Genomic DNA, 230,686 nt, shown 5'->3' with positions numbered 1-230,686 from the left:
AAGAGCTTTAAAATATGGACAAACTAAGTTAGAGGGAAGAAAAGATTTTCCTAATACGTTACGAAATCCAGAATATTTAAATGCAAGATTAGAAGATATATATTTTTCACAAGAACAAGGCATTGATTTTGCATTGGAAAAATATAATCTTGATGCGATACTGTTTCCTTCCTATATAGCTTCTACTATATGTGCGAAAGCGGGTTATCCGTCTATAGCAATACCTGCAGGATATATGGAAAGCGGGAGACCTTTTGGAATTACGATTGCAAGTACTGCCTTTAGTGAAGGGATGTTAATTAAGCTAGCTTACGCTTTTGAACAGGCGACAAAACATAGAAAAATCCCAAACTTGTCATGAATAGAATAAATAAAAAGGACAGGGAATGCCTGTCCTTTTTGTTTTAGTGATTAAAGTGAAATATCGTTCTGCTCTGTTTTATGATATTTTAATAAACTAAAAGATAAACAAGCGGAACATAAAATAAGAATAGATGCGATGATATAAATTGTACGAACACCGAACATATCAGTAATAATGCCAACGCTAAGCATAGAAAGACCAGAAGCTGTTGAAAGAAGGGCGCCATGTGCTGTATACATTTTTGATAATAAAGAAGGGGTGACACTTGATTGTAAAACAGTCGTTTGAGAAATATCTCTAATTTGATAGCATGGTCCCATTAGAACACATAGAAAAAGCGCAATAAATCCGCTGCTTGTCATACCATATAAAAATGTAAGAATGCTAAACATAAGAGAGCCTATCGACATGGAGCGTATTAAATTGTTTTGAATATAGGAACTGATTTTCCATGCTAATAGACCACCGATTAACGTGCCAACATAATAACTTGTATTAATATATCCCCACCATTCCTCGCCTTTATGAAGGATAGTCGTAACATATGCCATCGTAATAGCACCAATCCATATTGTCCCGGCGAAAGTTTCAATTAAGTCCATATATGTAACGGTACGGAGAGAAGGATTTTGAAATAAGAGTTTCCAACCTTCCGATAAAGCAGTACTTTTTGAAGAGGGAGGATCTGCTATTCGTTCAGTATGTATGGTACGTAATGAAAAGTGTAATGCAATACATCCAAAAATCATTAACATGTTATTAATCATGAGTGTAGATGTAGCGCCAATGAGAAGAACGAAAACACTCGTAAATGAATAAGCGGCGGCTTGCGCAATTTGTGTTGAAAAGGAAAAGATACTATTTACTTTTACTAATTTTTCTTTCGGTGTAAGGCGCGGAAGAATGCTGTATAGTAATGGAGCGCTCCATCCACTACATAATGAAATGAAAAAAATAAAAGTTAATAGAGCTATAATGTTTGTGGATAAGACCGGAAACAAAATCATTAATAATAGTAAAAAGACTGTTTTTAGCCATTGTAGCGTATATAACAACGTATAAGACGGAAAACGATTTATTATTAGTGGTGCAGAGATGTTAGCAATTAGATTTGTGATAACTTGTAATAATGGAAAAAGAGCAGTAATAGTAGCTGATTTAGTTGCTATATAAATATGAGTTGTAATAATCATTACATATACGATGTCAGCGAGAGTAATGCATGTTTTGGAACCTAAGTAGTAGGTTAGTGACAGGTTTCTCAATAAGAATAACACCTCTATAAAAATAGTATTTAGTAATTAGAATAATTGTAATTTAAAAAATGAAATTTTTAAAGAATTTAATTTTTTGTCACTTTTTGAAAGGAATTTTCATGTATAATGAAGAATATATTGATATAGTATTATATTAATAATCATTGTAACAGTGAGTATGTACAATAGCTTGTAGCAAACGCCCAAGTGTAAGAAAGGGCGGATAAACCATTCTTTTCTTCATATACATATAGAAAATGAGAAAGAAAGTGAGGGTTGCATATGGCTGCTTGGGTAATTTGGTTTATAATAGCTGGTATTTTATTTATTGCAGAAATGTTGTCGATTACATTTTACATGCTTTGGCTTGGAATTGGAGCTGTTGTCGGAGGTCTTATTGCTTTGTTTGCTCCTGATGCACTACTGTTACAAGTTACTGTTGGCGCAATTGTAAGTTTAACTTTGACATTCTTTACGAAAAGAATTTCAAAAAACTTTCGAGAAGCAAAAGGTTTTACGGATACAGTAGATATGCTTGTTGGTAAAAAAGGGATTGTTATGCAAGCGATTACAAATGAAGCGAATGGTATTGTAAAGGTGGATGGAGATACTTGGACAGCTATTGCAGATTCTTCAATTGATGCTGGAGAAAAAGTCGTTGTTATAAAGAGGCATAGTACTATATTACAAGTAAAAAAGGAGAGTGAATAAATATGGTAGCATTAACGTTAACGATTATATTCGCACTAATTGTAGTTACATTTATCGCATTAACAATTAAAATTATTCCTCAGCAAAAAGTTGGGGTTGTTGAAAGATTTGGTAAGTTTCAACGCATCATGCACCCAGGATTAAATATTTTAATCCCAATTGTAGATCGTGTTCGTGTATATCACGACTTACGTATTCAACAAACGAATGTACCACCGCAAAAAGTAATTACGAAAGATAATGTTCAAGTAGAAATAGATACAATTATTTTCTATCAAATTGTTGAACCAGAACTTGCGACATATGGTATTTCAAACTATGAATATGGTGTTCGTAATATTACTTCAGCAACGATGCGTCAAATTATCGGTAAAATGGAACTGGATGAAACGTTATCTGGTCGTGAAAAAATTTCAACAGAAATCCGCTTAGCGCTTGATGAAGCAACAGAAAAATGGGGCGTACGTATTGAACGTGTCGAAGTTGTTGATATTAACCCGCCAAAAGATGTGCAAGCATCAATGGAAAAACAAATGAAGGCTGAGCGTAATAAACGTGCAATTATTTTAGAAGCTGAAGCAGCAAAACAAGATAAAGTTCTTCGTGCTGAAGGGGAAAAGCAAAGTAAAATCTTGATGGCTGAAGGGGATAAAGAAGCGCGTATTCGCGAAGCTGAAGGTATAAGAGAAGCAAAAGAATTAGAGGCACAAGGGGAAGCGCGAGCAATTGAAGAAATCGCAAAAGCAGAACAAAACCGTATTGAATTGCTTCGTGAAGCGAATTTGGATGAGCGCATACTTGCTTACAAATCATTCGAATCATTAGCTGAAGTTGCAAAAGGACCAGCAAATAAAGTCTTTATTCCGTCTAATGCAATTGAAACACTTGGTACTCTTGGGGCAATTGGAGAAATATTTAAAGAAAAACAAGCGAAGAAACTACCTTCAAATGATACAGGAAAAGAACAATAAAAGTGAGGAAGAGAAATGGGATACCATTTCTCTTTTTTTGTGCGTATATTCCGAAAAGCTTGTACATATCCATGTATAAAGAAGGTGATGCAGTGAAAAAGTATGCAACTCGAATACATGGGAAGAAATTAATTTCGTTACTCCTTTTATATGCGCTAATAGTAATTATAATAGCGTCGATTTTGACGTCACTTTTACATACAATGAAATCGAATTATGCAAATCAATGGTTTGGAAAAGTATCGATGCAAGGTTTTGTTCAAATGATAGAAAGTGAGAATCACTATTACGGATTTGATTATTTTAAGCAGAATAAAAGAGAGTCAGTTGGGAATTTAATGTTCTCTATTGCGACAGATTTGAAAATTAAAGATTTAAGAACATTCGTCGGTAAAGAAGTACCTGGTATGTCAAAGTATTATTCTAATATTATCGTAGCTGGGGAAGGGACAAACTTGACGAATATCCCAAATGAATCTAGTGTACCGATTGAAGAAGTAACGAAAGAACGGGAAGTAGCAAAAGATAAAGTTACAGAAGCGGAAAAGAATAATCCGGTTCAGAAAAAGAACGGAGCGAAAAAAGGTGAAAGTGCAGTATATATTTATCATACACATAGCTGGGAATCCTTCTTTCCATTATTACCAGGGGCAACTGATCCATCTAGCCCAGATGTAAATGTGTCCTTACTAGGAAAACGTATGAAGGAACAACTTGAGGGGCAAGGAATTCCAGTAATTCACGATAAAACGAATATGGGTGATTTATTAGCGAGTAAAAAGTGGGTATGGTATCAGTCATATAAAGCATCTCATGAATATGTAAAAGGAGCATTAGCACAAAATAATAAAATTGCGTTTCCGATTGATATACATCGTGATGATCAGCGTAAGAAAGTAACAACAAAAGTAATTAATGGAAAATCGTATGCAAGATTATATTTTATTATTGGGATGGAAAATGAAGGCCGTGCTGAAAATGAAAAAATTGCAAGAGCGATCAATAGTTATTTAGATGAAAACTATTATGGATTAAGTAGAGGGATTTTTCCGAAGTATAAAAAAGATGGAAATGGCGTTTATAACCAAGATCTATCGAAAAATGCGATGTTAATTGAAGTTGGTGGTGTTGATAATACGTTAGATGAATTATATAACACAATTGATGTGTTAACAGAAGCGTTTAGTAAATATTATTGGAATGATGCGGAAAAAGTGAATGGATGAGGGACGGGAGACCGTTCCTTTTTATTTTGAAATCTTAAAATGTGATATAATAGAATTTTGTGAATGTTAAATAAAGGGGGAGAGAAACATGCAAATAATACTAATACGCCACGGAGAATCAGAAGCTGATATCTTACATGTGCATGAAGGACGAGCTGATTTTGAGTTGACTGACAAAGGGAGACGACAAGTACAAAGACTTGTACAGAAAGTGAAAAAAGATTTTGCACCAGATTTCATTTGGGCAAGCACATTAAAACGCGCTCGCGAAACGGGTGAAACATTAGCAGAAGCAATTGGTTGTCCAATTCAATTAGAAGAGGAATTAATGGAGTTTAATAATGGAATACAAGCTGGCTTATCATTTGAAGAAGCAAAGAAATATCCAGAGCCAAAATTTCTTCATGACCGTTTTGAAAACGGAGAGTCATTTATTGAGTTTCGAATGAGAATAGAAGGGATTTTTTCTAAAATTGTGACAGAGAATACATATGATCGAATTGCGATTGTTGCCCATGGAGGCGTAATTAATAGTCTATTACGTGCATTTTTCAATATGCCAATTTCAATGGACTACTATTTCAAAATGGGAGATACGGGAATAAGTTTAATTGAAATTGAGGGTGAACAAAAAACGGTGCATTTCATTAATGATACGAATCATTTGGACGGGATGTAAAGACTTATGTACAAAGTTGCATTTTTTGATGTTGACGGTACGCTTTTAAGCGAGATTGATAGAAGTATGCACGAAAGTACAAAAGAAGCGGTACAAAGATTAATAGATAAGGGGATTCACGTAGTTGTTACAACAGGGAGACCATATAGTTTATGCTCACAATTTAAGGGGCTAGGCATAAAAACGTATATTTCTGCAAATGGTGCACATATAAAATGTGGGGAAAAAGTTATACATAAATCAGTACTTTCAAGCGAAATCGTTCATGATATTTCAAATTTTGCTGAATTACATGGTCACAGTGTTTCTTACTTTACAGAAGAATTTGCAATGAATGATATTGCCTCCAAAGATGAACGTGTCATACGAGCGTTAAATGAAACTTTAAATTTAGAGCGGTATCCTGACAAAGTTAAAAACTTGTCAGATGAGATGTATTGCATATGTCTGTATGCTGATGAAGCAGAAGCTCAAAAATTCATTGAAAGATATCCAGCACTTACGTTTGACCGTTTTCATGGTTACGTTATGAATGTATTGGAAGATAGTAAAGTATCGAAGCTAACTGCAATTCAAAAAGTATTGGAACATTTAAATATTAGTAAATCAGAAGCCATTGCTTTTGGTGATGGTGGAAATGATATTGAGATGTTGCAGTATGTAGGATTAGGAGTTGCGATGGGAAATGGTGGAGAGGAGTTGAAGAGAAGGGCTGATTTCGTTACAACGAAGGCGAGTGAAGGCGGAATTTATTATGCCTTAAAGAAGTTGCACATTATTTAAAACTGATAGCTAGTCAGTGTGAAAAATCCTGTTTTAATAATAGGATTTTTTTGTTCAACAATGTGCTTGCAATAAAAGGAAAAATATGAGTATAATGAGAAAGTAATTAGGTAAGCTAATTATTTAATGAGAAAGGAGAGTGAAGATGAATGGATTCAAGAAAAGATTCTCTTCCTTTAGGGATTGAGCCGTACGCAGAGTTAATCAAAAAGACAGCGTCAGCGGAAACGGATCCAATCGCAGCAAAACTTGGTTTGTTAATGTTATGGACGTCTGATAATGTTCTTGATGCGGTTGACGTAGATTTAGCTCCGCTTGGTATTTCAGAGAGTAAATTAGATTTTTTACTATTGTTTATTTTGCGTGAAATGGAAGCGAATGGGGAAGAGGTGAACATGAGTCCTTCGGATATTGCGAGTCGATTAGGGATTACACGTGCTTCTGTCACTGGCTTATTAGATTGGATGGAGAAACGAGAGTTAATCGTAAGATTCCACCATTCTGAAGATCGAAGAAGATTAAAGGTGAAAATTACTCCGAAAGGAAAAGAACTAGTTACACATTCTTTACCAACTTTTTGGTTATCTTGCGCTTCGTTAGTTGATGGCTTTAATCAAGAAGAGCGTCAAGTTTTAGAAAAGCTATTAAATAAAATGCAAACAACTATGCAGGTGAAATTAGGAGAAGGTAGGTAAATAAGTTGATTATGAAGATCAACTTATTTATTTGGACATATAATTAGCTTACCTTATTATATGCTTAACTAACTTTATGAACGGTGATAATTTTTGCTATGTAATTAAAATAAATAAGAGTTAAAGGAATGCTATTTTAGTAATTTAGAGAGTTTAAACTAATAAAAACAAATCGTAATAAGGGAGAGAGTTTATGATGGAAATAGGAAAGGAAGTAAATAGTGAAAAGAATTATACAATAATGACAGCAGTATTATGTTGGTCGGGTATGGTAGTTATGTCTAGCCTATATGTAACAATACCTTTAATCTCTCTATTTTCAAACATTTTTAATACGTCATTAGCACAATCGGCAGCTACAGGAAGTATATTTTCTGTTGGCTTTGCTATAGGGTGTTTGTTATTTGGGGCAATTTCTGATAAATATGGACGAAAAAAAGTGATTTTTATTGGATTGCTTGCACTGTCGATTGTTTCTTTTTGCTTAGGGTTTGTAGATAGTTTATTTTGGCTTGTTATTTTTAGAGGTATACAAGGGATAGCAGCAGCTACATTTTCTCCAGTAGCGCTAGCCTACGTTGTAGAAATGTTCCCAGTAGAAAGAAGGGTTACAACAATAGGATTTGTTAGTACTGGTTTTTTAGTAGCTGGAATTGTAGGGCAGGTAATAAGTACTGCTGTTAGTCAGCATTTTGGATGGCATATGGTTTTCTTTCTTCTTAGCATTGTCTATATAAGTACTGCTATATGGGTTTATTATTTTCTTCCGAAAGGAGAGACGTCTCAATCCTATACTGATATTTTGGGGCCAATTAAACAGATGGGTAAAGTTTTTACAAATAAAAGCTTAGTATTAAGCTATATAATTGCATTTGTTTTATTAATGGCTTTTGTTAATATGTATACTGTTTTAGGGAATTATTTGAGCTCTCCTACTTACAATTTAACTGCAGAACAAATTCTTTATTTTCGCTTAGCGGGGCTATTTGGTATGTTGCTATCACCGCTTGCAGGTCGTTTAACGAAGAGGTTTAAAGTAAGAAAAGTTCTTCAGGGAGGATTGTTGATCGCTATTTTTAGTCTAAGTTCAATGGGCTTTGTTTCGTATCTATCTCTACTTGTAATGATGAGTGTCTGTTTTGTAATAGGTATTGCTATATCCGTTCCGTCTTTAGTTTCTCTTGTAGGTCAATTAGGAGGGAAAGCGAGGGGAATAGCAGTATCTATTTATACTTTTATTTTATTTTTAGGTACTAGTATAGGACCTATCATTTCTATTTATCTAATGAAAATAGGAGGGTATGCTCAAACATTTATTTTATTAGGAATGCTACTTTTTATTGGTTTTGTAGCTTCTCTATTTATAATTAATGAATAAGTGGAAAATCACTCAAATAAAGGAATGCGAGGATCTTTCATATGCTCACATAATAAAAGATGAATTTGTCCACGATGATGATAAAAGTGTGCAACGATTTCAAGTAACCATTCAAAGCGCGAATAAGAAATACCCCAATAGGCAGTCATAACTTCTGCTAATTCTATTTGGGAGTAGGAAAGAAATGTTTTGGAGAGAAGGTTGTATCCTTCAATCATCGTTTGTTGCATTTGAGCAACTGTTACGGGCGTATGTTCTATATAAAAGGTATGTAATTCTTTTTCTGGAATACCATTTAAAATGAGCAAATCAGCATGACAAATAAGAGAAAGATGTGTACACATTTCAAATAATGATCGTTTTGAGTGAATCGGTTGTATTTTTAAATCGTTTTCACTATATTGGTTAAGCATATAAATAGAAGTATCAATAGCAACTTTTAGTTGATGTAATGCAGATTGAACAAACATTGTAATTCTCCTCGTCTCCGTATATAATAGTTTCTTGAGGATATTATATCATACTCAAAATTCCGAAAATTCTAGTAGTTTGACTAGCATAATGAAAAGTATTATATTGTAAAAGGTCATATGAAACGTGAAATAGAATGGAATGCAATTATTGAGTTAGGAGTTAGACCAATGAGTTTGAAATATGGAAGAGATACAATTGTAGAAATTGACTTAAATGCTGTAAAACATAATGTAAAAGAATTTAAAAAACATGTAAATGATGAAGAAATTAAGATGATGGCTGCTGTAAAAGCGAATGGGTATGGCCATGGGGCAGTTGAAGTTGCCAAAGCTGCAATTGAAGCTGGAATAAATCAACTTGCAGTTGCATTTGTAGATGAAGCAATAGAATTAAGAGAAGCAGGAATTACTGTGCCGATTTTAATTTTAGGATACACACCAGTAGCGGCTGTAGAAGATGTAATTCAATATGACGTTATGATGACTGTTTATAGAGTAGAAGATTTACATGGTATAAATGAAATTGCAAACCGTCTTCAAAAGAAAGTACAAATTCAAGTGAAAATTGATACGGGAATGAGTCGTATCGGTTTACAAGAAGAAGAAGTTAAACCATTTTTAGAAGAATTAAACCGTATGGAGTATATAGAAGTAGTAGGGATATTTACGCATTACTCTACGGCAGATGAAATCGATAAATCATATACGAATATGCAAACAAGTTTATTTGAAAAAGCTGTTAATACAGCGAAAGAATTAGGAATTCAAATACCATATATTCATAGTTCAAATAGTGCAGGATCAATGGAATTAAGTAACACATTTCAAAATATGGTGCGCGTTGGAATAGGAGTGTACGGTATGTATCCATCAAAAGAGGTGGATCATTCAGTCGTTTCTTTACAGCCTGCGTTGTCGTTAAAATCAAAAGTGGCTCATATTAAACATGCGAAGAAAAATCGTGGTGTAAGTTATGGGAATACGTATGTAACAACTGGTGAAGAATGGATTGCGACTGTACCAATTGGTTATGCTGATGGTTATAATCGTCAATTATCTAATAAAGGCTATGCGTTAATTAACGGGGTTCGAGTACCTGTAATTGGCCGTGTTTGTATGGATCAGTTAATGTTGGATGTTTCAAAAGCGATGCCAGTACAAGTAGGAGACGAAGTAGTATTCTACGGTAAACAAGGTGAAGAAAATATCACAGTAGAAGAAATAGCGGATATGTTAAGTACAATAAACTATGAAGTTACATGTATGCTAGATAGAAGAATTCCGCGTGTTTATAAAGAAAATGACGAAACAACTGCAGTTGTAAATATATTAAGAAAAAACTGAATCATTTAGATTCAGTTTTTTTATTTTTGGCAAGTGAAAAATGCTCTATTTGTACCGTACGATTGAATATTTTTAAAACCTACAGATTGTAATGCATGAGTAATTTCGTCTTTAGTGTAACATGTTTCTTTAAAAGAAAAGTCACTTCTTTTCCAAATATCATTTGTATCACGTGTAAATAATATGAAATTCATTTCTGCTTTTTTGTTTTTATTATCAAATGTAGAGTCAATCGTACAAACATATTCTTTCTCTGAAATATGAAACGAAGCAATCCAGTTTTCAAGAAATCCTTTTTCCATATTCATATCAAATGCGAATATACCCTCGTTATGTAATACGGAGTAAACGTTGTGAAACACACTTTTTAGTTCATCTAAATTCATAATATGGTTTAAACTATCACCGGCAGAGATGACGTAGTGGAATTGCTCATTTATATTGAAATAGCGAGCGTCATCGACGAAAAAGGTTGCATCTGGCGCATTTTCACGTGCATATTCAATCATTTGAGTAGAACCATCTATACCAGTTACTACAAAATTGTTATCAAGTAGTTTCCTAGTAAGATGACCAGTCCCGCAACAAAGATCTAAAATATGAGAATGTGGTTGTGCATATTGTAAAACGAGTTTTTCAAAAGCAAGATAGGAGTGTTCGGCAAAATGTCCCCAATGTTTATTATAAATAGATGCGAAAATATCGTAATCAGAATAAATAAGTTTTTTAGACATAAATATTCTCCGTGCTATTCATTAAATTATAATAGTCATGCTTCGTTTTAATTTTAAAACCACATTGTGTATATAGTTTTAAAGCATGGTTATTTTTCGTTTCGACGTCTAATTCAATTGTTGAAGTTCCTTCTGTAATAAGGGTATGTACCATATAACTAAGAATATCTTTTCCATATCCTTTACCTTGATAAGAAGGATGAACGGCGAATCCTGATAGTGTAGTAGATTGTTCTTGCTCAGTAACTGTAATTGTTCCAATAGCTTTTTCGTTAATAAGAGCACTGTAAACTTTATGAGAAGGTGAAGTCATCATTTTTTGTAACCATGTAGCCGTATTGTCTACTGAATCACCAAAAGCTTTACTAGAAATTTCAATAAGGTCAAGAAGTGATTCTGAAGCTGCAAGAGTAAGCTGTATATTACTTTCTGTTGTTTTTTGAATTTCGTTTGTTTTGAACTCCATACTATATTCACTATATAAATACGGTAACTTCATATGTTTTACAAATTCATTCCCAGAAATAGAATCCCCATTGATAATAAGAAGAGCTTCATCTGCCTCTCTATTTTGTATTTCTTTCATTGCAGTTTGTAAAAGGGTAGTTCCGAAACGTTGTTTTCTAAAATGAGGATGTACAAAGCCTATTAGTTCAAGCTTTGTTGGTCTTTCGAAATCATACATATTTAAAGTGCCAATTAATTGAGTACCGTTATAAAGAAGAAAATCGTTTATATGATCTTCATTTCGATTTTTTAAAAAGTTGATATGTAAATCTGAAGAGTAATCAAGATTGTCTTGTTGCCCGCAAATATAAGCCAAATCCTTCATTTGCTGTATTTCACTTTCTGTTACAGAACGCTTTTTCTGAATATCCATTGTATACTCCCTCTCAATTGTATTTAAAAATAGGATGGGTGACTTAACCATTCCTTTAATTCCACACTACCTTGCACAGATAACAGTCGGTATAAATAACGATATGGTCGTCTACATTCTTCAAGATGAGGAATAGGCATAATTGTTTCGTAACCACTTTTAAAGGCATGTGCTTCTTTTTCGGTAAGTACATATTCTAGTCCGATAAAATCAAACTCTCGCGGGGCAACCGCGTAAGCTTCAGTATCTACTAAACCCGTAATAGTTGTACCGTCATATAAAAATTGGGTAGGGTCCATATCAAGTAAGACGAGTGTAGCTTCTTTTGGTACGGACAGGGAAGAAAGCTGTGATTCAAAGGTAGGAAAAGCATTTTGTATGCTTTCATCATCGGAATAAAACATATTCACAAGCTCTTTACTCACGTTTAAAATATGTGATTGGAATTCATCTAGTGGAACTTGGAACGTGCCTGACGGATTTCCTATAAAATCAGCTTTAAACTTATGTATTTCTGCAAGTCCTTTTCCTAGGCTAAATAAAATAGAATCTGGTTGCTCGATAAAAGATTGAACTGTGTTACCTACTAACTTTTCGACCACCACAAATTCACGGCCATTTAAAACATGTTTTTCTAATATTGTTGGGATAGGAAGATTCGTATGTTCTTGTAGCAATGTATGTACAGTTTCTAAATGATGGACGTTCCTTGGATCAATTCCAAATAGATTTTTACATCCCCACCAAAAATCATTATTTGGTTCTTCATTCATTTTAGAAGTACGAACGATAACTTCTGTATCTTCTGTTTGAACGAGAAAAACATCACTTGCATGATCTTCATAACCTGGGTGCAAGGCCTGAACGGATAGAATAGTTGAATTGAATAGTTGTTGTAGCATGAAAAGACTCCCTTTTCTGTAAATTCTATAAATTTATTATATAACAGATGATGTGTTATGAGGATAAAGATAAAAAGATTGAAAGCATAGTTACATTTATAGCGAAAATTCATTAAAAACATTATATTTCTACATTTTTGTGTGAATTGTCTAAAAAAATATAGTAGTAAGACTTGAATGTAAGACTCATATCTTTAAATCTATGAAGAGTAAAAGTAAAATTAAGCATTCATTTATAAGATTGTGAATCACAATAATGTAGACTATAGAAAATATTTCTCAATAATAAAATGAAGAGAAAAGCATGAAGAAGTAGAATGCATTCATTTATAATAGACTTAAATTAATTAATATAATTAATTGTTAACTTTATAAGATTGACTGGATAGGAGAGAATATTATGGCAAATGTACTCGTAATAAATTTCCCTGGGGAAGGTCATATTAATCCGACTTTAGCTATTGTAAGTGAGTTAATCCAACGAGGAGAAACAGTTGTTTCGTATTGTATTGAAGATTATAGAAAGAAGATTGAAGCAACAGGTGCAGAATTCCGAGTGTTTGAGAATTTTCTCTCTCAAATTAATATTATGGAACGAGTAAATGAAGGTGGGAGCCCTTTGACGATGCTATCTCATATGATTGAAGCATCAGAGCGTATTGTTACTCAAATTGTAGAAGAAACAAAAGAGGAAAAATATGATTATTTAATATATGATAATCATTTTCCAGTAGGACGTATTATAGCGAATATTTTACAATTACCAAGCGTTTCATCTTGTACAACGTTTGCTGTTAATCAGTACATTAATTTTCATGATGGGCAAGAATCGAGACAAGTAGACGAAATGAATCCATTATATCAATCTTGTTTAGCGGGAATGGAAAGATGGAATAAGCAGTATGGAATGAAATGTAATAGTATGTATGATATTATGAACCATCCTGGTGATATTACGATTGTATATACTTCAAAAGAATATCAGCCGCGTTCAGATTTATTTGATGAATCGTATAAATTTGTAGGTCCATCAGTTGCTACTCGAAAAGAAGTGGGGAGTTTTCCTACCGAAGATTTAAAAAATGAAAAAGTGATTTTCATTTCTATGGGAACAGTTTTTAATGAACAACCTGCTTTGTATGAAAAATGTTTTGAAGCGTTTAAAGATGTAGATGCGACAGTCGTATTAGTCGTTGGTAAGAAGATAAATATAAGTCAATTTGAAAATATCCCGAAAAACTTTAAGTTGTATAATTATGTCCCGCAATTAGAAGTTTTACAGCATGCTGATGTATTCGTGACACATGGTGGTATGAATAGTTCGAGTGAAGCGTTATATTACGGTGTTCCATTAGTTGTAATTCCGGTAACAGGAGATCAGCCATTCGTTGCAAAACGATTGATTGAAGTAGGGGCAGGCATAACACTTAATCGTAACGAGTTAACTTCTGAATTGTTACGTGAGACTGTAAAGAAAGTAATGGATGATGTGACGTTTAAGGAAAATAGTCGTAAAGTGGGAGAGTCGCTTAGAAATGCTGGTGGATATCAAAGGGCAGTTGAGGAAATATTTGAATTAAAAATGAAGCCGTACGTAAAGATTAAATAGATGTTAGAAACACACTTACTTTTAATTTGTAAGTGTGTTTCTAGTATTACGTGTTACATAAAAATAGCGATAAAGGTGAAACTTTTTTGTATATAAATCGATACCTTTGAATTAGTAGTAAAATTACGTTAAAATAATACTAAGAAAATATATAAGTTTTGGGGGTAATGAATGAAGAAAGTATTTGAATACGTATTATTAACAATTGGCTCAATTATAGTAGCAGGTTCATTAGAGCTTATTTTAGCACCTAATGGATTAGTAGATGGCGGGGTAACGGCTATTGCTATTATGGCAAATAAAGTCGCAGGATTGCCGCTTTATGGTGTGTTCTTAGGAATTAATATCCCAATTTTATTATTTACTGCAAAAGTAATGGGAAAGAAATTTTTTATCCGTACATCTTATGCGAATGTAGTTACAACACTCGGATTAATTTATTTAAAACCATTTCCAGCAATTACGACTTCTGAGTTATTAATTGTACTTTATGGTGGAGTGCTGTTCGGAATTGGTGTTGGGATTGTTGTTAAAATGGGTGGAGCAATTGACGGTTCGGAAATGTTAGCAGTTTGGATGAATAAACACTTTAATGTACCGATTAGTACATTTTTACTTGCAGTAAATGCAGTTATTTTCATCTTTGTTGCCATTTTATTTTCAATCGAACAAGCGATGTTCTCATTAGCCATTTTCTATATTGTTACGAAAATGATTGATTTTATATTAGATGGTATAAATCAAGGTAAGAGCGTTATGATTATTTCTGGTAAGAATAAAGAAATAGGCGATTTACTTATGAAAGAATTGCAACTATCTGTTACGTATCTACATGGAGAAGGTGGTTTTTTAGGGGAGCATAAGAGAATCATTTATTGTATTACAAACCGATTCATTTATCCGAAAATGAAAGATCTCGTTCTCTCTGTAGATCCAACCGCTATAATTGAAGCTTCTTATTCAACAGAAACGACTGGTGTGAAACGTCCGGGAAGGAAAGCTAGGTCAGGTGAATAACTAGCAGAAGGCTGTCCAAAAAGTTATTTTGGAACAGCCTTCTTTTTTATTTTGTTGAATTGTTAGTATGTTACAAGTTAAACCCACTGTTAACAAGTTTCCTTGCAACTAGGGAACCAAGCGTTTTTCAATAATATAGCCAACGTTTCAATTTTATTTTCTGGAATGCTACCAAAACCGAGTAATACGTATGATTCCTTACGTAAATCATTCACGAAATCATATGGAGAAAGCGGGTATAATTTAACGCTTTGTTTTTTAGCGGATTCAATCAGTTCGTTTTCATTCATACTGTTATGGACACATAAAACAATATGAAGTCCGGACTGTTCGCCAAGAATTTGAACATTAGCCCCCATTTCTTTCATAATGGATTTTACTAACGCATGATGTTTTCTTTTATATAGTGTACGACTCCGGTTAAGATGACGTTCCCAATTCCCGCTTTGTATAAAGTTAGCAAAAGCAAGTTGTTGTATTGTAGCGACTGTTTGTTTGAAAATTCCATGCAGTTCTTGATATGTTTTAAAAAGATGTGGTGGTAAAACAACATATCCCATTCGTAAAGAAGGTAAAAAAGATTTTGAGAAAGTTCCCATATAAATAACGCGTTCATTTGAATCAAGACTTTGTAAAGAAGGAATTGGCTTACCAGCGTAGCGAAACTCTCCGTCATAGTCATCTTCAATAATGTATCCATTGCAATCATTAGCCCACTTTAACAATTCTGTTCTTCTAGATAAAGGCATAATAATCCCGAGTGGAAATTGGTGTGATGGTGTAACGTATGCGACATTGGCATTTGTATTGTATAAACTAGAAATATCAATCCCTTTTTCATCCAATGGTATGGGATGAATTTGTCTATCACAGCTTTTAATAATTGCGTGTATACGGTGAAATCCAGGGTTTTCAATGCCGTATTCTTTTGTAGGGCCAAGCAGTTGAAGTAGTAGCCAGAGAAGTGGCTGTGTTCCGGCGCCGATCACAATTTGATCAGGTGAAGAATGTACACCGCGAGAATGATATAAATATGTTGATATATGCTCTCGAAGAGCGAATTCACCTTGAGGATCTTCTTTGGCAAATAGTGCATTTTCGTATGTAAGTATGGATTCTTGTAATGCTCGTTTCCAATTTGTAATCGGAAATGCATTTTGATCAATAAGCCCTTGGCTACAATCATATTCAAATTGTTCGTCTATCAAATTGTTCGTCTTCTTTGCTGCATTTCGTTTTTTATTTGGGATAACGTCAATATCGAAATTTGCTACAAAAATACCACGTTTCGGTTTACTTTCTACATAACCTTCAGCTAATAATTGTTGATAAGCTGATTCAACAGTGATGCGGCTAATATTAAGTTGTGATGCTAAATTTCTGTGTGAGGGTAGACGTGTGCCAACAGAAATACTCCCTTGTATAATTTCAGCTTTTATATAGTCGTAAATTTGCAAGTAAATAGGTGTGTTACTTTGTAATTGCAATGGGATAGTAAAATCCATATAAAACTCTCCTTTAAAACTGGCCTTATAATAAATACTTAAACTGTCACTTAAGTAAAGGGCAGTTACTTTCTATAATAATGATATAACATTTAGAAAATTAAATAAATAGTTAGAGGAGAGTTAAAAATGAATGTTAAAGAAGTAGTAACAGAAGAGCAATTACATGAAGTATTACCTGTTTTACAGCAATTAAGAACGAAACTTTCAAAAGAGGAAACAAGCTCTTTATTTCGAAATATGAAAGAAGAAAATTATAAACTATTTTCGCTGCGTAATGAGGAGGATGAAGTTGTTAGCCTTGCAGGTGTAGCGATTTGTACGAACTTTTATAATAAGAAGCACGTTTTCGTATATGACCTTGTAACGGCAGACGCACATCGTTCAAAAGGACATGGAAATGTATTACTTTCGTATATAGAGAACTGGGGAAAGGAAAACGGATGTGAATCTATCGTCCTCACATCAGCATTTGCAAGAATTGATGCGCATCGTTTTTATGAAAGAGAAGGGTATGATAAAGTGAGTTATTCTTTTCATAAAGAATTATAAAAAATAAGAAGAAGTTGTCCCGCAAAAGTTGGGAACAGCTTCTTCTTATTTTTTAAGTTATTATTAAACCGTAAATAGGTTGTAAGTTATGGTATATGTATTTGAAAAGGTTATATAGTGTATTTTGTCGAATTATTTTAATTTAATAAAGAGAATGATTGGAGCGCTTATACTTGAAGAAAATAAAGAAACTATCAATCCCTAATGATGCTAGAGTTATCGTCATATCTGATATTCATGGAGAATTAAATCTTTTAAAAGAAGCACTACATAAAGTTAACTTTAAAGATGAAGATTATTTAATTATTAATGGAGATCTTTGCGAGAAAGGACGAGATAGCGTAGGCGTAGTAAACTATGTTATGAACCTTGTAAAGAACAATTCAAAGGTTCACGTTGTTGAAGGAAATTGTGAAGTTTTAGTTGATGCTCTTCTAAATGAAAATCCTCGTCTTATTAATTATTTATGTACGAGAAAGCATTCGATTTTTAATGAATGGCTAGAGCAATTGGATTTTTCAGTTCATGAAGGCACTTCAATTCGTGAAGTGAGAGAAGCATTGCAAAGTGAATTTTCACAAGAAATACATTGGCTAACGGAGTTACCGACAGCGATTGAAACAGAAGATTATATTTTTGTGCATGCCGGGCTAGAAGATAGAGTAGATTGGAAAGAAACAGAGCGCAAAAATGCGATAGCAATGCCAGAGTTTTTTAATAAATCACATAAAGCAAATAAGTATGTAATAGTTGGTCATTGGCCTGTCGTGAACTATTCTGAAGAAGCACCGTCTAACAATCCAGTTATTGATGAGGAGAAAAAAATTATTGCAATAGATGGAGGAAATGCAATTAAAGAAGCAGGACAATTAAATGCATTTATCATTCAGAGGAAACAAACGGGCGATACGTTTTCTTATACATATGTAGACTATTTTCCAGGGTACGAAGTAATAGCGGATTTTAATGCGAATTCAGAAATGCAGGGCGGAGTGACATATCCGTATTATTACATAGAGCCTATCGAGAAGATGCAAGATTACACAATATGTAAACAAAAGGAAACAAATAAATTACTCACTGTAAAAAATGAATACATGAAACAACTTGAGTCAGGTGAATATACAGTGAAAACTGATATTTCTTGTGCGCAAATAAGCGTTAGAAAAGGAGAGATCGTTTCTCTCATTGATGGTAGTTGTTCAGGATATGATTTAATTAAAAAAGATGGTGTAGAGGGGTGGATAGAGAAAGGCATTTTGCTTGAGCTGAAATAGGAGGGATGTAACCTCCTATTTTTTATTGCCTATTTTGCGCCTTCGTACTTCAATTAACCTTTTAAATTAGTGGACTGCTTGCTGTCTTTAATAAGTAAATAAATCGTACTCGGTAGAATGATAAGCGTCATTCCTAAAAGAATTGCTAGTATGCCATAACCTCTATAGGAAGCAGAAACGCTAAAAGGAAGTATCGCTAAAAAAATACCTGCTATCATCATTGAAATACTACTAATATTTGAAGCTCTTTTTTCGAGGTGCTTATCATTCCATTCTAATGAAACGGTTGATTTAGTCGTATCAATTTTGGAACTGAAATAACCTATTAATATAAATAAAAGCCCTAATGCTAAAAATATGAAATGATCAAGAGGAAGTGAAAAGCCAAGAGCGATGAGGGCAATGACAATATCGACAAAAAATAAGAATAGTAACATTGTGTTGCCGATCCAATGGAGAAATTTCTGGTTACTCGCTGCTTTAGATAAAGCTAAAAATACAAAGAATAAGAAGGAACATATAATTATATTTACGATTACAAAAGTGCTTTTATCCATTGTTGATGTAGGCGTTCCATTGAAGTCCCATTTCGTAACAATATTTGATGGTAAGAAGAAATATAGAATAATATTTGTCGTAATAATAGTGAGAAATAAAGCAATACTAAATTGATTATTCATTGAATCACCAGTTTTCTAAATCAATAATTGGTATCTTATAACAAAATTATACAATATAATATATGATATTAGTTTTGATTTTTCTGAAAAAACATTATAATTATATATGAAATAAAGGTGAATGCAGGAGGGAATTATGCAAAACGTTGTATTAAAGGGGAAGAAAGTTACAATTCGTACAATAGAAGAATCGGATATAGAAACATTATGGAATATCATATTTAAAGAAGAAAGCCCAGAGTGGAAGAAATGGGATGCGCCATATTTCCCGTTCTCAATGCAAGAATACTCTTCCTATAAAGAGAAGATGCAAACTCGTTTGAAAGAAGAACCACTGTCAAATTTAATTATAGAAAATAACGGTCAAATCATTGGGACAGTCGGGTTTTATTGGGAATATAAACCGACGCGTTGGTTAGAGATGGGGCTTGTGATTTATGACCCAACATACTGGAATGGTGGATACGGTACAGAAACATTGACATTATATAGAGATTTGCTATTTGAAAAAATGGAGATTGGTAGAGTAGGAATCACGACTTGGTCTGGCAATGAACGAATGATGAAAGTAGCGGAGAAAATAGGAATGAGCTTAGAAGGTAGAATGCGAAAGTGTCGTTATTATAAAGGAACATACTATGATTCTATTCGAATGGGAATGATTCGTGAAGAATGGGAAGCACTATGTGTAACGAAGGGGTGAGAAAGATTGTACGCTATTATTGCTACATTTGATCGTGTATTTACTAATAAAATTACAGAACTGCAAAATGAATTAACGAATATGATGGGAACAAATCAATTAGCTGGAGTAGAACCTCATATTACGATTGCGGATTATAATGAGTTAGATGTTCATTTGTATACGGAGAAACTAGGGGAGTTTGTAGCTATTCAAGAAAATATGGACGCAGTAACTTTTCCTTCTGTTGGAATTTTTCCTACTAATGGAACGGTCTTTCTAGCACCGATTGTTACCGATGAATTGTTAAAACTTCATCATTCTTATCATGATTATTTTAAAAATTTTCATGACAATCCAAATTCATATTACGTACCGGGAAAATGGGTTCCGCATTGTACGGTTGCAAATAGATTACATACAAAGCAGTTTTTAAGTGTAATGGAATATATTTATGAAAAATTTGATTTTGCAACAGCTTCAATTGAGAAATTAAAATTAATTAAGGTGAATTATAAAAATGGTTCTGCCATTTCTTCTAGTATATTAGCAGAATATAATTTAAAGAGAATGGAGACATCGAGATGACATATATAATTAGAGAAATGAAGCAAGAAGATATTCAGGCTGTACAATCAGTAGCGAAAATAGCTTGGCATGATACATATGAAGGCATTATTCCAAGAGAAATTCAAGACAGTTTTTTAGACGAGGCATATTCTGATGAAAAAATGAAATATCGTCTTAAAAATACACATTTATTCGTTGCGGAAGAAGAGGGAGAAGTAATAGGATTTGCTAACTTTTCACCTGTTAGACTACAAAATGAAGCGGAATTAGGTGCGATTTATTTGTTACCAGATCAGCAAGGAAAAGGGATCGGAAGTGCTTTATTACAAAGAGGGATTAAGGAATTAAATGGGATACGTAAATTGTACATACATGTAGAAGCAGCAAATGAAAAAGGAAAACGCTTTTATGAAGCGAAAGGTTTTGCTGAATTAGAGCAATTTGAAGAAGACTTTGAAGGACATATGATGCAGACAGTAAGGATGGTTTTATACGTATAAGGAGGACTAGCAATGAAAATTTTTGATTTTAGTGAAAAAGTAGGAAAGCACATATCAGTATTTCAATCTAATTTCATAATGTCGAAAATAGTAAACCATCAAGGAAATGTACATATCGGTGCTATGCATTTACACGAGAATGGAATCATCGGTAATCATGAAGCAGTTGTATCTCAACTGCTTCTTATTGTGGACGGAGCAGGATATGTATGTGGGGCAAATAAAAAAAAGATAAAGGTAGAGGCGGGACAAGCTGTGTTTTGGGAGAAGGGAGAGCTCCATGAAACAAGTACAGAACAAGGATTAACGGCAATTGTTATGGAAGCGGAGAATCTTGAACAAGGGATAGTAATGCCTATTATTCAAGGGGAGTTGTGAAAAATGATAATTAAGGCGAATCAAGAAGATACCAATGAAATATTAAAATATGCGGCGCAATCGCTTTTTGAAGGGACGAGAGGGAATTGTCAATTAAGTACCGAGAAAGCGATTGAAATTACAAAGCCGATTGTAGAAAAAGGAGCATATTATTTAATCGTTAAAGAAGCAAATAAAGTAATGGGATGGATATTAATAGGGGAAAATACAGACTATTTTTCTCGTGAAAAACTTGGATTTATATATGAATTGTACGTTTTCCCAGAATATCGCGGGAGAGGATTATCGCGAGAACTGATGGAAGCTGGTATTAAGGAATTAAAGGAGAAATATTCAGAAATTAGGCCGAATGTATTTACTGGGAATTTTGCAAAAGAGATGTACGAAGAGTTTGGGTTTGTTGAAAGGCAGGTAATTATGACTTTGAAGTGAGTATAATAGTCTGAATGAGGGAAGCGAGAAAGCATGAGAAAAGAAAATGAGTATGTAGCGTATTTACAAAGTGTGTATCCTGAACTACAAATAAAATTGGCACATGTAAATGAAATTGGCCAAAATAATGATGTTTTAATTATAAATGATAATATAGTATTTCGTTTTCCGAAATATGAAAAAGGTATTCAAAAACTTCGAGTAGAAACAAAGTTACTGGAGAAAATACGACCATTTATTACGATCCAAATTCCTGATCCAAGTTATCAAAGATTGCAAGATGAAGTGCTAGGAAAAGTATTTGCAGGATATGAAATGATTGAAGGGGAACCGTTTTGGAAAAATACTTTTACGGGAATAAATGATGAAAAGCAATTACAGAAACTTGCGTGCACATTGGCGGGATTTTTAAAAGAATTGCATGAAATTCCGTTATCCACATTTGAAGGTATTATGCAAAATGATAGTGCGGATATATATGCAGAAACAAATAGTTTATATAGTCAATTAAAAGATTATGTTTATCCATACATGAGAGAAGAGGCAAAAAGAGAAGTTTCATTATCTTTTGAAACGTATTTAAATGAAGAGAGCCATTTTAATTTTACACCGAGTCTTGTTCATGGGGATTTTGGCATGACAAACATCTTATATAGTGCAACAAAAAAGGATATTTCAGGGGTCATAGATTTTGGTGGTGCGAGCATTGGAGATCCTGCTTATGATTTTGCAGGTATATTAGCTAGTTATGGAGGAGAGTTTTTACAACTATTTGCAGCACATTATCCTAATTTAGAAGCAGTAAGGGAACGAATGTATTTTTACAAAAGTACATTTGCTCTTCAAGAAGCATTATTTGGTGTACTAAATAATGATAAGAAAGCCTTTGAAGCTGGAATAGCACAGTATGTATAAAAGCCGATTTTAAATCGGCTTTTAATTATCGATACATCGTCCACATTCCAATGTCTTTAAATCCTAGTCGTTTATAAATTCGTCCAGCAGCTGGATTGTTATAAAATAAACAAAGTGTTCGGCCTTCTTTCGTAAAGTCTTGGATCATTTTTTGTAATATGAGCGAAGCGTATCCGCTTCCGCGATAATTCGGGTGTGTACATACACCAACTACCATAGCGGATAATGAATTTTCAGCGGAAGTAGAGGCGGAGGTTAAGCCTGATGAGGTTTTATCTATGAGTGACCACTCTTTTAGTTATTCGTTTAGGAAAATTATAGAGGTTACAGACTTGTGAGTCAATAACTATCAGAGGTAAATTATTCAGGGGACACTTGTGAGGTAGACATTACAAGAAGAATGATAGGAAAACCTTGAGAGCGAATAGAATAACTATTTATGAGAACTAAGGGGGGAACGAAATGTTTGGACTATTTAAAAAGAAAGAAAAGAAACGTAAGTTTAAGCTAGGTGTCCACTTTGAGTTACAAGGCAAAGAGTTTATCTGTGTAGGTGCTAATGGTGGAGCCGTAGAGATGGCTATTATTCAGAGAGCTAAATTAATTTACGCTAAGAATAAACTAGATGGTCTAACTCACGGGATTAATCCTAGATGGGTTGCAAGCTATACTCGTATTAAGTACTATGAGGACGATAAAACTTGGGAGGTAATCTAATGGAAGAATTCTTGATGAACAAGTGGGTTGTTGGCTCGGTGGCATTCTTGGTAGTAGCTATAGGGAGTTGGTTCTTCCTGTGGAGTGATGTACCTAAAAAGAAGTAAGCAAGGTGCAATCTCTAACCAATTAAAGTAACTGTTAGGTGATACTAAATAGCAAAACCTCCCCCTCGATGCGGCGCCTGTTGGGATATCCAATCTAGGAACTATAAGGTCATATGACTCTGAAAGTAATCACCCTTGAGTCAGCCTACTAGTACCCCTCCAGAGTATGCCTCCTCACCACTAACCACAGAGTACGACTACAGAGGTGAACCTACAGAGAAGTGCATAACCAACAGAGACGGAGACCCTATAGCTATGCTATCTAGCACCACCTCGCAGTGAATACGACTGAGTATATATACACTAGGTGAATACCTGTAGAGACCGCTACCTCATACAGTAATTTATTCAAAGGACTAGTAGAGCTGGTACCAACATAGACATACCAAGGGGGCAGATACCCTAGAGCATACCTGCTGAGCTATCCTGCTAGTTTACATAAGAAATCTTATGGGTAGTAACTTTTGTAGTTACAACGAGCTAGCCAACTCTTAATCCTGCCTCACCAGTCTTACCTACAGTGGTACGCATACAGATGTACCCGTGAGGCTCCTCAGATTCCTCTGTATGAGATGGTATCTATATGAGTAGGACTGTTAGACTGTCTTGTTAGTATACGCCTACACAGAGGCTCCTGTGAGATGGGTACATATAGTGCTACCTGTTAGTCCTGCCTCACCAGTGTATACATACAGTGCTGCTACCTCACCAGTATACACCTATGTGTATGGCTACAGTGCTATGCCTGCTAGGCTACACACGAGACAGTATACGTTGCTATGTAGTGTATCTAAGAGGGAGGTTTATATGTTTGTTGTGCTACTAGTGCCTTGCCTCCTCAGTGTGATCATGCTAGGCGTGTCTAAGGGTGTGTGCCTACAGTGTGGACTAAGGAGCAGTGCTATGAGTCAGCCAGCTCAGTAGCCACCGTTCTCACCAGCCACCACCACCTAGGGGTACCCCTACAAATATAACCATAGGGGTGTGTGTACGTATCGGTAGTGACTTTACAGAGGAGAAATCATACAGGAAAATCGACCCCCTAGTATTTACCTCCCTAGACAATCCCCTCTAGACAACACCTCAGCGTACCTACCGACGCAGTGCGTCACAGACGCGACAAGTCTATAGAGATTGCCAGCTCACCGGATTACCACATTAGATTTTTTTTTAGAATTGTAGAGTCGGACAATCGAGGTTAGCTCACCAGTCATACCCCAGTATTACCTATATGCAATATATAGAATTACTATTGAGGTGGCTCCCAGTCCTCACCTATAATGATAACCAAAGAGGAGGGGATAATATGTTCACGACCATAGAGACACCACTAGGCAGTATCCGTACTCACCAAGGTAACTACATAGCTAAAGATATAATCATGAGTAGGATAGGGTACAGGAGCATGACTGATCTGCTATCCAAGGTAGACGACACTGAGCAGGGATACATACAAATGCCTGCTGGTTACAAGCTTAGAGTCCTGACAGATAGAGGGCTACAGCAGTTCTTTGAGAGGACGAACTCTACTAAGTCACAGTTTAGTATCATGAGAGAGTGGTGGTTTACTAGAGAGAAGGATAGGGGAGAGGATGCTATGCAGTTGTACCTCAATGGATGCGTTCTCTATGGGATGACTGTTAGTTTATCGTTGATGAGACCGCTAACTCATTTACTCACTTCCTTTGAGGAAGGGAGGTAGAAACATAGTCACCTCATACGCATAAACTGTGTAGCAGGTATACCTGAGTTATGTAATGCATAAGCCAGCTCCAAAGGGTGTCGGTTAAAGCGCCCCCCTGAAGGCGATACTATCGCTGTCAGCTCACTAGACCTGATGCATAAATTGTATGCACGAGGTAGACAAAAGAAAAGGAGCTAACCCCATTAGGCTAACTCCTTAGCATACTCCAAGCAAATACTTATTGTGTTCTCTTTCCTGTTTAGCCAAACTCTTCACCTTCACCTTAGGAGTCTGTACTTGCGAGATGGCTGTCTCTACAGAACCCCAGTGGGCTACGATAGCAATGTACAATTGAGGGCGCATACTCTTGAGTGCTGGCTCTGTAGTCGGCTTACCATAGTAGATCATTTCAGCTAGGACATCGAGGCAAGTCTCAGGGGACAGCATCTCCATTTGACTTGTACCTGTGTAGGCTTTCTCAATCGTCTGTCTCACTTGGCTGCTGATTGGCAACATGCTTAGGTTTAGTTTCATTGGTATTCCTCCTTGGGGTTTTAGATAGTTGTTTTTGGCAACCATCTTAGTTTTAGAGAGTTAGTTTAACTACCTCTGAAGTTTAAGCCACCCTCTTAGAGAGGACGGCTTATCAGTGGTGGCTCAAGGGGTGAGCCTATGAAGCTATTATTTTAGAGGATCTTGCTTGCATCCAGTGTAGGGTGTTCTCCTTGTGAGTTACCCACTCTAGATTCCTTACATCATTATTCCATTTGTCTAAGTCTCTGTGGTTCACACAAGGTTTACCATGAGGGTTATCTATAAAGGCTTGTGCGACTATCCTGTGTACACTTATCCAGTCTTGTTTGCCGTCTCTGTAGAGGGAGACGGTTTTGTATTCTCCGTTGTACTGATTGAGGATGCGCTCCTCTAGGATCTCTTCGTTACCGTACTCATTGATTACATATCGTTCTAATCGTTTGATTCTACCGAGGTCGCTTACTTCGTATAATCCTTTGTATCCTTTAACTGGCATCCATAACTCGAATAATTCATTTGTCATTGTAGTCTCCTTCGACCTGAGAGGCAGGTCTTGTTTAGTGTGGGTTAACACGAGGTTTATTTGGTAGGGGTTATTTCTTAAAGTTGTTACGAGAGAGAGAAGCCTTTTCGATATTGTCCAGTAGCTCTTCAAAAGTAATCTTCTTAGCTTGCCTGCTCACAGCTTTTGGATCTAAACAGATAGCCTCTGTGATTGATTTAACTTCAACGATTAGCCTAGCTCTGTTGAGCTCGTCCATTAATTTCTTAACGGTGTTCTTTGAGATTCCTAGAGTGTCAATCAAGTGAGATCGCTTAAGTAGAATAAGCTTACTAGCGTCTGCCTCGTTGGGATTCTCGACTACTAGGTTTGTCTTCCAGTTCATCTGAGTTAGCAACAAGGCGAACAATCCTAGAGTATTAAGTGGTAAGTCCTTTGCCTTCTCGTGGAGGTGAGTCTTGAATAATTTCACTGTTTTGTATTCGCCTTCTAGCTTGCCGCAAATGTAAACTGCATCGTTCATATCTACATAAGTTGTTTTCCCTTCGGTCACTCGTGTGATTACTCCGTTAGCTTCCAACTCTGATAGTACTTTATTAATCTGAGATCGAGTCTTTCCTAGCTTATTCACCAGGGATTTAACACTGATGCGATCTCCTCTGTCGTCACACAAGAAACCTTCATGGCCGATACTCATGCAAGTTGCTAAGTAGAGTAGGAGTCCGTGTTGCTGTAGTGTTAGGTTTTCCTTAATGGCATCGTACCTATCGAGAATCATTCTGCTGTAGTGGTGCTTGTCCTTCTCGATTTTAGCGAACTCCTTTCTAGCCTCCTGTTGAGCTGGCGATAAAGTGTCGTATCCTGCCTCGTTTAATACCTGCTTAGCTTCCTTAATTGTAATCATTTGTCTGTTCCTCCTAGTATCGTGATTTATAGATGGGTCAAAAAATGCGTCGATTATCCAAATAAGGGTCAAAAAATGCGTCGATAAAAACAGGCTCAATCCCTTGTGGCTCTAAGGCTCAACCCTGTTTTGCTATGTGAAACCCTTCTTTATTCTTATATGTCTACCTCTCCTTAGAATCTAAATACTCAGTGATCCGACTCAAGGTTTCTTTCCCGTACTGCATCTTATCAGCTCTCCACTTATAGACGTTGTTCGTGTTGAGTCCGAGCTTCTTAGACACAAACGCCATAGACACTCCATTAAATTCCACATAAGTGTTAAACCTCTCTAGCACTCTCTTGTTTTCAATGTTCATATTAGCTTCCTCCTTTTAGGTATACACATTAATGTCAATGCCTATTTGGGTAAATAAAATAGCCAGTTCTTAGCTGGTTCTATAACTAAAGTAGCACCGTGGTAGTTGTCTACCTCGTTTAACCCTTACATATATATAGTACTTCCCCTGTGCCGTTTCCTAACTCGTCTACTAATATAGTAGCCCTGAGTTGCTATTCTCCTCAGCACCAACATGACAGAATCCTATCTCGAAGTACCATATAGCCAGCCTAAGTTACATATTCCTAGTAGTTATAGAGACAGACTATTGGTTATTCTCTAGAGACGTCTTTAAGTAATTCTAATTAGTTATCCTTCTCTAGGTTTTAGGTATTTAAATATTTAAAAACAAAAGAACTATAGGAGACGGGAACTAATTAGTTATTCTCTAGAGACAAGCCTTTAAAGATATTCCATCTCTGTAATGAGATAGACAAGTCTTTAAAGATTATTCTCTAGAGACTTACTCCTCTAGTAGACTTTTAAATATCTAAATAATTAACTAACAGGTATTCTAATTAGTTTTGTCTATATAGTAATTCTCTCTAGGTATTCTCTATAGTCTGTCTCCAGAGTAGCACACGTATAGACTTACTTTGAGATAGCCGGATATAGGGGTAAACCCTAGTGGCACCAAGGGATACAGCCGTTTAGAGGTAGCCGAATTAGGTACGGAGTGCAAGAAAGTGTACATCTTTTTAGGCTGTCTCTAGGGGTAGGGATGAGGGAGGAAATGCTATTGGAGGATAGCTTAGAGGTGCTGGCTAAGGAGGATGTCCCGAAAGTTCTACTATATGAGTAGAAGGATAAACGAGGTAGTTGCAGTTTCCTTACTATATATGTAAGGGAACAAATGAGATAGCAACTCAGGGCTACTATATAAGTGTAAGGCTAATGAGGGGTGAACCTCTACTATATAAGTAACACCCCATAGAGAAGCTACTATATTAGTAAGACAGCACAGCAACCGTACTATATAGTATAGGAACAAAAGAGGACTACTACTTAGCTACTTTATAAATAGAAGGATAAACGAGGTAGCAAAAATGTATTTGTCTAATGGTTATGACTTCCCCTTTTAGTCGTAACTATTCGGGAACTACATTGCACCTCCTATGCAAGTTCCTCCGTGTAGAATGAGGCTGGGGAGCCTCAACTAATTAAGTCATTGGTCATTCTCTGAATGGCTCAATCATATCCAGCTTGGTTTAACTACTGAGCTGGCTCCTTTTATTTCTACATGGGACTTATAGGATATGACTCTGGTAATAACACCAATTAGCTGCAACACATAGAAAAGAAACTGTAGAGGAGGACACGAAATGGAATGCTACATTGATATCCAAGGGTTACTTGATAAGCATCGAATCAACTTAGCTGAACTATCGAGACGGACTGGTATTGAACGATCTAACCTGACTCGTATGAGAACGAATAAAGTAGCCACACTTGGTAGCATCGGCAAAATAGCTCGAGCTTTTGGGATTCAAGATATTAACGAGATAGTAAAGTTAAAGCAGTAAGGTAACAAGGAGCCAGCACTAACAGTATAAGTCAAGGAGAGGATGACTAATGAGAAAAGTATTCAAGATGTTTATCCCTAAGAAGAACAGCGATGTAGATTTCAAACTAATGGAGATTAAAGCTAAGCAGCTAGACGCTAACAGAGAAGAGCGAATGAGGGACCATTTCAGAAAACTAGGGGTGAAGTAAATGAAGAAAGCTTATTTGCATTACACTGTGAGATGGTGCTTTGAAGGGTTACCTACAGTGCTCCTGACTCATCATATTGCATCTTGCGGAGATGGCAAACAAATAGAGCACAAAGCTAACCTGACAGCAGCCTACATGAGATTATATGACTCAGGTATTACTAGCCTAGTTAGTATTGACTGTAGAGAGGTAGACGAGTGTGAGTACACACTATTAAAACAACAACATATGGAGGTGATCTAATTGGACAAGACTTGGACAAGCTATTTAGAATGGCGTAAGGAGAATGGCTACACAGGGATTTCAACTCAGGAGGAGTACGAAGAATTCTTACAAGAAGTAATCCCAACAGATAATGAAGAAATGTCTAAACAGGAGTTAACCGAGACAGAAGAGTTCTTCAAGGACGTAACTGTTAAGGATAAAGTACTAGTAACCTTCGAAGCTGTGAAGCTAGTAGCAACACTAGGAGGGCAAATCACATATGATGACCTAGCTCAACAGACAGGATACTCACTTAGAACTGTTAAGTATCACATCAAGGAGTTAGCAGAGAAAGGATACATCAGTGTCCAGCGAGGCGAATACACTAACAGCTACTTCATTGGAGTAAATATGGCTAACAAGAATAAGCCTAAGAAGTCAATCAAGTTCGAAGAGGTAATGACTTTTGATAATGGCTGTAAGGATATCTCAGGAGAGGTTACACACAGAGACGGAATCAACGAGAAATATATGAGCTTCTACAATGTAGGTGTACTATTGGATCGCACAGCAGAGTATCTAAGAGAGGTAGACCCAGTAGGTATTCTCAGAGAATGAGCCTAGACTATCCCAACTCTATAGTAACACTTGCTACACATCTTGTCCAGTGAGGACGCCAAATACAAAGCCTAACGAGGCAAAGGAGAAATGACAAATGATGAACTCAATTAAAAACTTATTAGGTGTAAACACAAAGGTTAAGTCTCAGGAGAACGCTGATAAGGAATTGGCTAAGGTGCAAGCTCAAGAGTCAGACCTACAAGGCCAACTAGCTCAGGCACAATCTAATCAGGCTAAAATCCAACAAGCTCTATCTGTAGTGGAGGCTAACTTAGTAATTGATGAGAATGACAAACAAGCTCTAGCTCAACAAAAGAAAGCTCAAAGCAAGCTAGATGATTTAGCTAAGGAGATCGAGTCTACACAAGAGAAGTTAGTGGAGGTAGCTGAGAAGAAACAGTTAGCTATCAGAGAAACGTTCCGATCTCGTGGAGACTTAGCTCGTAAGCATAACGTAAAGGCTCGCCTATCAGTGGTCGCTCCAGCTCGTATCAATAAAGCATTAGGAATAGAGGAAGATGTCTTTAAGTTTAAATCAGTACCAGTAGAGTCTAAAGATTTAGCTACAGAGTACGGCTTTGGAAACACACAGAGCCTAGCTCCTATAGCTAGTCTACGAGATGAAAATCAAAATGAAGACTTCAATGAGATAGTGCGTATGAACGATGAAGATTTCAAACAAGCAGAAGAGCAAGCTGAGACTATTGCTCGAGAGATTGAGGGAGCTATTAAGAGTATATTCGAAAAGAATGGCATTGAGTTATATCATCAAACATTGATTAACCTATCTCGTATCTAAGCGAGGCAGGATATTATATAGCATTACCTAGAGATGGATGCTGAGTTGGTAACCGCTGAAACCAGACTACACAGGTGGAGGAAGCCAGCTCGGTGAATTGTCTCCACCGGAGATCTACACAACAGACAAACGGCCACAACACAACAGGTGGCTTTCTGATAAGTATACAAGCGAGGAGGAAACTAATATGAATGCAAAGCAACAAATGAAAGATATGCAATTGAGAATGGAAAGACGATTCGAGGAGTTCGCTCAGAAGTTAAACAAGGCTGAGAAGAAATTAGCTGAAGAGAAGGCGACTCATGAGAAGAACAAGAAGGATAAACTTAACAAGGAACACCAAGAGGAGTACGATAACTATCTCATTAGCATTGGCAAGAAGAAAGCTCCTAGTAAGATGACTCCACAGGAACAAGCAGAGTACGACAAATACGTGGCCTCACTGGGTTTAGGTCAAAAGAGGAAGTAAGATGGCTAACCCAAGGAAACTAAAAGCAGGACTCAGAGAGTACATAAACGATATCAGAGATAGGATACGTAGCGGTGAACTCCTGAGAGATTCTGACGAGATGAAAGAAATTAAGAAGGTGTTGAAGGCTGAAATGACTATCTGTGGAGCTGTGACTGGGAGTGGTCGTGTTTGTTCTACGACGCCATCTCACAAGAACGGTCGTTGTATTGTCCATGGAGGCAGAAGCACAGGAGCAACTACAGAGGAGGGAAAACGAATGAGGGATATTAATTTAGAGAAGGGTAGAGAGCCTATTCATGGGTTGTACTCAAAAGACTTCTTAGCAACTCTCACTCAAGAGGAGAAGGACTGGTATAGCGATATGATGGAATGGTACAAGAATAACTATGAGGACTTAGACCCACTAGACATTTCTAAGATTGACCTAGCTCTCATGAATACAATTAAGAGCTGGCGCAAGAATGGCAAGTCTATGGATTATGCGGTCAATGAGAAGGTCTCAATGGTTGACTTCGAGGGACGCCTGATTAGATTGATGGATGACCTTGGAATGTCTCGTAAGTTCCGTAAGTCTAGGGAGAACGCTAGCAATGCTAACAATGTGAACATCTATAACCAACTGTTTGATAACTAAGAACTAGTGAGGACGGATCTCTCTAACCTACTTTGCAGGTAGGCTTATTTGTCGTTCTCATAAACATAAGGATGTGATTACTAAGTGGCCTCAGTAATTGATATTATAATTCAAGCTCAAGATAGAGCTAGCAGTCAGTTTAGACAAACCTCTTCGGAGGCTAAGAAGATGGCAGCCATCATAGGCGGTATCACGATAGCAACAAGCGCAATGACTCCAGCTCTGTTAGGTGGTCTAGGAGCAATCGCCTCTCTATTCGGTACTGCCGGTATAGCTGCAGCTGGGTTTGGTGCTCTAGCGTTTACTACGATAAGTAAAACCGTAGAGACAGCAAACCAATTAGAGGAAGCCCAACTCAAGGCTAACGCAGCCCTGATAGCAGGTGACACCAAAGGTTATGCCAAACAGATGGCTCTGGTGCAGGCTATCATGGAAGATCTCACCGAGGAAGAAAAGAAAGCTGTAGTAGCTATTAACAACCTCAGTGATGCTTGGCGAGAGATGGAAAATCAAATGGCTCCTACTACGTTAAACCTCATAGCTAACTCCACAGATTTTCTTCGATTGACAATGACTAAATTGTTCCCTTCTTTCCAAGGAGTCGGACAGTCCTTCTCAAATATGATAGGAAAAATGAACGAAGGTATCACTCAAGGTAAAGCTGATAAGTTCTTCGAGCATATGAACACCTTCGCGGTACCAATGTTCGAAATGGTAATGAAATCTGCTGGTAATATCCTCAAAGGATTCAGCGACATCATGATAGCATTCACTCCTCTAGGTATGGACTTAGGGAATGGCATGGTAGATCTGACTCAGAAGTTCGCTAACTGGGCAGCGGGGTTACAATCGAGCACAGCCTTCCAAGACTTCGTTAACTTTGTTAAGACGAGTACGCCAGTCATTATGCAATTCATAGGCAACTTAGTATTAACTCTGTGGGATATCATCCAAGCGTTAGCGCCGGTATCTATACAAGTATTCGAGTTAGCTAATAGATTCATGGAGTGGGCTAGGGAGTCAGGCGCTCTTGATACTGCTTTAGGTCTAGTGAGTGATGCTATCCAGTTCGTAGTGGATAATGCTAATTGGCTAATCCCTCTAGTAGCTGCTCTCTGGGCAGGGTTCAAAACATTCAGCATTCTTATTAGTGTAGCTACATGGATTGATGATACAGGAAAGGCTATCAATAAGGTAATCGAGATAGGTAAATTGTTTGGCTCATGGATACTTGACGCTATCAAGTTGCTAGGTCGGTTGAGTATGACACTGTTGGCTTCTCCTTGGTTCTGGGTAGTAGCAGCTATTGCAGCAGTGATTGCTATTGGCGTTCTCTTGTATCAAAACTGGGATGAGATTAAGAAGTACGCTCAAGAGTTATGGGACAAGGTTAAGGATGCTTGGAACGGAATGACTAAGGCTATTGGAGATGCTCACGACAAGATGATTCAAGCTGTTAAGAAATGGTTTGATGATACAAAACAGAAATGGAATGACACGGTAGAGAACGCAAAAAATAAAGCTCAAGAGATGAAAGACAAAGTAGTCGCTAAGTACGAGGAGCTTAAGCAGGCGGCTATCCAGAAGATACAGAACCTCCTTCAAGACAACGCTAACAAATGGAGTAGTTTAGTTAACGATGCTAAGGAGAAAGTGTCCAATATGAAGCAAGCTGTAGTAGATAAATTCAATCAGCTTAAGACTGATGCAGTTAACAAGCTACAAAGTCTACTGAGCGACACTAAACAGAAGTTTAACGATATGGTTCAAGCTGCTAAGGATAAGATAAGTAGTTTCAAACAAGCTGGTACAGACATGCTAGCTCGCTTTAAGGATGCTGTAGTAGATGGATTTAACAAGTCTATGGACTCAGTCTACAAAGGTGTTAACAACATGGTTAAACAAGTGAAGGAGTTCTTAGGAACATTCAAGGATGCTGGTAAGGGACTATTGAGTGCGTTCACTGATGGCGTTAAGAGTGGTATCCAGAAAGCTAAGAACGCTGTCTCTGATGGTATGGCTGCTATCCGAGCTTACTTACCGTTCTCCCCTGCAAAGAAAGGGCCACTTAGTGACTTAGATAAATCAGGTGAAGCGTTCTTCCCTACGTGGTATGAAGCGGCATTAACTCAAGTGAGTTCGATGCAACGAGCAGTAGGATCTGCCTTCTCAGGAGTAGCCAAAGAAGCTAATGTTGCACTAGCAGGCACAGGCTTAGAGCAATTCACAGGAGGCAAAACTACACTGACGATCAGCCATAAACATGAGCACACTATCTCTGGTGAGGTAGACGTTAATGGAGAACAACTCAAGGCAACTGTAGAGCAGAAGGTAACACAGACAGCTAACGAGCAAGGCTATGTAGGAATGAACTATGGTAGCTTAAACCAAGCTATCAGACAATACTAGAGGAGCTTCGGCTCCCTAGTTTTTCTAAGGAGGATGATTAATGACAATGAAATACTTTTCTATAGAGGTAGCCTACAGTCAGAACCAAGAGTTATACACTGTGAGTCATATGTGTTCTACGAAGGATAACATAACAGAGGTAATGAAGGCTACAGGTGAGGCTATTAGGGGTGCTTACGAGGGAGCAAGCAAGCTAACTCAATTGGTGCTTCAGAGTGTAGAGCCTAGAGAGATCAGCGAGATAGAGTATAAAAGGCATTCGCTCTCTAGAGAAGGCAAGATGAAACTAAACTTACAGAAAAGGGGTATCATCTAATGAACTATTACCAAGTGAATGTCAACTTTATTGAGAACGGTGAGCATATGGAAACTCAACAGTGTGTAGCTATGTCAGGTAACCCTGTATTAGCCGCAGTACAACTGAGAGGGAATACAGAGAGGTTAGTAAGAGAAGCTATCGAACCGCTAGGGGGTACACTCAACAGTGTTCGTACTTGTAAGGTGTCAAGAAAGCAATTTGAATTAAACAAAGAACTAGTAATCCTAGAGGGAGGGAACTAATATGGCTTCTGATTTAAGGTTTAAAGATGGCATAAGGGAGACGGACTTTAGGTACGAACTCCTAGATACAAACTTCAATGTAATCAGAGAGTTAAACAATATAGAGTCAGCTACAGTTAACTACTCAGCCTTCGCTAACATACACCGCACGGCAGACTTCCGTTTCCGAGAAGAGACGCTACCGGATACATACAGTGCGATCACCACAGGAGATACATTCACTACACTAGATTTCCCTATGAGGAGCTGGACAAAAGAGTATAACACAGTTCTCCAAGGTGACCAGCTCATTCCAAGGAAAGAAGTAATGGAAGACTGGAATGGTGACTTCGAGGGGGAAATTATAGGTGGACAATATAGGTGGGGTTGGAGAGCGTTTAGACCAACAGGCTTAAATAACATCACTTATGATCCATATGCTCAAGGGGTTATTAACAACGCTATGGGTATGTACAAGAACGATACATCTTTTAAATACTTTGGTATCCACTCTGAGAAGAAGCTATCGAGAGTAGTAGGTAGGACTTACTATTATGCGTTTGTCTCTAAGATGAGACGAGGAGGCGCAGAAGATACAGTCAACTCACCTAACGTTTGGTTTGTGCCTAGTAGCTCCAGCTCGACGAATGACTGGGGAGGTAAACACTTATCGACTAATCACACTAGCACCGTGCTAGGTAACGGATGGAAGTTGTGGATTGGGAGTTGGACAATGCCTAGTGGATTCTCCAGTGATAGTCCTTTCATTCACATGGCTATTGGCTATGAGGACGGAGGAGCAATCTATGAGATGTGGATTGATAGCGCTTGGGTTCGCGAAGGAGGAGGGCAACCTTTCACGTTCTTGCAGAATGCCTACTCTCCACAGTTCAAGATAGACAACACTAAGGTAACTAATGGAGTAGCTCCCAAGTTTAAATCAGCTAAGTTAATCTATGACCAAGTAGTAGGCCAAAGGAATCCTGCCTCTGGAGTCAATGTCCCTACAAGCCGACTCTTTGCGAGAACGAAGGTAGGCACTGGAGCATGGTCTAGCTGGCAGGTATACAATAGTGGACAAACCCTAGCAGGTATCCCTAACGGTACGACTGCAAAGGATATCCTCGTAGAACTAAACTGGGAGTTTAACCGTCTCAGTATGTCTGATGATTATCCACGAGCTAGTATGATTAAGATTGAGGTACTCTATGAAGAACAGAGTAAACCACCTCTCAAAGATACAATCGACTACAGGAAGAATTTCATTAAGCCTTATATAAGATGGAACCAAGGAGGAACTTGGCAGGAGGCACCTCTAGGAATCTTCATGATGAATAGTCCTAAACGTGTTGACAATGGAGTCAGTGTCTTTAGAGATGTACAAGGATACGATTTACTATCTCTGTTAGATCAAGCTAAGGTAGTTCATCCATTCACTCTTAAGCCTGATACAACTTACGGTTGGTCAAAAGTGATTAAGGATATCCTCACAGGAGTAGATACACAAGTAGCTGTTAAGTTTGGATACAACTTCCCAGCGGCTAAGGTGGATGTCCCTCTAAGCAATAAGTCCTCAACAGGTAAACCTCGTATATACCAAGCTGGTGAGAGTTGGCTCAAGGTATTGAATGACCTAGCTAGTTGTATTGGCTACCAAGCATTACATGTAGATGAGGAAGGAGTCATTCACTGTCTCCCCTATGTGAAGCCTGCTGAGAGACCAGTTACTAAGACTTATGAGGACGACAACTTGTCAGTAACCTATATAGAAGCTGAGGAAGAGTACGACATCTACAATACACCTAACGTATTTGTGTGTACCCAACAGGCTGACACTGAGGGAGTTCGCTATTACTCTAGATTCTATAACACTAACGAGGGAAGCCTAACGAGCATACCTAACGTAGGGCGCTATATTGTAGACTACAGAGAAGTAGACAACATAGACGATCAGGGTAACCTTGACCAGTATTGTACTCGTGTAGCTGTAGAAGCTAGTCAGGCTTATGGCAAGATGGAATTTAAGACGGCTCTAATGCCTGGTCATACTCACTTTAATGCTATGAAGATTAAGTATACTCCATTAGCTGTAGACGATGTATACACTGAGACAGGATGGTCTATGGATCTGACTAACGGAGGAGTAATGACACATATTGCTAGGAAGGTGATTAAGATATGACGAATATGAGACAGCAAGAATTAGAGTTTATTAACAACCTGTCTACTAAGCTAAGAAACAGCAACAGAGATCACAACATTATCGTAGCCCACACAGCAGAGACTCTAACGTCCGACTCTACTAAGACAAGTATCCTAGTGGACTTAGATACCTTTGGGGGAATGCCTACGGTGGTTGAAGTCAAGTTGACTGAGTGGGGAAGGCAAGCTCTGAGAGGAAAGATATCTGGCCAACGAGTGGTACTAGGAGCCTTCGGTAACTTCTACGCTGTGTTAGATGTAGTCCTGTAAGAGATGAACTAATGAGCCTAATTCAATCAGAGGAAGTGATCTAATGTGGTAAGACTAGAAGACCGATTCAATAGCCTGCTCCAAGAGGAAGATAAGAAGCACGAGAGGCGAGCTAAGGAGCTATCCGAGTTAGAAAGCAAGATAGATAAATATCATAATGACCTCAAAGAGATAAAAGAGATAGATGAAATAAGGTGCAAGATGAACAATGGCTACCTCAAGAAGCTAGGCTTTCCTCCGGATAACAAGTGGGATGTAGTTAAGTCCTACTTGTATATCTATGGTGGGATGTTCCTGCTAGCTGGTGCTGTTTGGTTTGGAGGAGCTATATTGTTTGCTGCTGTAGTCGTTCTCTATGAGCTAGCTATAGGAGTGTGATGAGATGGACAAGTTAGCTATAGCGGTATTCCTGTTAGGCTTTTTGTACGCTTTAGTGATGAGTCTATAAGAGGAGGTAATGTCGATGAGTGATCTCCACAGAGGAGTCTTGGTAGGCGCGCTCTTTAATACTGTCTTTTGGGTAGCTTTCATATGGCTGTTTGGTTAACTGAGGTAGCTTCTATCCCGAGGAGCTACCTATTTTTATGGCCGTAGGGGTAGGTGTCTCTGGGGAAGGTAGGTTTACAGAGAGAATGCACATTGGTAACATCGGGTGTAACCCCAGTAGGCCAATCTCATAAAGGGTATTTACATGAGCACAAGTTATAATTTCAATTACCGTAATGATAACCCTGAGGAAGAAAACAAAAGAGCCGACTCAATGAGAGCCAGCTCGGAGGGGAGTGTTCTAGAGATTTTAGTTTATCCCCCTTAGTTATTATCTTCTCGATCCCATACTCTTAGTTTACCCTTTTCGAATACCATTACTGCAAAGTCAATCTCACCAGTTTCCTCACCGTCACCATCATAAGTTACGTTGGTGTAGCCATTAGAGTTGGTACGCTCTCCGTTACCGCCCACGAGATCTGCAACCTCTGAGAGCGTCATCCCTTCCTCTAGAGAGTTATACTCATCTTCGGAGATTGTTGAACTGTTGCAGGCGCTCAGCAGGATAATACTGGATAGGAAAACAACCATTCGTTTTTTCATTGGTATTCCTCCTCAGTTAATTCGTTTAAATTAAAACTAAGAGTTTTAGAGATTCTGCCAGCTCGTAAGATAACTACATACGTAAGGCCTAGTTGGAATGTATCTACTTTGCAAACTTTATTAGTGATACGAGATAGTGAGTTTAGTGTTAATACTCAACGGCTTGTTACCTCATTAGTCACTCGGTTGTACGTAACTTTTCTAATCTTACTTATGTGGTTCATGTTCAACTTAGCTTTCTCACCTGTCAATTGATTGGTCATTGTATGAGCACGTCTGTCTGCTTCTCTGTAGCTCCAAACCACCTTGAGATCGGACATACCAGTTACTATCCAGCGTTCACCATCTAAATAGAACTCAGCACCACTAACAAGTCTGTCTTTATGGGTTTGTATGTCACCCTTGAGCTGGCTGAATAGGTTCTCTCTTTCACATTTCTCCCATGCTAGTACTCGTTTGAATAAGTTCATTTGAGTTCCTCCTTAGTTTGGTCTTCTTCTAAATCCATAACCACCATAGCCACAGTCATTCCGATTATTCCTAAGACAGTCAATACAGTATATGCCATTAGTTTGCCTCCTCATTCAACTCTTGTAGATTGAAGTTAAGAGTCTTGAAGATTCGTCCTGCTCTCAGGACTACTACATATATGATGCCTAGTTGGAATGTATCTACGACACACTCATTATCAGTGATACGAGATAGTGCATCCTGATAATGAGATACTAATGTGTCGATCTCGTGCATAACAATATCCTCTTTAGTTACCTGTACAGTTGTATTCATTGATATTCCTCCTAGTGTTTTATGAGATAGGTGAAGCTTAGAAGTTAACGATTAAGTAACAGACTAAGTATCCAGCTCCAAACAAGAAAGCTGTAGAGCCACTAACAACAACGATGGCTTCTCTTAGTTCTTCGTTCATGAGATCGCCTCCTATTGAGGTCGAACCTTTACAGCTATTCCTACTCATGCTACTATGGAGGGAGAGCCTGTATTGGTTCGACTGAATTGCATAGCCTTATCTAGCCACTTTCTCAGGGTGTTCGCTAGGTAGGGCTATTTGTGTTTACTTATCCACAATGGATTTGCCTGCATTGATACGCTCAAAAGATAGGTCTACTAGTTCCTTGCGTTTACTCGGTGGTAATAACTTGAGGGCGCTGAACAGTTTGTAGAACCTCTGTGCCTCTTCGATTGAATCTAGGGAGTAGGCGTCCATAATCTTAGTGAAGTATCTCAGTTGTTTCTCTTGCAAGTTTGTCACCTCCCTTGCTTGAAATCATCTTAACACGCCTTCGAGAAGTTGCGCAACCCTTTTGTTAAACTTTTTTTTCGCACTCGATATACAGTAGCTGTCTGGGTACCATTAGAGCTCGGAAGACGTATTTTCCTCACAGAGTTCACACGAAGACTGTACAGGCAAGTTAACCTGTTTAGGTACAAACACTAGTGTATACTTCGCAGAATCTCATACAAGGGAATCTGAGAGGTCATTCTTTGCCGTTACAAATCTTAACGGGTAATCAATCGAGCATATGCCTGATGAGATGCCAGCTCACTTAGTTTTACTAAGTCACCTATAGATTGTACCCATAGAGGTAGGACAGGAACCAGATTGAATGCCTACCCAGTATCCAATCGAGCATATACCAGATAGCTCCACCTCTAGTGTAAACTGAGATAGGACAGCAACCACATAGAAAGAACTATTACTCATAGTAATCCTACTGAAGGAAATTAAACAGACGACACTTAAGAGAACGCTGTGCTTGTGTTAGCTTCTGAGTCACAACTCCGTAGAAGTACCCAGTGAAGTCACGCACATGCTTAACCTTAGATGCCAGCACACTAGCTCGTATTGATGAGACGGCGATCTCTGTTAGTTCCGCCAAGTCAGGTGCATGTTTACGTGCTGCTAATTGAACACGGCTCCATAACTTGTACACTTTAGTTGCATCAAAGAAGGAGATAGCCAAGCTAGCGAACTCAGTAGGAACATCAGCAGCAATTAAGTCATCTATGCCTAGATCGTCTACGTATGTATTATCTTTAGAGCTTTTAGTTTTGTAAGTAATTGTATCTGTACGAGAAGGATGCTCCTCAATGTACTCAGGAGTAGGCTCTGCAGATTCCTCACAAGGTGACTTAGCAAGGTGACTCTCATAGGGATTGATCACTGTTATTGAAGCGCTATAGCCACCCTTAACAGGCTTGAATTGGTTGATGCGAGTAATGATTCCTAGCTCAGATAAAACCTTTAGAGCACGCTGTATAGTGCGTTTAGAGTATCCTGTGAGGTCAGCTATAGAGTCTACTTTGAGGTAGCTAACTCCTATGAATTTGCATGAGTAACAAGCAAGCTTCCATAACACTGTGTACTCTGATTCTTTAAGTTTGTACGCTGACAGGTATTCACTAATAGAATTGTCCATCTCAGTAATTGAATTAAAAGATTGGTATTTTCGTAGCTCCTTCATAGTAAACAATCTCCTTAATAGGAGTTACTTGCAGAGTGTACCTTAGGATAGTACAATATAAGCAAATAGCTCCATAGTTATTTTGTGAAAGAGTCCTGTCTGGCCGCCAAACTAGAGCAGGGCTCTTTTGTATTTACTTATAGGTCAAACCTATTGAGAGGGTTATACTTATCATTGGATTCAGCTAACGAGTTACCGAAAGCATGTAGGTAAACTTCAGTAGTTCTTATCTGGGAGTGATGCATAAGTTTACTCAATGTGTATATATCCATGCCAGCTCTTAAACAGTTGCTCGCATAGGTATGTCTAAACATGTGAGCTGTAGTTTTGAAACCCATGCGTAAAGATAGCCTAGTGAACATTAACTTGACAGCATTCACCGTGAGTGGGCTACCTCTGTGGTCATTAAACACATGAGCAGGCAACTTAATGTAGTACTTCTCACAGAATAATCTCCACTCGTACAGCTCACGAGCCACCTTATCCGTTAACGGAGTAGACAGGCTCTTACGATTCTTCCCGAAGATAGTGATAGTCTTATTGAGTAGATCTACGGAATCCCACCTCATGGATACCAGCTCGCCTAGTCTTATGCCTGTACCAGCGAGGACGACTATCACGGTATGACCTCTGTAGCTATACAACGTGTTTTCTCGAGAGCGCATCCTCCTGTAGTATCTAAGCATTTGCTTTATTTGTTCATCGGAGTACACCTTGATGGCCTTGTCCGTCTTAGCAGGCTTAATCTTGTTAGTGGGATTGCTACGAATCTCTATAATGTCCTCATCCTCTAGGTATCTAAAAAATGTTTTCAAGTGCTGGAGCTTACCATTACGAGTAACTACTGTGTTTCCTCTCTCCTTGGAACAGTAGAGGAGGTAGCCCTTTATAACTTGCGGAGTAATATCCTCGATGTTAATGATCTCCTTCTCAGCAACGAGCCAGCGAGAAAACTCATTGAGTGTATCTCCGTAGCTCTGTATTGTCCTAGGAGCTAGCCCACTGAGTTCTTTATCCTCTAGGTAATCCTTAATCATAAATCTAAGTAGTGCCATTTAGCTTCCCCCTTGAGTACGCACAAAAAAAACCACCTCCATAGGCTACCTGTGAGTAACCTAGAAAGTGGTCTCTTGTGAGAATATTGTTTCTGTCATAGACAACCATTCAGCTTGACCTTGTGAGGCTTGTCCTGCCTCGGGTGAATTAACTCGCCTGTCCTACCATAGCGGATAATGAATTTTCAGCGGAAGTAGAGGCGGATGCGATGATCACGTCATCTTTTTCAATATAGTATGTGCGTCCTGTATTTGTTTCGATAGCCTGCCTTAATATTTTCTCTGATTCATTGGTAGTCGGAAATTCAGCGATGTCACTTCGTAATTTCATAATTCGTTCTATATCATCGAGTGAGGCAAGTTTAATTGTTTCATGAATTGGTGTGCTAGGTAAGTTGTTGTCATTTAGACATTCGCAAAAATACATTTCATTTTTATTACCTAGTTGTATATTTGAAGCAGTTTCAAATCGTTCTACGATAGTTGACTTACCAGAGAGTTTAAGTGGCTTATATGCGGAAAGAAGTGCCTCATAATCAGTGGTAATAAATTCTTCTTTACTATAGGGTATAAATGAATCGTGGAATCGGAGTAGAATTGATTTTAATGTTCCATTCTCTTTAAATACTCCCCATAATTCTTGAAAATCTGTGTCATAACCGAAAGCTTCAATATCTCCAATAATAAACAAGTTAAGGGCTGCTTCTTCTTTTAGGTAAGCGAATACTTGTTCATGATCTTTCTTTGTTAATTTTCGCATCATAACGAATCGACCTCTTTTTTTATTTTTCTAAATATTACAACTTAAGTTTTTTGAAATCAATATAAAATTTTATGTTTAGTTCACAAACTTTCGGAAAAACTAGGAAAGATATGACAAAGGAGGTTATGAACGGTGGATCATCCAATTCAAGGGTTAATGAAAGCAGCAATGGAAAATTTAAAAGAAATGGTTGATGTAAATACGATTGTTGGAGAGCCTGTTCAAACGGCTGACGGTGGTGTGGTGTTAACGGTTTCTAAAGTAGCGTTCGGTTTTGGAGCAGGAGGTTCTGATTTCCAAACGAATGATGGACAAAGAGCGAACGGTAACCCTGCATTTGGTGGCGGTAGCGCGGGTGGCGTTTCGATTACACCAGTAGCATTTCTTGTGGTAAACAAAGATGGCGTAAACATTCTTCATCTACAAAATGCGACACATTTAGCAGAAAAAATGATTGAATTAGCTCCACAAACAATTGATAAAATTCAATCGATGTTCCAAAAAGATGATAAGAAAGAGGGAAATCATCATCCTCAAAACCCTGATGAAATCCTTTAAAAACGCCTGCTTATGAGCAGGCGTTTTTTCTTGTAATCACTATGTAATAAAACACATGAAATTGTAAATAGTTTTTGAAGTTTTTTCTATGTTTCTAAAATTTTTCATGTTAAAATATGCTATAGAATTGAAACATATAAAACGAAGGTGGCTAGGTGCTTTGTCTGGAGGATCTGACCAAGTAAAGAATATGATATATATTAATGGTAATCGTCGAGGTCATTGTTTTATTACATCAGGAATTACGTTTAAAGAGTTTGCGAGTAACATCCCTTCACCGCTTCATCAAGTGTTGCTTTTGAAGCACAACTTTGAATGGACGGATTTTCATTATCATACTTTATTTGAATATGTTGAGGAAGAAAATATACATAAGTTAATTCAAGCAGAGATTGATGAATTTGATGAATTTTGTTGGGTAGATTTTGATGATGCAAGCGATTTAGATGAATTAGAGCCGAAGGAAATTGCAGAATTATTATATTTGGCTCACAAAAAAGAACCACTTGCAAGAACATTCTTTCCGTTACTGAAAAATAGATTTGTTTATTTTTCACATGATGACGGCTGGTACAACAAAGTGTATTATCGTAGAATTGCTGACTTTGTAGGAATGTTAAGTAAAGTCATTCCGTATAAACTCGGTGCTTTCGGTAAGAAACGTTTTTCTTTCTTCCAAAAATCAAAAATTTTCCCAGCAATTTCAAAAGAATTGATCATGGGACTTATTCCACTAATGGAAGATGGTCTTTACATTGATCTAGCAGGAAAAATTGAGTCAAGAAGAGGTCTTGAAATTCCGGTATATGTAGTTGGTTCGTATGAAAGTACGGATGAGGTGCTAGATAATATCGATGAATTGAAAGAGGAAGCAACAGAAACAGGTTGGCTCATTTTTGATAAGAAAGAACAAGAGTGGCAATGGGTTGTTGACTAAGAAAACTTGGCGCATGAAGTCAAGTTTTCTTGTCATTTGAAAGGAGTACAAATGAAGAAATATTATACAATTGTGGGTATTGTAAGTATTATTCTCGTGGCAATATTACTTATAACTTGTCCGAAAGAATCAGATTTTAAAGTGTATGTAGAGGATAAGTATGCGTTGAATTGTAATGAGAGTAGTTTTGAATGCACGCAAAATGTAGATGGTAAAAAAGAAAAACTACAATTTGAAAGTACAGATGCACGAAATGGTGTATTCTTTATGACTGTAAAGCAAACATTTAAAACAGAAGCTGGTGTTTCAAAAGAATATAGCGGAGTAGGAATGTTTGGTACATTTCTTTTTGTTTCAGAGAAGACTTTCTAGTAATAGAAGGTCTTTTTTTTATGCTTATGTTCATATAGATGAAGTAAGACAAGCATAGGAGGGATAGCGATGAAGAACACATGTATCGTTTGCGGTGGTGAGGAGTTTTTTTCCTCAACATTATATGCACGTACGAAACAAGATTGGGCATATGCACCAAACATGTATCGGTTTGAAAAAGTATTTATTGAGCATCGAGATGAAGAAAATTATCCAGTGTTTCAAGAAATTACAGCGAAACATTGTTGTGGATGCGGTCATATTATGTTGTATCATGAATGAACACACCAAGTATAACTTGGTGTGTTTTTTTAAAACGCTGACAAAGCAAGCGGATAAAGTAAAGTAAATAAAACAGAAAAACTACCAAAACCAATTGCTGTATATCCAAGTGTTCTTGCTCCGAAATTGACAGCTAATAGGCCAACTAAAATTGCTAGGGAGCCGAGCGTAACTGGATAAAAAGCAATGGAGAATAACGAAAGAAATAAAGCGACATAGCCTACCATTGCGCCGGTATTTGTACCTTCTATCTCATTTGCAATTTCTTTACGCTTATGTCTAATTGGAATGCCAGCTGGTGATATTTCAGCAGCATACTCTTCGTTTTTTTCACCACTTTTAAAATGATGATTTCTCTTTCTTCGCATGTACATCCCTCTCTTTCAATTGGGTGTATCTATAGTATCTTTCAAAATGAGAAGAGCATGAGTATGAGTTAAACCCAAGTAAAGCAAAAAATGGAGAATACGTATTCCATCGTTAACATATCCATTTCCTATTGAAGATAAAGTGCGGGATTTTTTCCATCACGACTGATTATCAGCCAGCAACAATTGGATTTTTATGAGCAGTTCTCTCCCATTAACTGGTCCGCATCCATTGAATTTTGAGGTAGGTGTCTTACTGCAAGCAGGATAAAACAGGAATTTTGGAAAATGATGTAGAATGAAATGAACGATAATACGTGAAGGTAGGGGAATGTATGACAACATTTAATTGGCATGAATCAGCAGAGAAGAAATGGGATAGTAGTGCGGAGTTTTGGAATAAAAATAGTCAGGAAATGTGGGATAGCGGGAGTAGGAGCACAATTATTCCGTTTTTTGAACAATACGTAAAGAAAGAAGCACAAGTGCTCGATGTTGGTTGTGGTGATGGGTACGGTACATATAAATTAAGTAGCGCAGGCTATAAAGCAGTGGGAGTAGATTTATCGGAAGTGATGATTCAAAAAGGTAAGGAGCGCGGAGAAGGACCAAATTTATCTTTTATAAAAGGAGATCTTTCTGCATTACCATTTGAAAATGAGCAATTTGAATCAATTATGGCAATTAATTCTTTAGAATGGACGGAAGAGCCATTACGAGCGTTAAATGAAATAAAGCGTGTGTTAAAGAAAGATGGATATGCATGTATTGCAATTTTAGGACCGACAGCAAAGCCACGAGAGAACAGTTATCCTCGCTTGTATGGAAAAGACGTTGTTTGTAATACGATGATGCCTTGGGAATTTGAACAGTTAGCGAAAGAACAAGGTTTTAAAGTTATAGATGGCATCGGCGTATATAAGCGCGGAGTAAATGAGAAGATGTTAGGTCAACTACCTACAGAGTTACAACAATCGTTAACATTCTTATGGGTATTTATGTTAAAAAACGTATAAAGAAATGAAAGAATTTTTAGGAGGTAAATAAGTGCAGAAAATACAAAAAACTGATACAATATCATCAGAACCAATTAAAGGGGGACTAGGGTATATGACAACTACTACAACAGTGAAATCCGATATTGAAATCGCACAAGAAGCGAGTATGAAGAAGATTCAAGAAATTGCAGCTGATTTAAATATTTTAGAAGATGAATTAGAGCCATACGGGCATTATAAAGGTAAGTTATCTCTTGATATTTTTAAGCGCTTACAAGATGAGAAAGACGGTAAAGTTGTTTTAGTAACAGCAATTAACCCAACTCCAGCTGGAGAAGGTAAATCAACAGTAACAGTTGGTTTAGGTCAAGCTTTTAACAAAATTGGTAAGAAAACAGTAATTGCACTTCGTGAACCATCTCTTGGACCGACGATGGGATTAAAAGGTGGAGCAGCAGGTGGCGGTTTTTCACAAGTCGTACCAATGGAAGACATTAACCTTCACTTTACTGGAGATATCCATGCGATCACAACTGCCAATAACGCATTAGCAGCGTTTATTGATAATCATATCCAACAAGGAAACACACTTGGAATTGATACGCGTAAAATTGTTTGGAAACGCTGTGTTGACTTAAATGATCGTGCCCTTCGTAACGTAGTAATTGGTCTTGGTGGACCTGTACAAGGTGTACCACGTGAAGACGGTTTTGACATTACAGTCGCATCTGAAATTATGGCCGTATTCTGCCTTGCAACAGATATTCAAGACTTAAAAGCGCGTCTATCTCGCATCGTAGTTGCTTATAACTTTGCAAATCAACCTGTAACGGTTAAAGATTTAGGTGTAGAAGGTGCGTTAACGCTATTATTAAAAGACGCATTAAAACCAAACTTAGTACAAACATTAGAAAATACACCAGCTATTATTCATGGCGGACCATTTGCGAATATTGCTCACGGTTGTAACAGTGTTATCGCTACGACAATGGCAGCAAAATTAGGTGATTATGTTATTACAGAAGCTGGATTTGGTGCTGATTTAGGCGCTGAGAAGTTTTTAGATATTAAAGCTCGTGCAGCTGGCATTAAACCAGAAGCAGTTGTTATTGTTGCGACGATTCGTGCGCTTAAAATGCATGGTGGCGTAGCAAAAGATCAATTAAAAGAAGAAAATGTAGATGCATTAGCAAAAGGTATGGAAAACTTACAGAAGCATGTTGAAACAATTCAAAGCTTTGGTGTGCCTTTCGTAATTGCAATTAATAAATTCATTACAGATACAGATGCAGAAGTTACATACTTACAAGAGTGGTGTAATGAGCGTGGCTATGCAGTATCCTTAACAGAAGTTTGGGAGAAGGGTGGCCAAGGCGGAGTTGACCTTGCTGAAAAAGTACTAAAAGAAATCGAAAAAGGTGAAAACAACTACGCACCACTTTATGAATTAGAATTACCATTAGAAGAAAAAATTCGTACAATTGCTCAAAAAGTGTATGGCGCAAAAGATATTGAATTTGCTCCGAAAGCACGTAAGCAATTAGCTCAATATGAAGGAGAAGGTTGGAGTAACCTACCAGTTTGTATGGCGAAAACACAATACTCTCTTTCTGACGATGCAACAAAATTAGGTCGTCCATCTGACTTTATCGTTACAATTCGTGAGTTAAAACCATCTATCGGTGCAGGCTTTATCGTTGCGTTAACAGGTACAATGTTAACAATGCCAGGTCTTCCAAAACAACCAGCAGCACTTCAAATGGATGTAAATGAAGATGGAAAAGCAGTAGGTTTATTCTAAAAGGTTGTAATTCATCTCGTTTATCTGTAAACTATATATACATCAAGTGGCGCCTTTCCATCGAAAGGCGCCTGTTTTTTGGAGGAAATTATGTTTGATCCAACTGCTTTTGACAATTTAAAAGTAATCGTAGAAGGTGCTGTGTATGATTTTGATCTACATGGAGATATTCTTGTAACAGATCGAAAAGATATGATGGACCTTGCCTCATTAAGTCGTATATATCATATCTCATTTCAATTAACAGAACCGTTCGAACCATTAGTAGAAGCAACATTTTCATTATCTGTGGATGCAAAGAACTTGTCTGGTGAAATACTAGAAGTGCCTCAGTTTACACCAGGTTGTGAAATGAAGCTAGCATTTTCATTCCCGTTAGAACAACCAGAAGTAGGATGCGAAGAAATTGAAACTTTAATGCGTTCTATATGGGGAAAAGAAAGAATGATTATGCAGAAAGTTTCATACGAATATAATAAGCAAGCGATTTCATATCATAATAAGGTAGAGGTTCTATTTCAAAAAGCGATTACAGAAGACCATGTTGATGATTTAATAGCTGTTATTTCACACATGATAGAAACGGTGCGAACAATACAGCATTTTCTTCAAAAATAGAGATAAAGGAGAAAAACAAATGATAAAAGATATGCAACCATTTTTACAAGAAGCTTGGGAGAAGGCTGGTTTTAAAGAATTAACTGAAATTCAAAAACAAGCGATTCCAACTATTTTAGAAGGACAAGACGTTATAGCTGAATCTCCAACTGGAACAGGAAAAACATTAGCGTACTTATTACCCCTTTTACATAAAATTAATCCTGAAGTAAAACAGCCACAAGTTGTTATTTTAGCTCCAACGCGTGAACTTGTAATGCAAATTCATGAAGAGGTTCAAAAATTTACAGCAGGAACTGAAATTTCAGGTGCATCTTTAATTGGTGGTGCAGATATTAAGCGCCAAGTTGAAAAATTAAAGAAACACCCAAGAGTAATTGTCGGTTCACCAGGCCGTATCTTAGAATTAATTCGTATGAAAAAGCTAAAAATGCATGAAGTAAAAACAATTGTATTTGATGAGTTTGATCAAATTGTAAAGCAAAAAATGATGGGTGCAGTGCAAGATGTAATTAAATCAACGATGCGCGATCGTCAATTAGTATTCTTCTCGGCGACAATGACAAAAGCGGCAGAAGATGCGGCACGTGATTTAGCAGTTGAACCACAATTAGTACGTGTAACACGTGCAGAATCAAAAAGCTTAGTTGAGCATACGTATATCATTTGTGAGCGACGCGAAAAAAATGATTACGTAAGAAGAATTATGCATATGGGCGATGTAAAAGCAGTTGCTTTCTTAAACGATCCATTCCGTTTAGATGAAATTACTCAGAAATTGAAATTCCGTAAAATGAAAGCAGCGGCTCTTCATGCAGAAGCAAGTAAACAAGAGCGTGAAGCAACGATGCGTGCTTTCCGCGGTGGAAAATTAGAAATCCTACTTGCTACTGATATTGCAGCACGCGGTATTGATATTGATGATTTAACACATGTAATTCACTTAGAATTACCAGACACAGTAGACCAATACATTCACCGCTCAGGACGTACTGGACGTATGGGTAAAGAAGGAACTGTCGTATCTCTTGTAACTCCACAAGAAGAGCGCAAATTACTACAATTTGCGAAAAAACTAGGCATCGTATTTACGAAGCAAGAAATGTTCAAAGGAACATTTGTAGAATCGAAGCCACCAGCACCTAAGAAAAAGAAACCAGCATTTACTGGGAAGAAAAAGCCTAGATAAATAATGGGGAAGGCGTAACTATTTGTAGTTACGTCTTTTTTATTTGCAATTGAATAATACAAGGAGTTTTATTAATGATTATTGAAATGTATCTATTATCACTTTTTTAATCAACATATGTACAAGGAAGTAATATAAAAAAAGTCGAATATTAAACTGATGCGAAATGATAAAAAGAAGGTTCATATATGGATAGGAAATTAGGAATGTTTTTGAATACGAAACATATTGAAGTAAACGAAGGAATACAAAAAGCAAGGGAATGGGATTTAGAATATATTCAATTATATGCTATGAATAAAAACTTCAACTTAGCTAATATTCCAGTGGTAGAATGGACTGCTTTAAAGAAAAGCTTATCTTTTAATGGAATAAAGATTCCATCATTAGCAATTAGTTTTGGAGAAAATGGAATTACAGGAACAGAAGTTGACAGTACAATAAATCAGATTAAATATATTACTGACAGAGGTTTGGAGCTGGGAGCAAAGATCATAACAGCTCATATTGGGAAAGTTCCAGATGATGAAAAAAGTGAGTGCTATGATAAAATGATACGGGTTTGTTATGAGATAGGAGAATTAGCATTCAAATTTGGGGGAGTCTTTGCTATTGAGACAGGATCTGAAAAAGCAATAGTATTAAAACGATTTTTAGAAAATGCAAACTCGAAAGGACTAGCTGTTAACTTTGACCCAGCAAATTTAATAAGTGATGTAAATGAAAATCCGTTAGAAGGTTTATTACTATTAAAAGATTATATAGTACAAACTCATATTAAAGATTGTAAAGAAGTGAAAAGTAATAGTTCAAGTAAGTATATAGAAGTAGCAGTAGGAAATGGTGAAGTGGATTTCGATATATTCTTCAAAGTATTAGATGAAATTGGATTCGACGGATATAACATGATTGAAAGAAACAATTATTTTGACGAACTGGATGGGATGAGTCAGTCGATAAATTTTGCAAAGAAGTACATACCAACTCAAAAGGAATAACGATACCAGCTGTAGAAAGCTACATAGAATGTAAAAAAACAATAGGAGGAATAGAAATGATTCATAAAGTAGGACAAATTATGTTATATGTAAATAATCAAGATGAGGCAGTAAATTTTTGGACGGAAAAGGTAGGGTTTCATGTAGTTGCGGAGGAAGATAACAAGCAAGGAATGAGATGGATTGAAATTGCTCCAACTAACGGTGCTGAAACGAGCATTATATTACATAATAAAGAAGTTATTTCGAAAATGAGCCCAGAATTAAATCTTGGTACACCGTCCTTAATGTTCTTCTCAGAAAATCTGGATCAATTATATGCAGGTTTAAAAAATAAAAAAGTTACTGTTGGAGAAATGGTAACTATGCCTTCTGGTAAAGTGTTTAACTTTGCTGATAGTGAAGGGAATTATTTTGCGGTTATGGAGAAGAATCAATAATAATATTGCTATGTGAAAATCCCCCTCAAATATATTGAGGGGGATTAAATCTTTGAAGTGGATTTTTCATGAGAGAGTTGTGTAATAAAAAATACACCTTTTTCAATAGCGGTTTCAATGTAACCGACAATTTGATTAAACGTAAACACCTGTAAGTCTTCATGCAAATGTTGCTCAGGATACAACATATCTTCAAAAAGATACTTTCGAAAAGCTAAAACGTTTTCTTTAGAAACCTCTTCAATATCCACAATGTGAGCCTCTTGATTGAGAAGAGAGAAGAGCTGTTGTTCTTGATCGTAATGATGAAGCAACTTTGCATTTAACAGTTTAAAATCGTTATAGTACAGGGGTGCGATGGTTTCGTCATTCTCTATTCTATTTTTTAGCCATGGTAGAAAAAAGCCACTTAGCCAATTATCATCGGCAATGAGGTGGGTATAATAGCCTAAAATAAAGGGGGAATCTATATGTGCTTCGTATTTATGAAAGAATGAATCATAATCTATTCTTCTCGTATAGTTCTTCGTTGTACCAGCGTAAAAGTGTGAAGTTCCTTTTTCTTCTGCTGAATGAACCGCATCAGGGGCTACCCCTCCAAGTAAGAAAGAAGTTTTATCTTGAATACATAGTTTCTCAGCAATACCGTTAGCGATAATAACATGCATAATTCGTGATCCCATGAATGCCACCTCTGTTTCAAGTATTCATTTCAGGAAGAAGACTGAACAGTTAGTATTACTTTCCCTGTACTTTTTCTACTTTCGACCCATTCATGTGCTTTCCCTGCATCTTGAAGGGGAAAAGATTTTGTAGCTTTCATTTGCAAACTTCCGTCACGCAAATAACGGAAAACTTCATTTGCCGTTTCTTGGAGTAGTTCAGGACGTTTTTTCCGTGTAGTGCCAAAGCTAAAGCCTAGTATAGAGCGGCAACTTGCGTGTAAATCTTTCGTTTTGAAATTGCCAATTTTACCGCTTGCATTACCGAAATGAACGAGGCGACCGTAATAAGCTAGGCAGTTTAAACTTCTTTCAGAGACAGTTCCAGAAATAGAGTCCAAAATTATATTCACTCCTTCTCCGTTTGTCAGCTCATTGACTTTCTCTACAAAATCTTCATCTTGATGACAAATAACATAATCAGCTCCAGCATCTAAAGCGATTTCTTTTTTCGTTTCACTTCCGACAGTACCGATAACTGTTCCAGCCCCTAATCGTTTTGCAAGTTGAATCGCGGTAGTACCAATTCCGCCAGCAGCTGCATGAATCAGCACGGATTCATTTTGTTGAAGCCTTGCAACATTCACGAGTAAATTATAGCTTGTGAAAGATACGATCGGACAAGCAGCTGCGGTTTGAAAGTCGACTTCATGGGGTAAAACGAAAGTGAGATTTTCATTTGAAACAACGTACTCTGCGTAAGATCCATTTTGAGGAAAAGCAATGACACGCTGTCCAGGTTGAATATTTTTCACATGAGAACCGACGCGTTCTACAATACCAGTGGCATCTATACCTGGAATAAAAGGTAGTGCTTTATTTCCTTTTTTGCCATAACGTGATTTAATATCAGCGAAATTTACACTAGTAGCAACAACGCGAATTAAAACTTGATCTTCTGAAATAGCTGGTATATCCAAATCTGTATATTTCATCACTTCAGGACCACCGAACGACGTTACAACGATAGCTTTCATCATATATCCTCCTAAATTTGACTATATAAATCATTTTAAATCTTTATCAGAAATTGGAAAATTATATAATAGTTATGTGTGGTTATAAGTGAAGCTTATGAACTCATTGGATCATAATATTAATTTATATAAAAAATTTTTTCGGAAAAATCGAACGAAATATGAATTACTTGCCAATATATAGTGTAAGACAAAGGAGGGCTGGAATATGAAGGCTGAAATAGATTACGCACATTTAATTCGATTAACTTTATCAGGAAATAAAGAAGCGTATAGCGAATTGTATGATGTAACGATTCAAGAAGTATATAAAACAGCACATTTTTTAATTGAAGATAAAACGGATGTAGATGATGTCGTTCAAGAAGTATACATACAGCTATATGAATCGCTTCGTAAATATGATAGCGAGAAGCCATTTCGCCCTTGGCTAATTGGGCTTGCGATTAAACAAATTCATTCTTATAGAAGAAAGAGGTGGATGCGACTACGAATTATGAAAAAAGCAGAAGAGCAAAGAAAGCCAGTGCAAATTGATTTTTCTAACGATGTTGTAAGTAAAATATCAAACCAAAAACTAATCGAACTCATTCATAAATTACCGTATAAATTGAAACAAGTTATTATCTTAAGATACTTATACGAATATTCACAAGAAGAAGTAGCACAAATATTACATATTCCAATTGGTACAGTGAAGTCTAGAATTCATGCGGCATTAAAGAAACTACGTCAAAAAGAGCAAGTAGAAGAAATCTTTTTAGGAGAGGTAGGGAATGTGAAATGAGTTTAGATTGTAGAGTTAGAGAATCTATACGAGAAGAAGCGAAGGGGATTGTTGCCCCGCCGGAGTTAAAAGAAAAAGTAATTGTTCAAATCAAAATGAATCGCGGGGGAAATAAGGTGAAGAAACGTCTTATCGCCGGAGTGCTTGCAGCAGCATTTTTAATCCCTACGACCGGTTTTACATATCAATCTATTATGGCGGATGGTATATACGGATCATTTGAGAATTTAAAAAAACACGCCGGAGCGATGACGTTAGAAGCGTATATGCGTTTTAATGCAAAGTTATCAGAAGCGAAAGATGAAATGGGCACGAAGGAATATGAGGAGTTTACAAAAGAACTAAAAAAATTAACAAATGCAAAGCTTGCGTACGGAGATTCGAATGGTAATATAGATTATGATCAATTATCACCAGCTAAAAAAGAGGAATTGAAAAAGGTAGTAATGGAGCTTCATCCGTATTTTGATAAATTAAATGGCCATAAATCTAGTAAAGAAGTATTAACGCAAGAAGAGTTTGATCGCTATATGGAAGCTTTAATGACACATGAAATAGTACGAGTGAAGACAAAATCAACTGGTGCAATAAAAATAGAAGAAGTACCTGAGGCGTACAAAGAAAGATTTATTAAAGCGGAGCAGTTTATGGAGTATGTAGATGAAAAGGTGAGATAAGTAAAAAAGCTCAAAGCTTTAGCTTTGAGCTTTCTTTATTAAAAGAAAATAGAGCATTCAATTATATTTTTTCATCGTTGCATTGTCCTTTTGTATAAAACAATCTAAAAGGGAATAACCAGCTATTAAACTAATTATCGTAACAAAAGTTGTATTTATAAGAATAACATTAGCTAAATAAGGTAGGTATTCGCCAAGTGGTGAAAAGAGTAGTGCAGGGGAAAAGGAAATTAATATTGTAGGCACTGTAATAGCGATAAACTTATCCGGTTGAAAGCTCCAGTTTTGTTTACTCGTTTCGCGATTAACAGATTGAAGGAATCGTAATAAAATACCAACTATAAGAGGGAAGAGTGTAAAGTAGAATAATCTTGGATAAACGTTAAAGTTCACTTGAGCGTCTGTATCTAAATAAAATTGAATTTTCACTCCGACAAATAATAATAAGACGATAAATAATGTGAAGCAGAGGTATAGCATCAATTTTTGCATTATATTCCACCATCCTTTACTCAAAATATATTCAAAAAAAGAAGAGATATACAATAACTACTGTTGTATATCTCTTCTTTTACTGTTAGTTAATAGTGGAGTTTGCTTTTTCTTGCTTCGTGAAATAATCAATAATGCCCATTGCGCTAATTTCTATATCTAGATGTAAAATATTATAAACGGAATGATCTGATGGAACGTTTAACTTTGTAAGATGAGAAGAGATTTTATCCATTAACAAAGTTTGTAAAGCTTTAGTTACTTCATCGAAATCATTATACTTTTCAAAGACTTCCTTACCAGTATGAACGAAAATAGGTAGCCAATATTCCAGTTGCTTATATACTTCTGTAACATGAGAGGATGCGCCGTAATGACCGAAATAAATAGTATCTACATTCATACTTTGAATGTGATTTTTAGAAGTAATCATCGCATCTGGTTGGAATTGTGAAGGGGACGTTGATGGTAGATATAACTCTACATCAACGTCTGCGAGTTCTCTATAATAAATTCCAATTGTATCGCCAGTAAAAATCCCGTTTGTTAATGAATCATGAATGCTAATATGGTGCTTCGCATGTCCTGGTGTATCATAAAATGTAAGGGTGCGGTCTTTTGCAATTTTTAACGTATCACCATGTTGTACAATATGAACACGTTCTTCTTCAATTGGAAGAATTGGATCAAAGAGTTTATCGAAATCTTCTTTGTAGACAGCTTTTGCACCTAAAATAAGTTTTGTTGGATCAATCATATGACGAGCACCACGAGAATGCACATATAACGTAGCATTTGGGCACTTTTCCATCATTAAACCAGCTGCGCCAGCGTGATCTAAATGCACATGTGTAACGATAATGTTTTTAACATCGTTTAAATCAATATGTAATTGTTGTAAGCCTTCTAAAATATACGGAAGAGAAGGGGCTGCACAAGTTTCAATTAAAGTAATATCGTCACCTAATAAAACGTACGTACCTGTTCGTTCATTATGCTGTAAATCGAAATCATCAATAAGATATAGGTGAGAAGATAATTGCTCTACTTTTTTCATAGTTACCACTCCTTATATACTGCATGTTTTTATTATACGCTAAAATAGAAAAAAGGCAGAAAACGAAGCTCGTCTTCTGCCTTTTTGTAATACTATTATTTCGTTTGTTGTTTATTAATAGACATAATGAACAGTCCAACAATCCCGCCAACTAATGGAAGCATAATCTCTCCTGCTAAATTAAAGTAGGAGCTTAAGAATAAACCATTTACATCGATTACCCAGCCAGTAACATACAATAACATCATATATAGTACGAAATAAAACTCGCGATTTGAAATCGTTTCATGTTGTGCAGTTTTCATAATGAACACCATCCTTTTCTTTTATAATGGAATATAAACTGTCACATTTTGTTCACATTTCAATTGTAAAACTTTCCATCATAAAAGTCTAGTAGTTTGTGTCGAATTTTCGAACAGAAATAAAGCGTTATCATTACAACTTATAAGTACGTAATAAGAGCTGTATATTCACGAATGTAGTATAGTATAAACATAGAATGATAGTGAAGAGAGGGGCAAAGACAATGACAGTTTATGATTTTTCAGCTAAAACAATTACAGGTGAAGAAAAATCGTTAAAAGATTACGAAGGAAAAGCACTTCTTATTGTCAATGTAGCTAGCAAATGTGGTTTCACACCACAATATAAAGGATTACAAGAGGTATATGATAAATATAAAGACCAAGGACTCGAAATACTCGGATTTCCTTGTAACCAATTCGGGGGACAAGAACCAGGTACAGAAGCGGACATTACTAGTTTTTGTGAATTAAACTACGGTGTAAACTTCCCGATGTTTGCAAAGGTTGATGTGAAAGGTGATAAGGCTCACCCTCTATATACATACATGACAGAACAAGCACCAGGTTTACTTGGTATGAAAGCAGTGAAATGGAATTTTACGAAGTTTTTAATCGGAAAAGACGGGAAAGTAGTAGGGCGTTTTGCTCCGCAGACGAAGCCGGTAGATTTAGAGGTTGAGATTGAGAAGGTGCTTGGGGAATAAGTAGGAGTTTCACTTTATTAAAAAACGTCTCAAAGAACAATGTAGTTCTTTGAGACGTTTTCTTTAAACTCAAATTTTCAAGATTAAATAACTGTATCAAAGCCATCTGATTTAGGTGGAGAAGCTGTTTTTTTCATAAGTACTTCCCATAAGTGTACGGATTTCTTCCATTCTACCGTAGCCTGCCCCTGTTGATACATAGCGTTCTCATAACTGGCAGTAAGTTGTTGCATATCGGTCGAGTTGTAAAGTGTATCGATATGGAGAGCGTATTCTCGGAATGTTTGACTTTCACCCCGTGGTATGCCAATTCTCGCAAATTGTTTTAAAAGTGCACCGTAAGCTTTTTGATAAACAGCATCATCTTTTCGGTATTTATAGAAATGAATAATAAGAAATGTCATCCATTTCATTCTAGTGGTGAAGAGAATGTATCCTATAATACTAATTAGTATCGTAGAGAGGAATACGTACCACCAAGAAAAACTAGTTTTAGAATTTGTGACCTTTTTAGTAGAAGCTTCTTCTGTATTTTCAATTAAACTTTTAAGTTTTGCTTCATTATTTCGTTGTTGTATTTGCTCGTTATTAGAATTATTTGCTTCGCTATTTTGTGAAATAGGAGCAGGCGTATTATTTATAAAATTATAGGGATTAGTAAATCCTTTTGTCGGTTCGAATGGAATCCATCCGTATTCTGGGAAATATACTTCGACCCAAGAGTGTGCGTTATCGTTCGTGATTGTATAAACATCCTCACCTTCTGCAGAGGCAAGTGTATTGTCAAGAGTTCCTTCTGTATAGCCTTTCACCCAGCGAGCTGGAATCCCGGCAGAACGAAGTAGTACAATCATAGACGTCGAAAAATTATTACAGTAGCCGCTTTTTGTATCGAAAAGGAATTGATCTACATAATCTTGGCTTTTGGCAGGGAATGAGACATTCGTTGATTCGTATGTAAAAGAGTTGTCTGTGAAGTAATTTTCAATAGCTAATACTTTATCATATCGGTTGTCTTTATCATTTGTAAGATTGATAGCCAAGTCTTTTACGCGCTGTGGTAATGACTCGGGAAGTTGTGTGTACTTTGTCATAAAATAAGGATTTGTTTCTTGACCTTCATTTGTTTTTACAGCTTTCAAGTTTTTTATGGAAAACTCAGGGATCTCATATGTTAATTTATACGAATGTAAAGTAGTAGAAGAGTCTCCATTCATTGTATAAATTTTTTCTGAAAACGGGTCAACACTGTATGATACATCAGAAGAAGCTTCAACTGTTACTAATCCTGCTGGATAGGTAAGGTGAGGGTAACTTTTTTGCATGGTAATTGTTGCCTCAGTAGTTTCCGTTTTTGTATTTTGTTCATACCAGCTTACGACGTCGTTTTTATTTTTAAAAGAAACCTTTTTCGGATTTTCAGAAATTTCCCAGCCTTTTCCTGTATAAAAATCTTTTGTTTCTACTCTCCAATATTGTTTGTTTTGCGCTTGTGCTGTGAAAACAATTGTAGGATCCGCCTTAAAAGGACCACCTAATCGCGAGTCATCTAAACCATACCCAATTGTAGAAACTTTTTGTTCTTTACTTGCTTCAGATGTGTTGAATTTTAAAAAATCCATTGAGTTTGGCCATTGAGGGCCAAATTTTGGAGCAAAGTATGCGATGGTTGCTAATAATGCAATAAATATTGTAAGTGGTCTAAGTAATTTTGAGATTTCCCTAGCATAATTTTGTAAGTGTTCACGTTCTTTTATTCGTTCTACTTGAAGAAGACTAAGCATAAAAAAGCCGATGACAACAGTACGAATAATAGCGTAGTTTGCATTGTATAAATGTAAGTTATGAAAAGTTGCGATATAAATAATAGTCAATACAAGAAATAGAAACCCACGTTTTTTATGAATAATCCAAAATGAAGTAAAAGAACTCAAAAACCAAAATGAGAGAAAAAATAAAACCGTCGGAAAAACTGGAGAAATATCTAGTAAATTCCCTTGGAAAAACAGGGAGGAATTTCGAAACATATCAGAAAAGAATGCTGTTAGCCAAGATGGATTTATAAAAGCATTTTTATAATATAGGGAATGAATGATAAATAGGACTGTGACAATTTTTATTGGAATCTGCCACCTCGTTTGAAAAAAAGAGAGAGCGAAGCAAATTCCTATAAATGTTACGAAAATATCTAATCTACCTACATTTGTAATACCTATAAGAGGTCTTAGCCATTCTAGTAAAAGAAGAAATACACATGCATGCATAAAGAATCTGTTCGTATCCCACTTGTATTTTGTTTGTAATGTTATCATTTGCTCACCTCAAAAAACACGTTTGTATACCGGTTTTCATAAACCGTGTTTACAAATATTTGTCGTTTTTTTAGAGTTTCTATTATACTGATTTCTCGGTGTGAAAGTTGATTCGCTTTTTCTTTCACGACAAAAACCATACATTTTCTATTTCTTATAGCAGCACAATCAGCCGCCTTTTGAATATCGGGAGAAAGATTACTGGTCACGAGTATAACCGTGACGGGCTCATAAATTTTTCTTAGTTCCATGTCTACACTCTGGGAGAGCGGGAATACACTGTCTGCTTGCACTTTTGCTAAATGACAAAGGATTTGTTGTAACTGCGTATCTCCATTGTCTAAAGGGAAAATAGTTTGTTCTTTTCCGATAGACACGAATGATGCTGGTAAATTTTGTTTCAAGACAGTCCTTACGATAGAGGCAGTAAATGTGACGACTGATTCGAATAGAGGAGACTCGGTTCTGTCTATGAATATCATGACATTATGGCTGCGCTGTTGTTCAAACTCTTTTGTCATAATAGTGTTTGTTCGTGCAGTTGCTTTCCAATCAATCCATGAAAAGCGATCACCAGGTTTATAGTCTCTGACACCGACAGAGATTGTAGAGTCTTTTGCTGAATTTATATTTGCTGAAAGCGCTCCTTGTTCGAAATGATTTTCCAATTGTCGATATGCTATATCTACATACTGGGGATAGACTAAAAATGTATCTGGAACTGAAAAAGTTACTTCTTTCTCTATCATGCCGAATAAATCGCCAGTTTTTACACGAACGCTTGAAAAAGTGTGCTCGCCTCTAGAGATTGTGTCAATAACATATTGAAACGAAATATTTCGTTTCAATCCTGGGAAGAGTACTACCTTATTCATCTTTGTTTGTTTACAACTTATAAATTGTGGTGGCAGTTCATCTTCTATAACTAAATAAAGTAAGGGAAAAGGAAATTTTCTTTTTATTGTAATCGTGCTTATAAATTGTTCTCCTACTACATATCCATTTTGGTTTGTTATTCGTCTTACTTCAGCGTCCCGTAAAGCGTAAAAGGGGAGTAGTAGTGAATAAAGAGCAATGGGAATTGTGCTGTAAAACAAAAACCAACTTACAAACCCTCCTTGAAACATAGCGTACACAAATGTTAAGACTAGACATAAAGGGAGTAGCAATAACTTCGTAACGTGATATAGCGCTCGCAGTATTCGTTTCATCAAGGGTTCATCGTCCTTTGAGTCGGCACAGTAGTTCGTGCAACGATTTTTGCGATAACTTGTTCTCCAGTTATTCCTTCAAATTTTGCTTCCATTTTTAAAATGAGTCTATGTGCTAAAACGTAAGGAGCTAAAAATTTAACATCGTCTGGAATAACATAATTTCTGCCATGGATAAATGCATAAGCTTGTGAAGCTTTCATTAAAGCAATTGAGCCACGTGGACTTGCACCTAGCTGTATAGAACTGTACGTACGAGTCTGATTAACAAGTTTTACAATGTAATGCTTAATTGCTTTGTCCATACTTACTACCCGTACGCTTTGTTGTAAATAAATTAATTCTTCTATTGTAGTAATGGTCTGTAATTGAGAGAGTGGATTTGTTTTTTCCATCCGGTTTAAAATTTCAAATTCTTCTTCTGGTGTAGGATATCCCATTTTTAGTTTCAATAAGAAACGATCGAGCTGAGCTTCTGGTAGAGAATATGTTCCTTCATATTCGACCGGATTTTGTGTAGCCATGACAAAGAACGGCTTTGGTAAAGGCCTTGTAATGCCATCGATTGTAATATTGCCTTCTTCCATACATTCAAGTAAAGCAGATTGTGTCTTTGGAGATGTACGATTAATTTCATCAGCAAGTACAAAATTCCCCATAATTGGTCCAGGCTTGAACTCAAATTGGAGCTCTTTCGGATTATAAATAGAAACTCCTGTTACATCTGACGGCAATAAATCAGGTGTAAATTGAATTCGCTTATAATCAGCATCAATGGATTTAGAAAGAGCACGTACTAGCATTGTTTTCCCGACACCAGGAACATCTTCTAATAGCACATGACCGTCAGCTAAGAGAGCTGTCAAAGCTAAGATCGTTTCTTTTCGTTTTCCGACCATTATTTTTTCAATATTATTGATTATTTTTTCTACAGTGGGATGTAATGAATCAAGCTGGGGCATCGTAATCCTCCTAATGTTATTATCGTTTTCTAATCTATTTAGTGGACATATTTCTAATTCTATTTGTAGATAGTAAAACTTTTACCTTAAATTCTGAGAATATTCAGATTATTTATTTCGATTACATCTAGTATAATTGTTTCCGTAACTAAGGGCAATACAGTAAATAATGATTTGTAGTTTTATGTAAAATCAGACTCGATATAAAATAATAACATTGGGAAAAAATTTTTTACATACAATTTATACTCTTTTCCTTATGGCAGTTTTGAAATAATATCAAAACTCTTTTTCTTTTGCAAAATAGTCGATACCTCAAAATACCATTCTCCTAATAATTAAGATTAACCATAATCTTCACAACGGAACACAAGATTTTCTCACAAACTTATTTTCTACTGAATTTTTGACAATCTCTTGAACTGTGCGAAATGTCACATCTGTATTTTACAACCTCTCTTATAGTAAGGGTATGTAAGAGAGACGTATTAAAGGAGTGAACAGTATGAAGAAAAAAACTTCAGCACTAATGAGACGTTTAAAATATTTTTCACCAATAGATCGTTATAACGATAATCATACACAAGAAACATATGAAGATCGCGAATGGGAAAATGTGTACAGAAAGCGTTGGCAGCATGATAAAGTAATTCGTTCTACACACGGCGTGAACTGTACTGGTTCATGTAGCTGGAATATATATGTGAAAGATGGAATTGTGACGTGGGAAGGGCAGGAGCTTAACTATCCAACGACAGGTCCTGATATGCCAGATTTTGAACCGCGAGGATGCCCACGTGGAGCAAGTTTTTCTTGGTACATTTATAGTCCACTTCGTGTGAAATATCCGTATGTACGTGGTGTTCTTTGGAGTATGTGGCAAGATGAACTACAAAATAACGAGTCACCACTAGATGCTTGGAAAAGTATTGTGGAAAACCCTGAAAAAGCACGTAAGTATAAGCAGGCGCGTGGTAAAGGTGGATTTATTCGTGCGAATTGGGATGAAGTATTACAACTCGTTTCAGCTTCTCTACTTTATACAGTAATTAAATACGGGCCAGATCGAAATGTTGGCTTTTCACCAATTCCAGCTATGTCGATGTTAAGTCATGCTGCTGGTAGTCGTTTTATGCAACTTATGGGTGGGCCGATGCTTAGTTTCTATGATTGGTACGCAGATTTACCACCAGCTTCTCCGCAAATTTGGGGCGATCAAACAGATGTACCAGAAAGTAGTGACTGGTATAACTCTGGTTACATTATGACATGGGGTTCAAATGTACCGATGACGAGAACACCAGATGCTCACTTTTTAGCAGAGGTTCGATATAAAGGAACGAAAGTCGTTTCTGTCAGTCCTGACTTCGCTGAATCTACAAAGTTTGCGGATGATTGGATTAGTGTGAAACAAGGTACAGATGGTGCACTTGCGATGGCAATGGGGCATGTGATCTTACAAGAATTTTACGTAGATAATCAAGTGGAATATTTCACAAAGTATGCGAAGCAATATACTGATTTTCCTTTCTTTGTCACATTGAAACAAAAAGGAGATCAATTCGTTGCTGATCGTTTCTTAAACGCTGCTGATATTGGACGCGAAACGAAGTTAGGAGAATGGAAACCTGTTCTTTGGAACGAGAACACGAATGATTTTGCAACACCTCAAGGCACAATGGGCTCACGTTGGGATAACGAAAAGAAATGGAACTTGCGTTTAGAAGATGAAGAAACAGGTGAAAAGATTGATCCACGTCTTTCTTTACTTGGAATGGAAGAAACGATTGGAACGGTACAAATTCCGTACTTCTCTGATGATGGAAACAAAGTATTAGAACGTACAATTCCAGTGAAAAAGGTTATGACAGAAGAAGGCGAAGTGTTCGTTACAACTGTATACGACTTAACGTTAGCAAATTACGGGGTGAACCGAGGGTTTGGCGGACAAGAGCCGAAAGACTTCAATGATGATGTACCGTTTACACCTGCATGGCAAGAGAAAATGACAGGGGTGAAACGAGAACTAATTATTCAAATCGCTCGTGAGTTCGCACAAAATGCCGCTGATACAAATGGTCGCTCGATGATTATTGTTGGAGCTGGTATTAACCATTGGTTTAATTCTGATACGATTTATCGCGCAGTTTTAAATCTTGTTCTTCTAGTTGGGGCACAAGGAGTAAACGGCGGGGGATGGGCGCATTATGTTGGTCAAGAAAAGTTACGACCTGCAGAAGGATGGCAAACAATCGCGATGGCAAAAGATTGGCAAGGGCCACCAAAATTACAAAATGGTACGTCTTTCTTCTATTTCGTAACAGATCAATGGCGCTATGAAGATACACCTGTTGGACATTTAGCATCACCAATTGAAGGTAACTCACGTTATCAACATCACGGTGATTACAATGTATTAGCAGCACGACTCGGCTGGTTACCTTCTTATCCAACATTCGAGAAAAATGGAATTAAATTATATAAAGAAGCTGTTGCTGCTGGTGCAACAACGCAAGAAGAAATCGGAAAATATGTTGCACAAAAATTAAAAGAAAAAGAACTGAAATTTGCGATTGAAGATCCTGATAATAAAAACAACTTCCCGCGCAACTTATTCGTGTGGCGTGCGAATTTAATTTCAAGTTCTGGTAAAGGGCATGAATATTTCTTAAAACATTTATTAGATACAACAAACGGATTAATGAATGACGATAGTGATTCATTACGACCAGAAGAAATTAAGTGGCATGAAGAAGCACCAGAAGGGAAGCTTGATTTACTCATTAATTTAGATTTCCGTATGGCTGGAACAGCGCTGTATTCTGATATCGTCTTACCTGCTTCAACTTGGTACGAAAAACATGATTTAAGTAGTACAGATATGCATCCATTTGTGCATCCATTTAATCCAGCAATCGGTTCACCGTGGGAAGCACGCTCTGACTGGGATATTTTCACTTCACTCTCTAAAGCTGTGTCAGATTTAGCGAAGAAAATAGATCTTGAACCAATGAAAGAAGTTGTTGCAACACCACTTCTTCATGATACACCGCAAGAATTAGCGCAACCACTTGGCAAGATTAAAGATTGGAGTAAAGGTGAATGTGAACCAATCCCGGGTAAAACGATGCCACAAATTCATGTTGTTGAAAGGGATTATAAAACGATTTATGACAAAATGACAGCACTTGGACCAAATGCCGGAAAACAACCGATTGGTACGAAAGGGATCTCTTGGTCAGCAGAAAAAGAGTATGAGCAATTAAAGAGCAAATTAGGAGTTGTTCGAACGGATACTATTGCGAAAGGTTGCCCAGACATAAAAGAAGCAATCAATGCTGCTGAAGCGGTATTAACGCTTTCTTCTACAACAAACGGTCATATGGCAGTAAAAGCATGGGAAGCACTTGAAAAACAAACAGATCTAAAATTACGTGATTTAGCAGAAGAACGTGAAGAAGAATGCTTTACATTCGAACAAATTACAGCACAACCGAAAACAGTAATTACTTCTCCGGCCTTTACAGGTTCAGAAAAAGGTGGACGACGTTACTCACCGTTTACAACAAATGTGGAACGTCTTATTCCTTGGAGAACGATAACTGGTCGACAATCTTTCTACTTAGACCATGACATGATGAAAGAATTTGGTGAAACGATGGCAACATTTAAACCAATTCTGCAACATAAACCGTTCCGTAAGTCACGCCCTGAAGTAGAAGGGAAAGAGATTACACTAAACTATTTAACACCGCATAATAAGTGGTCGATTCATAGTATGTATTTCGATTCATTACCGATGTTAACGCTGTTTAGAGGTGGTCCAACTGTTTGGATGAATAAAGAGGACGCTGCAGAAGCTGGCGTTGCTGATAATGATTGGATCGAGTGCTTTAACCGTAACGGTGTTGTCGTAGCGCGTGCTGTTGTAACGCACCGTATACCGAGGGGAATGGCATTTATGCACCATGCGCAAGATCGCCACATTAACGTGCCTGGTACGAAATTAACAAGCACCCGTGGGGGAACGCATAATAGTCCAACCCGTATCCATGTTAAACCAACACATATGATTGGTGGATATGGCCAATTAAGCTATGGATTTAACTATTATGGTCCGACTGGGAACCAGCGTGATTTAAATGTTGTAATCCGTAAACTGAAGGAGGTAGATTGGCTTGAAGATTAAAGCGCAAGTCGGAATGGTAATGAACCTAGATAAATGCATCGGCTGTCATACTTGTAGCGTAACGTGCAAAAACACCTGGACAAATCGTCCAGGTGCGGAATATATGTACTTCAATAACGTAGAAACGAAGCCTGGAATTGGTTATCCGAAACAATGGGAAGATCAGGAGAAATATAAAGGCGGCTGGGAATTGAAAAATGGTGAAATTCAGCTGAAATCTGGTTCGAAAATGAAACGTCTTATGAACATTTTCCACAATCCAGATCAACCAACAATTGATGATTACTTTGAACCTTGGAATTATGATTATGAAACATTAACAAATAGCCCGCAGCGTAAGCATCAACCAGTTGCTCGTCCGAAATCAGCAATTACAGGCGAATTTATCGACAAAATTGAATGGGGTCCGAACTGGGAAGATGATTTAGCTGGTGGACATATAACAGGATTACAAGATCCGAACGTAAAGAAAATGGAAGAAGAAATTAAAACAGATTTTGAAAACGTCTTTATGATGTATTTACCACGCATATGTGAACATTGTATGAATCCGTCTTGCGTATCATCTTGTCCATCTGGTGCGATGTATAAACGTGAAGAAGACGGCATTGTTCTTGTAGATCAAAATGCATGTCGTGCTTGGAGGTTCTGCGTATCATCTTGTCCATATAAAAAAGTGTATTTTAACTGGCAAACGAATAAAGCTGAAAAATGTACAATGTGTTTCCCACGTATTGAGGCTGGTATGCCAACAATTTGTTCAGAAACATGTGTGGGACGTATCAGGTATATTGGGGTAATGCTATATGACGCTGACAAAGTAAAAGAAGCAGCTTCTGTTGAAGACGAAAAAGATTTATATGAATCTCAGCTTACTGTTTTCCTAGATCCAAATGATCCAGAAGTAGCAGCTGAAGCGAAAAAACAAGGCATTCCTGAAGAATGGATTAAAGCAGCACAAGAGTCACCAATCTATAAAATGATTATCGATTGGAAAATTGCTCTGCCTCTTCATCCAGAGTACCGTACAATGCCGATGGTTTGGTATATTCCGCCGCTTAGCCCAATTATGAATATGGTGGAAGGGAAAGGCAGTAACTGGCAAGCAGAAGAGATTTTCCCTGCTATCGATAATATGCGTATTCCAATTCAATATTTAGCGAATTTACTCACTGCAGGAGATGAATCACACATTCGTCTTACATTGAAGAAAATGGCTGTTATGCGAACGCATATGAGAGCGCTGCAAATTAATAAAGAGCCAAATGAAGCTGTATTAAAAGAACTTGGTTTAACGAAACAGGATGTAGAAGATATGTATCGTCTTCTTGCTATTGCGAAATATAAAGATCGCTTCGTCATTCCGGGCACTCACCGTGAACAAGTGGCAGATTTATATAGCGAACAAGGAAGCTGTGGTTTAGCATTCGCAGGTGGTCCAGGCTCTTGTATGACAATTTCTTAAATAAAGGGGGCGGAAAATGATGAAACAAAGTTTACAAACTGCTTTTTCTTGTTCTTCTTTTCTTCTCTCCTATCCTGAACTAGGGTGGAGAGAAGCTGTAACTGAATTGCAAGAAGAGATTGAAACGATAGAAAAGGAAGAAGTTAAAGCATCACTTACAGCCTTTATAAAGCAAGCGCTACATAAAACGAATGATCAACTCATTGATAGTTACGTATATACATTCGATTTTGGTAAGAAAACAAATATGTATCTTACTTATATGAACACTGGTGAACAAAGAGAAAGAGGTATTGAATTATTAGAGTTAAAGCAGCATTATAAAAAATCTGGTTTTGAAGTAACGGATAAAGAACTACCTGATTATTTACCACTTTTTCTTGAGTTTTTTGCAAATGCAAATGAGCAAGACAGTGAACCAATTATGAATAAATACAAGGAGAATATACAAGCATTACACGTTCAGTTAAAAGAAGCAGGTAGTATGTATGAACCAATTCTTGCGGCTGTTCTACTCGCTATCGAAGCATGGGATGTACAGACAAATTAGAAAGGAGAGTTGTTAAAATGATGAATCAATTTCTATGGGTATTGTTTCCCTATATCATTTTTGCAATCTTTATCGGTGGACATATTTTTAGATACAACTATGATCAATTTGGATGGACATCAAAATCTAGTGAACTATTAGAAAAGAAAATGCTCCGAATCGGAAGTCTATTATTCCACTTTGGGATTATGTTCGTAATTGGCGGTCATGTTATGGGGATATTAATTCCAGAAGCTGTATACCGTTCGATAGGTATTTCTGAGCATACGTATCACATAATGGCAATTAGTTTCGGGCTTCCGGCAGGTGTTGCTTCTATCATCGGTTTAATTATATTAACGTACCGCCGCGTAACTGTAAAACGTATCATTGCAACGAGTACAAAGGGAGATTATATTGCGCTTATTTTATTACTTATCGTAATGTTAGCAGGACTTTCTTCAACATTTTTAAATATCGATTCAAAAGGATTTGATTATCGTACAACAATTGGCCCTTGGTTCCGAAGTCTCTTTATTTTCCAACCGAAAGTTGAATATATGACGGAAGTACCAGTATGGTTTAAAATTCATATTCTTGCAGGGATGGGTTTATTCGCAGTGTGGCCATTTACAAGACTAGTACATGTATTTAGTGCCCCAATTAAATATGTAAGCCGTAGTTATGTAATTTACAGAAGACGTATTCCTAATGAGTTGAAAAAATAATACTGCTGTAAACAGATAGGAGTTAGCAGCTAAAACGAAACGAGGTCTAATATGGAAGGCCTCGTTTTTGTTTATATAGGTAATAGCCGTTAATAAGTAGTTTAAATTGAAAAAAGATTAGCATCTAAATAAGATGCTAATCAATGCTACAAACAGAAGCAGAGCAATCTTCACAAGCAATTTCACATTTTAAAAATTGTAAATCGTGGATTGTAATCTTTCCTTTATGAATCGAAATTGTACCTTGCTTTTTTAATTCATTTAACATTCGATTTACACTTTCACGTGAAGTTGCACAGAAATTAGCAAGTTCTTGATTTGTTAATGGTAAATCGATGAGAATCCCATTTTCTTTTAATACACCGTAACTATTTGTCATTCGTATAAGAGTAGAGTACAGGGCACCTTTTTTGCCGTGTAATACTAAATCTCGGAACTTCGTTTGCATTCTTCTTAAATGTTCACTAATCCATTTCATAAATTCAAATACAAGTGCTGGTTTTTGGAGTAATGCTTTTTCTAACGCTTCACGCTTTATAACTCCTACTTCAACATCTTCAAGGCATTTTGAATTTAATAAGTATTTCGCATTGTCCGTGAATAATGTTAGTTCTCCAATAATGTCATATTCCGAACAAATTCGGAGTGTCAATTCTTGTCCGTCAGCACTTAATTTACTAATTTGTACTTTTCCTGAGTGGATGATATAGAGCTCTGTTGCCTCCATACCTTCTTGAAAAATAAAACTACCTTTTTTAATTTGCATTTTATATTCAACAGATGCAAGTAATTCTTTTAAATCTTGAGATAATGTCATACTGTTTGCCACAGTGATCACCTTTCTTCTTATAAGCAATACATTTCCTATTTTGAGTGTAAGTATGATGAAAATGCAAGAGCTATTTTAAAAATAAATTGAAATTTCAATGACCGTAAGGGGAAGAAATCTTCAGTTTTTAGTTTGAAAAATTCAATAGACAAAGTGGATGAGATTAAAGATGTGAACAAAATTCGAACGGATTTGTGAAGAATTTTTGAATGGGGAAAGTAATGTGAGAAAAGTCACATTGAATATGTAGCTTCTTTTTTATAATGAAGGCAAATAAAAAAATTGAAAGCTTACTAAGGATTGCAGCAGAAAAGAAGGGATATAGATGCATGAGAACATGAAAGATTCTTTAGAACGGCCACTTCAAGATTTACGTATTTCAGTTATTGATCGTTGTAATTTTAGGTGTACATACTGTATGCCTGCTGAAGTGTTCGGACCTGATTACGCTTTTTTAAAGGAAGAGCTTTTATTAACGTTCGATGAAATAGAAAGATTAGCGAGATTATTTATAAGTATGGGAGTCAATAAAATTAGGCTTACTGGCGGTGAACCTTTATTGCGTAAAGACTTACCGACGTTAATTGCAAGACTTGCAAAGCTAGAAGGCTTAAAAGATATTGGACTCACAACAAACGGTATTCATTTAGCAAAACAAGCAAAGGCGTTAAAAGAAGCGGGATTAAAACGTGTAAATATTAGTTTGGATGCGATAGAGGATTATGTCTTCAAAAAAATTAATGGACGAAATGTAAGCACAAAACCTGTATTAAAAGGAATTGAAGAAGCGAAGAACGCAGGGTTAGAAGTAAAGGTAAATATGGTCGTAAAAAAAGGAATGAATGATAGTCAAATTCTTCATATGGCTCGTTACTTTAAAGAACAAGAAATTCAGCTCCGTTTTATAGAGTTTATGGATGTGGGCAGTACAAACGGCTGGAACTTTGAACAAGTTATTACGAAGGAACAATTAATAGAGAAGATTAATCGTGTATATCCGATTGAGCCTGTTAAACCTCGTTACTTTGGAGAGGTTGCGAAAATGTATCGATATGTAGGGAGCGATGCAGAAGTTGGATTTATTAATTCTGTTTCTGAATCATTTTGTTCTTCTTGTACGAGAGCCCGTATTTCGGCAGACGGTAAGTTTTTTACATGTTTATTTGGAACAAAAGGAACGGATTTGCGAACGCTTCTTCGAGAAAATATTTCTGACGCCTCATTATTAAAAATTTTACAACATACATGGCGATATAGAACAGATCGATATTCAGATGAAAGAACGGTTGAAAGTACAAGTAAACGTCCAAAAGTTGAAATGTCTTACATTGGTGGATAGTGAAAGGCGGAGTTCTTATGCAAGAGCGTTATGCAAGACAAGTATTGTTTTCTAGAATTGGTGAAATGGGACAAAGAAAAATAAGAGAAAAGCATGTGCTCCTAATCGGTGCGGGTGCACTAGGAGCTGCAAATGCAGAAGCTCTTGTTAGAATGGGAATTGGGAAATTGACAATTGCTGACCGTGACTACGTCGAATGGAGTAATTTACAACGGCAACAGTTATATACAGAAGAAGATGCACAGCAGTGCAAACCGAAAGCAATTGCAGCGGCAGAGCATTTAAGAAAGATTAATTCTGAAGTGGAAATTGTATCAGTTGTATCGGATGTCACACTGCAAGAAATGAAAGAGTTAACAAAAGAAGTGCATCTCATATTAGATGCGACTGACAATTTTGATACGCGCCTACTTATAAATGACATTTCACAAAAAGAAAATATACCTTGGATATACGGTGGATGTATTGGAAGTTACGGTGTAACGTATACAATTCTTCCAGGGAAAACACCATGTTTTCGCTGCTTAATGGATCATCCTATGGGCAGTGCAACATGCGATACAGCAGGAATCATTCAACCGGCTGTACAAATGGTCGTTGCTCATCAAGTAACAGAGGCGATGAAAATATTGGTGGATGATTTCGAGGCGCTAAGAGGAACAATGTTATCATTTGATATTTGGAACAATCAATATCTCTCATTAAAAGTAAATAGACAGAAGAAAAATACATGTCCATCTTGTGGAAATACACGCACGTACCCAAGTTTAACATTTGAAGCACAGATGAAAATGGAAGTGCTATGCGGACGGAATACGGTTCAAATCCGTTCAGGGGTAAAACGTGTTCTTCATTTAGAGGAAGTTCAAAAACGATTACAAAAAAGTGTACTTGTCCAAAAAACGCCTTACTTACTATCATTTCTAATTGATGAATATCGTTTCGTTTTATTTACAGACGGTAGGGCATTTATTCATGGAACAAATGATGTGAAAATAGCAAAACGATTATACGCAAAATATATAGGATGAACAGAAAGAGAGTTGTCCCTTATTAAAACGAGGTGAAAAAGAATGTTAGAAAAACGTATACCAATTCCAGTGGCAGAAGCAGTTGCACGTGTAATGGAATATGCTTACCAAGGTGAAATAGAAAAGGTTTCTCTTATAGAAAGCTACGGTAGAACACTTGGAGAAGATGTTATTGCAGATCATGATGTCCCGCATTTCAATCGTTCTCCATACGACGGATTTGCGATTCGAGCAGAAGACACAAAAGAAGCAAGTAGCAGTAATCCCATTCTGTTTGAAGTGATTGGTGAAATTGGAGCAGGTTTTGTTTTTACAGAAGATGTGAAAGCATTTCAAGCTGTCCGTATTATGACAGGTGCGGCAATTCCTGCGGGGTGTAATGCAGTAGTTATGTTAGAGCTAACGGAAGGATTTGAAGAAAACGAAAAGACTTATATGAAATTGAAACGCTCCTTTGTTGCTGGGGATAACATTTCTTTTAAAGGAGAAGATGTAAAACAAAATAGCATTCTGGTGAAAAAAGGGACTGTTATTAATCCTGGAGTTGCAGCACTTCTTGCTACGTTTGGTTATAGTACGGTATATGTTGTAAAACAGCCAGTCATTGGAATTGTAACGACAGGAAGTGAACTGCTCGAAGTACATGAACAATTAAAGCCAGGGAAGATTCGAAATAGTAACTCTTATATGGTAGCTGCTCAAATTGAACGAGCAGGTGGAATTGTACAGTATTATGGGCAATTCGCTGACAATTTTGAGACGTGTTATAACACTGTAAAAAAAGCGATAAAAGAAGTTGATATATTAATTACAACTGGTGGCGTTTCAGTAGGAGACTATGATTATTTACCGGCTATTTATGAGAGATTACAAGCTAATGTACTTTTTAACAAAATAGCGATGCGACCAGGAAGTGTGACAACTGTAGCTGAGTTAGAGGGAAAACTATTATTTGGTCTATCTGGTAATCCTTCTGCTTGTTATGTCGGATGTGAATTGTATGTTCGACCTGTCATTGGAACATACTTGCATAGGAAAGATCCGCACATATATCGTGCAGAGGCAATTTTACAGAAAGACATTTCGAAAGCAAATCCGTTTACTCGTTTTGTAAGAGGGAGAGTAGAAATTGTAGATGGGCAATTGCAAGTTACACCAGTCGGTTTAGATAAATCTAGCGCAATTTCTTCAATTGCAGAAGCGAATGCATTTATCGTTCTGCCGAGAGGAACGAGAGGATTTGAAACAGGAATAACCGTTTCGGTACTGTTATTAGAATCGAACGTCGGAAGTGAGTGGCCGTGGGAAGAGCCGCTTCGATCATACAAGTAATAGAAAAAGAGATTGCTAACTTATATAAGGATCAGAGGTGCAAGATGACACATACGTATTATGAAGTAATTGATACACCTATTTCAATTGAAGAAGTTACAAACAAAGTAATTCGTCGTGAGTGTGGTGCGGTTACTACTTTTATTGGTACTGTTAGAGAATTTACGAAAGGTCGACGTACACTTTGTTTAGAGTATGTAGCTTATAAGACAATGGCGGAGAACCAGCTTGAGAGAATTGGCACTGAAGTAGGAGAGACGTGGCCGGGGACATATGTCGCTATTACACATCGTATTGGTACATTACAAATTTCTGATCTTGCTGTTGTTGTCGCTGTTTCTACACCACACCGGAAAGCTGCATATGAGGCGAACGAATATATTATGGAGCGTATTAAACAAATTGTTCCAATTTGGAAGAAAGAGTTTTGGGAAGATGGTGAGTCATGGATAGGTGATCAGTTAGAGAAGGTAACATATGCAAATGGTGAGCCTGGAAAGGAGAGGAGTATATGATTGAAGTACTATTATTTGCACATTTACAAGAAGAAGTAAGTAAGCCAGCATTACACATAGATTGTGAAAATATTACAGTTGTGAAGCTGAAGGAAGTTCTGATTAAGGAATATAATGTAGCAATTTCAAACGAGATTATGGTCGCGATAAATGAAGAGTATGCAAATGAGGATGACATCATTCAAGTTGGCGATGTCGTAGCAATGATTCCGCCAGTAAGTGGTGGTTGATTCTTTTCAGCCTAATCATGTTAGGACGTGATTAGGCTGGAGAGAATGAATATAACTATGCATACATAGGAGGGAACAGGATGAAAAGTCCTAATTTTCAATTAAGTTTACAAACTTCTAATCTAGTTATCGGTTTTATGGTATGGGTCATTTTATCATCATTAATGCCTTATATTAAAGCGGATATTTCATTAACTGCGGGACAAATTTCTATGGTAACAGCAGTACCGGTTATTTTAGGTTCTGTTCTTCGCATTCCAATTGGTTATTGGACAAATCGTTTCGGAGCAAGAAAATTATTCTTTATTAGTTTTATTTTATTATTATTTCCTGTCTTTTATATTAGTGTTGCCAATTCTATGATGGATTTAATTATTGGTGGATTATTTGTCGGAATCGGTGGTGCTGTATTCTCTGTAGGGGTAACTTCTTTACCAAAATACTTTCCGAAAGAGAGTCACGGTTTTGTAAATGGTATTTACGGTGTAGGTAATGCCGGAACAGCCATTACTTCATTTTTAGCCCCTGTTATCGCAACTTCAGTTGGCTGGAGAGCGACAGTACAATGTTATTTGGTTTTACTTGCAGCATTTGCACTTATGAATTTTTTATTAGGCGATCGTAAAGAGAAAAAGGTGAATACACCATTAATGGAACAAATAAAAGGTGTATATAAAAATGAAAAACTTTGGTTTTTATGTATCTTTTACTTTTTAACATTCGGATCATTTGTCGCATTTACCGTATACTTACCAAACTTTTTAGTATCTCACTTCGGATTAGAGAAAGTAGATGCAGGTATGCGGACAGCTGGATTCATCGTACTCGCAACAATTATGCGCCCAATTGGTGGTTGGCTCGGTGATAAGTTTAATCCATTTAAAATATTAATCTTTGTATTTATCGGTTTAACACTTTCAGGTATTATTTTATCATTTATGCCTAGCATGAACGTGTATACATTTGGTTGCCTACTAGTCGCATTTTGTGCAGGTATAGGTAATGGTACAATCTTTAAACTCGTTCCAATGTATTTCTCAGAACAAGCTGGTATTGTAAATGGTCTCGTATCAGCTTTAGGTGGACTAGGAGGATTCTTCCCACCGCTAATTTTAACATTACTATTCCAATTAACAGGTCATTATGCAATTGGATTTATGGCGTTATCAGAAGTCGCACTTGCTTGTTTAATTATTACAGTGTGGATGTATAGCCAAGAGAAATTGTTAGTGATGTTAAAGAATCATTAATAAGGAAAAAGAACCGTCCCAAAGTATATTGGGATGGTTTTTTTAGTAATAGGCTTCAACATGTTTTTATTGCTATCTCAACAAACGCTCGTTTTCTAAAAGAATGTGTTTTTAAAATGAAAAACAGAAGGTTTATGGAATTTTATTTTAAAATATAGAAGTCAAAAGTTATTCAATTAAAGGGTAGATTAGTGAAGGAAATCTTAAATCTATTCTAAAGATCGAACTCATTTTTAGAATGCAAATATTTAATTGAATCGGGATGTTTAGATGAAAAAAATATAAGTCCACTCAAGATAAACAAGTATCAGGTATGTTAGGTGTTTTAAGCGACAAGTATGGAATTGATGTAAGTATTCTTCGCATAGTAACTGCAGTATCAGATTTCTCTAGGGCCAGATTTTTTGGTAAGGCTAATGGATATTGTGAAAAAGAATACTTAAAATAAAAAATACCGTTTAGGTTGATAAGATAAAATTATGAATTTGTATAAACAATCCATAATTTTCTTTATGAGTTATATTTGATATTTTAAAGAAAAGAGAGGGGAGGGAAATGAAATAAGAATTTTTGATGAGCATTTTCATATTATTGATTTCAGTTTTCTGATTATTAAGAACTGAGGGTGTTTTCCGATGAATTAAATGTGGTCCATATTTAGTAAAGAGTTTCATCCAACTATAATATATTTGGAATGAGGTTTTACATGTTTGTTTTTATTATATTAGACGTGATATTACCAATATTAATATTGATGCTAATTGGTGCAATCTTACAAAGAAAGTTTCAATTTAACTTAAAGCAGCTATCTACACTTATTACTTATTGCTTGATGCCAGCGGCTGTATTTGTGAATATATATGATATTCGTATAGAAACAGGTTTGTTGCTCCAGATAATATACTATTTAATGCTTTATAGTCTGAGTCTGATCATAGTAAGTCATTTCATTTCAAAAATATTAAAGTTAGAAAAAGGAGAAAGTGCAGCTCTAAAAAATAGCATTTCGTTAATGAATTCTGGTAATTATGGGTTACCAGTAAGTCAATTGATTTTCAGTAACAATCCAGTGGGGGTTTCCATTCAAATTTTTATTATTATTTTCCAGAATCTTTTAACTTATTCATATGGGATATATAACTTACTATCAGCAACAAAAACAATCGGAGGTATTATTCAATCATTTCTAAGACTGCCTGTATTTCATGCACTCGTATTAGGGGTTTTCTTTCAATCTTTTACAATTCAAATACCTAATTCTATCTTTATTCCTCTTAATCAGCTTGCGAATGGTTTTGTTGCAATAGCACTCATATTGCTAGGGGCACAATTATCCAACATTAAGCTTAATTTTTTCCATCGAGTCATAACATGGGCTTTAATTGGAAGGTTACTGATGGGACCATTATTAGCACTTGCTATGATATATCTACTAAACATGGATGGTATTGTTGCACAATCATTATTTATTGCAAGTTCTTTTCCTACTTCAAGAAATACATCAACCATTGCTATGGAGTATCAAATAGAACCTGAATTACATGCACAAATCGTTTTATTTTCAACACTTTTCAGCATTATTACAGTAACTGTCGTTATTTATTTGTCATATATTTTGTTTTGAATGTACGTGCAAAAACGAATAGATTTGAGGCGGTAAATGATGGACGGAAATCCCATCGATATGAGAAGAAAACAGTCTTAAATATATTGAGTGTCGTTTACAATTGTACTATGTCTGATAATCAAGTGGCTTAATTCAAAAAAAGGAAACTCGTTACGGGTTATTTCGTATGTAAATCTTTAAAGCATCTACATATAGATTTGCGAAAAAAGACACAATCTCGCTTATAATTGACGTTACATGAGCTTAGGTTGATAGTGATGGGGAGCGTCAAGTAAGAATTTTATCTTTATTGATTCCATGTAGTTTTTCCGTATTATTGTAAATAAGGGGGATGATTCTAAGTTGAGTAAACAAAATATCAGCACAACAGTTTCAGGAGATGTAATTGTTACCCATCTAGTTGGTAATATAAAAACAGATGATGTGTATGAATGGTTTAATGGTTTCGAGCAGGTTTGTCAGCAATTCATTTCCGAAGGGCGGAAATATAAATTGTTGGTGGATAGAAAAGGATACACGCCAAATCATTTTTCTGTTCAAAAAGTATGGAAAGAGAAGTTTTTCAATGAAACCATTTTGAATCACAGTAAGGCAATTGCATTTCTCCTTGAAGAGGGGGAGATAATGGATTATTTACAACAATCTAATACGAAAGAATCTGTGAGATTTTTTGATGAGTATGAATATGCGCTAATTTGGTTGAATGAATATCCAATATAAAACCTGTATTGAAGCAGTTGCTCTCAAGCAACTGTTTTTTATGTCCGTAATTGTTGCCGTTATTTTTCTTCACAGATTCTTGTCCAATTGCTTGTCTGAGCCTAAAAAACGAAACTAAAGCAAAAAGAACAAACGCCTCTAAAAACGTTTGTTCAAAGTTAATTACTATTTTAGCTGAGTGATAGATTACAATTTGCGAGTATGAGAAAGTTTTTTTATAAGTTTAGGAAGTATAGATGTTAATTCTTGCTTCATGCGCTTCGTAAACGATGGGTCCTTACCTGAAGTTGAAATAGTGACAACATATTCATCATTTCGAATGACACCAGGTGTGTGAAAAGATGATGCTGTACTACCACTTACAACGTTAACCCACTGGAAATCATGAGCGGCCTGTTTGACCATCATATTTACAGCATGTTGATTTGTAGCTGCATAAATAAGATGAGCATCTTTAATATCATCATTACTAAAAGTTTTTTGCTTCCAAGTAATATAAGAAAGTTCCTTCATTTCCTCGCAAATTTCTGGGCTGACAACAGTGACGAAAGCACCTGTATTTTTTAATCCAGACGCTTTTCGATATGCAATTTTACCTCCACCAATGATAACGACCACTTTATTTTGTAGATTAAACATAAGAGGGTACATGTTATACATATATGCATTCCTCCATTCGTTCTAATAATGTTAACTTCATGTATGTATCAAACTGAAGACAGTTACAAGTCGTAACGTGATCATATTTTTTTGTATGCAATTTAATTTTTTGAAGTAATAATCCGGTAAAGAGAAGGTACGGCATGACATATACATGGGACGCAGTCGATGTTATAGCCTTGAGCTCAGCAGCAAAAGAGGGAGTTCCTTTCGTTAAAAAGGAACAGGATACTGGCATACCAAGTTTTCGTTCGACAGCTGCTCTGATTTGTTGTAATTCATGTATCGGTTGTGTATCACTACTGCCTCGTCCTACGAGTAAAATACTACTATTTTGCATTGACATAGCTTCACGTATTCTTTTCACTACAAGTTCCACCATATGTGGATGTGTACTAAAAGGAGGTACAACTGAAAATGTTATTTGTGGATATTTCTTTTGTAGTTGCTCTATTTCAAAAGGAATATCACGTTTATAGTGAGCTGCTGCAAATAATAAAACAGGTACAATCATTATTTCAGTTACTCCCTCTATTATCGTTTCTGTAACTGCATCCGAAATAGTAGGTGTCGTTAGTTCTAGAAAAGCTATTTTTTGAATTCTTTCGTTTCGCTCTTTCATAACAGATTGAATAAATTGAATGAATTGTTCATTACCTTCTTGTAGCCGGCTCCCATGTCCAACATATACAATTCCTTTCATTGTCTCACCATGTCTTTCTTCATAAGAGTTTCTTGTAATTGATGATCTACGTTATGAAACCCAACTTTATTTGCATAGTGTAAAGTTGGAACGTCGGTATACGAGAATGGGAGAGTAAGAATATTGATAAAGCCAAGGCGTTTTATTTCTGCTAGAAACGTATCAATAGAAGCACGACCTTCAAATACAATGCTATCCCATGAGAATTCAGAAAGAATACGTGAATGAATTTCATCGAAGCGATGATCAATTGTGTACTCATGAGTCATCATATAGGAACCAGCACCAATTTTTTCTTGAATAACAGCAATTCGGTTAATGTTTCGTCCTAAATAAATCGTTGAATTCGAAGAAAATTGCGCAGGTTTACTGAACAATCCATATTGCATGAGCTTTTCTTGAATAGAAAGGTTCATATACTGAAGTTCTGCCTGTAAGGAACGAATATCTTTATGATATTTACTGCATGATTGCATTAAGATGTCTACACTGTCAGCGGAACAAAATACAAGACGATCAACGTTAAAAATCTTATTGATTTGTTCAGAGGTTAATGTGTATTCTTTCTTTTTGAAAGTTGGAATTTGATATATTTCTGCACCGGACTCTTGTAACATTTGCTTTATTGCGCTTTTTTTATTTGTTGCAGATGTAAATAAAACTTTCTTGCTGTGCAATGGCTTGCGTTCTTTCCAAGAGATTTGATTACGTAAGGAAACGACATCACCAACAATTGTCATAGAAGGATTAGAAATATTTTCGTTTTTGACAATAGAAACAATGGTAGACAGTGTCCCTGTGACAACGCGCTGTTTACCAGTTGTACCCCATTCAATGACTGCTACTGGCGTATCTTCTTTTTTTCCTGCTTGTAGTAAGTTTTCACAAATTGTAGGTAAGTTTTTTATACCCATGTAGTAGGCAATCGTGTCGCTATTGTAAGATGAATTATATTTTCCATGATCGCTTAAAGGACCTTTTGCATGTCCGGTTAATAAAGTGACACTATTACTGTAGTCACGGTGGGTGAGGGGAATACCTGCATAGATACTAGCGGCGATGCTAGATGTAATACCTGGTACAATTTCATATGGAATATTTGCTGATGCTAAAGTTTCTGCTTCTTCACCAACACGGCCAAAAATAGATGGATCTCCGCCTTTTAAGCGGACTACGATTTTTCCTTCTTTCGCAAATTGAAGGAGGTGTGAGTTAATCATTTCTTGACGCATAGTATGATTCTTTGGCATTTTTCCGCAATAAATAAGTTCACATGTTTCTTTTGTATAATTAAGAAAGGAAGGGTTTAATAAGCGGTCATATAAGACGATATCTGCACGATTTAAGCACTCTATCGCTTTTTTTGTAATAAGCCCTTCATCACCTGGTCCTGCACCAACTAAATATACATATCCGTTCATATTCGCACCTCGTCTATTTTTATTTAAAAGGAAGCCAGGGGAGGCTTCCTTTTGTAAATTACATGTATATATAAATATCTCCGTCAATAACTTCTACTTCATACGTTTGAATACAACCGTCATCAGGTTTTTGAACTTCACCTGTTAGTAGTGAAATTTTCCAATCATGTAGTGGACAAAAAACGAATTCTCCAGATACAATACCTTCCGCTAATGGCCCGTTTTTATGAGGACAACGATTTTCTACAGCTCGAATATCGCCATTTGAAAGGCGGAATAGGGCGAAAGACATACCTTTCATTTGCACCTCTTTACCGATTTGAATAGGAAGGTCTTCTGCACGCATAACTTTTATTTTTTCTTTCGTTTGTATCATATAGGTCACAGCTCCTTATTTCACAGTTTCTACTTCATACATCGCTTTTAATGATTTCGTTTCTAGTGCTTGTCCCCATGCTTCTTTATATGTGCCACAAGCTTTTTGGAAACGTTCATTTAACGTAGTAACCATATTTGCATCTTGCAGTATTTCTTTTATGTGATCGAAGCCTAAACGTTCTGTCCAGTAGGCAGTACGCTCTCCGTAAATACCAGTTTCACGATAATATTGCATGTAAGCTGTAGCGATGCGAAGGACATCATCTTCAGTAGGGACAATCATTACAAAATCAGCTTCACGTACTTCTGTACCACCATTTCCGCCAATATAAAGTTGATATCCATTTTCGACACAAACAACGCCAAAATCTTTCGTCAGTACTTCCGCACAGTTACGCGGACAACCAGTTACACCCATTTTCATTTTATGAGGTGTATCTACCATTTCTAATGATTGTTCAAGCAACATACCAAGTCCTAATGAATCTTTCGTACCGAAACGGCAAAAACGAGAGCCAACACATGATTTTACATTACGAAGAGATTTTGAATACGCATATCCAGAAGTCATATTTAAGTCAGCCCATACGTTAGGTAAATCTTGTTTCTTGACACCGTATAAGCCAATTCGGCTTGCACCGGTAATTTTCACAAGTGGAACATCATACTTCTTCGCAACTTCAGCAATTTTCATTAAATCATCTGCTGTTGTAACGCCTCCGTACATACGTGGAATAACAGAGAATGTACCATCGTGTTGGATGTTACCATTCATTCTTTCATTAACGAAACGGGACGATTTATCATCTTCATATTCTTCTGGAATCGCCATACGTAAATAGTAGTTTAAAGCAGGGCGGCATTTCGAACAGCCGTCTTCATGTGCAAAACCAAGAACATTTCGTACTTCTTTTGGAGATTTTAAGCCTTTCTCGTGAATGGCCGCTACGACTTCATCACGGGATAAAGGTGTACATCCACACATACCGGCAGATTGCGCTGAGGCATCAAAAGCATCTCCAAGTGTATGAGATAAAACTTGTTCCACAAGCGGACGACATTTACCACAAGACCCTGCGGCTTTCGTACAGCCTTTAACTTCTTCAAAAGTCGTTAACTCTTGTTCTAAAATGGCGTGAACGATTGTACCTTTCGTAACACCATTACATCCGCAAATCGTGTCATCAGCACTCATAGTAGCAACGTCAAGTTCACTCTCTTCACCAGCTTTGTGAAGAATGGAAGCTGGTGTATATTCTTGTATATCTTCTTCTTTCTTTAACATGCTAAAGAGGCGTGTACCGTCAGCTGTGTCACCATATAAAACGATACCGACGACTTTATTATCACGAATTAATACTTTTTTATAGGAACGTTTACATTCATCAAAGATGGATATTGCTTTCGTTTGATCATCTTCATAAATTTGACCAGCAGAGAATAAATCACAACCAGCAACTTTTAATTGCGTACCGACGATACTGCCCGAATATCCATCAGTTTGTAGATTTGTTATATGTTTTGCTAATATCGCACCTTGTTCATAAAGAGGAGCAACAAGTCCATATGCGATACCGTCATGCTCTGCACATTCTCCAACTGCATAAATGGACTCATCATTTGTTAGCATATAGTCATTGACTACAATACCGCGATTTACAATTAAACCAGCATCTTTTGCTATTTGCGTATTTGGGCGTATTCCGACAGCCATTACGACTAAATCACAATCTACAACTTCACCATCTTCAAATTGAATGCCCTCAACATGGTCTGTACCAAGAATTTTTACAGTTTTCTTTTCCATTAGAAATTTCATGCCTTGCGCTTCCAAATCTTTGCGTAATAGAGAAGCTGCTTTCGTATCTAGTTGCTGCTCCATTAAGTTTGGCATTAAATGAACAACATGTACGTCCATCCCTAAGTCAATAAGACCTCTTGCGGCTTCTAAACCAAGTAACCCACCACCAATAACAACGGCCTTTTTCTTTTCTTTAGCGGTGTCTATCATAAATTGTGTATCTTCAATTGTTCGAAATCCTGTTACACCAGGAAGAGTAGAACCTTCAACAGGTAAAATAAAAGCACTAGAACCTGTTGCGATAATGAGTTTGTCATATGTAAGAGTACGATTTTTTTCTGTGATAATGATTTTTGCTTCTCGGTTAATACTTTGAACTCTTTCGTTTGTATATAAAGTTATCTCATTCTCTTCGTACCAACTATATTCATTCATAATGATATCTTGCATATTTGTTTTGCCTTGTAAAACGTGAGAGAGCATAATACGGTTGTAGTTTGGATGCGGTTCATCTCCCAAAATAGTAATCTCATATGAATCACTATTATGTTTTAATATTTCTTCTATACAGCGTATGCCAGCCATACCATTTCCGATCATAACTAAACGTTTTTTCATTTTCGTTTCCCCTTTTTCTGTGAAATGTTGAACAAAGGATTATATTTCTATTATAGAAAATCCAAAAAAGGGGAGATGTGATATTTGTCACATTTTTATAATGATTCACAAATTGTTAAAATTCGGATTTATTCGAGAGGGATGTGTATATTTTTTACCAAATGAAAAAACAGGACATAAGTATGTATACTCATGTCCTGCAATTTATTTATGCTCTCGTAATGGCACGTGGAAATAAAATATTATTTTCTAAATGAATGTGTTCAACTAAGTCAGATTCTAATGCTTCAAGACGTTGGTAAACAAGTCGATAAGTACCGCAAGCTCCTTCTGGAGGAGTAAAGTCATTTGTAACTTTACGAAGCTCTTTAATAATGTTGCCTGCGTGGTTATGTTCATTTTCCAACTCATCTACTACTTTAAGTAATTTCACATAGTTTTCTTCAATTGGATTTTGTTCAAATTCTAAAATTAATGGGAAATCTTCTGTTTCTTCTTTAATTAAATGTTGTTCTAATTCCATCTTTAATTCGTGAAATAGCTTATGAATTTGAGCTAAGTGAGGCTGACTTGCTCCGTGGACGCGTAATACTTTCGTCACATACGGACTTAATTGTGGTAATTCTTCATTTAAATAGCGATGATGCTTATTTATAACATAATCAATCAATTCACGATAAGAAGCATTTTTCCAATCAATTTCAGATTCATTTAATCGTTTCGTATTATTATAAAGTGTATTTAATTCTGTAAGTACTTCTGTTGCTGATAAATTTCTTTCATGAATTGCATCAATAAGTGGTTTATTACCACCACAACAAAAGTCTATTCTATATGATTTAAAAAGATCGCTAGCTTTCGGGAATTGTGTAACGATCTCACCGACAATAGAAGTTTCAGTAAATGCATGTTTCATATGAACGCCTCCATAAAGTTTGAATGTAATAACTAAATTAAGAATAGCGATAAATGAAAATCAATGTGGTGATTGAAATCACTTATTATGTGTCAGTTTTAAGGATAATAAAATGAATTTTATAAAAGGAAGTGGGAGGGGAATTCGTCGTAATAGTTTCTGATAATAAAAAAGAAGCTTATTAGAAGCTTCTTTTTTATTACTATTTTTCACATGCAACTCCATCGCCATCACGATCAAGATGTGAGTCATAACCTGGTTGTCCTTTATATAGAGGAGCTTTCCCGGCAGCTCTAACTGCGGCACAATTTTTGTAATATGCACTACTAGTATTTCCAGAAGCAGGTTGTGTTTGAGTTTGCTGTGCTTTTTGCTCTTCTTGTTGTTTGCGAGCCTGTTCGTCAGCCTGACGTTTTTGTTCTTCTTGTTGTTTACGAGCTTGTTCCTCGGCTTGACGCTTCTCATCTTCTTGCTTTTGAGTTTTTTCATCCGCCTCTTTCTTTTCTAGTTCTTTTTTCTGTTCGCTATTTTTTTGTTCTTCATTGTTAGAGGCAACTTTTGTACTAGTTGCTGTCGTTTTTCAAAAGAAGGAGCTGAAATACCTAATAGCGCAACAAAAATGACAAATAATACGGCTGTAATAATAAATTGTTTTTTCGCTACACCTGTTTTCTTAATTACAGATAAGATTGCTATAACAAGGAAGAATATAGATAGAATGAAACTTAAAGTAGAAAAAAACTCGACGACGGGGTGTTCCGATTTTGTTGTACCGGTCGTTATTAATATAATAGAAATCATAAAAAGAATAACGGTAGGACGTCCATATTGTTTTGCTTTTCCATTTTTCTTAAAGAATGAAATGATACATAAGATTAAAAGAATAAAAGCAATAGAAAATAAAGCTGCACCAATATTACTCAAAATCGCCATTTTCATACCTGCATTTGTAAGATTTTTCTTATTGATTATAAACTTATTGGATATTACACGTTTTATATAAATTTAGAAAATTAATATTTTTACTAGACTTATAAACGATTATTTTATATATAGAGAAAAATAGATATATTTCCTATTACTTTTTGAAAGAGATTTCATAAATTATAGTATATCGATTGAAAGGAGGAGATTTGAATGGAATTTCAATTGTTGGTAACTTGTATATTACAAGAAGGTAATGCTTACTTTTTAGTAACGAAGGTAGACGATGTTATTACGTTAAAAGTACCGATTACTGCGGGAGTAGCAGGTTTATTTTTAGCTTTAGGTGTACCAAGATGTTCTTAATTTAAATCTCTATAGTAGAAGAGGAAGGGACATGCCTTTCTTTTCTACTGTTACATAATGTAATTATGTAAACTTAAATATCATATTTGTGATAGCACGTCTGAAATGGACATGCATATACTATAATGTTTCATTGGATGTTAGCGGTGAAAGGTAGTTTTAATAAGTGCATCCAGTGATGTTTTTAAGTTATGAAAATAAAAGAGGTGCTATTATATATGAAAAGAAAAACATTGGATATTCCAGTTACATTGCGAAGAGAGTGGTTTTTAATAGAGTTAGCTCATTTAACGAAAAAATATGGAATTGAAATTGCAACTAGCAAAATGGATGCTGCACCGTTTTTAAGAGATCAAGTTACGGAGTCAAAGATAGGGGAAGGGTTACAATACGATAAATATGATGATGAGTATATAATTGAAAATTAAAGGGTAACAACAAAATTAAATTAATTTATAACAAAATATAAAATAAAGCAGATTCTAAATATAGAATCTGCTTTATTATGAAATACTTCTAGTCAACTAGCCTCTTTCTAGTGTTTTTCCTACATATTTCTCTTGCGTTATTCCAAAAGAGTCACGAAGAATGCGAGCATAATCTTTAGATTCTATTGGTCGTTTATTTTTGGTGCCTTTAAAGGTTTCTGTATAATTTTTATTTGTTAATGATATGTGACCATAAGTAGTTAATTTACAAGTGATAGCTCCTTTATTAAAAGGAGATTCTTTATGCTCTACAATCACTTTTTGAATGTTATTCACTTTTTTCTCATCTATTGGATCTAAAGTGAAAGCATAGCCTATTTTCCATGCATTTGAAGGTTCAGATTGTAAGAAACTTGTAGATTCTCCGTTAGCTCCTTTTCTCATTTCTAAAATATGCGTACCTTTTCGAGTATTTCGCTTACGAATTCGATATTCTCCTGTTTGAGAGGAGATGACTTCTCCGTTAAAAGGGACTGGATGTAAAGGGAGATGAGATGCAAAACCTGCATCCACAACATAATCTTTATCCTCATGACTTAATATGATAATGACATGACCATCATCGGGTTTCCATATATTATCGTACAGATCATAAACAGTACCGGCTACTTTGTATACTTGAAACCCACAATCAATTAAAAAATAATACAATAAGGAGTTTAATTCATAACACAGTCCACCTCGTTTTTGAATAAGTAACTTTTCTATTAAGTTATCTTTTGAAATATTTTTAATAGTACCAGCCATAATATCAAGATTTTCATAGGGGAGAATCATTCCCATTTTTAATAAGATTTCATCTAAATCATCAAATGTTATTACTTTTGCAGGAATTTTTAATCGTTTAAAAAACTCCTTTTGTAAATTGGTCATCATAAAGCATTCTCCTTTCTTTTTACAGAATTTTCTTCTGCTCACCGATAGGTTAGTACTTCTAAAAAGTTAATTCAAGTGCACGAAAATTATCATAATATATGTTTCTGGAAATATAACTATCTATTCGGAAATTTCAGTTTAAATTTTAATCGTAGGAAAGTCTTATAATATAAGCTCCTTTAAAATTAGTTTGTATTTAATGAAAAGAAAGTACATATCTTTATTATATTTTTAAATAACTAACTAGTAATAAAATGTTTTTTTACTAAAATTTTTTCAAGATTTGTATGCTTTATATAAACAATAATGATTAAAAAATATCTGGGTGTAGCGAAGTTAACAATTATTGAGAAACTTTTTTGTCGTATTCTATCAAAAGGAAGAGGTAGAAACAAAGAGAATAACGAGAGTTAAGGAAGAGGGTATACAACTAGTAACCTTCTAAAAATAGGGCTAACATCTTTTTAAAATAAAAGATTAGCTATTATTAAGGAAGGGAAAATATAAAATATTATAAAGAACACCTTCTTTCAAAAAAATAGGGGGAGTAATATGCGACTGATGAGAAGATGTGTGGCCTTACTAATTGTATTTTTTATCATGGCTCCAACGATTAGCACAAATGTACAGGCAGAAGTTGTAAAAGAGCTTGGAAAGGGGTTTCCTGATACAGAAGTATTCACACCTGGAGAATGGTTTTTAGGCCAAAAACCTGCTAATTATGATGAGAATAAACCACCAATTCTCTTTGTACAAGGAAGAAATGGTAATGCAGATAGTTGGTATGGAAAGACAGTATATCATGATATAAATGATATGTATGATTATGCTTTGAAAGCAGGCTATCAAACAGTGTTTATACAATTATATGATGCTGCTGGGAAAGGTTCGGCTAGTCAGTGGGATAACGGAAAATTGTTAGCACAAAAACTTGAAGAAATATATAATCATTTCGGTAAAAAAGTTAATATTGTAGCACATAGTAAAGGTGGTATTGATACACAAGCTGCATTAGTTGAATATGGTGCGAATCGATTTGTTGGAAATGTTATTACACTTGCTACACCGCATCACGGCTCAAATTTAGCAGATTTATCATATAGTTGGTGGGCAGGGTGGCTTGCTTCTATATTAGGTCAAAAAGATGATGGTACGTATTCGTTACAAATAGGTGAAATGGCAAAGTTTCGTTCAACAATAGATAACAACCCAGCAGCTAAATTAAACCGTTACTATACGGCTACTGGGACTAGCTGGGGGCCAACATTTTCTGCATTATCTATGGGCGGGTTATATTTATCGTCGTACGGTTCAAATGATGGACTAGTAAATGAATGGAGTGCGAAGCTATCGTACGGTACACATTTATTTACAGATTCAAGATTTGATCATGACAATATAAGAAAAGGATCAGCTGTTTTTGCACGAATTGAACCATATTTACGTACGACAAATGTGGGGTTACCAGCTTTAGTAGCATCCAGCACTAGTTCAAATGAAAATCTAGAACAATTAAATACAACTTCAAATCAAAATATTTTAGGAGGCGAATTACCACAAAATCAGTGGATAGAGCAAAGTATTTCTGTTGATAAAAAGGCTGAAGGAATAGTTTCTGTACTAACTGCTTCTTCTGATGTAGAAGTACAAATGGTATCTCCAAAAGGAAAAATCTATGCAAACAAAGATAGCGCTATAACTACTGGTGAAGGCGAATCTTTCTTTAATGGGGCGACAATTAGAACATTCAAGTTTGATAAATTGGAAGTAGGCGAATGGAAAATCAAAATGATGGCGAAGCAGTCGAAAGATGCATATTTAGTTGTAAGCGATTACAAGAATGACGCGCCATTTGTTCTTCAAATGCCTACAAAGGTTAAAGTAAATAAACCTGAGTATAAACTGAAAAAATCACCAGTGGCACCTGAAATGAAAGGGGATCTTTCCATAACAGTAAGAGTCGTTAATAAAGAAGGTAAGTTAGTCTCTGAATTTAATGAATTACAAAATGTTAATACGAATACATTTACAGGTGCTTTGAAAGATATAAAACAACCGGGAGTATATAACGTTACGATGGATATAAAAGGGATGAATAAAGAAGGAAAACCATATAATCGTACGATTGTTAAGTCGGTTTATGTAGAGAAATAAGGAAGAATAAATAAGCATAATATAAAAGTGCAGAAATCTTGTGTTAGAAAGAATTCTGCACTTTTTTGCGTGATGAGAGATAATAAAAGTCGAAGAAAACTGTTATTCAATAAAAAAAGATGCTGAAATAGCATCTGAATGTGAAGAAATAATATTAACTTAGTTTTGTAACTGTTAATTCGACTGAATTTATACCATTGTCACAAGTTACAATACTTTGACGATTAAAGCCACTATTATTTCTAAGTTGAAGAGTTGAATTAGCTGGCACTGTAACAATCGTTTCGCCAACGAGTTGAAGACATTCGTTATTTGATGAAGTATTCATTTGAATAGCGAAGTCACCTTGACTATTAGCAAGTGGATTGTTATTTAAAAATATAGTTATGACTGGGATATGTGGAAATACAGGATTTAAAGTAGTATTAATACTGGAAATGAACGAAACTCTATAATCACCAGCTTGTCTAAATTGTATAGTAGTAGAGTTTAGTAAGGAAACGCCTCCTGCTAAAGGTCCAACGTGATTAAATGGAAAAGGGTTGCCAAAAGGAACAGTTATAAATTCAGTTTGCCAAAAAGTTCCGTATGCAGGACAGCTTCGTTTATGTGAATGGTCACATGAACATTTTTTATTTGAACTGGAAGAAGATTTACATGAGCATTTTTTATACGAGTTTGAAGAATGATAGTATGAACCCAATATATTACCTCCTATTCTTAATAAATGTAAAACACATAATAGTTTATGAAAATGAATCACAATTGGCGTGTATGCTTGTACTATAAAAGGAGATAGATTTGGAATATAAAGTGCTCAAATGATGAAATATAGTATTGGGGTATTACCTGTAACACTTTTTGAAGATGATAAGGTTCATAATTTGATAGAAAAATGAATGGGATTTCTAAATGGATTAAAGTAACGAGGAAACGTTTATCCCGCTATTTTCCGAGCGGTAAGACCCCACCTCAAAATTCAGTGAAAGCAAAGAAGTTAGTTTTGGGATGAACAAAACCCCCACTGAGTAAAGTTTCATTTTACTATAATAATTTCGTCTGACAAACAGCAATATTATCTTTTGCTGTATGGATGTTATCGTTTGGTGAAGTTATGATATTTAATCGTATGTATATTAGATTATTTAGTTTATTTTTTATTTTATTTGTGTAGCTGGGCAGGAAGAAGTCAGAAAATATAGAATAAATGTACATATGAAGCATCGTTTGTTTTTGGTGTGAATAGTAATTAAAGATACGCTAAAATATTTAAAATTGTAACGAAAGAGAGATTAAATAATAGAGGGAGCAACTTACATGGAAAATATATTAAAGGTATCTTCAAAATCAAGCCCAAATTCAGTCGCGGGTGCAATAGCGGGTGTACTAAGAACAAGTGGTAATGTGGAAATTCAAGCGATTGGGGCTGGAGCTATAAATCAAGCGATTAAAGCAATTGCGATTGCAAGAGGGTTCGTCGCTCCAAGTGGTATTGACTTAGCTTTTGTTCCAGCGTTTCAAGAGATCTCTATCAATAATGAAGAAAGAACAGCGATTAAATTAATTGTAGGCCCTAGAAAGAAAAGGTCTTAAAAGTAATTGTGAATGGTTCGTATCAATACAAAGTTCACAACACTAAAAGCAAAGCATACTATGTAACTGCTAATCCTGCTTATGTGTATGCAAAATGAAAATTATAAAAGCAGAACTCTCATAAGGTTCTGCTTTTATTTGTTGTAATTAATTATCGCTATCTAGTGTAAATCCCTATATAGTTTTTTTTCTTCAATTAACTTAACATTTTTTAAGTTTACAGACATTTCATATTCTGATTTGTTAACATTTTCATACATTGTATTTTTTATCCTTTTTTTAATAAATCAACGGTGTGTTCTAACCATTCTAAAGGTGTTACTTTTAATCCCTCAAAATATATTCCATCTGCAGCTTCTTTTATATATCTATTTTTTTCTTCCTTACTGTAATCACTTTGAATAAATTTAGTTAAGAAAATAATAGCATCTTGTATATATTCTTTATTTTCCTCTTCTATTAGTTCTTGAATTACCTCTTCATAGAAAGAATCTTGATGAAAGTTTCCTGCTAGGAATTGATAAATTTCATCTTCTGGATTATGTTTTAATAACATATTTATCCTCCTATTTATTAATTTGGATAGCCAGTTAAAATAAATTTTCCGTTTGCATCTTTCTTTAAAATAATTTTAGCATTGGTCATTTCCTCAATTGTCGTAGAACCTCTTTGAATTCCTCTACCAATTATTTCATTACCACCTGAGAAAGCCAAATTATCGCCTTTGCTCAATATTTGTCCAGCTTTTGAGATACCTTGAGAGAATTTAGCACCTTGCGCTAGCTTTGCAGCTTTACTGAATCCTTTATCCCCCCAATAAGACCTAATCCAATTTGTGTTAAAGCATACGATCCCCATCTTCCGCGGGTTTCTGCATCTCCATTTATCACATCTTTCTTAAAAGAATCTGATAACGCATCCCACATAGCAGGTAAAGCTTTATCTAAATGGGTAACAGTGTAGCCCATACCTTTCCAAGTTTCCCAGTCACCTAATGCCTTTGATATAGGAAAGAACAGATGGAAAAATAAAACAGGCCTAATTCATTTAGTTTTATATTTTGTGGGGGCACCCACAACCCCACCCGCAATTTACCCACAAAATATAAAAAGTGATGAATCACTATGAAATATCATTTTTATAAAAGCTTGATAAATCAACGTTTTTAGCGCACTTTAAAACTTGATGAATTAAGAGGATATATTTAGAACAAAAGTTCAACAAATGGAAGGGGAATGTTTATTTATCAAGGGGATCTAATACAGTTTAATTAAAAGGTTATTATTTGCTCACAAATAATATAAAAACATGTGAAAAAATATGAAATACCCTTTTGAAGTAGAATATAATATAACAAATAAAAAGCGTCGCAAATGCTTGTATAACAGGCATTTGCGACGCTTTTATAGTTTTTCTGAACATAAAATAAACAACCCTAAGACTGTTCATTCTTCTCCCAAGATTCTACGAGATAGTATGGAAAACCTTATCATATCAGGGTTTCTAAGTGATGATTTTCCTCGATGCTCACATTTTGCTCACATTAAATCTTTTCATTTTTTATCAGACGTTTTCATTAGATTTTATTATGCTCTCGAAGTTTTCCGCTGCTTGTTGCTGCATGTTCTGCGTGATGTGACTATACTTGTCTAAAGTCATTTGAATAGATGAATGTCCTAAGCGATCTTGTACGATTTTAGGGTGTTCCCCAGCCTGAAGCATGAGTGTAGCGTGAGTATGTCGTAGGTCGTGTATACGAATCCGAGGAACCCCAGCTTTTTTATAGTGATCATTCAAAAAGCGATGAGGAGCATCTATATGTAAGGGCGAATGTATCGTATTGCCGGTGAAAATAAAAGCTTCTTCATTTAAGTGTATACCCCAGCGGAAAAATTCTTTCTTTTTATAGGAGTAGTAGGATTGTAACTTTTCTATAACAAAAGAAGAGATACTAATACTTCTATTTGAAGACTTAGTTTTTGTAGCAGCTTTAAATAGTCCTTTTTCTGTTTTTACAAGCGATTTATTAACCAGGATACGTTTATTATCAAAGTCAATATCTTTCCATGTTAGTGCAAGTAATTCTCCGCGTCTCATACCTGTATAGATTGCAAGTAAGAAGAACATATGGTACTTAATATTTTTTTCTTTTAGATACTGGAGGAATCGATTACATTCCTCGCTAGACCATGTTTTCATTTCACCTTGCTCTTCACGTGGTTTTTTAACCTTATTCATTATATTATCATGTATGATTTCCCATTCTACAGCGTGTTTGAAAATGCATCTTAGGCAGCGGTGGATATTGCTGATTGTACCATTTGATAGTCCTTTTTCTTTAAGTTCAGCATAGTAGCTTTGAATCATTACGGGCTTAATACTCTTAATTTTTTTATAACCAAATGGGGGCAGGATATAGAGCTTTACTAAGCTTATGTCTTTCTCATAAGATGTAATTTTTAATTCAGCTTTACGAAGAGGCTTTAACTTTTCCCATACATTTAAAACAGTTAATTGTTTGTCATCAAAATATATTCCTTTCTCTATCTCTGTGATCATAGTTGCAGCAGCATTTTGGGCTTCTTTTTTTGTTCTAAATCCACTTTTACTTTTTTGCTGTCGTTTTCCTGTGGTTGGATCTATACCGATATCTATCGTAAAAGACCACGTATTTCCACGCTTACGGAAACTTCCTTTCATATTCAATACCTCCTGTATGGTTATTTTTGTAAATTGCGGTATTGTGATATCCTATTCTGTAATTTACTTGCTAATAATTGATTTTTATAATGTAAAAGCCTTTTTTCAGCAAATTTTGTTGTTACATTGAATTTTTCTGAGATTATATATGCGTTTAACTGTAGGGGAGGAAGCTTTCGTAACATAAAAGTAGGTACACAAAATTGTTGTGCGAAGTTTTTAGCCTTTGCTTCTTGATAATCCAGAAACATTTGGTGCATTAATAATTGATTACCAGAATGAAATAGGATGTGACAGGTCTCATGACCAAAATCCTCCCATTGTTCTTTCTGAGAGATACGATTATCAATAACTAGGTTAGTTATTTGATTTCTTTCCATTGCATGACTTCCAAATGGAGCAAAGTACAGCCAAATGTTTAGCTTTTTCGCAATCTCCATCATATCAATTTGTTCAGGAACAATTATAGATAAGGATTGGTACAAGTGTTGGATATAGTCTTCGAGTTGTGTAGTGTGATAGGGTTGCGATTGAAACAATATAATTCACTCCATTCATAATTATACAGAACAGATGTTCTGTATAATTATAATATAATAAAAAAGAGATGGATGAAAGGGGAAATTGGCATTAATGATTTTTAATAAGAAAGATTTATAAAAATTAAAATAAACATTTTATGATTAACCTCTTGTCAGGATAAAATGTAAAGATACGGTAATATATGAATGAAATATATGGTAAAGTAGATTGAGAGAGTTTGGAAATGAAAATAAGTATAAAAGAAAAACAAATGATGGGACATTTCAATATATATAGAATCAATGATTAATATAGGGGAATATAGTAAGAAACAATTATAAATTTTAATTTAGTTTGTAACTAATTAGTCTTATCCATATAAAAAACAAATGAATTTTGGGGTGTATTTATGAATCGAGTTATTTTAAAAGAGTTAAGTATTAATAATCAAACAATACATTTTAATGAAGGATTAAATTACATAGTTGGAGATCACGGAACAGGAAAAAACAACCTCTTTCGAATAATTAAGTATATTTTAGGGATAAAAAGGGATTTAGAATTAAAAGGTAAATGCTCCTTATCCTTAGTATGTAACTTTGGAGATAAGGAGGTAAATATAATAAGAGAATATGGTTCTAAAAGAATTGTTTTTGAAACAGATTCTACCATAGAGTTAAGAGCAAATTCAACAGAGCTAAAGGAGTATTATAATATTTTGTTGGAACCTTTTTTTAAAGGGAATAAAATGAAAAACGCAGGATTAAACATATTGAGTTTTGGATTTCTTTCTCCTATGAAAGCTACTTCATCAATAGGAATCCATATAAGAAGAAAAGAATTGATAAATACTATATTAGGAATAGATGAGCGATATACAAAGCAATTAGAAAATGATTTAGAGGTTATAAGAAAAGACGTCGAGAAAGAAGAAATGATAAAGCAATCAATTGGAAGTTTCATCCAAGGTGTTTTATCCGAGGGACTAAAAAAAGAAGAATTAGATAAAGAAAACTTAAATATTATGAGTGATATTATAAATCAACAATACACGCAAATTGAAAAAGGGTTTATGGAAAAACGGTTATTTTTAGATAAAGCACAAAATGCAGTTTTAAAGATTATTAATGAACAGAAATTCTATCAAAAAGAGAGAATGTCATTAATTGAAGATTATTATTCTGATTTACTTAAGAGAATTGGAGTAGATTCTTACATAAATCATTCTCAATATATAAAAGAAGATATGATGTATAATTTCAAACTATTTGATCATACATCATCACTTTCCTCAAGAGGAGAAAATGAGGCTAGAAGTCTCTGTTTTATGATAGCTTTGATGAGACATGGATATGATGAGAGCCATAATGGAAGTGGTTTGATATTTGACGATATAGATTATAATTTTTCGGGGAACATGGAAGATAGATTAACTGATTTAATAAATGAAGAAGCTATTAATAATAGTCTTCAATATATTAAAACCTCAAGATTTAAAGATCGAGAGATACCAAAAGAAGCAAATATTATTAACTTAGATAATGTAAAGTGGGGATTGCTGTAATGGGTGAGAGAAGTTCAAATATCGGTTTTTTTATATCTATTATTTCTGTAATTGTTTCTGTAATAGGTTTAATATTTGGAGATGATATTGTAGGTAAATTTTCTGGTCCAAAATTAAGCATGGTTTCTACAAAGATAGATGCTAATCCCCCAAATAAAGAAAGTGATGGAGAAATTAAGAGAAGTTCAAATCTACCAGATTTTGTTCGGGTAGTTGAAATAAAAAATGAGGGATCTAATCCATCTAAAAATTTAAAATTAGTATTAAAAACAGATGGAGAAATATATGATCATCGGATGGAGAGTACAGAAAATATTAAAGAAGGAAGAAAAATAGATGGAAAGACATTAGAAATAAGTTTAGACAGATTATCAGCAAATGCCAACCTTGAAGTAAAAGTATGGATGAAAAATGGTGATTCTTTATTTAAGGTTAGTTATGCAGATGATAAAGATAGTCAGGATTTGGTTAATGTAAAAGAAGAAAAAGGGAATAGTATACTGAATTATGTTTTCATATTTATCAGTATTATTTCAACAGGATTTTTAGTATTTTTATATGTTAAGAGATTTAGCCATAGAGAAATCCAAACATTAAATAATGAGAATATACGTTTAAATAATAATGTGAATTCATTGATAGAAGCATTTGCATTTTATATGGGGGGAAATGCAAATGAAAATACTGAAGTGGATTCTTCTACACGAAATGAGGAAGCTACAGATAGACTGCAAAGTGTAATAGATCAGTTAAATTCAGATAGGGACAATTAAAGTTATTCTATTGAACGGAATAGAATAGATAGATAAGGTTTATTTATAAAGTTAATTAGTCTTTATAGTTTGTTTGAAGGGAAGATGTAATAGAATGATAACAGAGGAAGAATTTTTAAAAATACCTACCTTAAAGAGAAGTTTGCAAGATGAAAAAGTTATTATATTTTTAGGGTCTGGTTTTTCTTTAGATCTTGGGAATCCTAATTGGATAAACTTAGTTATAGGGATTATAGAACACATAGTAACAGAAACTGGTGATGAATCTTACTTACCATTTAAAGATATTTTAAAGAATGGCACAATGGAAGTTCTAGATGTGCTAGATGTTATTGAAAAGAAAGTGCAAAGAAGACATATAATGGATGGTTTAGTGAAGCACATAAAAGAAGCTGTTTATTCAGAAAAACATAAGAAATTATTAAATATAAGCAGAAAATTAATTACTACGAATTATGATAGACTTTTAGAACATAATTCAGAAATACGTCATATTTTCACATATGATAATCTATATCATATTTCTGGGATTAAAGAGAAAGATGAATTCATTTTAAAACTTCATGGTTGTATAAATGATCCAGATAAATGTATATTGTTCAGAAAACAATATGATGGAATATATACAGAAGAAAGCGCTGCAATATTAAAAATGGAAGGTCTAATTCAGGATTATACATTTCTATTTGTCGGTTTTAGTTTTGCAGATCCATACGTAAAAGACCTGTTTAATAAAATAGATAAAATACTTAATGGGTATGGTAATACTCATTATTTAATTACAACGGAAGAATCTGAAGTAATAAATAAGTGTAAATATATTCAACAAATTAAAATTGAGAATTGGGCTAACATAGAAACTTTATTAGATAGTTTGGTCACTCTAAAAAAAAAAATTAAGCAAGAACGACTTGAGTCTCTTTTGGAAGTGAAGGGAGGTATTTTTGAAATAGATGATAAAGAAGCAAATGAGTTTCGAGATTTTATTATAGAATTTCATGAAAAATCACCAGAATTTACACCTATAGAAATTAAGGAAGAAGATAAGTATTCTAAGTTTAAAAAGATTAGAAAAAAATTCGAAGATATGAAATGTAGTGGGACAATGCAAAGGAGATTTGAAAAACGCTTTGTTGTTCGGTTTCCTTTAATTACAGAGATACTTAATACGGAAACTTATATTCAAAGTGATAAGAAGGAATTAATAACAGATTTAATTGTGGCAGAATTTTGTAAAATGGACTTGGCTACATTTAAAAAAGGAGACCATGTGTTTGAAAAGTTAATTGACAATGTACAAGTGTTATATGAGAGTAAGGTGGCCTCTATAGATAGTGATAGACTTCGGTTTTATATAACAATTTTTGTAGCATGGGTAATTAATGAATGTGATATATTTGATGACCCTTTAGAATAATCTAATAATAAAAGTGAGTTGAAGAATGAGTGAATTATTTCTTAATGACTAAACATAAAACAGTTGAAGAAAATATTCTCTATACATCTAAGGTATTATTTCAATGCTTAGAGAAACCAATGCATATAGATGAGTTATTTATGATATATTATGAGGTACAGAAAAAAGAATTTAGTGCCAATATTGAAAATCTTCTTTTTTCTAGTTTAATATTTTTATACAGTATGGAGAAAATCGAAATTTCTAACCATATTATAAAGAAGGTGTTTTAGGAATGATATTAAAAAAATTAAGTATCCATAATATGGATGATAAAACAGTAATTAAAACATACGAATTTAAAAAATATGGCCTAAATGTTATTTTAGGAGATAAGCGTAGTGATGATGATGATACGAATGGGGTGGGAAAATCATCGTTTGTGAAACAGATGCATTTTTTACTTGGCAGAGATTTTTCAAAAGAAAACATCCCAAGAGTCTTATTAGAGAATAGTATATTAACTTGTCTAGAAATAGAAATAAATAACTCGAATATATATTTAGCTAGATTATTTACGGATCAGAAGCATGGATATATACTTCAAAATCAAGAATTTGATTATGATTTAGACGGTCGCTGGATGAGATTAAAAAACAAAAATTATAGAGAAAGTATAAATGACATTTTAAATCATAGTAATGAATCTAATGTAACCTTTGCTGCTTTAAGAGATTATATAATTAGAGATGAGAAAAAAGGATTTAGCTCAATAGTCAATACTAGTTATAATAGACTACAACAGTATAAGACTTACATTTCACTTTTTAACTTACCTAGTAATTTTGAGGAATCGATTCAAAAGATAACCAAAACAATTGAAGAATTAGAAAAGGAAAAAAAATTTATTTCTTCGTATAATCAATCATCTGGGAAATTAGAGATTAAAAAACAAGAAATTTTAAAAGAAGTGCAACAATTAGAAAATCAAATCTCAAAAATTAACTTAGGGGAATTTACTTCTAGTCAGGCTGACCAATACTCAAAGTTGAAAATTCAACAGAGTAAATTACAAAGTGAAATTTTCAAAATAAGATTTAATATTAAGCAGTACGAAAAAAACATAAAGAATTTAGAAACAAAGGGAACTGAGTTAGAAAAGTTGGATGAGTTAGAGGAATTCTATAAACAAATTAACATATATTTCCCTAGAGATATAAAGAAAAATTACCAAGATATACAAGAGTTTTATCGCCTTATGAAAGACGATAGAGGAAATTTCTTTACAGAACAGATTAAAACAGCAAAATTAGAATTACAGAAATTATCTAAGAAAAATACTGAAATTGAAGAGAGATTGGCTGAGTGTACGAGTGTTTTAAAAGAAACTAATTTTATAAATGATGTTACTCATATACAAAGAAGGTTAAATTTACTTCAAACAGAATTAGCAGAAATAAATGTTAGAATTAAAGGTCTTGAAAAGGTAAATGAATTAAATGTGCAAATCCAAGAAGAGAAGTTAGAACGGTCTAGAGAGATTGTTAAATTACATAACAAATTTAAATCATTTAATGAGCAGGTAAGTCAATTAAATAATATCTTTTCAGAAATTATAAATAAAACTTATGATGATAATTCAGGATATTTAACGTTTTCATTTGACAATAGTACGAAGGGTTCACCTGGTCGAATAAAGATAGATTGTTTTATTCCGGAAGAAGATTCATATGGACGTCATAACTCGAAAATCAGAGCTATAGATCTAACTTGGTTAATATATAGGGTTAGGAATGAATTACCAATCGAATTTTTAGTTCATGATGGTTCTTTCTCGGCTACCGATAATCATGCAGCGTATAAAATGCTAAAGTTTATACATGAAACTTTAAGTAAGTTTAAAAGGGGACAATATATAGTAACTCTAAATAGAAAAGATTTAACTGATGAGGCATTAGAATATTTTAAAGCAAATGGTTTAGTAATAGCAGATTTAAAGAAGGATAAAGATGAAAATCGTTTCTTTGGTTTTAAATATTAAATACTACTTAAAGCTCTTTTTAGGGCTTTTTTATATTCAGAAGATGTTGTACATATCTAAGATTTCACATCCTGCTATAGAATGATAACTAAAAAATTTCCTTATTTAATTCAAATATCTTCATCTCTAAAATTTTCATTTTACTAATCAAAGGTACAAAGGTGAAATATTCACCATGTTTATTTAGTAAAAATAATCTATTGATGGAACAATATATAACACAGCAAGTGTAATTGTTGTGTTATATATTGTTTATTTTATTTATCTTCATTTTGTCTAACCTTTTCATTCTGCATTATAAATTCCCAAAAACGTTTTAATTCTTCACGTTTCTCAGGGGATGCGTCTTTAATATCTTTAAACCAGAGTCCTAGTTCTGGATCGTGTGTTGTTATATTTAACATAGATGTTTCTATTCGATTAGAAATGGACTCCCTACCTAGTAAAAAATCAGTTGTAACGTTAAAAAGATCTGCTATTTTTAAAATAGTTTCCATAGGCGGTTGTTTTGTGTTATTTTCATATGCAGTATATGTAGTACGGGCAACGCCTAACTTATTAGCTACATATGTTTGTGTCCAAGTAGAGTCTTTCTTCTTTTTTTCTTCCCGTAAACATTTCAATTGCTCTCCAAAAGTCTTCAAAATAATCACCACCATCGAGTTAAAATAGTTACTCTAATTATAAACCAATTTTCATGTTACTAATAGTAACTTGTTATTTAAGTTCTTTAAAGGAACATTAATTATTGACTTGTTCCTTTGGGAAACATATAATTAAATTAAGAAATTAATTAGGAATAGAGAGGAGTATTGATATGAGGAAATGGCTAAAAGATTATAGATGTGTAAAAGGTTATACTCATGAAGAGGTTGCAAATCAGTGTAATATGTCTAGAAGTTATTACACACATATCGAAAATGGGACTAAAACACCCTCAGTTATAATTGCTAAAAAATTAGGGAGAAGTTTGAATTTCGATTGGACCATTTTTTTTGAAAAACAATGTTCCTTAAAGGAACATATCGGAGTGAAGGGGTGATAAATATGATTAGCTTTGATATCGATTCATTTCGTCAAATAATCAGAGAAGAAGTACTAAAAGCAACTGAACATCTTCAACCAATGAAAGAATTACCACCATTTTTAACAATTACAGAATTAATGGAGCTGTTACATATTAAACGTACAAAAGCATCTGAGTTATTAAACCGGTCTGATTTTCCAGTATGTCGCGAAGCAGGAGTTCTTATTCCTACACACCTTCTTTTTAAGTGGATGGAGAATCACACTGAATGGGTAGAAAACAATACTGAGTATTACAATCCATTTAAAGAATCCGTCTAATAACAAATTACCATAGTAAGTTGTCACAAATAAATATTGCTTTAGGTACGAATGGGGGAAGTAAACGATGTCCATAGGAAAAGAAGTTGCTATGGCACGAAAACGAAAGGGAATCACCCAAGAACAACTCTCCTTAGAAATTCCCGTGAGTCGTGAGTCACTAGCAAAATATGAAACTGAACAGCGACGATTACCAGAAGATTTACGAAAATGCATTACTGAAGGAATTGATGATCCACAGTTGTTTTTTAAAATGTGGAGTGAAGCAGCAGGATATGTAAGTATCCCGTTCTTTAATGGAGAGCAAATAGATCTTCATCCTACAAGTATGAGATACATGGTTTATCAAGAGACAAATGAAGCTTTGGAACAACTCGATACAGTATGTTGGTTTAAACCTTCACAAACTTGGTCCGAAAGTGAGAAAGAGGATTTGAAAAAGGTAATGCATGAGATCTTGGATGCTACAGGTTCAATGATGAGCCTCGTAGCGATCCTATGTGATCAATATGGTATTTCAATGAAAGAAGTCTTTAAGTACTGGAAAGTATCATTACGAGCTAGGAAGTATATAAAAGCTTAATTTAATTATTTTATTGGGGAGGTTTAAGTTATGACGATTGATTATGCAAGTCCAACTTTAAGTCAATATAAAGCTCTAATTCGTAAGGAAGCAAATTTATATGGCGATATTCGAATTGCAGCAGTTTGTGGGGACTATATGAAAGCTAGGGATTTAAAACAAGAGAAGAAATTAATGGAGATAAGAATTCGAATTATAGAAGCAGCATTTGTTTTGAAAAACAAAAAGAAAAAAGGAAAGGCCACCGCGTAGCCTGCGATAGCCAATCATGACAATAGATGAATTATAGCATATAACAATTTAATTCGACAAGCCATTGTACTTGTCGTTATGACCAGAAAGATTTGTTAACTCTAACCGCTTAATATACATTACATTCTGGTCATAACGATGCGTACAGTATCAAATTATTAAAAATGGGGAGCAAATTATGAAAGTAGAATGTAATCGTCTGTTCGACTTAGTTCTACCAGGTGATTTTGCTTTTGCAAATGAATTACATAACTGTATGGTGACATGTATTCATAACATGTTCAATGCTGGTTCATTAGATGAAGCAAATCATTGGGAGAAGGAATTAAATAGATGCGCAAAAGAATTCAAGAGCCTTCGTAATGAAAAAGAGGATCATGATGTATCAAAGAGTTATCGTGTAGTTGTTAAAAGCCTTCAAGGGCAGGGGATCAATGCATCAGTAGTTAGTCGAAGAAAATAAAAAATCTATCACTTGGCAGAGTGATAGATTTTAGACTCTTATAGAGAGTCTTTCTAAAAATTGAATTGGATTAAGTATATCAAAGCAAATCAAGTAAAACAATGGAGGATGAATAATATGGCAGTTTATAGACCTGTTCAAGTTTCATATTGGCAAGATGCTTTCGTTTTAGATCTTACACCGGAGGAGAAATACTTCTACTTATACTTAATGACTAATAGCAAAACTTCTCAGAGTGGTATCTATGAGCTTCCATTACGAGTGATAGAAATGGATACAGGGTATAACCGTGAGACGGTTGAGAAGCTGCTAGAGCGGTTTGCTGATTACGGGAAAATTCATTACAACAAAAAGACGAAAGAAATTATGTTGCTCAATTGGCTTAAATTCAATGCTATTACAAATTTGAATATTGAAAAGTGTGTGTTAAAAGAAATCCAGAATATTAAGTGTGAAGATTTTTTAATTGATTTTTATGAGACATGTTTAGATTTAGAAAAGCAGCAAGATTTTAAAATTCCTCGTATTAAGGAATACTTCCAAGCACGTTTTGAGTGGCTTATAAGGGGCTTCGAAGACCCTATGAAGGAAAAAGAAGAAACAAAAACAGAAACAAAAGAAAAAGAAGAAACAAAAACAAAAGAAGAAGCAGCAAGCTGCTCAAGAGATAAAAAAGTTGCAGAAGAAAATCCAATAGCATTTTATGAGCAAAACTTTGGAGTTCTTAAACCATTTGTGGCTGAAGGGATTAATGCGTGGATTGAAGATTTGAATGCACAGCTTGTTATCAAAGCAATGAAAATAGCTTTAGAAAAGAATGCACCTAATATGTCTTATGTACAAGGTATTTTAAGAGATTGGCATGCTAAAGGATATAAGAGTATTACTGACGTTGAAGCTGCACAAGCTCAATTCCGTAAGAAATACCAGTCTCGTGGTGGAAGAAGTAATACCAGAAAAGAAATCGTCCCTGATTGGTTACATACACAAGATACAGAAGTGCAATCTCAGTCTGTAAAGCACGATGAAATGGATTTAGAGGGTGAACGTAAACGTTTAGAACAAGTATTAGCTAAATATAAAAAAGAGGCTTAGGAGGATTGTAATGCCAAAGCAGTTAACAATATTTGATGTTGAGCCTGTAGTAGCATTCGATACTGAGAAAGCACACATTCATCGATTAAATTCTAAAGTTCGTTTTACGGATGTAGTTGTTCAAGTACCGAAACAAGTAAGAGCTACTGATGAATTAAAACCAACAACAGCGCCAGATGATCAGTATGAATTATTTGAGGAATATACAATTGGAATTTGGAGATTTAAGCGGGTGGAAGATAAGCAGTTCGAGTGGGAAGAAGCGGAGGAGCTTTGCAAGTCTGCGAGAGATAATAAAGAACCGATTTCAATACGACTTTATTTATCATTAGAACAATCATTTATTCCTGATAATGTTGTGGAATATCTATAACAAAATAAAAAAGTCGAGATTGCTCCCGACTTACTTCGACAAAATAATCATAACATACGGGAGTGGTCTTAATGGGAATTATTAAAGAAAATCTTGTAGAAATGATAGCTGAAATAGATTTGAAAACAAACGGAATATATGTTGTTAAAAATGGTCAGGTCCAACTAATAGAACCACCCCAAGGTGGATTTGGTGAACAATCATTTGTATATCAAAGTGGAAAAGTTATTCGTATGGAAGAACGAAAAACACAGTTACTTTAATCAAATTTGAATTTTGTAGAAAAAGAGCACTATTAGAATAGTGCCCAACTTTAATTCGCAGGAGTATTATGAGGAAACTTAAGTAGGTGGCTTAAGTTTCTCTGTAATAATTATGAACCTATGATTATAAAAATACCTATATTTTAGAGGGGAGTTAGGGAGTATTTGTATACAGTGAAATCCTTTTTGAAAATATATTCAACTAATTGAATGGTTTCGGAGTCATAAAAACTTTCATATGTTGGGAGTCGTGGGAATAGCGGATCAGTAATATCAGCATCTGCATAGTTACCTTTAAAAATGGTGATCCCACTTTGATGATGCCATGACTTAGTTAATATATCTAATGGGGACTTCTTTAAGTCAAATATATTCTCTAAATTTGAGATTTCAGAAGAGAAATTTTCAAGGGGAATATAGCTTGTAACAAACTTTTCTTCATCTTGGATATATTGTTGCACATAGTGGGGGTTCACATCATCTAAATTATTCATATGTGCTTTTAAGTAATATAAAAAAAGTTTAAAGGAGATTTTTTTATTGCAGTTTTTATCATGATATAAAAACTGTCTAATTGGTTGCCATTCGGGATGTTCAATATTTGGTGGAGCGATTAGTGAGAGAAATGAACTTACTGCTCTTTTATAGGGGTTTCTTACAAGTTTATATGTCGGCTTTTCATTTGTAGATAATGCATTAGCAAGCCCAGTAAAGTAGTAAACTGAATTTTTGTAAATGTCGAACTCATAATTATGGATGAATGGGTTATATTTAATGGCTTCCTTAAACAAGTTGATTTGATAAAAAAACCAATGAGCAAGTGATGTACATCCGCTTTTTTGACTCCAAAATAATATTATGGGGAATTCTTGATGAAAATGGGGTCCTCGGGCGTATTTCATGATGAAGTCGTAAATATTAGAGTTAGTCATATGTTACCTCCCATCATATTCTAGAAATCTCATCTTTGTATACGGTATGGAGAAAATTCTATATATATGATAAAAGGCTTGCAGGGCTATCAATTACTTTATAAAAGCGTTATTTTAATCGGAATGGCAGGTAATTGACTAAGTTACCTGCCGTGATCCAAAACAGTCCGGAGGAACAAGCTCCGTTTTGAAAGAGTGCAGCCGAGGGAGCCGGCTTGTAGGTAGTATGTGTAATGGGAAAAAAGATTATTCAAAAAAGGGAATGGGAAATGAACAAAGATATTCAATTTTTAAAGGATCTGCAGCAGGAGTTAAAAACACAAGAAACTGACGGGAACGCATCACCACGTTTTTGGGTAATCAGGGATTATCGATTTGTTCTAGGAAACGATAAATATGACAGTGGGCATGAGGAGCGTATCTATAACGATGGTGATCGTGTTAAATTTTATAATTTTAGTGATTTGAAAGAGTTCTTGGAAGATATTTATGGAGAAGAAATTGAGGAAGACAAAACATTAGTGTCGCTTATCAATGATGAAAGCGAAAACTTCGATGAGTTATGGGAGTATGTAGAAAGTAATTTAAACGATAATGGTTTCTTTGATGCAGTTTTTGTTAAGGAGGAAGAATTTATTGTACCCAACACTATGTTTCTAACAAAAGAAGAAGCGAAATGTCATCTTGAATTAAATAATTATCACTACACTTCAAAAGCTCATACATACACTATGACAGCATGGCGAGCGTCAAAAGTGGAACGATTGTTGAATATATTAGAAACATTTGATTGGGAGTCAATTAGTACAAAATAGTTATTTGCGCGACACGTTTCCCTATAAGTGTGTAAACACGAAATGGGAGGGTTATTAATTTTGATGGCAACAACGGATTGACTGAAAGTAGGAATGAAAGCCGTCAGGTTGAGCTGAAACTACTTGTCTGATACTCCTACATGCAAGGCGTGATAGTAGTCATAAATTGTATGAAGCTAGGTGAAGTCGGCTGAACAAAACCTAAGTGAGAAATCATATGGTAATGGATAGGTCGGGATGCTACAAAATATCTATGGTGAGAATGTCCAAACGGACTGACGAACTTGCGAATGTACGGGTCTAAACTATTAATACATTAGAAATGTGTATGTCGTTAATGACGACGTTATCTACCGAAAAGTAAGAGTAAATGATATGAAATTCGGAACATCTAACGATGAGGATGTAAAGATAACAGGCTTAAAGTAAGCACCTAAGGATATATGCATAGCTAAGTCAATCGGAACGTGGTAAGCAAGAAACTGTCACCAACGCCTACTAGCGGACAGATGCATATAAGGTTCTAACGAACCGAAATTGCTTCATTCTTGTGAAGGTGGGGATACAGTACCGACGAAGCATGTAACGAATGTGGAGGGATAGTCCCTAGTCTTGTTCTTTGAAAACTAAATCAACTGGATGTAACTCACAGGATCGAGTAAGATAATGTGACTTTTCGTAAGAAAAGGGAATGAATACGTTGGTGAGTACAAGATTGCTTGTAATCTAGTTGCTTTAGCTTAAAAGGAGAAGATGGGGCGCCGTATGTTGGGAAACTGACACGTACGGTGTTAGGTGGGGGAAAAGGTGGAGATGATATCAAAGCCTTACCTATCACGCACTATAAACCAAAATAAAAGAACCCGTTTGTTATAAACGGATTCTTCACACAAGGTCTGCAAGAAACTCAAGGTAACTGGACCAGAGCACCATATAGAACTTCTTGTGATATTAATGTATTCAAGGGAATCAAAAATGTTAATAGTAATTAAACAAAATCCATACTTGATAGCGAATTAGTAAATTAAATTCTTATTTAACACTATAAAATTTATCTTCATAATATGTTTTGTAGCGATTCATATGAAAGTGAGCTGAATGATAATGCTTTATTCAAATATAAGTAACCAAATTAGAGTACATTCTCATGGTGCAGTTGGAGCACATGCTATAACACATAGTGCCGCACATAGTACAGTTCAAGCTGTTCATCAAGCGTTGCAAATGCAACAACAAATGTATGAGAGTATGTAGCCGCCTATTTATCTGGATATGCAACCATACTATATATCTAGCGGATATTCCCATCCTATAGCGGTTTCAGGAGAGGATATATATTTTTCAACAATTCCTTATGGAACTGTATACAATTTATAGAAAGATTTTGTTAAGTAGACATTCATTTGTAATAACAATTTTACTAAATGGGTATAAAAAAAGAGCACCTGACCAGGGTGCTCCGCCCAAAATTATGAATAACAATCCATAAATAATATATGTGACTTTTACCTAATGCTGACGGAATTCAATAAGATCTTTATTTATAAATTAAAGAGTGCTTTTTAAGGGACTCTATGACAAAGCGTTATTTTGAATTTTTTGGGATTTAGAAGTATTTGAGCAATAACTTCGTTTTAAGACTATGATAATTGCTAATTAGTAATACCGACTTGATTCAGTAGACATGGCAATCGCTTTTGTTTCATGAACTGTACCATAGGGATGCTCTGGAGGTGCGTATATAGCGTAAATTTTTAGTGGTTTATTCCCTGTATTAATTACATTATGCCATTTTCCAGCAGGTATCATAATTGCATAGTCATCATAGGCCATTTCTTGAAAATCTAATCTATCTTTGTTATCACCCATTTGAACGAGTCCTTGGCCCTCTTCAATACGTATGAATTGATCAGTTGTAGGGTGTACTTCTAAACCTATGTCATCTCCAACATCAATACTCATTAAAGTTACTTGTAAGTTTTTTCCTGTCCAGATAGCGGTGCGGTAAGTATTGTTTTGTTTAGTGGCTTGGTTAATATTTAATACAAATGGTTTAGTTCCATAATCTGTTAATCTAACATTTTCACAATAAGGATTCCGGTTGTGGTTCCAAGCATTATTGTTGTAACTGTAATAATAAGGATTCCAAGCGTAAATCCAATTATTGTTATTCCAGATGCTATCCATCGGGCTTTGAGATTGATAATAATAACGTGAAATATGTTGCATATCCAAGCTCCTTTCATAATTTTATCATTTACTTTTTATCCTATGCTGTTGTCTATTTATGGGAATGCAGACTAAGAGGAAATGGGCAGTAATAAAAAAATAAAGGAGTAAATATAGGTATAAAAAATTTAAGAAAATCCTTATTTGAAAGTAAATAAAAAAGAGCACACATATAAGTGTGCTCCTAGACTAAAAGGTTTGAACGTATGGACTGGAGTGGCCCATACAATAATATATGCTTGTATGATTAAAAGGTGAAAAAACTTTAAGGGAATTTTGATTTGAATAAAAGAAACCCCGTTTATTCACGAGGTTTCAAAGGGTAAATGTCAAGTTATGACGTACTCGACTAATTAACCATATCATGAATTTATTGGCAAAAATACTGGTAAATATGTCTAATTGTATGACTAGTAATTTGAAGAAAAACGCTATTTGAATCAATGTGGAAAATACCATATGTAACCTAGAATAACTAAGCAAATAATTCCAAGTGTAATTAATAAATATTTAAGGGTCGTGAGTACTGTTTTCATTGAATACCACTTAAATTTTTAATTATTTTAGGTATTTAGTCAGGTATTTATGTATATAAAAATTTTATTTTGTCACAAATCAAAGAGCATCATGTAACGACGCTTTTTGATCAAGATATATTGTAAAGCGATGACTTGTGAGGTGCTCTCGATAATGTATGACTAAAAACCTATTTGGTGCAGGGATCATAAAAAAGAACACTCTCATATAGTGCTCTAATGATTAGAAAAAATTGTGAACTTGGTATAGAGAAATATATGAGGCGAAGCAGAAATCAGAACAAAATTTTATTATCAATTCAATATAAAAGAGCAGCTAGCAAAAGCTAACTGCTCTTTTAACAAAAGGTTCCGGGCTGCAAACACTGTTAAGAAAGCAGCTAATAGGTAGTATGTACAGGATTATGAGGATTATTCAGATGAATAAAAAAGAGTGCCCTGACACAGGCACTCTTGTCTAAAACTTTTAAAAAGACAACTAAAGTTACGTTATAGTAAATTCAATTGCGATAGGAGTACCTGGATCTAGGACCGCGCCTCCTACAATAGTAGCAGTTGTAGTAGTCACGCCAGTAATAGTATCACTTGTTTGAATAACTCCATTAATATAAAGCGTTAAAAAAGCATAGGAAGCAGGGAATGTTGTTACAGCACCAGTGTCATCAGTGAAGTTTGTATTATCAAAAGTTAAATCTGCTCCAGCGACAGTTCCTGTTCCTGCTGTACTTACAAATCGTCTTCCAGCTATAAAAGGTTTAACGATAGGCACTTATGTTCACCCCTTTTTAAGAATTGACTTAGACAAGTTTTTTTGAAAGTCTTGTCCTGTATTGTATTCTATGTGTTGCTTCTTTTAAAAGTTAGGGCTTGTATACTAGTAAATAAGTATAATTCTTATTTGTGTATTAGATGTTCTTTAAATTTAAATAAAGTAACCCTTTTGTAGTGAAGGTAAAATTGAAAAAGGGCCTGATGTGAAAGAACAGGCCCTTTACAAAAATTGCATATGAGGAAAATCAATGTCAACAGTATAGTACCAACAAATGAGACTTAATTCCAGATATTAAGTATTGAGAAATAAAAAATATTTAACGTAACAAAGTGGTTAACTTTATGAGCTAACCACTTTGTTACACAAAAGAAAATTAGGCCCTACAAGTAATAGTTGCGTAACTTAAAGTTACAGTTATAGTGTAAGCAAGATTGGAAATGTTATACGAAAGTAATTCTGTTAAAAAGTTTCATTTTGTCATAAATAAAAGAGCAGCTAACAAAAGCTAGCCGCTCTAAACAGGGATGTGTCTCTAGATGTAGTTTTAAATAAACAGAATGTTGAGTTTTATTCATGGGGAGAGAGAAATGGGCTTGAAAACAGAATACAGTCCGGCTAGAAAACTAGAGGACACCAATTCATTAAAGCAGCCATTAAAGCTGTTTTAGGAATAGGTGTCCTTTTTATTTTGAAAAGGGAGGTGGAGAAATGAAGGGGTTAAGAGATCAATTACGTGAATGGAAAAAGCAATCAAATAAAACAAAGAAGAAAAAGAAGAAAAAACGAAAAGAGAAATTTAGTACTCGTGAAATTGAAGATTTAATGGGGATACGTAGACCTTGCTATGAACGTAGACGTGGAGCGTTAAGACAAAAGTAATAAAAAATAAAAAGGAGTGGTCTTACATGACTAAACAATTATCTTTCTTACCAAAAATCGATAGAGCAGCAACACAAGAGGAATTAGAAGGTTTGTTGGAAAGTGTACGTATACATAGACAATTCGGGATGATGCGTAAAGAAATGAAGGTCACTCCTTCTTATGAAGTACGTGAGCATGGTCCTACACATACAGTTGGAAAACCATTAGAAGATGTTGCTATAGCAAATATTCAACAAAGCAAACGAGAAGAGTGGCTTGAAAGAATGTCAGTACGTATTGATCAGTTTCTAAATCGATTAGGAAACGGACGTGCAGGAAGCATTCAAAGAGATATTATTTATAAACGTTATTTAGAAGAAGAGGACGTATGTGATTACATGGTTTATAACGAAATTGGAATGTCAGAGCGTACTTATCGACGTTGGAAGTCTAAAGCGTTTTATAAACTTGCTTTTGCACTTGGATTAGAAGTTTACGAGACAGAAGAAACGGGAGGTAATGAATAATGAATTTTGTTCAACCGATACGTGATCCGGAGCAAATCCAACAAATTAAAGAGTATTTGAGGGGAAAGAGCCAACGTAATTATATTTTGTTTGTAATAGGAATCAATACTGGGTTACGTATTAGTGATATTTTGAAACTGAAGATTGGAGATTTAAAGGGAAGCCACATTTCTATGCGTGAAATGAAGACAGGTAAGCAGAAACGTATTCAGATTACTGCAGCATTAAGAAGAGAATTAAAGTGGTACATTGAAAATATGAAAGACCATGAGTATCTAATTAAGAGCAGGCAAGGAAAGAATCGACCAATAGGAAGAAGTATGGCGTATAAAATACTTAGCAGTACAGCAGCTGAGTTTGGTTTAGATGAGATTGGAACACATACACTACGTAAGACATTCGGATATCATATGTACATGCAGACTAAGAATATAGCTTTGTTAATGGAGATATTCAATCATTCAAGTGAACGAGTAACTTTAAGATATATTGGCGTAAATCAAGATGCAATGGATAAAGCAATGACTAGGTTTAAAATCTAATTACTATTTAAATAGTAATTGAGTGGTGTTGAGATTTCAAAAAATGTAATATCTATCATTGTGAAATTTGCTATATTGAAGAGGTTCTTTCTAAAAAATAAGATTAAATTAATGTGTTTTTGATGTAGGTAAGATATATTTAATAATGACCTAATTAAGGCTAGCCTGATAGTTCGTCGTATAAATAGGAGGAGAATAAAATGAAAATCAACTTACCACATGCTGAATTAACTGCCTTACCTTGCCTAAACATATCTCTAAATGAAATTACAAATATAAATCTATTCGATAATAATTTCACAAAAATCCCAACAGAGATCTATGAAATGAAGAGTCTAGAGGTGTTAAATATTTCTGCTAATGGGATTAGGGAGATTCCTGGTAGTATAAAAAATTTAAAAGAACTTAGAATGGTGGACTTAGGACATAATCAGATTGAAACGATTCCATCAGAAATAGAACACCTTGTAAATCTAGAAGATTATTTATATCTTCACAATAATAAACTTGAAACAGTTCCACCAGAAATTAAGACTCTTAAAAAATTAAAATATTTAAATCTGAGTGATAATAAATTGACGGAATTACCAAAAGAAATTGGTGGATTAACTAACCTGATAGAGTTACGAATAATGAATAACCAACTTCAAAAGATACCTGAGAGCTTTAGTATGTTAACTAATATTAGAGAACTTCACCTGAAAAATAATCAATTTAGTGCTTTACCTGAAGTGTTTGGAGAGTTAGCATTATTAAGAGTTTTGGATTTGGAAGATAATAATTTAAAACAAGTCCCTAATGAACTTAACAAATGTAAGAAATTACGACGTTTGAACTTGAGGAATAATCAATTGACTACGTTTCCAAATGGAATAGGAGAACTAGCGAATTTATTAGAATTAGATTTAAGAAGTAATAAACTGAAAGAATTACCGGATTCATTATTGGAAATAGAAGGATTAGAGCGTTTAGATTTAAGATGGAATCATGAGTTAAGAATACCTGGCTGGCTAGGGGAGTTAGAAGAAAAAGGCTGCATTGTTTATTTGTAGATTAATTTTTACTAATATATTTATGCGTTAGTTAAAACAAGGAATAAAAAGGTGATTTCTTATAGGATAATATAAGAGGATTATAATTCCGTACAGAAAAGTTTGGAGAGTATAATTACTATCATTGTCTATTGTTTGTTTATGATGATTATGAAGGTTTGCATTTATAAAAAGGACACCCATTTAAGGTGTTCTTTTTTAGTTGCTAATGAGATTTAAAGTAGTAGACAAGAGGAATGAAAGGGATATTAATTTATAATTACTCATTATTATTGTATTGTGTAACTCAAAAGTGGAAGGGCTATGAAGCTATGAATATCAAGGGCTATAGCATTTGACTTAGTTACACAAAATATAAGATATGGGTAAGTGGTAGTATCAAGGTATCGAATGATGTATATACATAAATATATGTGATTTGGGCCATAACCTTGCCACTTTGGCAAAGTTATGGTTCCTTTTATTCGTGGCAAATTTATTGTTCAAAAAATGACTATACTTTCTTATGTGAAAAATGCACCTCAATTGTTAGAGGTATCAACGATTGAGGTGCATTTCAAAATCTAGGGATTTAATTTTGTAAAACAAATAAACTATTTAACAAGATGAAGATGGTGGTATGCTTTGAGGGAAACAAAATAAGTTTTCAGGGTCATACTTCGCTTTTACTTTTCGAAGTTTTTCAAAGTTTGATCCATAATATGCTTTTCCGAAATCTTCAATATTTTGATCAGGAACATTTACATAAGAACCTGTTACATATGGTCGTATCCGCTGGCGTACCCTTTCAACTGATGCCAGATTTGAAGCCTCTTCTGATTTATTTGTCCAACTAGCAGTCCATTCCGTATAAAACAATGGACTTCGCCAAAAGAAAGCGGTTTTACTGCTAGGTGCTTTACTTATAGCACCACCCCAATTTATAAAAAAGAAATTGGCTTCTGTCCCAGTAGCCTCTTCTAAAAATTGTCTCATAATTGAAATAGGTTCTTCAGGCCAAAGCTCAACTGCCCAAGCTGATGAAAATTTAACACTTTGATCAGATCTACCAGGTATTGGTTCATCTGGGTCTAAAAAGTCTATAGCATCCGGATAAGGTAAATTTTCTATAACTATTTGTGTTGGGGTTCCAATACTAGTTAAAGGTTCTAATAATTCGATTGCTTCATCTTTTGAACCTAAGAAAATACCTTCAGCATGACATAATCCATTTACTTTACTATAAATCTCGAGTAAGCATCCTAATCGTGAATCTACAAACGGCGCCCATTCTTGCCATGCTCTAAACACCGATTCAAATTGTTCCCACGGCCAAATGATATTGAAGACGGTTGCTGTTTTAGGGGCACGACGAACTTTAAAAGTGTATGCAGTATTATATCCAAAATTGCCACCTCCACCACCTCTAGAAGCCCATAGTAAATCTTCGTTGTTACAATGATCCGCTTGAAGAATTTGGCCTTTCGCATCTATCATTTCCAATGCAAGAAGGTTATCACTTATAAGACCAATCGATCGTGAAACTACTCCAAATCCACCACCCATCGTAATTCCTCCGATTCCAACCGTTGGGCTATCTCCAAAAGGGGCCATAAAACCTTCACGAGCTAATCCTTTTACTAATGGGCCAACGTGAATTCCTGTTTGAACGGTTGCAATCGCATTTTTTTTATCTAAAGAAACTTTATTCATGTCACTCACATCAATAACAAGTCCTCCATTTACTACTGAAAGGTTCTTATCTAGAGCATGTCGACCACTTCTGACACGTAAGGGAACTTTATTCTCACGAGCCCATTTAATAGCAATACTTACATCGCCTGAATCTTGTGCAAAAACAAAGACGAGAGGAAAGACATCAACATAAGGATTCCAATTTTTAACTGCTTCTAAATAACCTGGATCTCCTTTGAAGATTACTCGTCCTGTTAACTGTGTTGGCCCCATATATTCCACTCCCTATAAAAAAGTTAATTATGAATCTTATTTAGCAGCGGTACCAAATTACGTAATTAAACCAGATATCAACATAATGGAAATAACTCAAATCGTACGGATTTTTTAATCATATCTCAGGAATAAATTTCAGTTTTAAAATATTCTCTAAGTAATACTAGTGGACATCAGAGATGTAAAGATTAGTAATTTATGCCCTTAGTACTTAAACAATTTCATTGCTACAGCCCCTATTATTTATATATGAGTAAAGAGTTACTATTATTAACGGAATTGTTGAATCCCTTATTGGTGTAGAATATTTTTTAAAATTTAAGGGTAAGAAACCACTATAGATTAGGGGAATATCATTAGAGAAATATACGAACTTACAATGTGATATAGATAAGTACATTTGGGATGTACTTACAGTGCTAACAAATTGAATTATTAAAAAGAAAATGACAGAAATGAAAAAAAGTATATTCGGTGTACCAGTGGAATTAACAGATGCAGTGGAAAAATTTGAGCTATGAAAACGTTGGCAGAGTCGTGACCGCTTTTTGGCAGGAAATGTGTCGGTTATTTTGGAATTAACGTGTTATATTTGTATTGTGGGAAGTGGCGGAAAACACAACTCACTATGTTGTTTTTAAAATTCTAAACGGTTCGTAATGACGGCACATAAAATCCGAAACCAGCAGATGGTAGTGGTTGAATGATACCGTTATTAAGGAGAGCTTGTGCTCTTCTTCCAGTTACTTAATAAAGTACAAACAAATTGATGCAGCAATATTTGGTGATTGGAAGAAGGATAAAACTTCATTTACCGTAATTGAAATATAAATAATTGATATCACAGCATCTATTCAGGTGCTTTTTTGATATGCTAATTAATCAGAAATCGGTATTCCAAGTACTCTTAGAGCTAATGCTACTTGAAGAGAAATCTCTAATCTAGCAATTTCGATACCAGCTACTGTAAGAACTAAAAAAGGTTGGCCATTTACACACAAAACAAACTTAACACAAACCAAATATTGTAAATAGGGTTAAAAAACCACTTAATGTAACACATCATATATTTTGTTACATTAGATTCAAGGATAAAAACGCTGTTATATCAACGTTTTTATCCATTTGTAAAAATAACTACCATATTTTATGTAACATATTGTATAATAAAGATACATCTAATGTAACATAACGTATGGAGGGGTAAGGAATGAAGTTTGTGCAACCAATTCGAGATAAGAAAAAATTAGAAGAAGTGAAAGAGGTTTTACGTCGCCAATCTTATCGTGATTTGTTTTTATTTGAAATGGGAATCAATACAGGTCTAAGAATTAGTGACTTATTAAAGTTACATGTAAATGATGTGAAAGAAAGAACTCACATTGTGATTAAAGAACAGAAGACTGGAAAAGAGAAACGTTTCATTATCAATACAGCGTTAAGAGAAAAAATAAATGAGTATGTAAGTGGAATGAATGAAACAGATTGCTTATTTGCTTCTAAAAAGACAGGGAAACCGATCACGAGAATCCAAGCTTATCGAATTATGAACGCTGCTGCTGAAAAAGTAGGGCTTGATGAAATTGGAACGCACACTCTTAGAAAAACTTTTGGATATCATTATTATCAGAAGACAAAAGATGTAGTAATGCTACAAACAATATTTAATCATTCTGCTCCATCGATTACATTACGTTATATAGGAATCCAACAAGATGAGATTGATAAATCACTAGAAGATTTCAGTTTATAAATAAGAAACAACTAAAGTAGCGAATCCGCTGCTTTTTTATTTTTAAAAAAGAACCTGCAAACCTGCAGATTCTCCTGACAATGATTTATATAAGGAAGATTCGAAAATGAATTCAAAATCGCTGGTTAATTCAATCGGTTCTATAATCATTGTTTCTAATTTTCTTTTTTATATCTAAAAATCCTATAAGCATAATTGCTATAAATACTAATTTAGTCCAATGAAATTCTTGATGGAACATTAGCCCGCAGAAGAAATCATAAGCGTATATTAGCCCGATTATGGGGAATAGCCAAATCATAAATTTCAAATCTTTTAAATGATATTTGTAATTATTGATTTTTTTCCACATATGTATCAGCTCCTTTTATTATGAGTTACTTATAATACTACATTTAAATTAATAGATTAACAATAAAATACAAAGCAATTAGCGTGAGGTGGTGTAAATGGAAGAAGAAACTATAAACGTTCCTACATGCTCTGTTTGTAATGAACCGTGCATGTGGACATTAAAAATGCCATTAACTATTACTCATTTTGATAAAACATATCTCCGTGAAGCAAATACGGATAATGCTCATATATGCATTGAGTGTTTAGAGAAGGAAGTGCAAACAATTGGATAAGGGGGCAGGTGTTATGTAATTATGGCCAGACAACGAAGTCCAGACCGTAACAAAGCGTATGAAATATTTAAAGAACATAATGGTGATATTACGAATCGTAAAATTGCCGAATTGTTGTCTACATCCGAAAAAACTGTAAGTGAAAAAACGGTTGGCGGATGGAAATCCAAAGATGGATGGATAGACAAATTAAATGGAGTACTCCATAAAAATGAACGGAGTACTCCAAAGAAAGATACGGAGTACTCCAAAAAGAAACCAGGAGCGCCCAAGGGTAATACGAATGCTGTAAACAATCGTGGTGGAGCACCCAAGGGTAATAAAAATGCTGTCGGTAATTCCGGTGGCGCTGCTCCACTACGTAATGGTAATGCTGCTACTCATGGTTTGTATAGAAAGTACTTACCGCAAGAAATATATGATTTAAAAGAAGAATTAAAAGAAGCAGTTAACAACGATTCCTTAACAATCATTTGGGATAGTATTATGCTGCAGTACACTCAAATCATTCATGCTCAACGTATTATGTTTGTTAAAGACAACGAAGACATGACCAAAGAACTGCGGAAAAATAAACTTACGGAAAGCGGCTATGAGGAAGAGTGGGAAATTCAATTTGCTTGGGATAAGCAAGCTAGTTTCTTAAATGCTCAATCGAAAGCAATGTCAACGCTAGTAAATCTAATTGAAAAATACGATAGATTAGCTAATACAGAAGAACAAAAACTACGCATTGAGAAACTCAAGAAAGAGATCGCTGCAATTAAAGTTGATGGTGATACTAATCAGAATACAGAAGACTGGAAAGAGTCTCTTATGAAGATAGCAGAGCGCAGACGAAAACAAAAGGAAGCTGAAGCTAATGAGTAATACGGCTTTTAGTGAATTTATGGAGATTATCGATGTTTATTGGGATGATCCGGTTGCGTTTGCCGAGGATATGCTGGGTTTTTATCCGGATGAATGGCAGAGAAAAGTTCTTATGGATTTGGCACAAAGTCCAAAGGTTTCAGTGCGTTCTGGCCAAGGTGTTGGTAAAACAGGTCTTGAGTCAGTTGTTGTTATCTGGTTCCTCTGCTGTAGGCCGAATCCAAAAGTTATTTGTACAGCTCCTACAAAGGAACAGTTATTTACTGTACTTTGGGCCGAAATAGCTAAATGGTTAGAAGGAAGTGCAGTTAAGAATCTTCTTAAATGGACTAAAACACGAGTATACATGATTGGTAGTGAAGAACGCTGGTTTGCTACTGCTAGAACAGCAACAAAGCCGGAGAACATGCAGGGTTTCCACGAAGATTATATGTTATTTGTATGTGATGAAGCTTCTGGTATAGCAGATCCTATTATGGAAGCTATACTTGGTACTTTATCTGGCGCAGAAAATAAATTGTTTTTATGCGGAAACCCAACAAGAACAAGCGGTGTATTTTATGATTCTCATAATCGTGACAGAGATTTATATAAAATACATAAAGTCTCTAGCTTAGATAGCCCTCGAACCAGTAAAGACAATATAGAAGTATTGAAAAAGAAATATGGTGAGGGTTCAGATGTTTGGCGTGTACGTGTACTTGGTGAATTTCCTAAAGCAGAAGCAGATGCATTTATCCCGTTAGAAATTGTAGAGCAAGCAGCATCTTGTAAAGTAGATCCGACTGGTGAAACACTTGACTTAGGTGTTGACGTTGCGCGATTTGGTGATGATGAAACTGTAATTGCTCCAAGGATAGGAAATAAAGTCTTTAAATTATTAAACCACTATAAACAAGATACTATGGAAACTGCTGGTCATGTATTGAAATTAGCTAAGGAATACATGGCAAAGTACAAGCAGTTAAAAAGAGTTGATATAAAAGTCGATGATAGTGGTGTTGGTGGTGGTGTTACGGACAGATTGAAAGAAGTTATTAAATCTGAACGATTACCATTCAAAGTATATCCGGTTGTGAATAACGGGAAGCCGCTTGATGATGAGCATTATGATAATGCAGGTGCAGAAGGTTGGGCCGTAGTAAGAGATTTACTTGAAGAGAATATGAAAGCATTTATACAGGGTGAAGAACCTACAATGGAGATTCCAAATGATGAAAAAATGATTTCTCAATTCTCTAGCCGTAAATACAGAATAACAAGTAGAGGTAAGATTGCATTAGAGCGAAAAGAAGAAATGAAGAAACGCGGATTGCAATCACCCGATAGAGCAGATGCTATAGTTCTAGCCTTCTATAAACCGAAAGTAGTTATGGGTGGGAAGGTTAAAAGAGTGTAGTCGAACATTTATTGTTCGGCTATTTCTTTTGCTCTCTATTAATAGAAGAAAGGAGGACACAAACGATATGAGCAACAAGAAAACCATTAAAAATGTAAAAGTATTTGGTATTAATAAAGCAGCAGATGACCCCAAAAATAGGGAAGACAACAGTAAGCAAATGACTGTAGATCCATTCGCGCAAATATATGGCGATAAAGGGTTGGTTAAACCACCTTATGATATGTCAGTGCTGTTGGAAATAAAGGAAAGTAATCCAATCCATTCTGCTTGTATTAGCGCAAAAGTCGATGATATTGCAGGTGTTGGTTTCGACTTTGCTCCTTTTGAAGAAGTGAAAGAAGCGAACCAGGAGCAATATAAAAGGTTAAAAGAATTTATGCGGAATTGTAATCCAGAAATGACGAGCTCAGAAATTCTTAGAGCTGTATGGGATGATTATGAAACTGTTGGCTGGGGGATTATCGAAGTTGTTCGGAATCAAAAGAACGAACCATCGGAACTGTACCATATTCCGGCGCATACGGTTCGTGCTCATAAGGATAAAGTCCGATTTGCTCAAATTGTAAATAACAAAGAACGATGGTTTAAAAAGTTCAATTATCCCGATGATTTCTGTCTTGCTGATGGCAGGGCGATAAATGCAGAGGATGTTGCAGAAAGCGGAACAGAAAAAGCTGGAGAAGTAATTGTTATTCGTAAATTCGGTTCTCGTTCTTCTTATTATGGGATACCTAATTATGTTAGTTCTATCGGCTCGATAGTTGGATCTCAAGCAGTAAGAGATTACAATATTAACTTCTTTACAGGAAAGACAATTCCGGATGCTCTGCTATTTCTTGAGGGCGTTGATGAAATAGATGATGGAACGGAAAATGAACTAAAAGCATTCTTCTCTGCAGAAACAAAAGGAGAACATCATAAATTGGCCGTTGTCCCCGTACCGCCAGGGGCAAAAGCTAGATTAGAAAAAGTTAGTCCAGATGTAAAAGAAGGCAGTTTTCGTTTATATAAGCAGGATAGCGCAATGGAGATATGTGTGGCTCATCGTGTGCCGCCTTATCGTATCGGCTGGGCTATGACAGGCTCATTAGGACAAACAACCGCTAAAGAAATGAACGAGATGTACAAGCGTTCTATTATTGAGCCTGGACAAGGAATATTAGAACATCGATTAAACTATCAATTGTTCCGTGTATTTGCTGAAATACTTGGTGGATTAGATTGGCATTTCAAATTAAACGAAATTGATACAGATGATCGTGAAGCTGATATGCAATATGCGGCAGATGGTTATGAGAAACGTATATTAACACGGAATGAATCTCGTAAAGTAGTAGGTTATGAACCTGTAGCAGATGGAGATACATTCTTTGAAGGTGGTCCATCCGTTTCTCAAATAGAACCAATTGCAAAAGCTGCAGATAATGAGCAAGATAACTTAATTGCTATTAATGCATTTAGGGAAAAGCATGAAGAAGTAGAGAAAGCTATGCAAAAGAAGGTAGCTGATTTTTTTCTGAACAGGGAAAACGGCTCTTAAACCTGCTTCCCGTAATTCGTATTAATAAAGCAGATGAAGAGATTGATCTTGTGATTGCAGAAGCAGAAGTTGATGAATTTCTTGATAGTGTCGATTGGGATGAAGAACGACAAATGTTTGTTGATGAAGTCACGGACACACTACAGGATGATGTAACTGAATTCGTCCAAAGTACCATTGCATCAAACGGACTAACTTGGATGGTACTAGATCCAATTGGTGACGTCGCTGCAAAATGGGTTGCTGCTTACGCATTCGAATTGGCAAAGGGAATCCATGAAACTACTAAAGATAGATTAAGGGAAACGATGTTAAAGAATCTTAGTGAGGGAATGGGTGTCGATGCATTAAGTGTTTCTATTGCAGATGTGATGTCAGAAGCAAGTAACTACAGAGCAATGATGATTGCACGTACAGAAACAACATATGCCATGAATTACGGCAATTTAATTGCTTATAAGGGCGCAAATAGAAATAAGAAAACATGGCTTACAGGAAACGATGAGCGTGTTTGTAAAGAATGTGGTGGTTTACATGGAGAAACGGTAGATATTGATGATCTATTTAGTAATGGAAAGATGTGCCCGCCAGCTCATCCACATTGCCGCTGCACTATGATTTCAGAAGAGTAATAAAATACACCTATTTGATTGGGGTTTCATCGTCAAAACGTATGCGGCTTTAAATTGGCTATTATGCGTTTTGATAGTGGAACCCCAATATTTATAGGGAAGGAGGTAAAACGATGGGATACGAACTAAAAAACGCCAATATCAGCTATGTTTCATTAGTTACAAAGGGCGCTAATGGGCGTCAATTCGCCATTATGAAAAGCGAATCTGCTAAACAACCAAATATATCAAAGCAAGTTCCAATCCTTAAAACAGAGGAAGAGAAACAGCTTGTTACAGGTGTAGTATATGAACCTGATGTAGAAGATTCACACGGGGATAAAATGACAGCAGAAGAAATTGAAAAGGCTGCTTATACCTTTATGGAGAATTACCAACACATTGACAAGCAACATGATGAAATCGCTGGTAAAGGGACAGTTGTTGAAAACTGGATTGCTAAAAGTGATATGACAGTAGGCGAACAAGAAGTACAAGCAGGAACATGGCTTATGACTGTTCGTGTTGATGATGCAGACACCTGGGAAGAAATTAAAAAAGGTGAAGTTACCGGTTTTTCTATGGGTGGATTTGGTGAACGAGTAGAAATCGCCAAGACTGATGATTTTACTCATGAAGATAAAGGCCTTATTCGAAAGATGTTAGATTTCGTTAAAGGTGAAACTCACAAAATCACAAAAGGCGAAGTGAAAGACCGCTTTATTGATGAAAAACAAAAGCGTGATTTACGAGCTGTATTTAATTTGTTTGAAGATGTGTTCTATTGGGAGATTTGGGAAAGTAATCCCGATATCGATCGTATGGTAGCTGCTCTTGATGATATGAAGGACATACTTTCTTCTATTAAAGGTGGTTATACCATTGCGAAATCAGAAGACAGTGTACAAGCAGAAAGCATTGTTTTAGAAAGTATTAAAAAAGCGGGTAAAGTATTATCCCAAAAGAATCATACAAAATTAGATGAAGCATTAGCTTTAATTACTGAAATAAAAGAAGCTGCTTCACCACAGGAGGAAGATGAAATGAAAGCAGAAGATATTGCAGAGATTGTTAAACAAGCAGTAGAACCACTAGCTACTAAGTTAGAAAAGATTGAAAAGCAGGTGAATGGTGAAGAGGTAGAACCGACGCCAGAAGAGCAAACAGAGGAAGAAAAAGCTGCAGCAGTTATTCAAAAAGTACTAGAACCAATTACAAAGCGACTTGAAAATATCGAAAATGCTGCTTCTATCCGTAAAGGTTTAGATCCAGATGAAGAAGTTACACCAGGACAACAACAAATTAAAAAATCTAAATGGGCAGGATTGAACCTGTAAGGGGAGGATTTATTATTATGACAATGACTAACGCACAGTTATTAAGACGTTTAGAGCGTGTAGAAAAGGCAGCAATGACAACAAGTGGAATGAATGCGGGATTATTATCACCGGAACAAAGTAAAGAGTTCTTTAGAATGGCATTTGATTCAACTCCATTCTCGCAATTACACCGTAAAGCAACGCGTAAAGCTAAACAAGGTGAATTAGATAAAATCGCTATTGGTGGACGTATCTTGCGTAAGAAAACGGAAAATAGTGATGATGGATACCGTGCTGGTGTGGAAACATCAAAAATTGAATATAATACAAAACCAATTCGTTTACCTTGGGAAATTACCGAAGAATTACTTCGTGAAAATATTGAAGGTGAAGGTTATGAGGATACAGTAATGGAACTTATGTCTACTCAAACCGGTATTGACCTTGAAGATTTACATTGGAATGGTGATATGGATTCTTCTGACCCATTCTTAAATATTAATGATGGATGGCTGAAAAAAATCAAGAAATCAAAAGCATCACATATTGTGGATCATGCAAAATTAGTAACTGGTACAGGTGAAGCAGCAACTGCTAATGGATTTGGTAAAGGTTCTATCTTTGCGTTATCTGGTGCAATGCCAAATAAATATAAAAATAGCAATCTACGTTGGATTATGTCACCAAATCGTAGAGAAAAATGGATTGAATATTTAACAAATCGTCCTACAGGTGCCGGTGACGCTGCGTTACTAGGAGCAGGAGATCAAGTTAATAAACCAATGGGATATGGAATTGTTACAGTGCCATCTTTAGCAGATGATGTAATTCTTCTTGCGGATCCTAAAAACTTTATTGCGGTTAATACATATGATACACGTATTCGTAAAACTACAGAAGGTAAAGCTGCAGTAATGGAAGATAAACGATTCTATGTAATTCACTTTGATGATGATGCTGTAATTCAAGAAATGGATGCAGTAGCAATCCTAACAAATATTCCGGATGCGTTTGGAGCTTAATATCCAGGCGTATTTTTTATGGGAATAAACTCTTTGTTATCGGGGGTTTGAATGTATACTTTTTTAATATTTTCTTGTTTTTAATGGAAAACGAGATGGTACCAATAAAACCAATAATACGAATGTAAACTTTCATACAATAGTTTACATTCGTGAAAGGGGTGTTAATTTTGAAAGTAGTTACGCTGCGATACGGTGGCACTTACACCGCTTATGGACAAAAGTTTAAGAATGGCAAAGAGGAAACAGTTGCAAATGAAAAAGCTGATTACCTTGTAAGCACTGGACATTTTGAACTTGTAGAAGAAGTCGATAAGAAGGAGAAAGAGACATAATGGATATTACCTTGCAGGACATTAAAGACCGCGTAAATGTGCAAAAGATGCCTGATACAGTAATTCAAGAACTAATAGATTACTATGCAGTTATTACTAGAAAGTATTTAAGAGTTAAGCCGGAGAATCCAATGAAAGAAGTCATTCAAACAAGTAAACTAGCGTGGCTTTCTTTTCCAGCTGAATCTATAGCAAAAGTCACTCATGTTAGTTCGAAACAAGATATGACCGATTTTATTACGGTAAATGGCCGTATTGTTTATGGTTTATCCGAAAATCAATTGTATGAATTCGAATATAAGATACAAGATTATGATGATCTGCAGGTACTTATGAAGAAATGTATTATTGATTTGGTTGTTTCTGCAGTAGTTCGTGCTAACTTACAACGAAAAGGTATGAAGACATCGGAAAGCATTGGGGATTATTCGTACCAGATTAGCCCAGAAACGCTAGATGAACCAGATACAAACAATAAGATACTCAATGGCTTAAAAGGGTTTAGAGCAAGAGTTAAGCCGGTGATGGCTACATGAATACGTACTTCAATGATGGCGATATGGATGATTTATATATTCATGAGGTAGTAGTAAAACGAAAAATGAAAAAGAAACAATCCGCTGGTAACTATGCGGAAGTACCAGTGGACGTTTACGAGAAGATGATTTGCCGTGTAACTACTAATTCTGCTGCTGATAATGAGAGGTTTAAGCGTGACAAACAAAATTTCGATACAACCTTTAAGATATATGCACCTGCTTCTTACATAATTAAACCCAATGATCTAATTCATTTCAAAAATGAAGATGTGGGTGTTGATTATACATTTGAAGTAAAAGGAGAGCCGCGTAATCCTGCATTTATGAATCATCACATTGAAATTTATTGCGAAAAGGTATGATTCTATATGGCGAATTCAGTAGAAATTGAGTACTCAAGTAATATGGAGCAAGTAAAGACGCATATTAACGCTATGTGTGTTGAAAAAGTCACAGCAGCATCTATTCATTTACAAAATCAAGTTAAGAAGAACCTCACAGGCAGCCGTAGCGGTAAGCAATACAAAATACCTCATACGAGTCGTAAATATACTGCTTCTAAACCAGGTGAAGCTCCTGCTGTTCGTACCGGTGACTTGTTAAATTCGATTAAATACAATGTTAAACGGTCACAATCAGAGGTATTGGGTGCAGTAGGGAGCGATTTGAAAAAAGCAATATGGCTTGAAACTGGTACAAGTCATATGGAAGCCCGTCCATTCCTATTAAAAGCGTTTGAAAAAGAACGTAGAGAACTTAAAAGAATGATGGGAGGGTAATCATGTCTAACGCTATTGCAGCTATTAGAATGCTTGTAGAGAACGATGAAATAATAAAAGCTAATCTATCAGAGTATGGTGAAGGCGAGGACAAAGGGCCTGCTCTTTCATTCCAAACTGCACAAGATGATATGGAAATGCCTTATGTAGTTATGAGAATTGAAGCAGATAATCCGGATGATGTTGAAATTATAGATCGTATGATTCTAAATTTCGATGTGTATTGTGATAATGGGGATTATGATAAGGCAAAGTTAATTGCTACACGTATTGAGAAGTTACTAGATAGAGAAGTTGGTTTAAAAGATGATGGGATACTTTCTATACATCGTGCTGGTAAGCTGCCAGTACCGGATGAAGACCCATCTATCATTCATATAAATACGAAATTTCTTGTCCGAACCATGCGAACGGACTTGTATTAGGGGGTAGAACAAATGAGCTGGAAATTAATTAACGGTGTCCGTGAAGGAACAACTGATAATTTTGTAATCGGCCCTGGTGTCATGTACAAAGACTTTGAAAGTGTAAAAAAATTAGGCGAAATGGTCGGGGCAACTACAGGTGGTACTAAAGTGGGCTTTGATCGTGAGTACTATGATGCAGATATTGATGGTGTACTCGGTAAAATGGTACGCGGTAAATGGATTTTAAAAGATGAACCGCATATTGAACTTACATTAGTAGAGTTTACAAAAGAAAATCTGCAGTTAGCTTTACCTGGAATGACAGTAGACGATACGACAGAAACAGATTACGACATCATGAAACCTTCAAATGAAATTCCCGACTCTAGTTACCATGATATCGCTTTGATTGGGATGGTTTCAGGAAGCAACTTGCCAATTATTTTCGTTATTCGAAATGCATTGGTAGTTTCATCTATTGAAGTTGATTTGAAAGATGGAAAAGGAACGGTTGGATTGAAATGTAAGTTCATTGGTCATTACAGTGAATCTGCACCAAATACACCGCCTTATGAAATTTATTTACCGAAGAAAAAGAAAGCAGCAGCAACTAAAGCGCCGGCTACCGCATAAATGGTAGTCGGTTTTCTATTACATAAAACAAGCTAAATGCTAAAAGGAGAGTACAAAATGGCTTCTATTTTAGAAAAAATGATGAATACCGGTACAGATATTACAATCGCAGGTGTAAAAGTATCAATGCGACGATTGAATGTGACGGACGTTTGGCGATTCGCTAAGATTATTTCGAAGGTTGGACGCAGCGCGATGGCCAACTTCGCTGATTTCGGTAAGGATAAGCAAGAAATGGATGAACTAACAAAAGCAGCAGAATCTCTTCCGGAAGATGAAAAACAAGCACATTTAGCTGCACTTAAAGAGAAACAGCAACAAAAAGGATTAGAATTCGCTTTCCGTGTTTTAACGATGATTCCTGCTTGTGAGGATGATTTCACAGAGTTCTTTGCAAGTTTATTAAAGGTAGAAGCTGCAGAGTTTCGTCAATTCCCTCCGGAAGCAATGGTTGCTGTTATACAGGGCCTATTAGAAAGTGAAGACTTAATGACTTTTTTCAACCAGGTCAAGGGACTCGTGAAAATTCAGAGCGAGAAATGGAGCAAATCAGCAGTAATTCCAGCGGCAGCTCCGATTCAAGCGTAAATGAAAATTCAGATGAATATTTAGAAGAAGCCGAACAAAACATGTTACGTGCTTTCGACAAGATCCAAAAGCGGTATGGATGGACAGATGAATATGTCTTATCTATACCGTATTCGCGTTTAATGGACCTGTTTTCTTTAATTGCACGAGAAGAGCAGCAAGAAGAGCTAAATGAGTGGAAGAAGATGGCGTTCATTGGCTTTCAAACTCGTCAGCTTGAAGAAGGTACTACTTTCAATGATTATCTTCAAGCCTTTGGACTCACTGACAATCAGGGCGATAAAGAATCGTCTTATGAAATGGGTGAAGTATGGAGCAAAGAAGAATGTGAAGCGCATGTTGAGCAGATCATGGCCCACTTCCAAGAAGATGAAGACGATGAAGAATAAAATGGTTATCGGCCCCGTGAAAGGGGGTGCGTAAATGTTAGCTGAAATGTTCCAACTGTTCGGAACGATTGGTATTAAAGCAGAAGGCGCTTATAAGGATTTACAACAGTTTGAAGATCGAGTGCAAAAGACTGCAAATGGAATGCATGATAAATTCCAAAAAGCAGGGGAATCAATTAGTCATGTAGGTAACAAAATGAAAGATGTTGGTACAAACATGACAACGGGCGTTTCCTTACCTTTAGCTGGTATCGGTGCTGCAGCTGTAAAAGTGGCTTCTGACTTCGATACTTCTCAAAGAAACATCCAATCTTCTTTAGGTCTTACTGAAAAAGGTGCTGAAAACCTTGGTAAAATCGCAAAAGAAACTTGGAAAGATGGATTTGGCCAAAGTATTGAAGAAGTGGATCAGTCTCTTATAAAAGTGTATCAGAATATGAAAGACGTTCCTCACGAAGAATTAGAAGAAGCTACAAAAAGCGCTATGACATTGGGTAAAACATTTGATTCTGATATCAATGAAGTAACTCGTGGTGCAGGGCAGTTAATGAATCAGTTTGGTATTTCTTCAAAGGAAGCATTCGATTTATTTGCTGCTGGTGGACAAGAAGGTTTGAACTATTCAAATGAAATGTTTGATAATGTGGCCGAATATGCGCCATTGTACAAACAAGCTGGCTTCTCTGCTAACGAGATGTTTACCATTATGGCAAACGGTACTCGTGATGGCAGTTATAATCTCGATTACATTAACGATCTTGTAAAAGAATTCGGTATTCGGGTACAGGATGGTTCTAAAGGTGTATCTGATGCCTTTGCTGAAATGTCACCTCAAACACAAAAGGTCTGGGATAACTTTAACAAAGGTAAAGGAACTTCTGCAGATGTGTTTAATGCCGTCTTAGGTGATTTAGGTAAGATGGACGATAAAGTAAAAGCAAACCAACTTGGTGTTGCTGTATTCGGTACAAAATGGGAAGACATGGGTGCTCAAGCTGTCTTAGGTCTTAATAATGCAAATGGTGCGTTAGGCGATGTCGAGGGCACAATGGGAAAAATGCAGAAGACGCAGCAAGAAGCTTTTGGTGTTCGTTGGCAAAAATTAATGCGTACTACAATGACATCATTAGAACCGTTAGGACAAGCTATTTTAGATATCGCAGAAGTGGCACTTCCTCCAATCATTAAAGCAGTAGAAGTTGCTGCAAAGGCATTTAGTTCTATTCCTAAGCCAGTTCAAATTGGTATTGTAGCTCTTTTAGGTATGGTTGCAGTGTTAGGCCCCCTAGTCGCCATGATGGGCTTTATGACAAGTGGAGTAGGTGCATTTGTCGGTTCGTTTAGATTCCTTGTGCCGGTATTAACAAAAGTACCAATGTTATTTACAGGAATACTAAAACTTGGTCCTAGATTAATAGGTATGTTTGGAATGATAGGAAGAGCAGTAGCTTTTCTTGGAAGTTCTGCATTTGCAGGATTATTAAAGATTGGCCCTAAACTTATCGGTATGTTTGGCGCAATAGGGAAAGCTCTAGCACTGTTGGGCCGATCCATGATGACTTTACTGATGAACCCTTGGGTGCTTGCAATCGTAGCAATTGTAGGATTAGTATATCTAATTTATAAAAACTGGGATGACATCGTAAAATACACCAAGAAAGCAGTTAAATGGATTGGTGATGTCTGCTCTAAGGCTTGGAACGCAACTGTAAAAGGTGCGAAAAAGGCATGGAATGGTTTAGGTAAGTTCTTCTCTGGATTCTGGGAAGGTACGAAAAGGGTATTCAGTTCTGCAATGTCATTCATAGGTAAAATATTTTCAAAAGCTTGGGATGGCTATGTAAAAATAGTTAAATGGTATTTTAACTTGTTGAAAAATATAATCGAATTCGGTTGGAATGCTATTAAATTCATCTTCAAATTTGCATTAGATGGATTGAAAAAAATTGTAGAAGGCACATGGAAATTCATTAAGAATAGTGTCCAAAAGGCAGTTAACACCTGGAAGAAAATTTTCTCTACTGGATGGAATGCTATTAAAAGAATTTTCTCTATGGCTTTAGCAATAATAAAGCAGTACGTAAAAACCGAATTCGAAAAAATGAAAAATACAATATCCAGTGTTTTTAACACGATTAAGGAAATTGTAAAAAAAGCCTGGGACGCAATTAAATCAACCTTTACTACAGTATTAAAATTCTTAAAAGATTTTGTGAAATCTTCTTGGGAATCTATTAAAGATACAATTTCTAGCGTTATGAACACAATTAAAAATGTGATTCAATCAGCTTGGAATTTTATAAAGTTTACAATCATTAATGCAGTTCGTGAATTTGTTGGGTTTGTAATTACTAATTTCAACAAATTATATAACACGATAACTGATGTTGTTGGCGGTATAAAAGAATTTATTGTTAGTAACTTTAAAACTATAAAGAAAGCAATCACTGGTGCATTTACAGGGGTTGTAGATACAGTGAAAGATGTATTCAGTAAAGTTGGTTCTATAGTAAAAAATGTAGCAAAAGATGCAGTTAGCTGGGGAAAAGATATTATTGCCGGTATTGGTGAAGGTATGTCCGGTATGGCAGATTGGCTTATAAAAAAAGCTAAAGGAGTTGTTTCGGGAATACCTAAAGCCGTATTAAAGTTCTTTGGTATCCGAAGCCCATCCCGGTTAATGATGGAATACGGGGGCTATATTACAGAAGGTCTTGGTGTAGGGATGGAAAAAATGATTCCTGCAGTAGATAAAGCTTCTGAACTATTAAATAAAGCTGTCGTGCCACCTAAACCAATGAAACTAGTAACCGATGTATCTAATCAAATTGGACAAATGGGTGCACGTTCTGCTGATCTAATCGGTAAAACTGCACATCCATTTGCTGGACAAACCCACGTTGAGAAGAAAACAGATAAAGGCGTTTCAATTCAAAATGCTACATTTAAAGTCTCTGTTGAAAAACTACAATCTGCAGATGACTTTGTAAAAATGAGAAAGCTGCTACAAAACGTAGTTGCTGATGATCTAATGGGAATGGCGGTGCGAAATGTATGAGTATATTAAAAACATTGCATAGAAGAGGTGGTTCATACCATCTCTTAGGAAAGGCTGCAGAGTTAAAGGACACAATACGATATACCATTGATTTCTCATGGCCAGGGACATATAACTTTTCGTTTTTGTCCCAGGTTCCTATTGGTTCTGATGGCATGTTACCAGATAAGTACTTTATTGTTCGAGTAAATGGTATTGAGAGATTTAGAGCAAGAGGACCCTATGACTGGGAAGCAAGAGAAATCTTTGTAGGTGCAGGGCCACAAACAATTGAATTTACAACAAGTGGTTATGGTGGTGCAGATGTAGCTTATATACGTGATGTTCATTATTACGCTTTTGGATTCGTCCCAAACATTGCAATGATTGAACAAACAAAATTACCGAAATCACTAGATGGCTTAAAAACTTATAATGTCATGCATGGATACCCACGTTCCCAAAGCGCTGGTAACAAAGGATGTGAAGTAGAATTCACTTTACTATTCAACGATATCAGTTATTGGCGTGATTTCATGAGGGAAATATACCGTCCTCATATTATTACTGGTGATTATGGTACCTACGGGGGTATAATACCACCAAATGAAGTAGATGCAATACGAAAAGGAACGCTAGTCATAGCAAAATGTAAATTAATATCTATGTCACAAGCAGGAATAGGAGTTGATGGAATGTGAGAGAAGGATCTATTTCTTTAATTAGAATGTTGGGGAGCTATTTCCAAGTGGGGAATAACTCCCCTAATTTAATTGTTTATATGAAAAGAAGAGACTCTTCTTCTTACGTACAAATACAACATCGTGTAATAGGCTTAGAAGTGCAGGAGAACGCAGATCAGTTTGCTAGTACATTTACTATTACCTTTGCAAATGAATACGGTCAAATGGCACCTGATAACTGGTATGGTAAGTTCTCTTCTATTTCAGAATGGTTTTATAACAGTGAGGTAACAAATACAAACCAGCTATATCCGCAGACTGAATTTAAAGTGTCTATTGGCTACGGTGAGGAAGCATTACCTTATATACATGGTTTTGTATCTGATGTGAAGGTAAATGCCGAAAGCGGCACGATTTCAGTTACCTGCACTACATCCTATAAGAAGGTTTTACATAAATCAGTAATCCCAACACCTGGATCAGATGAAATTGTTGCACCTACCGGTAATGTTTATGATGTTGTGAAGTTCTTCTTCCAAAAAGCCGGAGTTGTCCTACACGGTAACAGAGTAAATATTCCTGGAACCAATCAGAGCTGGATTGTAGAAGGAGCAACCGGTAAGAGATTTCAAAAATGGGATGAAATTGTTCGCGATATTATAGATACCACATTCCACTATATTAAACACGAACCCGACGGAAGTTGTACATTTATGAAAATGCCAGACTATGCAATTAATGAACCTGCAAAGTTTAGTTTTAGAGAAGGGGAAAACCTTATCTCTTTAGATATGCAGCTAACTGATCAGGATATAAGTAATAGTATTGTTGTTAAATGTGGCGATTACGCAAACGGATTTCTTAATTCGTTTCTATTAAAAAATGTATCGCAGGGTGATTTACGAGAGGAAATGATAGAAGTTCCCTGGGCGACAACGTTCTTTGCAAGAAGAGCGGTTGCTGCAGCATATCATTTAAAAGCAATCCAGAAGTTCAGAACATTAACGGTTGCAGTTGTTGGGGATCCAAGGATTCAATTATTCGATGTTATTTCTGTTTATAATAGAGATTCTGGTCAACAGTGGAATTACTTTGTCAAAGGGATTAATACAATGATTTCTGCAGATGATGGATTCTATCAAACTTTAGATTTAACTGTTAACTATGGGTATGAACCTGCTCCATATACAGATATAACTGGTATTACAGTAAATGTAGATACATTACGATTAAAACTTTGGGACTATGATTATGAAGATGGCGACTTATTAAATATTTATTGCAATGATAAGTTAATAGAGGAAAATTACTTTATACGTAATAATCCTACATACGTTGATATACCACTCGAATACGGTGCAAACATGATTGTTTTCGAAGGGGTACGGACTCCTTTAAGATGGCTTACCGGACGGATACAAGTATTAGATACACAAAATAATATTTTATACGATTATGGTTCTTTACCCGATTTAACATTTAAACGAGTAAATATAGATGAATCAACTGGGTATTATATCAAACGCCCAGCGAAAACTTGGGCTGTCACAAGGGTAAATTAGGGGTGATCTTATGATAATGCAAAAGAATTTATATGATCCGATTATGTATCTAATGAAAGGGTTGATTGACAGGCAAATATATAACGGCGGTAAACCAATGCCTGGAAATGACCCGAACGATGTATTTAAAGAAGGTATGACAGAAGGCTATACCCTTATTCGTGATGGTGCTCGTTTGTCTGCAGTTGATGGAGATAAATATTTACACTATGATTTAGCCTTTAATTCACAAGGTATGCTAGAAAAGGTTCTTATCTCTCATAAAGTAACCGGAAAAGAGATGGAGATACAATTAATATACAATGCACAAAAGCAATTAGAGCGTGTGCAGCCGAGACTCCTTAATAAAGGTAACGGTATACTATCTGATTTACCAATTCCCGATGTGTCGTAATGATGCACGGGAATTTTTTAATACAAGAAAAGGGTGATTGCTCTTGTTTGAAACAACCTATTTAGCCGGTGGCCGATTAGATCCACCTTTTCATCCGACTAAAACAGAACCATTCATACCTGGTTTCATTATGGATTCCACATCATTTAAAACGGATGAAGTGAAATATACATTACCTGCAGATATGGAGATTTACGCAATTAGTGTTAGTTCTTCCATTTACGAATTAGATGATAAATGGGATTTAATCGTAAACGGGCAAACCGTTTGCCAAGATATTTATACAAAACGGCTTCCGGAAGGGATGCACTTTATGGTTTATAAAGCAGTTAAAGCAGGAGACACAATTGTATTTCGATTCCATAACCAAGGAATTCTTGATAAAACAGTTTGGTTTGAATTGCACTTTTTAAGATAAGGGGGCGTATTGATGAGTTTTGCTGTTACCTATATGGCTGGTGGAAGATTCGACGCACCTTACTTCCCGACAAAAACAGAGCCATTCATACAAGGGCGAAGAGTTGGTATACATGATGAAATTCATGTAGATAAGTTTTCATTACCATTCGAAACAGAAATGATTGCTTTTTCTGTTGCCGCTTCACATTACAGTGACTCGGACTACTGGAATTTATTTATTAATGGCCAACAAGTATTTAAAGAGGTTTATGTAAAAGATGTGCCAGAGGGATTTAATTTCTCCATTGTAAAACCTATACCTGCTAATGCAGAGCTAAAGTTTGAATACCACAATGCATCTGCAGAGAAAAAAGCTATATGGCTTAATTACCAACTATTAAGAGATTAGGAGCGTGAAATAGATGGCATACGTTGAAAAAATGTATACAGAAGGCGAATTCCAAGACGAAATTGTTAAATTGGTAATCGCTAACGGATGGAAGAAAGTAAAATCGTTTTTCAGAGCCGTTTATCCGGATTTAGACGTAAAATCCGACGATGATACAAAATTTGAATTCGGCATGAGTAAGCACATGCTAGTGAAGAACAATAGCAGTTCTATTTATGGAATTGCTCAAACTTCAAAATGGTCACTTAAAAAGTCAGAGATTAAATACAACTTCACAAATGAAGAAGGAAAGAAAGCTTTTGCCGAAGACGGTAAAAAACGTCTAGAAAGCGGTAGGGATCGTTCTTGTTTTTATGTTTACATGATTGAAAAAGAACCAAGCGTTGCTGATGAAGGTGTACTTGTTCTTCCTTATGAATCTAATAAATTTGAAAAAGTATTATTAGATGTAGAATTAACCAAAATAACAGTTACTCCAAAAGTAAATAATGGTATATCTTACAAAGTTTACTCCTATGACGAAGCAGAGACACAAGTCATGATGTCCCCTTGGGTGAAAGTAACATTACGAAATACGAATTTACAAGGTATCAACGCTCAAACAAATTGGTGGCCGGATTCATTGGTCCGGATTAATGGCCAAGTTGATGAAAGCCGTGTTGTTTTATTAATACAAGCTGATAATACACCAGCCTTTGAAAACAACGTAGTTCCAGTTACACCGCTTTATATGGGCCAATTAGAAAGTTACGCTAATGATGATACATTAGGTGATGCATTATGGGCGGGAACAGCTTTTGATACAGGTAATGAAGAAGCATCACATAAATTCGATTTTAACGACACGAAACCATATAGAAATGTAGAAAACTACATGCCTGTCATGAAGTCTTATCCACGTTCCCCTGGTAATGGTATTGATAACGTAATTATTAAACGTTCAAGATTAGGAGCAAGATACCAGGCTCATTTTATTGCTTGGAATGTAGCGCCTAATGCAATGCCACCAGATCGCGTTGGTAAAGATGGTGGCCAATATTCACTAGCATGGCAATCGCAGGATAATGACGAATACAAATATCAATTTAACCCGTCTGTTTATAGCAATAAAGTACATACTTCTCGTGCTTATATTGTGCATCCAGATGAAGGTGTACGTGGATATTTACCTTATATGATCCTATTGTCTCCGCTAGGTCTATTAAATGGCGATAGATTAAAAGTTAGAAAGAATACTTGTCCTGATTCACACGACATTTACAAATTCTTTAATGTAGATGCTATTTCACCAATTACAAAAAGACCTGCTACAGCGTATCGTCCTGCTGGATTAGGTATTTTTGAGAAAACAGTATAAAGGAGTGTACATATATGTGGTTTGATAAAGTCGTATATTTACAAACATTACCGCAAGAATTAGAAAAACTATTTGCTGATAACGGTTGGAAACGAACGCTATTTTTCCAAATTAAGAGCGGCATTTCAAAATTTATTGATGTAAGGTTGTTTGAATCGTTAGGAAGTGATGGAGAACGCAGAAGATTCGGTATAGCAAATGCGTATGACACTGCTGATTCTGATTTCACTGATAGCCGGTTTATTTCTGCAGATTCTCCACTAGGTAAATTAGGGATGGGGGATGGAGTGAAGAAAGACTTCTCTATCCCTGTTTCTCCTGTTCTTGGCCCTTCTGTCATTGTATATGTAAATGGGTTTGAGCAAGAAAAGAGTAAATATAAGGTGGATGCAACTACAGGAAAAGTAACATTTACTACTGCTATTGCAAAAGGCGATAAAGTAACATGCGAATACAGATTAGCTACCAACACATATGAACCAAACAATGACATGCTGCTATTTACTTTTAATCGATACTTTATTGAAAAAGAGATTCTTTCCGGTGATAAGTTAGGGGAATTAGGAAAAGGGAATGGAACAAAAAAGAACTTCGCATTACCATTCCCTAACTTTGATGAAAGCAGGACCGTAGTTTACAAGGATAATACTATTGTTGATCCTAGCGAGTATTCGTTCACTGAAACGGAAATTGTATTTAAAACCGCACCTGCAGCAGATACAACAATTAAGATTAGCGGTATTTATTTCTTATTACCAAAAGAAGACGGAACACTGGATACATTAACAGCAAAAACAAGTTTCGATGTACAAAAGATGGAAAGTATTATGGGTGAAGTATATTCTACGATTAATTTTGTGAATCCATCGCCTTATACATCAATTAGTTTTACACCGGAGCAGCGTTTCTCTAAAGAATTAAATCGCGACTCTGTTGTTTATCTGTATGGGAATGCAAACAGGGACCGCTTAATTATGTTTATGCGTGTAGATCCAACACCAAATCCAGTTCGTGCATTATTTGTTCCGTTGTATATCGGAAAATTATATACATTCGATGTTGCACCAAGAAAAAACATGATTATTTTAAGCGGCTGCAGACCAGGCGACCAATTTGTATATTCACCAAATAAGAAAATCGGTAATGCGCCACTTGATTATGGTTCTGATACATCAAACGGAAATGAAACAGTTCAATTATCACAATCAAGTACAGGAGCCATGTACCAGCATCATTATTTAGCTTTCATTACTCATGATATGTCAGTAGATAGTGGACAAGGACGCTTTAACCCATCGGTCTATAGTGGTAAATATCATTTATCTCAAATATATATTGTTCATCCAAACGATGGATATGTTGGAAAGCTAGATGATGTTTATGCAGTGCATCCAAAGAATATCCAGCAAGCCGATGAACTAGAAATTGAAAAAACAGTTGTAGATGAAGTACTTGGGCAAGGGGATGGCCATCGTAAAGTATTTCATTTAGAACATAAGCCAAAGGGCGAAACGTTAAGATTATTCATTTCATGTAAAGAAGTAGAAGAAACAGATTATGTATACAATGCAGAGGATAAGACCGTTACATTTAACGAAGCACCGGTTATTGGTTCTGAAATCACAGGCGCTTATGAAATGGCTCAATTATATCGTTATACATTACCGACAACGCCCGTTTGTCCTATGACACAAGCGAAAGCAACACCATTTAATCCAATTGGTTTAGCAATCTACAAAGAAGATATTTAAGCATAAGGGGGTAGCAGAAGAATGAGTGAAAAAGTTTATTCTATTGCTTCCCCTTCTATATGTACCAAAGAAAAAAGTCATGTTGTTGTAGTTGGTTCTGGACCAGATCAGAATGAAAAAGTTTATTCTTTTTCTATTACACCAGCAAATACAGAAAACAAAAATGATGTTGATTATCCAATTTGCATTGCTCCTTATGCGAGATATAAGGCTGTTAAAGAAGATAACGCAGGAATAACCGCCACAAAAGTAAGAGCAAAAGGGATTTTAACAGATGTTGTAGAGAATGCATTGCGACAAATAGAGGTAGAAGCCTACATTTCAAATGCAACTGATTCTGATTTAAATCGAAATATAAATGTGGCCAACATTGAAATGCAGCATTCGCAACGAATGGACAGGATTTCTGTTCAACTAATTTCTGCAGAAGAATCATCACAACACAGACGAATTTTCGATATAAACCATATCGAAGGGGTAGAGAGCGAAAAACCAAGCGAGATAGAAGCAATGGTACACGCTTCTGATGAAACAAATCTTATAACGAATGAATATGAAGTTGCGCCGATCATACAGCAGGATTTACTAAAAGGTAAGTTACGTGAATTCGCTGCAGGTGTGGAAGTATTACCAGAATGGGTAAATGTTGCACGTATTGTATACGGTGAGGGTTTTTATAATGACCTTATGGCCGACAGAGTTACAACGGATTATGAAGCTGTATCAATGCATAATGAAACGAGCGAGATTGTTACCAGGGAGCTAAAATCTACACATGCAGAGGTTACTTTATCTAATGCAGTCCCACATATATTACCTGTATCTATTGCCGAAAATGAAACTGGTGATATACAGCAAAAAGAAATACTCCTTCATGCTCCGGCACAATTTGAATTTGGTACAAAAGAGCGAGAAGTCAAAGGAATCATAGAAGAATTTGATTTGTTCAATGGTATGGGGATACCGGTTTATCTTCCGGATTATGATTTATTTGCTCGTATGCAAAGAGACATAGAAACGTCTATCGTTAAACAATATGGGTTGAATCGTGTAGAAGAAATTGAAAATGTGGATCTGCTTCCTTATGAAGATATTGAAAGTGCGTATTTAATTCGTGACATAGATGTAGCTCAAATTAACCTGGATCACTCTATTCGAGCAAAGGAACTTGCTGCAGATGTTATCGCAAGTAACGACGTAAGCAAGAAAATAAATATATTTGATTCTGAAAGAAATGAATCCGCATCATTTACAAGAACAAAAGAACAGTATGCGAATGTAGATACAACACACGCATTTGAACGTATCGTAGAAACACTTGATTCTATTTATGCCGATCAACAAGAAATCGCAAATAAAGAAAATGTATTTACAGCAGCTGTAGAGGTAGGACAAGAAGTTAAAAATGCTTCACGGGTATTATCTGTTAAAGATATTTCCGGAACTGACGATGCAAATAAATCGAAAAACATATTCGAGATACAGACAATTGTCGCAGAAGAAGCAGAGAGATTACATGAAATAAATGCCGGTATTACTACTGCAGATTATTCTCACCGTATCTTAAAAGAATTACAAGGCGTATCGCCAGACTTTACTTTTGCAGAAGTGAAAAATGAGTTGCAAGCAACTGTAGTTGAACTGGATCAAGCAGATAAAGAAGATACTGCAGTACTTACACATGTAGATGAAATTTCTTCATTCGGATTAAAAGAACGCTTAATTATTACCCATGTAGATACTGATGAAGTTGCCAATAAAACAGAAAAAGAATTTCAAGCTAACATAGAAGAGTTTGATTTATTTGAGGGCCTTGGTATTCCTGTATATCTTCCAGAATTCGATTTATTCGGCCGTGTTCAAAAAGAACTAGAAACACGTATTACCTTATTTAATAATTCATCTAAATCATTAAATGTGATGCAGATGAAACTAGATCAAACGATTGAATCTGAAAAAGCAATAAAAGAACATACAACTGCAGTAATTGAAGAAGTGGCTTCTGACATCGTTCCAGTTATCTTAGATACTGAACATATATCATTAGATATTTCTTATAAACAGGATACACAACAAGCTCTTATTACAGAGCAAGAAGCCTTTACCGGTATACGTGAATTTGAAGGCGGACTTATCTCTGATATAACACCAGCTGATAAAGAAGTTATAACGAGAGATACGAATGTAATTGAAACTGTAGATGCAGCAAGGGAATCTGAACAATATGCAATCGTTAGTGAACAAGAATTATTAGAGCGACAGGCTATTGTAGACGCAGTGACTAACGAAGTTGATACATTTGATAGGGAATGTCAATTAGAAAGCGTCACAGAGGAATATGAACGGTTTGAACGTATACCAGAACGAGAATCAGTTCTAGAGGATAATGAACTATTCAAAATGGAGAGAGTACTAGATACAGAAAAACCAGATGAATTAATAATCATCGAAAAGGAAAATAATGATCCGAAGTTATGGCTGCGACATAGTCGCCAATCTTGGTGGACAAATTCAAACTGGAAGAAAACAAGATAAAGAGAGGGTGATGGTATGGCGTATATAGGACAAGTACTCAAAAATCCAGAAACGGGTTGGAGACGTTATGATGATAGCGATGCTCTTATTACGTATGAAGGCGCGTGGGAAATAAGGGGATCGTCTTCCGCTGCTTATGGTAAATATCATATTTGTGGTGGCAAATCAAAAATCCAATTTTCATTTGTGGGTAGTAAACTTCGTATAATAGGTTCTACTTATAAATTTTGGACTGGCACTGTTAACGTCGAGATAGATGGCGAAAAATGCGGTTCTTATAATATTTATGACCCCAATTCATTAGGGGGAAATTCTGTCCTTTTATATGAAAAGAACGATCTACAGTACGCAACTCATAACGTTGTCTTGCATGCAGATAGTACAAGTACTTTAGATGCTCTGGATTTTGGAGAACCAGGAGGGCTTGTCGTTCCTATTAAAGTCGGTGATGTATTAAAAGAACCAGAGTCTGGTTGGAAACGGTTTGATGATACGGATAGCAATATTCGGTACACAGGAGTATGGGCAAATTCAACTCATAGTGATTTTTATAACTCGACTTTGCACTTTAAACACAGTACGTCAAACAATCCACCTGATAAGAATCCAGTTTCACTCAAGTTCAATTTTATCGGTACAAGACTTAGAGTTATTGGTCTTATGAACTCGTCGTATGATGCTAACGCTACGATACTAGTTGATGGAGTGGAAGAAATAATCAGCTTCTTTAGGCCTGGTAGTCAATCCCAGACACTAGTATATGAGAAGATAGGTCTAATGAACCAAGAGCATACTGTTGAAATAAAAGGGTATTTTATAAACCTCGATGCAATTGACATCGAGGCCGACGGAGAGTTAGTTCTTTTTAAACAAGAAAAAACAAAAGTATCCTTATACGAAAAAGAAAGCGGAAAAATATTTGTAGATAATTTTGATTCCGTAAATTCAAAATGGCTTATGTCACCATCAAATTCATTTAACAATGCTATCAAAAAAGGATTCTTACGTATGAATCATTCTGCAGATAAAGACGTTATGCTTTTAATCGATAAACCACAAAGTAACTTTGCAACCCAGGTTATTGCGGATTATGCTCCTACAAAAGAAGGAGATGAAGGCGGCTTACTAATCTATCAAAATGAAAAGAATAAAGTCGAGTTTCTTGAATCCTATTCTTCTAATAGTTCACAAAGCAATAAAGAGTGGATGGCAATTTGTAAGGAAGATCAATGGGACTTTTATACAAAGACAGATACATTTTTTGATTATGCGGATAACGATTCATTGGCAGCAAAAAGAATTGGTGTTGTTTTAAAAAGAGGAACTGCAGAGGGATTTGTACCGCTGGACATCAATAAAATTATTATGACAACAAGCAATATGTTACGTCTGCGCCAACTATATGAAAATTATAAGGTTGTATTAAAAGATACTGCAGATAATATCCTGTCTACTAACATTGTAGCTGCAGCTCATACAGGCATTGATATTCTACTTCCTTCTTTAGAGTTTGAGGGAATCATAGAAATATATGACGAGGAAAACGAACTAATAGCAAAGAAACAAGCTACCTTTTACGGCGGGGATATGTATTGTATGGGTTCATCCCTGCAAATCAAAATGAATAGCGAAGAATTAAATACAACGGATCCAACAAACTTAGGTTACATGGTGAATAATGAGCGTATTGTAAAAATGACAATCGTAAATGACAACATCGGTGCTGCTACAAATATAAAACTATCCATTCAACAGTACATGGAGAAAGTCGGTTACACCTGGGCGCTTATTTCGTTAGATGGGACAAGCTATTCAAATGAAATACAGATTGATTCAGTAACCGCACAAAGTACGCGTGATTTTTGGGTAAAGGTTGTGAAGGATACAAATTTCCTAGCATTCGAACCAATTTATTTTAATATTCATCTAAAACATAATTGAGGTGAATACAATATGGGAACTGTAATGAAATTATATAGATATACATCGGAAAGTGAGATTACACCATCAATCCTTATTGAGAGGAATATAAAAATTACAATTGAACCAGGAAAAACTCTATATGCTCCACTAGATGTAGGTTGTAACAAATACGATATTCGCACGATTCAAGTTACAAATGATTCAAATGTTGAAGCAATGTTATTTATGTACGATCAAAAAGAGAATGGGAATCAAATCTATAAAAGTTTATCCGAAAAAAGAACATATGATATTTTATCCATTCCTTGCGAGGATAAAGATCATACAAACAAGGTCCATCTTTATATAGAAAATAGGGGCGTAGTAAACTCCACTTTTAATATTTCTACGAAAGCGATACGTTTAAGTTAAGGAGGAACATACAGAATGACAAATAAAATTTGTAAGTTACACAGACTAGAGCGAAGAGAAGTCTTTATGAAGATTATTGATGAAATGAAAAAGGCTGGGTGGCAGCAATTAAATGCTGATGCGCCATCAAAAGATAAAATTTACGTCATGTACTCAAGCGGTAACGACGGTATGAAGAACCATTCTATAGAATTGCGCCCATTCGATCACGTCACTGCAAGTAGCCAAGATATTATAGCAGGAGTATATAGGGACTATGATATAAGAGATCCTGGTAAGTCTGCTACTGATGCAAGCTTTAGATTAATTGAACGATATGATAAAGAAAAAGATGTTACCTTTGGAGGACCTGGTTCGTTCTACCCATTAAGTTTTCATCAAGGGAAAACAACTAACAACGCTAGTATTACTACTACTATTAGTAAACCAATTGCTATGGTGGACCTATATTTATACGTCGATAAAGACATTGTTATCTATTGTGTTTATGAAAACGATGATAATCTTCCAGAACGAAAAGGGAAGACTGTAATAGGATTATTTGGTATTCCAGATGAACTATATCAACAAGAACAATTCACACCTATATCTTCTCCTTTTAGTGTATTGGTGAGCGTTTGTCCAAAATGGGACCCTTATGCAGCACTGGTGGCTGCTAGAAGTAAACTTATATATGAGGGATTAAAAAATGTTTCTGTTCCTATTTTCATTTGGGATAAGGTATTTTTAAAGGCACCATCTTTAGAAGGAAATATAATATTTACATCATTTTTTATGGGAGATAACGTAGATGGATTAAGAGCAAAATTTGATGGCTTTTACACATATAGGGGTTCAAATTTTGTAACTGGTGATATCGTTGAAATTTCTCAAGATGAAGAAGTGCAGAAATATAAATTATTTAACACTTACTACTCAAGTGTATGGAGTTCATTTCCGGAGTTCAACATTGCATTAAGAGTAGAATAAGGCTGGTGATTTTATGACAATAAAAGGCATAATAATTCAACCGAAAACACTGTATCCACCCGTACAACGTAAACCACAAATACGTAAAGGTTCAAAATTAGAAATTAGTGATATGTATATTACAGGAGTTAGGAAAACTTCTATACGAAAAGGAGTTATGTTTAATTTCTCCCGAAACGAAAGCAAAACTACTGAAAAAGCAGTAATGAAACCTCCACGTACTGAACCACTAGAACACGCGTGGAAGAAAATGAACATATAACTTTATTGAAACCGAGCGTGCAGCAGCAGGCTTTTTTATTTTGATCAAATTTTGAAAGGAGGTGAGAACTTGGAAAGAATTCACGAACTCATCAAGGCATTGAATATAAGCGATGTTATTACAAGTACTCAATTTAAAGTAGGTGGTGCTATAGGCGGTGGATTAGGCACAATAATTAATTTGTTATATGGTAAAGCGAACTTAATTTGGATCTCGATTTACTGCTGGATTATCATGCTCGACTGGATTACGGGTAGTAAAGCTTCAAAGCTAGATGGAACATACTCATCACAATATGGAATTGAGGGCATCACGAGAACCGTGGTGCTTTTATCATTACCGGCTCTTGCACATTTATTTGATATTGCTCTTAAACTACCTGATTTCTTTTTCTTCATGGTAGTCGGTGGATTGAGTTACCACATTTTTAATAGTTTTGCAGCAAACTGTGCACGAATTGGCTGGGAAAAATGGATTCCCGCATGGTTATTAGAAAGTGTAGCATCCGAAATTCAAGCAAAAATCCAAAGAAGTGATGCACGAAAAGAAAAACATAATACCAAATAAAAAAATACACGCCTTACATAAGGAGAGCATTGTCAAAAGACGGTGCTCTTTTTGTTTGGCAAAAAGGGGAAAATACACAATGAAAAAACCAATTAAACTATTTAGCTCATTATTTATGACTCTATTACTTTTATTTTCGTTTGCTACGGCTTCTTTTGCCGATAGAGTACTAATTATCCAAGATTTACCGAAACAAGCATATCGCTACGGTGTGGGCGCTTATGAGGGCGTTGTAGCACATAGTACTGCAACACCAGAAGCACCAGCTATTAACATTCGAAATTACGAAGCTAGAACATGGAGAAATGCATTTGTACATTATGCTGTAGATTGGAACGAAACAGTCCAAATTGCTGATACAAAATATGTTGCTTATGGTGCTGGACCAGCTGCAAATAAAAGATTTGTCCACGTAGAACTTTCTGAAACTAGCAATCCAGATAAATTTAAATCTTCTTACGAGCGTTATGTAAAACTATTAGCTAAGATTTTAAAAGATAGAGGGATTCAGCCAAGCAAAGGTTTATGGACACATAAAGATATTACTTACAAATTAGGTGGAACTGACCACGAAGATCCAATTGATTACCTTCGCAGTCACGGTGTATCAGAATCACAATTCAGAGCGGACGTACAAAAGGCGTATGAAGGCGCAACAGTTACAGTTAAACCAAAACCACAAGAACCATCTCAAAACGTTGTAGGCGAAACAGGAGTAGCTTATATTGATGGACTTAACGTAAACCTAAGAAGTGGACCATCAACAAATTATGGTGTTATCCGTCAATTAAATAAAGGAGAAGCATATCAAGTATGGGGAAAACAAGGGGATTGGTTAAATCTTGGCGGTAACCAATGGATTTATAACAACCCATCTTACATTAAATATCAAGGGGAACAAACTACTACTTCAAGTTCTGTAGTAGGAAAACGTGTTGTTTCTAAAGTGGACGACCTTCGTTTCTATGACTCTGCTTCTTGGTCTGATAAAGATGTAGCAGGAACGGTAGATGAAGGACTTGGATTTACGATTGATGCTAAAGTAGCCGTTAATGGTTCACCACAATACAAAGTACACAACAGTAAAGGCGTAACATACTATATAACTGCAAATGAAGCCTATGTGTATGTAAAGTAGGGAAAAGGGTATGCCCAAACTTGGGCATACCCTTTTTTGTTTATTTCACGTAAAAAAATGGAGTTTTTTCTATAATTCAGCCTATTTTTGGAACCCTTTTCTATAATTCTTATTACATACTAAAAGGAATCTTATTTTCAAAACAGAATAGTTATATTTTAAAATTACTTTTGTATTTTTTTAGAGGAGGTGAATTAATGTTAAAATTTATTTGGGCAATTGCATTCGCTCTAATTATATTCTTTTTAGTGCGCGGTACGTTTATACCATATATAGCTTCTAATGAAAATATTGTAGCTTTATTTGTAATTTTTACCGTAGTTATTATTAATTCATGGATTATTGACTTAATAAATCGTTTATATAAAAAAAGAACCGAACTAGATAAATAATCTAGTTCGGTTCTTTTTTTATTTTGTATATTTCATAACTTTTGTATCAGTATATACTTTCTTACCGTTTTTAATTGTATCCGTTACTGTTTTTACATAATGGTTAACGGCATCGATATCTCTGTATGCTTCAGTATGATAATACGTAACAGAAGGTTGATTAAAATACATTAATCCGCTTGCAACTACTTGTGCTGTAGCCTGTACTGGTTTCCAAGGAATATAAACAGATAATCCATTTACTAACATAAGTCCTACATTATAACTATCTTTATTAATTCTATTGTTTGAATCTTTACTACTAGCGTGTTTCCAGTTGAAACTACCATCATTGATAATTACTCCTTGTACATTACTTGTACGAGTTTCAGTGCCTGAAATCTCTCTATTAATAACGTTTTCATTTTCATCAAATTTTACTGTTTCGCTGTATAACACTTCAAAGTCTGCACTTGAAGTATCCAAAGGTGATGTTACACCTGCAAATTTTGCTGGTGAATTAGCAGATTCAGGTGCTGTAGGCGAATCTGCATATGCATTACCTGCACCCCATCCAGTACTAGCTAACATTCCGCCAACTAGTAACATTGGGATTGTTTTTTTCTTTAATAAATTTTTATAACCCATAATAACATCTCCATCCTTTTGAAAATTTATGCTAATTTACCGGTATTTACTAGCACAATCCCGATGATAGACTATAAAATTCAAAAAATAAACAATATTCAGATTAAAATTTTCGCAAAACAATTCGACAAACCTTCTTAAAACCATGTCATTACTGGAGTTATAATGATTTTTATATAAAGAATTTCATCTTTACGATCTAACAATTTACCGATAACCATACGTCAATTGATAAATTAAAAACTAAATATTCTGAATTATATTTATAAAATCATTTTTTACAACTTATTACAATTGAACTTTGTTATGATTGATTCTATATAAACTAAATAAAGGAGATTGTGATATGATAATTCTGAATAATGAAAAAGTTACCAAACTATTGAATGAATGGTATAAAGTTATTCTATCTAAGCAAATAACAAAAGCGACAAGAATGAAAGAAGAAGTTGATGAAAAGATTAGTATCTTAATGGTCGAACAAAACCGAGATCTACAAGATCAAAATCTCTTATTGTATTATTCTCTATTGGATTATAGTTATAAAGTGTTAATAAATAAATCATATGTAACTCGTAGTGATTTTGATGCAGTTGAAAAACTTACAACAAAAACTATTGATGAGTATTTAAAATACTACTACCATTTCTATAAAGCTGTGCATAATACCATGATTGCTAACTATATAGAGGCTATGGAGCAATTTGAAGAAGCTGAACGACTTTTAGAGTATATTCCTAATGACATTGAAAAAGCTGAATTTAATTATAAACTTGGTGAACTATATTACCATCTTCAACAACCTTTATTAACGATTAAGCATGTAATGAAAGCAAAAGACATATACAAAAAGTATGAAGATTATGTAATAAATCAAATTGAATGTGATACAATCCTGGGATTAGCAAGTGTCACTTTAAGTCAGTTTGAACAAGGAGAAGAACTTTTTGTTAAGTGTTTGGATATGGCTAAAAAACATAACTGTACTCGACTAATTACCTTAATTCAGTACAACTTGGGTTTCCTTTATGCAAAACAAGGTATATCCGCAACTGCAATACGACATTTAATGGATGTATATAAATCTGAAAAACCATATCATAAAACTGTATTCTTACTGGCTCGAGAACATTTCAAAGTAAATGAAATTGAACAAGCACAAGAATTTTTGACTCAAGGCTTTGGATTAGCTGACGTTGAATATACACATCATTTACGAATACTTCGAGCACAATACGATGAAAATTATAAGCAGAATCTAGAAACAACGATTGCAGATGGACTAGATTACTTCGAATCCCAAAAACTTTATGGATTTATGGAAGAATACGCTGGAATTTTAGCGAAAAAACTTTATCAAGAAGGTAATCATGAGAAGGCTAGCCAATATTTTAATATATCTTATGATGCTAAAGAATTACTTCAGAAGGGAAGTGCGTTAAAATGAAAAAAGTATTAATGGGATTTGTTAGTTTTGCTGCTGTTTTAACTATTGGAAGTTTTACAGAATCTTTTACATCACAAGCTGATCATGGTAGACCGCCTGCACCACAAAGACCAGATTATATTTCTAATGTGGCCGATTTTGATCACGGTAGACCACCTGCGCCGGCATACGAATACGGCGATACTTATATTGATCATGGTGAGCATATCTAAAACAAAAAGAGGACGTGATATATACGTCCTCTTTTTGTTTTATTTTAATTACGACCGAATTATATTTGAAATAATATAAAGGATAATGTTCTAGTATATCAATTCCATAAATAATAATGTCTGTGTGTGGCTTGCTATCAAGAAACTGTCCAAGTGTCAACAGGGAAAAGTGTTAGTTTCTCATATAAATCTCATAATTGAGAATTGGTTTAAATAACCGGTGCAACAACAGCGAAATGCGATTCATATATTTGCACACATTTTGCTCACATTTTGTTCACGTACTATATAAAAGAATATGAAAATCTATAAAAATAATTATTTCAATAAAATTTGTTCTAGATATTAAAAAGTGCCAAAACCCTTTTGTTATAAGGGGTTTGACACTTTTTTGTTTTTTATATTTTATCAAATAAACAATCCTAAAATTGTTCATTCTTCTCCCAAGATTCTACGATATAATGAGCAATCGTCGGATTGAAGCCTTTACCAACTAAAAACATAATCGCAGCAACTTCTGTTAATGCGTGTTCGTGTGATGTATGTTTTGCTTCATTTAAACCGTAATCTACCCATGGTTTTACGAAATCTAGTACGGGTTTCTTGAAAGGTAAAAACTGTGTACCGACAACTTGTTGAATTTGTTGTTGTGTTGGTTCAGTAATTGGTCCAGGTGGTAAGATTTGTGGTTGTGTAATGTCTAATGTTGGTCCTGTCGGTAAAATTTGTGGCTGCGTTGGATCTATTGTTGGTGGTTTAGGTGGTGAGACACGTGCGTCGTAGTTTGGTTGATACATTTGTTGTTGGTATTGCGGTTGTTGTGGTTGAGTTGTGTATGGATTTTGTTGATATGGTTGTTCTTGGTTTTGTGGTGCTACATATGGATTTTGTTGATATGGTTGTTCTTGGTTTTGTGGTGCTGCATATGGATTTTGTTGATATGGTTGTTCTTGGTTTTGTGGTGCTGCATATGGATTTTGCTGATATGGTTGTTCTTGGTTTTGTGGTACCGCATATGGATTTTGAGGATATTCATAATTTGGACGTGTTTCATATGGATTTTGTTGAAATTCAGTTTCTTGATTTTGCGTTGTTGCATATGGGTTTTCGTCATATTGTTGTTCTTGCTGTTGTAACTCTTGTTCTTCGTATTGTTCTGTGTATCTTTGTTCTTGTTGTTGAGGGTAAAATGGTTGCCTTGGATAAGGCGGTTGATTATTATAGAACATATTTATTCCTCCTTCATGATGATGCTTACCACTCAGTGTATGGGCGGACAAGAAAATATGTGATGAAAAAATGTGGGCGTGTTACAATAAGTAACTGGGTGAAGATAAAATGACAAAACAAGAAAAGATTCAAAAAACAATTACTTTTGTAAAACATATTTTAGAAAAAGATGCGAGTGGGCATGATTGGTATCATATTGAACGCGTACATAAACTGGCGATTTCTTTATCCGAGCAAGAAGGGGGAAATCGTTTTATAATTGAAATGGCAGCATTACTTCACGATGTGGCAGATGAGAAGTTAAATGAAAGTGAAGAAGAAGGAATGAAAAAAGTTTCTGATTGGTTAGAAGAGTTACATGTGGAAGAAGAGGAAAGTAAACATGTTCTTCATATCATCGCCAATATGTCTTATAAAGGTGGTCATGGCGGCACACTTGAGTCGCTTGAAGGGGAAATTGTTCAAGATGCGGATCGTTTAGATGCTCTTGGTGCAATTGGAATTGCACGTACATTTGCATATGGCGGGGCAAAAGGGAGATTAATGTATGACCCAACTATTCCGCCGCGTGAAGAAATGACGAAAGAAGAGTATAGAAAAAATAATGATCCATCTTTAAATCATTTTTATGAAAAACTTTTGAAATTAAAAGATTTAATGAATACGAACGCAGCAAAACAAGAGGCGGAAGTTCGTCATCGTTATATGGAACAGTTTATTGAACAATTTATGAAAGAGTGGAATGCACAAATATGAAAATGTTAACTGTGGAAAACTTATCAAAATCATATGGAGAAAAACCGTTATTTGATGGATTATCATTTAGTATTGCAGAAGGACACCGTGCCGGAATTATCGGTGTAAACGGAACTGGTAAATCTACGTTATTAAAAATTATTGCAGGGGCAGAAATTCCTGATACAGGTGATATGACTCATTCTCGTGGGTATACAATTAGTTATTTATCACAGCAACCAGAGTTTGATGAACAACTAACAGTGCTAGAGCAAGTCTTCCATGGTGATACTCCTTTAATTCGTCTTCTTCGTGAGTATGAAAAGGCGCTATTACATATCGAAAAAGATCCAAGTAATGAAAAAGTACAGGAACAATTATTTGCAGTGCAGCAACGTATGGATGCAATGAGTGCATGGGAAGCAAATGCAAATGCGAAATCTCTTTTAACGAAATTAGGAATTACGGACTTCACTGCAACTGTTGGAAATTTATCTGGTGGACAGAAAAAACGTATTGCGATGGCGCAATGTTTTATTGAAACACCGGATCTATTAATTTTAGATGAGCCTACGAACCATCTTGATCATGAGACAGTGGAATGGTTAGAGGAATATTTAGCTCGATATAATGGCGCAGTATTACTTGTAACCCATGATCGTTATTTCTTAGATCGTGTGACGAATCGTATTTTCGAATTAGATAATGGAAAACTGTATAGTTATGAAGGGAATTACAGTACGTTTTTAGAAGCGAAAGCACTTCGTGAAGAACAAGAAATTGCGCAAGAATCAAAACGTCAAAACTTATATCGCCGCGAACTAGCATGGATTCGCCGCGGTGCAAAAGCCCGTTCAACAAAGCAAAAGGCACGTATTCAACGATTTGATGAGCTAAAGGGACAAGAAGGGCCAGCTGCAAAACAGTCAGTTGATATTGCACTTAGCGGTAGCCGTCTTGGGAAAAAAGTACTTGAGTTAAAAGATGTGACGAAAAAATTTGGTGATAAAACGGTATTAAACAACTTTAATCATATCGTGAAACCAGGCGATCGCATCGGAATTATTGGAGCGAATGGAAGCGGGAAATCTTCGCTATTAAATATGCTTGCAGGTAAGTTATCTCCTGATAGTGGTGAAATTGAAGTTGGGCAAACTGTAAAAGTTGCTTATTATACGCAAGAAAATGAAGAAATGAATTTAAATCAGCGTATGATTGAATACATTAAAGAGATTGCAGAAGTTATTCATACAACAGATGGAAAAGTAATTGGTGCATCTCAAATGTTAGAACGTTTCTTATTCCCGACTCATTCACATGGTACACCGCTTGGTAAACTATCTGGTGGTGAAAGAAGACGTTTATATTTATTACGTATTTTAATGGGAGAACCAAACGTACTTTTACTTGATGAACCTACGAATGATCTAGATACACAAACATTAACAGTACTAGAAGATTATTTAGAAGATTTCCCAGGTGTCGTTTTAACTGTATCGCATGACCGTTACTTCTTAGATAAAGTAGTAGATGAACTGTTCATCTTTACTGGTGGAGGCGAAGTGCGTGAGTTCCTAGGTAGTTATACAGATTATTTAGAAATGGAAAAAACGAGAGAACTTATGGAGAAAGCGGAAGTTCAAAAAGAGAAAAAAGTAGTAGAAGAAGCTCCAAAACAACAACGTAAACGTAAACTTTCATACAATGAGCAGCGTGAATGGGAAACGATTGAAGATACAATTGCCGAACTTGAAGAAAAAATTGAGTCAATTGGAGAAGAACTTGCGAAAGTTGGATCTGACTTCACAAAGGCACAAGAATTATCTGAAGCACAGCAGAAAATAGAAGAAGAGCTAGAAAAAAAGATGGAAAGATGGAGTGAACTATCAGACATCGTTGAAGGATTAAAATAAAAACAAGCTGCATATATTGAAAAGTAAAGAGAAAAACTTTACACTATTGGTAGAACCTATTTTAGGAGGGAAAAAATGAGAACATCTAATCCAATGTTGAAAAAAGAGGCATTCCGTAAAGAGGGAGCAAGCGCTTCTGCGATGACGATTGGCGGAACAGTAGGCAAAACGTTCATTATGCTTATCTTGCTACTTGCAACGTCTGTCTATTCATACATACAGATGATGCAGGGGACGATGAAGATGCCAGTATTAATTGGTGCTTTAATCGTTGCAGCAATCATCGCATTTGCGTCTATGTTCTTCCCGCGTATTTCACCTTTTGGTGCACCAATCTATGCGGCGGTAGAAGGGGTTGTGTTAGGAAGTATTTCAGCAGTTTATACAATGAAATTTGGCGATTCTATCGTTTTAAATGCTGTATTACTAACAATCTCAATTCTATTTGCAATGTTAGTGTTATATGCAACACGCGTAGTAAAAGTAACGGATAAATTCCGTACAGGCGTTATGGCAGCAACACTTGGAATTATGGTTATGTATTTAGTCGTATTCCTACTAAATATGTTTGGTGTAACTGTTCCATACATTCACCAAGGTGGTACAATCGGTATTATTATTAGTGCAGTTGTTATTGTAGTTGCTGCATTAAACTTATTACTAGATTTCGATTTAATCGAAAATGGTGTACGTAGTCAAGCTCCGAAATATATGGAGTGGTACACTGCAATGGGACTAATGCTTACATTAGTTTGGTTATACTTAGAAATTCTTCGTTTCGTTTCTTACTTTACGAAAAATGACTAATAAAAAAAACCTGCATGAAAAATGCAGGTTTTTTTTATTTTCAAAGATATATTGAACGTATGGTATAATATGGATGTTATCAACTTGAATTGAAGGAGATGGAATATGATGAAAGGGAAGAAGGGGATTATGAAAAAACTATTTTCTAAAAGTTTTTTCATAGAACTAGATGAAGCTTTAACGTATCCATCATCTGAAGTTATTACTTCAGCGATTGAAGGATATGCAACTGAATGCAATGAAAGACTAAAATTTGAGAGTAAAGTTAAACCGATTACTTTTTACTTAGAAAATGTAATGTACCGTGCTGAAATAAAGATGGCTCGCGGAGGATATTACATATCTTGTACTGAAGTGTAATAAATTTTGAAACCATACATGTTTGAACTATGTATGGTTTCTTTTTTTGTTTTGTAAGGTCTAAATTAATACTTTTTACTTACGGATACATCATTTTGTGCTTTTTACCATTCATCCATTTCTCCTTACAATGGAGAAAAATATGTGAGGTGGTATAACTTATGATGAATAGAGTTGTATTAATCGGTAGATTGACAAAGGAGCCAGAATTATACTACACAAAACAAGGCGTTGCTTATGCAAGAATATGTATTGCGGTGAATAGAGGATTTCGAAATAGTTTAGGTGAACAACAAGTCGATTTTATTAATTGTGTCGTTTGGCGAAAATCGGCTGAGAATGTAACTGAATATTGTAAGAAGGGATCACTTGTTGGGATTACAGGGCGTATTCAGACGAGTAATTACGATGATGAACAAGGCAAGAGAATATATAGAACTGAAGTTGTGATTGAGAGTATTACCTTTTTGGAGAGAAGGCGGGAGGGGGCATCGTAATAAAAGGTGATTTTAAGTAATAGCTACGGAAAAAATTGTGGAAAGTATTTTAATAAACTTAAAGAAGGAGTACCGCCAGATTTTTTTGGAAAACAAGTAAAGAGTATACAAAATTTTATTACGTTTTTCGGCTAATCCAGTAACAATCGAGAACCGTAAAACCCATGCCAGGATAGGAATGTATAAAAAGAAGAATCGAGTGATAGAAAATAAAAAAGGGGATCCTTCTGAGAGTAAGGAATCCTCCTTTTTGTTGCTACCGATAATAGGACGTTATGTTAACTTTACATGAATATGTTATACAATAGATAAAAAAGAGATGGGGAGAACAATGAGTATAAACTATCCATTTAAACCAAAATCAAATCGTTATTTAGTACCAGGGCAATTTTGGACTATTCCTTTAGATAACAGTAAATTTGCATGTGGTAGAGTAATTGAAACAGATCCAAATAGTAGAAGGGGATTTTTAGCAGGTTTGATGGATTGGATCGGAGATAGCCCACCTATGGCTGAAAATTTAAAAGGTTGTAAAACGTTAATACAAATAGATGTTCATATTAAAACCATTCATGAAACAGCATTGGATGGTTTTATAAGTGGCTATCGTTCATTAGAATTAGATGGAATTGAAACAGAGTATTTCACTTCACAAATGGTTCATGATGAGAATTGTATGTTAATGAAAGGATATTCAGTACTTAGACAGGCGACCAAAGAAGAAGCAGATACGTATGATCAGTTCGGTTACGCAGGCTACATGATGATTAAATGTTACGCAGAAGATTTATTAGCAAATAAATAACTTCCAATAACGAAAAATATGTAAATAAGCTATCCATATGGATAGCTTATTTACATATTTTTTTGTTTAGCGTGTTTTTTTCAAAAATAATGGCGATGCCTCAAGAAATGGATAAAAAATAAAAATCATCGGAAACGAAAGCTTTTAAAATCCCATCCCTAATTTGAAATGTAAAAAGAATGAAATAGTATGGTAGCGGGAAGAAAGTAGTAAAATTAAGCACCTGAGTAGGAGTATAGAGTGATAACATGTTACAATACAGCTAAGAACACGCAATAAAGGAGAGTTTTTTACGTGAAGATTAAAGCAATTGAACCGACGCCAAGTCCAAATACAATGAAAGTTATTTTGAATGAAGTATTACCATCAGGAGCGCGTAATAATTATACAAATGAAAATAAAGAACAAGCACCAATGCAAGTGCAAGAAATTTTGAAAATTGAAGGCATTAAAGGTGTGTATCATGTAGCTGACTTTTTAGCAGTCGAGCGAAATGCAAAGTATGACTGGAAAGTATTATTACAACAAGTTCGTGCTGTTTTTGGCGAAGAAGTAGTGGAAGAAAGTGAAGAACAACAACTGTCTCATTTTGGAGAAGTGAAAGTGTTTGTTCAAATGTTCTTTACAATTCCAATGCAAGTAAAGTTAACAGATGGAACATCGGAAGAACGCGTTGGCTTACCAGATCGTTTCAAAGAATCAATTATGAAAGTACAAATGTCTGCACCAAACGTTGTAAAAGAGCGTAAATGGGTAGAACAAAGTACACGTTACGGTAATTTTGAAGAAATCGGGAAAGAAGTAGTAGAAGAGATTGTTGCTGCTTATTCAGAAGAACGTGTAAATGAAACGGTTAAAGAATTATTAAATCAAGCAGGTGCTGTTGAAGTAACGATTCAAAAGCGTGAACCATATAAAGTAACAGAAGAGATGATGAAAGATTCTGACTGGAAAAACCGTTTTGCAGCATTAGAACAAATGGATCCTACTGAAGAAGATATTCCAGTGTTGAAGATGGCGTTAGATGATGAAAAAGTTTCAATACGCCGTTTAGCAACAGCGTATTTAGGTATGGTAAAAGGTGATGAAGTATTACCGTTATTATATAAAGCGTTGTTAGATCGCTCTGTAAGTGTTCGTCGTACTGCAGGAGATTGTTTATCAGATGTAGGTGATCCGGCAGCGATGTTCGTTATGATTAAATCTCTGAAAGATCCAAGTAAATTAGTACGCTGGCGTGCAGCGATGTTCTTATTTGAACTTGGAGATGAAAGTGCGATTCCAGCATTAAAAGCAGCGCAAGATGATTCAGAGTTTGAAGTAGCGATGCAAGCACGTCTAGCATTAGAGCGTATTGAAGGCGGAGAAGAAGCAAAAGGTTCTGTATGGAAACAAATGACGGAGTCTCGTAAAGGGGAATAATGTATGATTGTTTTCTATGATAGTTGGTGTCCGATGTGTACGGCCGTTGCAGAACGTACGAAAAAATTAGATAAAAAGGGTAAGATGAAATTTGTTTCATTTCGAAATGAAGATGTAGTTGAGAAATATAAGCTTTCTCAAGAACTACAAAGTAAAATGGAACAAAGACTGTATATTTTTAAAAATAATAAGTGGTATGACGGCATTCAGAGCATAGATGTATTAGCAAAGGCCGTTCCATCTTATTGGTTTGCAGTTCCTTTTATAAAGCTATCTATCGTACTTGGTTTTGGAAGTAAAGTATACGATTATATCGCTAATAATAGAAAACTTGTTCCAGTGGGACATTGCCGCGGTGGGGTTTGTGAAATCCCTACAAAAAAATGAAATCATCGTTATCTTTCTTTTGCACCTATTAATAGAGCGTGATATGATGAATTTGGAATGAAAGTTGAAGGAGAGATTACAAGATGTCAAATGCTTATGAAGAATACATGCGCCAAATGGTAATCCCAATGCGCCAAGAGTTAGTGCGTTCTGGGTTTGAAGAGTTAACTACAGAAGAAGCTGTAACAGAATTTATGGAAAATACATCAGGTACAACTTTAGTAGTTGTAAACTCTGTTTGTGGTTGTGCAGCTGGTTTAGCACGTCCATCAGCAGGTCAAGCGGTTGTTCGTGCTGAAAAACAACCTGATCATCTTGTAACTGTATTCGCAGGTCAAGATAAAGATGCTACTGCAAAAATGCGTGAATACTTCGGAGAAATTCCTCCATCTTCACCATCTATGGCATTATTAAAAGGAAAAGAAGTTGTTCACTTCATTCACCGTCATGAAATTGAAGGTGCAACTATGGACGAAATTATTACGAACTTAGAGCAAGCTTTCGAAAAGAATTGTTAAAGAAGGGGGAGAGTAAATCTCCCTCTTTTCTTTATATAGAGGTGAAACAATGATCGTAACAACAGCAGGAAGAACAAACAAAGAAATGACAGCATATGCAAAAAAGGTAGCAGAAGAATTAAATCGTTCTTTCATTTTACGTAATGATATACCAGTGCATAAATTACATGAGCAGTATGAACAAGATATACTTGTCGTAGGAAAGAACCGATTAGCTATTTATCCGAAAGGTACGGAAGAATCATTTTTCTTTCATCCGAACTCAGCGATGTTTCGTGTGAAAAGGTTAATGCGTGGAGAACACGATCCGTTTGTACAAGCTGCTAAATTAGAGAGCGGAATGACAGTGTTAGATTGTACGCTCGGTATGGCATCAGATAGTATTGTAGCTAGTTATGTTGTTGGTGAAAGTGGAACAGTAACAGGACTTGAAGGCAATGAATATATGGCTTATATCATGAGAAATGGTTTGAAAACATGGTCTTCATCTGTTTCTGAAATCGATGAAGCAATGCAAAGAATCCAAGTAACGCAAACGGAGCATTTTTCATTTTTAGCGCAATGTGAAGACAATAGTTATGATGTCGTTTACCTTGATCCGATGTTTGAAGAAACTGTCATAGAATCTGACGGAATTAAAGGATTAAAACACTTCGCTTTGTATCATGATATTACTGATGAAACAATTGCGGAGGCGAAGCGAGTGGCGAGAAAGCGTGTTGTATTAAAAGATCATTTCCGTAGTTCTAGATTTGAAAAACACAATTTTCACGTATACAAAAGAAAAAGTGCTAAGTTTCACTTTGGTGTAATTGACCCTTGCTAATTGTTTGAAAAGATGTATAATAAGCAATAATTAATTAAATATACTGTCTGTGATGAAGAGAGTAGTCTTTTTTAGAAGGAAAGCGAGCTAGGGATGGTGTGAGCCTAGTACGGAAGAAAAAGATGAAGCGCACTTCGGAGATGCTTCTTGAACGAATAGTAGAGAAAGCCGAGGCCCCCTGTCCTCGTTATAAACGGGAAAGTGGTTCGTAACGAACAACAAGGGTGGTACCACGGGTTCAAACTCGTCTCTTTTTTAGAGACGAGTTTTTTGTGTTTTAAAAAATAAGGAGGTTGTATCATGGATTATAAAATACAGTTTGCGGAAAGTTTATCTAATATTTTCACGAATGAATTAACGCAAAAACAAATTTTAGATTTAATTGAAACACCGAAACAAGATGAATTTGGAGATGCAGCGTTCCCATGTTTTTCATTAGCGAAGCAATATAAAAAAACACCAGCTCTTATCGCAAAGGAAGTTGCTGAGAAATTAAATGATCCGTTTTTTACGAAAGTAGAAGCCGTTGGTCCTTATGTAAATGTATTTTTCAATCGTGAAACTGTAAGTGATGCAGTATTAAAAACAGTTTTAGCGGAGAAAGAAGAGTTCGGTCAAAACCACTTTGGCTGTGAAAAAACAGTAGTAATTGATTATTCCTCTCCTAATATCGCGAAACCTTTTTCGATGGGGCATTTACGTTCTACAATGATAGGAAATTCGCTGAAACATATCGCTGAAAAATGTGGCTATGAAGTTGTAGGGATTAATTATATAGGAGATTGGGGAACACAGTTTGGAAAGTTAATTACGGCTTATAAAAAATGGGGAAATGAAGAAGTAGTGAAAGAAGATCCAATACGTGAGCTATTTAAGTTATATGTTCAGTTTCATGTAGAAGTAAAAGAGAATGATGAATTAGAAGAAGAAGGACGTGCTTGGTTTAAAAAGCTAGAAGAAGGCGATGAAGAAGCAGTTGAACTTTGGAATTGGTTCCGTCACGAATCATTAAAAGAATTTTCTCGTATTTATGAACTTCTCGGTGTGGAATTTACTAATTTTCAAGGCGAAGCTTTCTATAATGATAAAATGGAAGACTTTATTGGGATTTTAGAAGAGCACGACTTACTGGAAGAATCAGAAGGCGCATTAGTCGTTAATTTAGAAGAAGAAGGAATGCCGCCTTGCTTAATTAGAAAATCAGATGGTGCGACGATTTATGCAACGCGTGACTTAACGGCAGCTTTATATCGTCAAAACACTTATGGGTTTGATAAAGCGCTATATGTTGTTGGTCCAGAACAAAGCTTACATTTCAATCAATTTTTCACTGTATTAAAAAAACTTGGCTATACTTGGGTTGATGGTATGGAACACGTACCGTTTGGCTTCATTTTAAAAGATGGTAAGAAAATGTCGACACGTAAAGGAAGAGTTATTTTACTTGAAGAAGTACTTGAGGAAGCAATCGACCTTGCAAAACAAAATATTGAAGAGAAAAATCCAAACTTAAAACAAAAAGAAGTAGTAGCAAAGCAAGTCGGTGTAGGTGCAGTTATTTTCCACGATTTAAAAAATGAGCGTATGCACAATATTGAATTCTCATTAGAAAACATGCTGAAATTTGAAGGAGAAACAGGCCCGTACGTACAGTACACACATGCACGTGCTTGCTCTATTTTAAGAAAAGAAAGTGTAGAATTTGAAACATGTACGTTTGCTTTAAAAGACGATCATAGCTGGAGTGTCGTAAAATTACTAAACAAATTCCCACAAGTAATTGAAGCAGCTTTCAATAAAAATGAGCCATCGATTATTTCGAAATATGTATTAGATGTAGCACAATCGTTCAATAAATATTACGGTAATGTTCGTATATTAGAAGAGAGTGAAGAAAAAGACAGCAGACTCGCATTGGTTTATGCTGTGACGGTTGTATTAAAAGAAGGATTACGTTTACTTGGGGTGGAGGCTCCTGAGGAGATGTAGCATAAAAGGTGTATGTATCATTACAGATATGTATGCCTTTTTATTTGGTATAGGAGTCATGTAAGCAGTAATCTCACCTTATTAAAACCAATTTCTTGGGTAATTGTTAAAAATGTAGGAATGTTTTGTTAAATGGAGAATTGTAAGGGGTGTATATAAAAGGAGGCGTTAGAGGTTGGAAACATACGATTGGAACAGTAAACTAGCGTATTTAAAAAATACGAGAGATTTATATTACAATAGCGATTATGTAAGTTTTCTAGTGAATTCAGTTTGGAAGATTTCTGAGCCAATCCATGTTGTTGATTATGGTTGTGGATATGGTTATTTAGGCTTATTATTAATGCCTTTACTTCCAGAAGGATCAAAGTATACAGGCATTGATAGTGGAGAAACATTATTAGCTGAAGCGAGAGAGTTGTTTCGTTCACTTCCGTACGAGTCAGAATTTCTGGAGGGAGATGCTATAGAAATTGAATTGAACGATACATACGATATAGCAATTTGTCATGCCTTCTTATTACATATGAGTTCACCAAAAACGATGCTACAAAAAATGATTCATTCAGTTAAAAGTGGCGGGAAAATAATCTGTTTTGAACCACATTGGATATCAAATATGTCTTCATACACTTTGGATGGAGAGAACCAATCGGAAATTATCCAGCTAGGTATTTTGCAGAATTTATTTGAAAGTGACACGCAGAGGAGTGGAAAAGATGGAAATATTGGTATGAAAATACCGATATATTTAAGTGAATTAGGTGTGAAAAATATTGAATGTAGAGTAAGCGATAAAGTGAACTTTTTAGATTCAAATATGCATCACAATGATAAAAACGATTTGTATCAATCATTAAAAGAAGAGGGGATTGCAGGTAATCCGGGTGATAAGCAACAATTTGTAGAACGTTTAATGGCTAGAGGATTAACATATGATGATGCGCTAGCTCAATATGAAGCTGAACTACGATTTTTTAAAATATTTCATGTGCATTCTTCTTTAGTATACGCTCCGAATATGAAAATTACATTTGGTGACATAGTATGTTAAAAGTCATGATATATAAGGATCGTCGTTTAATGTCGATATAATTTGAAAATCGCCGATATATTTGAATTATCGCTGATATAATTTTATGTACTAATTTCAGCTTCTACAAGATTAAAACCGCATGTTACGTTATTCCATATAATTAAACAAAATACGGAGAAAAACAATCATTTTTACTATATTTTGTTATAAATTTGAATAATATTAATTAATACCATCCATTATAAGAGATTTTAGTTGAATACATACTATATGGTGTGTAAAATCTAAGCAAGTAGCAGTATAAATATAAATTCGAGGTGAATGCATGCTAGATTTTAAGCAGTTAGAAACTTGTTTAAAAGACAAGAGATTTGTAGATGGATTACAGGAAATAAATAATGAAATTGCATATATAAAAGAAACGAATACTTTATCCTATGTGAAGAATTGGCTTGCCAATATTACTTCGCATAAGGAGTTCGATATATTAATTCGCCTTACTGATGAAGGGCTTATGCACCAATACAGTTCATTCCTCATTCGTTACGCTTATAAAAAATTCCCAAATATGAGAACGCTCTCTTTATATTGTGATGAGTTAATTGATGAGCGGAAAATTCTTGAAGCAGAGCAGTTGTTAAAATCTTCTTTAGAAGAGTTAAGTAAAGAAGAAATAGATGCAGATTTTTTAGCGAAAACATATTTTACATTAGTACGATGTCTTTTAGAAATGAAAAGAAATGAAGAAGCGCTAATGTATATGCAAAAAGCAGAGGAGTATAGTACGCGCGTAGTGTTTGATAAATGGGGCTACGTTTATATGCATACAGGCGAATGGGAGAAAGCGGAAGAACAATTTATTGCTGGCATGCAGCATGAAGATTGTGAAGAGTTATCTACCTATTTATTATCACAATTGTATGCAAATAAAGGAGAACAAAAACGTGCGATACAGTTAATTAATGATGCGATTGTAAAGTTCCCACAAGTACCATATTTTCATTTTGAGAAGGTAAAGTATTTATTAGATTTAGAGCAATATGAAGAGATGTTAGCGGTAATAGATAACATAAATACTCAGCTGCCATATCATGCTTATAACACTTACTTTGTACATTTACGTGCAGAAGCGCTGTACAAAATGAATAAATTTGCAGATTTACAAAAGCTATTAAAAGAAGAAAAGAGTTTAAAAGAATCTTTATATCATAATTTAGAAAAAAATCCGGATGGAAAAAAGGTTCACTTGCCGATAGTTCCTATTGTACAAAAGGATAATTATTGTGTTCCGACAAGTTTAGAGATGATGTTGCGTATATGGGGAGAGACACGTACACAAGATGAAATAGCAGAGTTTATTTTTGATATGACAGGATCGAAGTTTTCAGATACTGTTTCTTATTTAGAAGAATTAGGTTATGAATATCGTTATTTTAAAGGGAATGAAGAGAATTATAAGAGACTGATTGATGAAGGAATTCCTGTTTTATTAAGTATAGATATTGAGCATGCTTCACACGTACAAGTTCTATCTGGATATGATGATACATTGCAAGCTTTCTATGTTCAAGATCCAAACTTTATAGAACCAGTTCTTGTAGAATATAGTAAATTACAAGAAAAATATCGTTATACAGGCTGTTTAGCAATCACGTTTGTTCCGAAAGAAAAGAAGGCGCAACTAGCGTTTCTAAATGAGGAAGAAAATCGTTATTTTAAATCTATTTTTTCTCTTACGGATCATTTAGATGAACATGACAAAGAGGGAATTAGTAACTTAGTACAATTTTTAAAAGAAACGAGCGATAATCCAAATACGTGGCTATATACGATAAAGCACTTAGATGTTGAAGTAGATAAAGAATTTATTTTATATTGTATCGATAAGTTAATGGAAAAGTTTCCGAACTCGGACTTTGTTAAATTGCATGGTGCACAGTGTTTTATTCGTCTTCAAGAAGTAGAGAAAGCGGAGCAAATGCTGACAAGCGTTGAGAAGAAAAATAATCGTGCATTATATCATTTAATAAACGGAAGATATGCTTTTGAGCAGGAAAGTTATATAGAAGCGATTTCAAGCTTTAGTTCATCGTTACAATTAGACGCAGATCAGCCTATTGCTTGGAGTTTTCTCGCTTTATCCTATATGTATATTGATCAATCTGAAAAAGCATTGCAATACTCTCAAGTTGCGTTAGAGCGCAGTCCTGAAAGGTTCACTTTAACGAATCACGGTTTAATATTAATAGATTTAGAAAGATATGAAGAAGCATATGAAATCTTTAATGACTTGTTAAAAGAGTATAAATATGAAGCACATGTATGGTATGAACGAGCGAGATGTGCACATCAACTAGGAAAATTATATTTAGCAATAAAAGGGCTTAAAGTAGCGATTCATTTGGATAGTAATGCACCTTACATTTATACGAAACTTTCGGAAATATACGAATCTGATTTGAAGGATGAGGAAAGTACGAAAGAAATTTTATTAAACGGTATTGAGAATTGTGATGATAAAGCACCTCTTTACGTAAAATTAGGTGACTATCATTTTCAAAATGATAGCTTGGAAGAAGCAGAAGTATTGTATAAGCGTGCTTTAGAAGAAAACGATGAGGATGTTTATTCTCACTTCGGACTTACACAAGTGTATATGGCAAGAGAACAATACAAGGAAGCAAAAGAATACATTCTTGGTCTTGAGAAGCAAATTGAAAAGAGCCAAGATTTCCTCATGAATGCAGGAATGGTTTTATGGGATGCTGAAATTGAACTTGGTGGAAATGAAGAAGGATTTAAAGTAGCGCTATCTAAGTTAGAAAATGGTATAAAGAAAAGTGATTATAATGTAGCAAGTGCGTTAGATGAATATGTGAATCGAATTAAAGGAACGGAATTTGTACAACGAGGTATAGCGTTTTTAAGAACGTTACACAAAGAAAGTAATGAAGTAAGTGAGTACGGTTGTTATGCAGGTATTTTATATGAATCTATTGGACAGTACGGCCAAGCGATGAAAAGATATAATAAGGCGATAGAACAAAAGGAAACGGCATTACCGTATTACCGAATTGGTGAAACACTTATGGCATTAGGGCAATTGACGGAAGCAAAACAAGCGTATGAAACATGTTTAGAGCTTGATGGGAATTTCGTAGGTGTACATTTACAGCTTGCGGAAATATACGAAAAAGAAGAAAACCGTTCTAAAGAACAAAGTCATATGGTTCAGGCGATGAAGGAAGAGCCGTTGCATATTAATATGGAATATTTGGCACAGCTTTCAGTAGATATGAATCTTCAGGAAGAATTGCTGACTGAACTAGAACAATTAGAGGAAGAAGTACCTGAAATATGGCGTTTAGATGCGATTGCATATGTGTACGGAGCGATGAATGAAATAGATAAAGAACAAGCACAGATTGAATACGCGCTACAATTAGATGGTGAGCATATAGAAGTTCTATATCATTATGCAAAAGTATTAGTGAAAAAAAGAAATGTAAAAGCAATTGAAGTTGCAATGAAAGTAATACAAAAAGATTTTGATAATGAACGTATATTTGATGTTTATGTAAAAGCAGTAGAGCAACATAAAAAATTGTCTAACATACGAGATTTTCTTCATACGTTAAAGGTGAAAAAAGCAGAAAGAAGTACAGCATTCATGTATGCTGCAGCTGCGGTTACGGAAATATGGATTGAACGTCAGCTGCATGAACAGCCAAAACGATCTATCATTACGAGAGCTTTTTATCGTATGAAAAATCGTGCCAAAGAAATTTCAATGGTTACTATGATAATTGATTTATATGAAATCTCTTTAAAGTTAAATCCGAAAAATAGTATGGCAGCACAGCGATTTGCGCTATTTTATGAGAATGTAGAGATGAATAAAGAAGCAATAGAGATTCTGCACACGTCACTAGAAAATAGATGGGATTATGAAGTAGCGAAGCAACTTGTAAATCTTTTCGTTGAGTGCGAGGAAGAAGATATGTTAAGAGATGCTTTGGAATTAACGAAGCAAATGGTTCGAGAACTACCAGATGATTATGATACTCTTCTTCTGCAAGCACAAGTATTCTTTAAAGCAGGGGAAGAAAGAAAAGCAGAAAAGATTACCTTACAATTAACGGAGCAAACACCGTTTGTAAGTAGAGCATTTCTTGCTTTAGGAGAAATGTATCAAAGTCAAGAAAGGTTTGAAGAGGCAATTCATCTATTAGAAAATGCTTCTATACATCATCCAAATGAAACAGCAATTCTCCTTTCTTTAGCGTCTTCATATCATGGTGCCGGCCAAACACTAAAGGCAGAAAAAATAGCAAATGAAGTATTAACAATGGATGCAAATGATTTGTTAGCAAGATATGATCGTGCTTGTTATTTAGCACAGTTAAATAGAAATGAAGAGGCGAAGGAAGAGCTTGAAATTGTCCTTCGTGAGGATGAATCGGGATTCTTTGCTGAACTTATTGAGGATGATGAAAATTTAGCAGCATTGCGAGAATTTGAAAAGTAATTGTATAAGAATATATTTTGAATTAGTTGACAATTAGTTGTCAAATGGCATAAAATAACTTTTAATAAAGTATACAAATCTGAAGACGAGAAAGAGTAAAATAGTGAACTGTTCTCCAGAGAGCCGGTATATTGCTGAAAGCCGGTGGGCAGACGTTATTTGAAAATCATCTCCGAGGAGCTGAGGCTGAAAGTGAGTAAGCCCGGACGGATGTCTACCGTTACAAAGAACACGTATGATAGTACGTTGCTAAGCGCTATTAGTGAAAAAGCTAATAGAATTAGGGTGGTAACGCGGGTAAACCCGTCCCTACTTCATAGGGACGGGTTTTTTGTGTGCTTTTAAAACATTCAAAGGAGTGATTGTAGATGAAGAAAGTAGATGTAAAAGAGTCAGCTGTAGGGAGAGAAACACGTATTCGTAAGCAGTGGAACGAACAAAGCATTTTTGAACAATCAATTCAGAATCGAGAAGGCGCGCAATCGTTTGTGTTTTATGAAGGACCACCAACGGCGAACGGTTTACCACACGTCGGCCATGCACTTGGTCGGGCAATTAAAGATTTAGTAGCAAGATATAAAACGATGGCTGGTTATAAAGTAGTAAGAAAAGCAGGATGGGATACACACGGTTTACCTGTAGAACTAGGTGTTGAGAAGCAACTTGGTATTTCTGGTAAACATGAGATCGAAGAATATGGTATTGAACCATTTATTCAAAAGTGTAAAGAGAGTGTTTTCACATATGAAAAGCAGTGGCGTGAATTCACTGAAAGTATTGGTTATTGGGTAGATATGGATGATCCATATGTAACTTTAGAGAATCCATATATCGAAAGTGTATGGCATATTTTGGGGACGATCCATGAAAAAGGATTGTTATATAAAGGACATAGAGTTTCACCATACTGCCCAAGCTGCCAAACCTCATTGAGCTCACATGAGGTTGCACAAGGGTATAAAACAGTAAAAGATTTAAGTGCAACAGTGAAGTTTAAAGTGAAAGATAGTGAAAATGAGTATTTCTTAGGCTGGACAACAACGCCTTGGACACTTCCAGCAAATGTTGCGCTTGCTGTACATCCAAATATGGAATATGTTAAAGCAAAACAAGAAGGTCATGTATACATTGTTGCGAAAGAACGTGTACAAGAAGTATTAAAAGAAAACTATGAAGTATTATCTGTTCATAAAGGCGAAGAATTATTAAACACATCTTATACAGCGCCATTTCCGATGAAAGAAGTCACAAATGGTTACCGCGTTATCGCAGCAGAGTTTGTAACGGCAGATAGTGGTACAGGACTTGTTCATATTGCTCCAGCATATGGAGAGGACGATTATAGAGTTGTTCAAAGTGAAGGATTGTCATTCTTGCACGTTGTAGATGAAAAAGGTGAGTATACAGAAGCGGTACCATTTTTGAAAGGTAAATTTGTAAAAGATTGTGATGTGGATATCGTTCGTTATTTAGCGAAAGAAGGTTTACTATATCATAAAGAAAAATATGAACATAGCTACCCACATTGCTGGCGTTGTGATTCACCACTACTTTATTATGCAGGAGAAAGTTGGTTAATCCGAACAACTGCAATTAAAGATACATTTTTACAAAATAATGATTCAGTTACTTGGTATCCGGATCATATGAAACATGGACGATTTGGTAAGTTTTTAGAAAATATGGTGGACTGGAATATTAGCCGAAATAGATATTGGGGAACGCCATTAAACGTATGGGAATGTGAAAGTTGTGATCATCAGTTTGCGCCGAAAAGCATTGCCGAATTAAGAAAGCATAGTACGAAAGAAACACCGGAAGATTTAGAATTGCATAAGCCTTATGTAGATGAAGTGCAAGTCCGCTGCGAAAAATGCGGAGGCACAATGAATCGTACACCAGAAGTGATTGATGTTTGGTTTGATAGTGGTTCTATGCCATTTGCACAATATCATTACCCATTTGAAAATAAAGAGTTATTTGAAGAGCAGTTTCCAGCGGATGTTATTGCAGAAGGAATTGATCAAACACGCGGCTGGTTTTATAGTTTATTAGCAGTATCGGCACTATATACAGGAAAAGTACCGTATAAACGAGTGTTATCACTAGGGCATGTTTTAGATGAAGAAGGGCAGAAAATGTCTAAAAGCAAAGGAAATGCACTAGATCCAGTTGATTTAGTAGATAAGTTTGGTGCAGATGCGCTAAGATGGGCTTTACTTGTTGATAGTGCCCCGTGGAATGCGAAGCGTTTTTCTGAAAGAACAGTACTGGAAGCGAAATCTAAATTTGTAGATACATTAGTCAATGTGTATAGCTTCTACGTTTTATATGCAAATTTAGATGAGTATAACCCGAAAGAAACGTATGATGTAAAGCGTACGAAATTAGACGAATGGGTATTATCAAGATTGCATAGTACAACGAAAAAAGTGAGAACAGCACTTGATGATTATCAATTTACGAATGCAGCTCGTGAAATTGCAGCACTTGTAGATGAAGTGAGTAACTGGTATGTAAGACGCTCACGTAATCGTTTCTGGGAATCTGGTATGAACGCTGAAAAAGCTGCTGCGTATGAGACACTTCATGAAGTACTTGTAACAATTAGTAAATTAATTGCACCATTCACACCGTTTGTCGCGGAAGACATTCATCTTAATTTAGAAGGAAGTAGCGTTCATTTAGCTGATTATCCAGTTGTAAATGAATCACTACTTCAGCCGAAATTAGAAGCGGAAATGGATGCTGTTTTACAAGTTGTTGAACTTGGAAGAAGTAACCGTAATCAGCATTCTTTAAAAGTAAAACAGCCGCTAGCAGAACTTGTATTACTTGAGCATAACGAGAATGATATGGATTGGGAATCTTATCGTGATATCGTTATGGATGAGTTAAATGTAAAAGCGTTCCATGTTGAACTCGATGAAACAAAATACACATCATATCAATTGAAGCTTAATTTTAAAACAGCGGGGCCGAAATTCGGTAAAAATGTGAATGCAGTGAATGGTTGGCTAAAACAATTATCACAAGAAGAAGTACAAAACTTTGTATCAACAGAAAGAGCAGTTTACGAAGCAACACCAGGAGAAGAAGTAGTTGTAACTGCTGAAGATGTGTTAGTTGAGAAAGTTGCAAAATCAGGATTCTCTAACACGACTAACGGACAATATACGGTTATGTTAGATACGAATGTAACGGAAGAATTGTTACAAGAAGGAGTAGCGCGTGAATTTATTCGTGCGGTTCAAGAATATCGTAAACAGTTGAATTTACCAGTTAATTTACGAGTCGATGTTATTCTTGATACAGAAGTAGAGCTACAACGAACGTTAACGAACCATAAAGATTTATTGGAAGAAAACTTACTCGTTAAACAATTTACATTTGGTCACTTAACGAACGAAGACGATGAACTTTCTTTAGGTGAAACAAAACTTAGAATCAAATTAAGTGCAGCTAATTAAAGAAAAAAGGAAGTTGGAATGATTCCAACTTCCTTTTTCGTATGGAGGTAAATTAACTAGCTAATTTCCTCATAATCCATTCGATAGGTCCTCTAGAAAATTTCTTTCTCCATAATACGCTAAACAAAATACTGAAAATGAAAAATACAGTAGCAAATAATAAAACGAAAAGTAGTGTTTGATGTTCCATTCTATTGAATAGAATTAATGCTCCAATACCGATAAATACATGACTTACATAATGAGTTAATGTTAATTGACCTGTTTGTATAATGGAAGTAACAAACCAATTATTTTCATATTTTTCAGTGATATAGAGGCAAAGTATTAATATAGCAATAGCGGATCCTGTAGCAGATAAAATATATAATATATTTGGTAAAATGGGTCCTGTATTAAACAAAAATGTAGCAGCTGCTTTGCCAATGTGTGGAATGAAGTAATGCGTGAGCCCTTTTGATAAAAGTTCTATCAATATGGTGAATGTAATACCGAGCAAGAGCAACCTATCTCTAATCTTTTTATTATGAAGATCTAATCTGCCAATTATCATACCGATTAAGAAGAACGAAAACCAAGGGAAAAAAGGGTGATAACCATTAAAGAATAAATTGCGAAGAAAACCGTTAACTGTCCAGAAGTCTACATAGTTTATAAATGGAGTAGGGCCTCCCCAACCTTCGAAAGCATTGAAAGTAAGCTGAAGAGATTGTGCCAAGAGTAGGATAATAATAGATAAGAAGAGTAATGCTTTTTTTCGGACTGTAATGAGTAAGGCAGCAACGAAAAGGTAAACACCATAGTAGTGTAATATATCCCCAGCCCACTCCATTACGTATAAAAGTAATCCTAAAATAAATAAGAATAGTGCACGTTTCCATATGATCTTTCGGCTATTAGAAATTTTTATTTTTTCATTTCTAGCAACAGAGGATCTAGTCATTAAAGATATGCCAATTCCAGCAAGTATAACAAACAAGGCAGAAGCTCTACCTTCAAAAAGTGACATGAAGGTTATTAAAAATGGGGGACCATTTCCTTCTGCACCTGTTATCACCATAAAATTAACAAGCAGCATACCAAACATCGCCAAGGCCCTAGCAAAGTCTAAGCCGATAATTCGTTTTTTAGTATTCAATTCAATCCCTTCTTTCAAAAATACTGTTTACAGCTTCCATCCATATTTGTCTATAATCTATATCCACATGTAACATCATAAAATTCCCGACATTATCAAGCACTAATGCTAACATATGAGCTTTTGAAACTAGATTTTTATTTTCAATTAATTGCAGCTCATTTGCTTTTGTAAGGAGTGATTCAAACCCTTGTAAATATTCTGTTTGCACAGTTAGTAATCGATCTTTGTACATATCATTTCTTGAAGATAGTAATACATATTCTTGCAACACACGATTAAAATAAGGATCGTTCTGCTGTTCATCAATTATTTTGAATCCAATTTCAATGCATTTCTCAATAAAATTTTCTTTCGTAAACTCTTCTGTATGGAAGAAGGAAGAAAACTGCATCGCAGCACATAATTCTGTGAAAATACATTCGATTAATGCATCTTTAGATTTAAAGTAATAATAAATGGACGGTTTAGCAATGCCGACTTCTTCAGCAATCATTGAATAAGTCGTTTTGGTAATACCATGTCCGGCAAACAGTCGATAGCTTGCTTCCATAATTGAAGAGAGTGTTTCTGCACTTTTGCTCATAATAAAGCCTCCTAAAAAAAGGTTATATAAATCGTATCATTCATTAATATTTTTTTCAACCTATCGTTAGGTAAAAAAGTGGCCTGTTTTTTTACAAAGTCATTTAAAAAGTTTAAGAGTTAAGGAATTGCTTTAGAAATATATTTCTAAAATATTGTGTTCACTTTACACATAAATATTGAGAAAATTTCACTTACCCTAAATGGAAAGGTAATAGAAGTGTCCATAGAGAATTACTCGTAGATTCAATTTTTATCCCCCCATTTTGTGGGGAATGATTGCCGAGTGGTAATGGGATAAGGTTGAGCTACTTTATTAGGGGGAGTGGTTCTATGTTTAATAAAAAAATGGTGGCAATGGCAATGACTGTACCGTTAGTAATGGGGACGATTTCTACGGTTTCGGCATTGGAAAAACAACAGCAAGTAAAGTTAGAAGCTTATTCGCCACAGAAAAAAGCAACTGAATATTTAAAAGAAAATGCTGCGCAGTATGGATTGAAAACAGACCTTTCAGACTTGCAATATATTTCTACAACAGAAACGTCAGTAGCTTCATATGTTAGGTTCCAACAAGTTGTTAATGGTGCACCTGTATTTTCAAAACAAATTACAGTTACGCTTAACGGAGAGGGAAAGGGAGTACTCGCTGTTTCTGATTATCAGCCTGTTACAGGTGTGAAGGAAGTAACGACAAAAATTAGTGAAAAAGATGCAATACAAAAATCAATGGCGTATGTTGGAGAAGCAAGTGAGCAAAATTTATGGGCTCCTACAGATAAAGAGTTCGGATATATTGTTGAAGAAGGAATTGCTCGTCCAGTATATAAAGTTGTAGTCCATTCTAATAATCCATTTGGTGCATGGGAAACATTTATTGATGCAGAAAATGGAAAGTTAATTAAAAAGGTTGATATAAACCGAAAAGCTGAAGGGTCAGGAAAAGTATTTTTACCTAACCCAGTCGTATCTAGCGGTAGTAAAGTAGGCTTAAAAGATAATAACGATGCAGATTCAACAGCTCTAACGAACCAACTGAAAACTGTTACGTTAAAAGGTTTAGATGGAACAGGATTTTTAATTGGAGAATATGTAACGATTTCTTCAAAAGCGAAAACAAAATCTACGAATTTACAATTTAACTATACACGCGCAAATGATAGCTTTGAAGATGTTATGTCGTACTATCATATCGACACATTGCAACGTTACATTCAAAGTCTAGGTTTTAAAAATATTAATAACCGTTCGATAAAAGTGAATGTTAATGGTACAACTGATGATAACTCATTCTATTCTCCATCAACAAAAGCTTTAACTTTCGGTACTGGCGGTGTTGATGATGCAGAAGATGCTGGTATTATCGCACATGAATATGGGCATTCGATTCAAGATAACCAAGTTCCTGGCTTTGGTAGTTCAGCAGAAGGTGGAGCGATGGGAGAAGGATTTGGCGACTTCTTAGGTGCTACATATGAAGATGCAGTATCGACTACTGGATATGGTAAAGCATGTGTTGGAGAATGGGATGCGACAGCTTATTCTAGTTCAGATCCAACATGCTTACGCCGATTAGATACGAATAAAGTATATCCGAAAGATATAACGAATGAAGTGCATGATGATGGTGAAATTTGGGCTCAAGGTCAATACGAAATGGCACAAGCTTTTGGCCGTGATGTAGCAACGAAAATCATTTTACAATCACACTGGTCATTAACACCAAACTCTAAATTCAGTGATGGAGCAAAAGCGATTAAGCAAGCGGATGCTCTTTTATATGGCGGACAACATGCTGCTGATATCGATCGCATTTGGGCAGCGAGAGGCATTAGTACGAATTAATATAAAAAGTCGTGGCATTTATAAGCCACGACTTTTTAATTTGCTTACGAACAGGTACTAGTAAATAAAGCTATATCAATGTTAGTGTGAATATATCCGGATCCCATTTACTTTTTAGCTTCTTTAAAAACAAAATGCTCTTTAAATTTTCTAGATTCAACTTTTTGACCATTTCGCATCGATCGGAATGGGTGCTCTTGCCATGTAATAATAACATCAACTTCATCTGCTTTTGTAGCAACAGGTAAATTAGCGTGTTCAAATCCAGTTTTTCCACTTGCTAAACGACTTTCCTTTAGGGAAAAGAGTTCATATTTCGTTTTCTTATTTGGTTCGTTGCGGAATACTTCGACGTTTACGTTATATACCTCACTATTCCCAACATTCTTTACTGAAAAATAATATGTTTGAAATTCATCTTTTTTAGCTTGAAGCATATTCTTGTTTGTTTTTTTCGGTTTATCAATATTCACTTGCCATTGATCAGAGTTTTGAGAGATTGGTAAAGATTTTGGTGAATAGGCATACGTTTCGTTTACTACAATTAGGCAAAACAATAGGAGAAAGAAACTAATTGCTTTTTGCATATACACACCTCGCTATAAAATTTTTTATTAATATGCGTAAATGAATTGGGTTTTATGTAAAAAATGGAAAAGGGTGACGATTTGATTCAACTACAATTAAATAAATTGGAAGAGATAGTAAATGGTGAAGGATTACAAGAATCATTTCATTATATAGAGATGCAAGGCGTCTGTATTGACTCTAAAAAAATTACGAAAGGGAATTTGTTTGTTCCGATTATTAGGGTGAAAGATGGACACGATTATGTAAAAGAAGCGATGGAAAAAGGTGCGGCTGCTTCTTTATGGAAAAAGTCTTACGGTGATCCTCCAAAAGGAATCCCGATTATTTTTGTAGATGACACATTACTTGCACTGCAAAAAATAGCGCGATATTACCGAAAGACAAGTAATGTGAAAGTTATCGGAATTACTGGTAGTAATGGAAAGACAATGGTAAAAGATATAATAAGCACGATATTAAGTACAACTTATCGTGTGCATAAAACGAAGGGAAATTTAAATAGTCAAATTGGTTTACCACTAACGATTTTAGAAATGAAACAGGATACAGAGTTGTTAATACTTGAAATGGGAATGAGCGAAACGGGACAAATTCGAAACTTAGCACAAATAGCACAGCCAGATGTAGCGATCATTACAATGATTGGACAGTCACACTTAGAAACGCTTGGATCAAGAGAAGAGATTGCGAAGGCTAAATTTGAAATTGTAGACGGATTAAATGACGGTGGACTGTTCTTATATAATGGTGATGAGCCATTACTTTCTCAAAATATTAATATGCTAGGTATAGAAAGTAAGTCGTTTGGTGGAAAGTATACAAATGATTTGTTTCCAACGAACGTACAATTAGATGAATATGGTGTTCATTTTAAATTAAATCATTCAAAAATACAGTACGATGTTCCCTTACATGGAAAACATAATATTTTTAATACGATTGTCGGAATCGCTGTAGGTCAATTTTACAAAGTCCCTATAGAAAAAATACAAGAAGCATTGCAGCAAATAAACATTACACAAATGCGCTTTCAGTTTTTAACCGCTAAAACAGGTTTTACAATTATTAACGATGCATGGAATGCCAGTCCTTCCTCCATGAAGGCTGCAATTGAAACGTTGCAGAAATTAAATGCCTATAAGAAAAAAATTATAGTGATTGGGGATATGTTGGAGTTAGGCAAGAAAGCTGAAACATATCATAGAGAAATTGGTAAAATGTTAAATGAGGAGAGCATTCAATATGTATTTACGTATGGAGAGTTAGCCAAAATTGTAGCGGAAGAAGCAAGAAAGAACTATCATACAGGAAAAATAAAGTCATTTGATAATAAAGCCAAAATAGCAGAGGAAGTATTGAAAGTTATAACGAAAAAAGATGTTGTTTTACTGAAAGGTTCACGTGGAATGGCTTTAGAGGAGATTGTACAAAACTGGATGTGAAAAATCAAAATATATTTAAAAGTGCTTGCATTTTATAGGAAAAAGAGTTAGAATACTCTGTAAATATAAAAAGTGATGATCAGGAAAAGTACATGGTGCAAAGGTCTACAGAGAGCAGCCGGTTGCTGGGAAGGTTGCGATACCGCATGATGGAAAGACACCTGTGAGCGTTGCTTTGAACGTGATTGTTAGTAAAAGCAAACGGTACCTACCGTTATCAGGGCTAAGATGGTCAGTATGACAATTTGGGTGGTACCGCGGAAAAAAATCCGTCCCTATTTATAGGGGCGGATTTTTGTATTCTTTGAAAGGGGGTGAGTGACCGTGGATGATGACGATGACAACAATAACGTAAATAAATATAAAATTACTGGAGGGAAAAATAATGGATTCAATAATGAAGCGTTCACTCACAAAAGAATGTACAAAGCAAAGTGGAAAGGTTGTATTACTTCAAGGATGGGTAAAAAAAATTCGGCACCTTGGAAATGTTAGTTTTTTATTATTACGGGACAGAACAGGAGTAATTCAATGTGTATTAGAAAATGAATTGGCCGGATATAAAGTTGATGTAGAAAGTGTTGTCCATGTAATCGGTGAGATAGTCGAGACGTCGAAAACGGAATTGGGTGTTGAAGTACTTGCTCATGAAGTGAAAGTAATAAACGGTGCAGAGCCACTTCCATTTGAAATAAATAAAAAGAAGTTACAAGTTGGCTTAGATCAACTACTTAATGAGCGGGTAATATCATTAAGGCATGAGCGAACTGCAGCGATTTTTAAAGTGAAATCTACACTCGTTCAGAGCTTTAGTGAATTTCTAATAGAGAACGATTTCACACGTATATTTACTCCGAAAATTGTTTCACAAGGGGCAGAAGGAGGAGCAAATGTTTTTAAGCTTCCATACTTCCAAAAAGAAGCTTATTTAGCACAATCACCACAGTTCTACAAACAAATGATGGTAGCGGGTGGACTAGAACGAGTTTTTGAAATTGCACCTGTATATAGAGCGGAACATCATAACTCTTCCCGTCATTTGAATGAATATATCTCGTTAGACGTAGAACTTGGATTTATTCATGATTTTTATGAAGTGATGCAACTAGAAACGGATGTTTTACGATATATATTTCAACAAGTAGCGAAAAAATGTGAAATAGAACTACAACTATTACAAATAGAAGTACCTGTTATTACTGAAATACCTAAAATTACATTGTTAGAAGCACAAGAAATTTTGAAAAGTAAGTATCGTAAAGAATCTCCTGTATGGGATTTAGATACAGAAGGTGAAAAGTTACTAGGGAAATATGTAAAGGAAACATATAATAGTGAATTTGTTTTCATTACACATTATCCGAAAGAAGCGAGACCGATGTATACGATGCAAAATAAAGAGAATCCAGCTATTACTGATTCATTCGACTTATTATATAAAGGGTTAGAAATAACGTCAGGGGCACAGCGAATTCATAATTATGAAATGTTACTCGCTTCGTTTAAAGAAAAAGGATTGCACCCAGAGAAATTTCAATCTTATTTAAATACATTCCGATACGGTTGTCCCCCGCATGGAGGTTTCGGAATTGGGTTAGAAAGGATTGTATATAAACTATTAGAATTAACAAATGTACGAGAGGCGAGTGCTTTTCCGAGAGATTGTACTCGTCTTATACCATAATATCAAAACCCTTCTATGAATATAGAAGGGTTTTGTATATTTAAACATAAGTTAAAGAGAAGAAAAATGTCTTTTTGTGTGAAAATATGTAAATTATATCGAGAACATTTTATAATAAATTGAGAAAAAGAAAATTCATAAGTTATAATGAAATGTGAATATAAAAAAAGTTCATATAATAATGTATGGAAGGGTATGAAACATGTTATATCAAACTCAAGCAACACAACAAACACCAGCTTATATAATCTATCTTCTTGATGTAAGCGCATCAATGAATCAAATGATGGATGTAGAGGGAGAAGAAAAAAGGAGAATTGACATTGTAACAGATGCTCTTTCTTTAGCGATTCGCCAAATGGTATTTCGTTCGACAAAAGGTAGTCGATTGCTTCCAAGATATAAGTTATCTATTTTAGCTTATAGCGATCAAGTTTTTGATCTTTTGGGTGGGGTGAAAACAATAGATGAAGTAGCAAGACTACGTCCACTAGAAAAAATTCAAACGCATCGCTTAACTGATACAGCAAAGGCTTTCTCTGTAGTGGAGAAGTTATTGCAAAAGGAATTACCGAATTTACAAGACGGGCCAGCTCCTGTTGTTTGTCATATGACAGATGGTGCTTCAACTGGCGAAGATCCAGAATTAATTGTGCGAAGAATTATGAATATGTCTGTACCTGATGGAAATGTACTAATTGAAAATATCTTTATTTCGGATGAAATTATGCAAGAACAAATTACTAGTATAAAGAAGTGGGAAGGGATTATGCCACATACAGAAATTACGGATGAATATGGTGCAAAGTTGCAACGACTTTCCTCTCCTATCCCTCAAAGTTATCGTGAGATGATGACTGAGTATGGTTTTCATATTGGGGATGGTGCAGTGATGATGTTTCCAGGTACAAATGCAGATTTAGTATCACTTGGATTTCAAATGTCTGCTGCAACGCCGGTTCGATAGGAGGGAGAAAAATAGTGAAGTATATCCTGTCGCAAGAAAAAGAAACAGTATTACAAGAGAAGAAAGGTGAAAATTTTACATATCGATATAGTTACGTAAGAGCTAAAGAAACGCAAGACTTAAATGAGAGTGGACAAGATTTTCTTATATTTCAAGATAATGGGACTAGTATTACCTTTGCATTATGTGATGGTGTAGGAATGTCTTTTCATGGTGAAATCGCTGCGAAATTTCTTGGTATGAAATTATTAAATTTATTTGAAACATTGCAGGAAAAGAATATTTCTATTCTATTAAATGAAGAGTTGGAAAAGTGGAAAGAAGAAGCAGCAGAGGAAGTGAGGATATTTCAATTGCCAGAAGAAACACCATGGTTACTTCTCGATGTATTGGAAGAAAAGAGGAGAAAAGGTAGTGAAGCTATGTTCATTGCTGGAAAAATAGAGCTCATTCCAAATCAAGACGAAGTAGATGTAACAATAGTTACACATGGCGATTCTTTTGTACAATTGTTCCAAAATCAGAAAAAGTGCTTAAATGAATTGAATTTTGAGAGAAGTGTAGGGAAAAGATGGTCTACACATCATGGTATTATTGGTGGTGAATTAGATATTTTTTCAAAGAAGTTATCTAGAGAAGAAGTAAATAGAATTGTAATTCATTCAGATGGACTTATGTCGCTTATGCAGTATAACTTTGAGGAAGTCTTACAAAAAATCGAGAGGGCACAGTGCTCACCGACGAGCGATGATATTTCGTTTTTAGATATTTCTTGGTAAGAATACAACGGAAAGGTGAATATACGTGGAAGAGATTATTGTGACGTACATAAAACAATCAAATGAAGAAATAGATATTGCGATCCCAAATGATGTAAAAGTAATACAGATTATTGAAGCAATTTTACATCACGAAAAAATAGATGAAACATTAAGTGAAATTTACGAAATTAGAGTGACAAAGGATAAAGAAGAGTGGCATTCTATTCGAAATGACGAGACTTTGAGAGATAATGATGTTTGGGATGGACAATATGTAATGCTAAATAAAAAAGGGGCGATTATCCCTTCTTTTGAAATGTTACCGGCAGAAGAAGTTAATAATGAACCTGTTAAACAAGGTATATCTTCTAGTGAAGAAGATTATGTATGGAAAATCATTGAGTAATAGTTTTGAATGGGGAAGGAGAAATGCTTTGTGCAAAAATCACCATATTTTCAACGCTCTCCGCGTGTGAAAGTAGATATACCAACAGGGAATGTTATTATTCATGATCCGCCAAATATACCAGAAGAACCTAAATTTTCTATTGAAACAATGTTATTACCAGCGATGATGACAATTTTAACATTGATATTGTATTTTGTGATGATGAAATTTATGAAGATGAATGCAAGTTATATGCCACTTATGATGGTTTCGAGTATTCCAATGTTAGGATCGTATGCAATTACAACGATGGGGCATTTCCGTAAAAAGAAAGAACATAGGCAAATGGTGGAGCAGTTACAACAAAGATATTTGGAGCAAATTCAAAAGCATCGAGTGGAGTTAGATACGTTAAAGGTTGAACAAGCGAAATATTTAATAACACAAAATCCAAGTCCACTAAAGAGTGTACAAAGAATTGAAAATCGAGAAAGTAATTTATGGGAGCGAACACCTGAAAGCCCAGACTTTTTAGATATCCGTATTGGAACAGGTGAGAGACCATTTTATGTTGAATTGAAAGTGCCTGAACAGCAAGGTTATGAGGAAAATCCATTAATCACAGAAGCACAAAATGTGAAAAGAGATTTTAATACAATCCCTAATGGGCATATTTCAATATCATTGAAAAAAAATGATGTAATTGGTGTGGTTGGCAATAAAGAAGATCGATTGAACTTCACTCGAATTGTAACGACGCAAATTATGACACATCACGCTCCAAATGAAGTGAAAATAGCAGCCTTCTATCATGAGAAGGAGAAGAAAGAATGGGATTGGATGAGGTGGATTCCTCATGTGTGGGATGAGCAGAGAAGCATGCGTTTTTTATCTGAGAATCAACAAGAAGCGCAGAAATTAGCTGAAACGTTGTTCACACCACTTAATATGCGTAGAATTTATAATTCCTCTGCACAGGTAGATGCGAAAATACCTTTAATCCCAATGTATGTTTTTTTCTTATCCGCGAGAGAATTTTTAGAAGATGATCCTATACTTCCAATGTTACTTAGAGAAGGGGAAAGTGTCGGAGCATCTACATTTATATTTGCAGAACAGAGAGAACGATTGCCGATGGAATGTGATCTTGTTATTAGCTTAAACGGAGAAAATGGTGAGTTAGTAGAAACATTTTCAAGCTCAGCTGAAAATAGCGGGACAACGCGTGCTAGTTTTAAAGTAGACCGACTTTCATTTGAACGATGCGAATCAGGTGCGCGAAGTATTGCTCCTATTCGAATGAAGAGTTCTACAGCGGCTAACATACCGAAAGTATTAACTTTTTTAGATTTGTTCCAAGTGAAAAAAATGGAAGAGTTACAGGTGCTAGAGAGATGGAATAAAAATCGATATCCGACTTCATTGCCGGTTCCAATAGGTGTAAGAGAAGGAAGTAAACCTGTGTTTCTAAATATTCACGATAAAATTGAGAAGAAAGGACATGGTCCGCATGGTTTAATGGCTGGTACAACAGGTTCAGGGAAAAGTGAAGTGATCCAGTCTATTATAGCAGCGTTAGCGGCTACCTATCATCCTCATGAGATGGCATTTATGCTTATCGATTATAAGGGTGGCGGAATGTCAAACACGTTTGCAGGATTACCACATATTATCGCATCTATTACAAACTTAGAAGATCCGAACTTAATTGAGCGTGCAAGAATATCATTAAAGGCGGAATTAGAGAGAAGACAAAAATTGTTTATTCAGGCTGGAAATGTTCAACATTTAGATGAATATTATGAAACAAGCTGGCGTGAAAAAGAACCTTTGCCACATTTATTTATTGTCATTGATGAGTTTGCTCAAATGAAAAAGGAACAACCAGAATTTATGGACGAACTAATTAGTGTTGCTGCAATAGGAAGGACATTAGGAGTTCACTTATTATTAGCTACACAAAAGCCTTCAGGGGTTGTAAATGATAAGATTTGGAGTAACTCACGTTTTCGAATTTGTTTACGTGTACAAGATGACGCCGATAGTCGTGAAATGTTAAAAATTCCAGATGCCTCTAAAATTAATGTACCGGGAAGAGGTTATTTACAGGTTGGAAGTAATGAAATATTGGAATTGTTCCAATCTGCATGGAGTGGAGCACCTTATAATCCAGATGAAGAGAAAGTTCTTGCTGTTGTTGATTTTACAGAAGTTAAGCTTTCGGGTGAAAGAATAAAAGTGAAAAAGCGTCCAAAACCAATGACAAATAGTCCAAAGCAATTACAAGCGTTTATTCACTATATACAGAACGTATCGGAGAAAGAAAATATTAAAGCATTGCCAGGGCCGTGGTTGGCACCTTTACCAGAAAAATTATTATTAAAAGAGTTTTATGAAATGGAAAATTGGACTGCTGATGTATGGAATAAGGAGAAAGAAAATTTACAAATTACGGTTGGATTAATTGATGATGTCGGAAATCAAGCGCAGTATCCTTTAAAGCTCGATTTACAAGAAGGCCATTTAAATATATATGGTATGCCAGGAACAGGAAAAACAACGATGTTACAAACGATCATTATGTCCCTAGCAGTATCTCATACACCAGCTGAAGTGAATTTTTATATTATTGATTTTGGACGTATGTTTTTAGATTTTAGAGATTTACCTCATGTAGGCGGGATTGTACAAGAGGACGAATATGAAAAAATGAAACGTTTATTTGGTTTTTTGAAGAAAGAAATTACAGAAAGAAAAGAGAGTTTTTCTAACATCGGTGCAAAGTCATTTTCTATGTATAATCGAATGGTCGGAAAGAAAGTTCCTGCTATTGTTGTAATGGTAGATGGTTATATAAGATTTAAAAATGAATTCGAAAAAGAGAATGAAATATTAGAAATGTTATTACGAGAATCAAGCACATACGGCGTGTACTTCTATTTCTCGCTTAATCAAACTATTGATATGTTTGATCGTGTTCGTAATAATATACCGATGGCAATTACATTTGAATTGCAAGATAGAACTGAATATCATAGTTTAGTTGGTAGACCTAATTTCCCATTAATCGAAGTTCCTGCTGGTCGTGGGTTAATGAAAGGACAACCGCCTGAATTGTTCCAAGCAGCATTGCCGTTTATTGGTGAAAGTGAATTAGAATATTCACAGCAGTTAAAAACGATTATTCAAACAATGAGCAGTGAATGGAATGGTGAAAAAGCAAGAGAGATTCCAATGGTTCCTAAAGAAATATTTGTAGAAGATTTAGTTGAGCGATTAAAACCAGCTCAAATTTCTGCAGGAGTTGAAACAGACGATATTCGTTTACAAAGTTTTTCATTGGACGAAATGAATCATATATTTATCGGTGGAAGAATAGAAGGTGGGAAAACATCATTATTACAAACACTTCTGTTCTCTACTGCTTATCAATATTCTCCGGATGAAGTCGAAGTATACTTAGTAGATTTTGGTGAAAGACCTACAGGTATTTTAGCTCTTGGAGATTTGCCTCATGTAGAGAAGAGGTTTACAGATGGTATACAATTAAAAGAAATGTTAGATGATCTGCTAGAAGTAATAAATAATAGAAAAGTAGTTATGCCATCTTTAGATTCAAAAGAAGAAGTGGAAATGCCATATAAGAAAATAATTATTGCAATTGATGATATTGATCAAATGTTAGCGATATTATCTAACGACTTTGATTCGAAAAATAAAATGGAACAAATAGTTCAAAATTGTAAAAATAAAGGGATTCATTTTGTTGTGGCCGCTACAACGTCTAGTGTAAATAGCTATTCTCATGAAAAATGGTTTACAGAAATTAGAAAGAGAAGTTTTGGTTATTTATTAGGTACGACTCAAAATAGTGATGTCTATTTCTTTAATATAAAGCTTCCACATACTGAGATGGATCGAGAATTATCAAGTGGGGATGGATATTGTATACGTAGAAAGCCAATGAAAATAAAATGTGCATATACACCACCACATTTACTTTACAAAATGACAAATAAAATTATTGTGAAATGGTCAGAATTAAAGGTTAAATAATATTAAAAAAGGGTTAAATTACAAGAAAATAGAATTTTTTTGTAATTTACCCCTTTTAAAATTGTTCGAATATAGTTTATAATCTAATTGTTGTATCATTTAAGAATTGAAAGGGGAAATATATACAATGGCAGAAATTAAAATTACACCAGAAGAACTTGAGCGAATTGCTAGTAACTTTACAAACGCAGCTGGGGAAGCTCAAAACCAAATTAATAGACTTGAAGGCGACATTAATAGTTTAGAAGGACAATGGGCTGGGGCAACACAAGCGAAGTTCCGAGGCGAATTTGCTCAATCTAAACAAGCGATGCAACAATACATTCCAATTTTAGAAGGTATTTCATCAGAATTAAAACGTATTTCTGATAAATTCCGTAACACAGATAACGCATATTAATAATAGAACAATTGCAAAAGACCAGGAGCTATTGTTCCTGGTCTTTTCTTTAAAAATTGTCATATGAGAGTAAGGGGATAAAATGGGATTCCGACCAGAAGTAGGAGAAAAAATTATTTTTAATAAAGATGTTTATCGTTTTGAGAAACATCCAGCAGTTATTGGGATTGAAATGCCATATGGGCAAGAGGGAAGACAAGGAACAGTTTATCAATTACAACATGAAAATGGTGTGGAACGAATTGCGTTAAAAGTTTTTAAAGAGCGCTATCGTGATGAAAAACATCAACTAGCATTTTTAAAGCCACTTTCCTCCTTAGCTGGTCTTAAAGTATGCTCACGCTATATCGTTACTACAGAAGAACATACATCTGCTATCGAAAAATCAGAAGATCTTGCTAATAGTATTGTAATGCCTTGGATTGAAGGTCCAACTTGGGCTGATATTTTACAAGAACAACGAGTGTTATCAAAAGAACAATGTTTCTTTATTGCAGAAGCATTTCTTACAACACTTAAAATGATGGAGGAAAATGAGGTTGCTCATAATGATCTATCATCCAGTAATGTACTCATACCTTTTTTAAGTGAAAATCCAATTGAAGGCCAACATTATATTGAACTTGTTGATGTTGAGCAAATGTATGGATCAAAAAGTAAAAGACCTTCATTATTGCCAGCAGGTTCAGCGGGTTATGCACCAGTGTATTTGGAAAATGGGATATGGCAAAAAGAAGCCGACCGTTTTGCTGGCGCCATTTTATTAAGTGAAGTATTAAGTTGGTGTAGTGAGGAAATTCGAAATAACAAATGGACGGATGCAAGTTACTTTAAAACGGAAGAAATGCAGACGGAATGTGAAAGATATACGTTACTTCAGCAAGAATTGCATAATCAATGGAATGGGGAAATCGCACAGTTATTTAATCAAGCATGGAATAGTAACACTTTCGCAGAATGTCCAAGCTTTGCACAATGGTACGATGTATTTCATAGTGCAAGAGAAATAGTAAAAATTGATGCGAAAAGGCAGTCAGAAGAAGAACACTCTCTTTTTGTATCGAAATGTTTGGAAATTGCAAGATTATTAGAAGAGAGAGGATTTAAACAAGCGGCATTATATGAATATAAAACAATTTTTAATTCACTCAATCCATCAACAGCTCTAAAACAAGAACTCGCATATATTATTCAACTACTAGAGAATCAAGAATCTGAAATAAATCAAAAAAAAGTGCTGCAAAGTTATGTGGAACTAGCTACTGAATTGGAGCGAGAAAATAATAAAGAATATGCTTGTTTCGTCTATTCACGAATCGTACAATTTCCAAACATTGATCATGCGTTAAAAAAGGAAATTGAAAGCATTATTAAAGAGATAAAAGAAGAAAAAGAGCCACCAATGCCAGAAATAGCAGCTACAATCACAGTTCCAAATAGCATTTTACAGAGCCGTAAACAAACAAAAAAACAAGTTGAATATGATATAGATGATGAAATTTTAAATGCAAAAGCATCGAATCAACCTCTTACATTAACACATGAACAAAAAGAACCGTCCGCCTTCTCAATATGGTGGAACAAGCATAAAAAACGGGTTTTGATTATTGGCTCAATTGTAGTAGTTGTTATAGGTGGTTCAACACTATTTTACTTTTATACAACAAATGCTAAATACCAAAAATTTATGGGACAAGCACGCCAAGCCTATCATGATAAAAAATATATAAAAGCAGAAGAAGCTGTTGGTCATGCGATCGCAGTGAAAGGAAAAGATGAAGCTCATCTTCAGCTAGCAACGATTTACGTTGCTGAAGGGAAAAATAAAATTGCAATCGACTACCTTACAAAATTAATAAAAGATAGAGAAATAGATAAAGAAAATAATGAAGCGGCATATCTATTAGCTTCAGCGAATTTCCGTATAGGAAAATATCAAGAAGCAGTTCCGAATTTCGAACAAGCATTAGCGAATAATGCAAAAGGAATTGAACCATATAAAAAAGATGCGATGCGAGATTTAGCTGTAAGTCATATGAAAATGAAAGAATTTGAAAAAGCAGAAGATGTTATTGTCAAAATGAGTACGAAAACAAATGAAGATAAGGCAATTGTTTCGTATTTAAAAGGACAACTAGCAACTGCAACTGTGCAATTAGATAAAGCAGAATCTTTCTTTAAAGAAGCCATTATGCAAGATTCAAAGAATGCTATATATGCAATTGAAATTTCGAATTTATATGTACTTTGGAATAAAACAAATTTAATTGATAGTGCAAAAAAAGAAGTGAATTATCAACAAGCATCGCAAGTATTACAAGCTGCAATCCAAAAAGATATGAAAAATATAGAGTTACTAAATCAATTAGGAATTGTATATTATGAAGCTGGTCAATTTTATGAAACACGAGATGGTGGAAAAAGTAATGCAGCGTATCAACAAGCGTTAGAGGCTTACAATAGAGTTGTTAACAACGGGACTCGTGACACAAATACGCTTGTGAATATAGGGATTTTATACGACAAAGTGGGACAAGGAAATGCAGCAGAGAAATTTTTCACGGAAGCATATTCACAAAATGATGAAGATCCGCATGTGAATTTTGCATTCGGGATGTTTAAAATTAAACAAAAAAAATATGAAGAAGCGAGTCGTTTCTTAAGAAAAACGGTACAAGCAAATGAAAATGAAACTGAAGTAAGAGCAGCACAAGAAAAACTAACAGAGATGAAAACAAACGGCTGGATTCAATAAAGATGTGAAAAGGGGAAGAAACATGGAAGAAAACAACAACAATCTAGGAAAAAAAGTTGCTATATCAGTAATGTCGGTGGCTTTATTTGGAACGTCAGGATATCTTGTTTATGACAAAGGCTTTAGTACAGCAGGAAGAGAAACGGTAAAACTAGCAAGTAATACAGAAGAGAAAAAAGATGACCGTATTACAGGAAGTAATTTACAGTCTATGTTCCCAAATTTAGTTGCCGATCCTGTAAAAAAAGATGACAAACCAGGAGAAAAACCAAACATTAATTTAGCAGACTTAATCGGAAATAATAAATCACCGATTACACCAGTGACGTATAAGCCAGATGATGTGTCGGTGGAAAAGAAAGATCCACTAATCAAATTATCAGATGCACCAGCGCCACAAAAGCCGGAACTGCCAACTAATATGGGTGGGCCTGTGGTGGAGCCAGTTAAAAATAATGATAATGTTCAATTACCTACACCTACTGTAGAACCGCCAAAAACTAATACCGGAACAGGAGGAAATGGAACAGGAGGAACTGGAACAGAAGGAAATGGAACAGGAGGAACTGGAACAGAAGGAAATGGAACAGGAGGAAATGGAACAGGAGGAACTGGAACAGAAGGAAATGGAACAGGAGGAAATGGAACAGGAGGAACCGGAACAGAAGGAAATGGAACAGGAGGAACTGGAACAGAAGGAAATGGAACAGGAGGAACCGGAACAGAAGGAAATGGAACAGGAGGAACTGGAACAGAAAAACCAAAACCAGAACCAGAACCAACATACCCAACAATTACAGTATCACCAAAAACGGGTGATATTCTTGTAGAATGGTATACAGCAAATGGGGAGAAATCTAGTGCGGTGTTTTTTGGGGAGTTTTATAAGGCACAAAACCATTTGAAACTAATTGATAGTATGAAAAATACAGAGAATCGTAATGATTTACAGCTTATTTCTCAAGTTAGTTCTTCACCAACAGAAGCAAATAAAGCAGCATTATTGTTAGCAGCACAAGATTCTGCTCAATTTGAAAAAGTAGCTAGTTCAAAATATGAGCAACTATTTTATATTCGAAATCAATTAACTTTATATCAAGAGCCTGCTTTTAATGACCAAGAATTTGAATACTTTAAAGAAAATAAGAAATCTGTTATAGAAAAGTTATCTAAAGACATTTTTAAAGCCGCGCTTAATGAAGAAAAACGAGATGTAAATGCAGCTTTAAGTAAATATTATTTATTAACTTCCGTATTACAAGGCGTAGATGAAGACTTGCAAAAGCAGGCTTACGATCGAGTGCAAGCTATTTTTAATCAAATGCTTGAAAATGAATTGGAACAAATGGTACAAGGAAAAATTGAAGTTCCAACTGTGCCAGTTTTAAATCAAGGAAAAGAACAAAATAAAAATGTGGAGGAAAAACCAACGGCTGAAAAGGAAGTACAGCAATCAAAAGATGAAGAAAAACAACAGAATAAAGAAAATTCGAAGCCAGAAGAATCAAAAACAAATAAAGAAGATGTAAAACAAGAAGAAATCCAAACGAATAAAGAAAATGTAAAACAAGAAGAAGCACAAAATAATAAAGAAGATAAAAAGAATGAGGAACAAAAAGATAATAAAGATGGTAAAAAGCAAGATGAAGTAAAAACACCTGGACAATGGGCAATTGAACAGGTAACAGCGTATATGAACGAAGCGAAGTGGAAAGAAGCAATTGTACTAGCAGATCAATACATTGATCAGACAAAAGGTGAAGAACAAAACACATTGAAGGATCAATTGAAAAATGCAGTTGAGAACTTATTAACACAATCAAAAGCAGAAGAGACATCTGCAGAAATGGCATTACAAAATTATCACTTTATCTTAAATGTTAAAAATGTAGTTGCTGAACAGAGAGAAGAGGCAAAATCGTTATCTTTACCTGTAATGTTAGAAGTAAAGGCAGATCAGGCATTAGCAGAGAAAGATTATTATAACGCTGTATTATATATGGCGAACTCTATTCGTAATAAAAATAAACATGCTCATGCATTTGAAAAATTACAAACAAATACAAACTTCCTTTGGAATCAAACTATGGAGCAATGGAATAATTTAAAGGGTAATTCTGGATGGCAAAGTGAAGTTAAAAAATCTGTTCAACCATCCCTTGAATTAATTGTATATTTAAAAGATATTTCACCAGCTATAGTGGATGATACAAGATTCAATGAGAAAATAAAGGAAGCAACGAAGAAATTAGAAGGTATTCAGTTGTTGAATTTAGCAAGTTATGAAAATAGTAAGAGTGATGAAGCTAGTCAATTGAATGCATTATATTATTATGGACAAGCTTATGAACGTGGTATAGCTGACGCAGGAGATATGAGTAACATTTTTAATAAGTTATTAAATAAAGCACGTGGATTTGAAGTATCTGATCCAGCAAGGGCTATGAATTTATACCGATTAATGTATACAACGCCTGGTGCGCAAGGACTTGGCTTCCAAGACGTAATTAGAAATTCTATTGATTACTTAAATGATTTCAATGTAGCAAGTCAATCGTTTGCGAAATATGGTAATAGCTCAAATGTGAAAGATATTGCAACAGCATTAGCTTATGCAAATACAGCTATTGAAAATGGATATGCAAATGAACAAAGTAAAGCGAAAATAAGACAAATTGCAGAGGAAATGGTTAAAGTGGGGAAAAATGCATTAAAGGGAAATGATTTAAATACTGCATATCAGTATTTTGAATTTGTAAGTCGTGCAGATTATAAACATGTTCCGCAGGATGTTCGTAGCCAAGCAAATGATGGACTACAAGCGATAAAAAATACTACTAAAAAATAAAGGAATAAATTTCGCCATCTTACCCTAGGTAAGGTGGCGAAATTATTCCAAATAGGAGTGAAAGTTAATGAGTTTACTAGAAATTAGTCCATTAGATGAGGCATTAGTGGAAGCGTTGCAAAATGAAGAAAAAAGAGGATATTTTTATGAAATATTACAGAAATCAAATTTATTCGTTGTTGCTTCTGTCGAAGGGGATACAAGTGTAGATGAAGAAGGAAATTTGATTTCTACTAATAATACACAATTACAAATTCATTATTTTGAAATGGAAGAAGGATTAATGTTACCACTGTATTCGGATTTAAAGCATCTAGAAATGGTTATTCCAGAAGAATGTCCGTATGTCTCTATGAATGCAGTTGAATTATTAAAAACAATAGATTTAGAGGCAAATGTCATATTGAACCCAGGAACAAAATTTCAAAAATTATTTGTAAAGGAAGAAATTGAAGCGATTTGTGATAACAGTATTTTTGATGTTTTCTCTAAAGAGAATAAGTAAAAAATGATGCAGTTCTATTTCTTTTTGGTATAAAATAGAGGAAGGTGGGAGAAGGTTTGGAGATTAAAGTCAAACCTGAACAACTCGAACAAATTGCCAAAAACATATCAGAGATGCAAACACACAGCCAGACCATACAACAAAATCTCAATCAATCTATGTTTAGTATTCAAATGCAATGGCAAGGAGCAACGAGTCAGCATTTTTATGGGGAATATATGAGATCAATGAGACTCATGGAATCTTACATACGTAACTTACAAGTTACAGAAAAAGAATTACGGCGTATCGCTCAAAAGTTTCGTCAAGCAGATGAAGAATATCAAAAGAAACAAAATGAAAAATTGAAAGAAACCCATAAAACAGAAAAGAAACATGAAAAATCATGGTGGGAAAAGGGCGTAGAAGGAGCAGCTGAATTCATTGGAGTAAATGATGCAATTCGTGCAGTTACCGGTAAAGACCCTATTACAGGAAAAGAATTATCATCAAAAGAAAGACTCATCGCCGCAGGATGGACGCTCCTAAACTTTGTTCCTGTTGGAAAAGTGGCAAGTCTTGCTGGAAAAGGAATAAAGTATGTCGCTTCTAGCTTCGGAAAGACAATTGTAAAAGCAGGAAAAGGGCTAGGCGAAGGAATATCAATGGTGGCTGGAAAAGCTGGAAAAGCAGCTGTTGATGGTATAAAAACAGCCAGCCACAAAGTAAAAGAAGGCGTAAACTTTGTAGCCTCCACAGCAAAAGGACTTGCAAACAAAATCGGAAACCTATGGAACAAAGGTACCACAACCGTAAAAACAACCTTCTTGCAGGGGAATGAAAAAATCCAGCACGCAGTAAAAACATTACTGGAATACAAATGGATCCCAGGTTTGGGAAAAGCCTACGTAATGCCTGGAGTAGGAATGGTCCGAGAGATGGGACAGCATTCTCTGAAAGATGCTTATCAGTATATGAAAAGTGTAGGAGAGAAGGGTGTTAAGGGTACGAGTAAAAATCTTCTAGCTTCTAATGGGAGATTTATAGATTCAAATTTAGAATCTGATTATGGAAAATATCTTGCACGTAAAGCAAAAGAAGGTAAAACTACGAGGGATAGGATAGAATGGAAAGAAGCAAGAGATTATTGGTTAAATGATTCTCCTATGGCAAGGGGAAATAAGTTTAATAAGACTGTAAGAAACAGGGATATTTATGATTATCATGAAATACACTTGGAAAATGGAAAAAGATTAGATTCATATGATCCTTTTGCTAAAGAAATAATCTCAAGGAAAGCAACAGATTTAGATATGATTGATGAAAAAACTTATAGAGAATATTTAAAAGAAATGAATAAGAAATATTCTGCAGGTACAAAAATACGTTCAAATGCTTATCCTGAGTTAGATGGTAAGCCATTGGAAGGAAAACAAATATTAGAAATTCCAGCTACAAATAAAAATATTACTGATATTGAAAAGTACAAAGAAATAGCAAAAGAATATAGAATAGAATTAAGGTTTATGGGGGAATAGAGAATGAGTTTTGAGATGAAGCCTGAAATCAAAGTGGTATTGGAAAAAATTAGATTTGTAGATAGGTATAAAAAATTGTCTGAAAACTTTAGAGGTAATCCTAATGATTTAAATGATAGATTAGAGGATTATGATATAGAAAAAGTAAATGAAATATTTAAAAGATTAGGATATGTTTCAACTTTTGATAAGAAGGAGAAGTTTTTTAAAGTAGGGGTTATAGATAATTCTCCAAATTATATGATATGGTTTAATATAATTTTAGAATATGGAATGACAGAGTTTATTTGGGTGGTATATCATAATGATGAGGTGAGACTGGGAAGTCCTTGGAGCGTTTACTCAAGGTTATTAATTAACCCAAGAGAAAGGATTAAAAAGCCAGTTTATCGAAGCTATGAAGAATTAGAAGATATATTAAAAGAAGCATTTTTAATGTATGATGATTTTAAGAGTGAGTTAATTAGTGTGTATAGTAAACAATAATAGAACGTATAATAGGATATGATAAATATATACTATAACTTGATGGGATTCTATATATTGAACAAAATAATAAAATTATGCTGTTGAAAATAGACATGTATAAGTATATATAAGTGAATAAAGAGAAAGTATATTTGCAGTGAAAAGAAAAAGAATAGGCTGTTAGAAAGTACGTACTTCATGATGGTTGTACCATTATGGAGTACTGTGTGCAATGAGAGAATATAAAACGAAGTACGAGCTTAGGTGAGATGACATTTTACTAGGCGATGAATATAAACACATGGATTGTATATGAAACTAATGAACTCGTATAAATTCGTAAGTTTTAAAGTAGTAGTTTTTATGACATACAAAAAGTATCACATTTTTTACTGCAAAACTTACGAATTCATGCTACTTAAAAACATATGAACTTAAAGCACTTGATTGTCTATGAGAGGCAACAAGTGCTTTTTGCATTTTAAGATAGAAGAGAGGATAGTATAATAAATAATAAGTACATATGTTGTTTCAGCAAATAGTATAAGAAAATAGATTAGAAGGAGCAGCTGAATTCATCGGAATTAATGATGCAATTCGAGCGGTTACTGGTAAAGACCCTATCACAGGCGAAGAATTATCAACAAAAGAAAGACTCATCGCCGCAGGGTGGACCCTTTTAAACTTTATTCCCGTCGGGAAAGTTGCGAGCCTTGCTGGAAAAGGAATAAAGTATGTCGCTTCTAGCTTCGGAAAGACAATTGTAAAAGCAGGAAAAGGGCTAGGCGAAGGAATATCAATGGTGGCTGGAAAAGCTGGAAAAGTAGCTGTTGATGGTATAAAAACAGCCAGCCACAAAGTAAAAGAAGGCGTAAACTTTGTAGCCTCCACAGCAAAAGGACTTGCAAACAAAATCGGAAACCTATGGAACAAAGGTACCACAACCGTAAAAACAACCTTCTTGCAGGGGAATGAAAAAATCCAGCACGCAGTAAAAACATTACTGGAATACAAATGGATCCCAGGTTTGGGAAAAGCCTACGTAATGCCTGGAGTAGGAATGGTCCGAGAGATGGGACAGCATTCTTTGAAAGATGCTTATCAGTATATGAAAAGTGTTGGAGAGAAGGGTGTTAAGGGTACGGGTAATAGAGAGGTTGAAGTTCCACCTGCTTTTAGACAAACTGATTTTGCTAGTTCGTATGAATCAAGGATTAATCAAACACCTGCACAGATTAATCCAAAGATTGAATTTGAAGGAATTAGGGGAGAATCTTTAAGTACGCTTAAGCCGCCACCAGACCCTAAATTGAAAAGCATATTAGATGAGGCTGGTATAAAGGGTATTCAATATAAAAATGGAGTTCCTGATTTTTCACCAGTATCAAAAGCACAGGTAGAAATCAATCATATGGTAGGCGGCACTGGTGGAAATGGATCCGCAGCAAGACGTCTTAATTTCACTCAAGCAGATGAAAAATTGGCTGAGCAATTGAATAATTCTCCTGAATTAGCACGTAAGTTTGGGATGGAATCTGGTGAAATTACATGGAAGCAAATAGAGAAATATCGACGTGCACACAAGTTAACTTGGCATGAATTGAATGATGTAAAGACAGTGCAACTTGTACCGACAGAGATAAACAGTAAATTTGGACATCTTGGTGGAGTAGGTGAAATCAATGCAGGAGCGTTTATGCCAGATGGATTTGCTAGTAAACAATAAAGGAGAGATATATAATGAAAATAAATGATGCAGTTTTTGGCGAACTTGAGTTTAATAATTATGATTGGATTGGATATAAAAACATTGAGTTTTTTGGGAACGAAGTTAAGGTGGCATTAATAGTCAGGGGAGAAGATGATGGTCAGTTTGAGGAAGAACAATATATGGCATATAATTTTTTAATAGAAAGATGGCAACAATTACAACAAAGTATTTTGGAGCCTATATTAGATTATTATAAACAAAAAAGATATGAACTTGGTTACGATGTTGAATTTAACGAAAATTATCCTTTAATAGAAACAGCTACTCAAATTCTTGAAAAAATAACCTTAGTTGGAATTTTTGTTCCAGATAATGACCTTATCGACTTTCTTGATATCGGACTTACGTTTGACTGTACATGGGATATGGAAAATGGATTAGGCCTTTGTTTTGTGAAAGGTGAAGTAACTGAGGTAGGTTATCAGGACGTTGTACTTTAAACTTCGAAGTTTATTTTTATAGAGACAATAAAATTGTTTTTTTATTCATTCGGAATATATAGGCTGATAGAATTAAGGGATAGTTGAAGTGTACAAAAAAGAAAAGGTCATTTTGAAGTACGCACTTCATGATGGTTGTACCGTCATGGAGTACTGTGTGCAATGATAGAATAGAAAACGAAGTACGAGCTTAGGCGAGATGACATTTTACATGGCGATGAATATAAACACATGGAATGTACATTAAACTAACGAACTCGTACAAACTCGTAAATTTTAACGTAACACTTGTCGCGATATGTAAAAGGTGTCATACTTGTGCTACAAAACTTACAAATTTACGCTACTTAAAAACATATGAACTTAAAGCACTTGATTGTTAATTAAAGGCAACAAGTGCTTTTTTGCGTTTTAGCGTAGTAATTTAAAAGAGCATTATAATTTTATTAGTGCATTAAGTGTTAAATTTTTATTGTTGTTTTATAGATTGTAATGGCTATGTACAGTGTACGACGATAGTAGAGGGAAAACTAAAGGGGTGTATTATTTTTTGAAGTCATCGTAAAGTACGTTTTAACGGAAGGACAAGTACGTGATGGACTACAAGCGCTATTGTCCGATATGGCGAAAGTATTAATACAACGAGAACTAAAGAAATATGAAGTAGATGTGAAGGCGATTGAACAATCTATAGTATTTACACATGATCCAAATGACTTTTTGGTGAATGGCATGTTAGAGCTATTAGACCAATATTAACGTCTTGAGAAATCTTTTTTGACAAAAAAATAATATATCCCTTGACAGTTACAAATATAACCGATATAATTCATGTTAATTTCAAAAGAAAATATATTCTAAATATTAAAATGTGTTGAATAGGAGTAGTAAGGTCGTATATTTGTACAGAGAGCTATGGGTTGGTGCGACATAGTCAAATGACATCCTGAACTCGCCTAGGAGCAGTAAGGTGGAACAGAATCACATTCTTAGTAAATCTTAACGGTTAACCTTCGATATTAGGTTTGTAATCAAACGATTACTACTAAGGTGGATTCATAATGGAATCAATAAGGGTGGTACCGCGTTAAGTAAATGGCTTAGCGTCTCTTTATATAGAGATGCTAGGCCATTTTTTATTATATGGAAGAAGAAATGGAGGGTTTGTTTGGATAGGTCTATAAAATTTATTTATTTATATAAAAAGATTTAATTAGGAGGAAAATGAGATGAAACAGACGGAGCAATGGACTTCGAAATTAGGTTTTATAATGGCAGCAGCCGGATCAGCAATTGGACTTGGTGCGATATGGAAGTTTCCTTATATCGCTGGGAAGAGTGGGGGAGGAGCGTTCTTTTTAATCTTTATATTATTTACTGTTTTAATTGGACTACCGCTACTTATAGCTGAATTTATGATTGGTCGCAGTACACAGAAACAAGCGGTTGGAGCATTTAAAAGTATCGCGCCAAATACAGGATGGCACTGGATTGGACGACTTGGCGTTGGAACATGTTTTATACTACTTTCGTTTTATAGCGTTGTAGGTGGATGGGTGTTAATTTATTTATTCAGAGGAGTAACGGGACAACTTATTACTCCGGGACAAAATTACGGAGCATTATTTACTGAAACAATTGGAAATCCCACTTGGGCGATTATAGGACATTTCGCTTTTATGTTCATTACGATATGGGTTGTATCAAAAGGTGTACAAAATGGAATTGAAAAAGCAAGTAAATATATGTTGCCAGCATTGTTCGTTTTATTTGTCGCTCTTATTATTCGTTCGTTAACACTTGATGATGCAATGAAAGGTGTGAAGTTTTTCTTACAACCAGATTTCTCAAAGATTACTTCGGAAAGTATTTTGTTCGCAATGGGGCAATCATTCTTTGCGATTAGTATCGGGATTTCGATTATGGTCACGTATAGTTCCTATTTAAATAAAAAAGAAAGTTTACCAAAATCAGCAATAACAATTGTTGGATTGAATTTATTTGTTTCTTTATTTGCGGGTCTTGCTATTTTTCCGGCTGTATTTTCATTAGGAATGGAGCCAACAGAAGGACCTGGATTACTATTTATCGTATTACCATCAGTATTTAGTCAAATTCCATTCGGTGGATTTTTCTTAACAGTATTTCTTGCACTATTTACATTTGCGACATTAACATCGGCATTTTCTCTACTAGAGACTGTTGTTTCAGCATTAGCAAATGGTGAACAAGAAAGAAGAACGAAATTATCATGGATTATCGGTTTCTGTATTTTCTTAGTAGGTATACCATCTGCGTTATCATTTGGAGTATGGAGTGATATTACGATTTTTGGAAAGAATATTTTTGATGCAGTAGACTTTTTATCTAGTAATATATTAATGCCGCTTGGTGCACTATTTATTAGTATTTTCGTTTCATTCAAAATGGAGAAGAAGGTACTAGAAGCAGAGTTTTTTGTAGGTGGAAATTATGGAAAGAAAGTATTTACTTGTTGGGCATTTTTACTTCGATTTGTAGCACCACTTGCAATAATTATCGTCTTCTTAAATGTAATAGGGATTATTTAACATTAAATGTTATAATATTCAGTAAAAAGAGAGGGTGATGATCATAAAGGCAAATTTGATAGAAGCAGGGAAATACATGAATATTAGAGGGAAAAAGCTATACGTTGAAACGCATGGAAATCCTAAAAATAAGCCAGTCTTATACTTGCATGGTGGTCCAGGAGAGAGTTGCTCGGATTTTTCATTTCATCAAGCGGAACGTTTAAAAGATTCTCTATATGTAATTATGATAGATCAAAGAGGTGTTTGTCGTTCAGAAGTAATTTCAGAAGAAGAACCTTTTGGACTAATTGATTTAGTTGAAGACGCTGAGGAACTAAGAAAAGTATTACAAATTGAGAAATGGTCTGTAATTGGACATTCTTTCGGTGGATATGTAGCGTTGTTATATGCTTCGGCATATCCAAGTTCAATAGAGAAAATAATATTTGAAGGACCAACTTTCGACTTTGCATTAACAAGTAGAGCTTTGTTGCAAAAGACAGGGCATTTATTAAAAAAGCATGGAAAAGAAGAAGTAGCAAAAGAGTGCTTTGCTTATTCATCTAGCAATGCTAGTTCAGAAGAGTTGTTAGAAGCTTATATAAGATTAAGCGCTGAATTAGAAGAAAAAAGAATGGAGATTTACAATTTTAAGGAAGATGAAACAGACTATAGTTTATATAGCGATGAAGAGTGGGAAGTATTTTCAAATCGCTCTCAAATTCATTTTGATAGATTAAAATTAGAGGGTGCATGTCATAAATCATTATTATATAAAATAAAAGAAGTACAGAATCCAATGTTATTAATTGTAGGAAAACATGATGTAGTAACGTGTGAAGAACAAATTAAAACATTTAATAAAGATGCCCGAAACGGCAAGTATATCGTATTTGAAGAGAGCGGTCATTCACCTCATTATGAGGAAGCAGATAGGTTTGCAGAAACAGTCATATATTTTTTGAAATGAAGAAAAGGGTGCTTCTATAAATGAGGGGCACCCTTTCTATATTTCTGGATATGTGATTGTGATGTTAGGCCACTTACTTTGCCAATTCTTTTTTATAACTCTGTTTTTGTACATATGTAATCGTTCTTTCGATTCAAGAAAATGAGCTGTTGGTCTCACTTGTAAGGAAAGGACATCTTCAATACCACATGGGGCTGTTAATATGACGTTGTTTAGTTCATCAAGTGTAACTCCTAAAGCTGTTGCTGTTTCAGGAAATTTAGAAATAGCATCAACAGAAGAAGAATATGGTGGCATATTATTCACTACATGCATACGAGCTTGATTTTTTACAGACCAAGGGATAGTAGCATCCATATTCATTAATTTCGTTTCTAATGATTGTTCGTATATCTCATCTTGATGTAGACTATCATAATAAATTACATCAACATCAGGCATAGCCGTTTTAGCTTCATAGTCATGTAAAGTATCCCAAATTTTAGAACGAACAAAGCCGGCACAAACCCACCAATCAGGTAACTCTAGTGATTTTGCCATTTGTAATACATTCATCATCCATTCGTCGTTTTCTATTAAGCGAATGATATCTTGTTCTGTTTGTATAGTCATTTGTTATCTCACCTGCTTTTTTTTAGAGAGTAAATTTAATTCATAAGCTTTATAATCCATGTAATCCAGTAAGCACCTGGTATGAATAACAGTTGAGCTAGTAATGTACCAAAAAGTCTAGAAATCATTAGCCAAGCATACATTTTACTCATTGCTTCAGCACCTTCTTCTGATTGAAGAGCTCGCTCTGTTAAAAGAGCAATACGTGGATCTAGTAGCACTGTTAATAAAATAGTAGCAAAACCATTAATAAGACCAGAAGCTGTAGTGGCTTTTGTTGCGAAAGCTGGAATTAAAAAAGAAGCATATAGTGCGGAAAGAACTCCCGCTGTATAAATTGCAGTAGCGAACATGTTAATAAGCATTATACGCTTTGGAATACCGCCGATACGCAGTTTATGAATCATTTCTAACTTTGGAAAGCGGACATATTTTTTTGTGTACTTTAATTTTTGAATGTTATTCGTTTTCATCATTCGAATGAAAGAACCGTCTGTTTCAAAGTTTTGAATGACATATCCAAATAGTTTTGTCAAAGTTGGATACAGTATAATCGCAAGCAATGTACCGATAGAAGCAGATAATAGTACAAGACGTATAATATGCTCTAAATCAATAGAAGGATCTAGTTTTGCTTCGTCCACAATCCCGCCAAGTAAAAAGGCTTGTAGTAAGTTTGACGTTCTTGAAATGAGTAATACGATTCCTACGACGGATAATGCGACAGCAATCTTCTTTAAACGAACCCCGGCTAATCGAATACTATAAGAGCTTGTTTCAACTGCGTGGATTACAATTGTGAAAGCCATTATAAAAATTAACGTAATTGACATTTGTTTCACCAGTTTCTATTAAAATAATTGTAACTTTTTTACTTTATCATATCTATCGTATTTTGTAACTGAAAGTATGTGACATATGGAAATTGATTTTTCGAAAAAATAGATAATGATAGTATAATAGGGAGAAGTGGAAGAGATGTTAGCAGTTATTTATACAGCAAATTAAGTGGAGGAATGAAACATGTATAAAACATTTCTATTTGATTTAGATGGAACTTTAACGGATCCGAAAGAAGGGATTGTAAATTCAGTTTTGTATGCGTTAAAAAAAGTAGGAATTGAAGAAGTACATATAAGTGAGTTAGATTCATTTATAGGTCCTCCTATTCAGCAATCATTCGTAGAGAGATATAATATGAGTGAAGGAGAGGTTGAACGTGCAGTTTTTTACTTCCGTGAGTATTTAAAGCAGCGTGGATTGTTTGAAAATAATGTATACGAGGGGATTCTGAAGCTCTTGCAACAATTAAAAAGTTCAGGGAATCGCATATTTGTAGCAACTTCAAAGCCCACTGTATTTGCGAAACAAGTTATAGAGCATTTTCAATTGACGAATTATTTCGAAGATATCATTGGAAGTAATTTAGATGGTACAAGAATAAAAAAAGATGAAATAATTGCTCATATTTTACAAACAAATGAAGAACTAAATAAAGAAGAAATGATAATGATCGGTGATAGAAAGCACGATATAATAGGTGCGAATCAGAATGGAATTGCTTCAATTGGTGTTTTATATGGCTATGGCTGTGAGAAAGAACTGACTGAAGTTAGTGCGACTTACATAGTGAAAGATGTTGAAGAACTGTATCATTTTTGTGTAGAAAAAAGTTTAATAAATTAGTAAATATAGATGCTAGCAATCCCTTTATAACGTATGATGAGGAATTCGTTTCTGTTTAAAGGGATTTTTCATATGTAATCGAATATTTATAATTAGACATTTTTAGCATGAAAAAATTGTATGAATAAGAGGAGGGATGTCAGAATTAAAAGATTAGTAGAAGTTTATCAATAAATTTTAGAATATTCTGTTTAATGGAGGGGTAAAATTGGAGTTAGTTATTATATTATTAGCACTAAGTTTACTTATGTTCGTAGCATACAGAGGCTTTTCTGTTATTTTATTCGCACCGATATTTGCATTATTTGCAGTATTTTTGACAGAACCTAGTTATGTATTACCTTTCTTTTCTAATATCTTTATGGAGAAAATGGTTGGTTTTATAAAGTTATATTTTCCTGTGTTTTTATTAGGAGCAATATTTGGAAAAGTAGTGGAAATGTCAGGAATTGCAGATTCTATCGCAAAAACGATTATTGAGTTAGTTGGTGAAAAACGTACTATATTAGCGATTGTATTAATGGGGGCTATTTTAACGTATAGTGGTGTTAGTGTGTATGTAGTAGTGTTTGCTGTTTATCCGTTCGCAGCTAAGTTGTTTCGACAAGCTAATATTCCAAAACGTTTAATCCCTGGAACGATTGTTCTTGGGGCAGTAACGTTTACAATGGATGCACTACCTGGATCACCACAAATTCAAAATGTAATACCTACAACATTTTTTAAAACGGATATTTATGCTGCACCGATACTTGGGATTGTAGGAGCAATTTTTGTTCTTACATTAGGTTTACTATATTTAGAGAGTAGACGTAAGAAGGCAAAAGCAGCAGGTGAAGGATATTTTGGTTTTAATGATGGAAATACTGAAATGGCAGCATCTTTGCAATTAGAACAAAAAAATATGCCATTAATTAATAACATTGAAATCACAAGAGCACAACAACTTATTGCATTTATACCACTTATTTTAGTAGGTGTAATGAATAAAGTGTTTACTATTATGATACCGAAGTGGTATCCAAGCGGTTTTGATTTTTCTGCAATTGGTATGAAAGCATTTGGAAAAGTAGAATTAAGTGCAGTAGTAGGAATCTGGTCTGTAGAATTGGCACTTATTATAGGGATCTTAACAACGTTATTATTATATTGGAAGCGAGTAGTAACAGGTTTCCAAGCTGGATTGAATACAAGTATTGGTGGAGCACTACTTGCAACGATGAATACAGGAGCTGAGTTTGGATTCGGTGGTGTCATTGCAGCACTTCCAGGCTTCGCAATTATGAGAGATGGTATCTCTGCTACTTTCACAAATCCGTTAGTGAATGGTGCAGTAACGACGAATATTTTAGCTGGAATTACAGGCTCTGCATCAGGAGGTATGGGAATAGTATTAAGTGCAATGGGAGATAAATTTATTGCAGCGGCCAATCAATTTGATATTCCATTAGAAGTTATGCACCGTATCGTATCAATGGCATCAGGAGGAATGGATACACTACCGCATAACGGGGCTATTATTACTATTCTTACAGTAACAGGATTAACACATAAACAGTCCTATAAAGATATATTTGCTATTACAATTTTGAAAACGGTTGCTGTATTTTTAGTTATCGCGTTCTATACTTTAACAGGACTCTATTAAACATTCGAATCGTAAAGATTCATCAAATCGATAATTTATATCATAAAATATTAATTAGGATAAGAAGGGGTGGAGTACTTGCAAGAAGTTTCTGAGTTTCGTATGCCAAAGTCGGTATTATATGGAAGGAATTCGCTTGAAAAACTGGGGGAACAATCAAAAAAGTTAGGGAAAAGAGCTTTTATAGTTACTGATACAATTATGGAGAAATTAGGATATGTTGAAAAGTGTATACAACAACTAAATAAGAAAAGTATTACTGTTAGTACATATAATAAAGTAGATGCTGAGCCTACAAATATACACGTGTTAGAAGCGTTATCTCTTTGTAAAGAGGAAAAGTGTGATTTTATTATCGGTATTGGTGGTGGAAGTTGTATTGATGCTGCGAAAGCAGTAGCGGTTTTATATACAAATGGTGGAGAAGTTGAGGATTATGTCCAAAAGGATATTGAAATAGAAAACAACCCACTACCACTTATTGCAATTCCAACAACTTCTGGTACTGGATCGGAAGTTACAAGCGTAGCAGTAATTACGAATAAAAAAACAGATGTAAAAATGATGATGAAGCATCCTAGTTTTATACCGAAAGTAGCAATTATAGATCCAGTTTTGACAAGTTCATTACCACCACAAATTACGGCAGCAACAGGAATAGATGCGTTATGTCATGCAATTGAAGCGTATATTTCTAAAGTTTCACAACCACTTACAGATGTACTAGCTCTTTCAGCTATTGAAAGTATTATGAAACATTTACGTATAGCATATGAAGATGGACGTAATATGGAGGCAAGAGAAGCGATGATGATTGCTTCCTTACAAGCTGGAATTGCATTTTCTAATGCATCAGTTACATTAGTTCATGGAATGTCAAGGCCAGTGGGAGCATTATTTCATGTACCGCATGGAATATCAAATGCCATACTATTACCTACAGTGTTAGAGTTTACAAAAACAAGTGCAATGAAAAGGTTAGCAAAAATTGGACGTAGTTTAAATAAGGATTTGTATTCGAATTCTGATGAGGAAGTAGCAGACTACACGCTTGGTGAAATAAAAAAACTTTGCTTTGATCTTCGTATTCCAAATTTAAAAGAATACGGAATCGATGAAATTGAATTTGAAAATGCTATTTCTAAAATGGCATCAGATGCAATTGAAAGTGGTAGCCCAGCTAATAACCCACGTGTTCCATCATATGATGAAATCAAAGAGCTGTATCGAGAGTGTTTTAATTATAAGTATAAAGAATTTATAAAAACATCAGATTATTAATTTCAGAATATTCTATAAAAATTTCCTTGGAAATGAAAGTAGAATTATTCTTTATTATTTCCGTATTTTCCGTTAAAACAAGACTTTATATTCCAAACTTAAAGTCTTGTTTTATTATGTATAATATACATAATAAAACATTGTTATTAGTTTTATAAAAATAGTTTAGGTAGGTGTTTGTATGAAAACGATAGGTCTTATAGGTGGTATGAGTTGGGAATCAACTTCTGAATATTATCGAATTATTAATGAAGAAATAAAAGAGAGATTAGGAGGGCTACATTCAGCAAAATGTTTGATTAATAGTGTGGACTTTGAAGAGATTGAAAGATTCCAGTCTAGAGGAGATTGGAATGGAGCAGGTGAAGTTTTAGCGAATGCGGCGTATTCATTACAGAAGGGAGGAGCAGACTTTATAATCATTTGTACAAATACAATGCATAAGTTAGTTGGAAAAATAAAGGAGAAAATTGATATTCCAGTCTTACATATTGCCGATGCAACTGCAAAAGAAATTAAAAGAAAAGACATTCAAAAGGTTGGTCTGCTTGGAACTAAATATACAATGGAGCAAGATTTCTATAAGTCACGTATTGAAGAGCATGATATAAAAGTAATAGTACCATCAGAAAAAAATAGAAAAGAAATAAATAAAGTAATATATACAGAATTATGTTTAGGAAAAATAGTATCTCAATCTAGAGAATATTATAAAAGAGTCATCGAAGAGTTAGTGCAAAAAGGAGCACAGGGAATCATATTAGGTTGTACAGAAATAGGGTTATTAATAAAGCAAGAAAACGTATCTGTCCCGATATTTGATACGACTCATATACATGCAATTGAAGCAGTCAAGGTAGCTCTAGATAAATAGATTATAATTATATTATGTAAACTTAATTCATATATCTGGAAAACATTCAGAAAATATTTTATAATGTAAGTGGTTACATTTAAGGGGGAATGCGTATGTTTTCAGTTCAACCAATCGCATTTGTACATAATGAAAGAAAGGAAATAAAAGATGATGAGTGGGGAGAAGTAAGATCCCGTATAACTTTAACTGAAATGTATGCAGAAGAAAGTATACAAGGGATTGAAGATTTTTCCCATATTGAAGTTGTTTTTTATTTTCATAAAGTAACTGACGAGCAAATTCAGTATTTTGCTAGACATCCTAGAAATAATAAAGATTATCCTGAAGTAGGTATTTTTGCACAGCGCGGAAAAAATCGCCCGAATCGCATAGGTGTAACAATTGTAAAGGTGATCAAAAGAGAAGGTAAATCAATTATTGTTGAGGGATTAGATGCTATTAATGGTACTCCTATATTGGATATAAAACCAATAATGAAAGAGTTTATGCCGAAAGAAGAAATACACCAGCCTAAATGGGCAACGGATATAATGAGACAGTATTGGAAGGGGAATGGAGTAAAATGAGAATATATGAGGCAACAATTGCAGATTTAGATGGACTAGCATCAGTTTTTAATAACTATCGCATGTTTTATAGGCAGGATTCTGATTTAGAAGGTGCAAAAGTATTTTTACGAAATCGAATTGAGAAAAAAGAGTCCGTTATTTTCGTAGCAGTTGAAGACGGCGAATATATTGGGTTCACACAACTATATCCATCATTTTCTTCCATTTCAATGAAAGAATTATGGATTTTAAATGATTTATTTGTACAAGCGGCGAAGCGTGGAGCCGGAACAGGTAAAAAATTATTAGAAGCTGCTAAAGGATACGCATTAGAGAATGGAGCAAAAGGTGTAAAATTGCAAACAGAGATTGATAATTTATCAGCACAACGATTATATGCTGAAAATGGTTATTTGAGAGATAATCGTTATTTCCATTACGAATTAACGTTTTAAAAAATTAAGTTGAAAGAGACATTTTCAAGAAAAAGAATTTCTTTGTAATGAGAAATTCTTTTTTATTTTTGCCTAAATTAAACATATCGAAAACGATATTTATTTATTGTTAAACGATAAACAATATGATAAAATTATGTTATCATTAAAAAAATGAGGTATTGTAAATGAATCTTAAACGAAGTTCAACAACGTTCTTAAAAGTAATTATTTTTCTTGTTGGAATTGCAGTACTTGCTTTATGCATATTTTTAGTGCCGGAAATGGCGAATTTCGCAGCGAATTTGTATCCTAATATTACTCTGATAAAATATCTTGTTTTCATTGTGATGTATGGAGCAGCTGTGCCTTTTTACGTTGCTCTTTATCAGGCTTTCAATCTTTTACAGTACATTGATGAGAACACAGCGTTCTCGGAATTATCTGTAAAGGCGTTAAAGAATATAAAGCGCTGTGCAGTTACAATCAGTGGTTTGTATGTATTAGGTTTACCACTTTTTCATTTTATAGCGAAAAAAATGGACCCTCCTATTGGGTTAGTGGGACTTATTATCGTTTTTGCTTCTCTCGTTATCGCTGTTTTTGCTGCTATCCTCCAACGACTTCTACAAGAGGCAATTAACATAAAATCAGAAAATGATTTGACGGTCTGAGGTGGCGGATATGACAATCATTATTAATATTGACGTCATGTTAGCAAAACGAAAAATGAGTGTAACGGAGCTTTCGGAGAAGGTTGGAATTACGATGGCGAATCTTTCTATTTTGAAAAATGGGAAAGCAAAAGCGGTTCGTTTTTCAACATTGGAAGCGATATGTAAAGCTTTGGAGTGTCAGCCAGGGGATATTTTGGAGTATAAAAACGATGAGAATACTCAATAAAAAAAGATAACAAATGTAAATAATAGAAGTCAATAAAGAAGGGATAGCCACTAAGCTATTCCTTCTTTATGTTAATTGCTGTTAGTAATAAAAAATATAATTTGAATTGCAATGTTTGCGTATCAAAAGGGAACTTGCTACCTTTTGAGGTAATCCGTTTTGTGGAAGACAATTATTTTCCAAAAAGGCTATTTTAACTATGTTTTAAATTATTTTGAGTGAATCAAAATCTTCATTTGTATTATAGTTGATTTAAAACCCAGTTTGTTGCATCTTCAAAGTTATCTGCAATGTAGTTTGGTTCAATATGTGCCCATTTGTCTCGGTACGTATGCAAAGCATCATACCCAGCGCCTGTTCGGACTAGAATCGTTGTTGCATTTACTTTTGCTCCTGCAACAATATCAGTCCAGCGATCACCAACTACAGCACATTGTGTTAAATCCAGCCCATGTTTTTTTGCTGCTTTAAGCAGCATGCCTGTACTTGGTTTACGGCATTCACAACCATCACCGTGTTTATGAGGACATACATAAATATCATCAAAACCGAAGCCTTCTAATTCTTGTACAAAATCGGCTACAGTTGCTATTCCATCTGCGATACCAGGTTGATTTGTGAAAGAGAAAATTTTAATATTTTTAGCTTTTAGTTTTTGCAAGGATGTTTTTGTGAATGGAAATAATGTAAAAGATCCTGGATAATGTATTGTAGTGTCACCACCAATTGTACCGTCACGATCAATGAAAATTGCTTTAATGTTTTTCATAGTTATAGTCCCTTCAATTATAAGTAGTTTAAAAATGTTTTACAAATCGGTAGCCATTTACTTCATACCCTAATTTTTTGTAAAAAGGATGAGCTTCTACTCTTTTTGTTCCACTAACTAGCCATGTGCCAATGCAATTATGTTTCTTTGCTAATTGCTCTGCATAATCCATCAACACTTGTCCAATGCCTTTCCGTCGTATGTTAGAATCGACGCTAATAATTGAAATCTCTCCATAACGTGTTACATCTTCTAAATTTTCACGTATACGAAATCCAAGTAATCCAAATATAGCTTCTTCTTCTTCGTAAACATATAAAAAATCAAACGGACTCATTTGTACGAATTTTAATCGATTGTTCATATCTTCATAGGAAATAGAGGAACCTTTTAATTCTTTCGTTAAAGAACAAAGTGCGTCTATATCATCTATCGTTGCTTCACGAATTTGAAAAGACATATTATCCACTCCAATAAAATGTAATCAAACATTTAATATTCTGTTAAAAAATGTTTTTTCCTGCTATGAAAATAAATATTTTATAATGATATATAGATAGTTATATGTTATTCTTTTCCTTGATTGTATTGGAAATGGAAAGAGGGGAAATACATGTTAGAAGTAAATATCCGCTCAGCTGGATATGAAATAGGCGAAGAAACAATTCATGATATAGCTTTTTCTATCGAAAAAGGTGAACTAGTTGCTCTTATTGGAGCAAATGGTGCTGGGAAGAGTACGACGATAAAAACGATGCTCGGATTACTTGTAAATATGGACGGTGAAATATCATTCGGTGAAAAGAAAAATCCGTATGCATATGTGCCAGAACATCCAACATACTATGATTACTTGACGCTCTGGGAACATATTGAATTATTAATGGCTGCTCGTGGAAGTGAAATGGGAAACTGGGAAGAAAGAGCGGAACAATTATTACATACTTTTCGAATGGATAAGCATAAACATGAGTATTTATCAAAGTTTTCAAAAGGTATGAAACAAAAATCGATGCTAATATTGGCGTTTTTAACTGAGCCAGATTTTTATATTATTGATGAACCCTTTATCGGTTTAGATCCAGTAGCTACGAAAGAGTTTTTAACTTATTTATATAAAGAAAAAGAGCGTGGGGCAGGAATTTTACTTTGTACGCACGTATTGGATACGGCTGAAAAAATTTGTGAAAGATTTTTACTCATTTCACAAGGTACATTAGTCGCAGATGGACATTTAGAATCTATTCAAATGTTAGCGGAAATGCCTGGTAGCTCATTACTAGACTGCTTTGATATAATTGTAAGGCGTGAACAACATGATTAAACAACAATTTTATAAAAGATTACGCCATGAGCTCCGGCGGAAGTGGAAGTCTATACGTTCGGTAACAGATTGGACAGTCGCGTTATATATTATTATTCCAATACTTATATTTATGGGAATCTATTATAGGTCACTATGGATAAATGAATTATCAATGGAAGAGACGATTTATTTCGGATTAGGATTACTAGCATTTTATCTAGTAACATATCCGAGAGGAGTTCGTTCATTTTTTGAGCAAGCGGATAGTTTATTTTTAATTTCGTATGCAACACATATGCGAAAATTAGTCCAGTATGGCATGATGTACACATTTATTCGAATAGCGATAACGAATATAATAGTGGTCGTTATTATGTTACCGGTGTTGATGAAAAGTATCGAGGTAACAGAGATACAAGTCCTATTATTTTGGGTATTCTTTACTATATTTCGATTTATGTTGTCGTTGTTAACGAGATTTATTCATGTACATGTGGGGAAACGATGGGTTTTATGGATTGTAAAAAATGTAGTATTTTCTATGAGCGTGTCCTTTTTGGGAATTAGTTTATTTTTTATTTATAAAAATCCATTTTATTCAATTCTATTTATCGGTTTAGTAATTTTCTTAAGTAGTGTATTAGTAAAAGAGAAAATGAATTATAAAAAGTTCTTTTTTAAAGAAATCGAGAAAGAAAAGGAGGAAAGCATGCGCTGGACGAGCGGAATTATGCAAGTTGGTGGTCATGCGGCTAAACCGAGTAGTTCGAATAAAAAACCGTGGATGTTTCCGCGCTCTAAAAGACTTTTAGGAAAAAAAGCTGATTCTCGTATTGTCGAATCTTTTTTGAAAGAATTTTTCCGTACAAGTACTGCACGAATATTTTATATTCAAATTGTATGTATCAGTACTGCAAGTATAATTATGACTCCAAGGTGGATTACAGCTATTGTTCTCGTATTTGCTGTAGTTGCAATTTCTCGCTATGCACGTGATTATTGGAATGAATTTACGAATAAGATGTTTCTTCATTTATATTGTGATGAAGGGAACTTACTTTTGTTAAGATGGAAGGCAAATCGTTATTTACTACTACCAGCAATACTTTTGTATGGAATAGTTATACTTGCCCAGTTTTATTTATTGCCAGCTGTGATTGGTGGCATTATTTTTATTTTATTAATTGTATGGATTGTATTTTTACCATTAAAAAAGAGCCATTGACGGCTCTTTTTCTAGTCTGTAACACATTGATAAATAAAATATACTAAAACGAGTATGCTCGCGGCGGAATACATGACATCTAAAGTCATCTGATCGCCTCCTTATTATTGTTGTATTTTTATTGTATGAAACCTTACAATTTCATATTCAAGTGAAAAATATGTGAACGTTAACAAAATTGTAAAGTGCAAAAATTACAATCATTTTGTATAATAGAAGAAACCACCGTTATATAAAAAAATAATGAGTGAAAGGGGAGGGAACATAAATGCCAAATTGGTTTAGAAAAACCTTAGTCGCATTAATTACCGTATTTACATTTGGTTTAGTGACGCCTCCTTCCATATTACTTGATAATGCCAAAGCTGCGGACAAGCCTACGAGCACAGCTGGGCAACAAAGTTTGGAGAGCACGTCCTATACATATGAAGAAACGAATGACAGGTTAACCACCGATACTTTTATTACTTATGCAATGCAAGAAGCAGAAAAGCAGTCGATGCAAAAGTTTGGTACTAAAATTGGTCCAGTAATTGAAGATGAGTTTAAAGATGTAATATTACCGAAAATTGAAGAGGCAATTGCTGAGCTTGCTAGTGATGTACCAGAAGATTCACTACAATCATTAGCGATTTCTCAAAAACCAGCTGGTGGAAATAATGAAAAGATTTTTCACGTCTACGATACGAAATCAGGAAATGATTTATTGCGTTTCCATGTAAGAAGAGATCATCCGCCGCAAGATGGTTATTATTTTAATTTCCATTATCACCGTTTTGATGATGGATACTCTGGACATCATGAGTTAGGAAATATTTATTGGAATACGAATGTACCGCCGAAATGGTTGTCTTAAAAAGAACAAGAGAAAATCTTGTTCTTTTTTATTTTTATAGAAGGGACAGACAACTATGTTGTTGAATAACATAGGTTTAGAAAAAAGAAGCAAAAGGAGTATGGAGATGCAAAAATATATTGTTTTTGACTTTGATGGCACATTAGTAGATTCACAAAATATATTTGTACCGATTTATAATCAACTTGCTGAAAAACATGGGTATAAAGCAGTAAAGGAAGACGAAATTGAACATTTACGTAAATTAACGATGACAGAGAGATGTAAACAACTCGATGTACCACTGTATAAATTACCGATGTTAGCTTTGGAATTTTATAAATTGTATCAGCCTGCTATAAAAAATCTTGTTTTATTTCATGGGATGAAGGATGTATTAGATGAACTACATAAAACAGGATACGGTATTGCGGTCATATCATCTAACTCAGAAGAGCATATTCGGGCGTTTTTGCACAATAATGGTATCGAAAATATTCAAGAAGTGTATTGCTCTAAAAATTTGTTTGGTAAAGATAAAATGATAAAAAGATTTTTAAAATCGAAAAAGATAACAGAGCAAGATATGTTATACATTGGTGATGAACAGCGAGATGTAGCAGCTTGTAAAAAGGCTGGGGTGAATGTAATTTGGGTATCTTGGGGATATGATGTTATTGAAACAGTGAAAAAAGACGCACCCGATTATATGGTTCATAAGCCGATGGAAATTGTGCAAGTAGTACAAGGAGTGTATTCATCATATTGAATTTTGAGTAGCAAATTTAGAGGAATCCATTTCTTATTATGATAAGTTGTTTCCGATAATTGGATGGAGAAAGTTAAATGAAGTAGCATATAGCACGGGAGAAAGTGAAATATAATTTAAAGAAGTAGATGAGGAAATCGTAAGGACGTTAGGTCCTAGACATATTTGTTATTAAGCTATTCATAGAGAAGTAGTTGATGAAGTAGTAGATTTTCTTTCTAGTACGAAAGTGAAGGTAATACGTGGTTTAATTGAAATGAATCATTATTCAGAAGGGTACTATACGATTGATTTTTACGATCCGAATGGATTTATTGTAGAAGTAGCCTATACACCAAATGCAGAAATATAAGGGGAATAGATATGAAGATAATTACAGCACGGCAAAACAATATACAAATTGTAAAAGATGCAGCGAATATTGAAGAAATTTCTAAAGGTTTCTCTCCAGATAAGAAATATGTAATTACGAATGCAAATAATGAAAAATATTTATTTCGGACAGGAGATATAAAAGAGTATGAAAGAAAGAAAATAGAGTTTCAAATTTTAAATGAAATGGTAAAACGTAACGTACAGGTACAAAGGCCAATTGAAATAGGTATATTGGAAGAAGAAGGTGTATGCTATAGTATTTTTTCATATTTAGAAGGGGAAGATGCGAAGAAGCTATTGCCTACGTATTCACCAAAAGAACAATATGATATTGGCATAGAGGCAGGAAAAGATTTAGCAAAAATGCATACATATGAAGCTCCTAATGATATACTTCCATGGCATGAAAGAGCAATGAAAAAACATAGTAAATATTTAGAAGCATACAAAACATGCGGAATAAAAATAAAAAATGATGATAAGATTATTAAGTTTATAGATGAAAATGAAATGTATGTAAAGGATCGCCCAAATCGATTTCAACACGATGATTTTCATTTAGAAAATATAATTGTACGGGATGGGAAATATGTAGGTGTAGTTGATTTTAATGGTTATGACTGGGGCGATCCACTGCATGATTTCGTGAAAATTGCACTATTTGCAAGGGACATTAGTATTCCGTATTCAATCGGACAAATAGAAGGATACTTTAATAGGAGAATACCAGAGGAGTTCTGGAAATTATATGCGGTGTACGTTGGCATGACAGTTTTCTCATCAGTTGTCTGGACATTAAGAGCAGCACCACATATGTTGGATGATACGTTAGAGCGTCTTACTATTGTATTGGAAGATCATAAAAACTTTGAGTTATCAAAACCAAGTTGGTTTCAACCAGATAAGATTGATATGAAATAGAAAAGGTAGGTGTGATTCGCACCTACCTTTATTTTTTACCATTCTTCATTTTGAAGTAGTTGTAATGCTAACTTTAAATCCACATCTTCTTGTATATGTTCCGGAGTCCATGGGATATGTATATGTGGTTGTATCCCAATTCCGGACATTCCTTTGCCTTTATCTATAATAGAAAGCCGTGAAGTAGGATAGTAAAGAGCGAATGTATCAGCCCATTCCATTACTGCTAAATTAGAATAATCATTTAAACCAGCAGTAGGACGACCTATTACTTTTACTTTCGGTGATTTTTTTGTTGCTTCTACAAAAGAATCACCAGAGCTTCCACATGTAACATCTGTTAATACGGCTACTCTACTTGGTGTTGTTCGTCCGTGTATTTTCAAAGTTTGAAGTTCTTTTGGTAGTCCAGATGTATCAAATGTAACAAGGCCCTTTTTATAATTCTCTTTTAAATCGTGAATAAACATATCAGTAAATAATTTTGAAAGTTCATCTAATGAATCATAATCTTCTGTTTCGAAGTCTTTCATTCTTAAATGAAAGTTTCGTTCTGTATGATTTAATTGCATGGTATCTGAAGAATCAAAAAGAGAAATCTCTTTGTCTTCAAATAAGTAAGGAAGTAGTGTGAAAAATGCATCATCACTTCCACCACGATTCAATCGCACATCTATAATTAAGTTTGGAAAAGAATCCAGCTCGTTTTTGTATGAGTTGATTAATTGATTAATAGCTGCAGCATTTGCAAAGTCAGTTAAAGTAAGTAAGAGTGTATCTTTATTGTACTTTTTTAATGAATAGATAGGTGTGTATTCGCTTTGTTTATATTTTTGTAAAGAAATGGTTTCGGTTACTCCATCTTTATCTATAAGTGTACAATTTGATGATTTTAATAAAACATAGTCCCATTTTTCACGCTCATATGTATTCTCATTTACATACTTTTTATACTTTATTAATAGTTCAGGAATTTTCATGTTATCTAATGCGACGATAGCTTGTCCTTTGTTTACTCTTTTTTCTTGTGAAGTAGATGTAATATATAGGTGATCTTCGTATCTTTTCACTTGGAAGCCAACACTGTTAAGAGGTTGATTGTTAGAGCTCATTTTGAAAAACATATGATTGTCTTTGAAGTCTAATAAGTAATCGTTTACAATTTCAGTGAATTGTACTGGTGTTAAATCTCTTTGCTTCTCTAGTTGCTCAATTGTTTGTAAATATGTAGTAGGATCATCCCATCCTTTTTTATCAATACAACCGGAATAATCGCGATGAGTAATCGAAACAACTTCTTTGAAGATTTCTGTGTACAATGCTTTTCCTCCTTATAGTTTAAATAACTAAATAAAAGGATTCCTTGTTCTATACGTAAAATCCTTTATTTGGATGAGAATATTAATATAAAAATAGAGGGAAGTGTATCTTCCCTCTATTAAAATACTTATTTAATTTTCTTAAATGTAAGCGGCTGTGTACTTAACATAGCAGGTACATGTAACTGAAGGGATGGGAATTCACCACTTATATTCATTTCATAAGCGAATAATAAGCTCATTTTCATTTGGAATAAGTCAACTTTTGCGGAGAAGATGTCGTAATGATGATGCCCTAATTGAATATCCATTTCCATAAATTGTACATATAACGAATCATCTCGTTTGTATACTTGTAATGTTCCGTATGCAGGATGTTCAAAAGTACCAGTATAATCCTCTAACTTGTGCGAAGGTGTAGTCCCTTTAATTTGTTCAGGGAGGGATTCAGTTGCTTCTTTCATCATTTCCTTCATTTTTTTAGTATCTTCTACAGCACGTTTATGCCAATCAATGGATTCTAATTCAAGTAGTTCGTCATAAATTTGATTAGCGAGATAAGTAGGAAGTAATGTTCCTCCAGCATTCGTTAAAATGACAAGGCCTATGTTTTCTGTTGGTATGAATGAAACAAGCGCTGAAAATCCATCGATATTACCGCCATGATGAATCACTTTTTTACCACGATAAGCGCTAATAAACCAACCAAGACCGTAACTATTTAATGGAGATTCAGGGAGTGATAAAACCGGTTGGTCTGGAATTGAATTGTGTGGTGTATACATTTGTTGTAATAATTCAGAGGAGATTAATTCATGATCTCCAAATTTTCCTTCATTTAAGTGGAGAAGTACCCAATTTACCATATCTTCAATTGTGGAATTAATACACCCAGCAGCGCCAACTGTATCGATGTTACGGAATGGAACTGCTTTTATTTCACCGTCATTTTCAATGTAAGGTAAAGCATAATCATCTGTAGTTTGTGAATCGTTAACAGAGAAGTTTGTATGTCTCATATTTAAAGGTTCTAAAATATGTTCTGTAGTGTATTGCTCCCACGTTTGATTTGTAATGTTTTCAACAATGTAGCTAATTGTTGCATACATTAAGTTGTTATATAGAAATGCAGTCCGGAACGGTGCATCAAGTGGTAAATGTTTTATTTTTTCAACGAGATCTTTTCGAGATAAGGAAGAACTATACCAAAGAGCCTCATGACGACTCACTCCAGTTCGATGAGAAGCTAGATCCCGTCCTGTAACTTGTGAGCTAGCAAGTAGTTCAGATAAAGTAAAGTTAGGTATATAAGACTGGATAGGGGTATCCCAATTAAACTTTTTTTGCTGTGCTAACAAGCTTAATGAAAGTGTGCCAAATGCTTTCGTTGAGGAACCGATTGCGAATCGAGTATTCGGTGTAACAGCCTCTTTTGTTTCTATATTACGATAGCCGAAACCTTCTGAAATAATAACTTCACCGTCTTTTATAACAGCGACAGCAGCACCAGGAACATTTAAATCCTTCATCATTTTTTCAACCGCTGTTTGTAAAGAAGTCATAACAGGCGTTTCAATTTTAGACATACTTCTAACCTCCAAATATAAATTTTGTTCTACCGCACTATACTTTCGGTAATAGAAAATGAAAACCTTTTAAAATATGGAAAGTTAATAATTTTGTAAGGATGAATAAAATTATTATTTATTTAGAATTTTATTTTTATTATAATTAATCTAAATGAAAAAAGAGATGGTGATAAAGTGTGCTGACAATAAAGAAATTGCTTTGTGATAATAAAAATAATCCGATAGGTATAGATTCAAAAGTTGTTAAAATTAGCTGGCAACTTGAGTCAAATAACAAAAATGTAAAACAACATGCTTATCACTTACAAGTTGCAACTGATAAAGATTTCGAAACGATAGTATTTAATTCGCAGAAAGTAGAAACAGATCAAAGTTTGCATATACCGATTGATTTATTTCCATATAGAGCGGAGACACGTTATTTTTACAGGGTAAAGGTGTGGGATAACCATGAAGAAGAAACACCTTGGTCAAACGTCGCATTTTGGGAAACTGGATTACAAGGATATGACAATTGGAGAGGAAACTGGATTGCTGCGAAAAAAGAGCGAACGCAAGTTATGTCTTTTCATAAAAGTTTTTCTACTAAAAAAGTAGTTAAAAAAGCACGCTTATATATCACTAGTTTAGGACTATATGAGGCTTCTATTAATGGAGAGCGTATTGGAGATTGTTACTTTACTCCTGGATGGACAAGTTATGATAAGAGAGTATTGTATCAAACGTATGATATAACGCATTTATTAAAGATTGGGCAAAATGATATTTCTACTCTGGTAGGTAACGGCTGGTATACGTGGCCGATTACTATGCATCATGTACGTAATTATTACGGGGAAAGACGTGCGATAATTGCTCAATTACATATAACGTATGAAGATGGAACAGAAGAAAAAATTGTAACTGACGAAACATGGAAGGTAACTCCAAGCCCTATTTTATATTCGGAAATTTATGAAGGTGAGGTTTACGATGCTAGGTTAGAAGAAAGTGGTCAAGAGGTAGATCACGTTGAAGTAATTGAGCATTCTAAACAAATAATTGTTGCACAAGAAAATGAATCAATTCGTAAAATGAAAATGATAAAACCGATTTCTATTTCAAAACTACCGGATCACGAATGGCTCATTGATATGGGGCAAAATATGGTAGGCTGGGTGCGCTTTACAGTCCATCATGTTTATAGTGGCCAAAAGATAGAATTGAATCATGCTGAAATGTTAAATAAAGACGGTAGTTTGTATACTGGAAATCTCCGAAAAGCAAAACAAAAAGTAGTGTATATAGCAAAAGGAGAGGCGGAGGAAAAATTTGAGCCTCATTTTACATATCAAGGCTTCAGGTATGTGAAAATAAGTGGATTAACGCAGCCATCTCAAATAGCAGATTTTGAAGGGATTGTATTACATACGGATATGGAAAAAGCGACCGAATTTGAAACGTCTAATCCATTAATCAATCAACTTCATCATAATGTAGAGTGGTCTCAAAGAGGGAACTTCTTTGATGTGCCAACAGATTGTCCGCAGCGAGACGATCGACTTGGATGGACAGGAGATGCACAAATGTTCATTGGGACGGCTACACAAATTATGAATGTTCAATCGTTCTTTAAAAAGTGGCTCCAAGATTTATCATTAGACCAAAATGTTAACGGAGCTGTGCCTTTAGTTATTCCAGATGCGTTTGGGAAAAGAGCGGATTTTGATTTAGATACTTCTGGCGGTTGGGGCGATGCAGCAATTATTTGTCCATGGGGCCACTATTTACATTACGGAGATGTATCGATTCTAAAAGAGCAATATGACAGTATGAAGAAGTATATAGATTACATACGTTCACAAGGTGAGAACGAGTATTTATGGGATACAGGCTATCATTTAGGGGATTGGCTTGCATTAGATACGAAACCCAATGTATATGAAGGTGGAACAGATAAGCATTTTATTGCAACGGCTTTTTATGCATATTCAACATCGCTTGTACAAAAAATTGCTGAGATTTTAGGTGAAAAAACAGATGCTAAGTTTTATAAAAAGTTACATGGAAATATTGTTCAAGCTTTTCAAAATGAATTCGTTACACCAAATGGTAGGTTAATTTCAAATACCCAAACAGCCCACATATTAGTACTTCTTTTTGAACTAGTGAATGATAATAGGAAGGAGAAAGTATTCAATCGCTTAATTGAGCTTTTAAAAGAAAATAAAAATCATTTAACTACGGGTTTTATAGGAACACCGTACTTAAATTTAATTTTAAGTAAGTTTAAACGTCATGACCTTGCTTGTAAGCTTCTATTTCATGAAGATTATCCATCCTGGTTATATCAAGTGAAGAAAGGGGCTACAACAATTTGGGAACATTGGGATGGCGTAAAAGAAGATGGAACACTTTGGAATGATAATATGAATTCTTATAATCATTACGCATATGGTTCTATCGTTGAATGGGTATATCGATATATTATTGGATTAGAAGTGGATGAAACAAATCCTGCATATAAACATTTTTATGTACAACCACATTTTGATTCGAATTTAGAATGGATTAAAGTGAAGCGGGAAACAGCTTATGGAGAAATTAAGATTGAGTGGCGTGTAGAAAAAGAACAAGCATTTTTACACGTTTCCGTACCACCTAATGCGAATGCTACATTACGAATAGACGACACGAATTGGAAAGCAGAACATAACCTTGAAAAGGATTTTGGATCAGGCGATTATAAATTTACATTTTGTAAAATATATTGAAATAGAATTCTGTTTATATAGAAATATTTTTTATTCATTAGGATTATTAAATTCACTGTTTTTCATGTTATGATAAATTTCATATAAGATTGAAAGAAGGTTTTCCTACATATGAAACATGCTGAAAATGAATACTTAAATTTATGCCGCCATGTAATGGAACATGGTACGAAGAAAGAAGATCGTACAGGGACAGGAACTGTATCTGTATTTGGATATCAAATGCGTTTTGATTTGAGTAAAGGATTTCCTTTATTAACGACAAAAAGAGTACCATTTCGCCTTGTAGCAAGTGAACTACTTTGGTTTATGAAAGGTGATACAAATATTCGCTATTTATTGCAGCATAATAATAATATTTGGAATGAATGGGCGTTTAAGAGCTGGGTAGAAAGTGATGAGTATACTGGTCCTGACATGACGGATTTTGGTCTTCGCTCACAACAAGATGAAGAATTTAAAGTACAGTACGATGAGCAGATGGAATTGTTTAAAAAGAACGTTTTAGAAGATGATGATTTCTCAAATAAATATGGTTATTTAGGAGACGTTTACGGTAAACAGTGGCGAGCTTGGAAAACGACAGCTGGTGAGACACTTGATCAATTAAAAGATGTAATTGAAATGATTAAAAAAACACCAGACTCACGTCGTTTAATCGTTTCTGCTTGGAATCCTGAAGACGTACCGAGTATGGCATTACCCCCTTGTCATACATTATTCCAGTTTTATGTAGCGGACGGAAAGCTTTCTTGTCAGCTATATCAAAGAAGTGGTGACATATTCCTTGGAATACCATTTAACATCGCAAGTTATTCACTACTAACACATTTAATTGCACACGAATGTGGTCTTGAAGTAGGGGAATTTGTTCATACAATTGGTGATGCACACATTTATACAAATCATTTTGAACAAGTAGAAAAGCAATTGGCACGTGAACCACGTCCGTTCCCGAAACTTACATTAAATCCAGATGTGAAATCTGTTTTCGATTTTGAAATGGAAGATTTAACGATTGAAGGATACGATCCGCATCCAGCAATTAAAGCACCAGTTGCAGTATAATTGTAGAGGAGATGAAAAAATGATTGTTTCATTTATGGTCGCAATGGACGAAAATAGAGTAATTGGTAAAGATAATAATTTACCTTGGCGTTTACCGAGTGAATTACAATACGTGAAGAAAACAACGATGGGTCACCCGCTTATTATGGGAAGAAAGAACTATGAAGCGATTGGTAGACCGCTGCCTGGAAGACGTAATATTATTGTAACTCGTAATGAAGGATATCACGTTGAAGGATGTGAAGTTGTTCATTCTGTAGAAGAAGTATTCGAACTATGTAAAAATGAAGAAGAGATTTTTATTTTTGGCGGAGCGCAAATTTACGATCTCTTTTTACCATACGTAGACAAGTTGTATATAACAAAAATTCATTATGCATTTGAAGGAGATACATTCTTCCCAGAAATGGATATGACAAATTGGAAAGAGATTTTTGTAGAAAAAGGTTTAACAGATGAAAAAAACCCGTATACGTATTATTACCACGTATATGAGAAACAACAATAATAAAGAAGATTGATGTGAGAATTCGCATCAATCTTTTTATTTATATTCACCAATATAAGTTTATAGATGAGATTCGATAGTGCTATAATGATAGGTAGCATGTAAAAATGCTAAAATTTTCAAAAGTACTAATATAGAAAGAGGAGGAGAATCGATTGAGAAAGATATGGGGGATTCTTTTTCTTTGCTTAACATTCATGTTAGTTGGATGTGGTAAAGAAGAAAAACCACAAGAAGCGTTTGATACATATGTAAAAGCGTGGAATAAACAAAAATTTGCAGATATGTATGATCAACTATCAAAAAATGCAAAAAAAGATATTTCAAAGAAAGAATTTACTGAGAAATATGAAAAAATTTATTCTGGTATCGAAGTGAAAGACTTAAAGGTAGAAACAGGGGAAGTAAAAGAAGATAAAAAAGATGAAGGCCCTGTTCCTTTTAAAGTAAGCATGGATACAGTTGGTGGTAAAATTACTTTTGGCCATGAAGCAAAAATGGTGAAAGAAAAAGATGGAGATAAAGAATCTTGGAAAATAGATTGGACTCCTGATTTTATTTTCCCTGGCATGACGAAAGATAGTAAAGTGCGTATGCAGACAACACAGCCAAAACGTGGTGAAATATACGATCGTAATGGAAAAGGTCTTGCAACAAATGGGAAAGCTTCTGAAATCGGATTGATTCCTGAAAAGTTAGGCGATACTGCTCCGCAAACGAAAGAAACAGTAGCGAAGTTATTAAATATGTCTGTAGAAGAAATTGATCAAAAATTAGCTGCTAAATGGGTAAAACCAGGGTATCTCGTACCAATTGGAATTTTGCCTGAAGGGGCAACGCAAAATACGTACATTGATTTACCAGGTGTTTCAACAAAACCTGTAAATGTTCGTACATATCCGTTAGGGGAAGCGGCAGCTCATCTGACTGGTTATATTGGAAAGGTAAATGCTGAAGATTTAAAAACGCTACAAAAGAAAGGCTATCAAGCTGATGACCCAGTTGGTAAAGCTGGTTTAGAGCAAGTATTAGAGGAAAAGCTACGCGGTAAAAAAGGTGGCCGTGTCTTTGTAGAAGATGCGCAAGGAAAAGAAATTAAAAACTTGGCAAAAACAGATGCTGTTGATGGAGAAAATGTAACTTTAACTATTGATAGTGCTGTTCAAGAAAAAACGTATAATGAAATGAAGGGCGAAGCTGGTTCAAGTGCAGCAATCAATCCGAAAAGTGGAGAAACAATTGCACTAGTAAGTAGTCCAGCATATGATCCTAATTTAATTGCACGAGGAACATCGAAAGCGCAACGCGAAGCTTGGAATAATGATCCGAAAAAACCGATGACGAATCGCTTTACACAATTATCGGTACCAGGTTCTGTATTTAAACCAATTACAGCTGCAATTGGTCTTGAAACGAAAACAATCGATCCAAAAGAAGAGTTGAAAATTGAAGGATTAAAATGGACAAAAGATTCTTCTTGGGGTAATTATTATGTAACGCGTGTGAAAGATGCAAATCCGATTGATTTTGATAAGGCGATGAAATACTCGGATAATATTTACTTCGCACAAGAAGCTTTGAAAATCGGAAAAGACAAGTTTATGAGTGAAGCGAAAAAATTCGGATTCGATGAGAAACTACCAATTGAATATGGATTCCCTGCTTCTAAAATTGCAAATGACGGTATTAAAAATGATATTCAAATGGCAGATACAGGATATGGACAAGGACAAGTATTAATGACTCCTCTTCATTTAGCTTTAACGTATGCGCCAATTGTAAATGATGGAACGATTCCATCACCGTATATTATTAAAACAGATAAACAACCAAAAGCTTGGAAAGAAAATGTAATTTCTAAAGGAAATCAGGATATATTAAAAACTGCTATGACGAAAGTAATTAATGATCCGGATGGTACAGGGAAAATTGCTAAGATTGATGGAATGACTCTTGCTGGAAAAACAGGTACAGCGGAATTAAAAGTATCTAAAGAAGCCGAAGGAAAAGAACTAGGCTGGTTCGCTGCATTTGATTTGAATTCGCCAGATATGGTCATTACAATGATGATTGAAGATGTAAAAGGTAGAGGTGGAAGTAACATTCCAGCTGAAAAAGTAAAACATGTTTTTCAAAAATAATATGTAATAAAAGGCTATCTCTATAATTTATAGAGGTAGCCTTTTTGTATGAGAAGTCTTAATATCTGTATACTAAATTTTAGAGAAACAAAATAAATCATTAACTTACGAAAAAAAAGTAGCTATTTTTTATTGACATTGAATAAAACTTTTTGTATTATACTTACATAAGGTAAGTTATTAACTTTTAAAAAACAAATCTTGAATTGAAGATAAAGAGAAAAAAGGGAGAGAATACAATGACAAAAGTACTATTTATCACAGCAAATCCAAATTCAGCAGAAGGTTCTTTCGGAATGGCAGTAGGGGAAGCTTTCATCGAGGCTTATAAAAACGAGCATCCACAAGACGAAGTTGTAACAATTGATCTATTCAATACTACTGTACCAGCAATCGATGCAGATGTATTTGCTGCTTGGGGTAAATTTGCAGCAGGTGAAGGCTTTGAAACTTTAACGGAAGCTCAACAACAAAAAGTAGCAGCAATGAACACAAACTTAGAAACATTTATGCATGCAGATCGTTATGTATTCGTAACTCCAATGTGGAACTTTAGCTATCCACCAGTAGTAAAAGCATACTTAGATAACGTAGCAATCGCAGGTAAAACATTCAAATATACTGAAAATGGTCCAGTCGGCTTATTAGAAGGTAAAAAAGCACTTCACATTCAAGCAACAGGTGGCGTATATTCTGAAGGAGCATACGCAGCTGTAGACTTCGGACGCAATCATTTAAAAACTGTATTAGGATTTGTCGGTGTAAATGATACTGATTATATTGCAGTTGAGGGTATGAATGCAAACCCTGAAAAAGCACAAGAAATTAAAGAAGCGGCAATTGCTAATGCTCGTGAATTAGCAAAACGTTTCTAATATAGAATGCTTAAAAAGTCCAAACACTTGCTGTTTGGACTTTTTTTCTTCTTTTTCCTTCGTTTGTCTAGTATAATGAAGGTCGGAATGATAATAGGTGGGGGTTCTGTATGATTCAAACGTTTTTTAAAATCTTTTATTTAATTTTAATTGTAATTGCGATTACACCGAGAATGTGGCGTCTTAAAAGACAAGTAAATACGATGGCGCCAAAAGAAAAAGATAATGCTGTGTATAAAACGACAAATTGGTTTGGTAAGAAAATGGTACGTGTAGCTGGAGGGACAGTAGAAGTGAAAGGGCTTGAAAATGTTCCGAAAGACAAGCCGGTACTAGTTGTAAGTAATCACCAAAGTAATATGGATATCCCTGTTTTACTAGGTTACTTAAATAAACCAATTGGATTCGTGTCAAAGGCAGAGATTAAAAAGTTCCCAGTTGTACCAACTTGGATGGAACTTATGAATTGTGTATTTATGGATCGTAGCGATCGTCGTCAATCTCTTAAAGCAATTAAAGATGGAATCGAACTATTAAAGAATGGACATTCTATCGTAATTTTCCCAGAAGGAACGAGAAGTAAAGGTGGCGAAGTTGGAGAGTTTAAGGCTGGTAGTTTCCATCTTGCAGTAAAATCAGGTGTAGCAATTTTACCTGTAACGTTAGATGGTACATATAAGATGTTTGAAGCGAATGGAAATCGTATGAAGTCAGCTCATGCAACAGTAACAATTTCTAAGCCGATTACACCTGAAGAGTATGCGAATATGGATATTAAAGAATTAACGAAGCATACACAGGAAGTTATCGCATCACAATTACATAAGTAATAAAAAAGGTTTCAGCTTATAGTAAGCTGAAACCTTTTTTATTATGCTGTAGGTAAGACGTAAAAGAGTACACAGAAGAACATCATCGTACTACCACCTAAAACGAACAGGTGCCATATGGCATGGTTGAAAGGTAGCTTTTCCCAAAGGAAGAATATAGCTCCGACAGAATATAAAATTCCACCTGCTAAAAGTAGTGAAAAACCATGTCCAGTTAGATTTTCATAAAGTGGTTTAATGGCAACGATTATGAGCCAGCCCATAATGATGTAACATAAAGTTGATGCCTTTATAAAGCGACGTACAAAGAAGATTTTGAAGACGATACCTCCGATTGCAAGTGTCCAAATTATAGCAAGCAACGTCCATCCTAATGGGCCACGAAGTGTAATAAGTAGAAAAGGAGTATACGTGCCAGCAATCAATAAGTAAATGGCTGAATGATCTAAAATAGTAAATATTTTTTCTACTTTAGGATGATGAATGCTATGTAGCAATGTTGAAAACAAGTACAGTAAGAACATGCTTACACCATAAACAGTAAATGCGACTACAGCTGATGCGGTACCGTGCTTAGAAGCATGAATAATCAATATGATTAAGGCAGGGATGCTTAAAATGGCACCGATACCATGTGTAATTGCATTTGCAATTTCTTCTTTTACAAATTGGGTCATTCGTGTCATTTTTTCAGTCATAATGCAAATCCTTTCTACTATCATAAAATAATATGTCATTTCCCTTACCATATCATACACAAGAGCAATAGAAAATGAAATTTGTATAATTGATTGTATTTTTGAATTTTTTTGACAAAAGTCAATGGATTTGTTGACGTTTTCAAACTTTTTTGACAAAATAAAATTATGTAATAGTAGGACAAGGAAACTACTAATAAAGGGGATGGGGAAATGTTTTCAAATATTGGCTTTCCAGGGTTAATTTTAATTTTAGTAGCAGTACTCATTTTATTTGGACCTAAAAAATTGCCGGAAATCGGGAAGGCTTTAGGGGAAACGTTAAAAGAGTTTAAAAAATCAACGAAAGAATTGACAGATGACGCATTTCAAGAAAAGGAAAAGAAAGAAAAACTGTAATGTATTTTCCTTGTAATGGATAAATAAAGTGTGGTGAACGAGATGGAAGATCGGGAAATGAGCGTAGTAGAACATATTGTTGAACTTCGAAAAAGAGTAATATATACAGTGTTATCCTTTGTACTATTTTTAATTATTGGATTTACTTTTACAAAGGATATTTATTTTTGGCTTGTAAAAGATTTACCAATGAAATTAACTGTTCTCGGTCCAAGTGATGTATTGTGGATTTTTTTCTCGATTGCTACAGTATTTGCTATCGTTTGTACAATTCCTTTTGCTGCTATACAAATTTGGTTATTTGTAAAACCGGGTTTACATCCAAATGAACAAAAGATGACAATAATGTATATACCGGTATTGTCTATATTATTTATCGCAGGTTTATGTTTTGGATACTTTATTGTAATGCCGTTTCTATTTCACTTTTTAACTACGATAGGTAATGAAATGTTTAATACGATGTTTACGACAGAAAAGTATTTTCATTTTGTACTTAATTTAACAGTTCCATTTGCTGTGATTTTTGAATTGCCAGTCGTTGTAATGTTTTTAACTAGTATTGGAATACTTACGGCGGAATTTTTAATAAAAATAAGAAGGTATGCTTACGTAGCATTAATTATCATTGCATCTTGTATATCACCGCCTGACTTTTTATCTCATAGTTTAGTTGCGGTGCCGCTTATTTGTATTTATGAAGTAAGTATTGCTTTATCAAAGGTTGTAAGTAAGAGGAAAAAGAAAAGAGAAGAAATGCAGTCGAAAAGTGCCTCGTTATAAAGGCACTTTTTTATTTATTTGTTATACTATAGCTATAAACGTATACAATATATAGAAGAAAAAAATTATAGAATCTCCAAAATTTAGACAAACTTTGCGCTTTTATAAGCTTATACTAAATGTATTAAACAATTGATGGATAATGAGATTCCCGTCTCAGAGATATTTAGGACGGGAAGATGGATTAGGTGGAGATGAATAGAGTATAAATCTTCTAGCCATAAGGACTACAGAAATCATATAAGTCTGATTTTACTCCACTTTAAACAACGTCTTACAGCGCAAAGTAGAGGAAGTTCAAAAATCCAATGAAAAAGAGGATTGATATTGTGATTACGAAAAGTTTTTATTTCACTCATTCAACAGGGGATTGTATTAAAATATTCGAAATCCCTGTCCTACAGGCACAGCATCCATTATCGTTTCTAATTCAGTCTCGTCTTCAATTATTTATTGCAAAAATTCAAAAACAAAAACATCCAAGATTTTCATATTCTTTCCGTGAATATTTACAAAATTGTTTGAAGTGGAATGATTATTTAAATGTATATAAAACAAATACTCTTGAAAAAAATGCATGATATAGAGTAGAGACAGGGTTAGGAGCTCTGTCTTTTTCATTTTAGATATAAAAATATAATTAATTTGATGAAATTTCGTTCCAAATTGTTGAAAGCAGTGGGAATACTAGTATAATAACAAGGAGAGCGTATTGGAAAGGGAAGAATATAATATGCAAAAAATTAAAATTGTAACAGATTCAACGGCAGATTTATCACAAGAGGTAATCGAGAAGTATGACATTCATGTTCTACCATTATCAATCTCTGTAAATGGACAAACATATTTAGATCGCGTTGATCTACAACCAGATGAATTTATTGAAGAAATGATTAAATCAGAGGAACTACCAAAAACATCACAACCTGCAATGGGTACATTTGTAGAAATGTACGACAAGTTAGGTGAAGATGGAAGTGAAGTACTTTCCATTCATATGACAAGTGGAATGAGTGGTACTGTAGCAACTGCAAATAGTGCTGCATCAATGACCGATACAAAAGTAACAGTTGTTGATTCTCAATTTATTACACATGCTTTAGCATATCAAGTGATTGAAGCTGCAAAAATGGCAAATGAAGGACGCTCACTAGAAGAAATTTTAAAACGTGTAGATGAAGTAAGAAAGAATACTCGTTTATATGTAGTAGTAGATACATTAGAAAACTTAGTGAAGGGTGGACGTATCGGTAAAGGAAAGGCGTTTATCGGTTCGCTGCTTAATATAAAGCCAATTGCTAGTCTTGAAGATGGTGTTTATAATCCTGTAACGAAAGTTCGTAGCCAAGGCCAAATTGTAAAAACATTAGCTAAGTTATTTGAGCAAGATACAGCTGGAAAAGTTGTAAAGGCTGTTGCAATTCCGCATGCGAAAGCAATTCCTTTAGCTGAAAGTATGAAAGTGGCGGTTGAAAAAGTGAGTGGGTTTGCTCAATCAGAAATTTTCTATACAACGCCTATAATTAGTACTCATACAGGTCCAGGTGCAATCGGATTTATGTATTTAGCAGAGTAATAAAAAAGCTACTTGAAAATATATTTCAAGTAGCTTTTTTATGTAAATAGAAAGTAAGAAATAAGCAGAGCTATACAGGCACTACCGCTAATGATATAGCGAGTCTGTAAATATTCATTCATAGATAACACCCTTTATCCTGCTATTTGCGGACAGTAAAACTCCCACCTCAAAATTTAGCTGGAGCAAAGAGGTTAGGTGGCGGGCTGTCCGTAAAAGCCCGATTGGTGAAGGTTAATAATCAGTGGGGATAAAGAAACTCCCACTGATTAAAGTTTCATTATAGGATTTTCTATATTATATGTTGGATATAGAAAATCAGTCGTTACGTTACACATGTAAAGTTTCAATTTTTTCATTTACTTGCTTATCATTTGTTGCGTTACTATAAATAAAAGTTTGGCCTAAAAAGAGTACATGCAGTTGTTCCCATGGTAACATGCGCAAATTCCAATTATTTCGAAGTCTAGTTATTGCTTCACGAGGTGTTTCATCGGCGAGTGCAAAAGCTCCGTAATGCATCGGTATAAAATGCGTAGCGTTTAAATCTAAATAAGCTTGCACAGCTTCTTCAGGTGAAACATGAGATACTTTCATAAACCATTCTGGTTCATAAGCGCCAATGGGCATAAGAGCAATATCAATTAAAAAGCGTTCACCAATTTCTTTGAAACCTTGGAAATAGCCACTGTCGCCACAAAAATATATGGTTTCCATAGTCGTTTCATTATCAATAATCCATCCGCCCCAGTGAGACGTATTCATATCAAATAAGAATCTTCTCGTCCAGTGCTGAGCAGGTACGAAGTGAAAAGAAACTTCATTAATTATCGTACTTTCCCACCATTTATACTCTTCTACATGTTTAAATTTCTTACGAGTAAATAATTTTTTTAATCCAATAGGTACAAGATATAGAACATCATCATTCAACTGACGAAGAGTTGAAAAATCTAAATGATCATAATGACCATGTGAAATAAGGACAATATCAATTTTAGGTAGTGCTTCTATAGAAAGTCCAGGTTCTGTAAGTCTTGGAACTAGCTTTAATTTATTGGCCCATACTGGATCTGTTAATATATTAAGTCCATTCGTTTGGATAAGAAAAGTAGAATGCCCAATCCACGTGATAGTCGTTTTTTCAACATTACTTTGCAAAAATGCACTTTGTTTAACGGGTGATTGTTCTACTAAGAAAGAAAAATCCTTTTTGTTTTGCTTTCGTTCTTTACGCCAGCGTAAAAAAGAGCGAATTGATTTTTTTGTACTAACATTATCCATATTTTCATAGCGCTTTGCCATGAACATCACCTCATTTACAATCGTTGTATTTGTATTGTACCGAAATGTTGTTAAGGAATACAGTGTAAAACATGGATTAATGTTTAAGGAATTGTTAAAAAATAGGGAGAGATATTTACAAAAGTAACAATAAAATTAGTTTTATCAATTCTATTTATAGAAATAATAGTAAAAAAATATATTTTGTCTAGTAATTCGCTTGAAATAAAGAAGTAACATACGTAAATTCGTACGATTTCGTGAACAAATGTAGTAAACAATTTTCTCGTAGTGTTAACTTTTGTTATTATAAACATAACCTATTTAAATTTAGGATAGAGAAAAGAGGTTTATAAATGAAGCGTTATCAAAAAATAATTGGTCTTATGGTTGTATTTTGTCTCTTTGTACTTGCTGGATGTAGTGAATCAGGTTCAAAGCTTCGTAAACCATTAAATTGGGATTTAGAAACTTTCCAATTTACAAATCAAGATGGAAAGCAATTTGGTACAAAAGATTTAAAAGGGAAAGTTTGGGTTGCAGATTTTATGTTCACAAATTGTCAAACAGTTTGTCCACCAATGACTGCAAATATGGCCAAGCTGCAAAAGATGGCAAAAGAAGAGAAGATAGACGTTCAGTTTGTTTCATTTAGTGTAGATCCAGACCTTGATAAACCAGAAAATCTGAAAGCTTTTATTCAAAAGTTTACAGAGGATACTAGTAACTGGAATTTATTAACGGGATATTCGTTAGAAGATATCACGAAGTTTTCAAAAGATAATTTCCAATCACTTGTAGATAAGCCGGAGAATGGTCAGGTCATGCATGGTACATCATTTTATTTAATTGATCAAAACGGAAAAGTAATGAAAAAGTATAGTGGCATTAGTAATACGCCATACGAAGACATTATACGTGATATGAAGCGATTAGTGGATTAAAAATAAGGGTGCATAGCACCCTTATTTTTTTGCATTAGTCTATGGATAAAATGTCATGTTGTTGGGGAAGTTTCGGCGCCCGAATTTCTAATACGCCGTTTTGATAAGAAGCTTTTGCTGCTTTTTTATTAATTGAATACGGCAACTTAATCAATCTTGATGCTTCTGAAATGGAACGTTCCCGGCGATAATAGTTATGGGATGTTTCTTCTTCTTCTTCTTCGAGTATCTCTTCTTTTACAGAGACTTTTAAGTATTCATTTTGTATTTCAATTTGAATTTGCTCTTTTTGTATACCTGGTAGTTCAGCTGTAACAACGAGTTCTTCACCAACTTCATATAAATCTACAGGGAATGTTAATAAACGGTTTCCTTTTTGGAAAAAATGATTTAAATCAGCGATTACATTGCGAAGAGGTGTTTGCTCGAAGAAATCATCAATTTGCTTTAAGTAATTACGAACCGGTGGGCGAGAAGAATCTTTTTTTTCTTCACTCATGGTATTCCCTCCTAGAAATCAATTTGCAATATCATATGACAAAAGCGGAGAAAGGTGAGTGCCTAGTTTTCATGTTTTCATAAAAAATTGTTAAAAATGTGAAATGGAGTGATTTTTTTATAGTTTTTGGTCGCCATATTCAGTTGATTATGCTAGTATAAATAGGGTTGATATAGTAGTATAGAAACAGAATGAAAACCGAAAGAGGGTAAGAAGTATGTGTGGTTTTGTAGGATGTTTATGTGAAAACCCTAGAGAGTTTTCAGAAACAGAAAAACATCAATTTGAAAATATGAACACGATGATTTTCCACCGTGGTCCAGATGACGAAGGATATTTTCGTGATGAACATGTACAATTTGGCTTCCGCCGTTTAAGTATCATTGACTTAGAGGCAGGACATCAGCCGCTAACTTATGAAAATGATCGATATGTAATTATTTTTAATGGTGAAATTTACAACTATGTAGAATTACGTGAAATGTTACTTGAAAAAGGTGCAACGTTTGCAACACAATCTGATACAGAAGTTATCATTGCATTGTATGCACATATGAAAGAAAAATGTGTAGACTATCTTCGTGGTATGTTTGCATTTATGATTTGGGATCGTGAAGAGAAGAAACTTTTCGGTGCACGTGACCACTTCGGTATTAAACCTTTATACGTTGCACAACAAGGTGATACTACATTCTTCGCATCTGAGAAGAAAAGTATTATGCATGTGATGGAAGATAAAGGAGTTAATCCAACGTCACTACAACATTACTTTACGTACCAATATGGTCCAGAGCCAGAAACATTAACAATTGATGTTAATAAAATCGAGCCTGGTCATTATTTCGTAAAAGAAATCGGTAAAGAGATGGAGATCCATCGCTACTGGAAACCTTATTTCAATGCTTCAAGCGCAACGAAAGAGGAGCATATCCAAGCAATTCGTGATGTGTTATACGATTCAGTAAAAGTGCATATGCGCAGTGATGTACCAGTAGGTTCATTCTTATCTGGTGGTATCGATTCATCTATTATCGCTTCTATCGCAAGAGAAATGAATCCAAATCTTTTAACATTCTCTATTGGTTTTGAACAACGTGGTTTCAGTGAAGTTGATGTTGCCAAAGAAACTGCTGAGAAATTAGGCGTTAAAAACCATAACGTCTTCATTTCAGCGAAAGAGTTTATGGATGAGTTCCCAAAAATCATTTGGCATATGGATGATCCTTTAGCAGATCCAGCAGCTGTACCATTGTACTTCGTTGCAAAAGAAGCACGTAAGCATGTAACAGTTGTTCTTTCAGGTGAAGGTGCAGACGAGCTATTTGGTGGTTATAACATTTATCGTGAGCCAAACTCACTAAAAATGTTCTCTTACATTCCTAGCCCAGGTAAGAGCGTTCTAAAAGCATTAAGTGGTGCTCTTAAAGAAGGATTTAAAGGTAAGAGCTTCCTAGAGCGTGGATGTACGCCAATTGAAGAGCGTTACTATGGAAACGCGAAAATCTTCCGTGAAGAAGAGAAAGTTGAATTAATGAAGTATTACAATGAAAGTGTTAACTATATGGATATCACGAAACCATTGTATAACGAGATTAAAGATTATGATGATGTAAGCAAAATGCAGTACATTGACATGTTCACATGGTTACGTGGTGACATTTTATTAAAAGCTGATAAAATGACAATGGCAAACTCATTAGAACTTCGTGTACCGTTCTTAGATAAAGAAGTATTCGATGTTGCATCTAAAATTCCAACTGAATTTAAGATTGCTAACGGAACTACGAAAGCTATTTTACGTGAAGCAGCACGCGGAATCGTTCCAGATCACGTATTAGATCGTAAAAAACTTGGATTCCCAGTACCAATTCGTCACTGGTTAAAAGACGAAATGCATGATTGGGCTATCAATATTATAAACGAGAGTAAAACAGAGCATTTAATCGACAAACAGTATGTATTAAACTTACTGGAAGCACATTGTGCAGATAAAGGCGATTATAGCCGTAAAATTTGGACTGTCCTTGCGTTTATGGTATGGCACCAAATTTATGTTGAGCATAAATACGATACGAATAAGTTCCATGAAGAAACAAAACGTGCGTATAGCTTAGTTTAATTAGAAAAACCTTAAGATCGCATACGGTCTTAAGGTTTTTTTCATAAATAGGAAGTATTATTGATACAATAATAGTAAAAGGATGGACAACATATGATTACGTTTGAGAAAGTTAATGTAGAAAATGAAAGCGTTGTTAAAGAAATGTTTAAATCGCATAGTTTAGGTGAGAAAAAGGTACAGTACTGTGTGAAAGTTGATGATACATATATTGGTGTAATAGATTATAGTGTTCAAGAGGAACGAGCTGTTTTATCACAGCTAATTATTCATTTTGATTACCAAGGTTACGGTTATGGTGCAAATACGTATTTTACATTTGAAGAAATGATGAAACAAAGAAATGTGAAAGAAATAAAAGTGCTACAAGAGGAATTAAAAGAAAAGGCGAAGTCTTTCATAGAGAGTTTTGGTTTTACTTCAGAAGATGAAGAGTATGTAAAGAAAATATAACGATGATTACTTATGCGATAAAATAAATATAAGGCAGGTGGATGTATGACGATGACTTCTGGTCTTGTATTAATTGGAGGGTGCTTTATAGTAGCAGAATTATGTCATATACTCATTCGGAAAAGAATGAGTAAGAAAAAAAAGCCGTATGAATTACAATACGTCCCTGTCTTTTTCATTATGTTTTGTATGCTTAGTACATTACAAAATCTAATGAACTTTCCACCACTTGTGAATGTTTTTTTAAAGTTCGGTTTACTTTATAGTGGTGCTGGAATAACACTTTTATTTATTTTATTTTGCATACGTTATGTTCACTATCAATCGTATATATTTATTTTAAATTGGTTAAAGCAAGATGATAGAAAACGCCTTACATAAGGCGTTTTTTTTATTTGTAATTGTAACAGAACTTGTACATTTCACATAAAATAGGACGAGTAGCAATGCAAACATATTACAAGAAAGGGGCGGGGCAATAAAATGAAACTTGTTATAGACGCAGGGCACGGTGGATATGATTCTGGTGCTGTTGGTAATGGTTTAGTAGAAAAAAACTTAACACTTCAAATTGCTAGACGCGTTCGAGACATTTTAACGGTAAATTACCCAATTACAATTAAAATGACACGTGATAGTGATGTGTTTATTTCTTTATCGGAACGTGCTAATATTGCCAATGCTTTTGGTGCGGATTATTTTATTTCATTTCATATTAATAGCGGCGGGGGTACAGGTTTTGAAAGCTATATTTATAATGCGTTATCCAACAGCAGCACTGCATATGCAAAGCAACAAAAGATGCATACAGCAGTAAATCCTGTATTAACAAAATACGGTCTTCGTGATCGAGGAGCAAAAAAAGAAAATTATGCGGTATTAAGAGAAACCGCAATGGATGCAATTTTAACTGAGACTGCCTTTATTGATACAACGTTTGATGCAAATTTATTAAAAAATCCACAATTTATTGAAGATCTAAGTCAAGCGTATGCGAATGGAATAGCGGCTATTTTTGGAGTATCTCCAAATCCACAACCTCCTAACCCACAACCGACACCTCAAACGAAGGGAATCGCTTATATCCTTGGGAAAAATGTAAATTTAAGAAATGGTCCATCAACTTCTTCCTCAGTTATTCGTCAATTAAATTCTCCAGAATCTTACGTTGTATATCAGGAAAGTAACGGATGGTTAGATTTGGGGAATGGACAATGGGTGTATAATGATCCTTCTTACATTAATTTTGTAAAGACAAGTAACAGTGATGGAAGTCCGATTGGGGTTGCATATATACAAGGGATGAATGTAAATTTAAGAAGTGGTCCATCAACTACATCTGCAGTTATCCGCCAATTAAATTCTCCAGAATCTTATTTAGTATATATAAATGAAAATGGTTGGTTAAACCTTGGTGGAAAGCAGTGGGTATATAATGATCCATCGTATATTAAGTATACTCAATATTAGCAATTAAAATGATAATGCAATATGGATGCGTATCTTTGTTATGTATAACAAGGGTACGCATTTTAATAACAACATTTATTTTCATACTTATGCACTATGTTTTAAAAAGAAACATTAGAAAAGCGGATAGAATCTAAATAGTATATATTAAAAAAGTTTTCTGATATACATTGACAATGTATGTAGGATACATTAATCTTTAATTGTTAATGATAATCGATTTCATCTAGGGAGGACATATGATACATACTAAAAAACTAATTATGTTCTGCATTATGATACTCATGGTTGTAATTGCAGGATGTAGTAAAGAAGAGAAAAAGGAAAATGATATATCAGCGAAAGCAAAAGATTCATATACGGTAAAGCATGCAATGGGCGAAACGACAGTAAATGGTACACCTAAAAAAGTTGTTGTTTTAACGAATGAAGGTGCAGAGGCTCTTCTAGCTGTGGGCGTAA

General features: G+C 35.0%; 231 protein-coding genes, 9 pseudogenes and 4 other annotated features (2 of these 244 only partly in view). Of the genes and pseudogenes, 176 read left to right on the top strand and 64 right to left on the bottom strand.

Annotated features, from left to right (window positions below; translation table 11 throughout):
- Nucleotides 1–361, top strand: partial view of an amidase family protein gene (locus MRP26_RS01760; protein ID WP_088023984.1) — the 3' portion only. It extends 1,115 nt beyond the left edge of the window; the window shows 361 of its 1,476 coding nt (coding positions 1,116–1,476); its start codon lies off the left edge, out of view; its stop codon occupies nt 359–361.
- A 50-nt stretch (nt 362–411) separates the two neighbouring features.
- On the opposite strand, the gene MRP26_RS01755 is transcribed toward MRP26_RS01760, so the two are convergent.
- The gene (locus MRP26_RS01755) at nt 412–1,629 is read right to left on the bottom strand and encodes an MFS transporter (RefSeq protein ID WP_242805926.1); all 1,218 of its coding nucleotides are present in this window, start codon (nt 1,627–1,629) and stop codon (nt 412–414) included.
- Nucleotides 1,630–1,902: 273 nt separating this feature from the next.
- Here MRP26_RS01755 and MRP26_RS01750 point away from each other — a divergent pair, with 273 nt between their 5' ends.
- The 7 genes from MRP26_RS01750 to MRP26_RS01720 all read left to right on the top strand — a co-directional run bounded on the left by MRP26_RS01750 (nt 1,903) and on the right by MRP26_RS01720 (nt 8,063).
- Complete coding sequence (locus MRP26_RS01750) at nt 1,903–2,331, top strand: NfeD family protein (RefSeq protein ID WP_000741974.1); 429 nt, start codon at nt 1,903–1,905, stop codon at nt 2,329–2,331.
- 2 nt (nt 2,332–2,333) lie between these two features.
- Nucleotides 2,334–3,302, top strand: coding sequence for an SPFH domain-containing protein (locus tag MRP26_RS01745; RefSeq protein ID WP_000226254.1), 969 nt, complete (start codon nt 2,334–2,336; stop codon nt 3,300–3,302).
- A gap of 20 nt (nt 3,303–3,322) precedes the next feature.
- The gene (gene spoIIP, locus MRP26_RS01740) at nt 3,323–4,528 is read left to right on the top strand and encodes a stage II sporulation protein P (protein ID WP_307838012.1); all 1,206 of its coding nucleotides are present in this window, start codon (nt 3,323–3,325) and stop codon (nt 4,526–4,528) included.
- Nucleotides 4,529–4,616: 88 nt separating this feature from the next.
- Nucleotides 4,617–5,207: a histidine phosphatase family protein gene (locus MRP26_RS01735; protein ID WP_069355466.1), complete on the top strand. Its 591-nt coding sequence runs from the start codon at nt 4,617–4,619 to the stop codon at nt 5,205–5,207.
- A gap of 6 nt (nt 5,208–5,213) precedes the next feature.
- Nucleotides 5,214–5,990, top strand: a complete 777-nt coding sequence (locus MRP26_RS01730; protein WP_069355467.1) for a Cof-type HAD-IIB family hydrolase — start codon at nt 5,214–5,216, stop codon at nt 5,988–5,990.
- Between the two features lie 149 nt (nt 5,991–6,139).
- Nucleotides 6,140–6,685 carry a MarR family winged helix-turn-helix transcriptional regulator gene (locus MRP26_RS01725; protein ID WP_000378333.1) on the top strand — a complete coding sequence of 182 codons (546 nt, stop codon included), beginning with the start codon at nt 6,140–6,142 and terminating at the stop codon, nt 6,683–6,685.
- A 196-nt stretch (nt 6,686–6,881) separates the two neighbouring features.
- Complete coding sequence (locus tag MRP26_RS01720) at nt 6,882–8,063, top strand: MFS transporter (RefSeq protein ID WP_069356627.1); 1,182 nt, start codon at nt 6,882–6,884, stop codon at nt 8,061–8,063.
- 8 nt (nt 8,064–8,071) lie between these two features.
- On the opposite strand, the gene MRP26_RS01715 is transcribed toward MRP26_RS01720, so the two are convergent.
- A complete protein-coding gene (locus tag MRP26_RS01715) occupies nt 8,072–8,533 on the bottom strand; it encodes a DinB family protein (protein ID WP_000498006.1) in 462 nt (153 codons plus the stop codon).
- 171 nt (nt 8,534–8,704) lie between these two features.
- On the opposite strand from MRP26_RS01715, the gene alr reads away from it, so the two are divergent.
- Entirely contained in the window at nt 8,705–9,880 is a 1,176-nt protein-coding gene (alr, locus tag MRP26_RS01710) for an alanine racemase (protein WP_002093966.1), read from the top strand.
- A gap of 20 nt (nt 9,881–9,900) precedes the next feature.
- Here alr and MRP26_RS01705 read toward each other — a convergent pair whose 3' ends face one another.
- Genes MRP26_RS01705 through MRP26_RS01695 form a run of 3 tightly spaced genes read right to left on the bottom strand, consistent with a single transcriptional unit; the run spans nt 9,901 to nt 12,396 of the window.
- Nucleotides 9,901–10,614, bottom strand: a complete 714-nt coding sequence (locus tag MRP26_RS01705; RefSeq protein ID WP_063547110.1) for a class I SAM-dependent methyltransferase — start codon at nt 10,612–10,614, stop codon at nt 9,901–9,903.
- Nucleotides 10,607–11,494, bottom strand: coding sequence for a GNAT family N-acetyltransferase (locus MRP26_RS01700; RefSeq protein WP_069355469.1), 888 nt, complete (start codon nt 11,492–11,494; stop codon nt 10,607–10,609). Before MRP26_RS01700 ends, MRP26_RS01705 begins: the two co-directional genes overlap by 8 nt.
- A gap of 23 nt (nt 11,495–11,517) precedes the next feature.
- Nucleotides 11,518–12,396: an aminoglycoside phosphotransferase family protein gene (locus MRP26_RS01695; protein ID WP_016512970.1), complete on the bottom strand. Its 879-nt coding sequence runs from the start codon at nt 12,394–12,396 to the stop codon at nt 11,518–11,520.
- Nucleotides 12,397–12,796: 400 nt separating this feature from the next.
- Between MRP26_RS01695 and MRP26_RS01690 the strand changes: the two genes are divergently transcribed.
- Together MRP26_RS01690 and MRP26_RS01685 are read left to right on the top strand one after the other, a co-directional pair.
- Nucleotides 12,797–14,005, top strand: coding sequence for a macrolide family glycosyltransferase (locus tag MRP26_RS01690; RefSeq protein WP_053564676.1), 1,209 nt, complete (start codon nt 12,797–12,799; stop codon nt 14,003–14,005).
- A 171-nt stretch (nt 14,006–14,176) separates the two neighbouring features.
- A complete protein-coding gene (locus MRP26_RS01685; RefSeq protein ID WP_000755126.1) occupies nt 14,177–15,022 on the top strand; it encodes a YitT family protein in 846 nt (281 codons plus the stop codon).
- An 89-nt stretch (nt 15,023–15,111) separates the two neighbouring features.
- Here MRP26_RS01685 and pdxR read toward each other — a convergent pair whose 3' ends face one another.
- On the bottom strand, nt 15,112–16,527 hold the full coding sequence (pdxR, locus tag MRP26_RS01680) for a MocR-like pyridoxine biosynthesis transcription factor PdxR (protein WP_078400799.1): 1,416 nt from the start codon (nt 16,525–16,527) through the stop codon (nt 15,112–15,114).
- A gap of 129 nt (nt 16,528–16,656) precedes the next feature.
- On the opposite strand from pdxR, the gene MRP26_RS01675 reads away from it, so the two are divergent.
- Nucleotides 16,657–17,079 carry a GNAT family N-acetyltransferase gene (locus MRP26_RS01675; RefSeq protein ID WP_001101119.1) on the top strand — a complete coding sequence of 141 codons (423 nt, stop codon included), beginning with the start codon at nt 16,657–16,659 and terminating at the stop codon, nt 17,077–17,079.
- A gap of 173 nt (nt 17,080–17,252) precedes the next feature.
- Nucleotides 17,253–18,356 carry a metallophosphoesterase gene (locus MRP26_RS01670; protein WP_053564674.1) on the top strand — a complete coding sequence of 368 codons (1,104 nt, stop codon included), beginning with the start codon at nt 17,253–17,255 and terminating at the stop codon, nt 18,354–18,356.
- Between the two features lie 53 nt (nt 18,357–18,409).
- On the opposite strand, the gene MRP26_RS01665 is transcribed toward MRP26_RS01670, so the two are convergent.
- The gene (locus tag MRP26_RS01665; RefSeq protein WP_242805924.1) at nt 18,410–19,036 is read right to left on the bottom strand and encodes a DUF1648 domain-containing protein; all 627 of its coding nucleotides are present in this window, start codon (nt 19,034–19,036) and stop codon (nt 18,410–18,412) included.
- A 136-nt stretch (nt 19,037–19,172) separates the two neighbouring features.
- Here MRP26_RS01665 and MRP26_RS01660 point away from each other — a divergent pair, with 136 nt between their 5' ends.
- Genes MRP26_RS01660 through MRP26_RS01635 form a run of 6 tightly spaced genes read left to right on the top strand, consistent with a single transcriptional unit; the run spans nt 19,173 to nt 22,513 of the window.
- Nucleotides 19,173–19,739, top strand: a complete 567-nt coding sequence (locus MRP26_RS01660) for a GNAT family N-acetyltransferase (RefSeq protein ID WP_001181849.1) — start codon at nt 19,173–19,175, stop codon at nt 19,737–19,739.
- Nucleotides 19,740–19,745: 6 nt separating this feature from the next.
- Nucleotides 19,746–20,306 (top strand): 2'-5' RNA ligase family protein, encoded by a 561-nt coding sequence (locus MRP26_RS01655; RefSeq protein ID WP_078401113.1) that lies wholly within the window; start codon nt 19,746–19,748, stop codon nt 20,304–20,306.
- Complete coding sequence (locus tag MRP26_RS01650) at nt 20,303–20,788, top strand: GNAT family N-acetyltransferase (RefSeq protein ID WP_053564671.1); 486 nt, start codon at nt 20,303–20,305, stop codon at nt 20,786–20,788. Before MRP26_RS01655 ends, MRP26_RS01650 begins: the two co-directional genes overlap by 4 nt.
- 12 nt (nt 20,789–20,800) lie before the next feature.
- Nucleotides 20,801–21,166 (top strand): cupin, encoded by a 366-nt coding sequence (locus MRP26_RS01645; protein WP_053564670.1) that lies wholly within the window; start codon nt 20,801–20,803, stop codon nt 21,164–21,166.
- A gap of 3 nt (nt 21,167–21,169) precedes the next feature.
- Complete coding sequence (locus tag MRP26_RS01640) at nt 21,170–21,598, top strand: GNAT family N-acetyltransferase (protein WP_242805916.1); 429 nt, start codon at nt 21,170–21,172, stop codon at nt 21,596–21,598.
- Nucleotides 21,599–21,631: 33 nt separating this feature from the next.
- Nucleotides 21,632–22,513 (top strand): phosphotransferase family protein, encoded by an 882-nt coding sequence (locus MRP26_RS01635; protein WP_069355473.1) that lies wholly within the window; start codon nt 21,632–21,634, stop codon nt 22,511–22,513.
- Nucleotides 22,514–22,538: 25 nt separating this feature from the next.
- Here MRP26_RS01635 and MRP26_RS01630 read toward each other — a convergent pair.
- A pseudogene (locus MRP26_RS01630) lies at nt 22,539–22,766 on the bottom strand (GNAT family N-acetyltransferase); the annotation flags it as partial.
- A gap of 209 nt (nt 22,767–22,975) precedes the next feature.
- Between MRP26_RS01630 and MRP26_RS01625 the strand changes: the two are divergent.
- Together MRP26_RS01625 and MRP26_RS01620 are read left to right on the top strand one after the other, a co-directional pair.
- Nucleotides 22,976–23,230 (top strand): hypothetical protein, encoded by a 255-nt coding sequence (locus MRP26_RS01625; protein WP_242805914.1) that lies wholly within the window; start codon nt 22,976–22,978, stop codon nt 23,228–23,230.
- A gap of 1,413 nt (nt 23,231–24,643) precedes the next feature.
- Nucleotides 24,644–25,039: a hypothetical protein gene (locus tag MRP26_RS01620; RefSeq protein ID WP_242805912.1), complete on the top strand. Its 396-nt coding sequence runs from the start codon at nt 24,644–24,646 to the stop codon at nt 25,037–25,039.
- Between the two features lie 198 nt (nt 25,040–25,237).
- Here the strand turns inward: MRP26_RS01620 and MRP26_RS01615 are convergent, their stop codons facing one another.
- From MRP26_RS01615 to MRP26_RS01600, 4 genes are all read right to left on the bottom strand, one after another.
- Complete coding sequence (locus tag MRP26_RS01615) at nt 25,238–25,555, bottom strand: hypothetical protein (RefSeq protein WP_242805904.1); 318 nt, start codon at nt 25,553–25,555, stop codon at nt 25,238–25,240.
- Between the two features lie 136 nt (nt 25,556–25,691).
- The gene (locus tag MRP26_RS01610) at nt 25,692–26,078 is read right to left on the bottom strand and encodes an NUMOD4 domain-containing protein (protein WP_242805902.1); all 387 of its coding nucleotides are present in this window, start codon (nt 26,076–26,078) and stop codon (nt 25,692–25,694) included.
- Between the two features lie 70 nt (nt 26,079–26,148).
- The gene (locus MRP26_RS01605) at nt 26,149–26,961 is read right to left on the bottom strand and encodes a MarR family transcriptional regulator (protein ID WP_242805900.1); all 813 of its coding nucleotides are present in this window, start codon (nt 26,959–26,961) and stop codon (nt 26,149–26,151) included.
- A gap of 163 nt (nt 26,962–27,124) precedes the next feature.
- Nucleotides 27,125–27,319, bottom strand: coding sequence for a hypothetical protein (locus MRP26_RS01600; RefSeq protein WP_242805898.1), 195 nt, complete (start codon nt 27,317–27,319; stop codon nt 27,125–27,127).
- Between the two features lie 1,342 nt (nt 27,320–28,661).
- Between MRP26_RS01600 and MRP26_RS01595 the strand changes: the two genes are divergently transcribed.
- The 11 genes from MRP26_RS01595 (at nt 28,662) to MRP26_RS01545 (ending at nt 37,581) form a co-directional block, all read left to right on the top strand.
- Nucleotides 28,662–28,862, top strand: coding sequence for a helix-turn-helix domain-containing protein (locus tag MRP26_RS01595; RefSeq protein ID WP_098834562.1), 201 nt, complete (start codon nt 28,662–28,664; stop codon nt 28,860–28,862).
- 190 nt (nt 28,863–29,052) lie between these two features.
- Nucleotides 29,053–29,295 (top strand): hypothetical protein, encoded by a 243-nt coding sequence (locus tag MRP26_RS01590; RefSeq protein ID WP_242805896.1) that lies wholly within the window; start codon nt 29,053–29,055, stop codon nt 29,293–29,295.
- Nucleotides 29,296–29,874, top strand: coding sequence for a winged helix-turn-helix domain-containing protein (locus tag MRP26_RS01585; RefSeq protein ID WP_242805894.1), 579 nt, complete (start codon nt 29,296–29,298; stop codon nt 29,872–29,874).
- Between the two features lie 97 nt (nt 29,875–29,971).
- A complete protein-coding gene (locus MRP26_RS01580; protein WP_242805892.1) occupies nt 29,972–30,676 on the top strand; it encodes a hypothetical protein in 705 nt (234 codons plus the stop codon).
- Between the two features lie 187 nt (nt 30,677–30,863).
- Nucleotides 30,864–31,145, top strand: a complete 282-nt coding sequence (locus MRP26_RS01575; protein WP_061663707.1) for a hypothetical protein — start codon at nt 30,864–30,866, stop codon at nt 31,143–31,145.
- 1 nt (nt 31,146) lies between these two features.
- Nucleotides 31,147–31,782: an HGGxSTG domain-containing protein gene (locus MRP26_RS01570; RefSeq protein WP_242805890.1), complete on the top strand. Its 636-nt coding sequence runs from the start codon at nt 31,147–31,149 to the stop codon at nt 31,780–31,782.
- An 84-nt stretch (nt 31,783–31,866) separates the two neighbouring features.
- Nucleotides 31,867–34,191, top strand: coding sequence for a phage tail protein (locus tag MRP26_RS01565; protein WP_242805888.1), 2,325 nt, complete (start codon nt 31,867–31,869; stop codon nt 34,189–34,191).
- Between the two features lie 40 nt (nt 34,192–34,231).
- Complete coding sequence (locus MRP26_RS01560) at nt 34,232–34,507, top strand: hypothetical protein (protein WP_242805886.1); 276 nt, start codon at nt 34,232–34,234, stop codon at nt 34,505–34,507.
- Complete coding sequence (locus MRP26_RS01555) at nt 34,507–34,752, top strand: hypothetical protein (protein ID WP_242805884.1); 246 nt, start codon at nt 34,507–34,509, stop codon at nt 34,750–34,752. The genes MRP26_RS01560 and MRP26_RS01555 overlap by 1 nt, the downstream gene beginning before the upstream one ends.
- Before the next feature lies 1 nt (nt 34,753).
- On the top strand, nt 34,754–36,913 hold the full coding sequence (locus MRP26_RS01550) for a hypothetical protein (RefSeq protein WP_242805883.1): 2,160 nt from the start codon (nt 34,754–34,756) through the stop codon (nt 36,911–36,913).
- A gap of 335 nt (nt 36,914–37,248) precedes the next feature.
- Complete coding sequence (locus MRP26_RS01545; protein ID WP_242805881.1) at nt 37,249–37,581, top strand: hypothetical protein; 333 nt, start codon at nt 37,249–37,251, stop codon at nt 37,579–37,581.
- A gap of 432 nt (nt 37,582–38,013) precedes the next feature.
- On the opposite strand, the gene MRP26_RS01540 is transcribed toward MRP26_RS01545, so the two are convergent.
- The 7 genes and pseudogenes from MRP26_RS01540 to MRP26_RS01510 form a co-directional block, all read right to left on the bottom strand.
- Nucleotides 38,014–38,292, bottom strand: a complete 279-nt coding sequence (locus MRP26_RS01540) for a hypothetical protein (RefSeq protein WP_197233723.1) — start codon at nt 38,290–38,292, stop codon at nt 38,014–38,016.
- Between the two features lie 155 nt (nt 38,293–38,447).
- Nucleotides 38,448–38,762, bottom strand: coding sequence for a hypothetical protein (locus tag MRP26_RS01535; protein WP_242805880.1), 315 nt, complete (start codon nt 38,760–38,762; stop codon nt 38,448–38,450).
- Nucleotides 38,763–38,859: 97 nt separating this feature from the next.
- Nucleotides 38,860–39,078 (bottom strand): hypothetical protein, encoded by a 219-nt coding sequence (locus MRP26_RS01530; RefSeq protein WP_242805879.1) that lies wholly within the window; start codon nt 39,076–39,078, stop codon nt 38,860–38,862.
- A 283-nt stretch (nt 39,079–39,361) separates the two neighbouring features.
- On the bottom strand, nt 39,362–39,559 hold the full coding sequence (locus MRP26_RS01525) for a hypothetical protein (protein WP_240517818.1): 198 nt from the start codon (nt 39,557–39,559) through the stop codon (nt 39,362–39,364).
- A gap of 460 nt (nt 39,560–40,019) precedes the next feature.
- Nucleotides 40,020–40,772 (bottom strand): helix-turn-helix domain-containing protein, encoded by a 753-nt coding sequence (locus MRP26_RS01520; protein WP_098834575.1) that lies wholly within the window; start codon nt 40,770–40,772, stop codon nt 40,020–40,022.
- Nucleotides 40,773–40,909: 137 nt separating this feature from the next.
- A complete protein-coding gene (locus MRP26_RS01515; protein WP_197233719.1) occupies nt 40,910–41,827 on the bottom strand; it encodes a tyrosine-type recombinase/integrase in 918 nt (305 codons plus the stop codon).
- A 163-nt stretch (nt 41,828–41,990) separates the two neighbouring features.
- A pseudogene (locus MRP26_RS01510) lies at nt 41,991–42,590 on the bottom strand (GNAT family N-acetyltransferase); the annotation flags it as partial.
- A 132-nt stretch (nt 42,591–42,722) separates the two neighbouring features.
- On the opposite strand from MRP26_RS01510, the gene ytfJ reads away from it, so the two are divergent.
- From ytfJ to MRP26_RS01490, 4 genes are all read left to right on the top strand, one after another.
- A complete protein-coding gene (gene ytfJ / locus MRP26_RS01505) occupies nt 42,723–43,148 on the top strand; it encodes a GerW family sporulation protein (protein ID WP_197241103.1) in 426 nt (141 codons plus the stop codon).
- A 160-nt stretch (nt 43,149–43,308) separates the two neighbouring features.
- A complete protein-coding gene (locus MRP26_RS01500) occupies nt 43,309–44,085 on the top strand; it encodes an oxalate:formate antiporter (RefSeq protein ID WP_000014087.1) in 777 nt (258 codons plus the stop codon).
- 51 nt (nt 44,086–44,136) lie between these two features.
- Nucleotides 44,137–44,457, top strand: coding sequence for a hypothetical protein (locus MRP26_RS01495; RefSeq protein WP_000761184.1), 321 nt, complete (start codon nt 44,137–44,139; stop codon nt 44,455–44,457).
- Nucleotides 44,458–44,526: 69 nt separating this feature from the next.
- On the top strand, nt 44,527–44,739 hold the full coding sequence (locus tag MRP26_RS01490) for a hypothetical protein (protein WP_000798747.1): 213 nt from the start codon (nt 44,527–44,529) through the stop codon (nt 44,737–44,739).
- Nucleotides 44,740–44,768: 29 nt separating this feature from the next.
- Here MRP26_RS01490 and MRP26_RS01485 read toward each other — a convergent pair whose 3' ends face one another.
- A complete protein-coding gene (locus MRP26_RS01485) occupies nt 44,769–45,107 on the bottom strand; it encodes a hypothetical protein (protein ID WP_001253201.1) in 339 nt (112 codons plus the stop codon).
- A gap of 335 nt (nt 45,108–45,442) precedes the next feature.
- On the opposite strand from MRP26_RS01485, the gene MRP26_RS01480 reads away from it, so the two are divergent.
- The 6 genes from MRP26_RS01480 to MRP26_RS01455 all read left to right on the top strand — a co-directional run bounded on the left by MRP26_RS01480 (nt 45,443) and on the right by MRP26_RS01455 (nt 51,151).
- Nucleotides 45,443–46,123 carry a class I SAM-dependent methyltransferase gene (locus MRP26_RS01480; RefSeq protein ID WP_000206577.1) on the top strand — a complete coding sequence of 227 codons (681 nt, stop codon included), beginning with the start codon at nt 45,443–45,445 and terminating at the stop codon, nt 46,121–46,123.
- A gap of 94 nt (nt 46,124–46,217) precedes the next feature.
- Nucleotides 46,218–47,906 (top strand): formate--tetrahydrofolate ligase, encoded by a 1,689-nt coding sequence (locus MRP26_RS01475; RefSeq protein WP_014482011.1) that lies wholly within the window; start codon nt 46,218–46,220, stop codon nt 47,904–47,906.
- A gap of 90 nt (nt 47,907–47,996) precedes the next feature.
- Nucleotides 47,997–48,524 (top strand): hypothetical protein, encoded by a 528-nt coding sequence (locus MRP26_RS01470; RefSeq protein ID WP_000460216.1) that lies wholly within the window; start codon nt 47,997–47,999, stop codon nt 48,522–48,524.
- Nucleotides 48,525–48,543: 19 nt separating this feature from the next.
- Nucleotides 48,544–49,713: a DEAD/DEAH box helicase gene (locus MRP26_RS01465; protein ID WP_000588597.1), complete on the top strand. Its 1,170-nt coding sequence runs from the start codon at nt 48,544–48,546 to the stop codon at nt 49,711–49,713.
- A 188-nt stretch (nt 49,714–49,901) separates the two neighbouring features.
- Nucleotides 49,902–50,711 (top strand): sugar phosphate isomerase/epimerase family protein, encoded by an 810-nt coding sequence (locus MRP26_RS01460; protein ID WP_069355476.1) that lies wholly within the window; start codon nt 49,902–49,904, stop codon nt 50,709–50,711.
- A 56-nt stretch (nt 50,712–50,767) separates the two neighbouring features.
- Nucleotides 50,768–51,151, top strand: coding sequence for a VOC family protein (locus MRP26_RS01455; protein WP_075717268.1), 384 nt, complete (start codon nt 50,768–50,770; stop codon nt 51,149–51,151).
- Between the two features lie 44 nt (nt 51,152–51,195).
- On the opposite strand, the gene MRP26_RS01450 is transcribed toward MRP26_RS01455, so the two are convergent.
- Together MRP26_RS01450 and MRP26_RS01445 are read right to left on the bottom strand one after the other, a co-directional pair.
- Complete coding sequence (locus MRP26_RS01450; RefSeq protein WP_053564665.1) at nt 51,196–51,834, bottom strand: hypothetical protein; 639 nt, start codon at nt 51,832–51,834, stop codon at nt 51,196–51,198.
- A gap of 29 nt (nt 51,835–51,863) precedes the next feature.
- Nucleotides 51,864–52,850 (bottom strand): quinone oxidoreductase family protein, encoded by a 987-nt coding sequence (locus MRP26_RS01445; protein ID WP_000644636.1) that lies wholly within the window; start codon nt 52,848–52,850, stop codon nt 51,864–51,866.
- 208 nt (nt 52,851–53,058) lie between these two features.
- Here MRP26_RS01445 and MRP26_RS01440 point away from each other — a divergent pair, with 208 nt between their 5' ends.
- Both MRP26_RS01440 and MRP26_RS01435 read left to right on the top strand, forming a co-directional pair.
- The gene (locus MRP26_RS01440) at nt 53,059–53,637 is read left to right on the top strand and encodes a sigma-70 family RNA polymerase sigma factor (protein ID WP_000642664.1); all 579 of its coding nucleotides are present in this window, start codon (nt 53,059–53,061) and stop codon (nt 53,635–53,637) included.
- Nucleotides 53,634–54,314 (top strand): DUF3600 domain-containing protein, encoded by a 681-nt coding sequence (locus tag MRP26_RS01435; protein ID WP_075717269.1) that lies wholly within the window; start codon nt 53,634–53,636, stop codon nt 54,312–54,314. Before MRP26_RS01440 ends, MRP26_RS01435 begins: the two co-directional genes overlap by 4 nt.
- A gap of 57 nt (nt 54,315–54,371) precedes the next feature.
- Here the strand turns inward: MRP26_RS01435 and MRP26_RS01430 are convergent, their stop codons facing one another.
- The 3 genes from MRP26_RS01430 to MRP26_RS01420 form a co-directional block, all read right to left on the bottom strand.
- Nucleotides 54,372–54,806, bottom strand: coding sequence for a hypothetical protein (locus MRP26_RS01430; RefSeq protein ID WP_016081891.1), 435 nt, complete (start codon nt 54,804–54,806; stop codon nt 54,372–54,374).
- A gap of 85 nt (nt 54,807–54,891) precedes the next feature.
- Nucleotides 54,892–55,863, bottom strand: a complete 972-nt coding sequence (locus MRP26_RS01425; RefSeq protein ID WP_242805878.1) for an MBL fold metallo-hydrolase — start codon at nt 55,861–55,863, stop codon at nt 54,892–54,894.
- Nucleotides 55,864–55,958: 95 nt separating this feature from the next.
- Nucleotides 55,959–56,168, bottom strand: a complete 210-nt coding sequence (locus MRP26_RS01420; RefSeq protein WP_000844984.1) for a DUF3925 domain-containing protein — start codon at nt 56,166–56,168, stop codon at nt 55,959–55,961.
- Between the two features lie 224 nt (nt 56,169–56,392).
- Here MRP26_RS01420 and bsaA point away from each other — a divergent pair, with 224 nt between their 5' ends.
- Nucleotides 56,393–56,875, top strand: a complete 483-nt coding sequence (gene bsaA / locus MRP26_RS01415) for a glutathione peroxidase (protein ID WP_000219434.1) — start codon at nt 56,393–56,395, stop codon at nt 56,873–56,875.
- Between the two features lie 83 nt (nt 56,876–56,958).
- Here bsaA and MRP26_RS01410 read toward each other — a convergent pair whose 3' ends face one another.
- Genes MRP26_RS01410 through MRP26_RS01400 form a run of 3 tightly spaced genes read right to left on the bottom strand, consistent with a single transcriptional unit; the run spans nt 56,959 to nt 61,360 of the window.
- Nucleotides 56,959–59,187, bottom strand: coding sequence for a transglutaminase TgpA family protein (locus MRP26_RS01410; protein WP_242805877.1), 2,229 nt, complete (start codon nt 59,185–59,187; stop codon nt 56,959–56,961).
- Complete coding sequence (locus tag MRP26_RS01405) at nt 59,184–60,398, bottom strand: DUF58 domain-containing protein (RefSeq protein WP_069355480.1); 1,215 nt, start codon at nt 60,396–60,398, stop codon at nt 59,184–59,186. Before MRP26_RS01405 ends, MRP26_RS01410 begins: the two co-directional genes overlap by 4 nt.
- Entirely contained in the window at nt 60,398–61,360 is a 963-nt protein-coding gene (locus MRP26_RS01400) for an AAA family ATPase (RefSeq protein ID WP_001135799.1), read from the bottom strand. The genes MRP26_RS01405 and MRP26_RS01400 overlap by 1 nt, the downstream gene beginning before the upstream one ends.
- Nucleotides 61,361–61,865: 505 nt before the next feature.
- Here MRP26_RS01400 and MRP26_RS01395 point away from each other — a divergent pair.
- From MRP26_RS01395 to narI, 4 genes are read left to right on the top strand one after another with little or no spacing between them, the layout of a single operon-like run.
- Nucleotides 61,866–65,549 (top strand): nitrate reductase subunit alpha, encoded by a 3,684-nt coding sequence (locus tag MRP26_RS01395; RefSeq protein ID WP_242805876.1) that lies wholly within the window; start codon nt 61,866–61,868, stop codon nt 65,547–65,549.
- Entirely contained in the window at nt 65,539–67,014 is a 1,476-nt protein-coding gene (gene narH / locus MRP26_RS01390) for a nitrate reductase subunit beta (RefSeq protein ID WP_016512952.1), read from the top strand. Before MRP26_RS01395 ends, narH begins: the two co-directional genes overlap by 11 nt.
- Nucleotides 67,015–67,033: 19 nt before the next feature.
- The gene (gene narJ / locus MRP26_RS01385; RefSeq protein WP_063220184.1) at nt 67,034–67,564 is read left to right on the top strand and encodes a nitrate reductase molybdenum cofactor assembly chaperone; all 531 of its coding nucleotides are present in this window, start codon (nt 67,034–67,036) and stop codon (nt 67,562–67,564) included.
- 17 nt (nt 67,565–67,581) lie between these two features.
- Entirely contained in the window at nt 67,582–68,271 is a 690-nt protein-coding gene (gene narI / locus MRP26_RS01380) for a respiratory nitrate reductase subunit gamma (RefSeq protein WP_000981851.1), read from the top strand.
- A 136-nt stretch (nt 68,272–68,407) separates the two neighbouring features.
- On the opposite strand, the gene MRP26_RS01375 is transcribed toward narI, so the two are convergent.
- A complete protein-coding gene (locus MRP26_RS01375) occupies nt 68,408–69,100 on the bottom strand; it encodes a Crp/Fnr family transcriptional regulator (RefSeq protein ID WP_000013866.1) in 693 nt (230 codons plus the stop codon).
- Between the two features lie 325 nt (nt 69,101–69,425).
- Here MRP26_RS01375 and moaA point away from each other — a divergent pair, with 325 nt between their 5' ends.
- The 8 genes from moaA to MRP26_RS01330 all read left to right on the top strand — a co-directional run bounded on the left by moaA (nt 69,426) and on the right by MRP26_RS01330 (nt 77,144).
- Nucleotides 69,426–70,439 carry a GTP 3',8-cyclase MoaA gene (gene moaA / locus MRP26_RS01370; RefSeq protein ID WP_242805875.1) on the top strand — a complete coding sequence of 338 codons (1,014 nt, stop codon included), beginning with the start codon at nt 69,426–69,428 and terminating at the stop codon, nt 70,437–70,439.
- A 17-nt stretch (nt 70,440–70,456) separates the two neighbouring features.
- The gene (locus MRP26_RS01365) at nt 70,457–71,470 is read left to right on the top strand and encodes a molybdopterin-synthase adenylyltransferase MoeB (RefSeq protein WP_242805874.1); all 1,014 of its coding nucleotides are present in this window, start codon (nt 70,457–70,459) and stop codon (nt 71,468–71,470) included.
- A gap of 42 nt (nt 71,471–71,512) precedes the next feature.
- The gene (locus tag MRP26_RS01360; protein WP_197234085.1) at nt 71,513–72,802 is read left to right on the top strand and encodes a molybdopterin molybdotransferase MoeA; all 1,290 of its coding nucleotides are present in this window, start codon (nt 71,513–71,515) and stop codon (nt 72,800–72,802) included.
- A 44-nt stretch (nt 72,803–72,846) separates the two neighbouring features.
- Nucleotides 72,847–73,317 carry a molybdenum cofactor biosynthesis protein MoaE gene (locus tag MRP26_RS01355; protein WP_069355486.1) on the top strand — a complete coding sequence of 157 codons (471 nt, stop codon included), beginning with the start codon at nt 72,847–72,849 and terminating at the stop codon, nt 73,315–73,317.
- Complete coding sequence (gene moaD, locus MRP26_RS01350; RefSeq protein WP_069355487.1) at nt 73,314–73,547, top strand: molybdopterin converting factor subunit 1; 234 nt, start codon at nt 73,314–73,316, stop codon at nt 73,545–73,547. Before MRP26_RS01355 ends, moaD begins: the two co-directional genes overlap by 4 nt.
- Before the next feature lie 80 nt (nt 73,548–73,627).
- Nucleotides 73,628–74,797: a nitrate transporter NarK gene (narK, locus tag MRP26_RS01345; protein WP_069355488.1), complete on the top strand. Its 1,170-nt coding sequence runs from the start codon at nt 73,628–73,630 to the stop codon at nt 74,795–74,797.
- A 706-nt stretch (nt 74,798–75,503) separates the two neighbouring features.
- Complete coding sequence (locus tag MRP26_RS01335; protein ID WP_197241093.1) at nt 75,504–76,421, top strand: AEC family transporter; 918 nt, start codon at nt 75,504–75,506, stop codon at nt 76,419–76,421.
- Between the two features lie 315 nt (nt 76,422–76,736).
- Nucleotides 76,737–77,144, top strand: coding sequence for an STAS/SEC14 domain-containing protein (locus tag MRP26_RS01330; RefSeq protein ID WP_225988557.1), 408 nt, complete (start codon nt 76,737–76,739; stop codon nt 77,142–77,144).
- A 186-nt stretch (nt 77,145–77,330) separates the two neighbouring features.
- On the opposite strand, the gene MRP26_RS01325 is transcribed toward MRP26_RS01330, so the two are convergent.
- The 7 genes and pseudogenes from MRP26_RS01325 to MRP26_RS01295 form a co-directional block, all read right to left on the bottom strand.
- Complete coding sequence (locus MRP26_RS01325; RefSeq protein ID WP_000282601.1) at nt 77,331–77,804, bottom strand: precorrin-2 dehydrogenase; 474 nt, start codon at nt 77,802–77,804, stop codon at nt 77,331–77,333.
- The gene (locus MRP26_RS01320) at nt 77,797–78,507 is read right to left on the bottom strand and encodes a sirohydrochlorin chelatase (RefSeq protein ID WP_242805873.1); all 711 of its coding nucleotides are present in this window, start codon (nt 78,505–78,507) and stop codon (nt 77,797–77,799) included. The genes MRP26_RS01325 and MRP26_RS01320 overlap by 8 nt, the downstream gene beginning before the upstream one ends.
- Entirely contained in the window at nt 78,504–79,928 is a 1,425-nt protein-coding gene (locus MRP26_RS01315) for a uroporphyrin-III C-methyltransferase (RefSeq protein WP_071714372.1), read from the bottom strand. Before MRP26_RS01315 ends, MRP26_RS01320 begins: the two co-directional genes overlap by 4 nt.
- A gap of 58 nt (nt 79,929–79,986) precedes the next feature.
- Nucleotides 79,987–80,304, bottom strand: a complete 318-nt coding sequence (gene nirD, locus MRP26_RS01310) for a nitrite reductase small subunit NirD (RefSeq protein ID WP_000616683.1) — start codon at nt 80,302–80,304, stop codon at nt 79,987–79,989.
- Between the two features lie 15 nt (nt 80,305–80,319).
- The gene (gene nirB / locus MRP26_RS01305) at nt 80,320–82,725 is read right to left on the bottom strand and encodes an NADPH-nitrite reductase large subunit (protein ID WP_197241092.1); all 2,406 of its coding nucleotides are present in this window, start codon (nt 82,723–82,725) and stop codon (nt 80,320–80,322) included.
- A gap of 208 nt (nt 82,726–82,933) precedes the next feature.
- Nucleotides 82,934–83,641: an iron-sulfur cluster repair di-iron protein gene (ric, locus tag MRP26_RS01300; protein WP_090976304.1), complete on the bottom strand. Its 708-nt coding sequence runs from the start codon at nt 83,639–83,641 to the stop codon at nt 82,934–82,936.
- Between the two features lie 202 nt (nt 83,642–83,843).
- Nucleotides 83,844–84,574, bottom strand: a pseudogene (locus tag MRP26_RS01295) (excalibur calcium-binding domain-containing protein).
- Nucleotides 84,575–84,778: 204 nt separating this feature from the next.
- On the opposite strand from MRP26_RS01295, the gene exsG reads away from it, so the two are divergent.
- Together exsG and MRP26_RS01285 are read left to right on the top strand one after the other, a co-directional pair.
- Nucleotides 84,779–84,931 (top strand): exosporium protein ExsG, encoded by a 153-nt coding sequence (gene exsG / locus MRP26_RS01290; RefSeq protein ID WP_000395679.1) that lies wholly within the window; start codon nt 84,779–84,781, stop codon nt 84,929–84,931.
- A gap of 218 nt (nt 84,932–85,149) precedes the next feature.
- Nucleotides 85,150–85,359: a hypothetical protein gene (locus MRP26_RS01285; RefSeq protein ID WP_000824206.1), complete on the top strand. Its 210-nt coding sequence runs from the start codon at nt 85,150–85,152 to the stop codon at nt 85,357–85,359.
- Nucleotides 85,360–85,455: 96 nt separating this feature from the next.
- Here the strand turns inward: MRP26_RS01285 and MRP26_RS01280 are convergent, their stop codons facing one another.
- Nucleotides 85,456–86,295 carry an arylamine N-acetyltransferase family protein gene (locus MRP26_RS01280; protein WP_089170885.1) on the bottom strand — a complete coding sequence of 280 codons (840 nt, stop codon included), beginning with the start codon at nt 86,293–86,295 and terminating at the stop codon, nt 85,456–85,458.
- Nucleotides 86,296–86,847: 552 nt separating this feature from the next.
- Between MRP26_RS01280 and MRP26_RS01275 the strand changes: the two genes are divergently transcribed.
- Nucleotides 86,848–88,449: an esterase/lipase family protein gene (locus MRP26_RS01275; protein ID WP_016512941.1), complete on the top strand. Its 1,602-nt coding sequence runs from the start codon at nt 86,848–86,850 to the stop codon at nt 88,447–88,449.
- A 154-nt stretch (nt 88,450–88,603) separates the two neighbouring features.
- On the opposite strand, the gene MRP26_RS01270 is transcribed toward MRP26_RS01275, so the two are convergent.
- A complete protein-coding gene (locus MRP26_RS01270; protein ID WP_053564648.1) occupies nt 88,604–89,152 on the bottom strand; it encodes a hypothetical protein in 549 nt (182 codons plus the stop codon).
- A 614-nt stretch (nt 89,153–89,766) separates the two neighbouring features.
- Here MRP26_RS01270 and MRP26_RS01265 point away from each other — a divergent pair.
- Both MRP26_RS01265 and MRP26_RS01260 read left to right on the top strand, forming a co-directional pair.
- Nucleotides 89,767–90,042: a stage V sporulation protein S gene (locus MRP26_RS01265; RefSeq protein ID WP_000427801.1), complete on the top strand. Its 276-nt coding sequence runs from the start codon at nt 89,767–89,769 to the stop codon at nt 90,040–90,042.
- Nucleotides 90,039–90,140 (top strand): annotated as a pseudogene (locus MRP26_RS01260) (N-acetylmuramoyl-L-alanine amidase); the annotation flags it as partial. The gene MRP26_RS01265 and the pseudogene MRP26_RS01260, both read left to right, overlap by 4 nt.
- 170 nt (nt 90,141–90,310) lie before the next feature.
- On the opposite strand, the gene MRP26_RS01255 reads toward MRP26_RS01260, so the two are convergent.
- The 5 genes and pseudogenes from MRP26_RS01255 to MRP26_RS01235 form a co-directional block, all read right to left on the bottom strand.
- Nucleotides 90,311–90,598, bottom strand: a complete 288-nt coding sequence (locus MRP26_RS01255; protein WP_000924765.1) for a contact-dependent growth inhibition system immunity protein — start codon at nt 90,596–90,598, stop codon at nt 90,311–90,313.
- A 17-nt stretch (nt 90,599–90,615) separates the two neighbouring features.
- Complete coding sequence (locus MRP26_RS01250) at nt 90,616–90,756, bottom strand: RNase A-like domain-containing protein (protein ID WP_234410008.1); 141 nt, start codon at nt 90,754–90,756, stop codon at nt 90,616–90,618.
- Nucleotides 90,736–91,043, bottom strand: a pseudogene (locus MRP26_RS30875) (WXG100 family type VII secretion target); the annotation flags it as partial. The pseudogene MRP26_RS30875 and the gene MRP26_RS01250, both read right to left, overlap by 21 nt.
- A 562-nt stretch (nt 91,044–91,605) precedes the next feature.
- Nucleotides 91,606–92,742, bottom strand: a complete 1,137-nt coding sequence (locus MRP26_RS01240; protein WP_088345933.1) for a site-specific integrase — start codon at nt 92,740–92,742, stop codon at nt 91,606–91,608.
- A 20-nt stretch (nt 92,743–92,762) separates the two neighbouring features.
- Nucleotides 92,763–93,281 carry an ImmA/IrrE family metallo-endopeptidase gene (locus tag MRP26_RS01235; protein WP_242805872.1) on the bottom strand — a complete coding sequence of 173 codons (519 nt, stop codon included), beginning with the start codon at nt 93,279–93,281 and terminating at the stop codon, nt 92,763–92,765.
- A gap of 392 nt (nt 93,282–93,673) precedes the next feature.
- Between MRP26_RS01235 and MRP26_RS01230 the strand changes: the two genes are divergently transcribed.
- From MRP26_RS01230 to MRP26_RS01215, 4 genes are all read left to right on the top strand, one after another.
- On the top strand, nt 93,674–94,828 hold the full coding sequence (locus MRP26_RS01230; protein WP_242805871.1) for a hypothetical protein: 1,155 nt from the start codon (nt 93,674–93,676) through the stop codon (nt 94,826–94,828).
- Complete coding sequence (locus tag MRP26_RS01225; protein WP_088345939.1) at nt 94,828–95,601, top strand: hypothetical protein; 774 nt, start codon at nt 94,828–94,830, stop codon at nt 95,599–95,601. Before MRP26_RS01230 ends, MRP26_RS01225 begins: the two co-directional genes overlap by 1 nt.
- 94 nt (nt 95,602–95,695) lie before the next feature.
- Nucleotides 95,696–97,018, top strand: coding sequence for an SIR2 family protein (locus tag MRP26_RS01220; RefSeq protein WP_242805870.1), 1,323 nt, complete (start codon nt 95,696–95,698; stop codon nt 97,016–97,018).
- Between the two features lie 274 nt (nt 97,019–97,292).
- Nucleotides 97,293–99,038, top strand: a complete 1,746-nt coding sequence (locus MRP26_RS01215; RefSeq protein ID WP_088345946.1) for a DUF2326 domain-containing protein — start codon at nt 97,293–97,295, stop codon at nt 99,036–99,038.
- Between the two features lie 257 nt (nt 99,039–99,295).
- On the opposite strand, the gene MRP26_RS01210 is transcribed toward MRP26_RS01215, so the two are convergent.
- On the bottom strand, nt 99,296–99,682 hold the full coding sequence (locus tag MRP26_RS01210) for a helix-turn-helix domain-containing protein (RefSeq protein ID WP_242805869.1): 387 nt from the start codon (nt 99,680–99,682) through the stop codon (nt 99,296–99,298).
- 173 nt (nt 99,683–99,855) lie between these two features.
- On the opposite strand from MRP26_RS01210, the gene MRP26_RS01205 reads away from it, so the two are divergent.
- The 8 genes from MRP26_RS01205 (at nt 99,856) to MRP26_RS01170 (ending at nt 103,414) form a co-directional block, all read left to right on the top strand.
- The gene (locus tag MRP26_RS01205) at nt 99,856–100,080 is read left to right on the top strand and encodes a helix-turn-helix transcriptional regulator (protein WP_242805868.1); all 225 of its coding nucleotides are present in this window, start codon (nt 99,856–99,858) and stop codon (nt 100,078–100,080) included.
- Nucleotides 100,081–100,085: 5 nt separating this feature from the next.
- Nucleotides 100,086–100,385 (top strand): MerR family transcriptional regulator, encoded by a 300-nt coding sequence (locus MRP26_RS01200; RefSeq protein WP_242805867.1) that lies wholly within the window; start codon nt 100,086–100,088, stop codon nt 100,383–100,385.
- A gap of 67 nt (nt 100,386–100,452) precedes the next feature.
- The gene (locus MRP26_RS01195) at nt 100,453–100,968 is read left to right on the top strand and encodes a helix-turn-helix domain-containing protein (protein WP_078187397.1); all 516 of its coding nucleotides are present in this window, start codon (nt 100,453–100,455) and stop codon (nt 100,966–100,968) included.
- 30 nt (nt 100,969–100,998) lie between these two features.
- Nucleotides 100,999–101,220 carry an RNA polymerase subunit sigma gene (locus MRP26_RS01190; RefSeq protein ID WP_078187396.1) on the top strand — a complete coding sequence of 74 codons (222 nt, stop codon included), beginning with the start codon at nt 100,999–101,001 and terminating at the stop codon, nt 101,218–101,220.
- Nucleotides 101,221–101,398: 178 nt separating this feature from the next.
- Nucleotides 101,399–101,683: a hypothetical protein gene (locus MRP26_RS01185; RefSeq protein ID WP_000861869.1), complete on the top strand. Its 285-nt coding sequence runs from the start codon at nt 101,399–101,401 to the stop codon at nt 101,681–101,683.
- A gap of 117 nt (nt 101,684–101,800) precedes the next feature.
- Nucleotides 101,801–102,778, top strand: a complete 978-nt coding sequence (locus MRP26_RS01180) for a DnaD domain-containing protein (RefSeq protein ID WP_242805866.1) — start codon at nt 101,801–101,803, stop codon at nt 102,776–102,778.
- Between the two features lie 10 nt (nt 102,779–102,788).
- Complete coding sequence (locus MRP26_RS01175) at nt 102,789–103,151, top strand: cell division protein SepF (RefSeq protein WP_098285038.1); 363 nt, start codon at nt 102,789–102,791, stop codon at nt 103,149–103,151.
- Between the two features lie 71 nt (nt 103,152–103,222).
- Complete coding sequence (locus tag MRP26_RS01170; protein ID WP_242805865.1) at nt 103,223–103,414, top strand: DUF3954 domain-containing protein; 192 nt, start codon at nt 103,223–103,225, stop codon at nt 103,412–103,414.
- A 143-nt stretch (nt 103,415–103,557) separates the two neighbouring features.
- Here MRP26_RS01170 and MRP26_RS01165 read toward each other — a convergent pair whose 3' ends face one another.
- A complete protein-coding gene (locus MRP26_RS01165) occupies nt 103,558–104,346 on the bottom strand; it encodes a sulfotransferase family 2 domain-containing protein (protein ID WP_242805864.1) in 789 nt (262 codons plus the stop codon).
- A 269-nt stretch (nt 104,347–104,615) separates the two neighbouring features.
- Between MRP26_RS01165 and MRP26_RS01160 the strand changes: the two genes are divergently transcribed.
- Together MRP26_RS01160 and MRP26_RS01155 are read left to right on the top strand one after the other, a co-directional pair.
- Nucleotides 104,616–105,161 carry a hypothetical protein gene (locus tag MRP26_RS01160; RefSeq protein ID WP_242806010.1) on the top strand — a complete coding sequence of 182 codons (546 nt, stop codon included), beginning with the start codon at nt 104,616–104,618 and terminating at the stop codon, nt 105,159–105,161.
- Between the two features lie 1,104 nt (nt 105,162–106,265).
- Nucleotides 106,266–106,538: pseudogene (locus tag MRP26_RS01155) on the top strand (DUF3947 family protein).
- Nucleotides 106,539–106,817: 279 nt separating this feature from the next.
- On the opposite strand, the gene MRP26_RS01150 reads toward MRP26_RS01155, so the two are convergent.
- Nucleotides 106,818–107,390: a cupin domain-containing protein gene (locus MRP26_RS01150; protein ID WP_242805863.1), complete on the bottom strand. Its 573-nt coding sequence runs from the start codon at nt 107,388–107,390 to the stop codon at nt 106,818–106,820.
- A gap of 1,020 nt (nt 107,391–108,410) precedes the next feature.
- Nucleotides 108,411–108,695: a DUF4183 domain-containing protein gene (locus MRP26_RS01145; protein ID WP_098285033.1), complete on the bottom strand. Its 285-nt coding sequence runs from the start codon at nt 108,693–108,695 to the stop codon at nt 108,411–108,413.
- 711 nt (nt 108,696–109,406) lie between these two features.
- On the opposite strand from MRP26_RS01145, the gene MRP26_RS01140 reads away from it, so the two are divergent.
- The 4 genes from MRP26_RS01140 (at nt 109,407) to MRP26_RS01125 (ending at nt 111,680) form a co-directional block, all read left to right on the top strand.
- Nucleotides 109,407–109,577, top strand: a complete 171-nt coding sequence (locus tag MRP26_RS01140) for a hypothetical protein (protein WP_242805862.1) — start codon at nt 109,407–109,409, stop codon at nt 109,575–109,577.
- A 26-nt stretch (nt 109,578–109,603) separates the two neighbouring features.
- Nucleotides 109,604–110,086, top strand: coding sequence for an ArpU family phage packaging/lysis transcriptional regulator (locus MRP26_RS01135; protein WP_242805861.1), 483 nt, complete (start codon nt 109,604–109,606; stop codon nt 110,084–110,086).
- On the top strand, nt 110,086–110,628 hold the full coding sequence (locus tag MRP26_RS01130) for a site-specific integrase (RefSeq protein WP_078187386.1): 543 nt from the start codon (nt 110,086–110,088) through the stop codon (nt 110,626–110,628). The genes MRP26_RS01135 and MRP26_RS01130 overlap by 1 nt, the downstream gene beginning before the upstream one ends.
- 200 nt (nt 110,629–110,828) lie before the next feature.
- On the top strand, nt 110,829–111,680 hold the full coding sequence (locus tag MRP26_RS01125) for a leucine-rich repeat domain-containing protein (RefSeq protein ID WP_242805860.1): 852 nt from the start codon (nt 110,829–110,831) through the stop codon (nt 111,678–111,680).
- 597 nt (nt 111,681–112,277) lie between these two features.
- On the opposite strand, the gene MRP26_RS01120 is transcribed toward MRP26_RS01125, so the two are convergent.
- A complete protein-coding gene (locus MRP26_RS01120; protein ID WP_242805859.1) occupies nt 112,278–113,627 on the bottom strand; it encodes an FAD-binding oxidoreductase in 1,350 nt (449 codons plus the stop codon).
- 881 nt (nt 113,628–114,508) lie between these two features.
- Nucleotides 114,509–114,652, bottom strand: coding sequence for a DUF3956 family protein (locus MRP26_RS01115; protein WP_242805857.1), 144 nt, complete (start codon nt 114,650–114,652; stop codon nt 114,509–114,511).
- A gap of 188 nt (nt 114,653–114,840) precedes the next feature.
- On the opposite strand from MRP26_RS01115, the gene MRP26_RS01110 reads away from it, so the two are divergent.
- On the top strand, nt 114,841–115,383 hold the full coding sequence (locus tag MRP26_RS01110) for a site-specific integrase (RefSeq protein WP_078186931.1): 543 nt from the start codon (nt 114,841–114,843) through the stop codon (nt 115,381–115,383).
- 130 nt (nt 115,384–115,513) lie between these two features.
- On the opposite strand, the gene MRP26_RS01105 is transcribed toward MRP26_RS01110, so the two are convergent.
- Nucleotides 115,514–115,735 (bottom strand): hypothetical protein, encoded by a 222-nt coding sequence (locus tag MRP26_RS01105; RefSeq protein ID WP_242805856.1) that lies wholly within the window; start codon nt 115,733–115,735, stop codon nt 115,514–115,516.
- A gap of 97 nt (nt 115,736–115,832) precedes the next feature.
- On the opposite strand from MRP26_RS01105, the gene MRP26_RS01100 reads away from it, so the two are divergent.
- The 31 genes from MRP26_RS01100 (at nt 115,833) to MRP26_RS00950 (ending at nt 144,235) form a co-directional block, all read left to right on the top strand.
- On the top strand, nt 115,833–116,012 hold the full coding sequence (locus tag MRP26_RS01100) for a hypothetical protein (RefSeq protein ID WP_000390790.1): 180 nt from the start codon (nt 115,833–115,835) through the stop codon (nt 116,010–116,012).
- A 21-nt stretch (nt 116,013–116,033) separates the two neighbouring features.
- The gene (gene terS, locus MRP26_RS01095) at nt 116,034–116,882 is read left to right on the top strand and encodes a phage terminase small subunit (protein WP_242805855.1); all 849 of its coding nucleotides are present in this window, start codon (nt 116,034–116,036) and stop codon (nt 116,880–116,882) included.
- Complete coding sequence (locus MRP26_RS01090; protein ID WP_151522112.1) at nt 116,875–118,281, top strand: DEAD/DEAH box helicase family protein; 1,407 nt, start codon at nt 116,875–116,877, stop codon at nt 118,279–118,281. Before terS ends, MRP26_RS01090 begins: the two co-directional genes overlap by 8 nt.
- A gap of 67 nt (nt 118,282–118,348) precedes the next feature.
- A complete protein-coding gene (locus MRP26_RS01085; protein ID WP_242805854.1) occupies nt 118,349–119,824 on the top strand; it encodes a phage portal protein in 1,476 nt (491 codons plus the stop codon).
- 113 nt (nt 119,825–119,937) lie between these two features.
- Nucleotides 119,938–120,456, top strand: a complete 519-nt coding sequence (locus tag MRP26_RS01080; protein WP_078186933.1) for a phage head morphogenesis protein — start codon at nt 119,938–119,940, stop codon at nt 120,454–120,456.
- Between the two features lie 113 nt (nt 120,457–120,569).
- The gene (locus MRP26_RS01075; RefSeq protein WP_242805853.1) at nt 120,570–121,772 is read left to right on the top strand and encodes an XkdF-like putative serine protease domain-containing protein; all 1,203 of its coding nucleotides are present in this window, start codon (nt 120,570–120,572) and stop codon (nt 121,770–121,772) included.
- A gap of 17 nt (nt 121,773–121,789) precedes the next feature.
- Nucleotides 121,790–122,776 (top strand): phage major capsid protein, encoded by a 987-nt coding sequence (locus MRP26_RS01070; RefSeq protein WP_242805852.1) that lies wholly within the window; start codon nt 121,790–121,792, stop codon nt 122,774–122,776.
- 170 nt (nt 122,777–122,946) lie between these two features.
- Nucleotides 122,947–123,111 (top strand): YqbF domain-containing protein, encoded by a 165-nt coding sequence (locus MRP26_RS01065; protein ID WP_000869885.1) that lies wholly within the window; start codon nt 122,947–122,949, stop codon nt 123,109–123,111.
- Nucleotides 123,111–123,647 carry a hypothetical protein gene (locus tag MRP26_RS01060; protein WP_062804550.1) on the top strand — a complete coding sequence of 179 codons (537 nt, stop codon included), beginning with the start codon at nt 123,111–123,113 and terminating at the stop codon, nt 123,645–123,647. Before MRP26_RS01065 ends, MRP26_RS01060 begins: the two co-directional genes overlap by 1 nt.
- Nucleotides 123,644–124,012: a hypothetical protein gene (locus MRP26_RS01055; RefSeq protein WP_242805851.1), complete on the top strand. Its 369-nt coding sequence runs from the start codon at nt 123,644–123,646 to the stop codon at nt 124,010–124,012. The genes MRP26_RS01060 and MRP26_RS01055 overlap by 4 nt, the downstream gene beginning before the upstream one ends.
- A gap of 6 nt (nt 124,013–124,018) precedes the next feature.
- Entirely contained in the window at nt 124,019–124,429 is a 411-nt protein-coding gene (locus MRP26_RS01050; RefSeq protein WP_000024034.1) for an HK97-gp10 family putative phage morphogenesis protein, read from the top strand.
- Nucleotides 124,430–124,431: 2 nt separating this feature from the next.
- Complete coding sequence (locus MRP26_RS01045) at nt 124,432–124,854, top strand: hypothetical protein (protein WP_062804510.1); 423 nt, start codon at nt 124,432–124,434, stop codon at nt 124,852–124,854.
- A gap of 12 nt (nt 124,855–124,866) precedes the next feature.
- Nucleotides 124,867–125,469 (top strand): hypothetical protein, encoded by a 603-nt coding sequence (locus MRP26_RS01040; protein WP_242805850.1) that lies wholly within the window; start codon nt 124,867–124,869, stop codon nt 125,467–125,469.
- A gap of 57 nt (nt 125,470–125,526) precedes the next feature.
- On the top strand, nt 125,527–126,057 hold the full coding sequence (locus MRP26_RS01035) for a hypothetical protein (protein WP_242805849.1): 531 nt from the start codon (nt 125,527–125,529) through the stop codon (nt 126,055–126,057).
- Nucleotides 126,009–126,446, top strand: coding sequence for a hypothetical protein (locus MRP26_RS01030; RefSeq protein ID WP_221826403.1), 438 nt, complete (start codon nt 126,009–126,011; stop codon nt 126,444–126,446). Before MRP26_RS01035 ends, MRP26_RS01030 begins: the two co-directional genes overlap by 49 nt.
- Before the next feature lie 34 nt (nt 126,447–126,480).
- Nucleotides 126,481–129,504 (top strand): phage tail tape measure protein, encoded by a 3,024-nt coding sequence (locus tag MRP26_RS01025; protein ID WP_242805848.1) that lies wholly within the window; start codon nt 126,481–126,483, stop codon nt 129,502–129,504.
- Nucleotides 129,501–130,184, top strand: coding sequence for a hypothetical protein (locus MRP26_RS01020; protein ID WP_098773550.1), 684 nt, complete (start codon nt 129,501–129,503; stop codon nt 130,182–130,184). Before MRP26_RS01025 ends, MRP26_RS01020 begins: the two co-directional genes overlap by 4 nt.
- Nucleotides 130,181–131,728: a hypothetical protein gene (locus tag MRP26_RS01015; RefSeq protein ID WP_242805847.1), complete on the top strand. Its 1,548-nt coding sequence runs from the start codon at nt 130,181–130,183 to the stop codon at nt 131,726–131,728. The genes MRP26_RS01020 and MRP26_RS01015 overlap by 4 nt, the downstream gene beginning before the upstream one ends.
- A 10-nt stretch (nt 131,729–131,738) precedes the next feature.
- Nucleotides 131,739–132,122, top strand: a complete 384-nt coding sequence (locus MRP26_RS01010) for a hypothetical protein (protein WP_000605841.1) — start codon at nt 131,739–131,741, stop codon at nt 132,120–132,122.
- Nucleotides 132,123–132,165: 43 nt separating this feature from the next.
- Nucleotides 132,166–132,540, top strand: a complete 375-nt coding sequence (locus MRP26_RS01005) for a hypothetical protein (protein ID WP_000464284.1) — start codon at nt 132,166–132,168, stop codon at nt 132,538–132,540.
- 12 nt (nt 132,541–132,552) lie between these two features.
- Nucleotides 132,553–132,930 (top strand): hypothetical protein, encoded by a 378-nt coding sequence (locus MRP26_RS01000; protein WP_000006649.1) that lies wholly within the window; start codon nt 132,553–132,555, stop codon nt 132,928–132,930.
- A 13-nt stretch (nt 132,931–132,943) separates the two neighbouring features.
- Nucleotides 132,944–134,287 (top strand): hypothetical protein, encoded by a 1,344-nt coding sequence (locus tag MRP26_RS00995; protein WP_242805846.1) that lies wholly within the window; start codon nt 132,944–132,946, stop codon nt 134,285–134,287.
- Between the two features lie 14 nt (nt 134,288–134,301).
- Nucleotides 134,302–136,038, top strand: a complete 1,737-nt coding sequence (locus MRP26_RS00990; protein ID WP_242805845.1) for a hypothetical protein — start codon at nt 134,302–134,304, stop codon at nt 136,036–136,038.
- A 21-nt stretch (nt 136,039–136,059) separates the two neighbouring features.
- Nucleotides 136,060–138,573, top strand: a complete 2,514-nt coding sequence (locus MRP26_RS00985) for a hypothetical protein (RefSeq protein ID WP_242805844.1) — start codon at nt 136,060–136,062, stop codon at nt 138,571–138,573.
- Nucleotides 138,574–138,588: 15 nt separating this feature from the next.
- Nucleotides 138,589–140,514, top strand: coding sequence for a hypothetical protein (locus MRP26_RS00980; RefSeq protein ID WP_242805843.1), 1,926 nt, complete (start codon nt 138,589–138,591; stop codon nt 140,512–140,514).
- Nucleotides 140,515–140,526: 12 nt separating this feature from the next.
- Nucleotides 140,527–140,907, top strand: a complete 381-nt coding sequence (locus tag MRP26_RS00975; protein ID WP_242805842.1) for a DUF1998 domain-containing protein — start codon at nt 140,527–140,529, stop codon at nt 140,905–140,907.
- A gap of 15 nt (nt 140,908–140,922) precedes the next feature.
- Nucleotides 140,923–141,876, top strand: coding sequence for a hypothetical protein (locus MRP26_RS00970; RefSeq protein WP_016081830.1), 954 nt, complete (start codon nt 140,923–140,925; stop codon nt 141,874–141,876).
- Nucleotides 141,877–141,889: 13 nt separating this feature from the next.
- Nucleotides 141,890–142,138: a hypothetical protein gene (locus tag MRP26_RS00965; RefSeq protein WP_242805841.1), complete on the top strand. Its 249-nt coding sequence runs from the start codon at nt 141,890–141,892 to the stop codon at nt 142,136–142,138.
- A 69-nt stretch (nt 142,139–142,207) separates the two neighbouring features.
- Nucleotides 142,208–142,705 (top strand): phage holin family protein, encoded by a 498-nt coding sequence (locus MRP26_RS00960; protein ID WP_000439586.1) that lies wholly within the window; start codon nt 142,208–142,210, stop codon nt 142,703–142,705.
- 79 nt (nt 142,706–142,784) lie between these two features.
- Nucleotides 142,785–143,843, top strand: a complete 1,059-nt coding sequence (locus MRP26_RS00955) for an N-acetylmuramoyl-L-alanine amidase (protein ID WP_242805840.1) — start codon at nt 142,785–142,787, stop codon at nt 143,841–143,843.
- A 197-nt stretch (nt 143,844–144,040) separates the two neighbouring features.
- Nucleotides 144,041–144,235: a hypothetical protein gene (locus MRP26_RS00950; protein WP_000911201.1), complete on the top strand. Its 195-nt coding sequence runs from the start codon at nt 144,041–144,043 to the stop codon at nt 144,233–144,235.
- An 18-nt stretch (nt 144,236–144,253) separates the two neighbouring features.
- On the opposite strand, the gene MRP26_RS00945 is transcribed toward MRP26_RS00950, so the two are convergent.
- Nucleotides 144,254–144,862, bottom strand: coding sequence for a hypothetical protein (locus tag MRP26_RS00945; RefSeq protein ID WP_242805839.1), 609 nt, complete (start codon nt 144,860–144,862; stop codon nt 144,254–144,256).
- Between the two features lie 346 nt (nt 144,863–145,208).
- On the opposite strand from MRP26_RS00945, the gene MRP26_RS00940 reads away from it, so the two are divergent.
- Nucleotides 145,209–146,309, top strand: a complete 1,101-nt coding sequence (locus tag MRP26_RS00940; protein WP_000584816.1) for a response regulator aspartate phosphatase — start codon at nt 145,209–145,211, stop codon at nt 146,307–146,309.
- Nucleotides 146,306–146,521, top strand: a complete 216-nt coding sequence (locus MRP26_RS00935; RefSeq protein WP_000757098.1) for a hypothetical protein — start codon at nt 146,306–146,308, stop codon at nt 146,519–146,521. The genes MRP26_RS00940 and MRP26_RS00935 overlap by 4 nt, the downstream gene beginning before the upstream one ends.
- Before the next feature lie 422 nt (nt 146,522–146,943).
- Here the strand turns inward: MRP26_RS00935 and MRP26_RS00930 are convergent, their stop codons facing one another.
- Nucleotides 146,944–147,750, bottom strand: coding sequence for a hypothetical protein (locus MRP26_RS00930; protein WP_197241541.1), 807 nt, complete (start codon nt 147,748–147,750; stop codon nt 146,944–146,946).
- Nucleotides 147,751–147,859: 109 nt separating this feature from the next.
- Between MRP26_RS00930 and MRP26_RS00925 the strand changes: the two genes are divergently transcribed.
- From MRP26_RS00925 to ileS, 14 genes are all read left to right on the top strand, one after another.
- Nucleotides 147,860–148,507 carry an HD domain-containing protein gene (locus MRP26_RS00925; protein WP_069355499.1) on the top strand — a complete coding sequence of 216 codons (648 nt, stop codon included), beginning with the start codon at nt 147,860–147,862 and terminating at the stop codon, nt 148,505–148,507.
- Nucleotides 148,504–150,399 (top strand): ABC-F family ATP-binding cassette domain-containing protein, encoded by a 1,896-nt coding sequence (locus MRP26_RS00920; RefSeq protein WP_088024748.1) that lies wholly within the window; start codon nt 148,504–148,506, stop codon nt 150,397–150,399. Before MRP26_RS00925 ends, MRP26_RS00920 begins: the two co-directional genes overlap by 4 nt.
- 75 nt (nt 150,400–150,474) lie before the next feature.
- A complete protein-coding gene (locus tag MRP26_RS00915; RefSeq protein ID WP_001260655.1) occupies nt 150,475–151,206 on the top strand; it encodes a Bax inhibitor-1/YccA family protein in 732 nt (243 codons plus the stop codon).
- A gap of 105 nt (nt 151,207–151,311) precedes the next feature.
- A complete protein-coding gene (locus MRP26_RS00910; RefSeq protein WP_053564643.1) occupies nt 151,312–151,566 on the top strand; it encodes a DUF4318 domain-containing protein in 255 nt (84 codons plus the stop codon).
- A gap of 161 nt (nt 151,567–151,727) precedes the next feature.
- Entirely contained in the window at nt 151,728–152,063 is a 336-nt protein-coding gene (locus tag MRP26_RS00905; protein WP_000982013.1) for a single-stranded DNA-binding protein, read from the top strand.
- 331 nt (nt 152,064–152,394) lie between these two features.
- Nucleotides 152,395–152,868, top strand: coding sequence for an Imm26 family immunity protein (locus tag MRP26_RS00900; RefSeq protein WP_000026686.1), 474 nt, complete (start codon nt 152,395–152,397; stop codon nt 152,866–152,868).
- 294 nt (nt 152,869–153,162) lie between these two features.
- Nucleotides 153,163–154,290, top strand: a complete 1,128-nt coding sequence (locus MRP26_RS00895) for a conserved virulence factor C family protein (protein WP_000692587.1) — start codon at nt 153,163–153,165, stop codon at nt 154,288–154,290.
- 3 nt (nt 154,291–154,293) lie between these two features.
- Nucleotides 154,294–154,677, top strand: a complete 384-nt coding sequence (locus MRP26_RS00890; RefSeq protein ID WP_000634891.1) for a thiol-disulfide oxidoreductase DCC family protein — start codon at nt 154,294–154,296, stop codon at nt 154,675–154,677.
- Nucleotides 154,678–154,760: 83 nt separating this feature from the next.
- Nucleotides 154,761–155,195, top strand: coding sequence for a BrxA/BrxB family bacilliredoxin (locus tag MRP26_RS00885; protein WP_000063706.1), 435 nt, complete (start codon nt 154,761–154,763; stop codon nt 155,193–155,195).
- A gap of 49 nt (nt 155,196–155,244) precedes the next feature.
- Nucleotides 155,245–156,021 carry a class I SAM-dependent methyltransferase gene (locus MRP26_RS00880; RefSeq protein WP_053564641.1) on the top strand — a complete coding sequence of 259 codons (777 nt, stop codon included), beginning with the start codon at nt 155,245–155,247 and terminating at the stop codon, nt 156,019–156,021.
- A gap of 40 nt (nt 156,022–156,061) precedes the next feature.
- Nucleotides 156,062–156,276, top strand: a binding site (T-box leader).
- 45 nt (nt 156,277–156,321) lie between these two features.
- Complete coding sequence (argS, locus tag MRP26_RS00875; protein ID WP_197241540.1) at nt 156,322–158,010, top strand: arginine--tRNA ligase; 1,689 nt, start codon at nt 156,322–156,324, stop codon at nt 158,008–158,010.
- 175 nt (nt 158,011–158,185) lie between these two features.
- Entirely contained in the window at nt 158,186–159,064 is an 879-nt protein-coding gene (locus MRP26_RS00870) for a class I SAM-dependent methyltransferase (protein ID WP_197241537.1), read from the top strand.
- Nucleotides 159,065–159,371: 307 nt separating this feature from the next.
- Nucleotides 159,372–163,574: a bacteriocin-processing peptidase family protein gene (locus MRP26_RS00865; protein ID WP_242805838.1), complete on the top strand. Its 4,203-nt coding sequence runs from the start codon at nt 159,372–159,374 to the stop codon at nt 163,572–163,574.
- Nucleotides 163,575–163,647: 73 nt separating this feature from the next.
- Nucleotides 163,648–163,888 (top strand) — a binding site (T-box leader).
- A gap of 54 nt (nt 163,889–163,942) precedes the next feature.
- On the top strand, nt 163,943–167,044 hold the full coding sequence (ileS, locus tag MRP26_RS00860; RefSeq protein WP_053564637.1) for an isoleucine--tRNA ligase: 3,102 nt from the start codon (nt 163,943–163,945) through the stop codon (nt 167,042–167,044).
- Between the two features lie 52 nt (nt 167,045–167,096).
- On the opposite strand, the gene MRP26_RS00855 is transcribed toward ileS, so the two are convergent.
- Together MRP26_RS00855 and MRP26_RS00850 are read right to left on the bottom strand one after the other, a co-directional pair.
- Nucleotides 167,097–168,182, bottom strand: coding sequence for a DUF418 domain-containing protein (locus tag MRP26_RS00855; protein ID WP_197241533.1), 1,086 nt, complete (start codon nt 168,180–168,182; stop codon nt 167,097–167,099).
- 1 nt (nt 168,183) lies between these two features.
- Nucleotides 168,184–168,768: a TetR/AcrR family transcriptional regulator gene (locus MRP26_RS00850; RefSeq protein ID WP_016512885.1), complete on the bottom strand. Its 585-nt coding sequence runs from the start codon at nt 168,766–168,768 to the stop codon at nt 168,184–168,186.
- Nucleotides 168,769–169,100: 332 nt separating this feature from the next.
- On the opposite strand from MRP26_RS00850, the gene MRP26_RS00845 reads away from it, so the two are divergent.
- Nucleotides 169,101–170,612: a M36 family metallopeptidase gene (locus MRP26_RS00845; RefSeq protein ID WP_000482274.1), complete on the top strand. Its 1,512-nt coding sequence runs from the start codon at nt 169,101–169,103 to the stop codon at nt 170,610–170,612.
- Nucleotides 170,613–170,719: 107 nt separating this feature from the next.
- Here MRP26_RS00845 and MRP26_RS00840 read toward each other — a convergent pair whose 3' ends face one another.
- Nucleotides 170,720–171,199 carry a hypothetical protein gene (locus tag MRP26_RS00840; RefSeq protein ID WP_053564635.1) on the bottom strand — a complete coding sequence of 160 codons (480 nt, stop codon included), beginning with the start codon at nt 171,197–171,199 and terminating at the stop codon, nt 170,720–170,722.
- Between the two features lie 63 nt (nt 171,200–171,262).
- On the opposite strand from MRP26_RS00840, the gene MRP26_RS00835 reads away from it, so the two are divergent.
- The 17 genes and pseudogenes from MRP26_RS00835 (at nt 171,263) to MRP26_RS00755 (ending at nt 194,727) form a co-directional block, all read left to right on the top strand.
- Nucleotides 171,263–172,645, top strand: a complete 1,383-nt coding sequence (locus MRP26_RS00835) for a UDP-N-acetylmuramoyl-tripeptide--D-alanyl-D-alanine ligase (protein WP_069355507.1) — start codon at nt 171,263–171,265, stop codon at nt 172,643–172,645.
- A 66-nt stretch (nt 172,646–172,711) separates the two neighbouring features.
- Nucleotides 172,712–172,925, top strand: a binding site (T-box leader).
- Between the two features lie 105 nt (nt 172,926–173,030).
- A complete protein-coding gene (aspS, locus tag MRP26_RS00830) occupies nt 173,031–174,329 on the top strand; it encodes an aspartate--tRNA(Asn) ligase (protein ID WP_242805837.1) in 1,299 nt (432 codons plus the stop codon).
- 202 nt (nt 174,330–174,531) lie between these two features.
- Nucleotides 174,532–175,296: a vWA domain-containing protein gene (locus tag MRP26_RS00825; RefSeq protein WP_000966848.1), complete on the top strand. Its 765-nt coding sequence runs from the start codon at nt 174,532–174,534 to the stop codon at nt 175,294–175,296.
- An 11-nt stretch (nt 175,297–175,307) separates the two neighbouring features.
- Complete coding sequence (locus MRP26_RS00820; RefSeq protein ID WP_069355508.1) at nt 175,308–176,075, top strand: hypothetical protein; 768 nt, start codon at nt 175,308–175,310, stop codon at nt 176,073–176,075.
- Nucleotides 176,076–176,100: 25 nt separating this feature from the next.
- Complete coding sequence (locus tag MRP26_RS00815; protein ID WP_000391135.1) at nt 176,101–176,463, top strand: ubiquitin family protein; 363 nt, start codon at nt 176,101–176,103, stop codon at nt 176,461–176,463.
- A gap of 30 nt (nt 176,464–176,493) precedes the next feature.
- Nucleotides 176,494–180,501: a type VII secretion protein EssC gene (gene essC / locus MRP26_RS00810; protein ID WP_197241531.1), complete on the top strand. Its 4,008-nt coding sequence runs from the start codon at nt 176,494–176,496 to the stop codon at nt 180,499–180,501.
- Between the two features lie 127 nt (nt 180,502–180,628).
- Nucleotides 180,629–180,901, top strand: a complete 273-nt coding sequence (locus MRP26_RS00805; protein WP_053564631.1) for a WXG100 family type VII secretion target — start codon at nt 180,629–180,631, stop codon at nt 180,899–180,901.
- 82 nt (nt 180,902–180,983) lie between these two features.
- On the top strand, nt 180,984–183,656 hold the full coding sequence (locus tag MRP26_RS00800) for a tetratricopeptide repeat protein (RefSeq protein WP_075718895.1): 2,673 nt from the start codon (nt 180,984–180,986) through the stop codon (nt 183,654–183,656).
- Between the two features lie 22 nt (nt 183,657–183,678).
- A complete protein-coding gene (locus MRP26_RS00795) occupies nt 183,679–186,504 on the top strand; it encodes a hypothetical protein (RefSeq protein WP_242805836.1) in 2,826 nt (941 codons plus the stop codon).
- 67 nt (nt 186,505–186,571) lie between these two features.
- Nucleotides 186,572–187,009 (top strand): SseB family protein, encoded by a 438-nt coding sequence (locus tag MRP26_RS00790; protein ID WP_053564628.1) that lies wholly within the window; start codon nt 186,572–186,574, stop codon nt 187,007–187,009.
- A 56-nt stretch (nt 187,010–187,065) separates the two neighbouring features.
- Nucleotides 187,066–188,526 carry a WXG100 family type VII secretion target gene (locus tag MRP26_RS00785; protein WP_240992978.1) on the top strand — a complete coding sequence of 487 codons (1,461 nt, stop codon included), beginning with the start codon at nt 187,066–187,068 and terminating at the stop codon, nt 188,524–188,526.
- A gap of 3 nt (nt 188,527–188,529) precedes the next feature.
- Nucleotides 188,530–189,012 (top strand): hypothetical protein, encoded by a 483-nt coding sequence (locus MRP26_RS00780; RefSeq protein ID WP_053564627.1) that lies wholly within the window; start codon nt 188,530–188,532, stop codon nt 189,010–189,012.
- A gap of 529 nt (nt 189,013–189,541) precedes the next feature.
- Nucleotides 189,542–190,720: pseudogene (locus MRP26_RS00775) on the top strand (HNH endonuclease); the annotation flags it as partial.
- A gap of 14 nt (nt 190,721–190,734) precedes the next feature.
- Nucleotides 190,735–191,205, top strand: a complete 471-nt coding sequence (locus tag MRP26_RS00770) for a DUF6985 domain-containing protein (protein ID WP_071759431.1) — start codon at nt 190,735–190,737, stop codon at nt 191,203–191,205.
- 591 nt (nt 191,206–191,796) lie between these two features.
- Nucleotides 191,797–191,961: pseudogene (locus MRP26_RS00765) on the top strand (recombinase family protein); the annotation flags it as partial.
- A gap of 109 nt (nt 191,962–192,070) precedes the next feature.
- Nucleotides 192,071–192,319, top strand: a binding site (T-box leader).
- 115 nt (nt 192,320–192,434) lie between these two features.
- A complete protein-coding gene (locus MRP26_RS00760) occupies nt 192,435–193,775 on the top strand; it encodes a sodium-dependent transporter (RefSeq protein WP_000814553.1) in 1,341 nt (446 codons plus the stop codon).
- A gap of 37 nt (nt 193,776–193,812) precedes the next feature.
- Nucleotides 193,813–194,727: an alpha/beta fold hydrolase gene (locus MRP26_RS00755; RefSeq protein ID WP_197241461.1), complete on the top strand. Its 915-nt coding sequence runs from the start codon at nt 193,813–193,815 to the stop codon at nt 194,725–194,727.
- A gap of 36 nt (nt 194,728–194,763) precedes the next feature.
- Here MRP26_RS00755 and MRP26_RS00750 read toward each other — a convergent pair whose 3' ends face one another.
- The gene (locus MRP26_RS00750) at nt 194,764–195,339 is read right to left on the bottom strand and encodes a nucleotidyltransferase family protein (protein WP_069355515.1); all 576 of its coding nucleotides are present in this window, start codon (nt 195,337–195,339) and stop codon (nt 194,764–194,766) included.
- Nucleotides 195,340–195,374: 35 nt separating this feature from the next.
- Nucleotides 195,375–196,172, bottom strand: coding sequence for a lipid II flippase Amj family protein (locus MRP26_RS00745; RefSeq protein ID WP_197241463.1), 798 nt, complete (start codon nt 196,170–196,172; stop codon nt 195,375–195,377).
- 190 nt (nt 196,173–196,362) lie between these two features.
- On the opposite strand from MRP26_RS00745, the gene MRP26_RS00740 reads away from it, so the two are divergent.
- From MRP26_RS00740 to MRP26_RS00705, 8 genes are all read left to right on the top strand, one after another.
- Nucleotides 196,363–197,025, top strand: coding sequence for an HAD family hydrolase (locus tag MRP26_RS00740; protein ID WP_053564617.1), 663 nt, complete (start codon nt 196,363–196,365; stop codon nt 197,023–197,025).
- A gap of 208 nt (nt 197,026–197,233) precedes the next feature.
- Entirely contained in the window at nt 197,234–198,673 is a 1,440-nt protein-coding gene (locus MRP26_RS00735) for a GntP family permease (protein WP_000424326.1), read from the top strand.
- Nucleotides 198,674–198,751: 78 nt separating this feature from the next.
- Complete coding sequence (locus tag MRP26_RS00730) at nt 198,752–199,954, top strand: iron-containing alcohol dehydrogenase (RefSeq protein WP_197241464.1); 1,203 nt, start codon at nt 198,752–198,754, stop codon at nt 199,952–199,954.
- A 181-nt stretch (nt 199,955–200,135) separates the two neighbouring features.
- Complete coding sequence (locus tag MRP26_RS00725) at nt 200,136–200,828, top strand: aspartate/glutamate racemase family protein (RefSeq protein ID WP_197241466.1); 693 nt, start codon at nt 200,136–200,138, stop codon at nt 200,826–200,828.
- Between the two features lie 95 nt (nt 200,829–200,923).
- Entirely contained in the window at nt 200,924–201,397 is a 474-nt protein-coding gene (locus tag MRP26_RS00720) for an SAM-dependent methyltransferase (RefSeq protein WP_000493252.1), read from the top strand.
- Nucleotides 201,394–201,834: a GNAT family N-acetyltransferase gene (locus MRP26_RS00715; protein WP_071730091.1), complete on the top strand. Its 441-nt coding sequence runs from the start codon at nt 201,394–201,396 to the stop codon at nt 201,832–201,834. The genes MRP26_RS00720 and MRP26_RS00715 overlap by 4 nt, the downstream gene beginning before the upstream one ends.
- A gap of 167 nt (nt 201,835–202,001) precedes the next feature.
- Nucleotides 202,002–202,487, top strand: a complete 486-nt coding sequence (locus tag MRP26_RS00710; protein WP_001050152.1) for a DUF2975 domain-containing protein — start codon at nt 202,002–202,004, stop codon at nt 202,485–202,487.
- A 10-nt stretch (nt 202,488–202,497) separates the two neighbouring features.
- Nucleotides 202,498–202,716, top strand: coding sequence for a helix-turn-helix domain-containing protein (locus tag MRP26_RS00705; protein WP_000152534.1), 219 nt, complete (start codon nt 202,498–202,500; stop codon nt 202,714–202,716).
- Nucleotides 202,717–202,957: 241 nt separating this feature from the next.
- On the opposite strand, the gene MRP26_RS00700 is transcribed toward MRP26_RS00705, so the two are convergent.
- Both MRP26_RS00700 and MRP26_RS00695 read right to left on the bottom strand, forming a co-directional pair.
- Nucleotides 202,958–203,485, bottom strand: a complete 528-nt coding sequence (locus MRP26_RS00700; RefSeq protein ID WP_197241467.1) for an HAD-IIIA family hydrolase — start codon at nt 203,483–203,485, stop codon at nt 202,958–202,960.
- A gap of 28 nt (nt 203,486–203,513) precedes the next feature.
- A complete protein-coding gene (locus tag MRP26_RS00695) occupies nt 203,514–203,945 on the bottom strand; it encodes a GNAT family N-acetyltransferase (protein ID WP_197241468.1) in 432 nt (143 codons plus the stop codon).
- 153 nt (nt 203,946–204,098) lie between these two features.
- Between MRP26_RS00695 and MRP26_RS00690 the strand changes: the two genes are divergently transcribed.
- The 6 genes and pseudogenes from MRP26_RS00690 (at nt 204,099) to MRP26_RS00665 (ending at nt 208,916) form a co-directional block, all read left to right on the top strand.
- On the top strand, nt 204,099–204,809 hold the full coding sequence (locus MRP26_RS00690; protein WP_000895232.1) for an ABC transporter ATP-binding protein: 711 nt from the start codon (nt 204,099–204,101) through the stop codon (nt 204,807–204,809).
- Nucleotides 204,802–206,016: an ABC transporter permease gene (locus MRP26_RS00685; RefSeq protein ID WP_242805835.1), complete on the top strand. Its 1,215-nt coding sequence runs from the start codon at nt 204,802–204,804 to the stop codon at nt 206,014–206,016. Before MRP26_RS00690 ends, MRP26_RS00685 begins: the two co-directional genes overlap by 8 nt.
- Nucleotides 206,017–206,284: 268 nt before the next feature.
- On the top strand, nt 206,285–206,872 hold the full coding sequence (locus tag MRP26_RS00680) for a YpjP family protein (RefSeq protein ID WP_001134421.1): 588 nt from the start codon (nt 206,285–206,287) through the stop codon (nt 206,870–206,872).
- Between the two features lie 106 nt (nt 206,873–206,978).
- Nucleotides 206,979–207,620 (top strand): HAD family hydrolase, encoded by a 642-nt coding sequence (locus tag MRP26_RS00675; protein WP_053564610.1) that lies wholly within the window; start codon nt 206,979–206,981, stop codon nt 207,618–207,620.
- 28 nt (nt 207,621–207,648) lie between these two features.
- Nucleotides 207,649–207,972, top strand: a pseudogene (locus MRP26_RS00670) (VOC family protein).
- A gap of 11 nt (nt 207,973–207,983) precedes the next feature.
- The gene (locus MRP26_RS00665) at nt 207,984–208,916 is read left to right on the top strand and encodes an aminoglycoside phosphotransferase family protein (RefSeq protein WP_069355520.1); all 933 of its coding nucleotides are present in this window, start codon (nt 207,984–207,986) and stop codon (nt 208,914–208,916) included.
- A gap of 35 nt (nt 208,917–208,951) precedes the next feature.
- Here the strand turns inward: MRP26_RS00665 and MRP26_RS00660 are convergent, their stop codons facing one another.
- Nucleotides 208,952–210,235 (bottom strand): S41 family peptidase, encoded by a 1,284-nt coding sequence (locus MRP26_RS00660; protein WP_213745400.1) that lies wholly within the window; start codon nt 210,233–210,235, stop codon nt 208,952–208,954.
- A 128-nt stretch (nt 210,236–210,363) separates the two neighbouring features.
- A complete protein-coding gene (locus MRP26_RS00655) occupies nt 210,364–211,821 on the bottom strand; it encodes a serine hydrolase (protein ID WP_242805834.1) in 1,458 nt (485 codons plus the stop codon).
- Between the two features lie 179 nt (nt 211,822–212,000).
- Between MRP26_RS00655 and MRP26_RS00650 the strand changes: the two genes are divergently transcribed.
- From MRP26_RS00650 to MRP26_RS00625, 6 genes are all read left to right on the top strand, one after another.
- Nucleotides 212,001–214,577 (top strand): family 78 glycoside hydrolase catalytic domain, encoded by a 2,577-nt coding sequence (locus tag MRP26_RS00650; RefSeq protein WP_242805833.1) that lies wholly within the window; start codon nt 212,001–212,003, stop codon nt 214,575–214,577.
- A gap of 111 nt (nt 214,578–214,688) precedes the next feature.
- Nucleotides 214,689–215,645, top strand: a complete 957-nt coding sequence (locus tag MRP26_RS00645; protein ID WP_000679600.1) for a thymidylate synthase — start codon at nt 214,689–214,691, stop codon at nt 215,643–215,645.
- Between the two features lie 19 nt (nt 215,646–215,664).
- Nucleotides 215,665–216,153, top strand: a complete 489-nt coding sequence (locus MRP26_RS00640) for a dihydrofolate reductase (RefSeq protein WP_000637207.1) — start codon at nt 215,665–215,667, stop codon at nt 216,151–216,153.
- A gap of 155 nt (nt 216,154–216,308) precedes the next feature.
- Nucleotides 216,309–218,294: a penicillin-binding protein 3 gene (gene pbpC, locus MRP26_RS00635; protein WP_016098466.1), complete on the top strand. Its 1,986-nt coding sequence runs from the start codon at nt 216,309–216,311 to the stop codon at nt 218,292–218,294.
- A 239-nt stretch (nt 218,295–218,533) separates the two neighbouring features.
- Nucleotides 218,534–219,169 (top strand): FMN-dependent NADH-azoreductase, encoded by a 636-nt coding sequence (locus MRP26_RS00630; RefSeq protein WP_000170028.1) that lies wholly within the window; start codon nt 218,534–218,536, stop codon nt 219,167–219,169.
- Nucleotides 219,170–219,279: 110 nt separating this feature from the next.
- Nucleotides 219,280–219,999, top strand: a complete 720-nt coding sequence (locus MRP26_RS00625) for a lysophospholipid acyltransferase family protein (protein WP_000616582.1) — start codon at nt 219,280–219,282, stop codon at nt 219,997–219,999.
- Between the two features lie 41 nt (nt 220,000–220,040).
- On the opposite strand, the gene trhA is transcribed toward MRP26_RS00625, so the two are convergent.
- A complete protein-coding gene (gene trhA, locus MRP26_RS00620; RefSeq protein WP_000136890.1) occupies nt 220,041–220,697 on the bottom strand; it encodes a PAQR family membrane homeostasis protein TrhA in 657 nt (218 codons plus the stop codon).
- A gap of 213 nt (nt 220,698–220,910) precedes the next feature.
- On the opposite strand from trhA, the gene MRP26_RS00615 reads away from it, so the two are divergent.
- From MRP26_RS00615 to MRP26_RS00600, 4 genes are all read left to right on the top strand, one after another.
- Nucleotides 220,911–221,096 (top strand): twin-arginine translocase TatA/TatE family subunit, encoded by a 186-nt coding sequence (locus MRP26_RS00615; protein ID WP_000492442.1) that lies wholly within the window; start codon nt 220,911–220,913, stop codon nt 221,094–221,096.
- A 42-nt stretch (nt 221,097–221,138) separates the two neighbouring features.
- Complete coding sequence (gene tatC, locus MRP26_RS00610; RefSeq protein WP_000390119.1) at nt 221,139–221,879, top strand: twin-arginine translocase subunit TatC; 741 nt, start codon at nt 221,139–221,141, stop codon at nt 221,877–221,879.
- Between the two features lie 329 nt (nt 221,880–222,208).
- Nucleotides 222,209–222,460, top strand: a complete 252-nt coding sequence (locus tag MRP26_RS00605) for a DUF2535 family protein (protein WP_000629012.1) — start codon at nt 222,209–222,211, stop codon at nt 222,458–222,460.
- A gap of 152 nt (nt 222,461–222,612) precedes the next feature.
- Nucleotides 222,613–223,455 (top strand): DegV family protein, encoded by an 843-nt coding sequence (locus MRP26_RS00600; protein WP_069356630.1) that lies wholly within the window; start codon nt 222,613–222,615, stop codon nt 223,453–223,455.
- 330 nt (nt 223,456–223,785) lie between these two features.
- Here the strand turns inward: MRP26_RS00600 and MRP26_RS00595 are convergent, their stop codons facing one another.
- A complete protein-coding gene (locus tag MRP26_RS00595; RefSeq protein ID WP_069355522.1) occupies nt 223,786–224,760 on the bottom strand; it encodes an MBL fold metallo-hydrolase in 975 nt (324 codons plus the stop codon).
- A gap of 335 nt (nt 224,761–225,095) precedes the next feature.
- On the opposite strand from MRP26_RS00595, the gene MRP26_RS00590 reads away from it, so the two are divergent.
- Complete coding sequence (locus MRP26_RS00590; RefSeq protein ID WP_000833332.1) at nt 225,096–225,683, top strand: SCO family protein; 588 nt, start codon at nt 225,096–225,098, stop codon at nt 225,681–225,683.
- Nucleotides 225,684–225,717: 34 nt separating this feature from the next.
- Here MRP26_RS00590 and MRP26_RS00585 read toward each other — a convergent pair whose 3' ends face one another.
- Nucleotides 225,718–226,182, bottom strand: coding sequence for an Hsp20/alpha crystallin family protein (locus MRP26_RS00585; RefSeq protein ID WP_242805832.1), 465 nt, complete (start codon nt 226,180–226,182; stop codon nt 225,718–225,720).
- A gap of 217 nt (nt 226,183–226,399) precedes the next feature.
- Here MRP26_RS00585 and asnB point away from each other — a divergent pair, with 217 nt between their 5' ends.
- From asnB to MRP26_RS00560, 5 genes are all read left to right on the top strand, one after another.
- On the top strand, nt 226,400–228,301 hold the full coding sequence (gene asnB / locus MRP26_RS00580; RefSeq protein WP_000333826.1) for an asparagine synthase (glutamine-hydrolyzing): 1,902 nt from the start codon (nt 226,400–226,402) through the stop codon (nt 228,299–228,301).
- A gap of 93 nt (nt 228,302–228,394) precedes the next feature.
- Nucleotides 228,395–228,754, top strand: a complete 360-nt coding sequence (locus MRP26_RS00575; RefSeq protein ID WP_242805831.1) for a GNAT family N-acetyltransferase — start codon at nt 228,395–228,397, stop codon at nt 228,752–228,754.
- A 51-nt stretch (nt 228,755–228,805) separates the two neighbouring features.
- A complete protein-coding gene (locus MRP26_RS00570) occupies nt 228,806–229,135 on the top strand; it encodes a hypothetical protein (protein ID WP_000200465.1) in 330 nt (109 codons plus the stop codon).
- A gap of 102 nt (nt 229,136–229,237) precedes the next feature.
- Entirely contained in the window at nt 229,238–230,224 is a 987-nt protein-coding gene (locus MRP26_RS00565) for an N-acetylmuramoyl-L-alanine amidase (RefSeq protein ID WP_075719999.1), read from the top strand.
- A 239-nt stretch (nt 230,225–230,463) separates the two neighbouring features.
- On the top strand, nt 230,464–230,686 hold the 5' portion of the coding sequence (locus MRP26_RS00560) for an ABC transporter substrate-binding protein (protein WP_053564604.1). It continues 740 nt past the right edge of the window; only the first 223 of its 963 coding nucleotides appear in the window; the start codon lies at nt 230,464–230,466; its stop codon lies beyond the right edge, outside the window.

Source organism: Bacillus sp. CCB-MMP212, assembly GCF_022748145.1.
GTDB classification, from domain to species: Bacteria; Bacillota; Bacilli; order Bacillales; family Bacillaceae_G; genus Bacillus_A; species Bacillus_A cereus.
This window is presented reverse-complemented; position numbering and strand designations above follow the sequence as displayed.

What these genes read in the sequence shown, in the direction of transcription:
- MRP26_RS01750 (WP_000741974.1), top strand. Translation starts at nt 1,903, where the DNA reads ATGGCTGCTTGGGTAATTTGGTTTATAATAGCTGGTATTTTATTTATT.
- MRP26_RS01745 (WP_000226254.1), top strand. Translation starts at nt 2,334, where the DNA reads ATGGTAGCATTAACGTTAACGATTATATTCGCACTAATTGTAGTTACA.
- MRP26_RS01735 (WP_069355466.1), top strand. Translation starts at nt 4,617, where the DNA reads ATGCAAATAATACTAATACGCCACGGAGAATCAGAAGCTGATATCTTA.
- MRP26_RS01730 (WP_069355467.1), top strand. Translation starts at nt 5,214, where the DNA reads ATGTACAAAGTTGCATTTTTTGATGTTGACGGTACGCTTTTAAGCGAG.
- MRP26_RS01725 (WP_000378333.1), top strand. Translation starts at nt 6,140, where the DNA reads ATGGATTCAAGAAAAGATTCTCTTCCTTTAGGGATTGAGCCGTACGCA.
- MRP26_RS01720 (WP_069356627.1), top strand. Translation starts at nt 6,882, where the DNA reads ATGGAAATAGGAAAGGAAGTAAATAGTGAAAAGAATTATACAATAATG.
- MRP26_RS01715 (WP_000498006.1), bottom strand. Translation starts at nt 8,533, where the DNA reads ATGTTTGTTCAATCTGCATTACATCAACTAAAAGTTGCTATTGATACT.
- alr (WP_002093966.1), top strand. Translation starts at nt 8,705, where the DNA reads ATGAGTTTGAAATATGGAAGAGATACAATTGTAGAAATTGACTTAAAT.
- MRP26_RS01705 (WP_063547110.1), bottom strand. Translation starts at nt 10,614, where the DNA reads ATGTCTAAAAAACTTATTTATTCTGATTACGATATTTTCGCATCTATT.
- MRP26_RS01700 (WP_069355469.1), bottom strand. Translation starts at nt 11,494, where the DNA reads ATGGATATTCAGAAAAAGCGTTCTGTAACAGAAAGTGAAATACAGCAA.
- MRP26_RS01695 (WP_016512970.1), bottom strand. Translation starts at nt 12,396, where the DNA reads ATGCTACAACAACTATTCAATTCAACTATTCTATCCGTTCAGGCCTTG.
- MRP26_RS01690 (WP_053564676.1), top strand. Translation starts at nt 12,797, where the DNA reads ATGGCAAATGTACTCGTAATAAATTTCCCTGGGGAAGGTCATATTAAT.
- MRP26_RS01685 (WP_000755126.1), top strand. Translation starts at nt 14,177, where the DNA reads ATGAAGAAAGTATTTGAATACGTATTATTAACAATTGGCTCAATTATA.
- pdxR (WP_078400799.1), bottom strand. Translation starts at nt 16,527, where the DNA reads ATGGATTTTACTATCCCATTGCAATTACAAAGTAACACACCTATTTAC.
- MRP26_RS01675 (WP_001101119.1), top strand. Translation starts at nt 16,657, where the DNA reads ATGAATGTTAAAGAAGTAGTAACAGAAGAGCAATTACATGAAGTATTA.
- MRP26_RS01665 (WP_242805924.1), bottom strand. Translation starts at nt 19,036, where the DNA reads ATGAATAATCAATTTAGTATTGCTTTATTTCTCACTATTATTACGACA.
- MRP26_RS01660 (WP_001181849.1), top strand. Translation starts at nt 19,173, where the DNA reads ATGCAAAACGTTGTATTAAAGGGGAAGAAAGTTACAATTCGTACAATA.
- MRP26_RS01650 (WP_053564671.1), top strand. Translation starts at nt 20,303, where the DNA reads ATGACATATATAATTAGAGAAATGAAGCAAGAAGATATTCAGGCTGTA.
- MRP26_RS01645 (WP_053564670.1), top strand. Translation starts at nt 20,801, where the DNA reads ATGAAAATTTTTGATTTTAGTGAAAAAGTAGGAAAGCACATATCAGTA.
- MRP26_RS01640 (WP_242805916.1), top strand. Translation starts at nt 21,170, where the DNA reads ATGATAATTAAGGCGAATCAAGAAGATACCAATGAAATATTAAAATAT.
- MRP26_RS01635 (WP_069355473.1), top strand. Translation starts at nt 21,632, where the DNA reads ATGAGAAAAGAAAATGAGTATGTAGCGTATTTACAAAGTGTGTATCCT.
- MRP26_RS01625 (WP_242805914.1), top strand. Translation starts at nt 22,976, where the DNA reads ATGTTTGGACTATTTAAAAAGAAAGAAAAGAAACGTAAGTTTAAGCTA.
- MRP26_RS01620 (WP_242805912.1), top strand. Translation starts at nt 24,644, where the DNA reads ATGTTCACGACCATAGAGACACCACTAGGCAGTATCCGTACTCACCAA.
- MRP26_RS01615 (WP_242805904.1), bottom strand. Translation starts at nt 25,555, where the DNA reads ATGAAACTAAACCTAAGCATGTTGCCAATCAGCAGCCAAGTGAGACAG.
- MRP26_RS01610 (WP_242805902.1), bottom strand. Translation starts at nt 26,078, where the DNA reads ATGACAAATGAATTATTCGAGTTATGGATGCCAGTTAAAGGATACAAA.
- MRP26_RS01605 (WP_242805900.1), bottom strand. Translation starts at nt 26,961, where the DNA reads ATGATTACAATTAAGGAAGCTAAGCAGGTATTAAACGAGGCAGGATAC.
- MRP26_RS01600 (WP_242805898.1), bottom strand. Translation starts at nt 27,319, where the DNA reads ATGAACATTGAAAACAAGAGAGTGCTAGAGAGGTTTAACACTTATGTG.
- MRP26_RS01595 (WP_098834562.1), top strand. Translation starts at nt 28,662, where the DNA reads ATGGAATGCTACATTGATATCCAAGGGTTACTTGATAAGCATCGAATC.
- MRP26_RS01590 (WP_242805896.1), top strand. Translation starts at nt 29,053, where the DNA reads ATGAAGAAAGCTTATTTGCATTACACTGTGAGATGGTGCTTTGAAGGG.
- MRP26_RS01580 (WP_242805892.1), top strand. Translation starts at nt 29,972, where the DNA reads ATGATGAACTCAATTAAAAACTTATTAGGTGTAAACACAAAGGTTAAG.
- MRP26_RS01575 (WP_061663707.1), top strand. Translation starts at nt 30,864, where the DNA reads ATGAATGCAAAGCAACAAATGAAAGATATGCAATTGAGAATGGAAAGA.
- MRP26_RS01570 (WP_242805890.1), top strand. Translation starts at nt 31,147, where the DNA reads ATGGCTAACCCAAGGAAACTAAAAGCAGGACTCAGAGAGTACATAAAC.
- MRP26_RS01560 (WP_242805886.1), top strand. Translation starts at nt 34,232, where the DNA reads ATGACAATGAAATACTTTTCTATAGAGGTAGCCTACAGTCAGAACCAA.
- MRP26_RS01555 (WP_242805884.1), top strand. Translation starts at nt 34,507, where the DNA reads ATGAACTATTACCAAGTGAATGTCAACTTTATTGAGAACGGTGAGCAT.
- MRP26_RS01550 (WP_242805883.1), top strand. Translation starts at nt 34,754, where the DNA reads ATGGCTTCTGATTTAAGGTTTAAAGATGGCATAAGGGAGACGGACTTT.
- MRP26_RS01540 (WP_197233723.1), bottom strand. Translation starts at nt 38,292, where the DNA reads ATGAAAAAACGAATGGTTGTTTTCCTATCCAGTATTATCCTGCTGAGC.
- MRP26_RS01535 (WP_242805880.1), bottom strand. Translation starts at nt 38,762, where the DNA reads ATGAACTTATTCAAACGAGTACTAGCATGGGAGAAATGTGAAAGAGAG.
- MRP26_RS01530 (WP_242805879.1), bottom strand. Translation starts at nt 39,078, where the DNA reads ATGAATACAACTGTACAGGTAACTAAAGAGGATATTGTTATGCACGAG.
- MRP26_RS01520 (WP_098834575.1), bottom strand. Translation starts at nt 40,772, where the DNA reads ATGAAGGAGCTACGAAAATACCAATCTTTTAATTCAATTACTGAGATG.
- MRP26_RS01515 (WP_197233719.1), bottom strand. Translation starts at nt 41,827, where the DNA reads ATGGCACTACTTAGATTTATGATTAAGGATTACCTAGAGGATAAAGAA.
- MRP26_RS01495 (WP_000761184.1), top strand. Translation starts at nt 44,137, where the DNA reads ATGAAGAAATATTATACAATTGTGGGTATTGTAAGTATTATTCTCGTG.
- MRP26_RS01490 (WP_000798747.1), top strand. Translation starts at nt 44,527, where the DNA reads ATGAAGAACACATGTATCGTTTGCGGTGGTGAGGAGTTTTTTTCCTCA.
- MRP26_RS01485 (WP_001253201.1), bottom strand. Translation starts at nt 45,107, where the DNA reads ATGCGAAGAAAGAGAAATCATCATTTTAAAAGTGGTGAAAAAAACGAA.
- MRP26_RS01480 (WP_000206577.1), top strand. Translation starts at nt 45,443, where the DNA reads ATGACAACATTTAATTGGCATGAATCAGCAGAGAAGAAATGGGATAGT.
- MRP26_RS01475 (WP_014482011.1), top strand. Translation starts at nt 46,218, where the DNA reads ATGACAACTACTACAACAGTGAAATCCGATATTGAAATCGCACAAGAA.
- MRP26_RS01470 (WP_000460216.1), top strand. Translation starts at nt 47,997, where the DNA reads ATGTTTGATCCAACTGCTTTTGACAATTTAAAAGTAATCGTAGAAGGT.
- MRP26_RS01465 (WP_000588597.1), top strand. Translation starts at nt 48,544, where the DNA reads ATGATAAAAGATATGCAACCATTTTTACAAGAAGCTTGGGAGAAGGCT.
- MRP26_RS01460 (WP_069355476.1), top strand. Translation starts at nt 49,902, where the DNA reads ATGGATAGGAAATTAGGAATGTTTTTGAATACGAAACATATTGAAGTA.
- MRP26_RS01455 (WP_075717268.1), top strand. Translation starts at nt 50,768, where the DNA reads ATGATTCATAAAGTAGGACAAATTATGTTATATGTAAATAATCAAGAT.
- MRP26_RS01450 (WP_053564665.1), bottom strand. Translation starts at nt 51,834, where the DNA reads ATGGGATCACGAATTATGCATGTTATTATCGCTAACGGTATTGCTGAG.
- MRP26_RS01445 (WP_000644636.1), bottom strand. Translation starts at nt 52,850, where the DNA reads ATGAAAGCTATCGTTGTAACGTCGTTCGGTGGTCCTGAAGTGATGAAA.
- MRP26_RS01440 (WP_000642664.1), top strand. Translation starts at nt 53,059, where the DNA reads ATGAAGGCTGAAATAGATTACGCACATTTAATTCGATTAACTTTATCA.
- MRP26_RS01435 (WP_075717269.1), top strand. Translation starts at nt 53,634, where the DNA reads ATGAGTTTAGATTGTAGAGTTAGAGAATCTATACGAGAAGAAGCGAAG.
- MRP26_RS01430 (WP_016081891.1), bottom strand. Translation starts at nt 54,806, where the DNA reads ATGCAAAAATTGATGCTATACCTCTGCTTCACATTATTTATCGTCTTA.
- MRP26_RS01425 (WP_242805878.1), bottom strand. Translation starts at nt 55,863, where the DNA reads ATGAAAAAAGTAGAGCAATTATCTTCTCACCTATATCTTATTGATGAT.
- MRP26_RS01420 (WP_000844984.1), bottom strand. Translation starts at nt 56,168, where the DNA reads ATGAAAACTGCACAACATGAAACGATTTCAAATCGCGAGTTTTATTTC.
- bsaA (WP_000219434.1), top strand. Translation starts at nt 56,393, where the DNA reads ATGACAGTTTATGATTTTTCAGCTAAAACAATTACAGGTGAAGAAAAA.
- MRP26_RS01410 (WP_242805877.1), bottom strand. Translation starts at nt 59,187, where the DNA reads ATGATAACATTACAAACAAAATACAAGTGGGATACGAACAGATTCTTT.
- MRP26_RS01405 (WP_069355480.1), bottom strand. Translation starts at nt 60,398, where the DNA reads ATGAAACGAATACTGCGAGCGCTATATCACGTTACGAAGTTATTGCTA.
- MRP26_RS01400 (WP_001135799.1), bottom strand. Translation starts at nt 61,360, where the DNA reads ATGCCCCAGCTTGATTCATTACATCCCACTGTAGAAAAAATAATCAAT.
- MRP26_RS01395 (WP_242805876.1), top strand. Translation starts at nt 61,866, where the DNA reads ATGAAGAAAAAAACTTCAGCACTAATGAGACGTTTAAAATATTTTTCA.
- narJ (WP_063220184.1), top strand. Translation starts at nt 67,034, where the DNA reads ATGAAACAAAGTTTACAAACTGCTTTTTCTTGTTCTTCTTTTCTTCTC.
- narI (WP_000981851.1), top strand. Translation starts at nt 67,582, where the DNA reads ATGATGAATCAATTTCTATGGGTATTGTTTCCCTATATCATTTTTGCA.
- moaA (WP_242805875.1), top strand. Translation starts at nt 69,426, where the DNA reads ATGCATGAGAACATGAAAGATTCTTTAGAACGGCCACTTCAAGATTTA.
- MRP26_RS01365 (WP_242805874.1), top strand. Translation starts at nt 70,457, where the DNA reads ATGCAAGAGCGTTATGCAAGACAAGTATTGTTTTCTAGAATTGGTGAA.
- MRP26_RS01360 (WP_197234085.1), top strand. Translation starts at nt 71,513, where the DNA reads ATGTTAGAAAAACGTATACCAATTCCAGTGGCAGAAGCAGTTGCACGT.
- MRP26_RS01355 (WP_069355486.1), top strand. Translation starts at nt 72,847, where the DNA reads ATGACACATACGTATTATGAAGTAATTGATACACCTATTTCAATTGAA.
- moaD (WP_069355487.1), top strand. Translation starts at nt 73,314, where the DNA reads ATGATTGAAGTACTATTATTTGCACATTTACAAGAAGAAGTAAGTAAG.
- narK (WP_069355488.1), top strand. Translation starts at nt 73,628, where the DNA reads ATGAAAAGTCCTAATTTTCAATTAAGTTTACAAACTTCTAATCTAGTT.
- MRP26_RS01335 (WP_197241093.1), top strand. Translation starts at nt 75,504, where the DNA reads ATGTTTGTTTTTATTATATTAGACGTGATATTACCAATATTAATATTG.
- MRP26_RS01325 (WP_000282601.1), bottom strand. Translation starts at nt 77,804, where the DNA reads ATGTATAACATGTACCCTCTTATGTTTAATCTACAAAATAAAGTGGTC.
- MRP26_RS01320 (WP_242805873.1), bottom strand. Translation starts at nt 78,507, where the DNA reads ATGAAAGGAATTGTATATGTTGGACATGGGAGCCGGCTACAAGAAGGT.
- MRP26_RS01315 (WP_071714372.1), bottom strand. Translation starts at nt 79,928, where the DNA reads ATGAACGGATATGTATATTTAGTTGGTGCAGGACCAGGTGATGAAGGG.
- nirD (WP_000616683.1), bottom strand. Translation starts at nt 80,304, where the DNA reads ATGATACAAACGAAAGAAAAAATAAAAGTTATGCGTGCAGAAGACCTT.
- nirB (WP_197241092.1), bottom strand. Translation starts at nt 82,725, where the DNA reads ATGAAAAAACGTTTAGTTATGATCGGAAATGGTATGGCTGGCATACGC.
- ric (WP_090976304.1), bottom strand. Translation starts at nt 83,641, where the DNA reads ATGAAACATGCATTTACTGAAACTTCTATTGTCGGTGAGATCGTTACA.
- exsG (WP_000395679.1), top strand. Translation starts at nt 84,779, where the DNA reads ATGGAATTTCAATTGTTGGTAACTTGTATATTACAAGAAGGTAATGCT.
- MRP26_RS01285 (WP_000824206.1), top strand. Translation starts at nt 85,150, where the DNA reads ATGAAAAGAAAAACATTGGATATTCCAGTTACATTGCGAAGAGAGTGG.
- MRP26_RS01280 (WP_089170885.1), bottom strand. Translation starts at nt 86,295, where the DNA reads ATGATGACCAATTTACAAAAGGAGTTTTTTAAACGATTAAAAATTCCT.
- MRP26_RS01275 (WP_016512941.1), top strand. Translation starts at nt 86,848, where the DNA reads ATGCGACTGATGAGAAGATGTGTGGCCTTACTAATTGTATTTTTTATC.
- MRP26_RS01265 (WP_000427801.1), top strand. Translation starts at nt 89,767, where the DNA reads ATGGAAAATATATTAAAGGTATCTTCAAAATCAAGCCCAAATTCAGTC.
- MRP26_RS01255 (WP_000924765.1), bottom strand. Translation starts at nt 90,598, where the DNA reads ATGTTATTAAAACATAATCCAGAAGATGAAATTTATCAATTCCTAGCA.
- MRP26_RS01240 (WP_088345933.1), bottom strand. Translation starts at nt 92,742, where the DNA reads ATGAAAGGAAGTTTCCGTAAGCGTGGAAATACGTGGTCTTTTACGATA.
- MRP26_RS01230 (WP_242805871.1), top strand. Translation starts at nt 93,674, where the DNA reads ATGAATCGAGTTATTTTAAAAGAGTTAAGTATTAATAATCAAACAATA.
- MRP26_RS01225 (WP_088345939.1), top strand. Translation starts at nt 94,828, where the DNA reads ATGGGTGAGAGAAGTTCAAATATCGGTTTTTTTATATCTATTATTTCT.
- MRP26_RS01220 (WP_242805870.1), top strand. Translation starts at nt 95,696, where the DNA reads ATGATAACAGAGGAAGAATTTTTAAAAATACCTACCTTAAAGAGAAGT.
- MRP26_RS01215 (WP_088345946.1), top strand. Translation starts at nt 97,293, where the DNA reads ATGATATTAAAAAAATTAAGTATCCATAATATGGATGATAAAACAGTA.
- MRP26_RS01205 (WP_242805868.1), top strand. Translation starts at nt 99,856, where the DNA reads ATGAGGAAATGGCTAAAAGATTATAGATGTGTAAAAGGTTATACTCAT.
- MRP26_RS01200 (WP_242805867.1), top strand. Translation starts at nt 100,086, where the DNA reads ATGATTAGCTTTGATATCGATTCATTTCGTCAAATAATCAGAGAAGAA.
- MRP26_RS01195 (WP_078187397.1), top strand. Translation starts at nt 100,453, where the DNA reads ATGTCCATAGGAAAAGAAGTTGCTATGGCACGAAAACGAAAGGGAATC.
- MRP26_RS01190 (WP_078187396.1), top strand. Translation starts at nt 100,999, where the DNA reads ATGACGATTGATTATGCAAGTCCAACTTTAAGTCAATATAAAGCTCTA.
- MRP26_RS01185 (WP_000861869.1), top strand. Translation starts at nt 101,399, where the DNA reads ATGAAAGTAGAATGTAATCGTCTGTTCGACTTAGTTCTACCAGGTGAT.
- MRP26_RS01180 (WP_242805866.1), top strand. Translation starts at nt 101,801, where the DNA reads ATGGCAGTTTATAGACCTGTTCAAGTTTCATATTGGCAAGATGCTTTC.
- MRP26_RS01175 (WP_098285038.1), top strand. Translation starts at nt 102,789, where the DNA reads ATGCCAAAGCAGTTAACAATATTTGATGTTGAGCCTGTAGTAGCATTC.
- MRP26_RS01170 (WP_242805865.1), top strand. Translation starts at nt 103,223, where the DNA reads ATGGGAATTATTAAAGAAAATCTTGTAGAAATGATAGCTGAAATAGAT.
- MRP26_RS01165 (WP_242805864.1), bottom strand. Translation starts at nt 104,346, where the DNA reads ATGACTAACTCTAATATTTACGACTTCATCATGAAATACGCCCGAGGA.
- MRP26_RS01160 (WP_242806010.1), top strand. Translation starts at nt 104,616, where the DNA reads ATGAACAAAGATATTCAATTTTTAAAGGATCTGCAGCAGGAGTTAAAA.
- MRP26_RS01150 (WP_242805863.1), bottom strand. Translation starts at nt 107,390, where the DNA reads ATGCAACATATTTCACGTTATTATTATCAATCTCAAAGCCCGATGGAT.
- MRP26_RS01140 (WP_242805862.1), top strand. Translation starts at nt 109,407, where the DNA reads ATGAAGGGGTTAAGAGATCAATTACGTGAATGGAAAAAGCAATCAAAT.
- MRP26_RS01135 (WP_242805861.1), top strand. Translation starts at nt 109,604, where the DNA reads ATGACTAAACAATTATCTTTCTTACCAAAAATCGATAGAGCAGCAACA.
- MRP26_RS01130 (WP_078187386.1), top strand. Translation starts at nt 110,086, where the DNA reads ATGAATTTTGTTCAACCGATACGTGATCCGGAGCAAATCCAACAAATT.
- MRP26_RS01125 (WP_242805860.1), top strand. Translation starts at nt 110,829, where the DNA reads ATGAAAATCAACTTACCACATGCTGAATTAACTGCCTTACCTTGCCTA.
- MRP26_RS01120 (WP_242805859.1), bottom strand. Translation starts at nt 113,627, where the DNA reads ATGGGGCCAACACAGTTAACAGGACGAGTAATCTTCAAAGGAGATCCA.
- MRP26_RS01110 (WP_078186931.1), top strand. Translation starts at nt 114,841, where the DNA reads ATGAAGTTTGTGCAACCAATTCGAGATAAGAAAAAATTAGAAGAAGTG.
- MRP26_RS01105 (WP_242805856.1), bottom strand. Translation starts at nt 115,735, where the DNA reads ATGTGGAAAAAAATCAATAATTACAAATATCATTTAAAAGATTTGAAA.
- MRP26_RS01100 (WP_000390790.1), top strand. Translation starts at nt 115,833, where the DNA reads ATGGAAGAAGAAACTATAAACGTTCCTACATGCTCTGTTTGTAATGAA.
- terS (WP_242805855.1), top strand. Translation starts at nt 116,034, where the DNA reads ATGGCCAGACAACGAAGTCCAGACCGTAACAAAGCGTATGAAATATTT.
- MRP26_RS01090 (WP_151522112.1), top strand. Translation starts at nt 116,875, where the DNA reads ATGAGTAATACGGCTTTTAGTGAATTTATGGAGATTATCGATGTTTAT.
- MRP26_RS01085 (WP_242805854.1), top strand. Translation starts at nt 118,349, where the DNA reads ATGAGCAACAAGAAAACCATTAAAAATGTAAAAGTATTTGGTATTAAT.
- MRP26_RS01080 (WP_078186933.1), top strand. Translation starts at nt 119,938, where the DNA reads ATGTTTGTTGATGAAGTCACGGACACACTACAGGATGATGTAACTGAA.
- MRP26_RS01075 (WP_242805853.1), top strand. Translation starts at nt 120,570, where the DNA reads ATGGGATACGAACTAAAAAACGCCAATATCAGCTATGTTTCATTAGTT.
- MRP26_RS01070 (WP_242805852.1), top strand. Translation starts at nt 121,790, where the DNA reads ATGACAATGACTAACGCACAGTTATTAAGACGTTTAGAGCGTGTAGAA.
- MRP26_RS01060 (WP_062804550.1), top strand. Translation starts at nt 123,111, where the DNA reads ATGGATATTACCTTGCAGGACATTAAAGACCGCGTAAATGTGCAAAAG.
- MRP26_RS01055 (WP_242805851.1), top strand. Translation starts at nt 123,644, where the DNA reads ATGAATACGTACTTCAATGATGGCGATATGGATGATTTATATATTCAT.
- MRP26_RS01050 (WP_000024034.1), top strand. Translation starts at nt 124,019, where the DNA reads ATGGCGAATTCAGTAGAAATTGAGTACTCAAGTAATATGGAGCAAGTA.
- MRP26_RS01045 (WP_062804510.1), top strand. Translation starts at nt 124,432, where the DNA reads ATGTCTAACGCTATTGCAGCTATTAGAATGCTTGTAGAGAACGATGAA.
- MRP26_RS01040 (WP_242805850.1), top strand. Translation starts at nt 124,867, where the DNA reads ATGAGCTGGAAATTAATTAACGGTGTCCGTGAAGGAACAACTGATAAT.
- MRP26_RS01035 (WP_242805849.1), top strand. Translation starts at nt 125,527, where the DNA reads ATGGCTTCTATTTTAGAAAAAATGATGAATACCGGTACAGATATTACA.
- MRP26_RS01030 (WP_221826403.1), top strand. Translation starts at nt 126,009, where the DNA reads ATGGAGCAAATCAGCAGTAATTCCAGCGGCAGCTCCGATTCAAGCGTA.
- MRP26_RS01025 (WP_242805848.1), top strand. Translation starts at nt 126,481, where the DNA reads ATGTTAGCTGAAATGTTCCAACTGTTCGGAACGATTGGTATTAAAGCA.
- MRP26_RS01020 (WP_098773550.1), top strand. Translation starts at nt 129,501, where the DNA reads ATGAGTATATTAAAAACATTGCATAGAAGAGGTGGTTCATACCATCTC.
- MRP26_RS01010 (WP_000605841.1), top strand. Translation starts at nt 131,739, where the DNA reads ATGATAATGCAAAAGAATTTATATGATCCGATTATGTATCTAATGAAA.
- MRP26_RS01000 (WP_000006649.1), top strand. Translation starts at nt 132,553, where the DNA reads ATGAGTTTTGCTGTTACCTATATGGCTGGTGGAAGATTCGACGCACCT.
- MRP26_RS00995 (WP_242805846.1), top strand. Translation starts at nt 132,944, where the DNA reads ATGGCATACGTTGAAAAAATGTATACAGAAGGCGAATTCCAAGACGAA.
- MRP26_RS00990 (WP_242805845.1), top strand. Translation starts at nt 134,302, where the DNA reads ATGTGGTTTGATAAAGTCGTATATTTACAAACATTACCGCAAGAATTA.
- MRP26_RS00985 (WP_242805844.1), top strand. Translation starts at nt 136,060, where the DNA reads ATGAGTGAAAAAGTTTATTCTATTGCTTCCCCTTCTATATGTACCAAA.
- MRP26_RS00980 (WP_242805843.1), top strand. Translation starts at nt 138,589, where the DNA reads ATGGCGTATATAGGACAAGTACTCAAAAATCCAGAAACGGGTTGGAGA.
- MRP26_RS00975 (WP_242805842.1), top strand. Translation starts at nt 140,527, where the DNA reads ATGGGAACTGTAATGAAATTATATAGATATACATCGGAAAGTGAGATT.
- MRP26_RS00970 (WP_016081830.1), top strand. Translation starts at nt 140,923, where the DNA reads ATGACAAATAAAATTTGTAAGTTACACAGACTAGAGCGAAGAGAAGTC.
- MRP26_RS00965 (WP_242805841.1), top strand. Translation starts at nt 141,890, where the DNA reads ATGACAATAAAAGGCATAATAATTCAACCGAAAACACTGTATCCACCC.
- MRP26_RS00955 (WP_242805840.1), top strand. Translation starts at nt 142,785, where the DNA reads ATGAAAAAACCAATTAAACTATTTAGCTCATTATTTATGACTCTATTA.
- MRP26_RS00950 (WP_000911201.1), top strand. Translation starts at nt 144,041, where the DNA reads ATGTTAAAATTTATTTGGGCAATTGCATTCGCTCTAATTATATTCTTT.
- MRP26_RS00945 (WP_242805839.1), bottom strand. Translation starts at nt 144,862, where the DNA reads ATGGGTTATAAAAATTTATTAAAGAAAAAAACAATCCCAATGTTACTA.
- MRP26_RS00940 (WP_000584816.1), top strand. Translation starts at nt 145,209, where the DNA reads ATGATAATTCTGAATAATGAAAAAGTTACCAAACTATTGAATGAATGG.
- MRP26_RS00935 (WP_000757098.1), top strand. Translation starts at nt 146,306, where the DNA reads ATGAAAAAAGTATTAATGGGATTTGTTAGTTTTGCTGCTGTTTTAACT.
- MRP26_RS00930 (WP_197241541.1), bottom strand. Translation starts at nt 147,750, where the DNA reads ATGTTCTATAATAATCAACCGCCTTATCCAAGGCAACCATTTTACCCT.
- MRP26_RS00925 (WP_069355499.1), top strand. Translation starts at nt 147,860, where the DNA reads ATGACAAAACAAGAAAAGATTCAAAAAACAATTACTTTTGTAAAACAT.
- MRP26_RS00920 (WP_088024748.1), top strand. Translation starts at nt 148,504, where the DNA reads ATGAAAATGTTAACTGTGGAAAACTTATCAAAATCATATGGAGAAAAA.
- MRP26_RS00915 (WP_001260655.1), top strand. Translation starts at nt 150,475, where the DNA reads ATGAGAACATCTAATCCAATGTTGAAAAAAGAGGCATTCCGTAAAGAG.
- MRP26_RS00910 (WP_053564643.1), top strand. Translation starts at nt 151,312, where the DNA reads ATGATGAAAGGGAAGAAGGGGATTATGAAAAAACTATTTTCTAAAAGT.
- MRP26_RS00905 (WP_000982013.1), top strand. Translation starts at nt 151,728, where the DNA reads ATGATGAATAGAGTTGTATTAATCGGTAGATTGACAAAGGAGCCAGAA.
- MRP26_RS00900 (WP_000026686.1), top strand. Translation starts at nt 152,395, where the DNA reads ATGAGTATAAACTATCCATTTAAACCAAAATCAAATCGTTATTTAGTA.
- MRP26_RS00890 (WP_000634891.1), top strand. Translation starts at nt 154,294, where the DNA reads ATGATTGTTTTCTATGATAGTTGGTGTCCGATGTGTACGGCCGTTGCA.
- MRP26_RS00885 (WP_000063706.1), top strand. Translation starts at nt 154,761, where the DNA reads ATGTCAAATGCTTATGAAGAATACATGCGCCAAATGGTAATCCCAATG.
- MRP26_RS00880 (WP_053564641.1), top strand. Translation starts at nt 155,245, where the DNA reads ATGATCGTAACAACAGCAGGAAGAACAAACAAAGAAATGACAGCATAT.
- argS (WP_197241540.1), top strand. Translation starts at nt 156,322, where the DNA reads ATGGATTATAAAATACAGTTTGCGGAAAGTTTATCTAATATTTTCACG.
- MRP26_RS00865 (WP_242805838.1), top strand. Translation starts at nt 159,372, where the DNA reads ATGCTAGATTTTAAGCAGTTAGAAACTTGTTTAAAAGACAAGAGATTT.
- ileS (WP_053564637.1), top strand. Translation starts at nt 163,943, where the DNA reads ATGAAGAAAGTAGATGTAAAAGAGTCAGCTGTAGGGAGAGAAACACGT.
- MRP26_RS00850 (WP_016512885.1), bottom strand. Translation starts at nt 168,768, where the DNA reads ATGAGCAAAAGTGCAGAAACACTCTCTTCAATTATGGAAGCAAGCTAT.
- MRP26_RS00845 (WP_000482274.1), top strand. Translation starts at nt 169,101, where the DNA reads ATGTTTAATAAAAAAATGGTGGCAATGGCAATGACTGTACCGTTAGTA.
- MRP26_RS00840 (WP_053564635.1), bottom strand. Translation starts at nt 171,199, where the DNA reads ATGCAAAAAGCAATTAGTTTCTTTCTCCTATTGTTTTGCCTAATTGTA.
- MRP26_RS00835 (WP_069355507.1), top strand. Translation starts at nt 171,263, where the DNA reads ATGGAAAAGGGTGACGATTTGATTCAACTACAATTAAATAAATTGGAA.
- aspS (WP_242805837.1), top strand. Translation starts at nt 173,031, where the DNA reads ATGGATTCAATAATGAAGCGTTCACTCACAAAAGAATGTACAAAGCAA.
- MRP26_RS00825 (WP_000966848.1), top strand. Translation starts at nt 174,532, where the DNA reads ATGTTATATCAAACTCAAGCAACACAACAAACACCAGCTTATATAATC.
- MRP26_RS00805 (WP_053564631.1), top strand. Translation starts at nt 180,629, where the DNA reads ATGGCAGAAATTAAAATTACACCAGAAGAACTTGAGCGAATTGCTAGT.
- MRP26_RS00800 (WP_075718895.1), top strand. Translation starts at nt 180,984, where the DNA reads ATGGGATTCCGACCAGAAGTAGGAGAAAAAATTATTTTTAATAAAGAT.
- MRP26_RS00795 (WP_242805836.1), top strand. Translation starts at nt 183,679, where the DNA reads ATGGAAGAAAACAACAACAATCTAGGAAAAAAAGTTGCTATATCAGTA.
- MRP26_RS00790 (WP_053564628.1), top strand. Translation starts at nt 186,572, where the DNA reads ATGAGTTTACTAGAAATTAGTCCATTAGATGAGGCATTAGTGGAAGCG.
- MRP26_RS00780 (WP_053564627.1), top strand. Translation starts at nt 188,530, where the DNA reads ATGAGTTTTGAGATGAAGCCTGAAATCAAAGTGGTATTGGAAAAAATT.
- MRP26_RS00770 (WP_071759431.1), top strand. Translation starts at nt 190,735, where the DNA reads ATGAAAATAAATGATGCAGTTTTTGGCGAACTTGAGTTTAATAATTAT.
- MRP26_RS00760 (WP_000814553.1), top strand. Translation starts at nt 192,435, where the DNA reads ATGAAACAGACGGAGCAATGGACTTCGAAATTAGGTTTTATAATGGCA.
- MRP26_RS00755 (WP_197241461.1), top strand. Translation starts at nt 193,813, where the DNA reads ATGATCATAAAGGCAAATTTGATAGAAGCAGGGAAATACATGAATATT.
- MRP26_RS00750 (WP_069355515.1), bottom strand. Translation starts at nt 195,339, where the DNA reads ATGACTATACAAACAGAACAAGATATCATTCGCTTAATAGAAAACGAC.
- MRP26_RS00745 (WP_197241463.1), bottom strand. Translation starts at nt 196,172, where the DNA reads ATGTCAATTACGTTAATTTTTATAATGGCTTTCACAATTGTAATCCAC.
- MRP26_RS00740 (WP_053564617.1), top strand. Translation starts at nt 196,363, where the DNA reads ATGTATAAAACATTTCTATTTGATTTAGATGGAACTTTAACGGATCCG.
- MRP26_RS00725 (WP_197241466.1), top strand. Translation starts at nt 200,136, where the DNA reads ATGAAAACGATAGGTCTTATAGGTGGTATGAGTTGGGAATCAACTTCT.
- MRP26_RS00720 (WP_000493252.1), top strand. Translation starts at nt 200,924, where the DNA reads ATGTTTTCAGTTCAACCAATCGCATTTGTACATAATGAAAGAAAGGAA.
- MRP26_RS00715 (WP_071730091.1), top strand. Translation starts at nt 201,394, where the DNA reads ATGAGAATATATGAGGCAACAATTGCAGATTTAGATGGACTAGCATCA.
- MRP26_RS00710 (WP_001050152.1), top strand. Translation starts at nt 202,002, where the DNA reads ATGAATCTTAAACGAAGTTCAACAACGTTCTTAAAAGTAATTATTTTT.
- MRP26_RS00705 (WP_000152534.1), top strand. Translation starts at nt 202,498, where the DNA reads ATGACAATCATTATTAATATTGACGTCATGTTAGCAAAACGAAAAATG.
- MRP26_RS00700 (WP_197241467.1), bottom strand. Translation starts at nt 203,485, where the DNA reads ATGAAAAACATTAAAGCAATTTTCATTGATCGTGACGGTACAATTGGT.
- MRP26_RS00695 (WP_197241468.1), bottom strand. Translation starts at nt 203,945, where the DNA reads ATGTCTTTTCAAATTCGTGAAGCAACGATAGATGATATAGACGCACTT.
- MRP26_RS00690 (WP_000895232.1), top strand. Translation starts at nt 204,099, where the DNA reads ATGTTAGAAGTAAATATCCGCTCAGCTGGATATGAAATAGGCGAAGAA.
- MRP26_RS00685 (WP_242805835.1), top strand. Translation starts at nt 204,802, where the DNA reads ATGATTAAACAACAATTTTATAAAAGATTACGCCATGAGCTCCGGCGG.
- MRP26_RS00680 (WP_001134421.1), top strand. Translation starts at nt 206,285, where the DNA reads ATGCCAAATTGGTTTAGAAAAACCTTAGTCGCATTAATTACCGTATTT.
- MRP26_RS00675 (WP_053564610.1), top strand. Translation starts at nt 206,979, where the DNA reads ATGCAAAAATATATTGTTTTTGACTTTGATGGCACATTAGTAGATTCA.
- MRP26_RS00665 (WP_069355520.1), top strand. Translation starts at nt 207,984, where the DNA reads ATGAAGATAATTACAGCACGGCAAAACAATATACAAATTGTAAAAGAT.
- MRP26_RS00655 (WP_242805834.1), bottom strand. Translation starts at nt 211,821, where the DNA reads ATGTCTAAAATTGAAACGCCTGTTATGACTTCTTTACAAACAGCGGTT.
- MRP26_RS00645 (WP_000679600.1), top strand. Translation starts at nt 214,689, where the DNA reads ATGAAACATGCTGAAAATGAATACTTAAATTTATGCCGCCATGTAATG.
- MRP26_RS00640 (WP_000637207.1), top strand. Translation starts at nt 215,665, where the DNA reads ATGATTGTTTCATTTATGGTCGCAATGGACGAAAATAGAGTAATTGGT.
- MRP26_RS00630 (WP_000170028.1), top strand. Translation starts at nt 218,534, where the DNA reads ATGACAAAAGTACTATTTATCACAGCAAATCCAAATTCAGCAGAAGGT.
- MRP26_RS00625 (WP_000616582.1), top strand. Translation starts at nt 219,280, where the DNA reads ATGATTCAAACGTTTTTTAAAATCTTTTATTTAATTTTAATTGTAATT.
- trhA (WP_000136890.1), bottom strand. Translation starts at nt 220,697, where the DNA reads ATGACTGAAAAAATGACACGAATGACCCAATTTGTAAAAGAAGAAATT.
- MRP26_RS00615 (WP_000492442.1), top strand. Translation starts at nt 220,911, where the DNA reads ATGTTTTCAAATATTGGCTTTCCAGGGTTAATTTTAATTTTAGTAGCA.
- tatC (WP_000390119.1), top strand. Translation starts at nt 221,139, where the DNA reads ATGGAAGATCGGGAAATGAGCGTAGTAGAACATATTGTTGAACTTCGA.
- MRP26_RS00600 (WP_069356630.1), top strand. Translation starts at nt 222,613, where the DNA reads ATGCAAAAAATTAAAATTGTAACAGATTCAACGGCAGATTTATCACAA.
- MRP26_RS00595 (WP_069355522.1), bottom strand. Translation starts at nt 224,760, where the DNA reads ATGGCAAAGCGCTATGAAAATATGGATAATGTTAGTACAAAAAAATCA.
- MRP26_RS00590 (WP_000833332.1), top strand. Translation starts at nt 225,096, where the DNA reads ATGAAGCGTTATCAAAAAATAATTGGTCTTATGGTTGTATTTTGTCTC.
- MRP26_RS00585 (WP_242805832.1), bottom strand. Translation starts at nt 226,182, where the DNA reads ATGAGTGAAGAAAAAAAAGATTCTTCTCGCCCACCGGTTCGTAATTAC.
- asnB (WP_000333826.1), top strand. Translation starts at nt 226,400, where the DNA reads ATGTGTGGTTTTGTAGGATGTTTATGTGAAAACCCTAGAGAGTTTTCA.
- MRP26_RS00575 (WP_242805831.1), top strand. Translation starts at nt 228,395, where the DNA reads ATGATTACGTTTGAGAAAGTTAATGTAGAAAATGAAAGCGTTGTTAAA.
- MRP26_RS00570 (WP_000200465.1), top strand. Translation starts at nt 228,806, where the DNA reads ATGACTTCTGGTCTTGTATTAATTGGAGGGTGCTTTATAGTAGCAGAA.
- MRP26_RS00565 (WP_075719999.1), top strand. Translation starts at nt 229,238, where the DNA reads ATGAAACTTGTTATAGACGCAGGGCACGGTGGATATGATTCTGGTGCT.